Source organism: Nocardia goodfellowii (assembly GCF_017875645.1).
GTDB classification, from domain to species: domain Bacteria; phylum Actinomycetota; class Actinomycetes; order Mycobacteriales; family Mycobacteriaceae; genus Nocardia; species Nocardia goodfellowii.
Window position 1 is genome coordinate 742,931 of sequence record NZ_JAGGMR010000001.1, and the last position, 227,069, is coordinate 969,999.

A 227,069-nucleotide genomic window follows, 5' to 3' on the forward strand; every position below is an offset into this window, starting at 1 on the left:
CGGCTCTTCGGCCAAGACGAGCAGGTCTACGCCGCGTATCTCCTGGTCCGCGATGCCCTGCTGTTCACCAACCGGCGGCTGATCCTGGTGGACAAACAGGGCGTGACCGGACGCAAGGTGAGCTATCACAGCATCCCGTACCGGGCCATCACGCATTTCTCGGTGGAGACGGCGGGCACCTTCGATCTCGATGCCGAACTCGTCATCTGGATCGCGGGCACGGCGGAACCGCTGCAGAAGCGGTTCAACCGCCAGGTCGACATCTACGAGGTGCAGGGCATCCTGTCGCACTTCGCAGCGGCCTGACCCCCGGGTACGCCACGCCGCGGTGTCTTCGCCGATCTCGTGATGGATCAGCCCGGTATGGCCAGGGCCACCATTTCCGCCACGATCGCCGTCAGTGACAGCGCACCGGTGCCGAATGCGGCGGCGAGCGCATAACCGATCAAGAGGTCCTCGGTAGTGGGAACCGGCGGCTCGATGGTCCTGTCGAGAATCTTGACGGTTTGCGGTAGCGCCCAGGCAACGTCGATTTCGCCGTTCGCCTTGGCCGTCAGATCGCAGAAATGCTTTTCGATCTCAGACGGTTTCCCGTTGATGAACATGACAGTATCGATGGTCGACGGCCGGAAGCTCAGACTTCGATCATCGATCTCGACGGCGATTCGGAATGTCCGCTTCAGGAGACGGCCGCTGCCAGGCGTAACTTTTATCTCGCGATCATCGACGCGCGCGACGATGCGGTTCCCTTTGCGCGTACCGATGGGCACCGTCTTCCGAGTGCGGGGGCCGACTCGCTCGATGCTGACGACGGTCGATTCACCGGATTCCAGACGGGTTGTGACTCGACTGCCCGTTCGCTCGATAACAAGATTGCCGAATAACAGGGTGTCCACAACCGACTGCCGTGGCTCGAAAACCGTCATTGATGCATCCCTCTGCTCGAATTCTCTCGTGGACCGCAGGCGCTCCGAGTTCGCTCCACGAGTTGGACGCTCGGTGCGGCAAATCGGTTCCATTGCGCCCAGTGGCCGCCCCGGTCGCGTCCGTCCTCCGGTTACGCTGCCAGACATGGCATCTGTCTTCAGCGCGATCATCGAAGGTCAGCTCCCCGGCCGATTCGTTTGGGCGGACGACGAATTCGTCGCCTTTCTGACCATCGCCCCGGTCACTCCGGGGCACACCCTGATCGTTCCGCGCAAGGAAATCGATCAGTGGCAGGACGTCGACGGCGACACGTTCGCCCGCCTCAACGGTGTCGCTCAGCTCATCGGCAAGGCGGTACGCCAGGCCTGGGACGCTCCCCGCGCCGGCCTGCTGATCGCCGGTCTGGAGGTGCCGCACCTGCACGTGCACGTCTTCCCGGCGTTCTCGATGGGCGATTTCGACATCTCCGGCGCCGACCCGAACCCGTCGTCCGAGTCGCTCGACGAAGCGCAGGCCAAGATCAAGCAGGCCCTGCGCGACCTCGGCCACGGCGCGAACGTCCCGGAGTGAGCCACTAGCCGGGGGTCCGGGGGGCGAATGCCCCGCCGGGCGGGGCTTGGGGGCTGCGCCCCCAAAAACACGCGAAAGCCGAACTCTGCGGATGCTTTCCATCCGCAGAGTTCGGCGAGGGTGGAGCCCCCTGTCAGGATTGAACTGACGACCTTCGCTTTACAAGAGCGGTGCTCTACCACTGAGCTAAGGAGGCGGGTCCGGCGGAAGACATCATAGACCGGGCGCGCCGCCCGCACGACACCGAGTTATCGGTGCCGCGCACGGCGGCGGCTCAGCATCAAGTCCCCTGCGCAGTATTCAGATACCGCCGTCAGGACTGGGCGCCCTGTCGGGCCGCGTCATCGGCGGCCATCGCATCACGCAGGCTCTTCGGACGCATATCCGTCCAGTTCTTCTCGACGTACTCGACGCAGGCGGCACGGCTGTCCTCGCCGAACACGACTCGCCATCCGGCCGGGACCTCGGCAAATGCCGGCCACAGAGAATGCTGCTCTTCGTCGTTGACCAAGACGAAGAAGCGGCCGTCTTCGTCATCGAAGGGGTTGGTGCTCAATTTCACCTCACTGGATACTGGCGCTGTGTACGGGATCGGCTCTGGGCCCGTCCGGCGCCACGCTTGTGCCGGAGCGCAAGGGAGAAGCGCCGGATGACTCCCCGAGCGTGTGTCGACCCTAGCAAGGCAGACGTTACCTGTTGGGTGTTACCTCACGCGGCGAAGAAATCGAGCAGAATCTTGTTGACCGCCTCGGGTCGTTCCAGGTAACCGAAGTGCCCGGCATCTGGAATCTCCTGGTACCGCGCGCCGGGAATGGCGTCGGCAACCTCCCTGGACAGATAGGGCGGAATCATCCGGTCATCGGCGAACCCGACGGCCAGGCACGGGACGGTGATGGCGCGGTAGGCCTGGACCCGGTCGAAGTCGTGGTCCATGCGGCGCTGGGCGCGGATACCGGGTGTGACGGGGCCGCCGGTGAATTCGAACAGATCCAGCCAGTCCCGAGCGGAATTGGTGTTGGCCATGGTGGCCGGGGACAGGTTCATCACCGCGGTCAGCGCCGCCTCGTATTTCGCGGGCAGCTTCACCCCGCTGGCGTCGAGTTCGTGCTCGCCGAGCGAGAGCGTCTTCTGGAACTGGTCGAGCCGGCCGTGCCCGGCCATGAACACCGCTTTGCGCACCAGATCGGGTCTGGCCAGCGCCAGTTCCTGGGCCACCCGCGCACCCATCGAGGTGCCGACGACCAGCGCCGGACCCTCGTCGAGCAGTTCGATCAGGCCCGCGGTGTCGGCCACCATATCGCCGATGGTGATGCCGGAGGCGGACTCGAAGGACGGCGCGATACCGCGGTTGTCGAAGGTGCAGACCCGATAACCGGCGGCGACCAGGGCGGGCACCTGATGCAATTCCCAGACCCGGCCCGGGCTGCCGGTGCCCATGATCATCACGACCAGCGGACCACCGCCCTTGCCGTCCGTGCCCTTGGCCCGGTCACCCTTGACCTGGTAGTTGAGGGGAATTCCGTTTACCGTGGCCAGCGGCATTGTCGACCCTTTCGTGGAGTTAGATGCTGGCCACCACGGTAGCGTCCGGCCCGCCCCCACTGCATGGGACCCACGAGAGGCCACCGAGGCCATATACCATTGACTATTCGCAGGTACGAGCGTATGAGCCGGGAGGACAAGAAGATGGCCGCGAAGGGCAGCGCGAACGACATCGCGGACGACGAACTGGAGCCACTCGCCGACGAGACCGCACGTCAGGCCCAGCGCGTAGTCGCGGCGTACGCCGAGGACGCGGACGAGTGCCGGATGCTGCTGTCGATGCTCGGCATCGGCCCGGCCTTGCGCGCGGGCGAATAACGGACTGGGCGGGCGGGTAAGACCCGACCACCGTTCGACGACAACGGCGCCGTCGACCTATCCATTGTGTTCACCCGTATGGGCAAACCGCGACGCGCGAAGGATGCGTGAATGGACCAGATGACCGACCAGCCGTCCGACGATTCCGAGCACCCCGACCCCAGCTCCGGCCTGGAGCCGGTCGAGTCCAACGGCGCCGGCTCCGGCTTCGTTGTCGTCGCCAACCGGCTGCCCGTCGATTTGGAGCGACTACCCGACGGCACCTCCCGCTGGAAGCGCAGTCCCGGTGGCCTGGTCACCGCGCTGGAGCCGGTGCTCCGGATGAACAAGGGTTCCTGGGTGGGCTGGGCGGGGGTGCCGGACGCCGATGTCGATCCGATCATCGAGGACGGCCTGGAACTGCATCCGGTGCCGTTGAGTTCGGGGGAAGTCGCCGACTACTACGAGGGCTTCTCCAACGGCACGCTGTGGCCGCTCTACCACGATGTGATCGTCCGCCCCACCTATGACCGCAAATGGTGGGCCGCCTATGTCAACGTGAACCGGCGCTTCGCCGAGGCCGCCGCCAAGGTGGCCGCCGAGGGCGCCACCGTCTGGGTGCAGGACTACCAGTTGCAGTTGGTGCCGAAGATGCTGCGCATGCTCCGGCCCGATCTGACCATCGGCTTCTTCCTGCACATTCCGTTCCCACCGGTCGAACTGTTCATGCAGATGCCGTGGCGGACGGAGATCATCGAGGGCCTGCTCGGCGCGGATCTGATCGGCTTCCATCTGCCCGGCGGCGCACAGAACTTCCTGTACCTGGCGCGCCGGCTCGCGGGTCAGCCCACCTCGCGCGGCAATGTCGGGGTGCGTTCCAAACTGGGCGTGGTGCAGGTCGGTTTCCGCACCGTGCGGGTCGGCGCGTTCCCGATCTCGATTGCCTCGGCCGAGCTGGACGAGCTGTCCCGGCGCAAGTCGGTGCGCGACCGGGCCGCGAAAATCCGTGCGGAGCTCGGCAATCCGAAGCACATCATGCTGGGCGTGGACCGGCTCGATTACACCAAGGGCATCGATATCCGGCTCAACGCGCTGGAGGAACTGCTCATCGAGCGCCGCATCGATCCGGCGGACACGGTGATGGTGCAGCTGGCCACCCCGAGCCGGGAGCGCGTCGAGTCCTACATTCAGATGCGCGGCGATATCGAGCGCCAGGTGGGCCGGATCAACGGTGAGTTCGCCGAGGTCGGACATCCGGTCGTGCACTATCTGCACCGCCCGATCCCGCGTGACGAGCTGGTCGCGTTCTTCGTGGCGGCAGACGTCATGCTGGTGACGCCGCTGCGCGACGGCATGAACCTGGTCGCCAAGGAGTACGTGGCCTGTCACAGCGGGCTGAACGGCGCCCTGGTGCTGAGCGAATTCACCGGCGCGGCAGCGGAATTGCGGCAGTCCTATCTGTGCAATCCGCACGATCTGGACAGTGTGAAGGACGCCATCGTGTCCGCCATCGAGGACGAACGCGATACTCAGCGCCGCCGGATGCGGTCGCTGCGCCGGCAGGTGCTGGCGCACGACGTGGACCGGTGGGCGCGCTCGTTCCTCGAGGCGCTGGCGCAGGATCAGGTCGCGGGCAGCGCGCTGCTCACCGATGACGATGTCTACCCGGAGTCGCGCACACCGCGCCGCTAGTTCGTTCACAGGAACCTCCCAGCGAGCATCCAGGGACTTCGCAGAGCCGTGGCGCAGGATGTAGGCCATGACAGAAGCGCGGGTGCTGGTCGTCGACGACGAGCCGATGATCGTCGAGTTGCTCGCGGTGAGCTTGCGCTATCAGGGTTTCGAGGTGGAGACGGCGGCCGACGGAGCGCAGGCACTCGACCGGGCGCGGGTCTTCCGCCCGGACGCCCTGATCGTCGACGTCATGATGCCCGGCATGGACGGTTTCGGTCTGCTTCCGCGGCTGCGCGCCGACGGCATCGACGCGCCGGTGCTCTTCCTGACCGCCCGTGACGAGGTGCAGGACAAGGTGGCCGGGCTGACCCTGGGCGCCGACGACTACATCACCAAGCCGTTCAGCTTGGAGGAAGTGGTGGCCCGGCTACGCGTGGTGCTGCGCCGCGCGGGGCACGGCGCGCCCGAACCGGCGCGGACCCGCCTCCACTTCGAGGACATCGAACTGGATGACGACACCCATGAGGTGTGGAAGGCGGGCGAACCAGTCGCGTTGTCCCCCACCGAGTTCACGCTGCTGCGATATTTCATGGTGAACGCGGGCACGGTACTGAGCAAGCCGCGCATTCTGGATCACGTGTGGCGCTACGACTTCGGCGGCGAGGTCGGAGTGGTGGAGACCTATGTGTCGTATCTGCGCAAGAAGGTCGACACCGGCGAGCAACGCTTGATCCACACCCTGCGCGGCGTCGGCTATGTGATGCGGAAACCGCGCTGATGCCCCCCGAACTGGCATCGAAGCCGAAGTCCTACGGCGCCAAGGCGGTTCAGGCACATCCGAGCCGAATCCGGCGGGCCCGAGACGCGATCGGACGTCGCCTCGCCTCGATTCCCCTGCGCGTCACCCTGGTATTGGCCCTGGTCGCGCTCTCGGCCCTGGGGCTGCTCGCCTCCGGGGCGGCTGTCACCTCCGCGTTCGAACAATCGCTGCTCGACCAAACCGATCAGCAACTGCGCGAGGCCGGAATGTCGCGCATGACCGTCGCCCGGCCGCCCCTGCCCTTCGATCAGCGCATGCCGCCGAGCCCGTTCTACATCGTCACCGAGAATGAAAGCGGCCCAGGCACTCTCGTGCTCAAACCGTTCGATGTCGACGCCCGGCCCGACCTCACCGAGGTCCACAGCCCCCGGGCCGTGACGATCGGCTCGCTCGACGACTCACCCGTGCGATGGCGGGCCCTCAGCCTGCGCGCCGGCGACACCACGACCACGGTGGCGGTGCCGCTCACCAAGAACGCCGACACCGTCAACCGGCTCATCAAGCTGCAGTTGATGATCGGCGCGGTGGTCCTGGCCGTGCTCGCGGTCCTCGCCTACTTCGTCATCCAGCGCAGTCTGCGCCCGCTGAGCCGGGTGGAGAACATCGCCGCCGCGATCGCGCGCGGCGATCTGTTCCGCCGAGTCCCGGTGCGCGGCACCAACACCGAGGTCGATCGGCTCTCCCAATCGCTGAACGGCATGCTCGCGCAGATCCAATCGGCCTTCGCCGCCACCGAGGCGTCCGAGGCGTCGGCCCGCGAATCAGAGGCCACCATGCGCCGTTTCGTCGCCGACGCCAGCCACGAACTCCGCACGCCGATCACCACGATCCGCGGCTTCGCCGAGCTGTACCGCCAGACGGGGATGGCCGGGCACGGCGCCACAGACGACCCCGCGCGCTTCATAGATCGCATCGAGCACGAAGCCCAGCGCATGGGCCTGCTCGTCGAGGATCTGCTGATGCTGGCCCGCCTCGACGCCCAGCGCCCGCTGGAACTCGGCCCGGTCGACCTGCTCACCGTCGCCAGCGACGCCGTCCACAATGCCCGCGCGCGGGCCGCGGCGGCGGATCCGGAGGGCCCACGCCGTCCGATCGAACTCGAAATCCACTCGGGTGCGGGCACCTTGGAGATCACCGGCGACGAGATGCGGCTACGCCAGGTGCTGGCGAACCTGATCGAGAACGCGCTGACGCACACACCGCCGGAGGCTTCGGTCACCGTCCATCTCACCCCGCGGTCCGACGACGTGCTGCTCGCGGTCGCCGATACCGGCCCCGGGCTGCCCGCCGAGCAGGCGGCCCGCATCTTCGAGCGCTTCTACCGCACCGACACCTCACGCACCCGCACCAGCGGCGGTACCGGCCTGGGCCTGTCCATCGTCCAAGCCCTCGTCACCGCGCACCGGGGCACGGTGACGGTCGACAGCGTCGAGGGCGAAGGCACCACCTTCACCGTCCGGCTGCCCCGCGAGCCCGACTAGATCGGCGTGACCGCGTCCACCAGCCAGCGCTCGCCGGCCTTGTCCAGGGTGACGCGCACGCGGCTGCCGGTGGTGGTGCCCTGCGGGCTGTCCTTGCTGGTGGTGATCTGATTCAGGAACAGCAGCACCACGGCGTGCTCCGGGTCGGCCGAGACGACGCCGCCGGCCTGGGCGGTGGCGCGGACGGTGAGCTGCTTGTCCTTGGCGCCCGGGGCGATGGCCTGGCTGATCAGCTTCAGGTAGTCCTCGCGGAACTTGGGCGAGAGGGCCTCGGCGGCCTTCGGCAGCTCCTGGTCGACGGTGTTGAAGTCGTAGGTGAACATGGCCGACACCGAACGGCTCGCCACATCGACGACCTCGGTGCGGGATTGTTCGGCGCGCTGGTCGTCCCAGTAGCGGTAGCCGTTGATGCCCATGACGACCAGCGACGCGGCCACCAGCACTCCGGCGACGGCGGCGGCGATCAAGCCGCGCGTTCCGAGTTTTCTCATGCCACGAACTCCACATTCGACGCGGACATCCCGGAATCCGTGCGGTTCACGGTGATCCGGAACCGATAGAACCGGGTCTGCGGCTCGGTCGAGCCCGCGTTGGTCAGGGTCTGCTTGGCGGCCACCAGCACGGTCGCCGAGTTCTCGTCGTCGCGTACCAGCGCGGCCTCGATGATCTCTCCGTTGGAGACGACCTTGGCCTGCTGCACGATCTGCAGGAACGGGTCGACCCGGCCGTCGAACTCGGTCTTGAATTTGCCCGAGGCGGTGGCCAGGATCCGGTCGACGTCTTCCTTGGCGGAGTCGGCGCGGATGGTGGTCAGGTTCAGCACCGCCTGGCGGGCGGCCTGCACGTACTCGGTGCGGCGGTCCTCGCGCACCGAATTGTTGTGGGTCAGATAGACCGAGACACCGGCGCCGGCCATCAGGGCCAGGACCAGCACCGCGCAGGCGGCCAGGGCCACGATCCGCCCGGCTCCCGGCTTGCCGGTGGACTCCGGTGCTTCCAGGGAGTCGGCGGCGTCCGGGGCGGTGGCGGCTCGCACCACCGTGGGCGCGTCGGCGGCGGTCTGGTCCGATTTCTTGGTGAGCGCCACTTTCTCGGTGACCTGCTCGGTGGTAGCTGCGGGCTGGGCCGCGGCGGCCGTGACAACGACGGGACTTTTCACCGTGACCTCGCCGGCCGCGGTCTCTTCGACCGGAGGCCCCGCTGGACGGCCCGCCCGGCGGCGCGTGCGGTGGTTCTCGCCGTTGTTCTGGGTCATCGTTGCTGCTCCTCGAACATTGCCTGCCAGCTCGACGGAATCGCGCCCGATCCGCCGGGCCCGACATCGCCTTGACGGTAGGTTCGACCGTCGGTACCGATGTACACCCCGGTGTCCGGGTCGTAGCTTCGGGCTGCCGCGGGTGTCTCGCCACCATAGGACGCCGGTGCGACCGGAGTCACGTCCGGGTTTTGCGGCTCGGTTGCGGGCTGCGGCGGAGCGTCCGCACCGAAGGCCGGGTTGGTGCCCTCCGGCGAGTAGCCCGTCCGGCACAGTTCGGGGGTCGGCGCACGTCGCCCGGGGAACTCGGCGCACGGCGTGTTGCGGATGCCGCGGACGCTGATCGGTGAATCCTGCGGCACCTTGCAGTACAGGCCGGGCGGAGTATCGGTGAACGACATGTCGGCCGGCGAACGCCGCTGGTCCGCGGGCAGGAAGCCGGTGGTGCAGGCGGGCGGATCATTGACCACCGCTTGGAAATTCACCATCGCGCCGTATTTGGACGGTCCGCGGATGATGGTCTTGAGTGCCGCGATCAGCGGCGGGAATACCACCAGGATCTGTTCCAGCCCAGCGTGATACGTCACACCGACCTGGCCGAGGCTGACCAGGTTGTTCAGCAGCAGCGGCAGCGTCGGACGCAGCGACTCGAACTGCGCGCTCACCGTCTGCATGGCCGACGGCCCATCACGCAAGATACTGCGCAGCGCCGGATCATGTTGGCGCAGTTGATCGGTCACGGTCGCGAGATCCTGGGTCCAGGAGCGGATCGCGGCGTCGGATTCGATCTGGGTGTCCAGCAGCGGGCCGATCTGATCGAGCAGCTTCTTGGTCGGTTCCGCGCTGTTGTTCGCCTCCTGGATCAGCAGCGCCGCCGAATCGAGGAACCGCTGCAGATCCGGCCCCGCGCCGTTGAACGCGTGGAACGCCTCGTCGATGACCTGCCGCAGCCGGGTGTCGGCGACGGTGGACAGCAGCTTGTCGGTCTGGTCCAGCAGTGCCCCGACATCCTGCGGCAGCCGGGTCCGATCCTGTGCGATCACCGCGCCGTCTGACAGGTTGCCGCCCTTGGGATCGTCCGCCGGCACCAGGTCGACGTACTGCTCACCGATCGCGGACACGCTGCGCACCCACGCCACCACGTCGAGCGGGATCTTCTGGTCGCTGTCGATGGACAGTTTCGCCTCGACCCCGTCCGGGGTGAGCACGACCTGTTCCACCTTGCCGACGTTCGTGCCGCGGAAGGCGACGTTCGCGGTCTCGTAGAGCCCGCCGGTCGCGGCGAGCCGGACCGTCACGTCGTAGCGGCCGATGCCGAGCATGGCCGGCACCTGCACATACACCCCGCCCATGACCACCAGCCCGACCACGGTGAGTACGGCGAAGATGGTCAGCTGGATCCGGACGAACCGCGTCAGGGTCATCGTGCACCTCCCTGGGGGACGGTATCCGCCGGAGCCTGCGTAGGCGGCGGGGCGGGTGAGCTGAGCGGCGCCGGGTTTTCCAGCGGCACGGTCAGGCCGGGGATCGCGGGCAGCCCCGGAATCGAGGGCAGGCCGGGAATGGACGGAGCCGGTGCCGCGGGCGCGGGCGTGGCCAGCGGCGCGGTGGCCGGATTGCCGCCGTCGGTGGCCGTGCTGGGGGCGAAGCTACCGACCACGCCTTCCGGACCACCGAACCGGCCGCCGAGCGGCGTACCGGAGAGCCAGTTGGCGTCCAGTCGCTTGCCGGTCAGGTCCACGGTGATCCACAGGTTCAGGTAGTCGCCCTTGATCGCCTTGGTGATGTTCTTCATCGGGAAGGGGAAGGTCGGCAGGATCTTCAGCGCCTCGATGAGGTTGGTGCCGGTATCGGCGAGCGTGTTCAGAATCGGTGCGAGGTTGGCGAGGTTGGTCTTCAGGTCCTCGCCGCTGGCGTCGACGATCCGGTCGGCCACATCGCTCAGATCACCGAGCGCGGTGACCGCGTCGGTGATGCTGCGCGTGCGGTCGGCCAGCACGGTGAGCGCCGGATGGATCTCGTCGATCGCCTTGCCGATGACATCGCGCTGCTCGGCCAGCTGACCGCCCAGGTAGTCCAGGCCCTCCATCGCCCTGATGATGTCGGCGGTCTGCTGGTTCAGTCCGGTGGTCAGCGTGTTCAACTGCGGCAGCAGGTCGCGGATATCGTTCTCGCGTCCGTGCAGCGCCGTATTGAGCTCGCGGGTAATGGTTTCCAGTTGCGAGATGCCGCCGCCGTTGAGCACCACCGACAGCGAGGACAGCACCTGCTCGGTGGTGGGGTAGGCCCCGGCTCGCTCCAGCGGAATGACGTCCCCGGCCTTCAGCCGGCCCACCGGCGCCGCCTCAGTCGGCTCGGCCAGCTCGAGGTGATTGCTGCCGAGCAAACTGGTCTGCCCGATCTTGGCCACCGCGTTGGCGGGCAGGTGGACATCGGGATGCAACGCGACGGTGACCAGCGCGTGCCAGCCCTCCACCGTGATCTCGGTGACGGTCCCGACCACCACATCCGAGACGCGCACCGGCGAATTCCGGGTCAGGGTGGTGACATTCGGCATCTGGATGCGCACTTCGTAGGCGTTCTCGGCGACCTCGGCGCCGGGCAGCGGCATCGAATTCAGTCCGTCCCACTCGCAACCAGAGACCGTCAGCGTCACCGCGACGCCGAGCGCGAGCGCGATGCCGCGTCTGCGCGATTTGCCGATCATCGCGTTCCTCCTGGAATGGCAAGGCCGGCCACGTCACTGGGGACCGAGACCTCGGGCGCGGCCGCACCGGCCAGACTCGGCGGGCTGTAGACGAGCTGGTCCGGGAAGGCGTGCACGCCGGTGGCCGGGTTGGTCAGGATCGGCGCGTAGTTCATGGCGACCGAGCTGATCACCGGCGCGACCATCTGCGCGCAGAGTTCGGCGCTGCGCCGGGAATCGTTGTCCTCGAGCGCGTCGATCGAGCCGCACAACCAGCTCATCGGATCGGCGGGCTGGTTCAGCGCCAGCGCGCCGCCGAGCGTGCCCTGGGCGGGGCTGTAGATCTGATAGAAGTTCACCAGCGCGGTGGGCCCGGAATGCAGCACCCGCTCGATCTCGGGTCGCTTGTCCAGCAGGATCTGGGTGACATCGGCGAGCCGGGACACGCCCTCGGTGAGTTCGCTGCCACTGCCCTCGATGAACCGCTGCACATCGGCCAGTGCGACATCCAGATTGTCCAGTCCCGCACCGAGATCGGCGGACGTGTCGGCCAGGACGTCGGAGACCGAAGCCAACCGCCCGCCGAACTGCACGATCTGCTCGTTGCTGGCCGAAAGCACCTCGACGAACTTCTGCAGGTTGCGGATGGTGCCGAAAAGATCGGTGCGGCCGTCGGACAGCGTGGTCAGCGTCGCGGACAGCTCACGCAGGGTGTCGCGGAACTTCTGCCCGTTGCCGTCGATATTGTCGGCGGCGGTATTGACGAACCGCCCGAACGACCCCTGGGAGTCGTCGCCGACCGGGCCCAAAGCCGTGGTCAACTTGGCCAATTCGGCCTTGATGTCATCCCATTCGACCGGCACCGCGGTGCGCTCGATCGGGATCGCGGCATTGTCGGCGAGTTTCGGCCCGCCGGTGTAGGCGGGCGCCAGCTGAATGAACCGGGCCGACACCAGTGACGGCGAGATGATCACCGCTTTCGCGTCGGCGGGAACATCGATACCGCGATTCAGGGTGATCTCGACCTTGACCTGGTCCCGGCCGGGCTCGATCTTGTCGATCCGGCCCACCTCGACGCCGAGCACCCGCACCTCATCGCCCTCGTACAGGCCATTGGTGGACGGGAAGTAGGCGGTGAGGTTGGTTTTGCCGATCCGATCGACACCGTTGTACACCCCGACCACGACCAGCGCCGCGACCAGCGCACCGGCAGTCATCAGCACCCAGCGCGGCAGCTTCGCGATCTTGTTCTGCCGGGGGACGACAGCCGTCGGAGCCTGCGGAGACGGCGGGGCGGGTGAGCTCTGCGTCATCGCGGCGGATCCTCTTCTGACGGGCGGATGGTGGTGAACGGGTTCGGGTCGAGGAACATCTTGCGGAGATCCTCCGGCAGGTGCTGCGGCCAGGTGATCGAGTCCGAAAGGATCTGCAGGGCGGGCGAATTCAGATTCACGGCGTAGGCGTTGAACCACGGACCGCTGCCGACCTGCTCGCCGAGCGCGGCCGCGTAGGGCCCCAGATTGTCCATCGCGTCATACAGGTTCTGCTTGTTGCGCTCGAGCACCCCCAGCACCGAATTCAGCCGGTCCAGCGTGTTCTTCAACTGCGGCTCGTTGTCGTTGACCAATCCGGTCAGCTGCTGGGCGATCCCGTTGACGTTGACGATCAGCTGGCCGATGGCGGCGCGGCGCCGGTCCAGCTCGCCGAGCAGATTGTTGCCGTCGAGCAGCAGCGCGTTGATCTGATTGCCGCGGTCGGCCAGGACCTTGGTGACGCTCTGGGCCCGGGTGAGCAGTTGGGTCAACGCCTCGTCGCGAGTGTTGATGCTGCGCGACAATGCCGTAACTCCGTCCAACGCGGATCGCAGCGGCGCCGGGGTGTCGGCGAAGGTCTCGGAGAGGGCGTCCAGCGTCTTGTCGACCTGCTGCATATCCAGGCCCTGCACCGTCGCGCCCAGCTCGCTCAGCGCGTCGTTGAGCGAATACGGCGACGTGGTGCGCTCCAGCGGAATCGTGTCCTCTTTGCGCAACGCTCCGTGGCCGGTCGGCGTGACCTCCAGCGACTTGCGCCCGAGCACCGTGTTCGTCTTGATCGCGGCGGAAGTCTTGTCCCCCAGCACGATCGCCTCGTCGAGACTGAACTTGACCAGCACCTTCGCGCCGTCCAGTTCCACCTTGTCGACCTGGCCGGAGCGCACACCCGCGACCTGTACCGCGTCGCCCGGCACCAGCCCGCCCGCGTCCGCGAAGTAGGCGGTGAAGTTCGCGCCGCCCCGGATAAACGGCAGCTGGGTGAACTGCAACGCGGTCAGCGAGATACACAGCGCCACCACGATGCCGACCACACCGATGGTGATCGCCGGTGACTTCTGCGGGACGGCGGGAGGCGCGGCCGCCGAAGCGGATGAGTTCTGTGTGTCAGCCATCAGACGAGCACCTCCCCGTATCCTGCCCACCGGGCAGGGACATCTCGATCGGCCTGCCGTCCGGTCCGTCCACGAGCAACCAGGTTCCGCAGATGTAGAGCTGCAGGAACGAGCCGTACGCGCCGATCCGGATCAGCTTCTTGTAGGTTTCGGGCAGGCGCTCGAGCACCCACTGCAGGGTGTCCTGGCCGTTGTCCAGGTTGGTGGACAACCGTCCGAGCCCGTTGATGGTCCCGGCCAGGTCCGGCCGGGCCTGGGCGAGCAGGTCGGTCAGGTCACCGGTGGCGCCGGCGATCCGTGGGATCGCGTCGCCGATCGGATCCTTGTTCTCGGCCAAACCGGTGATCAGGCGCTGCAATTCGTCGAGTGTGGTGGCGAATTGATCACCGCGCTGATCGATGGTCGCGAGCACCGTGTTCAGGTTGTTGATCACGTTGCCGATCAGTTGGTCGCGCTCGGACAGCGTCTTGGCGAACGAGCCGCCGCTGTTCAGCAGCGAGACCAGCGTGCCGCCCTGGCCTTGGAAGATATGCAGCAGCGCGTTGGTCAGATCGTTGACCTGACCCGGATCCAGCCCGCGCAGCAGTGGTTTGAACCCGCCGAGCAGCATGTCCAGATCCAGGGCGGGCGCGGTCTTCTCCTTGCCGATGGTGCCGCCCTCGCGCAGGGTTTCCGCGTCGCCCGGCCCCTCCCGCAGTTCCAGGTAGCGATCGCCGACCAGGTTTTCGTATTTGATCGTCGCGCGGGTGCTGGTGAGCAATCGGTGGCGCCGGTCCACATCGAACTCGACGTGGGCGAGGTTGTCCTTGCCGACCTTCACCTCGGTGACCGAGCCGACCGGTACGCCGGCGATGCGGACCTTCGCGCCGGGCAGCATGCCCGAGGAACTGGTGAACACCGCGTGGTAGGCGTATTCGCGCGAGAAACGCATCTGGCTGAACACGACCACCAGCCCGGCGAAGATCAGCGTCATCACCAGCGTGAAGATCGTCAGTTTGACTGTCGTGGCGGTGTTTTTCACAGCTTGGGGACCCCCGGCAGACCAGAGAAGAGGATTTGCAGGACCTTGGGCGGGTTGTCGTGCAGCCGCAGCGGCGTCGCGTTCGGCACGAACGGCGCGCCCGCGCTGGTGTCGGTGACGACGTAGTCGGCATGGCTGTCCGGCGCCCGGTTCGTCACGCCCGAGCAATGCGGTCCGCCGGTGGCGTTCACCTTCGGCAGGTCGTCCGGGTAGGTGTAGGGCTTGGACCCCATCTGGAAGTTGGTGTTCATGCCGACGCCGTCGTACATGCCGCCGAAGATCTCCTCGGCCAGCGGCATCAGTTCGCCGATGCCGTTGATCAAGCATTCGGTGCCCGAGTTGTAGTCGTAGAGCAACTGCACGGTCGGGGTCATCAGGTCCAGCGCCGTGATCAGGCGGGTTTCGTTCTCGCGCAGCACCGAACCGGTGGTGTCGGCCAGGCCGATCACGTTGGTCAGCAGCTCGTCGACGTTGCCGGCTTCCTCGGCGAAGGTGCGGCTGGTCGTGGTGGCGTTGTTCATCACGGCCAGGAAGTCCTGGGCGGTGTCGCCGTAGATCCCGGTCACCTCGGCGGTCTTGCCCAGATCCTGTTGCAGGGTGGGCAGATACGGGTTGACCGGGTCGCGCAGGTAGGAGTTGCTGGTGCTCAGCAGCTCGCCCAGTTGCTGTCCACGACCCTGCAGCGCGGTACCCAGCGCCGCCATGGTCGCGTTCAGCTTGTCCGGCTCCACCTTGGCCAGCAGATCGGACAGGTGCTGGAACAGGGTGTTGAATTCGACCGTCACCTTCGACGCGGCGATGCTCGCGCCGGGCTTCAGCGCGGTCTTCGACGGCTGTTCCGGGACAATGAAATTGACGTACTTGGCGCCGAACACCGTGGTGGAGCGAATGTCCACGCCCGCGTTGTCGGGCACCAGCTTCAGCTGGTCGGGATCGATCTCCAGGCTCAGCCGGGCCGACTCGGCGGAGTGCTCGACCGAGGCGACCCGTCCGATCTCGACGCCGCGCACCTTCACCTTGGCGTCGGTGTCGAGCACCAGGCCGCTGCGCGGCGCGGTCACGGTGATGGTCTCGGTCGAGGTGAACCCGCCGACGAACATGACCATCGCCACCGCGACGAGGGCGGCCAGCGTGAGCACCATTGCGGCGCCGGCCAATTTGAGCTTCATCGTTCGTATACCGCTTATCCGGAGAGGTGGAAGTTGCCGGAGGTGCCGTAGATGGCCAGCGACACCAGCAGGGTCACCGTGACCACCGCGACCAGCGAGGCGCGCACCGCGTTGCCGACCGCGATGCCGACGCCCACCGGGCCGCCCGCGGCCGTAAAGCCGTAGTAGGTGTGAATCATCATGACCGCCAGGGCCATCAAGATGGCCTGCGCGAACGACCACAGGATGTCGCTCGGGATCAGGAAGGTCGAGAAGTAGTGGTCGTAGACGCCGGCGGACTGCCCGTAGATGACCACGGTGGCGAACCGCGCGGCCAGGAAGGACGCGATCACCGCGAGCGCGTACAGCGGAATGATCGCGATCATCCCGGCCAGCACCCGGGTGCCGACCAGGTACGGCACCGGCCGGATGGCCATGGTCTCGAGCGCGTCGATCTCCTCGGAGACCCGCATGGCGCCCAGCTGCGCGGTCGAACCCGCGCCGATGGTGGCCGCCAGGCCGATTCCGGAGATCACCGGCGCCGCGATGCGCACATTGATGAACGCGGAGAAGAAGCCGGTCAGCGCCTCGACGCCGATATTGCCGAGCGAGCTGTAGCCCTGCACCGCGATGGTGCCGCCGGCGAACAGCGTGAGGAATCCGACGATCACCACGGTGCCGCCGATCACCGCCAAAGCGCCTGTGCCCATGCTGATCTCGGCGATCAGGCGGATGGTCTCGGTGCGGTAGTGCAGCAGCGCGCGCGGCAGCGAGGCCACCGTCTCGCCATAGAACATCGCCTGCTTGCCGATCGAGTCCAGCGAGTCCGACATGCGCCGGACGCGACGCGTCGCCTTCGGGAACCGGGAACTGATTACGAAAGCCACCGGATCACCGCGCCGCGAACTTGATACCGACCGCGGTCGCGACGACGTTCACCACGAACAACGCCATGAACGCGAAGACGACGGTCTGGTTCACCGCGTCACCGACGCTCTTGGGTCCACCTTTGACGTTCAATCCGAGATAACAGGCGACCAGTCCGGCGATCAGCCCGAACAGCCCGGCCTTCACCTCGGAGATGATCAGCTCGGGCAGATGGGTCAGCAGGGTGATGCCGTTGACGAAGGAACCGGGGTTGACGTCCTGCAGATACACCGAGAACAGGAATCCGCCGACGATGCCGATGGTGCACACCAGGCTGTTCAGCAGCAGGGCCACGAACATCGAGGCCAGGACCCGCGGCACCACGAGTCGGTGGATCGGGTCGATGCCGAGCACCTTCATGGCGTCGATTTCTTCGCGAATGGTGCGGGCTCCCAGGTCCGCGCAGACCGCGGTAGCGCCCGCGCCGGCCACGATCAGCACGGTGACCATCGGGCCGATCTGCGTGACGGCGCCGAAGGCCGCGCCCGCTCCGCTGAGGTCGGCGGCGCCGATCTCACGAAGCAGGATGTTCAGCGTGAAGCTCACCAGTACGGTGAACGGAATCGCGACCAGCAGGGTCGGCACAATCGAGACGCGCGCGATGAACCAGGACTGATCGATGAACTCACGCGCTTGGAAGGGCCTGCGGATGCTCGCTCGGGCGACGTCGGCGACAAGTTCGAAGAACCCCCCGACTGCCCGCAACGGCACGGCAAGGACCTCGTTCATACGCGATCCTCCTTGCTCAACGTGCTCGTATTGCTGACGGCACGGCCCCACCCAGGAGCCGCGTCGCTCGGAATGATTAGAACATGTTCACCTAGCGGGCGTCAGGTTTTGGCCACTATTGAACTGCACTTATCCCCTGAATCAGCCTATGTATTTGCAACGTGTGTCAGTTTTGCTGGCTTAAGGCCTTGTGAGCCGTCACACACACCGACACCCATGTCTAACAAAGTCGAGTGCGGTGATCAACAATTGGTCAGTTGATCAGGTAGGGCGGCCGGTCAGCCCAACTCGCTCAGTGCCGGGCCCGCGGAAAAGGTCTGGTCGGCCGGGCGGTCGGCGAAGTAGCCGCCGAGAGTCGAAGCCAGATCGCCGGCACTCCATTCGGCACCGTCGGCGTCGAAGCGCTGCTCCACCACCGGCGCGGCCATGAGCGCGACCATCGGCCCGTAGACCACGAACAACTGACCGCTCACCTGCTCGGACGCGGGCGAAGCCAAGAAGGCGACCAGGCGGGCCACATGCTCGGGCGCGAGCGGGTCCACCGACCCTTCCGGAGCGTCGGAGAACACGGCCGCGGTCATCGCGGTCCGCGCGCGGGGGGCGATCGCGTTGGCGCGCACGCCATATTGGGCCAGGGCCCGCGCGGCCGTCAGCGTCAGCGCGGTGATACCGGCCTTGGCGGCGCCGTAGTTCGCCTGGCCCGCCGGACCCAGCAGACCCGCCTCCGAGGAGGTGTTGATCAACCGGCCGTAGATCGGCGCGCCCGCCGCCTTCGACTCGGCGCGCCAGTAGGCCGCGGCATTGCGGGTCAGCAGGAAGTGCCCGCGCAGGTGCACGGCGATCACCGCGTCGAATTCCTCGTCGGACATGTTGAACAACATCTTGTCCCGGGTGATGCCCGCGTTGTTCACCACGATGTCGACGCCGCCGAAGGAATCCGCCGCGGTCCGAATCAACGCGTCGGCGGTGCTCCGCTCGGCGATGCTGCCCGCGACGAACTCCGCCTTCGCGCCCAAAGCCCGGATTTCGCCGAGGGTTTCGGCTACCGCGTCGCTCTCGGCGAGATCATTGACCACCACCGAGGCGCCCGCGGCCGCCAAGGCGAGCGCCTCGGCCTTACCCAATCCGGCACCGGAACCGGTGACGATAGCTACCTTGCCGGCCAACTCGAGTTCAGTCACGGGCCGACTCTAGAACGTGTTCCTGTTAGCTGGCAAGCATCGGTCAGATGAGCTTGAGCGCCGCCTTCGGGCATTGCGCGACCGCGTCCTTGACATCCTCGAGCTGCTCGGCCGGGATGTCGTCCACCAGGACGTGCAGCTGATCCTCGTCATCGAGTTCGAACACGTCGGGGGCGAATCCGACGCAAATCCCGTTGGCCTCGCACTGGTCGAAATCGACTGCGACCTTCATGGTTACTCCTTCACTCGAGCCTCGCCGGAAGCCTACAAGCGATGGCGGCGGGCTGTGCCGGCATCGATCGGATTCCGAATCCAATACTGGAACATGTTTCAGTCGATATGCAATCATCGGTCTTACTCGATTCGAACGAAGGCGGAGGTAATGCCATGCGCATTGCGTACACGCAGCAGCAGGAGGAGCTTCGCGCCGAACTGCGCGACTACTTCGCGCGGCTGATCACACCGGAGCGCCGGGCGGCGCTGAGCTCCACCACCGGTGAGTACGGCGAAGGCAATGTCTACCGCGAAGTGGTCCAGCAGATGGGCAAGGACGGCTGGCTCACCATGGCCTGGCCGAAAGAATACGGCGGCCAGGACCGGACCACCATGGATCAGCTGATCTTCACCGACGAAGCCGCCATCGCCGGCGCTCCGGTGCCGTTCCTGACCATCAACTCGGTCGCGCCGACGATCATGCACTACGGCACCGAGGAGCAGAAGAAGTTCTTCCTGCCGAAGATCGCCGCGGGCGAATTGCATTTCGCCATCGGCTATTCCGAGCCGGGCTCGGGCACCGACCTGGCCAGCCTGCGCACCTCCGCCGTGCGCGACGGCGACGAGTACGTCATCAACGGCCAGAAGATGTGGACCAGCCTCATCGCCTACGCCGACTACGTATGGCTGGCCGTGCGCACCGACCCGGCCGCCAAGAAGCACAAGGGCATCAGCATGCTCATCGTGCCGACCACCGCCGAGGGCTTCTCCTGGACACCCGTGCACACCATGGCCGGCCCCGACACCAGCGCCACCTACTACCAGGACGTGCGCGTACCGGTGAGCGCGCTGGTCGGCCCGGAGAACGGCGGCTGGTCGCTGGTCACCAACCAGCTGAACCACGAGCGCGTCGCGCTGACCTCCGCCGGTCCGCTGCTGGTCGCGCTGAACCAGACCATCGAATGGGCCCGGGATACCAAGGCCGCCAACGGTAATCGCGTCATCGACCAGGAGTGGGTGCAGATCAACCTGGCCAAGGTGTACGCCAAGGCGGAATACCTGAAGCTGCTCAACTGGCAGGTCGCCAGCGGCGCCGACCACGGCGGCGAGGCCGCGCCCAAGATGTGGGACGCCTCCACCTGCAAGGTCTACGGCACCGAACTCGCGACCGAGGCCTACCGTCTGCTCATGGAAGTGCTCGGTCCCCAGGCCTATCTGCGCCAGGACTCCCCCGGCGCCGAACTGCGCGGCCGGCTGGAGCGCTTCCACCGGGCCGCTCTCATCCTGACCTTCGGCGGCGGCACCAACGAAGTCCAGCGCGACATCATCGCGATGACCGCGCTGCGCCAGCCCGCCTCGGCGCGCTGAGACACGGCGCTGCTCCGCATCGCGAATCGTGGCCCGGATGGGCCCCTCAGAACAGGTGAACACCAATGGATTTCACTCCTACCGAAGCGCAGAACGACCTGGCGGGCCTGACCGCCGAGGTGTGCGGCAAGTTGATCACCGCCGACCGCCTGCGCGAACTCGACGCCGAAGGCCGTTACGACGGGGCGCTGTGGAACTCGCTCGCCGAGACCGGCATTCTGGCGGCGGCGCTGCCGGAGGCCCTGGGCGGCGGCGGTTTCGGCATTCTGGAACAGACCGCGGTGCTGCGCGAACTCGGCAAAGCCGTGGCGGCGGTGCCGTATCTGTCCTCCATCGTGATCGGTGCGGGCGCGCTGGCCGCGTACGGTTCCGCGGCACAGCGGGAATGGGCCGGTAAGGCCGCGACCGGCGAGGTCGTGCTGACCGCCGCGCTGTCCGAGGTACACAACTGGGAGCCCGCCGAACCCGCCACCGTGGCCCGCGAAGCGGACGGCGGCTGGCGACTGGCCGGCCACAAGACCACCGTGCCCTACGCCGATCGCGCCGCGCGAATCCTGGTGCCCGCCAGCGTTTCCGGCACTCCCGCGGTGTTCCTGGTCGACCCGTCCGACGACTCGGTGGAACTGACCGCGCAGCGCGTCGTCGATCTCAGCGCCGAGTTCGAAGTCGAATTGCACGACACCCCAGCGGAATTGATCGGCACGGTCGAGTCCGGCGCGGAGATCCTGGACTGGATCCTCAGCCGCGCCTGGACCGGCCTGGCAGCACAGCAGCTCGGCACCCTGGAGAGGGCGCTGGAACTGGTTGCCGACTACGCCCGCGAACGCGAGCAGTTCGGCAAGCCCATCGGCGCCTTCCAGGCCGTCGCGCAGCGCCTCGCCGACGCCTACATCGACATCCAGGGCCTGCGCCTGGCGGTCACCCAGGCTGCCTGGCGGCTGTCCGAGGGACTGCCCAGCACCGAAGCGGTGCACACCGCCAAGTTCTGGGCCGCCGACGCCGGTCACCGCGTCGCGCACACCGTCGTCCACGTGCACGGCGGCGTCGGCATCGACCGTGACCACATCGTGCACAATTACTTCACGGCGGCCAAGCACAATGAATTCGCGCTGGGCGGCGGCACGGACCACCTCCGCGCGATCGGCGCGGCGCTGGCCGCATCGGCCTGATCGTTCGAAACCCGAGCGGCCCGGCGGTTTCCACCGCCGGGCCGCTGTCGTTGCTACATCCGGGAATGCACCGGCGGCAGCCAGCGGCGCTCGTATCCGAGCCGCCGGGCGAGCCGGGCGAGACTGCCGAAAACCGCGCGCTGCAATCCGGCCGGGATACCGCCGAGATAGCCGTCCTGGTAATCCCACAACAGCGCCAGCGCGAGCGGATCGCGCGGCACGCCGCCCTTGGTGGTCTTCCCGGCGGCATCCAGCGCCTGCCAGAGCCGGAACATCTCCCAGTGCCGCAGCGGTGGGCGGATCTCGTGGTCGATGATCGTGCCCGGTTCCTCGCTCCAGAACTCGTGCACCACGCCCGCGGCGGCTTCCGCCGAATCACCCTGTTCCGCGGCAACTTCGGTGCCGTCGATGCGAAAGCGCAGCCGCCCGCGCCGCACCGTCCAGCGTTCGGCGAGCACGGGATGCCAATGCGGCCCGGCCTGCCGTCCCGCCTCGGGGAGCACGTGCTCGAGCCGCAGGTAGCGACCGCGCTCATCCGCGCCTTCTTCGACGAAGGTGACGCGATGGCCATTGCGGAATGTCAGGCTCGGGCTGTTCATGCCTCCAATATGAAGGTAGCCTTCCTATTGTGTCAATAGACCCGTCCGCCACCTTGTTGAAGCTGCTCGTCCAGACCACCCGAGCCTTCGAGCAGGAGCTCAACAGCCGGTTACGCGCCGAATCGCATGGCGACCTGCGCCCCGCCCACTACGCGGTCTTCCGCTACCTCGACCCCGCGGGTTCGCGCGTCACCACCCTTGCCGAGGCCGCGGGCATGACACAGCAGTCGATGGGCGAGTTGATCACCCACCTGGAGCGTTGCGGATATGTCGAGCGTCGCGTCGATCCCGCCGATCGGCGCGGTCGCTTGGTCGTCCTCACCGAGTCCGGTCACGCCGTCCTCCGGGTGGCCGCCGGGCACATTCGGTCGATCGAGGAGCAGCTCCGTCGCGCCCTCGGCGCCGAGGGTCTCGTCGACCTCCGCGAACTCCTCGCCCGTTCCGGCGAAAGCCTCACCGCCATCGGTGATTCCGTCCGCACGCCCTAACGGAATCCGTCGACCGGCTGCGATGTCCGGGAGGTCGCATCGCCCCGGACGTCACAACTAGCCGGGCCGCGAGGTCAAATAACCCTGCAGCGTCGGACCGATGTCGGCGACGATCCGATCCGGAGTCATCGCCAGCACCGGGGGCAACCGGAGAACGTAGCGACAGAGGGCGAGACCGAGGAGCTGGCTGGCGACGAGCCCACTGCGCCGGGGCGCGTCCGCGGGGTCGCCGTAGCGCAGGACAGCGGGCAGAACCTGCTCGGCGAACACCGCGCGGGCGCGATCGGCGAGCGCGTCGTCGGTGATCGCGGTACGGAGCAGCGTGAGCATGACCTCGTTGCCCGGCGGCTCCTCCCAGATCGCGAGGAAGCGGCGAATGAGCAAGTCGCCCAGGGTTTCCGGGTCGGCGGCCGACAGGTCGGGCAGTTCCAGGGAGATGTCGACGGCGGCGGCGAAGAGGCCGTCCTTGTTGCCGTAGTACCGCATCACCATGGACGGGTCGATACCGGCGTCGGCCGCGATGGCACGCACGGTCGCCTTGCGGAAGCCTTCGGCGGCGAACCGCGCCCGCGCGGCCTCGAGAATCTTGGCGCGGGTGGCATCCGAGCGACGCGCGGGGGTCTGATCAGGCTCGTCAGTCATGTCAACGAGTGTATGCCAACAACTGTTGACTTCAGCGGTCGCGAGGGCCTACAGTTCAAGTCAACAAGCGTTGGCAAACAGATGTTGACTTTAGGAGTTCATCGTGAACACCACCCCGCTCCCCCGGACCACCACCATCGCCATCGTGGGCGCCGGTCCGGCCGGTCTCACCGCCGCGATCACCCTCGCCGACGCGGGGATCGATTTCGTCCTCCTGGATCGACTCGCGCAGGGCGCCAACACTTCTCGCGCCGCCGTGGTGCATGCCCGGACGCTGGAGGTGCTCGCGGAGCTCGGCCTCGACACGGAGTTGATCCCCCGCGGGATCCAGGTGCCGATCTTCCGCGTGCACGACGGAGCGCGGACGCTGGCCAAGATTCAGTTCGGCGGGCTACCCACCGCGTACCCCTACACCCTGATGGTGCCGCAGGACACCACCGAGGAAGTGCTGCTGGAGCGGCTGCACCGGGCGGGCGGACAAGTGCACCGGCCCTACCAGGTAACCCGGATCACCGACGAAAATGACGGCGTCACAATCGAATACACCGATGCTGTCGGTGTCGCGGGGACCATCCGGGCCGACTACGTGATCGGCGCGGACGGCATGCACAGCGTCGTCCGCGACCAGGCGGGCATCGGCTTCACCGGCGCCGCCTACCCGGAATCGTTCGTCCTGGCCGACGTCCGGATGACCTGGCCGATCGCCAGGGACGAAGTCGCGCTGCATCTTTCGCCGGAGGGCGTCACCGTCGTGGCTCCGCTCCCCGATGCCGATCAGCCCGACCGCTACCGGGTGGTGGCCACCCTGGACGACGCTCCGGAGCATCCCACGGTCGCCGACATCCAGACGATCCTCGACACCCGCGGCCCCGGCGGCGACGTGAAAGTCACCGAGGTGCTGTGGAGCTCGCGCTTCCGGGTGCATCACCGGGTAGCCGACCGGTACCGCGCGGGCCGCATCCTGCTCGCCGGTGACGCCGCCCATGTGCACAGCCCCGCCGGCGGCCAGGGCATGAACACCGGCATCCAGGACGCCGCTTTCCTCGGCCCGCTGCTGGCTCGCGTCGTCCGGGGCGAGCCCGAGACGCTCCTCGATACCTACGAAACCACCCGCCGCCCGGTCGCTCTGGAGGTAGTCGCCTTCACCGACCGGATGACGCGGATGGCCACCCTGCGCCCCCGCCCGGCCCGCCTGCTCCGCAACACCGTGCTGTCGCTGGCCACCCGCATCCCCGCGGTTCGCACCCGGCTGGCGTTTCGCATCGCCGAACTCCAGACCCGTTGACTTCGGCACACCCTCGGCCCGCAGGACCTGATCCCGCGGGCCGAAGCTATGTCCAACTCCTACTGCGCGGCGATTTCCGCGGGGTGCCGGTAGCCCTTACCGAAGTTGACGGCCCGCTGCGCGTTCGACAGCGCCGTCACCAGACAGGTGCCGAACGCGCCGCGACGATCGAACAGGGTCGCGCTGCCGACGGCGACGCCGTCCGCGCTGAGGTGATTGTCGGCCTCGAGACCGATTTCCAGGCCCTCGGCCGGGCGGGCCAGCGCGATGGTGAGATCGGCGTTGATGAACCCGACGCCTTCGGTCCCCCAATTGGTCAGCAGGCTGGTCGATTCCCCGATGACGGCCGCGCCCACGAAGGGGGACGGCACCTCGCCCAGGACCGCGGCCAGCGGTGTCTGCCACATCTTCTTGTGGCCCTCGTTCTGATGGTCACTGATGCGATTGGTCCAGCCGTCGGGCCGGTCGCTGCTGTTCCACCACGGAACGGTCGGGCCCTCGGCGGGTGGGACATCGGGCGGCTGCGGAGCCTCGGCCCGGGTCCACCGCTCGCCCGGCGGCTGCTCGGAGAGCTTCAGGAAGACCGCACTGGCCCGCGCCATGTCCTGGCCGTCCTGCCGTAAGATCGCGTCGGCGACCACGATTCGATTGCCTTGCCGGACCAGCTCGGTCACCACGGTGGCGGTCTGCTTCAGCGGCGGCCGGAACATGTCGACCGTGAGCCGGGACGGCAGGAAGCCCTCGGGGCAGTACTGGTTCTCCAGTTCCCGGGCCAGCAGGCCACACACCGCCGGGCCGTTGATCATGGTGGGCGACCAGGCGCTCTGCGCGAACGGCAGCGGTTCGAAACCAGCCGAGGTGGCCTCGAAGAAGGCCAGGGGCGGCATCTCTTCCATTCAGATCTCCAGTTCCGGGCAGCGAAAAGCCGAAAGGGCCGCCGCTCACGCGACAGCCCTTGGCCGGTGATACTTAGCCGAACTTACTTGCTGCCCGCATCGGCATGCTCGTCGGCCGGTCGCGACTCGGTCTGCTCCTTGGCCCAGCGGTAGTCCGGCTTACCGGCCGGCGACCGCTTGATCTCGTCGACGAACCACAGGCTGCGCGGCAGCTTGTAGGCCGAGATCTCCTTGTTCAGGATCGGGCGCAGGTCCTCGAGCGTCGGGCGCTGGTCGCCGCGACACTGCACGACCGCCGAAACGCGTTGTCCCCAGCGCTCGTCCGGCACGCCTACGACCAGAGCGTCGAAGATGTCCGGGTGCATCTTCAGCGCACCCTCCACCTCTTCGGGATAGATCTTCTCGCCCCCGCTGTTGATGCTGACCGAACCGCGGCCCAGCATGGTGACGGTGCCGTCCTCCTCCACCCGGGCGTAATCGCCGGGAATGGAATAGCGGATCCCGTTGAACTCCTTGAACGTCGCCTTGGTCTTGGCCTCGTCGCCGTAATAACCGAGCGGGATGTGTCCCTTGCGCGCGATGAAGCCGATTTCGCCCGAGCCCGGCCGCACCGGATTGCCCTCGTCGTCGAGCACCTCGGTGGAGGCGTCGATCTTCACGCGCGGGCCGCCGGTGTGGGTCTGCCCCTTGGTGACCACGGCCAGACCGCCGAAACCGGTCTCCGAGGAGCCGATCGAGTCGGTGATCATGGTGTTCGGCAGCTCTTCCATGAACTGGTCCTTGAGCGTGGGCGAGAACAGCGCCGCGCTCGAGGCCATCGCCCACAGCGTCGAATGCTGGTAGGGCGCACCGGTTTCCGGATTGCCCTGCTTCAGCGCGTCCAGCATGGGCCGGGCCATGGCGTCACCCGTGATGAAGATCAGGTTCACGTTGTGCTGATCGATGGCCTGCCAGACGCCGTGTCCGCTGAACTCCGGCAGCATGATCGCCTTGCCGCCGTCGAAAAGCGAGTGGAAGACCGCGCACTGCGAGCCGCCGTGGATCAGCGGCGGAATCGGGTAGCGCACCAGTTGGTTGTTGCCCGCGCCGGTCTTGGCCTGCTGCCACTCGTCCTCGATGCGATCACCGGTGACGAAGTTGATGCCGCCGCCGAGTACCCGCCACCAGTCCTCCTGACGCCACATCACGCCCTTGGGCATGCCGGTGGTGCCGCCGGTGTAGAGCATGAAGATGTCGTCCCCGGAGCGTTCGCCGAAGTCGCGCGCACCGGAGGACTCCGCCAGCACCGTGGCGAAATCCACGGAATCGGCTGCGGTCTCGATCGTTCCGGTCGTATCGTCGTCGAGGACGATGACGGTTCCCAGCTTGGGGGTGTTCGACCGGACCGCGGCCACCTTGTCGCTGTAGCGGCGCTCGTGAATCAGCGCGACCATGTCCGAATTGTCGAAGATGTATTGCAACTCGTTCTCGACGTATCGGAAGTTCACGTTGATCAACACCGCGCGCGCCTTGAAGACCGCGACCATGGCGATCACGGCCTCGATGGTGTTGCGCGAGTAGAGACCCACCTTGTCACCCTGCTGGACACCATGTTCCAGCAGGTAGTGGGCCAGTTTATTGGCTTGCTCCTCCAGCTGCGCGTAAGTCACCTCGCGGACGTCGTCGACCAGCGCGACGCGATCCGGCATGAGGTCGATGGCGTGTTCGACAAGGTCCGCTATGTTGTAGCTCACAGCCCTAAAATAGAACGTGTTACTGTTCCTGGCAAGCACGAAAGTCAGGAGATTTCCATGCCGGATTGCCTCGTCGAGAAGCGCGATCACGTTCTCATCGTCACGATGAATCGCCCCGAGGCTCGCAATGCCCTGTCCGCCGAGATGATGGCGATCATGCGCGACGCCTGGGACCAGGTCGACAACGACCCGGACATCCGGACGGCCATCCTCACCGGCGCGGGCGGCGCGTTCTGCGCGGGCATGGATCTCAAGGCGATGAGCGCCAACCATCCGGGCGACAACGAGTCCAGTTTCGACCCCGCCAATCTCCCCGCTCTGCTCAAGGGCCGTCGCCTGACCAAGCCGCTGATCGCGGCGGTAGAGGGCGCGGCCATCGCCGGCGGCACCGAGATCCTGCAAGGCACCGATATCCGGGTGGCGGCCCAGAGCGCGAAATTCGGCGTCTCCGAGGCGCGCTGGGGCCTGTTCCCGCTCGGCGGGTCGGCGGTACGCCTGGTGCGCCAGATTCCCTACACCGTCGCCGCCGAGATCCTGCTGACCGGCCGGCACATCACCGCCGCCGAGGCCAAGGAGTACGGGCTGGTCGGGCACGTGGTGCCGGACGGCACCGCGCTGGACAAGGCGCTGGAATTGGCCCAGCAGATCGCGAACAACGGTCCACTCGCGGTGCAGGCGATCCTGCGCACCCTCCGGGAAACCGAGGCGATGCACGAGCTGGACGCTTTCCAGATCGAAGCGAAGATCGGCATGTCGGTGTTCCGGTCCGCGGACGCCAAGGAAGGCCCGAAGGCCTTCGCCGAGAAGCGCAAGCCGAACTTCACCGGCAAGTAGAACGACTGCGCCCCAGCCCTTTCCGGGCTGAGGCACAGTGCCGCGCTCAGGCGGGAACCGGCTGATAGTCCATGAAGAACGGCTCCCACTGGTGCCCGTCGGGATCGATGAAGGTGCGGCCGTGCATGCCGACCTGGGCCTCCTGCGCCCGCTTGTCCGCGTTGACCTCCTCGGTCCCGCCCGCGGCGACGGCCGCGTCGGCCAGCGCGTCGACTTCCTGTGCGCTGGCCAGCGAGAGCGCGTAGGCGGCCGCGGTGGCGGCGACCGTATCGGCGATCGGCCGCTTGCTGAACGTCGTGAAGAAATTCTTGGTCAGCAGCATCAGCAGGATGTTGTCGTCGACCACGATGCAGGCGGCGTTCTCATCGGTGAAATCGGCATTCACCTTCCAGCCCAGCGCCTCGTAGAAGGCCTTGGACCGGTTCAGATCGTCGACCGGAAGGTTGATGAAAATCATCTTGCTGCTCATGGTTTCGTCCTCTCGAGCGCGTCAGCGGGTTCACAGATGAAGACGGCCGCCCGTACCGGAATTCATCGCTGTTTTCACGATCGTTCGCGAAGGCAAAGATCCTGCGCCGATCAATGATCTTGAAACCGCTGGTGGGGGCGCCGGAAGGCGGTCCGCTTCGGACAAATTGCCCTCTGGGACTTGTCGGTGGGCTGTGGCAGGGTGACACCCATGAACGACTCGGCCAGATCCGCAACCCTCACTCCCGACGTGCTCGCGTCGTTCGAGGGACACCGGCGGGAGTTATGCGCCTACGCCTACCGCATGCTCGGTTCGTCCTTCGAAGCCGAGGATGCCGTCCAGGAGACCTTCACCCGCGCCTGGAAGTCCTACGACTCGTTCGAGGGCCGCGCCAGTCTGCGCTCCTGGCTGTACCGGATCGCCACCAATGTCTGTCTGGACATGCTCGACGGTCCGCAGCGCCGGGCACGCCCGATGGATCTCAACGGCCCCGGCAGCCCCGATTCCCCGCTGCCGCCGCCGCAACCCGACTATGTCTGGATCGAGCCGATCCCGAACGCCCTGGCCTTCGGTGCCGATCCGGCCGAGCACGCCTCCACCAAGGACACCCTGCGCCTGGCCTTCGTCGCCGCCTGTCAGCACCTGCCGGCCACCCAGCGCGCCATCCTGATCATGCGCGAGGTGCTGCGTTTCTCGGCCAACGAGACAGCCGAGGCCCTCACCATGTCCCCCGCCTCGGTGAACAGCGCTTTGCAGCGCGCCCGCGCCACCATGTCGAAAGTGCAGCCCAGCGATTTCGACGACTTCGACGAGTCCGACGAGAACCAGCGCAAGCTCGTCGACAATTTCGTCTCCGCCTTCGAGGCCTACGATATGGACGCGCTCACCACCCTGCTGAAAGCCGATGTGGCGCTGTCCATGCCGCCGTTCGACCTGTGGGTCTCCGGCCCCGCCAATGTCGCCGAGTTCATGCTCGGCACCGGCAGCGCGTGCAAGGGCTCCAAGATGATCCGGCTGGAAGGCGCCAACGGCCACGCCGCCTTCGGCCACTACAAGCCGAGCGAGGAACCGGGCGTCTACGTTCCGTGGTCGATCACGGTGCTGGAACTCGACGGTGAGACCATCGCCGGGCTCAATTTCTTCCTCGACACCGACAAGCTGTTCCCGCTCTTCGACCTGCCGATGGAGCTGCGCGAAAGCGCCTGAGTCAGCACAGGTTACGGAATCCGCCCCCTGTCCCGGCTCGGGACAGAGGGCGGATTCCTACGGGACGACCCGACCACCGAGCCGCCCGCAGCTGGGTCAGGCGATGCCGAGGCGCTCGTTCGCGAGTACCCGGATCGCCTTCTTGTCCGGCTTGCCCAGGCCGGTCAGCGGCAGCTGTTCGACGACGATGTAGTGCTTGGGCACCTGTACCGAGCCCTTGCGCTGCTTCACGGTCCCCGAGATCTCGCCGGTCACCCGCTCGACCGCGGCGGGATCCCCGGCGACCGCCGGATCGAGCACCACCACGGCGGTCACCGCCTCGCCCCACTGTGGATCCGGGACGCCGACGACGGCGACGCCCAGCACGCTGTCATGTTCGGCGACAACGTCTTCCACCTCGCGTGGGAAGACATTGAATCCGCCGGTGACGACCATGTCCTTGCTGCGGCCGACGATGTGCAGGAAGCCGTCCTCGTCCTGGCGCGCCAGGTCGCCGGTGCGCAGCCAGCCGTTCCGGAACGTCTCGGCCGTCACCTCCGGCAGATTCAAATAGCCGGCGGCCAAAAGTGGTCCAGAGACACAGATTTCGCCGACCTCCCCCGGGCCGACATCGTTGTCCTCGGCGTCGATCAGCGCGACCCGCAACGCCGCGGAGGGCCGCCCGCAGGACGTCAGCCGCGCCTTGTCGTGCTCGTCCTTGGCCAGGTAGCTGATCGCCATCGGGGCCTCGGACTGCCCGAAGTACTGCGCGAAGATCGGCCCGAACTTCTCGATGGCCTGCGTCAAACGGGTGGGATCGATCGCGGACGCGCCGTAGTACACCGTTTCCAGCGATGACAGGTCGTACTTGTCCACGTCGGGGTGGTCGAGCAGGGCGTAGATCATCGACGGCACCAGCATGGTGGCGCTGATCTTGTAGGCCTCGATGGCCTTCAGCACCTCGCCCGCGTCGAAACGCGGCACCACGATGCACTCGCCGCCGAGCAGGACCACGGGCAGGAAGAACGCCGCGCCCGCGTGCGACAGCGGCGTGCAGATCAGGAATTTCGGGCGCTTCGGCCACTCCCATTCCGAGAGCTGGATCTGGGTCATGGTGGCCATCGCCTGGGCGGTGCCGACGACGCCTTTGGGCTTGCCGGTGGTGCCGCCGGTGTAGCTCACCGAGATGACGTCCTCGGGCCGCAGTTCCACGGCCTGCACCGGTCGCGGCTCGTACTTCGCCACCTCGGCGAGGAAATCCACACCGACATCGGACAATTCGTCCGGCACCGGACCGAGCACCAGCACCTTGTTCAGGCCCTCGACGCGGTCCACCAGGTCGCGGGCCCGCTGTACGAACATCGGCACCGGATCCAGGATGAGCGTCGAAATGCCCGCGTCCGCAAGCACATACGCGTGATCGTCGAGACCGCCGATGGGGTGCAGCGCGGTCCGCCGATGCCCGCGTACCTGCCCGGCCGCGATCGTGAACAGCACCTCGGGCCGATTCAGCGCGAGAACCCCTACCGGAGAACCGGTTTCGATACCGTTGGCCTCGAACGCGGACACGTACCGGCTGACGGCGTCCAGCACGTCGGCACCGGTGAGCACGGTATCCCCGAGCGTGACCACCGGAGAATTCTTGTGCCGCCGGAGTCCGGCGAGCAGGCTGAACCCGTTGTGCACAGGCATCCGCAGGCGGGTATCGGGGTCGATAGTGGTCATCGTCACCTCAATGAATCTAGAACGTGTTCTATCAATGAACAAGGGGTAGTCATCCGGCCAGCGCGGCCAATTGCCGCACCTGCTCGGCATCGGCGGCCGACACCAGCATCATGGTGACGCCGGCCGCCTCCCAGATCTTGATCTGTTCACGGACATGCTCGGCGTCGCCGATGATCGCGGTATCGAGAATGAGCTCGTCCGGCACCACCGCGGCGGCTTCGGCCTTCTTGCCCGACAAGAAGAGCTTGCCGATCTCGTCGACCTCGCGCTCATAACCCATGCGCCGGTAGACCTGGGCGTGGAAATTCTGCTCGGGCGCGCCCATACCGCCGATGTAGAGCGCCATGATCCAGCGCATCCGCTCCAGCTCGGCACGCGGGTCATCGGTGATCACCACCTGGCAGCTCGCGGCGATCTCGAAGGTCTCCCGAGTGCGGCGGGCACCGGCCCGCGCGAAACCCTCGTCGAGCCAGTCGTTGTACATGTTCGCCAGCCGCGGCGCGTAGTAGATGGCCAGCCAGCCGTCCGCGATCTCGGCGGTCAGCGCGACGTTCTTCGGACCTTCGGCGCCCAGCCAGATCGGCAAATCCGCACGTAGCGGGTGCACGATCGGCTTCAACGGTTTACCGAGACCGACCGAGCCCGGCCCGGTGTACGGCAGCGGGTAGTGCGGCCCGTCATTGGTCACCGGCGCCTCCCGCGCCAGCACCTTGCGGATGACGTCCACGTACTCCCGGGTGCGCGCCAGCGGCTTGGCGAACGGCTGGCCGTACCAGCCCTCGACCACCTGCGGTCCGGAGACGCCGAGGCCGAGCACGGCGCGGCCACCGCTGAGGTGGTCGAGGGTGAGCGCGTGCATGGCGGTCGCGGCCGGAGTGCGCGCGGACATCTGGACCACCGAGGTGCCGAGCCGCACCCGTTCGGTCTGCGACCCCCACCAGGTGAGCGGACCGAAGGCATCCGAACCCCATGATTCGGCGGCGAAGACGGCATCGAAGCCCGCGGCCTCGGCGGCCCGCACCAACTCTCCGGCGTTCGCCGGCGGCTGCGCCATCCAGTACCCGAGCTGCAATCCGAACTTCATCAGGTGTCTCCTTCTCCGTCGCCCACTGCCGGCGTGGCTGAGCTCACAACGGACCCTAGGCGGTCCCGATGCTTGCCACCAGAATAAGAACCTGTTCTACTCGATGGCGTGACTCAGGGGAATACCGCATCCGGCGTGATTACGGATGAGAAAGGGGCGGAATTGAACACAGCGACGCCCGATGTACTCAGTGCGCCCCTTCGGATGCACTTCGATTACACCCGCTCGGTCGGGCCGACCATCGGCAAGTTCCTGACCGGTCTGCGCGCGCATCAGGTGATCGGCGTGCGCGGGTCGGATGGGCGCGTGCTGGTGCCGCCACCCGAATACGATCCGGTGACCGCCGCGCCGTTGACCGAGTTCGTGACCGTCGCCGACGTCGGCACGGTCGAATCCTGGACCTGGGTGGCCGACGTACTGCCCGGCCAGCCGTTCGACCGCCCCTTCGCCTACGCGCTCATCCGCCTCGACGGCGCCGACACCGCGCTGCTGCACGCCGTGGATGTCGCTGCCCCGCAAGACATTTCGACCGGTATGCGGGTGCGTGCCCGCTGGGCCGCCGAAACCACCGGCAGCATCAAGGACATCGCCTGCTTCGAGCCCGGCGAGACCTCCACCGCGCCAACCGATTCCACCGACGACCGGGAACCGATCACCCAGATCGTCACCCCGGTCGACCTGCACTACAGCCACAACGCGTCCCCACAGGAGACCGTCTACCTGCGCGGCCTGGCCGAGGGCAAGCTCCTGGGCGCCCGCTCCGGCGACGGTGACAAGGTGTATTTCCCGCCGCGCGGCGCGAATCCGACCAACGGCCTGCCGACCAACGACTACGTCGAGTTGTCCGACCACGGCACCGTCACCACGTTCTGCATCGTGAATGTGCCGTTCCTGGGGCAGCGCATCAAACCGCCGTACGTGGCCGCCTACGTGCTGCTCGACGGCGCCGACATTCCGGTGCTGCACCTCGTACTCGGTTGCGAGGCAAGCGAAGTGCGCATGGGTATGCGCGTGAAAGCGGTGTGGAAGCCGCGCGAGGAGTGGGGTTTCGGCCTGTCCAACGTGGACCACTTCGAGCCGTCCGGCGAACCCGACGCCGACTACGACACCTACAAGCATCACCTCTGAGAGGCCGCGGACGTTGACTGACCATTCCACCGACATCGCGGTCGTGGGTTTCGCCCACGCACCGCACGTGCCGGAAACCTTCGGCACCACCAATGGTGTCGAGATGCTGGTGCCCTGCTTCCAGCAGCTCTACGACCAGCTCGGCATCACCAAGTCCGATATCGACTTCTGGTGCTCGGGATCCTCGGATTACCTTGCCGGGCGTGCCTTTTCGTTCATCTCCGCGGTCGACGCGATCGGCGCGGTACCGCCGATCAACGAATCGCATGTCGAGATGGACGCTGCCTGGGCACTCTACGAAGCGTTCGTGAAGCTGAAGTCCGGCCAGGCGCACACCGCGCTGGTGTACGGCTTCGGCAAATCCTCGGCGGGCACGCTGCGCCAGGTCCTGACCATGCAGCTCGACCCGTACACCGTCACGCCGCTGTGGCCGGATGCCCACGCCATCGCCGGATTGCAGGCTCGCGCCGGGCTCGCGGCGGGCAAATGGACCGAGCGGGATATGGCCGCGGTCGCGGCCGGCACCGACGGCGATGTCGAATCCTTGCTCGCCACACCGTATGTGGCCGACCCGCTGCGAGCGCACGATATCGCGCCCGTCACCGACGGTGCGGCCGCGATTGTGCTGGCAGTGGGCGATCGGGCCAAGGAACTGTGCGAGCGCCCGGCCTGGATCACCGGGATGGCGCACTACGTCGACACCCCGATGCTCGGCGCGCGCGACCTCACCGCCTCCCCCTCCACCACCGCGGCGGCGCAGTCGGTCACCGGTGGTGACACCGCCGGATTCGATATCGCCGAGTTGCACGCGCCGTTCAGCCATCAGCAGTTGATCCTCGCCGAAGCGATCGGCTTGCGGCCCGAAACCCGGGTCAACCCGTCCGGTGGCGCACTGGCAGCAAACCCGATGTTCGCCGCCGGATTGGAGCGAATCGGATTCGCCGCGCAGGCCATTATGGGCGGCTCAGCAAATCGCGCACTCGCCCATGCGACGAGCGGCCCGGCGCTGCAACAGAACTTGGTTACCGTCCTGGAGGGCACCCGATGACGTCTTTCCCTGGGCCCGGCCCCGCCGCGGTGCTGGGCACCGGCCAAACCCATCACGTGACGAAACGAACCGACGTGTCGATGTCGGGGATGTGTCGCGAAGCGATCGATCGTGCGCTCGACGACGCCGGCCTCACCATGGCCGATATCGACGCGGTCGTCGTCGGTAAGGCGCCGGACATGTTCGAGGGCGTCATGATGCCCGAGCTCATGATGGCCGACGCCCTGGGCGCGACCGGGAAGCCGCTGCTGCGCGTGCACACTGCCGGCTCGGTCGGCGGCTCCACCGGTGTCGTGGCCGCCAACCTGGTACAGGCGGGCATGCACAAGCGGGTACTCGCGGTGGCCTGGGAGAAGCAGTCCGAATCGAATGCCATGTGGGCACTGTCGATTCCCGTGCCGTTCACCATGCCGGTCGGCGCGGGCGCGGGCGGCTACTTCGCACCGCACGTGCGCTCCTATATCCGCAGGTCCAGCGCCCCCACCCACATCGGCGCGCTGGTCGCGGTCAAGGACCGCCGCAACGGCGCGAAGAATCCGCTCGCGCATCTGCGTCAGCACGACATCACCGTCGAGAAGGTGCTGGCCTCGCAGATGCTGTGGGACCCGATCCGCTTCGACGAGACCTGCCCGTCCTCGGACGGTGCCTGCGCGATCGTCATCGGTGACGCCGACGCCGCCGCCGCGATCGAGGCCGAGGGCAAGAAGGTCGCGTGGGTGCACGGCACCGCCATGCGCACCGAGCCGACCACCTTCGCCGGACGTGATCAGGTCAACCCGCAAGCGGGCCAGGACGCGGCCGCCGCGCTGTGGAAAGCCGCGGGCATCACCAACCCGATCGAAGAGATCGACGCCGCCGAGATCTACGTCCCGTTCTCCTGGTTCGAGCCGATGTGGCTGGAGAACCTCGGCTTCGCCGCGCCCGGCGAGGGCTGGAAGCTCACCGACAAGGGTGAGACCGAAATCGGCGGCAAGATCCCGGTGAACCCGTCGGGCGGCGTGCTCTCCTCGAATCCGATCGGCGCCTCCGGCCTGATCCGGTTCGCCGAGGCGGCCAAGCAGGTCATGGACCGGGCCGGGGACTACCAGGTCAAGGACGCGCGCAAGGCGTTGGGTCATGCGTACGGCGGTGGCTCGCAGTACTTCTCGATGTGGGTCGTGGGCTCCGAGAAGCCGAAAGGGTAGCGATGACCAGCACCGAACATCCGGCGCGGGCCGCCGGCAAGGCATCCCAGGCAGCCGTGCGGGCGCGTGACAAGGACGCCTGGGTCGCCCTGTTCGCCGCGGACGGGATCGTCGAAGATCCCATCGGGCCCTCGGGATTCGACCCCGAAGGCAAGGGACACCGGGGCCACGAGGCGATCGCCGCGTTCTGGGACAAGGCGATCGCGAAAACCGATTCGATCGAGTTCCTGTTCGGTGACTCGTTCGCCTGCGGTCACGAGGTGGCCTACACCGGCATGATCCGCACCCGCATCGCCGGGCAGCAGATCGATGCCGAAGGGGTCTTCACCTACAAGGTGGACGACGCCGGGAAAATCGCGGCGCTGCGCGCGTTCTGGGAAACCGACCGCGCCATGGCCACCATGAAGCCCGCCGAATAAGGACCGCTGACCTCTGGTCAGCATGGAAAAGGCCCCGAACCGCCAGGGACGTGCCGGTTCGGGGCCTTCTCGTTGCTCAGTGCGCGCTCATGCGTGGAGCGCGAATGTGCTCACCGCGCGAACGTGCTCAGTGCGCGACCGGACAGCCGCCGCCCTTGGTCCGGTAGTCCACCGGGAACTCCTTGATGCCGTTCAGCCAACCGGAGCGCAGGCGCTTCGGATCACCGAGTTTGGTGATGTCGGGCAGATGATCGGCGATGGCGTTGAAGATCAGCTCGATCTCCAGCCGGGCCAGATTGGCGCCGATGCAGAAGTGCGCGCCCGTGCCGCCGAAGGACAGGTGGTCGTTGTTCTCGCGCAGGATGTTGAACTGCTCCGGGTTCTCGAAGACGTCCTCGTCGAAATTGGCCGAGCGGTAGAGCATGACGACCCGCTGGCCCTTCTTGATCCGCACTCCCCCGAGTTCGGTGTCCTCGAGCGCGGTGCGCTGGAACGAGGTGACCGGGGTGGCCCAGCGGATGATCTCGTCGTAGGTGGTGGCGGGGCGTTCCTTCTTGAACAGTTCCCACTGCTCCGGATTGTCCAGGAACGCCATCATGCCGTGCGTGATGGCGTTGCGAGTGGTCTCGTTGCCCGCGACCGCCAGCATGATCACGAAGAAGCCGAATTCCTCCGGCTTGAGGTGGTCGCCGTCGATATCGGCTTCGATCAGCTTGGTGACCAGGTCGTCGGCCGGGCATTCCTTGCGGGCGGTGGCCATTTCGTAGGCGTAGCCGAGGATTTGAGTGGTCGAGGCGAGCGGGTCGACATCGGCGAACTCGGGGTCGTCGTATCCGGTCATCTCGTTGGACCACTGGAACAGCTTCATCCGGTCTTCCTGCGGCACACCGATCAGATCGGCGATGGCCTGCAGGGGAAGTTCACACGACACCTGGGTGACGAAATCGCCCGCGCCTTCCTCGGCGGCGCGCTGGACGATCTCGGCGGCGCGCGCGGACAGTTCGGCGCGCATTCCGTTGATCACGCGCGGGGTGAAGCCGCGCGAGATGATCTTGCGCAGTTTGGTGTGCTCGGGCGCGTCCATGTTCAGCAGCACCACCCGCTGCATCTCGATGTTCTCGCGCGGGATGTCGTCGTTGAAGCGCGGGAGCGCGGTGTTCTCCGAACTGGAGAAGACATCGCTGCGCCGGGACACCTCTTTGACTTCGGCGTGCTTGCTGACGACCCAGAAGCCCTCGTCCTGGAAACCGCCGACTTCCTTGGACTGCGGGTTCCACCAGATCGGCGCGGACTTGCGTAGTTCCGCGTACTCCTCGACCGGGACTCGTTGCGCGTAGATGTCCGGGTCCGTGACGTCGAAACCTTCGGGCAGATCGGGACGAGTATGAACCACCAGCTGTCTCCTTTGAGAACTGAAACACGTTCTACACTCATTGCAGCACAGGCGGTATTACTAGTAAAGAAGATCCAGGGGACCGTCTATCACGCGTTCCAGTTTTACGTCCTCCACGGAAGGTTTGGACATGGGCACACCCGTAATCGTCGAGGCAGCTCGCACCCCCATCGGCAAGCGCAACGGCTGGCTGGCCGGACTGCACGCCGCCGAACTTCTCGGCGCCGCCCAGCGCGGCATCCTGGACAAGGCGGAGTTGGATCCGAGCCTCGTCGAGCAGGTCATCGGCGGCTGCGTCATGCAGGTCGGCGAACAGGGCAACAACGTCACCCGCACCGCTTGGCTGCACGCCGGCCTGCCCTGGCAGACCGGTGCGGTCACCATCGACAACCAGTGCGGCTCGGCCCAGCAGGCCGTCGGCCTGGTCGCCGGGCTCATCTCCACCGGTGCGATCGAGGTCGGCCTGGCCTGTGGCCTCGAGTCCATGAGCCACGTACCGCTGGGCGCGAACGTCGGCACCCACGCGGGCCCGCGCCGGCCCGCGTCGTGGGATATCGACATGCCCAACCAGTTCGAGGCGGCCGAACGGATCGCCAAGCGCCGCGGCATCACCCGCGACGACGTCGAGGAGCTCGGCGAACGCTCGCAGCGCCTGGCCGCGCAGGCGTGGGCCGAGGGCCGCTTCGACCGCGAAGTGCTCACGGTGCGCGACGCGCCGCAGGTCGACAAGGAAGGCAACCCGACCGGCGAGACCATGGACGTCAGCCGCGATCAGGGCCTGCGCGACACCACCCGGGAGGGCCTGGCCAAGCTGAAGCCGGTGCTGGAGGGCGGCATTCACACCGCCGGCACCTCGTCTCAGATTTCCGACGGGGCCGCCGCCGTGCTGCTGATGGACGAAAAGGCCGCGCAGCGCGCGGGATTGCGCCCCCGGGCCCGCATCGTGGCCCAGGCGCTGGTGGGCGGGGAGCCGGAATACCACCTGGACGGCCCGGTGCAGGCCTGCCAGCGGCTGCTGGACAAGTCCGGGATGACCATGTCCGATATCGATCTGTTCGAGATCAACGAGGCCTTCGCCTCCGTGGTGCTGTCCTGGGCGTCGGTGCACAAGCCGGACATGGACCGGGTGAATGTGAACGGTGGCGCGATCGCGCTCGGTCATCCGGTCGGCTCCACCGGATCCCGGCTGATCACAACGGCTTTGCACGAGCTGGAGCGGACGGGCAAGAATACCGCCATGATCTTGATGTGCTGCGGCGGCGCCCTCGCCACGGGCACCATCATCGAGCGCATCTAGCTCTCAAGCCTTTTCGCCCCCGGAGGTTGAACGTTCATCCCAGAACGGCCAAAACGTGTCGTACGCCACACAATCGGCAGTACAGAGAACTAGATGAGACGTCAGCTATCTTATGGCTATCATGAGTCGATCGCGGAAGACCTCTGCGACGGGCCAGAACCTGTGCTTGTCACGTCTCCACCAGAGACCTTGGGGTGACCCGCAAACGCTGCGGTCCCAGTGACTTCGCTTGAGCCACACCTAGAAGCTTCAAGGAAATCCGGAATCAGGCGTAGGTTTTCAGTTACTGAGCCGCTAATATCAATGATACGTATCCGAGATAACGACTGTTAGTACAGCGAAGGGAATTGGGCGGCTCACAATGGCTGATTTCGCGGCGCGGCTGAACAAGCTGTTCGAAACCGTGCATCCCCCGGGGCGCAAGCCGCACACCAACGCGGAGGTTGCGGCTGCGCTGACAGCCTCCGGGCATCCGATCTCGAAACCGTATCTCTCGCAGTTGCGGTCGGGACAACGGACGAACCCGTCGGACGAAACGGTGGCTGCACTGGCCAAGTTCTTCAAGGTCAAGCCGGACTACTTCTTCAACGACATCTATGCCGCCAAGATCGATCACGATCTGGAGCTGCTGTCCCAGCTGCAGGGCTATGGACTGCGACGGCTGTCGAGTAGAGCGTTCGACCTGTCCGAAGAATCACAGAACCTCCTCACCTCGATGGCGGAGAAGCTTCGGGCCAGTGAAGGCTTGCCCGAAATCCCGCCGGACGGAACGGAATAGGACCAGTAAGGTCACCGCTCGACGGCCCTCGGGGCGTCGGCGGTGGTGTGCGCAAGGCGGGCTCCTTGGGGATGCCCGACGTGTTACCCCATGCTTTGAAGTGTCAGAGCTCTACGAACTCAGTTGGCCAGGGGGGTATACGTCGTAAGCAGCTGAGTCCGGCTCGGCCATAGGCCGTGCCGGATTTTCTGCTGCCCGAGTCGAATTCGATTCCGACGCGGTAATCAGACCAATTGGGTTGTTCCGGCAAACTCCGACGAATGTACTTGCAAATGAAATCGTCACCCGCGCGCGGAGTTCCGCGCGGGCGCCTCCATACCGCTGTAAGCGTCGAAGGAGCGCGCGATGGCCTGCACCCAGCCACGCGGACTGATGCCCTCCGGCGGCGCGATCCAGCGGGAGTCGCACACGATGTCCCCCAAAGGGTTTCGCGCCCACTCCGCCACCAGGTCGGCCCGCTCCACGATCGAGGCGGGCGGCTTACCCGCCGCTGTCAACTCGACGCCGCCGCCGGACTGCAGGTACAGCGCGTCCATGATCTGCGCGACCTGGTCGGACGCCTTGAGCTGGGTGGAGGTTCCGGTCTGATCGTGCGCCAGCACCTCCGGAAAACGGCCGATCATCAAACGGTGCAGTTCCCGGATCTGGCGCAGCAGCACCCGGGCGCGCAGCCACAGCTCCACCACGATCCAGATCGCGCCGAAAGCGATTAGCAGCGCGGCGATTTCCCACATCGGCCAGCCCCACGTCGGCTGACCCGCCGGAGCGCGCGGAGCTTCGATGATCGCGCGCCGAATGTTCAAGGCGGACAACACCGCGACGAGCGCCGTACCGGTCGTGTAGAGGGCGATACCGCGCCCCAGGGTGGTCCAGTCGAGATTGCGCACGCCCGTGGTGATGATGAACAGACAGGCGATCACCACATAGGCCCAGCCGAGGGTGTAGGACCAGGCGAGCACGGCGATCATCGTGACGACGCCGCCGGCGTAGATATAAGACGCGATGCGCCCCAGATTCCGCCGCGAGACCACCGGCCAGGCGGCCGCCGCGACCACCGCCGTGGCGGTCGTGAACAGGATCCACGCGGACACCACCACACCGTCGGACAACAGCCCGGCGTGCAGCCCCCGCGGTCGCAAATTGTCTATGGCCAAGGCGACTTCGGGCACGGCGACGGTGGCGCCGAGCGCGACCGACGCGACCGCGACCACGATCGCCACCCGCGCCGTGGTCGCCGGTTTGACCAGCACGCGGCCCACCCGCGCACCGGCGGCCATCCACACGAGCATGGCTGTCAACCACAAGGTCATCATCCGAGTGCCTCGTCGAATCGAAGGACCGAGACGCCTGCGCCCCGGGTGTTGAACACGCGCAGCCGCGTCAGGAGCATGGCCGCGAACGTCTCCGCCTCCCATTCGGCCTGGTCATCGGCGCCGTCGTCCAGGATCTGCTGATGCGCCCGCTGACTGAGCATGTAGGCGATCAGGTCGTCGCTGGCCTCCAGCGTGACCTCGGGAGCCGGAGCACCCTCGTGGTCGAAGACGATGTGGCCGAGTTCGTGCGCGAGGGTGTGCTCGCGGCTGGGCAGCGCCGAGGCCAGCACGATCACATCCCGGTCCGGATAGAGCCGCCGCTGCCCGCAGACACCGGGACCCAAATGCGCGCTGGCGATTTCGATCTCGCGGTCCCGCTCCTGCGCGATCGCCGCGACCACCTCGTCGAGGGTGCACGCGTCGAAATCGGCGGCGACGGCGCACACCGCGTCCACCGCGGCGGCGACCCGCCGGTAGGACCGCGCGCTGTTCTGCGTCTTGCTCTCACTCATGCCACTGCCCCTCACGACCTCGGTCCGAAGAACTCGGCACGTGCGGCGTCGACGCGCGCCTGAGCGGCCGACGCACTCTGGAAACTGACTGCGCCGGAGCCGGTTCCGGCCAGTGCGAGCGCGATCAGGCCACCGATGACGGTCAGCACGTTCGGCTCGGGCAGCCCGTCATCGGCGGAAGTCGGGCGCACATCGGGATTCGGCTTCGCCGGGGCGGCGGGCGGCGCCGGTGGTGGCGGCGGAGGCGGTGCGGGAGCTTCGGGCGGAGCCTGCTGCGGCGCGGGCGCGGCTACCACGGGCACCGGGAGCTGTGGAACCACCGGCGCGGGCACGGACGGTGCGGGCGGAATCGCCATCGGCACGCTCGGCGCGGGCGGGGCCGGCACCGGGATCGGCGGGATCGGAATCAACAGCAGGAGAAGCGGAGTCGCGGAACCGACAGCCGCCGAACCGACAGCGGCCGAACCGACAGCCGCGGAGCCGACAGCGGCGGAGCCGGTGCCGAGAACAGCCGAGCCCGTCCCGGCGAGCGCCGCCGAACCGGTACCGAGCAGCACGCCCAACCCAGCGGACCCTGAACCGAGCACCACGCCCAGCCCGGCCGAACCAGTCCCCAGCGCCGCGCCCAAACCAGCCGAACCCGTACCGAGGACGACGCCGAGACCCGCCGAACCCGTGCCGAGCAGCACGCCTAACCCGGCCGATCCGGTGCCGAGTGCCACACCTAAACCAGCCGAACCGGTGCCGAGTACCGCACCGAGGCCCGCCGATCCGGTGCCGAGCCCGAGTGCCAAGCCGGCCGAGCCGGTGCCGAGTACCGCTGCCGCACCGGCCGATCCGGTTGCGAGGGCGGCGGACCCGGTGCCGAGCACGGTGCCGACACCGGCGGAACCGGTGCCCAATACCGCGGACCCGGCGGCGGACCCGGTACCCAGGATTACTCCGAGGCCCGCGGACCCGGTGCCGAGCAGTGCGCCCAGGCCGGCGGCCGATCCCGAGCCGACCGCCTGCGTCGGCTGGATCGGAGGCTGCGCGACCTCGACGGGTTGGGGCTGGACGGGCGTTCGCTGTCCGGGAATGGTCATCGGCGTCCACTGTTCCGCGACCTCGGGAACCGCATCGGACTCCGGGCAACCCGCACTCAATGAACAACCGGGCTGCGCCAGCACGTCGGCCTGTGCGGGCGCCGCCGGTCTGGCATAGCCGTCAGGCTGCGCGAAAGCGGCCATGGGACCGAGTAGCGCGAAGCCGGAAACCAGCCCGGCTACCGCGAATACCCGGAACATGCGACCAATGGCCATGCGCCAGCCTTCCCCTTCATCACATACAGCGCAGTTCTCATGCCCGGTCGCAACACTCTCCGGGACTTATACGGACGAGATATAAGAGTAAACGGCGTCGCGATCTTGCGCAGAGAGACTGCGGAACTGTGACAGGGCCCTCGAGCTGAGGAGTAGCTGGCGAAGGTGCTCAGGCGCCGTAGACCGGCTCCGGCGGCACGGCTTTGGCGAGCAGATCCTGGACCACCGGGCCCAGTTCGGCGGGATTCCAGCGGGCGCCCTTGTCCACCGCCGCGCCGTGCCGCCAGCCGTCGGCCACCGCGACTTTGCCGGCTTCGACCTCGAACATCCGTCCGGTGATACCGGCGGACTCGGCGCTACCGAGCCAAACCACCAGCGGTGACACGTTTTCCGGCGCCATGGCGTCGAATCCGCCGTCCTCGGGCGCGGCCATCGTCTCGGCGAACACGGTCTCGGTCATGCGCGTGCGCGCGGCGGGCGCGATCGCGTTCACGGTGACGCCGTAGCGCGCGAATTCGGCGGCGGCCGTGAGCGTCAGGCCCGCGATGCCCGCCTTGGCTGCCCCGTAGTTGCTCTGGCCGACGCTGCCCTGCAGGCCCGCCCCGGAGCTGGTGTTGATGATGCGCGCGTCGACCGGGTTGCCCGCTTTGCTTTCCGCGCGCCAGTATTCGATCGCGTGCCGCATGGTGGCGAAGTGGCCCTTGAGGTGTACGCGAATCACCGCGTCCCACTCGTCCTCGGACAGGTTGGCCAGCATCCGGTCGCGCACAAAACCGGCATTGTTGACGAGCACGTCCAGGCGGCCGAAGGTGTCGACGGCGGTGCGGATCAGGTTGCGGGCGCCCGCCCAGTCGGCGACGTCGTCACCGTTGGCCACGGCTTCGCCGCCGAGCGCCTTGATCTCCGAAACCACTTGCTGGGCCGGGGTTTCGGCGGTGGGGTCGCCGTTCAGCGCCGAGCCCAGGTCGTTCACCACGACCTTCGCGCCGGCGGCCGCGAAAGCCAGCGCGTGTGCCCGGCCGATGCCGCGGCCCGCGCCGGTGACGATGACGACGCGCCCGGCGCAGAGCTGGGCGTCCTTGCTCACTTCAGCCATACCTGTTGTCCCTCTTTCGGATTGGTGAGTTCAGCGCAGCGCGGCGGTAGAGGCCGCGAGGAAGGCCGGGCGCTCGCCGCCCCCGTGCACCAGCAGGGTCGCGCCGCTGACGTAGGCGGCCAGCGGCGAGGCGAGGAAGGCTGCGCAGCGGCCGATGTCCTCGGGGTCGGCCATCCGGCCCAGCGGAATGGTCTCGGCGACCGCGGCGATGCCGTTCTGATCCCCGTAGTGCAGTTCGCTCTGCTCGGTTCGGACCATGCCGACGACCAGCGAATTGACCCGCACCTTCGGCGCCCACTCCACCGAGAGCGACTGGGTCAGGCTGTCGATGCCCGCCTTGGCCGCGCCGTAGGCCGCGGTGCCCGGCGAGGGCCGGTGCCCGCTGACGCTGGACACCATGACGATCGAGCCGCCGTCCGGCTGCTGCTGCATCACCGCGTTGGCCACCTGCGAAACCAGCAGCGGAGCAAGCAGATTCAGTTCCACGATCTTCGAATGAAAGTTCTTGCTGGCCTGCGCGGCGAGCGCGAACGGCGCGCCACCGGCATTGTTGACGACGTGGTCGAGGCGGCCGTGTTTGCGCACGATGGTCTCGATCAGTCCGTTGACCGAATCCCCGTCGCGCACATCGCAGGGCAGGAACTCGATCTCCCGTCCGTCGCAGGACACCGGCGCCTCGGCCGGTCGGCGCGCGCACGCGATGACGGTCGCGCCCGCCGCCAGGAAGGCCTTGCTCACTCCGGCGCCGACGCCTCGCACACCGCCGGTGACGAGAACAACGCGGCCGGACAGGTCGATTTCGAGAGCCACCGTGCTAACCTACCAAGCAACTGCTTGCTTCGGCAATGATCGTGGCGATTGCCTACCGGTCGCCCGAAAAGGTCAGCTCATTCACAGCACGATGGGACATTCGATGGGGATCAACCGTCACACCGAAACCGCAGGCGTCGAAGTCGTCACGGTCGACTATCCGCCGGTCAACGCCCTCCCCTCGGATGGCTGGTTCGCCCTCGCCGACGCGATCCGCGAAGCCGGGCGCAACCCGGAGACCCGGGTCGTCGTGCTGCGCGCCGAGGGCCGCGGGTTCAATGCGGGCGTCGACATCAAGGAAATGAACGAGGACATCGGGCACGCCAAGCTCATCGCCGCCAACCACGGCTGCTTCGAGGCCTTCGCGGCCGTCTACGACTGCCAGGTGCCGGTGGTCACCGCCGTCAACGGCTTCTGCCTCGGCGGCGGCATCGGCCTGGTCGGCAACTCCGATGTCATCGTCGCCTCCGACGACGCGACCTTCGGCCTGCCCGAGGTGGACCGCGGCGCCTTGGGCGCGGCCACTCATCTGGCGCGGCTCGTCCCCCAGCATCTGATGCGGACCATGTTCTACACCGCGGGCAAGCTCACCGCCCAGCAGCTGCACCATTTCGGCTCGGTGTACAAGGTGGTGCCGCGCGACGAACTCGACGCCGCGGCAATGGAAGTCGCGAAGAACATCGCGAGCAAGGACGGCCGCGTCATCCGCGCCGCCAAGCGCGCGCTCAACGGCATCGACGTGCAGGACGTGCACCGGTCCTACCGCTACGAGCAGGGTTTCACCATGGAACTCAACCTCGCCGGCGTGGCCGACGAGATCCGGGCGCGCTTCGACGACGATCTGGCCGCACAGAAGAAGGGGAAGTAAGTCATGCGCGACAAGCGAATGTCGCTCGACGATGTGGTCGGCGAGCTGCGCAGCGGGATGACGATCGGCATCGGCGGCTGGGGCTCCCGGCGCAAGCCGCTCGCCTTCGTCCGCGCCCTGTTGCGTTCGGATATCACCGATTTGACCGTCGTCACCTACGGCGGACCGGATCTGGGTCTGCTGTGTTCGGCGGGCAAGGTGCGAAAGGCCTACTACGGCTTCGTCTCCCTGGATTCCGCGCCGTTCTATGATCCGTGGTTCGCCAAGGCGCGCACCGGCGGCGAGATCACCGTGCGCGAGATGGACGAGGGCATGGTCAAGTGTGGTTTGCAGGCGGCTGCCGCACGGCTGCCGTTCCTGCCGATTCGCGCCGGATTGGGTTCCGCCGTCCTCGATTTCTGGGACGGCGAGCTGAAGACCGTCGAGTCGCCGTACCCGACCGACGGCAAGACCGAAACCCTCGTCGCCATGCCGGCGCTGCATCTCGATGCCGCGTTCGTGCACCTGGATCTCGCCGACAAGCACGGCAATGCCGCCTACACCGGCGTCGATCCCTACTTCGACGACCTGTACTGCCTGGCCGCCGAGCGCCGCTACCTGTCGGTGGACCGGCTGGTGGAGACCGAGGAATTGGTGAAAGCCGTTCCACACCAATCGATCATCCTCAATCGCATGATGGTCGACGGCGTGGTCGAGGCGCCGGGCGGCGCGCACTTCACCTTCTCGGGCAGCTACGGCCGCGACGAGAAGTTCCAGCGCCACTATGTCGAGGCCGCCAAGACGCCCGAATCGTGGGCCGAGTTCAAGGCGCGCTACCTGGACGTGTCCGAGGATGAATACCAGGCCGCCGTCCGCGCTTTCGCCGAGGAGCAGAAGTGAGCAGTACTGAAACCATTACCCGGGCCGAGGTCTGCGTGGTCGCGGCGGCCGAAATCTTCCGCGGCGCGGGCGAGATCATGGCCAGCCCGATGTCCACCGTCACCACCATCGGCGCGCGTCTGGCCCGGCTCACCTTCGAGCCGGACCTGCTGCTCTCCGACGGTGAGGCGCTGTTCTTCGCCGAAGTTCCGGCGATCGGGGGCAAAGCGCCGATCGAGGGGTGGATTCCGTTCGCCAAGGTGTTCGACGTCGTCGCCTCCGGCCGCCGGCACGTGGTGATGGGCGCGAATCAGATCGACAAGTACGGCAACCAGAATCTGTCGGCCTTCGGTGCGCTGCAACAGCCTTCCCGGCAGATGTTCGGTGTGCGCGGCGCGCCCGGCAACACCATCAACCACGCCACCAGCTACTTCGTGCCCAAGCACAACCGGCGGGTGTTCTGCGAGACCGTCGACATCGTCTCCGGGATCGGCTACGACAAGATCGATCCGGACAACCCGGCCTACCGCTTCCACCACCTGCACCGGGTGGTCTCCAACCTGGGCGTGTTCGACTTCAACGGCCCCGATCACACGCTGCGCGCGCTGTCGCTGCACCCCGGGGTGACACCGGCCGAGGTCGCCGAGAACACCTCCTTCGAAATCGCGGATCTCGGCGAAGCGGGCGAAACCCGTTGGCCCACCGAAGAAGAGCTGCGGATCATCCGTACCGTGCTGGATCCCAAGGGTTTCCGGGAAAAGGAGGTGCAGGCATGAGCGGACGGCTGCGCACTCCGCTGACCGAGCTGGTCGGCATCGAGCATCCGATCGTGCAGACCGGGATGGGCTGGGTCGCCGGACCGGGGCTGGTCTCGGCGACCGCGAACGCGGGCGGGCTGGGCATTCTGGCCTCGGCCACCATGACTTTCGCCGAACTGGAAGCGGCCATCGCCAAGACCAAGGCGCAGACGGACAAGCCGTTCGGGGTGAATATCCGCGCCGACGCGACCGATGCCCCGGAGCGCATCGAGTTGCTCATCCGGGAGCGGGTGCAGGTCGCGTCCTTCGCGCTCGCGCCCAAGAAGGAGCTCATCGCTCGCCTGAAAGACGCGGGCGTGGTGGTTGTTCCGTCGATCGGCGCGGCCAAGCACGCGGTGAAGGTGGCGTCCTGGGGCGCCGACGCGGTGATCGTGCAGGGCGGCGAGGGCGGCGGCCACACCGGCCCGGTCGCGACCACGCTGCTGCTGCCGTCGGTGCTCGACGCCGTGGACATCCCGGTGGTGGCCGGCGGCGGCTTCTTCGACGGCCGCGGCCTGGCCGCCGCGCTGTCCTACGGTGCGGCCGGCGTGGCGATGGGCACCCGATTCCTGCTCACCCAGGAGAGCAGCGTGCCCGAGGCGGTCAAACGCGAGTATCTGGCGCGCGGCCTGCAAGACACCATCGTCTCCACCAAGGTCGACGGCATGCCGCACCGCGTACTCGACACCGAACTCGTGCGAAAGCTGGAACATTCGGGCCGGGCTCGCGGTTTCGCGGCCGCCGCCTCGAACGCGCTGAAGTTCAAGGGCATGACCGGCATGAAATGGTCGACCATCGTCAAAGACGGCCTGGCCATGCGTAAACACAAGGACCTGACCTGGTCGCAGGTGATCATGGCCGCCAACACCCCGATGCTGCTGAAAGCCGGTCTGGTGGAAGGCGATACGCAGGCCGGAGTGCTGGCGGCCGGTCAGGTCACCGGCATCATCGAGGACCTGCCGACGGTCGAAGAACTGATCGACCGCATCATCACCGACGCGCTGGCCCGCATCAGCGCGGTCTCGGCGCTGCCGGTCGAATCCCCGGCGACCGTGACCCAGTCCTGACGTTGCCGAACGCGCGCCTCCGTCCGGTGGACGGGGGCGCGTTCCGGTCTCCGCCCGGCAGAACCGGACCTACCAGGGCAGCTGCGCGTACACGGTGTCGTCCTCCGCACCCCAGCGATAGCCCCAGAGCTGGCCGGTCGGGCCGTCCGCGGGCAGGGTGGCGAGCGCGACGCTGACCTCCGCGCCCTGCTCAGCGGTGCGGAAGCCGCTGTTCCCGTTGAACTCGGTGGCGCAGTAGCCGGGATTGGCGGCGTTGACCTTGATCGGGGTGTCCCAGAGTTCCTTGGCGTACATGGCGGTGACCATGTTCAGCGCGGCCTTCGAGGCCGGGTAGGGAATGGCCGCGGCCGGCCACAGCGGGCTCGTCTGGTCCATGAGGAAACCGATGGAACCGACTTCACTGGACACCTGGACGATGCGGGCCGCCGGGGCGTTGCGCAGCAACGGCAGCAGCGCGTTGGTCACCGCGACCACACCGAAGACGTTGGTTTCGAAGACTTCTCGCATCGCGTTCAGAGCGGTTTCCGAGGGCTGACCGAAATCGCCCGCGATGCCCGCGTTGTTCACCAGGACGTCCAGGTGACCGAATTCCGCCGCGATCCAGTCGGCGGCTCGGGCGATGGAGCCGGCATCGGTGGCATCGATTTCCAGCGGGCGCGCGTCGATCCCCGCCGCGGCCAGTTTCGCCACCGCTTCGGCGCCGCGTTCGGCGGATCGGGCCCCCACCAGAACCGTCATACCGCGCTCGCCCAGCTGTCGGGCGGTTTCGTAGCCGATGCCCCTGTTGGCACCGGTGATCAGGGCAATCTGCTTCGTTGTCGTCATGGGATCGAGCCTGGCAGCGCCGAAACGGCCCGGGGAGGACCACTTCAGCCTGGTACAGGCTGTACCACCCACCGGATGGCCATCGCGCCCGATACTGGATGGGTGACCGATCGAACCGAGTTGGCGAAATTCCTGCGCGCCCGCCGCGGCAAGCTGCGCCCGGCCGACGTGGGCCTGCCCGAGATCGGGCAGCGCCGGACGCCGGGACTGCGCCGCCAAGAGGTGGCTCAGCTCGCCGGGATCTCGGTGGACTACTACATCCGGATGGAACAGGCGCGCGGGGCGAAGCCGTCCCGGCAGGTGCTGGCGGCGGTCGGCCGGGCACTGCTGCTCAGCACCGACGAACGCGAGTACCTGTTCCGGATCGCCGGCGAGAACCCGCCGCCGACCTCGGGACCGAATCGCATTGTCTCCCAAGCAGTCCGCGTATTGCTCGACAATACGACCGTGCCCGCCTACGTGGTGGACGCCTGCTACGAGATCCTGGCCTGGAACCGGATGGCCGTGCCGTTCGTCGGCGATCTCGCGCAGGTTCCCGCGGCCGACCGGAATATGGTGCGCTGGATGTTCCGGCTGCCCGACGACGCCGAACCCTGGTCGGAACCCGCGTCGGTGGATTTCGCCCGCTCCACCGTCGCCGATCTGCGCGCGGTCTACGCGCGCTATCCCGGCAATCCGGCGCTGGCCGAGTTGGTCACCGAATTGCTCGGCACCTCTGGACATTTCGCGCGGATGTGGGCCGATCACGATGTCGAGGTGCGCCGCGGGCACTACAAACGGGTCCAGCACCCGGAGCTCGGTCCGCTCGAATTCGACTGCCAGGTCCTGCACATCTCGGACAGCGATCAGCGCATCATCGTGTACTGCCCGGAACCCGGCTCGCCCACCGCCGCGGTGTTCGCACGGCTCCGCGCGTCGGCCGAACCGCTGCACGGCTCGCTCATGTGCCCGAATATCGCCGCCGAAGCCCAGGTTTCGGCTCGACCAGAATCAGCTCAGGCACGCTTGACGCACCTGAGCTGACCTCAGCGGCGGATCAGACGCGCTCGATGATGGTGACATTGGCGGTGCCGCCGCCCTCGCAGATGGTGAGCAGCCCGTAGCGGCCGTTCACCCGCTCCAGTTCGTTGAGCAGAGTCGCGAAGAGTTTCGCGCCGGTCGCGCCCAGCGGGTGGCCCAGGGCGATCGCGCCGCCGTTCACGTTCACCTTGTCCGGGTTGATGCCGGTTTCCTTGATCCAGGCCAGCACCACGGGCGCGAAAGCCTCGTTGATCTCGGCGACATCGATGTCGTCGATGGACAGGCCGGTCTTCTCCAGCGCCCACTTGGTCGCCGGAATCGGGCCGGTGAGCATCATGATCGGGTCGGCGCCCCGGGCGCTCACGTGATGAATGCGGGCGCGCGGCGTCAAGCCGTACTCCTGTACCGCCCACTCCGAGGCGAGCAGCGTGGCGCTCGCGCCGTCGGAGATCTGACTGGCGACGGCGGCGGTGAGCGAACCACCCTCGGCCAGCACCTTCAGCCCCGCCATCTTCTCCAGGCTGGTTTCGCGCGGGCACTGGTCGATGCTGAAGTCGCCCACCGGGACGATCTCGTTGTCGAAGCGGCCGTTCTTGATCGCGTCACGCGCCCGGTCGTGGCTGCGCAGCGCCCACTGCTCCATTTCCAGCCGGCTGATGCCCCACTTGTCGGCGATCATCTGCGCGCCGTTGAACTGCGACACCTCGCCGGTGCCGTAGCGGTGGTCCCAGCCCGCCGCGCCGACGAACGGGGAATCGAACCCGTACTCCTTGCCCGCCAGCATGGCGGCGGAGATCGGGATGGCGCTCATGTTCTGCACGCCACCCGCGACGATCACCTCGGCCGTGCCGCTCATAATGGCCTGCGCGCCGAAATTGATGGCCTGCTGGGAAGATCCGCACTGCCGGTCCACCGTCACACCCGGGACTTCCTCGGGGAAGCCCGCGGTCAGCCAGGCGGTGCGGCCGATATTGCCGGCTTGCGGACCGATGTTGTCGACGCAGCCCACAATCACGTCGTCGACATTGCCCGGGTCGATCGGGCTGCGGTCGAGCAGCCCCTTCAACACGGCCGCGCCGAGGTCCGCCGGGTGCACGGCGGCCAGCGCGCCGTTCTTCTTGCCGACCGGGGTGCGCACCGCGTCGATCACATAGGCGTCCCGGACCGGGGCGTACGGGCGGCGGGTGGGTGCAGACATGGGGAGCTCCAAATCAACTGTGCTGCACGGTCAAACCGTCGAGCACGATGGTCAGATACTGCTTGGCGAGGTTTTCCACGGTGATGGGACCGCCCGGCTGATACCAGCGGACCGCGACCCACACCGTGTCCCGCAGGAACCGGTAGGCCAGTTCGACATCGAGTTCGGCCCGGAAGCTGCCGTCGGCGACGCCGTTGGTGAGCACTTTGTGCCAGAGTTCGCGGAATTCGTTGTTGTATTCGTCGATGTAGGCGAAGCGTTCGGCGCCGCGCAGACGCTTGGCTTCGGCCTGGTAGATGGCTACCGCGGCGTGGAAGCGATCGAATGATTCGTAGGAGGCGAGGACCAGGGCTTCGAGGGTGTCGCGCGAGCTCAGGCCGGAGGTGACGATTTCCCGGTAGCGCCCGAACAGGTCGTCGAGGAAGCCGCGCAGGATCTCGTCCACCATGGATTCCTTGGAATCGAAGTGGTGGTAGAGGCTGCCGGATAGTATTCCGGCCGCGTCGGCGATATCGCGGACGGTTGTGGCACGCAGCCCGCGCTGGGCGAACAGATCGGCCGCCAGCAAGAGCAGTTCGTTGCGCCGTGCCGATTTCGAGGCTTCTGCTGATTTCGAGGCGTCAGGTGCGGTCACATAGCCGATCGTACAACCAAGCATTTGCTTGGTCCAGGGCGGTATAAATCAACCCCCTTCTACCGGCGCGGATGCTCAGCGGAACGAGTAGCGTAAGGGCGAGGAGACGGACAGGTCGGCTAGCAGTCGATCACAGATGACGACCGGTGATATCCCCGCCCGCGCTAGCCGGGCGACCAGCGCCAATCGTCGTTCGGGACTGTCCCATTCGACAGTGAGTGGGCCGCGGCCAGGCCCGGCATCCACGGTCGCCAGCACGCGCGGCGGGCCGTCCGGCGTGGGTTCCTCGACGAGTTTGAGGATCATGCCGCGCTGCCACGCGCGGTAGGTGTCCATATCCGCGCCGATCACCAATTTGTCGGTGGCGGCGCATAATCCCTGCGCGATCTCGTCGTCGATGGCGACTCGATCGAAGCGGAACTGGCGGCAGCGGCGCACCACCTCGAGCAGATCGGCGCGCACCTCACACATCAGCTCGGCCTGCCGTTGCCGGCGCAGCTCGGGTTCGGTCTGCGCGATCGATGCGTGGTCCAGCCCGAGCCGCCTGGCGCGCTCGTGGTCGCGCTGCATATCCGCGCGTAGCGCACCGCGCGGATCGCGCGCGACCTCGCCTTCGTCGACCGCGTACTGCTCGAGTATCTGCGCGGCCCGGGAAGCTGTGATTCGCTCCGAACGATGGTCCATCAGCTCGGCGCCGAAAGTGAGCGCGGCGAGAACCATGCTGTCCAGTCTTCGCCTGGCCAGCACGACTTCGCGCACCAAATCGAGTTCCAGTTGTTCGCGGGCATGTGGGCGATCCAGGCCCATAGCCATCGCCCCTCACGGGAGTTTGCGGGATCCGACCTCCCCCAGCATGGCACACCGGAGGGGTCGACACGCAATGGTTTTTCACCGGAGCTCATGCCCGTAAGCAGCGCAAATAGCGGATGTACGGAGGCGTTCGCACTCTTGCGCGCGGAAGCGCCGCCGCCATCGGATGACAGACAGCAGGCGCACCGGGCGACCGCGGGCAGCGCACCCGCCGCCCGCGATCGAGCCCGGGAGCAAACGCTGTGAAATCAGGCGCGCTGACTGCTGATCGAAACGACCTCACCGGTCAGATAAGTCGTGTAATCGCTGGCGAGCATGGCGATGGTGGCCGCCACCTCCCACGGTTCGGCGGCCCGGCCGAAGGCTTCGCGTTCGGACAACCGGTCCAGCAGTTCCGGTGAACTCACCTTGTCGAGGAACGCGTGGCGAGCGATGCTCGGCGAAACCGCGTTGATCCGAACACCCAATTCGGCGGCTTCCACGGCACTACACCGGGTCAGCGCCATGACGCCGGCCTTCGCGGCCGCATAGTGGGCTTGACCGTATTGCGCCCGCCAGCCGAGCACACTCGCGTTGTTCACGATCACCCCGCCGTGTCCCGCGTCGCGGAAGTAGCCCAAAGCGGCCCGGGTGCAACGGAAGGTCCCGTTGAGGGTGATGTCCAGGACGCGGTCCCACTGTTCGTCGGTCATGTCGACGACCGGGGTCTCACCGCCGAGCCCGGCATTGTTCACCATGATGTCGACCCGGCCCAGCGCCTCGGCCGCCCCGCGCACCAGCGCGTTCACCTGTTCGGTGCTCTGCACGTCACACGCGATGGCCGCGACCCGGCGGTCCGGGAATTCACCCTTGAGCTCGACTTCGGTTTCGGCCAGCCGTCTTTCGTGCCAGTCCGAGACCACGACGTCCGCGCCCTCGGCGAGCAGCCGGCGGGCGGTGGCGGATCCGATGCCGGTCCCCGCGGCGGCGGTGATGACAGCGGTGCGTCCGGTGAGCAGACCGTGCCCCGGAACGGGTTGCGGCGCAACGGAAAGATCAGCCATTATCGCGCCTCTCGCGGCAGACCGAGCACCCGCTCGGAGATGATGTTGCGCTGCACTTCGTTCGAACCTCCGTAGATCGTGTCGGCACGGGTGAACAGGTACATCCGCTGCCATTCGTTGAGATCGTCGTTGTCGTCGGCGATCAGGCCCTTGGGTCCGAGTACCGCCATGGCGAGTTCGCCGAGTCCGCGATGCCAGTTGGCCCACAGCAGTTTCGACACCGAGGCCTGCCCGCTGTCGTCCACCGCGGCGGTCGCCATGGTGCGCAGTGCGTGGGCGCGCATGACGCGCAGGCCGACCCACGCCCGGTCGATCCGGTCCGCGATCAGCGGGTCCTCGGCCGCACCGGTACGCCGGGCCAGCGCCTCGATGTCGGCGAGCTCGCGCGCGAAACGGATCTGCTGGCCGAGGGTGGAGACGCCGCGCTCGAAGGCCAGCGTGCCCATGGCGATGCGCCAGCCCTCCCCCGGTGCGCCGACCACGAGATCGGCGGCGGTGCGGGCATTGTCGAAGAAGACCTCGTTGAACTCCGAGGTCCCGGTGAGCTGGATGATCGGGCGCACCTCGATGCCCGGCTGATTCATCGGAACCAGCAGGTAGGAAAGGCCCTTGTGGCGCACCGAGCCCTTTTCGGTGCGGGCGATGACGAAGCACCAGTCCGCGACGTGTGCCAGCGAGGTCCAGATCTTCTGGCCGTTGACGGACCATTCGTCGCCGTCGAGGTGTGCGGAGGTGCTGACCGCGGCCAGGTCCGAGCCCGCGCCCGGTTCGGAGTAGCCCTGGCACCACAGTTCGGTGACATTGCGGACCCCGGGCAGGAAGCGGTCCTTCTGCGCCTGGGTACCGAAGGCGAGCAGCGTGGGGCCGAGCAGTTCCTCACCGACATGCGAAACTCGCGCGGGCGCATCGGCTTTGGCGTATTCCTCGTGAAAGATCACCTGCTGGGCAACGGTCGCCTCGCGTCCGCCGTACTCCTTGGGCCAGCCCAGACACGTCCACCCGGCCGCGGCCAGGTGCCGGTCCCAGGCCAGGCGCTCGTCGTGCGCCTCGTGTTCGCGGCCGGGGCCGCCGAGTCCGCGCAACTCGCGGAATTCGCCGTTGAGGTTCTCTTCCAGCCACTCCCGCACTTCCGCGGAAAAGGCCGCATCGGATGCGGCGGTACTGGAATCTGAGGTCTGGATCGCAACCACGACGGTAGGATAACCTACCAAGCACTTGCTTTGTTAGCCTCCAACGTAGCGACTGGTCGCAGGTCGCTCGAGAAGGTCAGCGGAACGGCCCAGCGGACGGTGAGGACAACCGTGACAACCCCTGCACAGACGACCCCGATGGCACTGCACGACGCCGCGCGGACATATGGCGACGCACTCGCCCTCGCCGACGGCCCGGTCCGGCTCACCTGGAACCAGCTGCTCGACGCGGTCCAGGAGGTCGCGCGCGCGTTGATCGCACGCGGGGTGCGGCCCGGCGACCGCGTCGCCATGTGGGCGCCCAATACCCAGCACTGGGTGATCGCCGCGCTCGGCGCGCATTACGTGGGCGCGGCGCTGGTGCCGTTGAACACCCGGTATGTCGCCGAGGAAGCCGCCGACGTGCTGGCCCGGGTGCACGCGAAGGCGCTGTTCATCGCCGGCCCCTTCCTCGGCCGGGACCGGCTGACGGAATTGCGCGCCGCCGCACCGTCTTTGGCTATCGACACGGTCGTCGTGATTCCGGTCGAGCCCGATACCTCGGTGCCGGCCGACGCGTACACGCTGAACTTCGCGGACCTGGCCGGCATCGCGTCCGAGGTATCGGTGGCCGACGCGTACAAGCGGGCCGAGGCCGTCGGCCCCGACGATGTGTCCGACATCCTGTTCACCTCCGGCACCACCGGGCGCAGCAAGGGGACGCTGATCGCGCACCGGCAGGCGCTGGCGGTGGTCCGCGCCTGGGCCGAGTGCACCACGCTGCATTCCGGTGACCGGTACCTCGTGGTGAGCCCGTTCTTCCACAACTTCGGTTACAAGGCGGGCATTCTCGCGTGCCTGGTGAGCGGCGCGACGATCGTGCCGCAGGCGACCTTCGACGTACCCCAGACGATGCGGCTGGTCGACGAGGAGAAGATCACCGTATTGCCGGGGCCGCCGACCATCTACCAGACGATCCTGGACTTTCCCCAGCGTGCCGAGTTCGATCTGAGTTCGCTGCGCGTGGCGGTGACCGGCGCGGCGACGGTGCCGGTCGTGCTGGTCGAGCGGATGCGGTCGGAGCTCCGGTTCGACGTCGTCATCACGGGTTACGGACTGTCCGAGGCCGCCGGGTTCGGCACGATGTGCCGCGCCGACGACGACGCCGAGACCATCGCCAACACCTGTGGACGACCGATCGCCGATTTCGAACTGCGGCTCGGCGGGGTGGGTGAGCACAGCGACGCCGGTGAGGTGCTGTTGCGCGGGCCGAACGTGATGCTCGGTTATCTGGACGATCCCGAAAGCACCGCCGAGACCATCGATGCCGACGGCTGGCTGCATACCGGTGACATCGGCACGCTCGACGAACGCGGTTACCTGAAGATCACCGACCGGCTCAAGGACATGTACATCTCGGGCGGGTTCAACGTGTACCCGGCCGAGGTCGAACAGGCGCTGGCCCGGCTCGACGGTGTCGCCGAATCCGCGGTCATCGGCGTGCCCGATACCCGGATGGGCGAGGTCGGCAAGGCGTACGTGGTGCGCAAGCCGGGCGCCACGCTGACCGAGGAACAGGTGCGGGCGCACGCCTCGACCGTGCTCGCCAATTTCAAGGTGCCCCGGTTCGTCGAATTTCGCGATCAGCTGCCCTACAGCGCCGCCGGGAAAGTGCTCAAGCGGGAACTGCGCGCGAACTCGGCGCGCGGAGGCGGCAGCGGAGCGTAGCCATGCGAGGCGCAGCGAGCACCGCAATCAAACATCGTGAGGAGAACAAATGACCGAGGACGCGGTCCCCGACGAGGGCGAAGTCGTCACCTATGCGGTCCGGGGGCGAGTCGCGATCGTCACGCTGAATCGGCCGGACTACCGCAACGCCCAGAACTCGGTGATGACCTACGCCCTGGACGCCGCGTTCGAGCGCGCCGTCGAGGACCCCGAGGTCGGCGTGATCGTCTTGGCGGGCAACGGAAAACATTTCAGCGCTGGCCATGACATCGGCACGCCGGGCCGGGATCACCATGTGCGGTACCAGAACAAGGCCGCGCTGTGGTGGGACCATGTCGACAAGGCCGGCGGCGACCAGCGTTTCGCGCGTGAGACCGAGGTGTATCTCGGCATGTGCCGGCGCTGGCGCGAGATCCCGAAGCCGACCATCGCGATGGTGCAGGGCGCGTGCATCGCGGGCGGGCTCATGCTGGCCTGGGTGTGCGATCTGATCATCGCCGCCGACGACGCGTTCTTCTCCGATCCCGTGGTGCGCATGGGCATCCCCGGCGTCGAGTACTTCGCGCATCCGTGGGTGATGGGTCCGCGCGCGGCCAAGGAGTTCCTGTTCACCGGTGACCGGTTCGACGCGGCGCAAGCCAAAGAATGGGGCATGGTCAACCGCGTGGTGCCGCGTGCGGAACTCGAGGCCGAGACCCTGGCGCTGGCCGAAAAGATCGCCACCATGCCGCAATTCGGGCTCGCGCTGACCAAGAAGGCGGTCAACCAGGCCGAGGACCTGATGGGCATGCGCTCCGGCATGGACTCGGTGTTCGGCCTGCACCACTTCGCGCACGCGCACAACGCCGAGGTCGGCGCGGACTCGCTGGGCGGAATGAACGCCAAGTCGATGAAGGCGACCGCGACTCAGCAGAACGGGACAACGTAAGTGGATCTGGATTTCGATCAGGCGACACAGGATTTCCAGCGGGAAGTCCGTGAGTTCCTGGCCGCCAACACACCGAAGACGCCCCTGGCCTCGATGGACACCAAGGCCGGATTCGAAGCGCACCGCGATTGGGAACGCACTCTCGCCGACGCCCGGCTGTCCGTGGTCTCCTGGCCAGGCGAATACGGCGGCCGGGACGCCTCGCTGCTGGAATGGGTGTTGTTCGAACAGGAGTACTACGCCGCGGGCGCACCCGGACGGGTCAGCCAGAACGGCATCTTCCTGCTCGCGCCGACGCTGTTCGAGCACGGCACGCCCGAGCAGCTGGAGCGGATCATGCCGCGGATGGCGCGCGGCGACGACATCTGGGCGCAGGCCTGGTCCGAGCCCGAAGCGGGCAGCGACCTGGCCGGTATCCGCTCCACCGCCCGGCGCACCGACGGCGGCTGGCTGCTCAGCGGCCAGAAGACCTGGAGTTCACGAGCCGCGTTCGCGGACTGGGCCTTCGGACTCTTCCGCAGCGACCCGGAAGCCGAACGGCACCGCGGCCTCACCTATGTGATGTTCCCGCTGAACGCCGACGGGGTGTCGGTACGGCCGATACCGCAACTCGACGGTGAACCCGGGTTCGCCGAGATCTTCCTCGACGACGTGTTCGTACCCGACCGCGATGTGATCGGCGCGGTGAACGAGGGCTGGCGGGTGGCCATGAGCACCTCCAGCAACGAGCGCGGCCTGTCGCTGCGCAGCCCCGGCCGGTTCAGCGCGACCGCGCAGCGCCTGGTCGACCTGTGGCTGGAGGTCGGCGACCGCACCAATACCGCCCAGCGGGACGCGGTGGTGGACGCCTGGCTCGGCAGCGAGGCCTACCGGCTGCACACCTTCGGCACCGTCACCCGGCTCAACGAGGGCGGCAAGCTCGGCGCGGAATCCTCGATCACCAAGGTCTTCTGGTCCGAACTCGATATCGCCATGCACGAAACCGCCCTGGACGTCCTGGGTTCCGCGGGCGAACTGACCGGGCCGTGGACCGACGGCTACCTGTTCTCGCTGTCCGGCCCGATCTACGCCGGCACCAACGAGATTCAGCGCAATATCATCGCCGAGCGGCTGCTCGGACTACCGAGAGGGAGCAGCCGATGAGGTTCGCGCTCAGCCCGGAACAACTCGACTTCGGCACCAGCGTCCGCAAGTTGCTCGACGCCGGGCAGACGCCCGCCGTGGTGCGCGCGTGGGCCGCCGGTGACGCGCGCGCCGGACGGGGCTTGATTCGTCAGCTCGCGAATTCCGGTGTGCTCGGGCTCGCCATCGACGAGGACAACGGCGGCGTCGGCGCGGAGCCGATCGATCTGGTGGTCGCGTTCCTGGAGATCGGCCGGGCCGGTGTTCCCGGCCCGCTGGTCGAGACCGCCGCCGCGATTCCCGCCCTGTTGCAAGCGCTGCCGGACACCGAACTGGCGCAGCGCTGGCTGCCCGGATTCGCCGAGGGCACCGCGCTCGGCACGATCGCTTTCGCCGCCCCGGACCAGGAACCCGTTGTCCTGGACGCGGATACGGCGGAGGTCGTGCTGGTGGTGGACGGGGCCGAACTGTGTCAGGCCGAGCACCGGACGCTCGTGCGTTCGATCGACCCCGCCCGGCGATTGTTCACCGTCAGCCCGGGTGAGCCGGTCGCCGAGGGTGCCGCGGTGGTCGAGGCCGCGGCCATCGCTTTCGACACCGGCGCGCTCGCCGGTGCGGCCCAGTTGCTCGGCGCGGGCCGTGCTCTGCTGCACCAGGCCACCGAATACGCCAAGCAGCGCAAGCAGTTCGGTAAACCGATCGGCGAATTCCAGGCGGTGAAGCAGAAGCTCGCCGACGTGCTGATCGCCCTGGACCTGGCCGAACCGCTGCTCTACCGAGCCGCCCTCACCATGGGCGAACCCACCCGCGGCCGTGACGTCTCGGCCGCCGTAATCACCTGTGGGGACGCCGCTTACGGAGCTGCGAGGGCCGCCCTGCAAGTGCACGGAGCCATCGGATACACCGCCGAATACGACCTGTCCCTGTGGCTGACCAAGGTGACTGCGCTTCGTTCCGCCTGGGGCACGCCGGATATGCACCGATCCCGAATCGCCCGCGCGCTACGCGACGAAGCGATCCAGGACCGCGCCCTCCGAGGGGAAGCATGAATTCCGCCGTCATCTCGCGCTCCCGCACCGCCGCGCACACCCTGGCGGCCGCATCGAATCCCGCTACACCCGCACACGCTCCCGTCATCCCGGCGAACACCCGGACCCATCGTTACCAGGGAGGCAGGGTATGACCAGCGCGGAACACCAGGAGTTCACCGCCTCGGTGCGTGCGTTACTCACCAAGCACGCGGGCAGCGCGGCCGTGCGCGCCGCGATCGACACCGACGTCGGTTACGACGCCGCGTTGTGGCAGCGCCTCTGCGAACAGATCGGTGTCGCGGCCCTCGCTATTCCGGAGGAGTACGACGGCATCGGCGCCTCCCTGCTCGAATCCCTGTTGGTGGTCGGGGAATTGGGCCGCACCCTGGCCGACGTGCCGATGCTCGGCTCCGCCGTGCTGGGCGCGCAGGCCGTGCTGCTCTCCGGTGACACCGAAGCGTGCGCCCGGCTGCTGCCGGGCGTGGCCGAGGGCAGCCGGACGATCGCCCTGTGCTGGGCCGGCGCGGACGGCTGGGACGTGTTCGGCGTCCAGGCCGAAGGCGAAACACTCGGCGGCACAGCGCATTATGTACTCGGCGCGCACGCCGACACGCTGATCGTGATCACCGCGGACGGATTGTTCGAGGTCGCGCCCGACGCCGCGGGTGTCACCCGGCGGGCGGTCGCCACCATGGACCCCACTCGCAAACTCGCCGAGATCACCTTCGACGGTGTAACCGGTCACCGCCTCGGTGCTGCGGATCCCGCCGCGATCAGTACGCGCCTGCGCGAAATCGCCTGGGCCGCGGTGGCCGCCGAGCAGGTCGGCGCCATGCGGCAGTGCCTGGAGATCACCGTCGAATACACCAAGTCCCGAGTCCAGTTCGGCCGCGCCATCGGCGGCTTCCAAGCGCTCAAGCACCGGATGGCCGATATGTATGTGCTGCTGGAGTCGGCCCAGTCGGCCGCGCTCGCGGCAGCCGTCGCGGTCGCGGAGCACAGCCCGTCGGCGGCCGAGGACGTGTGGGCGGCCCGCCTGCACTGCTCGGAGGCCTTCACCCAGATCGTCGCCGAAACCGTGCAGCTGCACGGCGGCATCGCGATCACCTGGGAACACGACGCGCACCTGTTCTTCAAGCGCGCCCACGGGGACGCGCAGCTGTTCGGGAACCCGCGCAGACCGCTCGCCCGGACCGCGTGACTTCCCCGTCGTCCCGGCTGTCGCTTGCGCCGGGACGACGGGCCGGAAGCGTACGGTCGAGAGGTATGAGCGATCCGACAGGACCGGTGCAGATCGAGACCAGTCACAAGCGGGTCCGGGCCTATCTCGGCGGACATCTGGTCGCCGACAGCCTCCGGCCCGCGCTGGTCTGGGAGCACCCCTACTACCCGACCTATTACCTGCCCGCGGTAGACCTGCGCGCGAAACTCGAACCCAGCAACGGCGTCAGCCACTCCCCCGCACTGGGCACCGGCACCGGCTACGACGTGGTCGTCAACGGCATCACCGCGGAGAATGCCGCACTGCGCTACCACGATTCCCCCGTGCCGGGGTTGACCGAGCTGGTACGGCTGGCGTGGGAGTCGATGGACGAATGGTTCGAGGAGGACGAACCCGTCTATGTGCACCCGCGTGATCCGTATTCGCGGGTCGATATCCTGGCCGGCTCGCGCCATGTCCGGGTGGAGATCGACGGCGTCACCGTCGCCGATTCGCACTCGCCGCGAATTCTTTTCGAAACAGGCCTGCCGCCACGGTATTACCTGCCGTTGACCGATGTGCGCATGGATCTGCTCCAGGATTCCGATACGCACAGCAGTTGCCCGTACAAAGGCAATGCCGATTATTGGCATGTGCGCATCGGCGCCAACGAATACACCGATTACGTGTGGATCTATCGCACACCCGTACCGGAGAGTCAGAAGATCCAGGGTTTGGCGTGCTTCTACAACGAGAAGGTCGACATCTATCTCGACGGCGAGCTACAGGATCGCCCGCACAGCCCGTTCAGCTGAACCAGCGCCGTCGTCGTCGCGGGCGTGCGGGCCGCCGGTAGACGTCCGCGGTGATCCGAGCGCCGAGCGAATCGGTCACGTGGAAGTACTGGCCCCCGATGTCGGCCGCGGCTCGGGCGATCTCCTCGATGGAACCGTGGAAGTCACCGGCGCCGATCGGGGTCAGCTTCATCTCGACCGCACCTACTCGATCGAGGCCGCTCTCCGGCGCCCGGTCGAGCTCTTCCGCTATCGCACGCATCGATCCACTGTCGACCGAATGCCGTACACCGTCAAGTGTTTCGGGTGGCAAGCTCGAGGTCCCGTCGATCGCGCGACGGGACCTCGGCTTGTCGGATGGCGAGTCAGATCTCGGGCAGCGGTGCCGGCAATTCCAGCGTCTGGGCCTGGCCGGACTGTTCGGCCAGCCACGGAAACACCGGCGCCAGCTGTTCGGACAGCCCGCTGACGGCGACCGTGCGCGCCACGTCACCCTGGAGCTTCAGCGTGTTGTAAGCGTTGATGCCCGAGGCGATTCCCACCGGGACACCGAGAATGAGCGCGCCCGCCGTCGTGCCGATCGTGCCGAGCAGCGCGGCGCCGGCCAGACAGCCGCCGAGCGTGCCGGCCGCGATACCCGGGATGGACGACAGGCTGCCCGCTCCCGCGCCGCCGAACAGACCGATCAGGCACCCGACGGACAGGCCGGCAGCGCCACCGATGAGACCGCCGATGCTGACCGCCAAACCGAACTGGGTCGCGACGGCGCTGTAGGCATCGTTGATGTCCTTCTGCCGCTGCACGGCCGGATCGTCATCGATCTCCTGATTGCCGCTGAGCGGAACCGTGGCCGGAACCTGACAGATCGGCGGCGGCAGTTCATCCGCCGTCAGCGCGGCCTCCAGATTCTCCCTCGTCAGCTGCGACACCGGCACGGTGCCGGGCGGGCACGGCACCGCCGCGTTCGGCCAAATGGCCATCGGCGCACCCAGGGTCAGCGTATTGCCGAGCACGTAGCGGCCCTGCGCGTCGAGCACCTGGAAATTGTTGATCGGTTGCCATCGGCGTTCCCCGCCGGGACCGGGCATCAGGTGATCCGGGTCCGGCCCGGTGCCCGGTGCCTGCACGGTGACGCTGCCCATCGGCGTAGTGAGGAAGGCCGAGTTGTCCGAGAGGTCACCGGTGTAGTCCCAGCCCGGCAGCGGCGAAACCTGAACCCGGGACAAACCTTCGCGCACCGCTCGATCGTGGGGCGACTCCTCCGGCAGCACCTGCGGCAACGGCGGCGGCACCTCATGGCCGAACGGCAGATGATGCAGATCCTGGCCCTGCTCACCGAGCAGCACGGTGCCCGCGCGGTCGCGCACCTGGAAATGCTCGCTGCCGACGAAGGTGACCGAGCCGTCCGGACCGTAGATCGTGGACACCCGGTTGTAAGCGTCGCTGCGCATCCGGATTCCGGGCAGGAGCTCCCAGTCGTTCTCGCCGCATTCCGGGGGCCGGGGCGGAATCGGTTCGCCGGGGTTGCCCCAATCCGCCAGCGGCGGGCAGTCGATCGACGTCGGACCGGTAATCGGCGGCGCCGCGTAGGCGGGTGCGGTCGCGACGGTAATAGCCGCGGCGGTCATCGCCGCGATACCGATAGCTGGAGCAATTCTCAACGGAACCTCGCATTCATTACGCAGTGGGAGAAACCTCGAGCGGAACGAACTGAAGAAACACCGGAGAAGGATGTCGGCGACGGTACCGCACAATCCACTGTCAGACCGCGATCAAGGGCGGTTTGTCCTCGGCGCGTCGGTATTGTCCTGGTGCCAGGCCGTATTCACGTTTGAAGGCTTTGGCGAATGCGAATTCGGAGGTGTAGCCGACCTTTCGGGCCACGGTGGCGAGCGAGTCGCCGGTTTCGCGCAGTAGCTTCGCGGCGGTGAGCAGACGCCAGCGCGTGAGATAGGCCAGCGGCGGTTCGCCGACGGTCGCGCTGAACCGCCGGGCGAGGGTGGCGCGTGAGACTCCGGCGCGCGCACTGAGTTCCGGCACGGTCCAGGCCCGAGCCGGATCCGCGTGAACGGCGCGCAGCGCGGCGGCGACGGCGGGGTCGGCGAACGCCCCGGCCCATCCGGTGGCCGCCTCCTGTTCGTCGAACCACGCCCGCAAGATGTAGAGCAGCAACGTTTCCAGCAATGCGGGCACGGCGGCGTCGCTCCCGAGGCGCGACTCGGAGATTTCGGCGGCGAGCAGATCGACCACCGCCCGCAGCGCTGGATGCCGCCCGAGACGTGCTGGGAGATGGATGAATTCGGGCAGTTCGTCCAGCAGCGGATGGCTGCGCTGCCGGCCGAGTTCGTAAGCGCCGCACAGCAGCGCGGCCCGGACGCCCGGCCCGGCGATTTCGCGCGGCTCCCCCGGTCGCGCGTGTTCGGTGACCGGGGTGTCCAGCTGGTCGACCAGATCGTGGTCCGCGCCGCGCGGCATGAAGACCACATCCCCGACGCCGAGCGCCAGCGGATCACCACTCGGCGGAACCAGCCAGCAGGAACCCTGTAGCACCACATGGAAACCCGCGCCTGGGACCACCGGATACCGCCGCCCCCAGGGCGCGTGCCGGACAAACATGCCCGAGGTCGGATGTCCGGTACGGATGGCCGCGATGGTTTCGCTCAGAAGATCCACGATCCGACCCTACGTCACCTGAGCGTTGCTGACATAAACGAGAGCAATCAAGCCATTCATTCACTCACCAGAAGGTCATAGCGTTCTTCTCATGACGAACCCGAACTCCACCGAGACCATCGCCGTCTACGGCGCGACCGGCATCACCGGTGGCTACCTCCTGGCCGAACTGCGCCGCCGCGACCGCACGCCGATCCTGGTCGGTCGCGATGCCGCTCGTATGCGAGCCGCCGCCACCGCCGCGGGACTACCCGAAGCCGACATCAGGATCGCCGACCTCACCGACCACGACGCCCTCACCGCCGCCTTCGCGGACGCCGATGTGGTGATCAGCAGCCTGCCCGCCTACGTCGACCACGGTGCACCGGTGCTGGCCGCCGCCATCGCGGCGGGCGCGCACTACACCGACCTGTCCGGCGAACAACTGTTCCTGCGCAAGGTTTACGACGATTACAGCGCCGCCGCCGAAGCGGCCGGGGTCACCGTCGTCTCCGGAATCACCGACAGCAATCTCCCCGGTGACCTCCTCGGTTATCTGACCTCGCGGCGCGTGCCCGGACCGGCCGAGTTGCGACTCAGCCACCTGAGCAAGGGCAGCGGGCACGGCTCGAAAGGCAGCGCGAAAACCGTTCTCGCCAGCTTCGACTGGTTCCGCGGTGGTGGCTGGCACTACGCGGACGGCGAATTCCGCACGGGCGCAACGGCCAAGCGCTCGCAGATGACCTTCCCCGGCGACACCGAGCCCACCCGGGTCGCGAAATTTCCGCAGCCGCCGGTGCTCTCGATCCCGCGGCATTCCGAGGTAGCCCACGTCGAAGGCGTGCTGGCCGCGCACATTCTCGACACCCTGAGCGGCTTCTCGGCCGAACTCCTCGACACCCTGCCCGAGGCGCCGAGTGCGGACCTACGCTACGACCTGGTCGTGGATGCCTACGGCACCGACGGATCCCGGGTGCGCGGTGTGGTCAGCGGACAGCATTCCTACCGCGATTCGGCGCTGATGGCGGTCGAGGCGGCCGTGCGGCTCGCCGACGGGACAGCGAAGCCGGGAGCGCTCGCCGCGGCGGAAGCCTTCGATCCCGCCGACTTCCTCGACGCCCTCGCACCGCACGGCATCACCTGGCGGATCGAGTCCTGAGCGACCCCGCGCATTCCTGGGCACCGGGGTCCGCCCGCTTCTATACTGCAAGGGCAACCCCGGGTCGCTCGGGTTTCCTTCCGGCGGCCGGATTCACCGATACGACAGTGGCCGCCCGCCCTCGTCCGGTCGAGCGGCCGACGCCTCCCGCAAGGAGGACACCATGGCTGATCTGCGGCACACCGATCCCGCCCGTACAAAAGTCTGTCTGACCTGCCGCGAATACCCCGGCCCGGCGCTGGCGGTCTTCCTCGCACCGGAACCGCTGGTACGCGGCGGCTGCATCCTGCACGTCGTGGAACAAGTCCCCGTCAGTGCCGCGGGAACGACGCGACTGACCGCCGAACTGACCCAGTTGATGCAGTCCCAGGTCGACCCCGCCAGCTCCGTCCGCGCCGAATTCCGCAGCTTCGTCCCAAACCCGGCCGACCCCGCACGGACCCGCTCGGTCCTGCACGATCACCTCATCACCGACCCCGAACCGCTCGGACTCGACACTGGCGACACGGCGGAGCTGACTCGGCTGGCAACCCTGCCCGAACACCCCATCGGCCCGCGCCGCGTCGACGACTTCCAGGACTACGCGGTCCGGGCCGCGATGCTCGCCGTGTACCGCCACTTCGAGGTGGACCAGCGCGTCCCGGTTCTCTACCACGGTTACGCCGAGCCCACCACCGGCTGGTTCGCCCTGCGCGCCAGCTCCGTCTGAAAGCTACCGCTATTCCTGGATTTCCAGGACGCCCTCGTCCAGCGCCCACTGGATGGTGCGTTCCAGGTCGCCGCAGGAATCCGGGCGACCCGGCTGGCTGCCCGCCGCACTGAGCCTCGCGAAGACCGGACAGCGCGCGGCGGGGTCACCGCTCCACTGCACCGAGGTCTGGTGCGCGCTGTACTTGCGCACCAAGACCTCGCTGGCGCAGGTCTGGCACTTCAGGGGCGTCATACCGTCTTCGAGATAGCGCCGTTTGTCCACCACGGTTTGGGCCTGCACCTCGGCCCGCCGTTCCGGCTGGTCGGCGAAGTCGGGTGCTTTGGCCCACCTGATCATTGCGGGAACCCCGGCATCAGACACCCGCCTCCGCTTGATCGGTGTGCGCCGCTTCCTCTTCCGCCCGGCGCCGCAGGTTTTCCGCGACTTCGGCTTCCCAGGCGATGTTCGCCTTGGTGGTGTCCACCTCGAATTCGAAGCGGTCGGTGGACTTCGGGTTGACGTCCGCGACGTCGACGTAGAACTGGTCGTACCAGCGGCGCAACTGGTAGACCGGGCCGTCTTCCTCACAGAGCAGCGGGTTTTCGACCTTGGACTTGTGCTTCCAGATCTCCACGTCGCCGAGGAAGCCGACGTTGATGCCCTCCATCATCTTCTCCGCCAGCTTGGTGCCGCCCTCTTCGTCGAGCCCTTCGGGGCGCTCGGCGGTCAAGCCCCACTGCAACATGAACGAGTCCTGCGAGACCGGGTAGTGGCAGTTGATCAGCATCGTCTTGACTTCGAAGCCGCCGTAGCTGTTGATCAGCGAATTCAGCATCCAGGACGGGCCGTAGTAGGACGCCTCCGACTTCAGCAGCACCTCACCGTATTTCTGCGTCCCGACGTCCTGCCGGTTCTTCGACTCCAGGAACTGAGTGGCGATGTGCCCCTCGAAAACGTTCTTGAAGAAAGTCGGGTAGGCGAAGTGGATGTAGAAGAAGTGCGCCATATCGACCACGTTGTCGATGATCTCGCGGCAGTTGGCGCCTTCGATCAGCATCGTGTTCCATACCCACGGTGTCCAGCGTTCGCCGAGTTGCTCGGACGGGTTGCCGTCCGCGTCGGTGTAGGCGCCGTCGATGTAGGGAATGGTGACGCCTTCTTGCGGCGGGTTGGCTTCGTGGTCATGCCAGACGAACAGCTGACCGTTACGTTCCAGCGTGGTCCACGAACGGGTGCGCGCCAACGGCGGGACCCGCTTGCCGTAGGGGATCGCCGTGCATTTTCCGTTGGCGCCCCAGCGCCAGTCGTGGAACGGGCAGGCGATGTCGTCGCCTTTGATCGAGCCCATGCTCAGGTCGCCACCCATGTGCCGGCAGTAGCCGTCCAGCACGTGCAGTTCGTCCTTGCTATCGGCCCAGATCACGAGCTTGGTGCCGAAGGCCTGAACCGAATGCGGCTTGCCGTCGCGGAACGATTCGGCCAAGCCAAGGCAATGCCAACCCCGCGCATAACGGGTAGGCACGGAACCCACATCGAGTTCCCGAACCTTGCCACCGCTCCCCTTGGGGGTAACTGCCATCGCGATTCCTCCTCCTTCTGTACTAGAACACGTTACAAAACGAGGGCCGTTCACGCCAGCGATTGCGTCCACTTGCTGGGCGTCCTCGTGTCCGCGCCGCTACGGGCACCTGTTCTCGACATAAATAAGAACCTGTTCTAGTCTCAGAGGCAAATGACTACCGGTAACCAACCCGACCAGGCAGGAGCAGGTCCAAAGATGACGCAAGAAGTGACCGACAAGGTCGAAGCACTGTTGCCCTTCCTGCGCGAGCAGGCACAGGCGGCCGAGGACCTGCGCCGCATCCCCGAAGAAACCATGAAGGCGCTGCAGGGCACCGGGTTCTTCAAACTCGTCCAGCCCAAGCAGTGGGGCGGATACGCGGCCGATCCGGTGATCTTCTACGACACGGTCCGCAAGCTGGCGAGCGCGTGCGGGTCCACCGGCTGGGTGGCGGGCATCCTCGGCATCCACAACTGGCACCTGGCGCTGTTCAGTCAGCAAACCCAGGAAGAGGTGTGGGGCAACGACACCGAGGTGCGGATCTCCTCCTCCTACGCGCCCATGGGTGCGGGCACCGTGGTCGAGGACGGTTCGGGCTACCGGGTAAGCGGCAGCTGGGCTTGGTCTTCCGGCTCCGACCACGCCGACTGGACCTTCGTCGGCGGACCGGTGATCAAGGACGGCCGCCCGGTAGACTTCGGCAGCTTCCTCATCCCCCGTACCGACTACCGCATCGACGACGTGTGGAATGTGGTGGGGCTCAAGGGCACCGGCTCCAACACCCTGGTGGTCGAAGATGTGTTCGTGCCGCGGCACCGCTTCCTCAGCTACCGGACCATGAACGAGCTGAAATCGCCCGGCCTGGAGCAGAACACCGATCCGCTGTACAAGATGCCCTGGGGCACAATCCATCCCAGCACCATCACCACCCCGATCGTCGGCATGGCCTACGGCGCCTACGCCGCGCATGTCGAACACCAGGGCAAGCGTGTGCGCGCCGCCTACGCCGGCGAGAAGGCCAAAGACGATCCGTTCGCCAAGGTGCGGATCGCGGAGGCCTCCAGCGACATCGACGCCGCCTGGCGTCAGGTGTCGGGCAATGTCGCCGACGAGTACGCCTACCTCCTGCGCGGCGAGGAGATCCCGGTCGAACTGCGCCTGGCCGCCCGCCGTGATCAGGTACGCGCCACCGGCCGGGCCATCGCCGCGATCGACAAGCTGTTCGAGAGTTCCGGCGCCACCGCACTGGCGAACGGCACTCCGCTGCAACGCTTCTGGCGTGACGCACACGCCGGCCGGGTGCACGCCGCCAACGATCCCGAGCGCGCCTACACGATGTTCGGCTCCGGCGAATTCGGCCTGCCCATCACCGACACCATGTACTAGGAGGGGATTTCGTGACTTCGACGGTGGAACTGACCTACGAATCGACTTCGAACTACGCGCAGGTGCGGCCGGATCTGCGGCTGCACTACCACGAGGCCGGCGTCGGCAACGGTCCGACGATCGTGCTGCTGCACGGCGGCGGGCCGGGCGCGTCGTCCTGGTCCAACTTCGCTCGCAATATTCCGGTGCTGGCGCGGAATTATCACGTCATCGCGGTGGACCAGCCCGGCTTCGGCAAGTCCGACAAGCCGGTCGACCATCCGCAGTACTTCTCGCACAGCGCTTCCGCGCTGAAGGACCTGCTGGATCACCTGCAGATCACCGATCGGGTGCACCTGCTGGGCAATTCGCTCGGCGGCGGCGCCGCGGTGCGCTTCGCGCTGGACTACCCGGATCGCGCGGGCAAGCTGGTGCTGATGGGCCCGGGTGGATTGAGCGTCAACGTGTTCGCGGCGGACCCGACCGAGGGCGTCAAGAATCTGGCGAAGTTCAACTACGAACCGACGCGGGCGAATCTGGAAGCGTTCCTGCGGATCATGGTCTTCGACCAGTCGTTGATCACCGAGGAACTGATCGACGAGCGGTTCGCCTCGGCGAGCACCCCGGAATCGCTGGCGGCGACGCGGGCGATGGGTAAGTCGTTCTCCGGGCCGGACTTCGAGCTCGGCATGCTGTGGCGCGAAGCGTACAAGCTGCGCCAGCCGGTGCTGCTGATCTGGGGCCGGGAGGATCGGGTGAATCCGCTGGACGGCGCGATCGTGGCGACCAAGATGATCCCGCGGGTGCAGTTGCACGTGTTCGGTGGTTGCGGCCACTGGGCCCAACTGGAAAAGTTCGACGAATTCAACCGGCTCGCCACCGATTTCCTCGCCGGATCTCGCAAGGAGAAGTAGTCATGAGTATTCGCGCACTCGGGTACATGCGCATCGAGGCCACCGATATGGCGGCCTGGCGCGAGTACGGGCTCAAGGTGCTCGGCATGATGGAGGCGCCGGGTCCCGATCCGAACGCCCTCTATCTGCGCATGGACGAATTCCCGGCGCGCCTGGTGATCGTGCCGGGCGAAAAGGACCGGCTGCTGGTGTCCGGCTGGGAAGTCACCAATGCCGGTGCGCTACAGCAGCTTCGGGAGCGGCTGTCGGCGGCCGGGGTGGCGTTCAAGGAAGCCACCAAAGAAGAGCTCGCGGACCGTCGCGTCGAAGGCATGATCCGGTTCGAGGACCCCTCCGCCAACGTGCTCGAGGCGTTCTACGGTGCGCAGTATGTCGCCAAGCGGTTCGTCAGTCCCTACGGCCACAAGTTCGTCACCGACGAGCAGGGTCTCGGGCACGTGGTGCTGACCTGCACCGACGACGCGGCGGCGCAGGATTTCTACCAGGGCGTGCTCGGGTTCCGGTTGCGCGATTCGATGCGGCTGCCACCGCAGTTCGTGGGCCGGCCGGCCGACGGTGATCCGGCCTGGCTGCGCTTCTACGGCTGCAATCCGCGGCACCACTCGCTGGCGTTCCTGCCGATGCCGAATCCGACCGGGATCGTGCACCTGATGGTCGAAGTGGAGAACTCCGACGATGTCGGTCTCTGCCTGGATCGCGCCATCCGCAAGAAGGTGAAGATGTCGGCCACGCTCGGGCGGCACATCAACGACAAGATGCTGTCGTTCTACATGAAGACGCCGGGCGGGTTCGATATCGAATTCGGTTGCGAAGGACTGGAAGTCGAAGACGATCTGTCATGGATCGCCCGCGAGTCCACGGCGGTGAGCCTGTGGGGTCACGACTTCTCGATTCAGGCCCGCCAGCAATGAGTGCGGTCGCCCCCGACGAGGTGCCGGGCATCGATCCACGCGCGTTTCGCACCGTGCTGGGCCAGTTCTGCACCGGCATCACCGTTATCACCACCTTCGACGAGAGCAAAGCGCCGGTCGGCTTCGCCTGCCAATCCTTCGCCGCGCTGTCACTGGACCCGCCGCTGATCCTGTTCTGCCCCACCAAGACCTCGCGGTCCTGGGCGGCGATCGAACAGGCGGGCCGGTTCTGCGTCAACGTTCTCGCCGAGGAACAGCAGGCCGTCTGCGCCCGCTTCGGCTCCCGCGAACCCGACAAGTTCGCCGGAACCTCTTGGCACACATCCGAACTGGATGTCCCGGTGCTCGACGACTCGCTGGCCACGATCCAGTGCACGGTGGACAGCGTCGTCGACGGGGGCGATCACTACATCGTGATCGGCCGAGTACAGGCCCTGTCGGAGTCCACCGACTCCGGCAGGCCCCTGCTGTTCTACCGGGGCCAGTACACGGCCATCGAACCGGAGAAGACCACGCCCGCCCCCTGGCGCGCGGATCTGGAGCACTTCCTCACCACCACCACGCTCGATACCTGGCTCTGAGCCGGTCAGCGGAACGGCCGGGAGCCTCGAGCTCCCGGCCGTTCGCCGTTGAGGTCAATTCACCTTCGCGACAACGTATTCGACGATATCGCCGACTGTCCGCCAGCCGGCGGTGTCCTTCTCGGGAATCCGGACGGCACACTGGTCCTCGACCCGCACGAAGATTTCCACCAGTTGCAGCGAATCCAGGCCGAGGTCGGTGCGCAGATCGCTGTACGGCCCGATCTCGGCCAGTGGACGTCCGCTCTGCTCGGCGACAATCACTCTGATCTTCTCCACGGTATCCATACCCATATCCACCACCCGAACCTACCGGCACCAAAAAGTGCTCATTCGGTGAGCACTTAACCGGTCATGCTGGACCCATGGAACAGCTCAACGGCACCCCCGTCCTCACCTGCACCACCGCCGCCGAATGGGAATCCTGGCTCGCCGCCAACCACGCCACCGCCCCCGAGGTCTGGATCCTGATCGCGAAGAAGAACTCCCGCGAACAATCCCCCACCATCACCGAAACCCTCGACGGTGCCCTCTGCTACGGCTGGATCGACAGCGTCCGCCGCACCCACTCCCCCGACTACTACCTCCAGCGCTACTCCCCCCGCACCCGCCGCAGCCCCTGGTCCGCCCTCAACATCGCCAAGGCCGAAGCCCTGATCGCCGCCGGGCGCATGCGACCCGCCGGCTTCGCCGCGATAGAAAAGGCCAAAGTCGACGGCCGCTGGGTAAACTGAGCACGTGTCCCACCTCGGTCGCATCACCTCGGAGCCCGACATCTGTCACGGCAAGCCTGTCGTCCGTGGCCTGCGCTACCCCGTTGAGATGCTCCTGGAGCTCCTCGCGGCGGGCATGAGTAGCATGGAAATTCTCGAGGACTACCCAGACCTCGAACACGAAGACATTCTCGCTGCCCTCGAATACGCTGCCCTCGTGACAGCCCGGAAGACGACGATCCCCTTCGACGCGGCGTGAAGTTCCTCGTCGACGCGCAACTTCCGCGCAAGCTGGCTACCTTCCTCGCCGAAGCTGGTCACGACGTGGTCCACACCTCAGAACTCGATCTCGGGAACCGGACACCCGACGGCGCGATCGCCGAACTGGCGGATCGGGACGGACGAATCGTGGTCACCAAAGACAACGATTTCTTCACAAGGTCGACCCAGTGAAGCACCGACCGGAAATCCGCTAGCTGGGCCGTTCGACAGCGGTGCAATCGAGCAGAAGGGTCACGCGCGGTTTGGTGACCGGACGCGACCCTTCGAGCTCATAAGATCAGGCCGAAGCCTTCTCGCGCTGGAGTTCCAGGGCGATGTCGATGAGCTGGTCTTCCTGGCCGCCGACGAGTTTGCGCTGGCCGGCGCGGACGAGCATTTCGGCGGCGGAGACGCCGTAGCGTTCGGCTTGGCGTTCGGCGTGGCGCAGGAATGAGGAGTAGACGCCCGCGTAGCCCATCATCAGAGCCTGGCGGTCGAGCAGGCATTCCGCGGGCATGGCGGGGCGGACGACGTCTTCGGCGGCGTCGGTGACGGCGAAGAAGTCGACGCCGGTCTTGATGCCGAGCTTGTCGCAGACGCCGATGAAGGCTTCGACCGGGAGATTGCCGGCGCCCGCGCCGAAACGGCGTGCGCTGCCGTCGATCTGGGTCGCGCCGGCGCGGACGGCATAGACCGAGTTGGCGACGGCGAGGCCGAGGTTCTCGTGGCCGTGGAAACCGACCTGGGCGTCGTCCCCGAGTTCGGCGACCAGCGCCGCGACGCGGTCGGTGACCTGCTCGAGCACGAGCGCTCCGGCGGAGTCGACCACGTAAACGCACTGGCAGCCCGCGTCGGCCATGATGCGGGCCTGCTTGGCGAGTTTCTCCGGAGTGGTGCTGTGCGCCATCATCAAGAAGCCCACGGTTTCCAGACCCAGGTCGCGGGCCAGGCCGAAGTGCTGGATGGAGACGTCGGCCTCGGTGCAGTGGGTGGCGATGCGGCAGATGGAGCCGCCGTTGTCCTGGGAGATCTTGATGTCTTCCTTGACGCCGACACCGGGCAGCATGAGAAAAGCGATCTTGGCCTGCTTGGCGGACTCCGCCGCGGCCTTGATCAATTCCTGCTCCGGGGTTTTGGAGAACCCGTAATTGAACGAGGAACCACCGAGCCCGTCACCGTGGGTGACTTCGATGACCGGCACACCGGACGCGTCGAGCGCGGTGACGATGTCCCGCACCTCCCGCACGGTGAACTGGTGGCGCTTGTGATGCGATCCGTCCCGCAGCGAGGTGTCGGTGACGCGCACATCGAGCTCGCCCGAGTAGGGCTTCAGCAAGTTGGTCATCGGAACTCCTTACACCCGAGCCGAAAGGATTTGGTTGGCCAGTACTTCGCCGACGCGGGTGGCGGCGGCGGTCATGATGTCGAGGTTGCCCGCGTAGGGCGGCAGGAAGTCGCCCGCGCCTTCGACCTCGACGAAGATCGAAACCTTCGCCATGCCACCGGAAACCAGCGACGGGTCGTCGAACTGCGGTTCGTTCAGCAGCCGGTAGCCGGGCACGTACTCCTGGATCGACTTCTCCATGGTGTGAATGGATTCGGCGATGGCGTCGCGGTCGGCGTCCTCGGGGATGGCGCAGAAGATGGTGTCGCGCATGATCATCGGCGGTTCGGCCGGGTTCAGGATGATGATGGCCTTGCCACGCTTGGCCCCGCCGATGGTCTCCACCCCCTTGGAGGTGGTCTTGGTGAATTCGTCGATATTGGCGCGGGTACCCGGACCGGCCGACACCGAGGACACCGACGCCACGATCTCCGCGTATTCCACTGGGACGACCCGGGATACGGCCGCGACCATGGGGATCGTCGCCTGCCCACCGCAGGTGATCATGTTGACGTTCGGAGCGTCGGCCAGCGATTCCAGGTTGACCGGCGGGATCACGGCCGGACCGACCGCGGCCGGGGTGAGGTCGACGGCGCGGATGCCCGCGGCCTCGTATTTCGGCGCGTACGCCCGGTGCACGTACGCGGAGGTGGCCTCGAACAGCAGGTCCGGCTTCTCCGGCAGCGCCAGCAGCCAGTCCGCCCCTTCGGCGGAGGTTTCCAGACCGAGCCCCCGAGCCCGCTTCAGCCCCTCGGAATCCGGATCGATACCGATCATCCAGCGCGGTTCGATGTGCTCGGACCGCAGCAGCTTGTACAGCAGATCGGTGCTGATATTGCCGGAGCCGACGATGGCCGCGGTGACTTTATTGGCAGTCACGACTTTCTCCTACTCGGTGAGATCGGTGTCAGCTGAAACGCAGACGGACGGAACCGAGTCCCGCGAACTCGGCGTGGAAGCTGTCACCCGGGTGGGCGTCGATGGCGCGGGTGCAGGAGCCGGGCAGCACGATGTCGCCGGCCTTCAGCCGCACCCCGAACGAGGCGACCTTGCGGGCCAGCCAAGCCACCGCGATGACGGGGTCACCGAGCACGGCGTCGCTGCGACCTTCGGCCACCACCGCGCCGTTCTTGGTCAGTACCGCGTCGATCGCCTTGATGTCGATTCCGCCGGGCGCCACACGTTCCGGGCCGAGCACCCACCCCGCGGAGGACGCATTGTCCGAAATCGTGTCGCAGAGACCGATTTTCCAGTCCTTGATCCGCGAGTCGATCAGTTCGATCGCGGGCGCGTAGGCGACGGTGGCCGCCAGCACGTCCGCCTCCGTGCAGTCTTCGCCGGGCAGGTCCGCGCCGAGCACGAATCCGACCTCGACCTCCACCCGCGGGAACAGGTAGCGGTTCGCTTCGACCGGCTTGTCCTCGAACACCTCCATGTCGTCGAGCAGGTGACCGTAGTCGGGCTCGTCCACGCCCATCATCTGCTGCATGGCCAGCGAGGACAGGCCGACCTTGTGCCCCACGACTTTCGCGCCGCCCGCCAGCTTGCGCCGGATGTTGATCAGCTGGATCTCGTAGGAGTCGACCACGTCGATCTCGGAGTACCGCGTCACCAGCGGGTCGATGGCCACCCGATCGCGTTCGGCGACTTCGAGTTCGTCGGCCAATTGGATTCGTACCGCATCGGACAGCACGCTAGTTTCCTTCCGCTCGGGGATGGCGGCCGGCGAGGCCGGCGGGGTGGGTGAGCTCAGTGGTGGACGCGGCCGCGTGCGCGCCCGCGCGCCGGCCGGAGAAGATGCAGTCGGCCAGGGACAGGCCGCTGACGTAGGAGTCCGAGCAGATGCCCACGGCGGTGCGTCCCGCCGCGTACAGGCCCGGAATATCGTGTCCGGCTCCGGATTTGACCGCGCCGGTGCCCTCGTCGACGACGACGCCGCCGAGGGTGAGCATCGGGCACGGGTTCATGAGGCTGGGCTTGATGCCCACATCCAACAACCAGAACGGACCGCTGCGGATGGATTTGGTGAATTCGGCGGGCTTGCCCACCGGATCCGGGCGGCCCTCGGCGATGGCGGCGTTGTGCTCGTTCACCGTCGCGCGCAGCCCCGCCGGATCGATCCCCGCTTTCAACGCGGCGGCTTCGATGCTGTTCTCCCGCACCGCGCCTCGCCGCATCACCTCGAATTGGGCGCGCTGGAACCAGGTGCCCTGGCTGCCGATCTGCGCGATGGCGGTGCGCATCAGGATGTCGTCGACGAGCAACCAGCCCAAGCCGTCGTGCTCGGCGATCAGTTTGCCGCCGACGGCCGCGCCGTAGCGGGTTTCGTCGATCACCCGCCGCCCCTTGGCATCGACCAGTACCGAACCGGTGAAAGCGCTGGGCGGCAGGATGAATCGCCACGCGGAGATATTGCCCATCCGGTCGGTGGCGGCGCCCACCTGGCGCGCCATCCGGATTCCGCTGCCGTCGTCCCCGCTGGTGCCCAGGCACAGACCGTTGCGGAACTGCGGGCCGTGCTCGGCCACCATGGCGCGATCGGCGATGAAACCACCGGCGCTGACCACGATGCCGCGGCGGGCACGCACCCGAATCACCGTGCTGTATCGGCGCTGCAGCCGGGCCAGCCGCCGTTCCAGCATCTTGCGCAGCGGCGGGTAGTAGATGCCGGGGTTGGCCGCCATCTTCGCCAGCCTGGTGTATCGCTCCCGGATCGAGCCGGGTGCGTCGCGCAGCGTCCGGCATTCCGCGCCGACGACCGCACCGTTGTCATCGGTGATCAATCGGGTGACCTGCGTGAGGGTTTCCACGCGTACCCCGCGCCGCGCGGCCGAGGCCGCGAGCGGGCCGGTGAGCATGCGGCCGGAGATGCCCTTGCCCTTGACCCGGTGCCCGCGCTGCTTGGGCTCGGCGACGTCGCGCCCGAAACCTGACACCTCGCTGCCGGAGTAGTAGAGGTAGTAGCTGTCGTTCGGATAGGAGGTCTTGTATGGGCACAGCGACGCCTCGAACGGCACGCCATGGCCCTTCAGCCACTCGATCATGGCCGGGCTCTCGTCCACGAAGCGCCGCAGCGTATCCGGTTTCACGGCGTCGCCGACCTCGCGCTCCAGGTATGCGAGCATTTGTTCGGGGGTGTCGCTGACGCCGCCGGCCTGCTGCACCGAGGTCCCACCACCGGCGTAGATGATCCCGCCGGAGATCGACGAGGCGCCGCCGCCGGCGAAGCGCTCCAGCACGAGCACCTGCGCGCCCGCGGCCGTGGCTTCCAGCGCGGCGGCCGCACCGGCGGCTCCGTATCCGACGACGACGACGTCGGCGGTGAGGTCCCATTCCATGTACTGAGCTCCGGATCTGAAACTGAAACGAGTTTCTCGGCAGGTGGTACGCCAAGTAGGTCTTCTGCCACTCAACATAGACCAAAGGCGCGTTCATTCTATAACGTGTTCTACATGACTGATCGGGAATACGACGTCGTGGTGGTCGGCAGCGGGGCTGCCGGCATGACCGCCGCGCTCACCGCCGCGCACCACGGGCTCAAAGTGGTGATCATCGAGAAGGCCGCGCACTACGGCGGGTCCACGGCCCGTTCCGGCGGCGGCGTATGGATTCCCGGCAACAAGGCGCTGCAAGCCTCGGGCCGCCCCGACGACCGGGAAGCGGCACGCACCTACCTGCACAGCATCATCGGCGATGTGGTGCCCAAGGAGCGCATCGACACCTATATCGACCGTGGCGCCGAGGCGTTCGACTTCGTGCTCGACCACACGCCGCTGAAGATGAAGTGGGTGCCCGGCTACTCCGACTACTACCCGGAGGCGCCCGGCGGACTGGCCGAAGGCCGTTCGTCCGAACCGAGGCCGTTCAACGCCAAGGTACTCGGCAAGGAACTGGCCAACCTGGAACCGCCGTACGCCAAAGCGCCGCTGAATGTCGTTGTGATGCAAGCGGACTTCGTGCGCCTCAATCTGATCAGGCGGCACCCCAAGGGCATTGCGCGCGCCATGCGGGTCGGCGCGCGCACCTACCTGGCCAAGTGGACCGGCAAGCACATCCTCGGCATGGGCCAGGCCATCATCGCCGCCATGCGCAAGGGGCTCATGGACGCGAATGTGCCGGTGCTGCTGAACACTCCGATGACCAAGCTGATCGTGCGGGACGGGGCCGTGACCGGCGTCGAGGCCACCCAGGACGGCGAGACCGTCACCTTCACCGCGCGCTACGGCGTGGTCCTCGGCAGCGGCGGCTTCGAGCACAACGCCGAAATGCGCACCAAATACCAGCGCCAGCCCATCACCACCGAGTGGACCACCGGCGCGGCCGCCAACACCGGCGACGGGATCGTCGCGGGCATGGAAGCCGGCGGTTCGGTCGCCTTCATGGAGGACGCGTGGTGGGGGCCGACCATCTTCAAGGGCGGAAAGCCCTGGTTCGCCCTGGCCGAGCGCAACCTGCCCGGCACCATCATGATCAACGCCGACGGCAAGCGATTCGGGAATGAGTCCGCTCCTTACGTCGAGGCCGTGCACACCATGTACGGCGGCGAATACGGGCAGGGCGCGGGGCCGGGCGAGAACATCCCCGCCTGGCTGGTGTTCGACCAGCGCTACCGCAACCGCTACATATTCGCCGGGTTGCAGCCGGGCCAGCGGATTCCGTCCCGCTGGATGGAAAACGACTACATCGTCAAGGCGGACACCCTCGCGGAACTGGCGACCAAGATCGGCGTGCCGGCCGAGAATCTCGGCGCGACCGTCGAGCGGTTCAACGGCTTCGCGGCGACCGGCAAGGACGAGGACTTCGGTCGCGGCAACAGCCACTACGACCGGTACTACGGCGACCCGACCGTGAAGCCGAACCCGTGCCTGGCCGCGCTGGTGCAGGGCCCGTTCTACGCGGCCAAGATCGTGCCCGGCGACCTCGGCACCAAGGGCGGACTCGTCACCGATACCGCGGGGCGGGTGCTGCGTGAGGACAACACCGTCATCGAGGGCCTGTACGCCTCCGGTAACTGCTCCTCGCCGGTGATGGGCCACACCTACGCCGGTCCCGGCGCGACCATCGGCCCCGCGATCACCTTCGGCTACCTTGCCGTCAAGGACATCGTCGAACGCAAACAGGCGTAGTCGCAGGATTGTCCCCAAGCATCCCCAAGGAGTTTTGATGCCCATCGATCTGAACGCCGCACTCGGCGCGGAGATCACCGGCCGCGAATTCGCCTGGTCACCCAGCGACGTGCAGCACTACAACCTCGCCCTCGGCGCCGGCGCGCGCTGGACCGAGCCCGCCGAACTGCGCTACCTGCGCGACCAGGACCCGCAGGTGCTGCCCTCGTTCGCGACGGTCGCGCCGACCTTCCACGAAACCGATCCGCCCAAGGTCCAATTCACCGGTATCGACATCGATCTGGCCAAGGTGGTGCACGGCAGCCAGGAGATCACGGTGCACCGCCCGATCCCGGCCGCGGGCAAGGCCACCACCGTCGGACGCGTCACCGATATCTGGGACAAGGGCTCGGCGGCGGTGATCTGGCGCGAGGACACCGTCACCGGTTCGGACGGCGAACCCCTGTGGACGGCCCGATCCTCCATCTTCGCCAAGGGCGAGGGCGGTTTCGGCGGCGAACGCGGACCCAGCACCAAGTCCGAAACACCGGACCGCGCACCCGATTTCGACGTCCGCACACCGACCCTGCCGCAGCAGGCGCTGCTGTACCGCATGTGCGGCGACCGCAACCCGCTGCACTCCGATCCCGAATTCGCCCGTGCCGCGGGTTTTCCCAACCCGATCCTGCACGGGCTGTGCACCTACGGCCTGGTGCTCAAGACCGCCACCGACACCGTCCTCGACTCCGACGCCACCCGCGTGCAGAGCTTCCGCGCCCGCTTCGCCGGAGTGCTGTACCCGGGCGAGACCATCCGCACCCGAATCTGGCTGGGGGCGGGCGAATTGGTGATCGCGGCCTCGGCCGTGGAACGTGATGACGCACCGGTGCTGGGGGATGTCGTCCTGCGGTTCCGTTAGTTCCCGCCTCGATCGGGCCGCGACCGGTGGTTTCCACCGCTCGCGGCCCGTTCCGCTATCCGGGCGCCCGCGCGGGGAACAGGAAATCCTCGCCGAAGATATGCATCCACAGGCGTTCACAGAAGTAGCCGTGGACGGTCGAGCCGAAAGCCGCCTGGCGCAGCCGCACCAGCGCCCGCTCGGGGACCTTCTCGATCAGATGATTCCGCACCGCCAGAATCGCGCCGTAACTGTGCCGTCCGACCAGGTGCCGCTCGGCGGATTCGGCGATATCCGGCAGCTCGCACATATCCAGAAAATGCGCGCACATGTTGACGCCCTCGGCCAGACGATGCAACTCCCGATACCCCCGACCGATACCCTCCGCCCCGCTGTCGACCCACTCCAGCGGCTGAAACGTACTGAGCGAGAACAATTCCGGACGCACGCGCAGACCAGGGACGAGGGACTGTTCGGGCGTCAGCAGCGCCGCAGGCGGGTACCCTATCTGCTCCTTCCAGCACCACGACAGCGGCTGCACATCGGACCAGCCCTCCGGCTCCGCCAGCAACTTCAAGAAATCCGGACTGTGCTCGAACGGATCCCCCTGACTGAGCACGGTGAACTCCCCCGCCCCCGGACCGTATTCGAGCATGTGAGTCAGATAGGTATCCGACTCGCGCCCCGCATTCCGCAGCGAGACAAACGTTTCCGCCCGCGCACGCACCGCCGCCGACACCGGCCCCGCCCCCTTGTCATAAATGTGCACCCGATACATCTCGGGCACATCCAGCACCCAGTCCAACGACTCGGTATAGCGTGCGATCACCAGATCGTGCACGCCCACGCTCGATTCCATCCCACTTCTCCCCTCCTGCGGACAGCAGATCGAGGCTACGACAATGCGCGGCAGCGGGTGATCGGTGAGCGGGACGAGCGGGCGGACGGGCGCGACTGGCACTGCAGCGGTGCGTGGTGGAACAGCACACAGCCGAGGAGGACGAGAGCGATGTCTGAGCGAAGTGACTGGGCGGAAATCCGGGATCGCCGGATGGGGGAACCGGGGGCCGAGGAGGCGTATGAGGCGGCGCGCTTGGCTTATGAACTGGGCCGGACGATCCGGCAGATGCGCGAGCAGCGGGGATGGAGTCAGTCCGGGCTGGCCGACGCGGCGGGGATGACTCAGTCCGCGGTGGCGCGATTCGAGGGCGGGGGGACGATTCCGAGCCTGCGGGTTCTCGAACGGCTCGCTTCCGCTTTGGATGCTGAGCTGGTGGTGGAGGTCAGGCCGCGGGTGGCGTAGTTACGGTGGGGTTGTGCTGAGCGGTCGCGTGGTGGGGGTGCTTGTCGGGTTGGCGGGGGTTTTGGGGGTGGGGTTCGTTGTCGCGCCGCGGGTGGTGGCCGGGTGGGGTGCGGGTGGGTTCAGCGGGGAGGCGGAAGTTCGGGAGGCGTTTCGAGGGGCGTTTGTCGAGTACTGGGGTTCTGGCGATCGGGGGTTCAGCCCGGCCATGGACGCTGTTGTCGACTACTGGTTCCGCTATCACGTGGTCAAGGCAGTGCTTGCGACGATCTTGTTGTTTGTGCTGGTCGTGATTGCAGTTCTGTTGTGGCGGAGGTACTTTCGGGATGGTGGTTTCGGTTCCGCGGCGGGCGGGATCGCGATCACGGGGGCGGCGTTGTTCTCGCTGCTGTTGGTGCTGGCCAATGTTCAGGGAGCGATCGCGCCGTTCGCCTCGCTGTTTCCGATGCTGACCGATGGTGGGGGCGAGGTGGCGGGCGTGCTCGAACAGATTGGGCGGCTGTTGCATTCGGGCGGGTCGCATCCGCCTGCGCTCGACACGATGGTCAGCGGTTTCGCGCGGTATCACGCGGCGATGGCGGTGGAATCGGTGGCGGTGGCGGTCGTGTCGCTCGGGTTGGGTGTGCTTTGGTGGGCGCGGTTCGCGATGACGAGCGAGGGCCGTGCCCGGCTCGTGTTCGGGTCGTTCGGAGCGCTGACCGTGCTGCTGACGCTCGGCATGATCGTTGTGGCAGTGGCGAATACGGGTAACGCGGCAGAACCGGAAGCAGGGTTGCTGACTCTCGTCGAGGGCGGCTGGTGACCGGTTACGCCGCAGGGCGGGCGTCGTCCTCGGTTTCGCGGCGGCGCATCGCCACGCCCTGAATTACCATGGTGTACAGCAGGATTACCAGGATCGGGGCGGCGATGGGGGCCCAGGCCAGGTGCAGCGGTACGAGGGCGGCGGCTACCGCGCAGGCGGTGAACAGGGCCGCACCCGCGACCGACGGGACAGTCGTCGGGACCACCCCGGCCGGGGCGGTGACGGTGGCCGTGTTGAGCAGGTAGGTCGTGGCGACCAATCCCGCTGCGGCGGCGGACAATACGCCCGGATCGGCGAAGGCCAGCACCCCGGCCGCCAGCAGTACGGCGACCACGGCGGCGGTACGGAACCACCAGCCGGCGGCGACCAGGACGAAGGCGGGGACGGCGGCCCAGGGGTTCAGCAACGCGACCGCGAGGATGAGCAGCAGTCCGGCGAGGACAGCCAGGAATCTGGTCATCGGCGCACCCGGGTGGCGCGGCGGCGGTGTTCGGGGATGAGGCGCATGACCTGGTCCAGCCGGGCACCTTCGGGCCAGGCGACGATGTCCACGCCGACGGTGCCCATATCGCGATACATCGAGGAACGTTCCAATTGCCACATGCGGGAGAGGGTTTCGTCCAGGCCGTCGCGGAACGGGTTGCCGCGCAGCACATCTATGACCACGACGACGTGGCCGCGTTTGCGCAGATCGATCAACGCCAGCGCGAACTGGGTGTCGAGCAGCGTGGAGAACGCGACGACGATGGCGCCCAGCGGAACCGCGGCATGCGGCGCCAGGGTGCCGGTGGTGGGTATGTGCTCGTCGCCGACGCCGAGGACGGCGTCGACGATGCGGTAGAACTGGCGGCGGCCGATATCGGGGCGCAGCCAGCGCGGCGACTGCCCGAGGCAGACGACGGCCGTGCGATCACCGGCTTGCAGGGTGGATTGCACCACCTGGGCAGCACCGCGCACCGAAAGCTCCAGCGAATCGGTGGCCGGCCCCGGCGCCTGCTCCGAAGTGTCCACCAAGACCACGACATCCGCGGACCGGTTGGTCAGTCGCTCGGTCACGTACAACCGCCCCCGGCGCGCGCTGACCGGCCAGTTCACCGTCCGCAGCTGATCACCTGGCGCGTAGGCGCGAATGTCGGCGTACTCCACGCCGGGACCGTGCTTGCGGGTGAGGTGGGTGCCGAGTCGTTCCGGAAACTCGGTGCGCGGCAATCCCATCAGTTGCGGATCGGCGATCGGATAGACGTAGAGCTGCCCCGCCGGCAGCACCGCGGTGGCGACGGCGAGCCCCGCCGGGCTGAGCGCGGAAACCCGCACCGCGGCCGGGTAGCGCCCCCACCGGTCGGCGGTGAGCGCCAGTCGCAGCCCGGCGGGCGCCGCCCCGGAATCACTGGCCTCCTCGATCGCGATGCCCAGTCCCGGCGCCGCGATGGGCTTCATCCGCAGCAGCGCGTGCCCGCTGTCGACGAACGCCGCGACGGTGAGCACCACTTCCTCGGTCTCGAAGCAGCGCAGCGTGCCGCCACCGTCGATTTGAATCCTGGTGCGCGAGAGCTGCCATGGCGCGGTCGCGAGCACGCCGAGCAGTGGGGACGCGAACACGACCAGCTGCCACCGGCCGAGCAGCACCGCGCCGGACAGGGCCGCCGCCGCGCAGATCGCCAGCATGTACACCAGCGGCGCTGGGCGCCACCGTAATTCGGCGTCGATCGTGGCGGTAGCGTCGCGGTGTCTCATGGGGCGGGGTGGGCGGGCGCGGCGGCGCGCGGGACCGGAAGACGCCGCAGCAGTTCGGAGATGACGTCCTCGCCGCGGATGCGCCGCACCCACATCTCCGGCCGCAGCGTGATCCGGTGCGCCATCGCCGGAATCGCCAGGGCCTTCACGTCTTCCGGGATGACGTAGTCGCGGCCGAGCAGCAACGCACGCGCCCGGGACATCTGCACCAGATCCAATTCCGCCCGCGGGCTCGCGCCGACCTCCACCTGCGGATGCCCGCGCGTCGCCGCGGCCAGCGCGACCACGTAACTCACCACATCCGGATGCACGGTCACGAATTCGACCGACTGCCGCATCTCCATCAGCCCCTGGGCGTCCACCACCTGGCCCACCTGCGGCTGCACCGCGCCGCGTTCCAGCCGCCGCCGGATCATCTGGGTTTCGTCGGCCTCGGACAGATACCCCAGCCGCAGTTGCATCGCGAACCGGTCCAGCTGCGCCTCGGGCAGCGGGTAGGTGCCCTCGTACTCGATCGGATTGTCGGTGGCCAGCACGATGAAAGGCTCAGGCAGCGGGTATGTTTCGCCGTCGATGCTGACCTGTCCCTCGGCCATCGCCTCCAGCAGCGCGGCCTGCGTCTTGGGCGGGGTCCGGTTGATCTCGTCGGCCAGCAGCACATTGGTGAACACCGGCCCGCGCCGGAAGTTGAAGCGGCCCGAATTCATGTCGTAGATGGTGGAGCCGAGCAGGTCGGCGGGTAGCAGGTCGGGCGTGAACTGCACCCGGGTAAATTGCAAACCCAATGCCGCGCTGAAGGATCGGGCGATGAGCGTCTTACCGAGCCCGGGTAGATCCTCGATCAGGACATGGCCGCCGGACAGCACGGCGATCATGATCAGCTGCATCTCGTCGCGCTTGCCGACGATGACCCGGGACAGTTCCCGCAGTATCGCCTCGCTGCGCTGGACCGTCAGGTCCATCGGCATCGTCATAACCTCAACCTCAACCCAATCTCACATTCGCTGCAGCCGGCGCAGGATCTCGTCCAGCGCCGCCCGTCCAGGTGCCGGCGTCGTCTGATCGCGCAGCGCCGAATTCGCCGGATCCACCCAGCGCCAGAGTTCGGCGCCGAACTGGTGCTTCCCGGCGGCTTCGATGGCCTTGCGGTTCTTGGCGACCCGCATTCCGGCCGATAGTTCGAATTCCTTGGCCAGCAGCGGCCGCAGGTGCCGGTCCCAGTCGGCGCGGGTACCGTCGGCGCGGTCGGCCAGCATCTGGGCGCGGGCCTGCCAGCGCTGCAGCATCTCCGCGGGGCCGTTGTCGATGTCGCCGGGACCGTGGTCGGCGTCCGGCGTGCGGTCCCGCAGCTGCCAGATCAGGTAGATCAGCAACAGCAGCACCGGAATTCCGGCGAGCGCCGGCAGTGCGCCGCGCGCTTTCCCGAGCGCGAATGCCTCGAACCCGAGCACGGCGAGGATCGCGGTCACCACCCAGGCGGTTCTGTTCATGCCATCACCTCCCCCTGCAGGTCGGCCAGCACGATCCGGAGCAGTTGTTCGGCCCGCAAGCGCTGCCACTCCAGCATGTCGTGCGGGCTGAACCGCGCTTCCTCGAAGAGCGCGACGAGTTCGCGGGCCGACGCGTCGTGCAGCGCGCCGTGCTCGAACGCGCGGGCCAGCACCTCCATCGGCGTGTCCGAGGCCAGGGGCGCGGCGGCGCGGTCGAAAGCGAGTCCGCGTTCCATCGCCAGATAGCAGGCGATGATCGCGGTGCGGGCGTCCTGGCCCGGGGCATTCATCGCGGCCAAGCCCATTTCGGCGGCGCGGGCCAGCGTGTCCGCCGGGGTGGCGGGCACGGTGGTCACCGGGAGCGGAGCGTCCGGGAGTTTGCGCCGCGAGGTCACGGCGACCACTACCAAACCCGCCAACGCCACCGCGATCAGGACGCCTGCGGCCAGGATGGCCAGCAGCAGCGCTGTTCCGGTCAGGGCCGCCGGAGCCGAATCGGGATCGGGCAGGTTCGTGGGGGCGTGCTCGGTCGGCGCGGTGGTCTGCGCGGGCGGCACCGATTCCGCCGGTTCCGTCGCGGGTCCGACGCCGAGATAGAACACCGCCGTGGATACCGCGACCAACAGCCCGGACGCCGCCAGCACCGCCAGCACGAGCAGTCCGATCCGGCCGAGCCGCCAATTCCCGCGCTCGGTAGCGCGATCCGGCTCCGGCATGGACAGCGGCAGCCGGTGCTGGCTGGCGATCACCCCCGCCAGCAGGATCACCACCGACACGGTGAGCAGTACCGGCATCAGCGCCACGGCCACCGCGTTCGGGACCGACCGCCCGGCGTCGGGCGTGCCCGCGCCGGGGATGTAGCCACGCAGCGCGAGGGCGGCCAGCACGAGCAGCGTGATCACAACGATCACGCGTACTATCGGCGTGCGCGCACGGACCACCCCGTAACCACCAGTTCTTCGAACAGCCTGAAACAGGCACATAGTTACATGCCGGATGGTCCGCTCGGAGGCGAATCGGCGAGTTCGAATTACTAACCGCCGGATCGATATTGGGGTTTGCTACTTTCAGACTACGGATATTGCCCGACTGGGACAGCCGAAATTTGTGAAAGCTCACCAAGGCGGCTGAGCGTGCGCGCCAGGTCCGGGACCACGACGACCTGCGCGCCCAGCTCCGCGAGCGGCACCCGGGCGAACATCGTCAGCGCCAGATCCGCGTCGTACAGCACGTCTACGAGATTGACGAAGCGCATCACCCAGTCGGCGGGCACTTCGCGCAGCGGCGGCACCGAGCACAGTGTCCAGTGCTGGAAACGGCGAGCTAGTTCGACGTAGTCGGCCGCCGAGGTCGCGATGCCACAGAGCGCTGCGAATTCGAACGCGACCGTCCCACCATCGACGGCGCGGGCCCGCACAGTGCGCGGGCCGATACTGACTTCGACCGCACGGTCCCGCACCGGTTGCGCGCCGCCGCCCTCGACCACGCTCGGCTCACCGACCACATAGTGCCCCGACCCGAAACCCTGCTTCCGGTCGTGCGTCGCCCGGGTGCGGTAGTCGATCGGGCCGTCGACGGACAGCACGTCCAGGTGCTCGACGATGCGCGCGATCGTCGGCTCGAATCGATCGTGAAACAGCGGATTAGGCAGCAAGTCCCCGGGCGGGTAGTTGGAGGTGACCACCAGCACGATGTGCCGCGCGAACAGCGCGTCGAGCAAGCGGGCGATGAGCATGGCGTCGCCGATGTCGTGCACGTGGAATTCGTCGAAGCACACCAGCCGCGCCCCGCCGAGCAGCCGATCGATGCCTTTGTCGATCGAGCGGAAGTCATGTGCCGCCGCGTGCAAACGCGCGAAGAAATCGTGGAAGTGGAAGCGCCGCTTACGGTCCGAGCGCACTGACGCGTAGAAGCGATCCATCACCATGGTCTTGCCCCGGCCGGGACGGCCGTGCAGATAGACGCCCCGGCCGCGTTCGGCCGGTCGGCCGTGCCGATCCACCAGCTCCGACAACCGCGCCAGCGCCCGGGACTGGTCGGCGTCCCACTCGATGTTCATCACTCAGCTGTAGCGGATCACCGCAGCCGGCGGACAGGGATGGTGACCGTGTCCACAACGGCTCAGTGCCAGCCGCGTTCGCTGTAGGTCGCGCCGGTGCGACGAGCCCGAATCCCGGCCATGGGATAGGCGATGATCTCCGATTCCGGCAGCCGGTCGAGCGGAAACCATTGCAGCCCATAGGATTTATCCGGCTCGCGATTGACCGGCTGCCCGGTCCAGCGGCGCGTCTCGAAGAACAGGCCGAGCCGTGCCTCCCGCCCGGGACCGACCACGTGAGCGGTGTGGATGTGACGCAGATCCACCGGGTCGATGACGACGCCGATCTCCTCCAGCGCTTCCCGCGCGGCCGCCGCGGTGGCCGGCTCGCCCAGTTCCAGTTTTCCCGCGGGCAGATGCCACAGCCCATCGAACTCGTCCTCGCCGCGACGCTTGCTCAGCAGTAACCGTCCGTCGCGGATCAGCAGCACGTGCACATCCACGAGGTGCCGGGTGGTCATCGCACTCCTCTCACATCGGAACGCGCGGGGACTCCGGCGGAAACGCGGAGCTGGGCGGCCGCCGGGCTAGAGTCACCCGCATAGCAGATCGTCGGAGCCATTCGCGGTATGAGCTCAGCGCCCGAAGGAGGTAGCGCAGCGTAACCACGCAGGGCGTAGCGAGCACCGCCAAGCAGACACCGAGATGGAGAAGCTCATGTCCCGCGGTTCGTTCTCACCCACCTTAACCCCCGCCCTGCCCGAACCCACCGGCCTCGGCCGCCGCTTCTGCGCCGAATGGGAGCCGCACACCCGCACGTTCATGTGCTGGCCCGCTCGCGACGATATCTGGGACGGCTACCTCGACGAGGTGCGCTGGAACATAGCGGAACTCGCGCGCGCCATCGCCTACTACGAAGCCGTGGTCATGCTGGCCCGCCCCGAACAGGCGGACGCGGCGCAGCGCGCGTGCGGCAGCGGAGTGCACGTGCTCCCGCTCGCGGTCGACGATCTCTGGGCCCGTGACACCATCCCGGTATTCGTGCGCGAAACCGGTGGCGTAGCCGGTGTCGACCTGAACTTCAACGGCTGGGGCGCCAAGCAGCCGCACGGCGATGACGCACTGGTCGGCCGGGAACTGTTGTCCCGTTGCCGGATTCCGCGCGTGCGCGCGTCTTTCGTAGCCGAGGGCGGGGCCTTGGAGACCGACGGCGAGGGCACGCTGCTGGTCACCGAGAGCTCGCTGGTCAACGAGAATCGCAATCCGGGCAAGACGCGCGAGGTTCTGCACGCCGAGCTGCGCGCCACCCTGGGCGTCGAGCAGGTCATCTGGTTCGACGGGGTGCGCGGCGCGGACGTCACCGACGCGCACGTCGACTGCCTGGCACGTTTCGCCGCACCCGGAGTCGTGTTGCTGGACACCGCTTTTCCCGGCGCACCGGCCGACTCCTGGTCGCGTGCCGCCGATCAGGCGCGGCAGGTGCTCGCCACCGCCGCCGACGCGCACGGCCGTCGCTTCGAGGTCATCGATCTGCCCGCACCCGACCCGTCCGTGATCACCGGCGCGGGAGACGATTTCGTCGCGAGCTACGCGAACTTCTACATCGCCAACGGCGCGGTCTTCATCCCGCGGTTCGGTGACCGTCAGGCCGATGACCGCGCGCGTGGCATCCTGCGTGAGCACTTTCCGGACCGCGATATCGTGCCCGTCTCCATCGATGAGATCGCCGCCGGTGGTGGCGGTATCCATTGCGCCACCCACGACCAGCCCGCCTGATCGGCGAGCCGGCTCTCGTCATCCCGGCGAACACCGGGATCCAGGGGACACAGACGCCACGCCTTGTGCTGGTGCCCGGCATTCTCCGGGATGACGAGAGCGCTCCCCGCGCAAACTAGTCGGCGGTCAGCACCAGGCCCGAGGTCGGTACGCCGGTGCCCGCGGTGACCACGATGTTCGTGAGGTCGCCGACCTGGTTCACGGAGCTGCCGCGAATCTGGCGGACCGCCTCGGCGATGCCGTTCATACCGTGGATATAGGCCTCCCCCAGCTGTCCGCCGTGGGTGTTCAGCGGCAGCTTGCCGCCGAGCTCGATGGCGCCGTCCGCGATGAAGTCCTTGGCTTCACCCCGCGCACAGAACCCGAGTTCCTCCAGTTGCATGAGGACGAACGGGGTGAAGTGGTCATAGAGGATGGCGGCCTGCATATCGCCTGGGCGCAAACCACTTTGGGCCCAGAGCTGGTCGCCGACCAACCCCATTTCCGGCAGGCCGGTCATGGCGTCGCGGTAGTAGGAGGTCATGACGTACTGGTCCGCGCCGGAACCCTGGGCGGCTCCCGCGATGAGAGCGGGTTTGTGCGCGAGGTCCCTGGCCCGGTCGGCGCTGGTCACGACGATGGCGACGCCGCCGTCGGTCTCCTGGCAGCAGTCCAGCAGATGCAGGGGTTCGGCGATCCAGCGGGAGGACTGATGGTCTTCCAGGGTGATCGGCTTGCCGTAGAAATGAGCGGCCGGATTGACCGCGGCGTGCTTGCGGTCGGCGACGGCGACGCGACCGAAATCCGTACTGGTGGCACCGGATACGTGCATATAGCGGCGCGCCACCATGGCTACCTGGGCGGCCGGGGTGCCGAGACCATGGGTGTAGGAGAAGGCGTTGTCCACCCCCGAGGAGGTCGGATTGCCGGTCGCCAGGTGAGTCGCGAACTGACCGAAGCGGTTTCCCGAGCGCTCGTTGAACGCGCGATAGGCCACCACGACCTCCGCCACGCCGGTGGCCACCGCCATCGCGGCCTGCTGGACGGTGGCCGCCGCCGCGCCGCCGCCGAAGGGGATGTTGGAGAAGAACTTCAGGCTGGGAATGCCCGTCGCCCGCGCCACGGCCGCCTGGGTGTTGGTGTCCATGGTGAAGGTGGTGAGACCGTCCACGTCGGCGGGGGTCAGGCCCGCGTCGGCCAGGGCGGCGGTGACGGCTTCGGCGGCCAGGCGCAGTTCGCTGCGCCCGGAGTCCTTGGAGAAGTCGGTGGCGCCGATACCGACAATGGCGGCCTTGCGGCTCAGACCCGTCACTGGCCCGCCTCCTGCAGGTGGATAACGGCTTTCGCCGTGATGTGGTCGCCGAGGCTGTCCTTACCGATCACCTCGATGGTGATGTCATCGTCCTCGATCGCGGTCACGACGCCGGTCAGGGTGAGGGTGTCGTTGGCGTACAACGGCACACCCAGCCGCAGCGCGATCGACTTGACGACAGCGCGCGGACCAGCCCAATCGGTGACGAACCGCTGCACCAGGCCGGTATCGGTGAGGATATTGACGAAGATGTCCTTGGAGCCGCGCTCGACCGCCTTGTCCCGGTCGTGGTGCACGTCCTGGAAATCACGGGTCGCCAGCGCCGAGCTGATCACGAAGGTGGGATCGGCGTGAATCACCAACTCGGGCAGGACAGTTCCTACCTCTACGCCAGTAGTCGCGGTCATCGGACGGCCTTCCAATAGGGCACGGTGTTCTCGTCGTCGAGCTTGTCGAAACCGGCTTCGACGGCCTGGCCGATCGTGACCGCACCCGGCTCGATGCCGCGCAGCTCACCGAGCATGCGCACACCCTCCTCGAGTTCGACCAGGGCCACCACATAGGGCAGCTGCCGGCCGGGGACCTTGGGCGCGTGCTGCACGACGAAACTGAAGACGGTGCCGCGCCCGGAGGCCACCACATAGTCCGTCTGCTCCGCCTTGTCCTGCCACAGCGCGGGCACCGGCGGGTGCTGGAGGGTGCCGTCCGGCCGCCGCTGGATCCGCAGTTCGCCGAGTTTGGTTCCGGCCCAGAAGAATTCGGTATCCTTGGACACGGTCGGCCGCACGCGTGCGGCGAGATCGTCGCCCGCGGCGTCCGGCTTCGGCGCGGATTTACCGGTGCCGGGCGCGAACTTCAGGATCCGGAACAGCATTTCGGTGACCAGCTCGTCCCCGACGTACCACGTGGTGCGGTAGGTGACGAACCAGCCTTCGCCGAGGCCGGTGCGCTTGGGCCCGACGATCTCGTCCAGCTTGCTGGTGACATGCACCTGCTCCCCCGGCCGCAGGTAGCGGTGATAGACCTGCTCACAGTTGGTGCCGACCACCGAGGTGAACCCGGCGTCGTCGAGCATCTGGTTGGTCGCGACCATCGGATCGTCGTCCGGCCGGACCCCGTTGAGCCCCAGCATGGTCCACACCTGCGCCATGGCGGGCGGCGCCACGATGCCCGGAAAGCCGGCCGCACGGGCCGCTTCCTCGTCGACGTAGATCGGGTTGGTGTCGCCGATGGCCTCGACCCAGTTGTTGATCATCGGCTGGTTCACCGGGTCGCGGGCGAGGCGCGGCGCGCACTCGCCCGCCGCGATGATCTTCTCACCGGCGGCCTGGATCGACTCCGGTGCAATACTTTCCGGCACGCCGGTCTCCTCGGATAGTTAGCGGGGTACCTTCGGCAACTTCAGTCCGGCGGTGGCGACCAGTTCACGCATGATCTCGTTGACGCCGCCGCCGAAGGTGATCACCAGGTTCTGCTTGGTGCGCCGGTCCAGCCAGGTGAACAGTTCGGCGGTCTCCGGATCGGCTGCGTCGCCGTAGCTGCCGACGATCTCCTCGGCCAGCCGTCCGGCCTCCTGCACCGCCTCGGTGGAATAGACCTTGGTGGCCGACGCGTCCGCGATCACGCCCATCGGATCCGCCTCGGCGCTCTCCGCCTTCGCCGCGACCTGCCAGTTGAGCAGTTCATTGAGCCGGGTCATGGCGTGGATGCGGCCGAGCGCGCGCTGCACGTCGGGCTTGCCGAGCAGGCCGCGCGGCTGGGCCCAGTCCCGGACCCGGTCGTAGAGTTGCTCGATCTTGCCGGACGGGCCCAGCCCCACCCGTTCGTGATTGAGCTGGGTGGTGATGAGTTTCCAACCCCGGTTCTCTTCTCCGACAAGCATGTTCGCGGGCACGCGGACGTTGTCGAAGTAGGTGGCGTTGGTGTGGTGCGCGCCGTCGCAGGTGATGATCGGCGTCCAGGAGTAGCCCGGATCCTTGGTGTCCACGATCAAGATCGTGATGCCCCGATGCCGGGATTCCACCGATCCGGTGCGGCAGGCCAGCCAGATGTAGTCGGCCTCGTGCGCGCCGGTGGTGAAGGTCTTCTGCCCGTTGACGATCCAGTCACCGTTCGCGTCGCGCACCGCGGCGGTGCGCAACGCGGCCAGATCCGTACCGGCGTCCGGTTCGGAGTAGCCGATCGCGAAATGGATGTCACCGGACAGGATTCCGGGCAGGAACCGCTGCTTCTGCTCGGGGGTACCGAACGTCTGCAGGGTCGGGCCCACGGTCAGCAGCGTCACCAACGGCAGCGGCACATCCGCGCGCACCGCCTCGTTGTAGAAGATCTGCTGTTCGACCGCGCCGAAACCCTGACCGCCGTACTCCTTCGGCCAGCCCACCCCGAGCCAGCCGTCCCGGCCCATACGCTTGACCACCTCGCGGTAGGCGTCGCCGTGCCGGTTGACCCGCATCTCCGCCTCCTCCTCGGGAGTCACGAGACCGGTGAAGTAGGAACGTAATTCGTCGCGCAGACGGCGCTGCTCGGTGGTCAGGTCGATGAACATCTGGCCCCCAATCGGTCGAGTCGGAACGACGCGCCGCCGAGCCAGCGGGCGATGTCCTTGGCCTGTGAGTAGTAGCGGTGCATCGGGTGGGTCACGTCGACGCCGATGCCGCCGTGCAGGTGATGGCATTTCTGCATGGCCGCGGGCAGTTCCGAGGTCACGGTGTAGGCCAGTACCTCCAGATCATCGTCGATCCGCTCCTGGTGCTGCGGACTCGGATCCGGCTGCGCCAGCGCCCAATTCGCCGACACCGCGGCCACGTGCAGGGTGCGCGAGACGACATACAGGTCGGCGATCTGCTGGGCGACCGCTTGGAATTCGGCCAGCGGCCGGTTGAACTGGTGCCGGGTGCGCAGATGCTCGGCGGTGAGCACCAGCGCGCCCTTGAGCAGGCCGTCCGCGACGGAGCCGATCGAGGCCACCGCGATGCGGTGCAGGTCGGCCAGGCCGCCGGGCAGCAACTGCTCGACCGGGATCGCCACCTCCTCGAGCCGTACCGAGCACTCCGGCATGCCGCCGGACACCGGCGAGGGGATCCGGCTCAGTCCTGGTGCATCCGAGTCGACCAGCGCCAGACCGGAATTCGTGGGAATCAGCAGCCAGCGTGCTTCCGCGGCGTAGGGCACCGCGACCTTGTGCCCGGTGATGCGCGCGGTATCGCCCTCGACCACCGCGGTCGTCTCCGGCTCGACCACGAACGGCGCGCCGGGTTCGCTCAACGCCGCGGTCAGGACCGCGCCCTCGGCCACCGCCGGGAACACCCGGTCGGCGACCTTGTCGGGTAGTGCGGCGATCAACGGCAGCAACGCGAACCCGAAGGTGGGCAGGGCGGGCACCGCGACCGCGTCGGTGGCGAGTTCGGTCAGCAGGACCGAGATTTCCGGTAGCCCCATGTCGTCGCCGCCGAAACGTTCCGGCAGCGCCACCGCCGGCAGTCCACTGCCGACCAGGCTCGGCCACAACGTGTAGTCACGCGCCGATTCCCGCTCCAGCAAACTCACGACGACTTCGGCTACCGCGTCGGGGCCTTCGTCCCTGGTGAAATCCATGGTGATCTCCAGTTGCCTAGCTGTCCGCGTCACGCGGCAGGCCGAGAATCCGCTCGCCGGCGACCGTCAGCAGAATCTGCTCGGTCCCTCCGGCAATCGACAGACAGCGGGTGAGCAGGAATTCCTTGACTACATCGGTGTCCTGGGCGCCGGCGCCGCCGGCCGCCTCCACCGCGAATTCGGCCACCGCCTGCCGATGCCGCACGCCGACCAGCTTGCGCACGCTGCTCTGTGCTCCGGCATCGCCGCCCGCCAGTGTCTTGACCAGAGCGCGCTGCTCCAGCAACAACCCGGCGATTGCCTCGGCGACGAACCCGCCCAGCCGATCGTTGTGCAACTCCGCGCCCGGCCCGGTGGCGGGCAGCTTGGCGACCAGTTCCTCGAGAACCGGACCGATGCCGTTGCCGCCCATGGCGATCCGCTCCGCGGACAGCGTCGACCGCGCGATCTTCCAGCCGTTGTTCAGCGCACCGACCAGGCAGTCCTCCGGCACGAACACCTCGTCGAGGAACACCTCGCTGAACCGCGCCTCACCGGTGATCTGCTTCATCGGCCGCACGTCGACGCCGTTGCTGTGCATATCGACGAGGAAGTAGCTGATGCCTCGATGCTTGGGCGCGTCGGGGTCGGTGCGGGCCAGGCAGATGCCCCAATTCGCCTTGTCGCCAAGGGAAGTCCACACCTTCTGCCCGTTGAGCACCCAGCCGCCCTCGACCCGTTTCGCGGTGGTCCGCAGCGCGGCCAGATCCGAGCCGGCGCCCGGCTCCGAGAAGAGCTGGCACCACACGACTTCCTCCCGCAGCGTCGGCCAGGCGAAGCGCTCGACCTGCTCCGGGGTGCCGTGCTGCAGCAGCGTCGGGATGGCCCAGCCCGCGACGGCCAGGTCGGGCGGCTGTAGGCCGTGCTTGCGCAGTTCCTCCGAAATCACCAAGCCCGTCATAGGATTGGCGCTGCGGCCGTAGGGCGCGGGCCAGTGCGGCATGGCCAGCCCGGCCTCGACGATCGCGGGGCCCTGCTGTTCCACCGGCAGCGCGGCGATCGCGGCCACCTCGGCGGCGTAATCCGCCACGGGAGCGTCGTCCACTGCCGCGAAAACCTGATCCGCCCCGGTGGTCCGGCGTTGTCCGGCCCGGGTCAGTTCGGTCACCCGGGCCCGCCAGCGCGCGGAACCACCGAGCAGCGCGCGCAGCGCGGTAGCCCGGCGCAGATAGAAATGCGCGTCGTGCTCCCAGGTGAATCCGATACCGCCGAGCACCTGAATACAATCCTTCGCGGTATCCACGGCGGCGTCCAGCGAGATCGCGGCGGCGATGGCGGCGGCGATCGGCAGTTCCGCGCCACCGTCGTCGGTCGCCGCGGCGGCATCGGCGGCGACCGCGCGAATCAACTCGGTCCGGCACAGCATCCATGCGCAAATATGTTTGAGCGCTTGAAAGGATCCGATTTTGCGGCCGAATTGCTCACGCACCTTGGCGTATTCGACCGCGGTCTCCAGGCACCAGCCCGCCAGCCCGGCGAGTTCGGCGGTGGCCAGCACCACGACGAGATTCTCGACGTCGTGCGGGGAGTCGAAGACCCGGTCCGCGGGCACCGGGACATCGACGCAGTGCACTCGGGCCAGTGGCGTGCTCGAGTCGAGTGGCGCCAGCGCTTCCACCCGCAGCCCCTCGGCGTCCGGGGGCAGCAGGCACCACCGCGGTCCCTCCGGCGTTCGCACGCCCAGGAGCACCGAAGTGCCTGGGGCAGCGCCGAGTACCGAATTCCAGGCACCGTTCAGCAACACGGACTCGGATGCGGCTAGTACACTCGGCGGGTCGAGCGCGACCCCGCACGGCATGTTCTCGTCGAGCGCGCCGGCGGTGACCAGATTCGCCAAAGCCGTTGTCAGGACGGGTCCGCCGACCAGGTCGTGCGCCGCCTGTTCCACCAGTACGGCGAGGTCGGTCACCGTGCCACCGGCGCCACCCGCGTCCTCGGCGACCGCGACCCGGAAGATCCCGAGGTCGGCCAGCGCGGGCCAGTAGGCGTGCCAGAAGTTCGTGCCCTGGTCTCGCATTGTTGCAATTGGACGCACCGTTCCGGCCCATCCACGCATCGACTCCTGAACGGCTTTATGCTCGTCAGTGGTGGCGATGGTCACACTCCGTACCGCCTTTCCGGCGTGACTCCCACACCTAGAACATGTTCTAATATCCTAGCCCGGCGGAAGTCAAGAGACGTACCCTCCTACCGGACGCAACCGCGCATGCCAGCCAGCCGACGAAACGACGTTTCAGGAAAGGACTTTCACCTATGGCCAGTCCATCCCGATCGCAGGCCGCCGACACGAACTCAGCGCGGCCCGCGACGGTGACCACTCTCAGCGAGGACGAACTGAGTTCGGCAGCGCAGCGCGAACGGCGCAAGCGGATCTTGGACGCGACGCTGGCACTGGCCTCCAAGGGCGGATACGACGCGGTGCAGATGCGCGCCGTCGCCGAACGCGCGGACGTCGCGGTGGGCACGCTGTACCGGTACTTCCCCTCCAAGGTGCACCTGCTGGTCTCGGCGCTCTCGCGCGAGTTCGAGCAGATCGAAGGCAAACGCCGCCAGCTTGCCGGCGAGACGCCCCGCGAGCGCATGCACCTGCTGCTCACCTCGATCACCCGGATGATGCAGCGCGACCCGCTGCTCACCGAGGCCATGACCCGCGCCTTCATGTTCGCCGACGCGTCGGCGGCCGCGGAGGTCGATCGGGTCGGCAAAGTGATGGATCGGGTGTTCGCGCGCGCCATGAACGACGGCGAACCGACCGAGCGTCAGCTGGCCATCGCCCGCGTCATCAGTGACGTGTGGCTGTCGAATCTGGTGGCCTGGCTCACCCGCCGCGCTTCTGCGACCGATGTCACAGACCGGCTGGAACTGACCGTCGATCTGCTGCTCGGCGACCAGGCTGCGAAATAGCCAGCACCTCTGGACGCCGGTTCGTTCGTGTTCGGTAGCCCCGTGGGCCCACAACTGTGCGGCCACGGGGCTACCGTGGTTTTATGCCGACTGAACCACATAACGGCAACCAGCCCGCGAACGATAATGTCCAGCAGAGCGACTCATTTCCGGCAAAAACACCGAACCGCCGTAATTCTTGTACCGGCGGGGTCGCACTCGATCTTGGTAACGTGGCCCGAGCCGCGCCGGTCGCCGGTTACCGGCGAGTTACCTGCTTGTTAACTGGGAATATCGGCCTCCGCACACGCAATCCTGCGCACGCACACCGGCGCGTTGCCGTGCGGCAAATTCAACACAGTATTGTTCTGCCCGCCCCCGTATTAACTCCTCCGATCACTAGGTTGGATGCGTGAGCGCACAGGATCTGCCACAAGAACTTCGCCGTGCTTTGTCCACGGTCGCGCGCGAGCCACGGCTCTTGGTCGCATCGGACTACGACGGGACCATCGCGCCCATCGTCTCCGACCCGGCAAAAGCGTATCCCCACCGGGAATCGGTGAGCGCGCTACGCGCCCTCGCCGGCCTGACCGGGACTACCGCCGCCGTCATCTCGGGTCGCGCGCTGCGCGACCTCGCCGCACTGTCCCGATTGCCCGTCGAGGTGCAACTGATCGGTAGTCACGGTTCGGAATTCGATGTCGGCTTCGTGCACGCGATCGATAGCGACGCCCGGCAACTACTGCAAGAGGTACAGACGTCGCTGACCCAGATCGCCGAAGACAATCCCGGCGCCTCGGTCGAGGTGAAACCGGCCAGCGTGGCCCTGCATGTCCGCAACGCCAGCCCCGAAATCGGCCGCCGCGCACTGAATTCCGTGCGCCAAGGCCCGGCCTGCTGGGTCGGCGTGCAGACCACCGAGGGTAAACAGGTCATCGAACTAGCCGTGATCCCGACCGACAAGGGCACCGCGCTGGACACCATCCGGCATCAGGAGGGCGCGACCGCGGCGGTCTTCTTCGGTGACGACGTCACCGATGAGAAGGCCTTCCGCGTGCTGTCCGGGCCCGACCTGGGCATCAAGGTCGGCGACGGCGAGAGCCTGGCCCGGTTCCGCGTCGACAGCACCGAAATGGTTTCCAAGGCACTGGCTTTCCTGCTCGAGGAACGCCGCACCTGGTTGGCCGGTGCCAGCGCCCCCCGAATCGAACGGCTGACCATGCTGGCCAGCCCTCGCTCGGTCGCACTGCTCACCCCCGACGCCACGGTGACCTGGTTCTGTCATCCGGAACCGGATTCGGCCGCGGTGTTCGCACATCTGCTCGGCGGGCCGCAGGCCGGCCACTTCAGCATCGCGCCGCAGCGCGCCGGACTCCCGCTGTCGCAGCGCTACGTCGACGGCACCATGACCGTCGAGACCCGTTGGGCGAGTTTGGGAGTCATCGACTACCTGCCGCACGACGTGAACCCCGACCGGACCGATCTGACCCGGGTGATCACCGGTGACGCGAAGGCGGTCGTCACTTTCGCGCCGCGTCCGGAATTCGGCCAGGTGCCGGTGAGCATCCAGTGCGAGCCCACCGGGCTGCGCGTGCTCGGCACCAACGATCCGATGGTGCTGCGCTCCCCCGGCGTGCAGTGGCAGATCGACACCGACGGCACCCACGATGTCGCCACCGCGGTCGTGGACCCCTCGAACGGACCGATCGTGCTGGAACTGCGCTGCGGTACACAGGATCTCGCGCCCGCGATGACCGCCGAGCCGAAGCGCCGGCAGCAGGCCGAGCAGTACTGGACCCAGTGGGCCGGCCGGCTCGAATTGCCTTCGCTCAAACCGGATCTGATGAAGCGCTCGGCGCTGACGCTGCGCGGCCTGGTGCACGCGCCCTCCGGGTCCATCCTCGCCGCGGCCACCACATCGCTGCCGGAAGACCTCGGCGGCGTCCGCAACTGGGACTACCGCTACTGCTGGCTCCGCGACGCCGCGCTGACCGCGTCCGCGCTCGTCTCGCTCGGGTCCCTCGAGGAGGCCGAGAACTTCCTCGGCTGGGTGCACCGGGTCCTGGAAACGCTGCCGGGTCCCGAGCGGTTGCACCCGCTGTACACCATCTACGGCGAGACCCTGCCCCCGGAAGCGGTCATCGACCAGCTGCCCGGCTATGCGGGTTCGCGCCCGGTCCGCGTCGGCAACGCGGCGAATATGCAGGTGCAGCTCGACGTGTTCGGCCCGATCGTCGACCTCATCGCGACGCTGGCGCACGCGCGCGAACGGCAGGGCAGCACCAACCCGGCCGAGACGCTGCCGGACGCGGACTGGGAACTCGTGCACGCCATGTGCTCGGCGGTGCAGCGGCGCTGGACCGAGCCCGATCACGGCATCTGGGAGATCCGCGGCAACCCGCGGCACCACGTGTACTCGAAGGTGATGGGCTGGCTCACCGTCGACCGGGCCATCACCCTGGCGCAGAAGTTCGACCGGACCGTGGACCCGGCCTGGGTCGAGCTGCGCGACACCATCGCCGACGAGGTGAAGACCAAGGGCTGGAACGACGAGGTGCAGTCGTACACGGCCGCCTACGACGGCACCGACCTGGACGCCGCGACGCTGCACATCGGCTTGAGCGGGCTCATCGACCCCTCCGATCCGCGGTTCGCGGCGACCGTCGTGGCCACCGAGGCGGAGCTGCGCAGCGGCTCGACCGTCTACCGGTACCACCACGACGACGGGCTGCCCGGTGGCGAGGGTGGCTTCCACCTGTGCGCGGCCTGGCTGGTCGAGGCCTATCTACTGATCGGCAAACGTTCCGACGCCGAGGCATTGTTCGCTCAGCTGGTAGACGTGGCGGGCCCGACCGGCCTGCTCAGCGAGGAATACGACCCGGTTGCGGAGCGGTCGCTGGGCAACCATCCGCAGGCCTACAGCCACCTCGGCCTGCTGCGCTGTGCCCAGCTGCTCGGCCAGCCCGCCGACGTCCTCGTCTGACAGTTTCACCGTTCGACCGACGCCACGTCCCGCCGCTGTCCGGCGGTGGGACGTGGCGTTCGGCATTGCTGGGACAGTGCTGGGGCGGCGGCGCGGCGGTTCTCGATTTGCGGTGCCCTGGTAAAGTTAAATGGTAACGGTTTCCATTATGATCTAAGCCACTGACAGATCCCGTAATTCCAGGAGCACCCCCACGTGAACACCCGTTTTGCCATCAAGCTCACCGGCGTCGCCGTGGGGATCGCGACCGCACTCACGCTGACGGCCTGCGGCAGCGCCGAGGACTCGTCCGGCAAACCGAGCGTGGTTGCCTCCACCAACGTGTGGGGTTCGATCGCCGCCACCATCGCGGGCCCGGACGCCGACGTGCGCTCGATCATCACCGACCCCGCCGCCGACCCGCACTCGCACGAGACCTCGGCCGTGGAATCCGCCCAGATCAGCGACGCCGATCTGGTGGTCTACAACGGCGGCGGCTACGACGAGTTCATGGACAAGGCCGTCGAGGGCAAGGACAAGAAGACCGTCGACGCCTTCTCCGCGCGCATCGACCAGAGCGACGAGAACGAGCACGTCTGGTACGACGTGGAAACGGTGAGCGCGGTCGCCGATCAGATCGCCAGCGCACTCGGTGACATCGACGCCGACCACAAGCCGGGCTACACCGACCGCGCCGCCGCGTTCAAGGCGAAGCTGAGCGCGATCTCGGCCGTCACCGCCCAGATCGCCGCCCAGCACCCGAATACACCCGTGCTGCAGACCGAGCCGCTCGCGCACTACCTGCTGCTCGACGCCGGCGCCGCCGACCTGACCCCGCACGACTTCCAGGAAGCGATCGAGCAGGAGACCGACCCGTCACCCGCCGCTGTCGCCGAGACTCGCGATCTGCTCACCGGTAAGCGAGTGCGCGCCCTGGTCTACAACGTGCAGACCGAGGACAAGGTCACCAAGGATTTGCGTGGCCTCGCCGCCGCCGACGGCACGCCGGTGGTCGAGGTGACCGAGACCCTGCCCGAAGGCACCGATTACATTCAGTGGCAGACCCGGAACGCCGAGGCGCTCGCCTCCGTCTTCAAGTAGCCGTCATGACCAAGGGAGTCGCGCTGCACGCACCCACACCGCCTCCTACGTCGGCTGCCGGGTCGCACGCCGAGCGGATAGCACCGCATTCGCTCGACAGCGCGGCTGCCGTACGCCTCGAAGGCGCCACGCTCTCCTTCGGCGAACGCACCCTGTGGGAAGGGCTGGATCTCGATGTCCGGCCCGGCGAGTTCATCGCGGTCCTCGGGCCCAACGGTTCGGGCAAGACCTCGCTGATGAGAATCCTGCTCGGTCAGCTCGCGCTCAGTTCCGGTTCCGCCTTCATCGCCGGTGCGCCGGCACGCGTGGGCAATCCGGCCATCGGCTATATCCCGCAGCAGAAGACGATCGACGCCGGCGTGCAGTTGCGCGGGATCGACCTGGTCGGGCTTGGCGTCGACGGGCATCGCTGGGGTCTCGGGCTGCGTGCGCGCGCCGAGCGTAAACGCAAGGTGGCCGCGGCGATCGCCGATGTCGGTGCGGAACAGTTCGCCGGTGCTCCGCTGGAAACCATGTCCGGTGGCGAGCAGCAGCGACTGCGGGTGGCGCAGGCGCTGGTCGGCGACCCGAAGGTGCTGCTCTGTGACGAGCCGCTGCTGTCCCTGGATCTGGCCAACCAGCGACTGGTGTCGGAATTGATCGACAAGCGTCGCCGGACCCACGACACGGCGGTGCTTTTCGTGACCCACGAGATCAATCCCATTCTGCCCCTGGTGGATCGGGTGCTGTATCTGGTCGACGGGAAATTCCGGATCGGGAAGCCGGACGAGGTGATGACCTCCGAGGTGCTCTCCGAGCTGTACCAGACCCAGGTCGACGTGTTGCACGTCCGCGACCGGCTGGTCGTCGTCGGTACGGGCGACACCCTGGACGCGCTGGGCGCGGCGGGCGCCCAGCACTGCAAGGGCGACGAGGTATCCGCCTGATGGACAAACTGTCCGGCGTGCTGGCGAAGATATTCGACTTCTCCACCACCGCACACCTTTTGACCTATCCGTTCGTGTGGCAGGCGCTACTGGCCGCGGCACTGCTCGGACTGCTCTCCGGCGCGATCGGACCGCTGATCGTCAGCCGGCAGATGTCCTTCGCCGTGCACGGCACCAGCGAACTGTCCCTGACCGGTGCGGCCGCGGCGCTGCTGGCGGGTATCGGCGTCGGCGTCGGCGCCATCCTCGGCTCGGTGATCGCCGCCGTGCTCTTCGGCCTGCTGGGAACCAAAGCGCGCGAACGCGATTCGGTGATCGCGGTCATCATGTCCTTCGGCCTCGGCCTCTCGGTGCTGTTCCTCTGGCTCGGCCCCGAACGCGCCGGATCCAAATTCTCGCTGCTCACCGGCCAGGTGGTCAGCGTCGGCTACAGCGGGCTCGCGCTGTTGATCACCTGCACCGTCGCGGTACTGGCCGTGCTGGCGGCCGTTTACCGGCCGCTGCTGTTCGCCAGCACCGATCCCGAAGTGGCTGTCGCACGCGGTGTTCCGGTACGCGCCCTGTCCGTGGTGTTCGCGGTGATGCTGGGTATCACGGCCGCCTTCGGCGTCCAGATCGTCGGTGCGCTCCTGGTCCTCTCGCTGCTCATCACCCCCGCCGCTGCCGCCGCCCAGCTCACCGCGAATCCGGCGCGTGCCACGGTCCTCGCGATCGTCTTCGCCGAGATCGCCGCCGTCGGCGGCATGCTGCTCTCCCTCGCCCCGGGCGTTCCGGTGTCGACCTTCGTCACCACGATCTCCTTCCTGATCTACCTCCTCTGCCGAGTCGTCGGCTCCCGGCAGCGCAAACTCGCCCGCGTCCGCTGACCCCGAATCCAGATCGCCACGTGGATTACTGTGGCGCCGTGGGGGTATCGGAGTAAACGAAGTCGAAGTTGGTCTGGAAAGTGTCACCCGCCGCGGCGATCGCCCGGCACAACGAGGAGTCAACACTTGATGAGCAAACTACGTAACACCGCCGCGACCGCGATCGCCATTGCCGCCGCCGGTCTGGCCCTGGCCGCACCGCAGGCTTCGGCCGAGATCGGCACGTCGGTCATCATCGCGGGCGGCGGTCTCAGCAATGGGTTCGGCACCGGCTGCACCTACAACGTGATCGCGAACAGCAACAACACCGCGCGCGTGGACGTTTCCGACAACGGCGTCTGGATCGGTGCGTCGGAGGGCAGCCCCAGCCCGAAGACGCACACCATCAAGTGGACGCCCGCGACCACCGGGACGCACACCTTGCTGGTCACCCAGGGCGCGGACAGCAAGACCATCGTCCTCAACGTCGGCACCGGGATCAACGGCGGAAGTTCGTGCCTGGTCATCTAGCGATTCGCTAGAGCTCGGCGAGACGCTCCAGCGCTCGTTCGCGGGGCAGGGCCGCGCCGTCGCGGTAAGCGCGCCGGTAGGCGTCCGCGCCGAGCCGCTCGATCAGTTCGGAAGTCAGCGCCACGAGCCGCGGTTCACCGTCGTCGAAGGCCCCGCGAATGGACTCGCTGAGGCCGAGGGCGGTGGCCGCGACTTTCGGATCGCCTTCCAGGACAAGCAATTCGGCGAGTAGCTCCGCCGCGTGCGCGACGCCGGCGGAAACGCCCCAGCCGCGCTGCCCGGCCAAGGCCCGCGGCCACTGACCGCGGGCTCCGAGGGCGTCACCGGCGGCGAGCAGGTTGGCCATGCGGGCCCCCGCGATCAGGTCGGCGGCCATGTCACCGGGTAGTCGCAGACGGTCGGCCAGGAGCTCCAACTGGTCGACCGCCTGTTCGGCGGCATCGAGTTCGCCGGTACGCCGGTGCAGTTCGGCCACGCTGAACAGGATCTCGGCGGCGAGGCGGCGGTATCCGTGCTCCTTGGCCCGGCGCTGGATGGCTTCGATATCGCGGCGCGCGCCGGTCAGGTCACCGCTGCGCATGCGTGCGGCGATCAGCTGGGTACGGTTCTGGAAAATGTCCGCCTCACCGCCCAATTCGGCGCTGACCGCGACACCGCGCTCGAAAAACGCGATGGCCTCGGCATATTCGCCGCGCAGCGAGTGGATGCGACCGACAGCGAGCAGCGCCATGCCTAGTCCCCATCTGTCGCCGACGGCTTGGAAGTCACGCAGGGCGGCCACACGGGCCTGGGCTCCGGTGGCCAGATCGCCCCGCTCGGTATGGACGTGGTCGCGCATCCACTGCGCGCAGGCGCGTACCCACGGATCGGGTGCGGCGAGGCCACGCGCGAGCAGTCGCTCACTCACCTCGATATCGCCTGCGGGGTAAGCCAATTGAACCGCGAACATCAGCAGCGTCGGATGCAGGTCCAGCGCACCCACGGCTTCGCACTCCGCGATCAGTTCGACGATGGGGTCGGCGTCGGTCAGCGGCACACCCACCATCAACCGGATCAACCGGAGCGCCGCCCGCGTGCGCTCCGGTAACTGGTCCCCGAAACGCAGTACCTGCTCGAGGAAAGTTTCGAACTGGGTGCTCAGGCCGCGGATGCCCCAGTACCAGAACAGCGCGGTGACGAATCGTGCCGACAACTCCGCATCCGCACGCGTCAACGTGAAACGCAGTGCGGCCACGATGTTCTCGTGCTCGGCGTCCAGAACCGACAGCGCCCGCAGCTGATCCCGGGTACGCAGCAGCGGCTCATGCGCTTCGGCGACCGCGAGATAGTGCTCGGCGAAGCGGACACCTAGATCGTCTCCGGCACTGCGGAATCGGTCAGCGGCGAAGGCGCGGATGGTTTCCAGCATCCGGTACCGATCATCCCCGGAGACCTCGACAACGGACTTCTCGACCAGCGCGCCGACCACATAGACCACCTCGCCGGCGGGCAGCGCGTCATCGGAGCACACCGCCTCCAACGCCGCCGAGGTCGCGCCACCGGGGAATTGCGAAAGCCGGCGCGCCAGTACGCGTTCCGGCTCATCGAGCAAGTCCCAGCTCCACTCGACCAATGCGAGCAAGGTGCGCTGGCGGGGCAGTGCGGTCCGGCTACCGGTGGTGAGCAACCGGAATCGGTCATCCAGGCGCTGGACGATCTGGTCGGCACTCATCGAGCGAAGTTTGGCCGCCGCCAGTTCCAACGCCAGTGGGATGCCGTCGAGGCGGCGGCAGATCTCCAGCACGGGCATCGAGGTGCGGGCATCGAGGACGAAATCCGGTCGGGCCGCGACCGCCCGGTCGACGAACAACCGCACCGCGGGCGCTTCGGCGATCTCCGCCACATCCGGTACACCGCCGGGGATCCGCAGCGGTCCGAGCGGGAACAGCGCCTCGCCGGCGATGGCCAGCGGCTCGCGGCTGGTGGCGAGGATCCGCAGGTCCGGCAACCGCTCGAGCAGCTGGTCGGCGAGGTCCGCCACGTCCTCGATCAGGTGTTCACAATTGTCCAGTACAAGGATCGCCTCGCCCACATCGAGCAGGCCGATGATCCGGTCGACGCCCTGAGCGGTGTCGTCGGACGGCCGCCGGTCCCGCGCCCCGATCGCCCCGAGCACCGCCTCGCCGACCGCGCGCGCCGAGGCCAGCGGCACGAACCACACCCGTCCATGCCGCGCCGCCGGATGCCGCGCCGCCACCTCGGCCGACAACCGGGTCTTACCCGCGCCACCGGAACCGACCACGGTCACCAGCCGGGCGTCAGCGAGCAGACCGGTCACCCGGGTCAGCTCCGCTTCGCGCCCGACAAAACTCGTGCGCTGGAACGGGATTCGACTCGCCATCGTCTCCGCCGGTGCCGCGGTACCAGTCGCGGCCGATCGATCGAGCTCGCCACGTAACAACGCGAGATGAATCTCCCGCAGTTCCGCCGATGGATCGATCCCGAGTTCGTCCGCCAGCCGCGTGCGCACCTGCTCATAGACCGCCAGCGCGTCGGACTGCCGCCCCGCCGCCGCCAGGGCTCGCATCCGCAACCCCGCCAGCCGCTCGCTCGAAGGCCGTTCCGCCGCAGCCCTTTCGAGGTCGGCCAGCACCTCGCCGAATCGTCCGGCCCGCAACTCCGCGTCGAACCGGTCCGCCGCGGCACTCCCCCGCAGGTCCGCCAGCCGATCGGCCACCGGCTCCGCGAACGGCGCGTCCCGGATATCCGCCAGCGCCGGTCCCCGCCACAACTCCAGCGCGCTCCGCAACACCGACGCCGCCGCCTCGATCCGACCCGCCGCCAACTCCCGCCGGCCCTGCGCCGCCAACTCCTCGAACCGGACCGCGTCCACGTCCGCCGCGTCCACCGACAACCGATACCCGCCCGCCACCAACTCGACCGTGCCCACGCCGCGCAGCGCCTTCCGCAACCGCGACACCAACGCCTGCAACGCCCCTGCCGCCGCCCTCGGCGACTCCTCACCCCACAGCCCGTCTATCAAGGCGTCCACCGACACCGGCCGCCCCGCCGCCAACGCCAGCCGAGCGAGCAGCATCCGCACCCGAACCCCACCGACCTCGACGGCCACCCCGTCGTCGCCATGCACCGAGACGACCCCGAGCAACCCGATCCGCACCCGCTCAGCTTCCCAGAACCCCCACCCTCGAGCCACGGCGAGCAGTCAGAGCGACCCGCAACTGAGCGTCCGGGTGATAGCCGTCGTCGAGGGCGGCCGCGCCCGGCCCGGCGCTCCGTAAGGAGAACCGGGCCTCGAGGTTTCGGGCGTGTGGCAACGGCCGTCGGTAAGCAACACCCACCTGGGCCGGTGCAAGAACTCCGTCGTTAAGCGGTGCGCAACCTCCGCCGTCACCCAATGAGCAGCGCGATCAGAACCAGCACCGAGCCGCCGAAAACGATGGTGTGGCGGGCGTAGGTGAGGTGTCGCATGACCCAGCGAGGGAAGGCGCGCTCGGCTGCGTCGAGGAAGGCCGCGACATCGATCCGGGCCAGTTCGGGGTCACCCTTCTTGGCGAAGGCGGCGGTGACGCTCTGGACGGCGGTCAGGTTGCTGTAGATGATCAGCACGTTTGCCAGCAGGACGATGCTTTGGAAGACCCAGGAGAGGGTCTGCCCCCAGCCGCTGCCGGCGAGGTTGAGCGCGGCGGCGGCGAGCATCATCAGGGCGAAAGTAACCGGTGCCCAGGTCTCGTGACCGCCGGCGTCGAAGCGAAGTCCGTTCTCCTCCAGCACTTCCGGGCGCACCCCCTGACGGGCCAGTTCCTGATCGGCGGCGGCTTTGGCCGCGGGGCCGAAGCGGTGCCGCACCACGGGAATGCTGACGAAGGCGAGGGCGATCAGGATTTGGGCGATGGCGGCGGCGGTGAACATTTCGGTGGACTCCTCATCGGGTGGTTCTCGGCGGGGCCGTGGTGGCCCGCCCTGTGCTGAACCAAACGATGCCGAGCGCCGCTGACAGCGCTCCGACAGCGCGCTGACAGCCCCGGACCAACTCTGATGGCAGCCGCCTTCAGTCAGCGTTGGCGGGTTTCGTATGCTCGACCGCAAACGCCGCCGACCGAATGGTGACCAGGATGATCGACTTCACCCTCCCCGCCGACCTCGCCGCCGAACGCGACCGCGTGCGGCAGTTCGTCATCGACAAGGTCATCCCGTTCGAGAAGGATCCGCGCCTGACCTCGCATGGACCGACCGACGAATTGCGCCAGGAACTGGTGGAACTCGCGCGTGCGGAGAAGCTGCTGACCGTGCAGGCGCCGGTGGAATTCGGCGGGCGCGGACTGACCCACGTGGAACAGGCGGTGATCTACGAGGCGGCGGGCTGGTCCACCCTCGGCCCGGTGGCGATGAACTGCGCCGCCCCCGACGAGGGCAACATGTACCTGCTCGGCAAGATCGCCAACCCGGAGCAGATCGAACGCCACCTGATACCGGCCATCAACGGTCTACAGCGCACGGTATTCGCGATGACCGAGCCCGACGGCGCGGGTTCGGACCCGAACCAGCTGGCCACCGAGGCCGTGTTCGACGGCGAGAACTTCATCATCAACGGCCGCAAATGGCTGATCACCGGCGCGAACGGCGCGAAGAGCTGGATCATCATGGCCCGCGTCGCGCCGAATCCGCATGTGCCGGAAGGCCCCACGCTGTTCCTCACCGACGGCGACCAGCCCGGCATCATCATCGAACGCACCATGAACACCATGGACCGCAACTACGTCGGCGGCCACGGCGTCGTGCGTTTCGAGAACCTGACGCTGCCCAGGGCAGCGCTGCTCGGCGAGACCGGCCAGGCGCTGCGCTATGCCCAGCTGCGGCTGGCCCCGGCTCGCCTCACGCACTGCATGCGCTGGCTGGGCGCGGCCGAGCGCGCGCAGAGCATCGCCGTCGACTACGCCAAGACCCGCACCGCTTTCGGTAAGCCGATCGGCGAACACGAAGGCGTGTCGTTCATGCTGGCGGACAACGAGATCGCGCTGCACCAGTGCCGCCTGACCATCTGGCACGCCTGCTGGCTGATGGACCAGGGCGAAAAGGCCCGGCACGAGAGCTCGATCGCGAAAGCCTTCGTCTCCGAGGAACTGTTCAAGGTGACCGACCGCTGTGTGCAGGTGCTGGGCGGCATCGGCATCAGCGACGAGACCGTGGTCGAGATGATCTTCCGCGATATGCGCGCGTTCCGCCTCTACGACGGGCCGACCGAAGTCCACAAATACGCCATCGGCCGTCAGATCCTGCGCTGAGCGATCCCGCTGAGCCGGTGTCGCGGCAGGTCCGGCCCGGCTACCATGCTGTGTCATGAGTTCGGAACTGCTCGTCGATGTCTCCGCGGGCATCGCCGTGCTCACGCTCAACCGGCCCGCCCAGCAGAATGCCTTCACCCCGGCGATGGCCGCCGAACTGAGTGCCGCGCTACACCGCTGCGACGCCGAGGACGCGATTCGCGCGGTGGTCATCACCGGGACCCCGCCCGCGTTCTGCGCGGGCGCGGATCTGTCCCACCGGACCGGCGAGGTCAGCGCCACCATCGACCCGCCGCCATGGCAGGTGCGTAAGCCGGTGATCGCCGCGGTGAACGGGCACGCCGTCGGCATCGGGCTGGCGCTGGCCCTGCAGTGCGACCTGCGGTATATGGCCCGGGACGCGGTGTACGGGTTGAATCAGGTGCGCCGCGGCGTACTCGCCGACGGCTACGCCCATTGGACGCTGCCCCGGCTGGTCGGCATGGCCAACGCCGCCGACATCATGCTGACCGGGCGCACTTTCGACGGCGAGGAAGCCAAGGCGATGGGCCTGGCCAACAGCTGCCTGAACGGGGCCGAGGTGCTGCCGACCGCGCTCGCGGTGGCGCACGACCTCGTCAACGGGTCGGCGCCGCTTCCGGTGGCGCTCACCAAACGGCTGATGTGGGAGGGGCTCGGCATGAGCCCGACCATGGTGGGTCAGCTGGAGACCGACCTGAACCAGCATGTCGGCAAGAGCATCGACGGCGGCGAGGCGATGGCGGCGTTCCGGGACCGTCGTCAGCCCAACTGGACAGGCAGCGTCAGCACGGAATGGCCGGCCTGGGACACCAAGCCGGGCGCCGAACGCCCCGTCCTGGACTAGCCCCCACCCGTCGGCTGGCCGTCCGCAGAGGTTTCAGGCCCGGCCGCTCAGGGCGACCAGGATGAACAGGATCGCCATGATGACCATGAGGACGGTGCCGACGATGCCGAGCATGTACCCGACCATCACCTGAGCCCGGCCACCATAGGCGCCGCCGGACGCCTCGATCTGATCGAGCGCGCGCTTGCCCAGCGCCCAGGCCACCGGCCCCAGCGCACCACAGCAGAATATGCTCAGCGCGCCGAAGAACAGCACCATATTGGCATGGGGATGCTCAACCGGCTGACCAATAGGCACCTCGGGTATGACCACACCCGAATTCTACGGTGGCAGTGTGTTTTTGGCGGGGCCTATGGCACCGCGTGTTCGCGGCCCCGCTTATCCGGGGAGTTGCCGGCTCAGATCCGGCGCTGGCGAGCTACTTCCGAGAGCACGACGCCCGCCGCCACCGAGGCGTTCAAGGACTCGACCGGACCGGCCATCGGGATGCTCAGAATCGAGTCGCACGTTTCGCGGACCAGGCGGGACAGGCCCTTGCCCTCGGAGCCGACCACGATGACGGTGTCCATGCTGCCGTCGAAGGTGTCCAGGGTGGTGTCGCCGCCGGCGTCGAGGCCGACGATCTGGTAGCCCTTCGAGGCCCAATCCTTCAGTGTGCGGGTCAGATTGGTGGCCCGGGCGACGGGCAGCCGGGCGGCCGCGCCCGCACTGGTGCGCCAGGCGACGGCGGTGACGCTGGCGCTGCGCCGGGACGGAATCAGCACACCGTGGCCACCGAAGGCCGCCACCGAACGAACGACGGCGCCGAGGTTGCGGGGGTCGGAGATATTGTCCAGCGCCACCAGCAACGCGGGCTCGCCGGTGCCGCGCACCCGGTCCACCAGGTCGTCCGGGTGGGCGTAGCGGTACGGCGGCACCTGCAGCGCGACACCCTGGTGCATGCCGTTGGCGCTGAGCCGGTCCAGGTCGGTGCGCGGCACCTCCAGGATCGAGATCCCGGCGTCGGCGGCCGTCTTCACGCTCTCGGTGAGCCGGTCGTCGTTCTCGGTGCCGACGGCCACGTACAGCGCGGTCGCGGGGACACCGGCGCGCAGGCATTCCACGACCGGGTTGCGGCCGAGCACGAGCTCGGGCCCGTCGTCACCCTTGCGGGTACTCGGGCGACCGGCCGCGCCGCGAGGCGAGGACTTGGCCGCCGCCTTCGCCTTGGCGGCGGCGCGTTTGGCCGCGGGGTGCTTGGTGCGCGCCTCGGCGGGCGGGGTGGCGCCGCGCCCCTCGAGCCCGCGCCGGCGCTTACCGCCGGAGCCGACCACCGCACCTTTCTTGGTGCCGCCCTTGCGAATTGCCCCTTTACGTTGCGAATTGCCTGCCATCAATCGGCCTTTCCAGGGGGACGGTGCGCCGGCGGAGCTTGCGCAGCCGGCGGGGTGGGTGGATTCAGGGTGCCCAGAGACCATTCCGGACCGGTGGGTGTGTCGGTCACTTCGATGCCGGCGGAGATCAACCGGTCCCGGGCCGCGTCCGCGCTCGGCCAGTCCTTGTTCGCGCGGGCCTGCTGACGGCGCTCCAGCTCGGCGCGCACCAGTACGTCGAGGGCTTCCATGGCTGCCGAGGAATCCTCGGCGGTGTGCCACAGCGGGTCGAGCGGGCACACGCCGAGAATGTTCAGCATGGCCCGGACCTCGCCGCACAGTTCCCGAGCGGCGTCGAGATCGCCCGAATCCAGCGCCTTGTTGCCCTCGGTCATCACCCGGTGCACCTCGGCACGGGCGCGCGGCACGGCGAGATCGTCGTCCATGGCCGCGGCGAACTCCGGGGTCCACTTGCCGACCGGCACCTCCCCGGCACGCTCGATCACCCGGTGCACGAAGGCTTCGATGCGCTGATACTCCAGGGCGGCGTCGTTGAGCGCCTTGTCCGAGTACTCCAGCATCGAGCGGTAGTTGACACCACCGAGGTAGTACCGGAGTTCAACGGCGCGAACACGTTTGAGCACATTGGGCACCGACAGCACATTGCCCAGCGACTTGGACATCTTCTCCCCGCCCATGGTCACCCAGCCGTTGTGCAGCCAGTACCGGGCGAAGCCGTCCCCGGCGGCCTTGGACTGGGCGATCTCGTTCTCGTGGTGCGGGAACACCAGATCCATTCCGCCGCAATGGATATCGAATTCCGGCCCGAGATAGGCCTCGGCCATCGCGGAGCACTCCAGATGCCAGCCGGGACGCCCCGGACCCCACGGCGAGGGCCAGTGCGGCTCACCGGGCTTGGCGGCCTTCCAGAGCGTGAAGTCGCGCGGATCGCGTTTGCCCATGCCCGCGCTCTCGCCCTGGTGCACGTCCTCCAGCTTGTGGCCGGACAGCTGGCCGTATTCCGGATAACTGACCACGTCGAAGTAGACGTTGCCCTCGGAGGCGTAGGCGTGCCCGCGGTCGATCAGGCGCCGCATCAACTCGACCATCTGGGTGATGTGCCCGGTGGCCCGGGGCTCGATGGACGGCGCCTGCACGCCCAGCGCCCGGTAGGCGTCCTGGAACGCGCGCTCGTAGGTGGCGGCCCACTCCCACCAGGGGCGACCGGCCTCGGCGGCCTTGGTCAGGATCTTGTCTTCGATATCGGTGACATTGCGGACGAACAGCACGTCGTAGTCGTGTGCCTGCAGCCAGCGCCGCAGGACGTCGAAGGCGACTCCGCTGCGCACATGCCCGATGTGCGGCTCACCTTGCACGGTGGCGCCACACAGGTACACCGACGCACATCCGGGGACCAGGGGCGCGAATTCGCGCATGGTCCGCGTGGCGGTGTCAAAAAGGCGCAGAGTCACGGCATTCGATCCTAGTCGGTGTTCAATTTCCGGTACCTGCGGCACCGGGTGTGGGCGGCAGGTCGTAAAAACCCCGCCGAACGGGCGAGCGGGCCGAAAGAATTAGCTAACAGCGAGCTGACAGCAAAGCGGTGGCAATTGCCGCGACGCCTTCGCCGCGGCCGGTGAGGCCGAGTCCGTCGGTGGTGGTGCCGGAGACCGAAACCGGCGCGCCGAGCAGTTCACCGAGCACTTCTTGGGCTTCGGCGCGGCGCGGACCGATCTTCGGGCGGTTCCCGATGACCTGTACAGCCGCATTGACAACTTCGAATCCGGCTTCGTCCAACAGCCGGATTACTTCCTTCAGCATGGCGGCGCCGGAGACATTCGCCCACTCCGGCCGCCCGGTGCCGAACACCGCGCCCACATCGCCGAGGCCGGCGGCCGACAGCAGCGCGTCACACAGGGCGTGCGCGGCGACATCCCCGTCGGAATGGCCGGCGCAGCCGTCGTCACCGTCGAACAACAGCCCGGCCATCCAGCACGGCCGGCCCGGTTCGATCGGATGTACGTCGCTGCCGATACCCACTCGCATGTTCACGACGATCGCACACCCGCCGACCGCAGCTTTTCGGCCAGCATCAAATCGAGCGGCGTAGTGATCTTGAAAGCCAGCGGGTCGCCGGGGATGGTGCGGACTTTGGCGCCCAGCATTTCGACCAGCCCCGCGTCGTCGGTGGTATGCACATCCAGTGCGTACGCGGCGCGCAACAATTCGGCCGAAAAACCCTGCGGCGTCTGAATCGCGCGCAACTCGGATCGGTCGGGGGTGCCGGTCACCACACCGGTCGCGTCGACGGACTTGATGGTGTCGACCACCGGCAAGGCCGGGACGACAGCCGGATGCCCAGCCTGGAGTTCGGCGGTGACCCTGGCGATCATCTCGGGCGGGGTCAGGGCACGGGCGGCGTCGTGCACCAGGAAATAGGCGGCGTCGGGAGCCGCCGCGATACCGGCGCGCACCGAATCGGTGCGCTCGGCGCCACCGACCACGACCTGCACCGTGCTGGGTGAGAGAAATCCCCCACATCCGCCGCCGGACGCGGAGGGATCTCTGGATCTTCCGACCGGATCGAAGGCCGGCAGCAGGGCGACTGCGGCCTCGACCAGTTCGGCGGGGACCATGACGATGATCCGGTCGACCACCCCGGAGGCGATCAAACCGTCGACGGCGAGCCGGACCATAGGCGTGCCGCCGACCTCGACGAACGCCTTGGGTTTTGCTTCACCCAGACGTACGCCGCGACCGGCGGCAGGTACCAAGGCAACGACAGCATCGCCGTTGTCAGAGTTGTTGTTCATCCCGAGGAGGCTAGGAAGCCGCTGCGAGAACCTCATCGAGCAGCGTCTCGGCCTTGCCGTCATCGGTGCCCTCGGCGAGCGCGAGCTCACCGACCAGGATCTGACGCGCCTTGGCCAGCATGCGCTTCTCGCCGGCGGACAGGCCGCGATCCTGCTCACGGCGCCATAGATCGCGAACGACCTCGGCCACCTTGTTCACATCGCCGGAGGCCAGCTTTTCCAGGTTGGCCTTGTAGCGCCGCGACCAGTTGGTCGGCTCTTCGGTATGCGGCGCCCGCAGCACCTGGAAGACTCGATCGAGACCCTCCTGGCCGACGACGTCGCGCACTCCGACATATTCAGCGTTTTCCGCAGGAACGCGAACAGTCAGGTCGCCTTGTGCGACCTTGAGGACCAGATACTCTTTCTGCACACCCTTGATGGTGCGAGTCTCGATTGCTTCGATCAGCGCCGCTCCGTGGTGGGGGTAAACGACGGTGTCTCCGACCTTAAAAATCATGTGTCCCGTGCCCCTTTCGATGTTCACAGTTTAACATGCGACTCGGTAACGGCGCGATCAACTGTGCAGGTCAGGGCCACAACGAGCATATCGCGGGGGTTGACAGAACGGGCGTGGTGTGCATTACGTTGTGCCAGAACGGGATACCCGCACGCACTTTCCCCGCCCAGCCCCCTGAACCCTTCCGGCAGCCGCTCGGCAACCGGAACAGACGGTGGCGAACCGTTATGCAATGGATGCCCGGCGCCCGGGCGTGGCAAACGGAAAGTGACGGGCATCGCCCGCCAACACAAACCCGACATTCGCCGACGCGAAGCGGGCTACTACGCTTCTGGCCTACTACTCTCTGTAGCGGAGTGAGCCGAGCTCGGACATGGAGGACAACCGTGACTGCCTTGAATGCTGTGAACCGTCGCGTGGCCGCGGTTGCCGCACTCGCCGCGAGCGCGGCGCTGACGCTGACCGGCTGTAGTGCGGGGCAGATCTCGCAGACCGCCGACCAGGTCGCCGCCGTCAACGGCAACAGCGCCGACGTCGAGAAGATCGCGCTGCGCAATGTGCACATCGTCTTCCCCGGCAACGGCTACAGCAACGTCAAGGGCGAGAAGGCGCTGGTCGCGCTGTCCATCATCAATATGAGCGAGTCCGTCACCGACGAGCTCACCAGCGTCGACACCGACCTGGGCCCGGTCAAGATCACCCCGCCGGCCGGTGAATCCACCTTCGTGCTGAAGCCGCAGCAGAACGTGGTCACCGCCACGGCGCCGGCCGGCGCCACCGCCACCGACTCGCACGCCGGGGATTCGCACGGCGAGTCGTCCACGCCGACCACGCCGCCCAAGCAGCAGAGCGACGTTCCCGCGGCGAGCCCGGCCCTGATCGAGATCACCGGCCTGACCAAGGACATCACCCCCGGCCTCACCTACAAGCTCCGGTTCAACTTCAAGAACAACGGCACCGTGGTCGTCGACGTACCGGTCGACGCGGCCACCGCCGAGCGCAAGGTGACCGACAAGTCCGGCCCCGCCGAAGCGGGTCACGGCGGCGGCGGGCACTGAGCCGCCACACCGAACGCCGAAGGCTGCCGCACCCCGGGTGCGGCAGCCTTCGTTTTGTCGGTAGCGCTCCGTAGGGTGCGCTTGTGGCCAAGACCAAGCCGATCTACCGGTGTTCCGCCTGCTCCCACGAGGTAGCGAAGTGGGTGGGAAAATGCCCCGACTGCGGCGCCTGGGGTTCGGTCGACGAGGTGGTGGTCTCCGCCGCCGCGGCGAGCCCGTCCCGGCGCGCCATGCTGCCCAGCACCGCGGCCGCGCCGCTGTCGCAGATCAATTCCACCGTCACCCAGGCGCGTTCGAGCGGGGTCAGCGAACTGGACCGGGTACTCGGCGGCGGGGTGGTCGCGGGTTCGGTGGTGCTGCTCTCCGGTGAACCCGGGGTCGGCAAGTCGACGCTGCTGCTCGAGGTGGCTTACCGGTGGGCCAGTCAGCGCGCGGAGACGGCGCTGTACGTGACCGCCGAGGAATCCGCGGGGCAGGTGCGCTTGCGGGCGGACCGGACGGGCGCGGTGCACGAGCGCGTGTATCTGGCGGCGGAATCGGACCTTTCGATCCTGCTCGGGCATGTCGAGCAGGTGCGGCCCACCCTGCTCGTCGTCGACTCGGTGCAGACCATGCTCGCGCCCGAGGTGGACGGCGTGATCGGCGGCGTCACCCAGGTGCGCGCGGTGACCTCCGCACTGACCTCCCTGGCCAAGACGACCGGCATCGCGGTGCTGTTGGTCGGGCACGTCACCAAGGACGGCAATGTGGCGGGTCCGCGCACCCTCGAGCATCTCGTCGACGTGGTGCTGCAATTCGAGGGCGACCGCAACTCGACGCTGCGCATGCTGCGCGGCATCAAGAATCGTTTCGGCAGCGCCGACGAGGTCGGTTGTTTCGAACTGCACGAGGACGGCATCGCCTGCGTGGACGACCCGTCGGGCTTGTTCCTGCACCACCGGACCGAATCGGTGTCCGGCACCGCGGTCACCGTGGCCATGGACGGCAAGCGCCCGCTGGTGGCCGAGGTACAGGGACTCACCGTGGAGACCGAGCAGCCACAGCCGCGCCGCGCGGTGAGCGGGCTCGACTACAACCGGGTCGCCATGGTGCTGGCCGTATTGCAGAGCCGCGCCAAGGTTTTCGTCGGCAAACACGATGTGTACGCGGCTACCGTCGGCGGCATGCGGCTGGTGGAGCCGACAGCCGATCTGGCGATCGCGCTGGCGTTGGCGAGCGCGGTGTCGGAGGAGGCCCTGCCCGCGGGCTGGGTGATACTCGGCGAGGTCGGGCTGGCGGGCGAGGTCCGCAAGGTCACCGGTATCGGCCGCCGGCTGGCCGAAGCCGAACGGCTCGGCTTCACCGACGCGGTGGTCCCGCCGGGCACCGAGCGGATGAAGGGCTCGAAGATGAAGATCCACGAGGTCGCCGATGTGAGCGCGGCCCTCCGGGTCACCGGCCTTCCGCGCGGGAAACGCAAACAGAAGTCGGCGAAGGCGGAGGAACGGCCCCGTCTCGCCGCCGTACCCGACGGCGCGGAGGCCTTCGACGAGCAGCCGACGTTCTAGTGCCTCAGGCGATATTGAACGGCTCGGCCGCGCTGCGCACCGAACCGAGCTGAGCCACCACCGAATACGCGCCCGGCTGGACCGGCAGCCGCGCGCCCGCGCAATTGGGCTGCGAGGTGGATCCGGACCAGGTGACCTGGAATGCCGCCTGTTCGCCCCGATTCAGCGTGCGCACATCCGGCTGACCGTCCGGATAACAGTCGGTGCTCGACCACAGCCGCTTCTGGCCGTCCAGGGAGTACACCGAGATCTGCTGCAACCCCGAACCCACGTCCCGCGAGCACGCGTTCGCGGAGATATTGGTGATCACGATGCCGAACACCGGCTGCTCGCCGGACTTGTAGGTGGGCTGCTCCACCGTCACCTTCACCGCCAGCGACTGATCGGAACACTGGCCCTGGGCGGCCGGCGCCGCACTGGCCGCGGCGGGCGGCGAACTCGGCGCGGCGCTGGAAGCCGCCGCGGCGGCGGCATCGGGAGTGTGGGCGGGCTTGCTCTCGCCCGCCGGCTTCGCCGTCGTGGTGACACTGGCTGCGGCGGCTGTCGGATCGCCGGTGGAATTGCCGCCGCGCGCGATCATCACCGCGAGCCAGATCACCAGCGCGACCGCGAGTACGAGTATTCCGATAGCGAAAACGCGACGACGCCAGTAGATCTCCGGAGGCAGCGGTCCAGTCGGTTCCAGCACTCCTCAAAGGTAAGGGCACCGCTGGGCAACCGGTCTCTCCGACCTCGGCGTGTCGAGTCGAGTCCGGTTGCCGCGTCAGCGGGAAAGTGGTGGGTCAGGCCGATTCGCCGATATTGCCGACCACTCGATGCAGGTTCACCTTGCCTTCGGCGAGTTTGTAGGTGACGCAGGCGATCGCGAGTTCGCCGGTCGCGACCCGGTTGGAAATGATCATGGAGCGCTGCGACAGCAGGCGCGCGGTTTCCTCCACGTGCCGGGCTTCCAGTTCGTCGACCGTGGCCAGGCCCTCCCGGCGGCCGATCAGGATCGACGGCGTGACCTTCTCGACCACGCTGCGAATGAATCCGCCGGGCACCGCGCCACCGTCGAGGGCGTCGATGGTCGCCTTCACCGCACCGCAGCTGTCGTGGCCGAGCACCACGATCAGCGGCACGTTCAGCACCTGCACGCCGTACTCGATCGAGCCGAGCACCGAGCTGTCCACCACGTGGCCGGCCGTGCGCACCACGAACATGTCGCCCAGGCCCTGGTCGAAGATCAGCTCGGCGGCGACACGGGAATCACCGCAGCCGAACAGGATCGCGGAGGGATGCTGGCCGTCGACAAGTTTCGCCCGGTCGGCAGCCCCTTGGCTAGGATGCAACAGCGTTCCACTTACGAAACGCTCGTTGCCTTCGCGCAGGGACTTCCAGGCACTGATCGGGTTGGAATCAGGCATACCGTTCATTGTGCACAAGGGAATGGGTTACCAGCGAGTCCGGCGCGTTACGGCACGGCAAATATCGACTCGCCGCGGTGTGGCAGGGATGGTGAAGTGATAGACGTCGAGGTTCTGCTGGACTGGTATTCCGATACCGCGCGCGACCTTCCGTGGCGACGGCCGGGGGTCACGGCCTGGCAGATCTTGATGAGCGAGATCATGCTGCAGCAGACGCCGGTGGTGCGGGTGCAGCCGATCTGGCTGGAATGGGTGGCCCGGTGGCCGGTGCCGTCGGCGATGGCGGCCTCGTCGCAGGCGGAGGTGCTGCGGGCCTGGGGGAAACTGGGCTATCCGCGGCGGGCGCTGCGGCTGCACGAGTGCGCGCGGGTGCTCGCCACCGAGCACGGCGACGAGGTGCCCGCCGAGGTGGATGTCCTGCTCGGGCTGCCGGGTATCGGCGCGTACACCGCCCGTGCGGTGGCCTGTTTCGCCTATGGGCAGCGAGTTCCGGTAGTGGACACCAATGTTCGTCGAGTGGTGGCGCGGGCGGTACACGGCCGGGCGGAGGCGGGTAACCCGTCCGCGCGCGATCTGCCGGAGACCGAAGCGCTGCTGCCGGTGGAGATCGACCGCGCCGCGAAGTTCTCCGCCGCGCTGATGGAGCTCGGGGCGACGGTGTGCACGGCGCGCGGTCCGGAGTGCTCGGGGTGTCCGTTGCCGCGCTGCGCCTGGGTCGAGGCCGGGCGGCCGGCGTCCGACATCGTCCGCCGGGTGCAGAAGTACGAGGGCACCGACCGGCAGGCCCGCGGCCGGCTGCTGGACGTGCTGCGGGACGCGAGCGGGCCGGTGGAGCGGGTGCGCTTGGATCTGGCGTGGACCCGGGATCCGGGTCAGCGTGCTCGCGCGCTGGATTCGCTGCTGGTCGACGGGCTGATCGAGCAGACCGCGGACGGACTGTTCGCGCTGGCGGGCGAGGGCAGCCCGGCCGGTTAGAGGACGCGGCGGAGGAAGTTCTCGACTTCGGCGCGGTAGGCCTCGGGCTGGTCGTCGTGCACCAGATGCCCGGCCTCGGGAATCAGCGCGTGGGCGGCATTGGCGTTGACGGCGGCCATCTCCCGCATCTGGCCCGGCGGCGTGATGCTGAATTCGCCCTCCAGCAGCAGGATCGGTGCGCGCACCGCCCGCCACTCCGCCCAGAAGTCGCGGCTGCCCCATTCCTCGGAGATATCGCGGAAGGTGCTGACCGCGCCGTGTAATCGGTAGCCGTCGGGGCCGTGCTCGAAGGAGTTCAGGAAGTAGCGGCCCGCCACCGGGCCGAAGAACTCCAGCACCGCGTCCGCGTCCGGGAACGGCTGCGGCCAGGCCTCGATCATGGCGGCCCAGTGCGCGGCGGTACGGCCCCGGAAGTCAGGGGCGATGTCCTCGACCACCAAGGCGCGCACGCGCTCCGGGTGCCGCGCCGCGAACACCCAGCCGTGCAGGCCGCCCATCGAATGCCCGATCACCACCATCGGTTCGGCGATGCTCGCGGTGGCCGCGGTCAGGTCGGTGACGAACGCCTCGGTGGTCAGCTCCTCCGGTGCGGGCCGCCCGTGGCCGGCCGCGTCGAAGGTGTAGACATGCCCGTACCCGCGCAGCCAGTCCAGGTGATCACCCCAGGTGCGAGCGCTACCCATCAACCCATGCAGCAGCAGGATCGGCACCCCGGCCCCGCCCTCATCGAACAACACCAGCCAGATTCTGCCCCATCGGAGCGCGGCGGCGCGCTCTCCCCGACCCCGCCTAGACTCGGCCCATGGCTGTTGTGAAGATCAATGCGATCGAGGTTCCGGAGGGCGCGGGCCCGGAATTGGAGAAGCGGTTCGCCCACCGTGCGCACGCGGTGGAGGGTTCGCCCGGGTTCCTCGGCTTCCAGCTGCTGCGTCCCGTCGCCGGGGACAACCGGTACTTCGTTGTCACCCAGTGGGATTCGGAAGAATCCTTCGCGGCGTGGCGGGACGGCCCGGCCCGCGCCGCGCACGCGGGCAGCGGCGACAAGAAGCCGGTGTCGACCGGAGCGTCGCTGCTCGAGTTCGAAGTCGTCATGGACGTCTCCCCCAAATCCTGATCCGCTCGCACGGGTCGCCCGGCACGCCACGGCTCGCCGGGCGTTCTGCTGTGCCCGATACGCCCTGTTGACGGCAGCGGCCGGAGCCTGTCACAGTTCGAAGGACAGACGCGAGGGTGATGCGGTAATCCGGTGTGAAGCCGGAGCGGTCGCGCCACTGTGATCCATGCACCGGGTTGTCCAGGTGCCGGGAAAGCCAGACACCGGCACCCATCGCACGGACTACTCGACGGGACGCGTATCCCAAGGAGGAACTCATGGCCATCGCGCATATCCCCACCCGGACTTCCGATTCGCCGGCGACCGTGCTCGTCACGGTGGGTGTCGTTCTGCTCGCACTGCTCACGCTGTACCTGGTCGGCTTCGATCAGGGCGCCATCTCGCGCAGCGGGATGTTCCTGCATGAGTTGATGCACGACGGACGGCATCTGCTGGGGCTTCCGTGCCACTGAATTCGTCCACTCCGCAGGCTGCCGGCCCCCTCGCCGGCACTCTGAAAACCCTGCTTCTGCGTGGCCTTCTGGCCGGGTTGATCGCCGGCTTGCTGGCGGCCACGGTCGGCTACTTCGTCGGCGAGCCGAAAATCGAAGCGGCCATTGCCATCGAGGAAGCCGCCGGGGGTCATGCGCACGGCGTCGAGGAAGAGCCGCTGGTGAGCCGCACCGGCCAGCGGGCCGGTCAGTTCCTGGCACTCGGACTGGCCGGACTGGCGCTCGGCGCGATCTTCGCCGCGGTCGCGCATGTCGGACGCCGCCACACCACGATGCCCGGCCCGGCCTTCGCGCTCGCTCTGGCGCTGGGCGGCTGGGCCGCGATCGTCGCGGTGCCGTTCTTCAAATATCCCGCCAATCCGCCCGCGGTGGGTGACCCGGAGACCATCGGCGACCGCACCTGGCTGTGGGTGGCCGCGGTGGTCCTCGGGCTGGTCGCGGTGGGCGCGGGCGTCTTCGTCCACCGGCTGCTGCACGCGCAGCCGGGCAGCTTCCGGTTGATCGGCGCGGTGGCCGCGTTCGTCGCGATCGTCACGGCCGGATACCTCGCGCTGCCGGGCATCGACGAGGTGAAGGCCGATTTCCCGGCCGGTCTGCTCTGGGAGTTCCGGGTGTCCTCGCTCGCGGTCTCGGCGACGCTGTGGGCCTGCCTCGGCCTGGCTTTCGCGGCCCTGACCGAGTTCGCCACGCGCACTAGCTCTCCCGTACGAGACGGGGCCGCTACCGCGGGTTGATTTCCGTCCGGGATTTCGAGGGCAGTGTCGGTTTCATGACCGGCACTGCCTTTACCGTGTGGCCCGAACGCCTTTCGCTCGCACCGATCCGGGAACCGGCGCGGGCCCCGCGCTCGGTGTCGCTGGCGTTCAGCGCGCTCGTCGTCGCCCTGCTCGCGGGAGTCGCCGAGGCGATCGCCCAGGCCGCATTGCTGCTGGAGAGCTCCGGCGCCGAGCTGGGCGACATCGCGACCGCGCTGCTCATGCGCGGGGCGATCTATCTGGTGGTGCTGGCCGTGGCCATCCGGATGACGCACGGCGACCGCTGGGCCCGCGTCGCGCTGACCTTCGGCATCGGCGTCCTGGGCCTGGCATCGCTGCTCGTCGAACCGATCCGGGCGGTGCTGTCCGCCGACGACCTCGGCACCCTGTTCGACGACGTCACCGCGAGCGGCGTCGGTATCGCGATCTTCCGTGCCGGCCATGTGGCCGCGGTGCTGGTCGCGATCCCAGCGATGTACCACCGCACCGCGCGGCCCTACTTCCGCGCCTGACGCCACCGCACGGCTCCCCGCGCACCGGCACCCGGTGCGCGAAGAGCCAAGCGGCAGAGTCGATTACGCGAGGGCCGCGTCGAGCGAGATGTGGTCCACGCCCGCCAGCGCCTTGCTCACCGGGCAACCGGCCTTGGCGGCGGCCGCGGCGGCGGCGAACCCGTCGGCGTCCAGGCCGGACACCCGCCCGCGCACCGTCAGCTTGATGCCGTTGATCCGGAAGCCACCCGCCGGGTCCGGGCCGAGGGTGACATCGGCGGTCACGTCCAGGCTTTCCGGAGTGCCGCCCGCGTTGGCGATCTGCGCCGAGAGCGCCATCGCGAAGCACGACGAATGCGCGGCCGCGATGAGCTCCTCCGGGCTGGTGGCGCCGTCGGCGGCGTCGGCCGAACGCTTCGGGAACGACACGTCGAACTTGCCGACGCCGGAGCTGGTCAGGTCGACCAGTCCGGAGCCGTCCTGCAACCCACCGGTCCAAGCCGTGTGCGCGGTACGTGTTGGCATTACGGTCCTTTCACAATTATTCGATCCGTCGCAAAGAACCTACTCGCCGTACTCAGACCGCGAGGCCGGTACGGCGATCGAGCTGTTCGAGTACCAGCGGCCACGCGGCGCGGTGCCGATCACGTGCTGCCTCGGTAGGAAATCCGGAGTGCCGCAAGCGAAGTCGGATACCGCGCGGTTGATGCACGAACTCGATGCTGACTACGGTTTCGGCGCCCTCGGTGCCGTCCGCCCCGGTGACCCAGGTGAACTCCACCAGCCGGTCCGGTTGCAGCCGTAAGAAACGGCCGTAGTGCGGGCTGCGTTTGCCCTCGACCTCGGTCTCGAAGAAGAACGGTTCGTTCACCGCGGGCTTCATGAGCACCGAGCCGGGCGCGGCGAACCAGATGTCGAAGCCTTGCGTCAGGGCCGCGTAGAGCAGACCCGGCGGCGCTGCCATCACCCGTTCGACAGTGAGCTGGTGCGGTCGGTCGGACAGATCCGGTATCCGAACTGGCTGATCCATTCGACCGACCATACTCATCCCTCGGGATTGGTGACCCGGGCCAGCACGATGCCGCCGAGAATCAGGGCCAGCGAGAGCATCCGGCCCGCGCTGAACGGGTCCCGATGTACCAGCACACCGAGCCCGATGGCGCCGACCGCGCCGATTCCGGTGAAGACGGCGTAGGCGGTGCCGACCGGCAGGGTCTGCATGGCCCGCGAGAGCAGGTAGACCGCGAGGGCGCCGAGCGCGAAGCACACCAGCGTGGGCAGCGGTCTGGTGAAATTCTCCGTCGGCTTGATGCTCTGCGACCAGACGATCTCCACCAGCCCGGCGAGGCCGAGGACGACCCAGCTCATGTCAGTACTCCTTGCCCAATCGACGGGCCGCCGCCAGCGCGGCCCGGTAGGAATCGTCGTGCTGCGCGCGCAGGTGGGCGAGTGCCGGATCCTGACGCGAGTTGGCCAGTTCGGCGTTGAGGAAGACGGAGTCCTCGACGGCGAAATGGCCGGCGAAGAAGTCGCGCAGGTAGCGCTCCTGATAGTCGAACCGCTCCTTGGGCGCACCGGGCGAGTACGCCCCGCCGCGGGCGGTGACGACCACGAAACGAGTGCCGGCCAACGACATTCGCGGGAAGGTGATCTGGTCCAGCCAGGCCTTGAGGCTCGCCGGGATCGAATAATTGTACATCGGGGTGCCGATCAGGACCACGTCGGCGGCGCGCACCTCGGCGAGCAGCGGCACGACGACCGCCCATGCGGCGCGCTGGGCGGGGGTCTCGGCCAGATCCGGCAGCCGGTCGAGATCCGTTGTCTCCTGGGCGAGTACGTGATCGCAGAGTTCGGTCCATGCCTCGTCGATGAACGGGACCGGGTCGGCGGCGAGGTCGCGGTAGCGATAGTCGCCGTCCGGATGCTGGGCGCGCCAAGCCGCGGCGAAGGCGGAGCCGAGTTCGCGGCTGAGCGAGGTGCGGCGGGCGCTGGCGTCGAGGTGCAGCAGGGCGGTCATGAGTTCCTCCATAAGTGGACGTTGTGTCCGTTTCGCGTCTACGCTAGAACAGAACCGGACATTGTGTCCACTTATTCCGGAGGTTACGGTGATCGCTATGAGCCCAGCGGATCGCAACCTGCTCGCCACCCCTGGCGACGCCGCGCCGCCCGAACGCGCGGACGCCGCCCGGAACCGGAGCCGGATCCTCGCCGCGGCCGCGGAGCTGTTCGCGCGCCGCGATCCCCGCACCGTCACCATGGACGACATCGCCAAGGCCGCGGGCGTCGGACGGGGGACGCTGTACCGGCGGTTCCCGAATGTCGGCGCGATCGCCCTGTCGCTGCTGGACGAGCACGAACGGGCCATCCAGGAACAGTTGCTGCGCGGCGACCCACCACTCGGCCCGGGTGCGCCGCCCGCGGATCGGCTCGCCGCGTTCTACGCCGCCATGGTCGAGTTACTCGACGGCCATGCGCATCTGGTGCTCGGCGCGGAAACCGGCAGTGCGCGGTTCGGCACCGGCGCCTACCAGTTCTGGCGCGTCCATATCGGCACGCTGCTCCGCGAAGCCGCTGTACCGGAAGCGGATTCGCTGATCGAACCGTTGCTCGCCCCCGTCGCCGCCGAGGTCTATCTCCAGCAGCGCGAACGCGGACTCGGCAACGAGCAGATCGCGGCCGGGCTCCGGCGGCTTGCCCACGCCGTCTTGGGCACACGCGGAAACCGCTGACAGCTCAGCTGCCAACGATTTTCGATCGCACCGCTTCAGACGAGGTCACGCCTGCGCACGAGCCACATGGTTCCCACCGTGCAGGCCACCAGGTAGATCGCCAGCACCACAAGCGATTCCGCGCGGGACAGGATATCCAGCACCCCCGGGGTCGGCGGGCCGTCCACGGTGCGCATCGCCCCGGCCAGCGAACCGGCCGCGGTGCCGGGCAGCCGGTCCGTCACCGCCTCGAGCGGGCCGAAGATCCCCGAGACGCCACGGAGCAGGTTCTCCACCACCAGCACCCACACCAGACCCAAACCGACCGCCAGGGCCGGGCCACGGGCGATGGTGCCGATGAGCGCACCCGCCAACGTCCACATCCCGAGAATCATTGTGCCGGTGAGAATCCCGTTCAACGACTGCGCCGCCGCGGGCAGCGCGAGCGACTGCGCTTGCGACACCGCGATGAGCGAGGAAACCGCCAGATCGGCCAGGAATGCCGCGCACACCACCGACACCACCACCACCGCCAGGTTCAGCACCACCCCGCCGATCGCGCTGATCCGGGTCGGCCCCTGGGTGAGCACGGTTTTCCAGGTGCCCCACCCGTAGCCGCTGCCCATGACCAGCGCGCCGAGAATGAGCATCAGCGCGCCGCCGAACATCGCCATGCCCTGGGTGAACACCTCGGGTACCGCTGCGGGCAGCATCTGTTGCAGCAGAACCTCTTTCGGCAGGTTGTCGGACATGGCACTCGGTTCGCCGCCGGTGTAGTCCAGATAGTTGAACAGGTAGCTGAAGGTCAGGTTCAGCAGAATCCAGGTGCCGAGAATGATCCAGAACGCCGGCCACTTCCGCAGGCGCAGCATTTCCGCCCTGGCGCTCGCCAGCAAGTCGCTCATCTCACCGTCTCCAATTCGGTCAATTCGAAAAAGACTTCTTCCAAGGACTTCTCGTCGACGCGCAGTTCCAGCAGATCAGCACCGGCCGCCACCACCGCGCGGGCCGCCGCGGGCGCCGCCGCCGCGCCCGCCTCGATGCGGATGCCCGCGGCCGTCAGCAGCACGTTGCCGCCCAGCGCGTCGCGCACGGCGGGGAACGCCACCTCGAGCGGCTCGGCCCGCAGCAATAACGTGGCGGCGCCGCGCAATTCGGCCACCGTCGACTCGGTGCGCAGTGTGCCGCCGGAGATCACACCGACCCGGTCACAGATCTCCTGCACCTCACTGAGCATGTGGCTGGACAGCAGCACGGTGTGCCCGTCACCGGCCAGTGCGGTGATGAGTTCGCGCATTTCGGCCATGCCCGCCGGGTCCAGGCCATTGGTCGGTTCGTCCAGGATCAGCAGATCGGGACGGCCGAGCAGGGCCGCGCCGACCCCGAGTCGCTGTTTCATGCCAAGGGAATACGTGCGGAATTTGTCCTCGGCGCGGCCGGCCAGACCGACCCGCTCCAGCGCGTCCTCGACCTCGTCGCGACCGAGTCGGCGGTATTCGGCCAGCACGCGCAAGTTGTCCCGGCCGGAAAGGTACGGGTAGAAGCCCGGCCCCTCGATGAGCACGCCGATCCGCCGCATCGCCTCCGGAGCGCCCGGGGCCTGGCCGAGCACGGACGCGGAGCCCGCGGTCGGCCGGATCAGGCCCGCGAGCATGCGCAGCGTGGTCGTCTTGCCCGCCCCGTTCGGGCCGAGAAAGCCGTAGATCTCGCCGGTTTCGACGCGCATGGCGACGCCGTCGACGGCGGTGTGGGCGCCGTAGCGTTTGGTCAGTCCTGCGGTGACCACGATGGAATCTGTCATGCCTCGAGAATCCGCCGGGCGGGTGCGCTGCCACATCCGTCGCGCGGCGACCTTCGACATACGTACTGCGGCGCACGCTGAACGGGCTCGATCCGCCTAGTCTGAGAGCGTGAAGGCGCCGGACATTTCGAAACGTGGCTGGGTGGTCAAGCCCAGCATCGCGCAGCGATTCCGTGAGGGGCGGTGGTCGGGCGACGGGTGGACTCCGGGCCTCGCCCTGATCGTCGCTGTCGTGCAGGTCATGGGCGGTCGCGGCGCCAATATCGGGCAGGCGGGGACACAGCCGCTGGACTGGCTCGGTTACCTCCTGCTGCTCGCCGGGCCGATCGCGCTGCTGTTCCGCCGCCGGGCGCCGATGGTGGTACTGCTGGTCGTCCTCGCCGTCTGCACGCTGTATCTGGCGCTCGGCTACGGCTACGGGCCGATCTTCCTGTCGCTGATCGTCGCGTTCCTCACCGCCGCGACGGTCGGCTCACGGTGGTGGACATACCCCATCGTGCCGCTGGGCTACCTCGCGTTCGTCTGGCCGGTGCCCAGCTGGTTCGGGCACCAGACCAACGGGTGGCAGGTGTTCGGACTGTTGGCGTGGCTGACCGTGCTGGTCGGCATCGCCGAGGGCATCCGGCAGCGGCGGACCGTGCTGGACGCGCGCAGACAACGAGCCGAGGCCGCGCGCAGAGACGAGGAAGCGCAGCGGGAGCGCCGGGCTAGCGAGGAACGCCTCGCCATCGCCCGCGAACTGCATGATGTGCTGGCGCACAGTCTTTCGCTGATCAACGTGCAGTCCTCGGTGGCGCTGGAATTGTTCGATCGCAGACCCGAACAGGCCGCGTCCGCGCTGGCGGCGATCAAGACCGCGAGCAAAGACGCACTCGCCGAGGTCCATACGCTGCTGCAAACCATCCGCACCGGTGGCGTCGCCGAACCCGTTGCCGAAGAAGACGATTCGACGGTCGACGAGTTCAGCCAGCGCCGCCTGGCGAGGGAGGCGGCCCAGGAGCGCCCCGTCGAACAACCGCGCCCCGCCCCGCGCGCGCCCGCCGCCAGCATCGAAGACCTGGACGCGCTCCTACAACGCAGTCGCACCGCCGGTTTGCCGGTCAGCACCCGCATCATCGGCGAACCACAGAAACTGCCGAGCGTCATCGACGCGGCCGCCGCGCGCATCATCCAGGAATCGCTCACCAACGTGGCACGGCACGCCCCCGGCGCGGACGCCACCGTCACCGTTCGCTACGCCCCGGAATCGGTCGACATCACCATCGACAACACCCGGCCGCTCGGTAACCAGCCCCGCTCCGGCACCTCCGGCGGTAACGGCATCGTCGGCATGCGGGAACGTGCCCACGCCCTGGGCGGGGCCCTCACCGCGGGCCCGCGCCCCAGCGGCGGATTCCGGGTGGCCGCCCGGCTGCCCATGCACACCCGGGACCGCGCCGAATCCGCGACATCGGGCGGCTCGTCGGCGCAGGATAGGTGAGAATCGGGAGGGCATCGTGAGCGTACGGGTTTTGGTCGCCGACGATCAGGCGCTGGTCCGCGGGGGCTTCGTCGCCCTGCTCGACGCGCAGGACGGCATCGAGGTGATCGGCGAGGCCGGCAACGGCGAACAAGCGGTCCGCATGACCCGCGCCCTCGCCCCCGACGTCGTTCTCATGGACATCCGCATGCCCATCCTGGACGGCCTCGCCGCTACCCGGATGATTGCCGAGGATGCGAAACTCGCCGGCGTGAAAGTCGTCGTCCTGACAACTTTCGAACTCGACGAATACGTTTTCGAGGCCATGCGCGCCGGCGCGACCGGCTTTCTCGTCAAGCACACCGAACCGGCCGACCTGGTCCGCGCCGTGCGCGTGGTCGCGGCGGGCGACGCCCTGCTCTCCCCCGGCGTGACCCGTCGCCTCATCGCCGAATTCTCCGCCCACGCCAAAACTCCCCCACCCGCCGAATTCGCCGAACTGACCGACCGCGAGCGCGAAGTGATGACGCTGGTAGCCGAGGGCCTCACCAACGCCGAAATCGGCGAGCGCCTCTTCATGAGCCCCGCCACCGCCCGCACCCACGTCAGCCGCATCCTGATGAAGCTCGGCGCCCGCGACCGCACCCAACTCGTGGTCATGGCCTACGAATCGGGCATGGTCCGGCCCGGCTGGCAATAGGCACGAAAAAAGCCCGCCCCCACTGGAATCCAGTGGGGGCGGACTCTTTCGGCTGTTTCCTACTCGCCCGAGGCGGCGGCCTCGCCCTCGCCGGCGCCGGTCAGCACTGCCAACTCGGCCTTGTCGTCGATGGCGGTCTTGGTCAGCTTCGCCTTGGGGGTGAAGGTGAACTTGGCCTTGTCGCCGGAGCCCTCGCCGTCCCAGCCTTCGACATCGACGAAGACGGTCTGGCCGGGGCCGATCTCGCCGAAGAGGATCTTCTCCGACAGCTGATCCTCGATCTCGCGCTGGATGGTGCGGCGCAGCGGCCGAGCACCCAGCACCGGGTCGAACCCACGCTTGGCCAGCAAGGACTTGCCCTGCGCGGACAGCTCCAGCGCCATGTCCTTGTTCTTCAGCTGCTTCTCGACGCGGCCGATCATCAGGTCCACCATCTGGACGATCTGCTCACTGGTGAGCTGGTGGAAGACGATGACATCGTCGATGCGGTTGAGGAACTCGGGCCGGAAGTGCTTCTTCAGCTCGTCGTTGACCTTGAGCTTCATCCGCTCGTAGTTCGAGCCCTCGGCATTGGACTGGGCGAAGCCCAGACCGACCGCCTTCGAGATATCCGAGGTACCCAGGTTCGAGGTGAAGATCAGCACGGTGTTCTTGAAGTCGACCGTGCGTCCCTGGCCGTCGGTGAGACGACCGTCCTCGAGGACCTGCAACAGGGTGTTGTAGATCTCCTGGTGTGCCTTTTCGATCTCGTCGAAGAGCACCACGGAGAACGGCTTACGGCGCACCTTTTCGGTGAGCTGGCCGCCCTCTTCGTAGCCCACGTAGCCCGGAGGGGCACCGAAGAGCCGCGAAGCGGTGAAGCGGTCGTGGAACTCGCCCATGTCGATCTGGATGAGCGCGTCGTCGTCGCCGAACAGGAAGTTCGCCAGCGCCTTGGACAGCTCGGTCTTACCGACACCGGACGGACCGGCGAAGATGAACGAGCCCGAGGGACGCTTCGGATCCTTCAGACCGGCACGAGTGCGGCGGATCGCCTTGGAGACGGCCTTGACGGCATCCTCCTGGCCGATGATCCGCTTGTGCAGCTCGTCCTCCATGCGGAGCAGACGGGTGGTCTCCTCCTCGGTGAGCTTGAAGACGGGGATACCGGTCCAGTTGGCCAGCACCTCCGCGATCTGCTCGTCGTCGACCTCGGCCACGACGTCCAGATCACCGGAACGCCACTGCTTCTCGCGCTCGGCCCGCTTGGCGACGAGCTGCTTCTCCTTGTCGCGCAGCCGCGCGGCCTTCTCGAAGTCCTGCGCGTCGATCGCGCTTTCCTTCTCGCGACGCGCATCGGCGATCTTGTCGTCGAACTCGCGCAGGTCCGGCGGAGCGGTCATCCGACGGATGCGCATGCGCGCACCGGCCTCGTCGATCAGGTCGATCGCCTTGTCCGGCAGGAACCGGTCGTTGATGTAGCGATCGGCCAGGGTCGCCGCGGCCACCAGCGCGCCATCGGTGATGGAAACCCGGTGGTGCGCCTCGTAGCGGTCGCGCAGGCCCTTGAGGATGTTGATGGTGTGCTCGACGGTCGGCTCGCCCACCTGCACCGGCTGGAAACGGCGTTCCAGGGCGGCGTCCTTCTCGATGTACTTGCGGTACTCGTCGAGGGTGGTGGCGCCGATGGTCTGCAGCTCGCCACGGGCCAGCTTCGGCTTCAGGATCGAGGCCGCGTCGATGGCTCCCTCCGCGGCTCCTGCTCCCACGAGTGTGTGCAGCTCGTCGATGAACAGGATGATGTCGCCGCGGGTGTTGATCTCCTTGAGCACCTTCTTCAGGCGCTCTTCGAAATCACCGCGGTAGCGGCTGCCCGCGACCAGGGAGCCCAGGTCGAGGGTGTAGAGCTGCTTGTCCTTCAGGGTCTCCGGGACCTCGCCGTTGACGATGGCCTGGGCCAGGCCCTCGACGACCGCCGTCTTACCGACACCGGGCTCACCGATCAGGACGGGGTTGTTCTTGGTACGGCGGCTCAGCACCTGCATGACGCGCTCGATTTCCTTCGAGCGGCCGATGACCGGGTCGAGCTTGCCTTCCAGCGCCGCCTGCGTCAGGTTGCGGCCGAACTGATCCAGCACCAGCGAGGTGGACGGCGTACCGGCCTCACCGCGCGGGCCGGATTCGACCGGCTCCTTGCCCTGGTAACCGGACAGCAGCTGAATAACTTGCTGGCGCACCCGATTCAGATCGGCGCCCAGCTTCACCAGCACCTGCGCCGCGACACCCTCACCCTCACGGATGAGGCCGAGCAGGATGTGCTCGGTGCCGATGTAGTTGTGACCGAGTTGCAACGCTTCGCGAAGCGACAACTCGAGCACCTTCTTGGCACGCGGGGTGAACGGAATATGCCCGGACGGGGCCTGCTGGCCCTGGCCGATGATTTCTTCAACCTGGCTACGCACACCTTCGAGCGAAATGCCGAGCGATTCCAGCGACTTCGCCGCGACGCCCTCGCCCTCGTGAATCAACCCAAGCAGGATGTGCTCGGTGCCGATGTAGTTGTGGTTGAGCATCCGGGCCTCTTCTTGGGCCAGGACAACGACACGCCTCGCGCGGTCGGTGAACCTCTCGAACATCGCTCCCTCACTCTCCTGCTCAAGCCTTCACTGGCGTCCGACGCTTCAGTGCATTCAACCTGTGGTCGTCAGCCTGCCATGAAGCCCGGGGGTTGCGGCCCCTGCCTCCCACTCTAGTTGGCAGGGGTGCAGGCCGCCTCCAGTCCACCCTATTGGTGACCAGCGACAGCACGGTCATTCACTCATAACGTGAGCGTTGCGAGTTTCGTTTCCGTCCAGGTTTTGCCTACAGCGAACATCGACCTGGGGATCCCGCAGCGCGGAGCCGACCGGACACTCTCCTGGATACACCGAGCTCCGCACATCGTCCACCTCAGTGCTGACCGGGAACCGGACGCCCCGGCTGGGACTGCCCGCCGCCGTACTGCCCGATGTTCTGCTGTGCGCCGAACGGACGGGTCGGCGGATTCGAGGGAGCCGCGAACTGACCGGGCACCGCGCCCGGAGCCGGGGCCGCCGCCGTGGCGCTCTCGCCGCGCTGAACCCCGGCGACGAACAGCGCGCCGCACAGCACCAGGAACGCCAGCGTGTGCAGCACGGCGCGGATGATGTTCCAGCGCACCCAGCCGGCTTCGAAATCGGCGCGCACCTGCGCCAGGTTCTGGATCTGGGCCACATCGCCCGCGGCGGCCAGTTGATCGTTCAGCGGCACGTTGAAACCCACCGTGACCGCGAAGGCGATCACGTTGAGCACCACAGCGACCGCGATCCAGACCAGGGTGGCCCGGTGGTCCTTTCCGAGGTGCAGAACCGCCGCCAGGATGCTGAAACCGACCGTGCCCATGAATCCGAGCATGAACCACGGATTGATGATCACCACGTTGATTTTCTGCATGACGTCGACGATCGTGCGGTCGTCGGACCGATTCAGCGCGGGCATCACCGAGATCGCGTAGGCGTAGAACACCCCGCCGATCAAGCCCGAAGCCAGCGCGGCCGCCACGAGCGCGGCGATACGGAGCGCGAACATAGAAATCTCCTGCCTGATAGCCCGGACCTGGCCTTTTTCATTCGGTCCGGCGATGACACAAGTCAACCGCTTTCCGGCTGGAGCAACCATGGTTCAGGCGCTCGGCTACTTACGTCAGCGTCCACGCCGCAGCGTGACTCAGAGATCTCTATCAGAGATGAGGCCGCTCTGCATCGCCAAGGCCGCCAAGCGAACTCGCTTCTGGTTCTGCGGCAGGTTTTCCACTCCGAACTTGGCGAACAACACGCGCAGATGAGTCTTGATCGCATCGACGCTGAGGAACAATTCCTCGGCGATCTGCTGATTGGAGGCGGGCGTGGCGAAGCCGGCGTTGTTTTTGTACGGGCGGCACAGCGCGACCAATACCGAACGCTGAGTGTCGGTGAGCGAACGCAGGGTCGGCATGGTGGCGGTGGCGGTGCGGGTGGGGTCGTCGGCTACCGCGCCGTAATGGCGGAATTCGACCATGGAGCTGCCGACGCGAATCTTGTCCCCCGCCATCAGCCTTCGCCGGCCCGCCAGCCGATCACCGTTGACGAAAGTGCCGTTGCGGGAGAGCCCGTCGTCGACGATGGTCCAGTGCGCGCCGAGGTATTCCACGGCGGCGTGCAGGCGGGACACCTCGGCGTCCCAGGGCATGGACAGATCGGCGTGAACGGAGCGGCCGATGGTGATCCGCTGCTGCTCGGGCGCGAGCATGAACTCCTGCCAGGTACCCGACTCATCCATGAATCGGAGCAGTGAACCGACGAAAGCACCCGTCACCGGCCCACCCGTCGCCCGACCACCGCCCCCCGAGGAGTCGCTGCGCGATGCGGTGATTTCACCCCGGCTCTCCCAACGATCAGTGACCACGACACAGTACCCATGGTGCCGCCTCGCAGTACCACTAGCAAGATCGCGGACACAACACTGCCGCCCCGGCGTCGCACGATTTTGCCCGGGCGGCAGTTGAAGAAAAAAGAACTCAGCCCTTCGAGGCCTTGTTGTACGCATCGGTGATGTCGGCCGAGATGCGACCGCGCGCGGACACCTTGTGTCCATTCCGGCGCGCCCACTCGCGAATTGCGGCGCTTTGTTCGCGATCGATGGAAACCCGGCCCTTCGGGGTCGCGGCGGTGCCCGCGGCGGCCTTCACCCGGCGACGTCCACTCACCCGGCGAGCGCTGGAAACCCACTGATCCAGCCCATCGCGCAGCTTCGCGGCATTTGCCGACGACAGGTCGATCTCGTACGACACACCGTCGATCGCGAACTCGATGGTCTCGTCCGCGATGGACTCACCATCGACATCGTCGATCAGGCTAACGGTGACCTTCTTTGCCATGAGATGAACGTCCTCTCGAAATCGTGCGACCCGCATACTAGGCCGATTACCCGAGGCAAGAATACCTCGAATTCGGAAAATTCCAAGACGGGATCTGAACTTTTGAAGTGAACCATTTCGAACGACCTGCAAGCAGTCGCTACGTACGTGCTCAGCGGGTGACCGGACGCACAATTGGGAACAGTATCGTTTCGCGGATTCCCAATCCCGTCAGTGCCATCAACAAGCGATCGATTCCCATACCGGTTCCCGTCGTCGGTGGCATACCGTACTCCATCGCGGCAAGGAAGTCTTCGTCGAGGACCATGGCTTCGTCGTCGCCCTGCGCGGCGAGCCTGGCTTGGTCCACGAAGCGCTCACGCTGGATGACCGGATCGACCAACTCGGAATAGCCGGTTGCCAACTCGAAGCCGCGCACATAGAGATCCCATTTTTCGGTAACTCCAGGTTTGCTGCGATGCTGTCGAGTGAGCGGTGATGTCTCCACGGGGAAGTCACGCACGAAAGTCGGCGCATACAGTTTGTCGCCGTACACGTGCTCCCAAAGTTCCTCGACAAGTTTGCCGTGACCGTAGCCTTTACCCTCCGGAATTTCCAAACCGACCCGATCGGCGAGCTTCAGCAATTCCGCCACAGTTGTTTCCGGAGTGACCGGAACACCGATCGAATCGGACAACGAGGGGTACATCTCGACGGTTGCCCACTCGCCGCTGAGATCGTATTCGGTGCCGTCGGCGAGCGTCAGAACCTGGGTGCCGAACGCCTCCTGCGCGACCTCCTGCACCAATTCCCGGGTCATCACCGCGGAGGTGTCGTAGGTGCCGTACGCCTCATAGGTTTCCAGCATGGCGAACTCCGGCGAATGCGTGGAGTCGGCGCCCTCGTTACGGAAGTTCCGGTTGATCTCGAAGACCTTCTCCAGGCCGCCGACCACACACCGCTTGAGGAACAGCTCCGGGGCGATGCGCAGGAAGAGATCCATATCCAGGGCATTGGAGTGGGTGACGAAGGGACGCGCCGCCGCGCCGCCGTGCAGCGTCTGCAACATCGGGGTCTCGACCTCGAGGAAGCCGCGGCGCTCCAGCGCGTTGCGTAGCGCGCGCACCACAGCGACCCTGGTCCGCGCCATTTCCCGGGCCTCCGGCCGCACGATCAGATCGACATAGCGCTGCCGGACCCGCGATTCCTCGTTCATCTCCTTGTGCGCGACCGGCAGCGGCCGCAGCGACTTCGCGGACATGGACCAGGAATCGGCCATGACGCTCAATTCGCCGGTCCGCGAGGAGATGACCTCGCCGTGCACGAACACGAAGTCACCGAGATCGACATCGGACTTCCACGCCGCGAGCGCATCCGCGCCGACGCCGTTGAGACTGATCATCGCCTGCAGCTTGGTGCCGTCACCTTCCTGCAGCGTCGCGAAACACAGCTTTCCGGTATTGCGCACGAAAATGACGCGGCCGACGACACCGACCTGCTCGCCGGTCTCGGCGCCGGGCTCCAGTTCCGGATACGCGCCCCGGATTTCGGCCAGGGTGTGCGTGCGCGCCACCACCACCGGATAAGCCTCGGTACCCGCGGCGAGTAGCCGCTCACGCTTGTCCCGGCGAATCCGCATCTGCTCCGGAACATCTACTTCCGGAGCGGGACGACTGGATTGCCCCGCAGGACTCTTACCTGCGGAGCGACCGGACGAAGGCGGGTTCTCGGTGCTCACGTCGGATAACACTAGCGGGCACCGGAAATCGTTTTACGGGGTGCCCGGGCAGTTGTGACCCGGGCGGGTTTGCCTGCCCCCGAATTAGCGCTCTCTTAACGAAAGCCGTTGTCCCGTCGGCGGATTACAACGAGGACAGCGCCTGGACCTCACGGGCGAAGTGCGGGGCCCGGATCGCGATGCTGAGCAACCCGGCGGCTTTCAGCGCCTGATAGCCGCCGATCAGATCGGTCGCCCGGTGCAGACCGAGTTCTTGCAGCGAGGCCGCGGCGAGACTGGAGGTATAGCCCTCCGAGCAGACGATGATCCATTCCACGTCATGGTCGGCGGCCAGCGCCAGCCGCGCGGAACTGGTGGGGTCGAGGCGCCATTCCAAGACATTCCGCTCGATCACCAGCGCACCGGGCAGGGTGCCCTCGCGGTCGCGCTGTGCCTGCGGCCGGATGTCGACCAGAATCGCACCGCGGCCCAGGGCCTCGGGCAATTCGAATGCGTAGCGCCGGCGCAGTCGGGTACGGGCCTTGTCGAGCATCTGATCAATGGTCAAATGCGTCATCAGTTATCACCTTCGGGCTGGTCGGTGAGGACGGTGTGGGTGCGCCGCAAGGTGCCGCGATCGGTCACCTCGTAATACGACATGGCCGTAAGCGGCGGGGAATAGGCGTGCACGCTGAGCGTGGGATCACCCAGTCCGGCGGGTTCGTGGGCGCGTTCGACGTCGTGCACCCAGCCGATCGGGAAAGCGGCCTGATCGCCGGCCGACAGGGTGCGCTGCCGTAATTGCGTGCCATCCCAGCGGAATTCGGTGAGCGCGCCGCTCAAAACGGTGAGCGCGCCGAGCGAGCCGGCGTGATCGTGCAATTCGGTGGACTTACCGGGGGTCCAGCTGATCAGCCAGATATCGACCTCGTCATCGGTGACCAGGCGGGTGGCCCAGCGCTCCTCGACCGGCCAGATGCCATCGGCGGGTAGCAGATGGTCGAATTTCCCTGCGAGGACGCCGTCGGCGCTCTCGTCGGTGAGACGCAGCAGATCAGCCGGGCGCAGCCGAGTGGGCAACGCGGGCGCCGGAGCCGTCCTGCCGGAAACAGGGAGGGAAAGAGCAGAAGAACGCATGAGCGAATCTCCAGGAGTTTGATCGGCCGAGGGACTTGAAGTCAGCCTCGATCGGTCGAGGCTGGATCAGCCTCGACAACACTCCTGGGTGCGCACGCGGGAAGACATGCCAGCGACTATAGCAACAGCAGGCCGGCGCGCAACACCCTCGATTCGAGTGATCCGCGCCATTACGGCTTGCGGCGCTGCTGGTTGCGCTCGTAGACCAGGCGCAGGCCGGTGGAGGTCAGGTGCGGTTCGTGATGTTCGATCGTCTCCGACTCCGGGACGATGAGCGGCGCGCTGATACCGGTCGCCACCACCGCGACATCGTCACCGGAGAAGGCGTCGAATTCGTCGCGGATCCGGTCGATCAAGCCGTCCACCAGACCGGCGAAGCCGTAGATCGCCCCGGACTGGATGGCCTCGACGGTGTTCTTGCCGACCACCGACCGCGGCCGGGCCAACTCCACCCGGCGCAGCGCGGCCCGCTCGATCAACGCCTCGCTGGAGATCTCGACGCCGGGCGCGATCACCCCGCCCAGGAATTCACCTTTGGCCGAGACCAGGTCCACCGTGGTCGCCGTGCCGAAATCCACGACAATCGCGGACGTGCCGAATTGATGATGGGCCGCAAGGGTATTCACGATGCGGTCGGCGCCGATTTCTTTCGGATTGTCGACCAGCAGCGGAATTCCGGTCCGCACACCGGGTTCCACCACGACGTGCGGCACCTCGCGCCAGTACCGATCCAGCATCAGCCGGATCTCGCGCAGCACCGGCGGCACCGTAGAGAGGGCGGCGACGCCCATCACCTGATCCAGCTGATCGCCGATCAACCCGCGCACCTGCATGGCGAATTCGTCGGCGGTGAGCAGCGGATTGGTATGCAGGCGCCAGTGCCGCGCCAGCTTCGCGTGGTTACCCGAGCCCGCGAACAACCCCAATTCGACGTGGGTGTTGCGGACATCGATGGTCAGCAGCATTGCTCACCCGATCCCGAGTTCTGTAGTAGTCAGTTGAAGCTCAACGCGCGCGGGGAGATCAGATCCGAGCCCTCCGGGGCGTGCGCGGGATCGGAACCCAGCTCGACCTGGCGGTTACGGTCGTCGACGAAGACTACCTTCGGGTCGTACTCGCGGACTTCCCGCTCGTTCATCTGGGCGTAGGCGATCAGGATCACCAGGTCGCCCGGGTGCACGAGATGTGCTGCGGCGCCGTTGATTCCGATGACTCCGGAACCGCGCTCACCGGCGATCACATAGGTCTCGAGGCGGGCGCCGTTGGTGATGTCGACGATGGCGACCTGCTCACCCTCGAGCAGATCGGCGGCGTCGAGCAAGTCTTGGTCGACCGTGACCGAGCCGACGTAGTGCAGGTCGGCGTGGGTGACGACGGCCCGGTGGATCTTGGACTTCATCATGGTGCGCAGCATCGGGGGTGGCCTTTCAGGAGACAGCGGCTTTGAGCGCGGCGCTGGTCGGGGTGAGCACGATCGGAACGTTGTCGATCAGGCGGGTATTGCCGACCCTGGCCGCGACCAGCAGGCGGGCATTGCCGGTGACGGGCGCGGGCCCCAGGGTGGTGGACCGCAGCTCCAAGTAGTCGACCTCGACACCGGAGGCGGCGTCGAGCACCTCGCGGGCCGCGGCGAGCACGCCGTCGGCGCCGAGTCCACCGGAGAGCTTGCCCGCGAGCAGCGCCGCGGACAGCGCGAGCGCGGATTCCCGCTGCGCCGGGCCGAGATAGCGGTTGCGCGAGGACATCGCCAGCCCGTCGGCCTCCCGCACGGTCGGCACCGGCACGACCTCCACGTCGAAATTCAGGTCCCGGACCAGCTGCCGGATCAGGGTGAGCTGCTGGTAGTCCTTCTCGCCGAAGTACGCCTCGGTGGGGCGGACGATCTGGAGCAGCTTCGCGACCACGGTCAGCATGCCCGCGAAATGCGTGGGGCGGCTCGCGCCCTCGAGCTCGGCGCCGAGCGGGCCCGGCTGCACGGTGGTGCGGGGACCGTCGGGATACATGTCGAGCGCGCTGGGCGCGAACACCACGTCCACGCCTTCGCCGCGCAGCAGTTCGACGTCGGCCTCCAGCGTGCGCGGGTACTTGTCCAGATCCTCACCGGCGCCAAACTGCAGCGGGTTGACGAAGATCGACACGATGACGACGCGATTGCGCCGCTTGGCCTCCCGCACGATGGCCAGATGACCCTCGTGCAACGCGCCCATGGTGGGCACGAAGCCGACCGTGCGGCCGACACCGCGCATGGCCTTGCTGATCGCGGACACCACCGCCGGATCGTGGTGGACGGTCAGCTCGCCGGGGCGGTAAGCGTCACGCAGTTTCGGATCCACGCTGTGTACCTTCTTCGTCTGTTCGGAGCCCTACCTGGTCACGCTGTGCTACCGCCTCCGGGCTCGACCGCACGGCCGAGGAGGGTCCTGCCAGCAACTCGATCAGGGCCGGATTGGTCTGCGCCCGTTCGGCCGTGCGCAGCGACATGGCCCGGTATCCCGTGGCCAGCCGGCTGTCGACGGCCTCGAGCGCTCGCAGGTGCGCGGCGACCGCTTCGGCGTCACCCCGGGCGACGGGACCGGTCAGGGCGGACTGGCCACGACGCAGGGCGTTGTCCAACGCGGCCGAGGCGAGCGGGGCGAGCAGGCGTTCGGCCAGGCCGTTCGGCTGATCGTCGACGATGGGCTGGCCGAGCAGGCCGGGACCGGCCAGCGCTTGGCGCAGGGCCGCCACCGCGTCCACGATCACGGTGACCAGGTGGTTACTGCCGTGCGCGAGCGCGGCGTGGTACAGCGCGCGGTTCTCCTCGGCGACCCGGACCGGTTCACCGCCCATTTCGATCACCAGCGACTGGGCGATGGCGTACCCGATGTCGTCGGCGGCGGTGATGCCGAAGCAGGCATTGCCCAGCCGGGCGACGTCCTCGTCGTGACCGGTGAAGGTCATGGCGGGATGAATGGCCAGTGGCAGCGCGCCTTGCGCGGCTAGCGGGGCGAGCACGCCGACGCCGTTCGCACCGGAGGTGTGCGCGACGATCGTGCCGGAGCGGACCAGCCCGGCGGTGGCCATACCCCGGACCAAGCCGGCCAGCTCGGCGTCGGGGACGGCGAGCAACAGCAGCTCACTGCGCGCGACCACGTCTTCGACCGGGAGGATCTCGGAATCGGGCAGGCGGGTACGGGCCCGATGCACGGAGGCGTCGGAGATCGCGGAGACGCCGAACACCACGTGCCCGGCGCGTTCCAAGGCGACGCCCAGGGCCGAACCGACGCGTCCCGCCGAGACGATTCCCACCGTCAGGCGTGCGGGCGCCGGGTCCAGGCCACCGTCAGAAGTCATGCTTCTAGAGGTCAACACTGTCCTCTCGAGGTTTTCCGTTCCAGTCCCGGCGAGCGGGTACCAGACGTTACGTCACGAGGATATCGGCCCGGGGATCACCGACGCCACGGCAGGGCCACGTGATCTACGGCACCAGGCCGCGACCAGCGGATCGACAGCGCGCCGGGTCAGCCGCGGCCGTTTTCCTCGGACTGCAGGTTCGCCATGATCTCGGCGACCGAGAGTTTGCGCGAACCCGGGCCGGACTCGGCGTCGGCGTCGACGCGGCGGCGCCGGCGCGAGGTAGGGGTGCCGATACGCGGAGCGGGCGCGGCCGTGGTGGTGGGACGGGCACGCGGCGGAACCGGGCGCGGCTGTTCGGGCTGCTGATCGAGCGGCGGCAGGCGCAGCGGCGCGGACTTGGGCTCCTCGGCGGCTGGTTTCGCCTCGGTGAAGGCGTCGGCCCAGGTCGAGCCGGGATCGGAGTAGCGCCGCTCGTCGGTGATCTCGGCGTCCTGAATGTTGTCGTCTTCGCGGGAAACGACTTGGGTTTCGGCGGTCACCGGCTCGTCGAACGGGCTCGCGAATTGCGGCGCCTCCGGATGATCCGGGGAGAACACGGGGGTCACACTGCTGCGCATCTGCTCGCCGATGCCGCCGGGTAGGCCCATCACCCAGGGGTCGGCATTCGCCGAGCTATTGTTCGCCGGATTAGCCGAACTGACCGGTAATTCCTGCATTCTGGTCGTGTCCGCGCGTAGCGCGGGCCGCTCCACGGGTAGTTCACCGTCGAAGAGCCGCTGCAGGCTGTGCCGTAGCACGCTGAGTTCGGCTCGGAGAGCGGCCATTTCGGCGGCGTCGGCCCCGACCTCCTGGCGCACCCGGGCTTCGACGCTCAGCTCGTATTCCCGCCGCGCTGTCACCTCCCGCTCCAGCTGCAACTCGTAGACCTTTTGCAGGTCGCGCGCCTTGGCCTTGTCTACCGTGGCTTCCCTGCGATAGCGGGTCGCGGCTAATGCGCCGATCACGGCAGCCCAGAGCGCCGCGACCAAGCCGATTCTGACAAATTGCAAGCTGTTGCTGAAGACCAGGAAAACGCTGGCAACCAGACCGAGCAGAATCAGCGAACCGATGAACAATTTTCCCGCTTGGTCCCGTCGCGACCGGGAAGTGCTGGTACGGGAGGGTGAAACCATGCCCGCCAGGGTAGCTCGGATGACGCGGCAGGCACAGTGACTCTCGGAACTATTCCGGCACTCCTGCTTGCTAGGTAGTTGCGGCGTCGTCCGGCGGGTCGTCCGGGGCTCGACAGCAATACTCGAGCCACAGCGCCGCCGCCGCCAGCGCGAGGCCCGCGAGCAAACCGACGATGGCGCCGGGCGAATCGGCGGCGGCCGCGCGCAAGGTCCCGCGCTGCGGGAAAACCCAGCACAGGAAACCGAGCCAGACGCCCGCGGCGATCGAGCCGACATGCACCGAGGCCTTCGCCAATGCCACAGCACGCGCTGCCGTGATCGGATGCAGCCGATTCCGGCCGTCCCCGATCTCGTCGTTGTTGACCTTCGCTCGGATCATGAACGCCAGCACCGCCTCGATCACCGCCACCGGGAACAGCGACGCTCCGGCGAAGACCGAGATGGCCGGAAAATTGGCGTACGCCATACGCGTGGCGGCCCAGGCGGCGACGGCCGCGATCAGCAGATTCGCGACGAGATCCAAGATCCGGGTCGGCTTCAGTGGCACGGCTCAACCCCCGCTGGTCGTGGTAGCCAGAATGTGCTCGGTCCGGTGGACGCCCGCGCGCTCGGCCGGATCCAGCCGGCGCAGCAACTCGCCGATCGGATACGGCACGCCGTCGACCTCGAGTTCCGCGGCCGGGTCCACCTCCAGCCACGGCACCAGCACGAACGCGCGGTTGTGCGCCTGCGGATGCGGCAGTGTCAGCTCCGGGTCGGTGCTGCGGCACGGCTGGTCGCCGTCGGCGCACCAGACCACGTCGACGTCGAGGGTTCGCGCGCCCCAGCGCACCACCCGTACTCGGTCGGCGGCCTGCTCCAACCGTTGCCCGGCGCGCAGCCAATCGGCACAGCTGAACTCCGGATCATCCACCAGCACAATGGCATTGAGATAATCGTCCTGGTCGACCCCGCCCCACGGGGCGGTCGAGTACACCGCGGAGACCGCGCGCACACGCGCGCCCAGGCCGTCGACCACGCTGCGCAGATGCGCGAGCCGGTCCCCCAGATTCGAGCCGATCGACAGCACGGCGCGCGTCACCCGCGACTCCTCGCGGTGACGACGCGAACGTCGGCGAAGGTGTGCGGGATCGGCGCGGACGGCTTGTGCAGCACCACCTCACAGGCCTGCACGCGCGGATCGCTCATCACCTCGTCGGCGAGTTCGGCGGCCACCGTCTCGATCAGGTTGCGGGGCGTGCCCTGCACGATCCGCACCGCCAGCTCGGCCAGCTCGCCGTAGTGCACGGTGTCGGCGATGTCGTCGGACTGCGCGGCGGCCGCGAAATCGGTCCACAGGGTCAGATCGACGATGAACTCCTGTCCGTCCCGCCGCTCGAAGTCGAAAACTCCGTGGTGGGCGAAGACGCGCAGGCCACGCAACTCGATGCGGTCGGTGCTCAATGCCGTATTTCCTGCCTGTGCTCGATGTGCGGTGTTCGCCACGCCGTCGATGGTCACGCTCCGCTACCTCCTCCGGGCGCTGAGCTGCTGCCGCGCGTCGGCGGCGGATGTCGGCTCGGATCGATGTTTCGCGCGGGCCCGGGTGCAGGCGTCGGTGACCGCGATCGCGTCCAGGGAGGCACGCACGTCGTGGACGCGCACTCCCCATGCGCCGTGTTCGGCGGCCAGCGCGGAAAGAGTGGCGGTCGCGATCTCGCGGCCGTCCGGCGGGCGGGGACCGGCGGCGTCGGCCAGCAGAGAGCCGAGGAAACGTTTGCGGGAGGCACCGATCAGGATGGGCAGACCCATGTCCGTCAGCTCGCACCCGGCCATCAACGCTCCCAGCAACTCCCAGTTGTGGTCGGCGTTCTTGGCGAAACCGATGCCGGGATCCAAGATCAGCTTGTCGGCGCCGACCCCACCGGCTACCGCCAGCTCCACCTGCTGGCGCAGTTCCCACGCCACCTCGGCCACCACGTCGTCGTAATGTTCGGCGGGGCCGGTGTGCTGATAGTTCGCGTCCGCACGCCAGTGCATGAGGATCCACGGAAGCCCGGATGCGGCAACCACTTTCACCATGTCGGGGTCGGCGCGGCCACCAGAAACGTCGTTCACCATCGACACACCGGCCGCGACCGCGGCCTCGGCGACCCGCGCCCGCATGGTGTCCACGCTGGTCGGCACGCCCGCCGCCGCGAGACCGCGGATCACCGGCACCACCCGGGCGGCTTCGGTGTCCGGATCGACGCGGATCGCACCCGGCCGGGTGGACTCGCCGCCTACGTCGATGATGTCCGCACCCAGTTCGTACAGCGAGACGCCATGTGCCACAGCGACATCCGGATCCAGATAGCGGCCGCCGTCGGAAAACGAATCGGCGGTGACGTTCACCACGCCCATCACCACGCAGGAGCGGCCCGCGCGCGGAACCATCACCCCGGATCCCCGCGCACCGCTCTCGGCCATGAGAAGTGCGCTCACTTCCGGAGAATGAGGTCCAGCGCCTCGGCGCGCGAAGCGGCATTGGATTGCAGCATGCCGCGCACCGCCGAGGTGGTGGTGCTCGCGCCGGGCTTGCGGATACCGCGCATGGCCATGCACAGGTGCTCGGCCTCCACCACCACGATGGTGCCGCGCGGGTCCAGCTTGCGCATGATGGCATCGGCGATCTGGCTGGTCAGCCGCTCCTGCACCTGCGGGCGCTTGGAGTAGAGATCGACCAGGCGGGCCAGCTTGGACAGACCCGTCACCCGGCCGTGCGGGCCGGGAATGTAGCCGACGTGCGCGACGCCGTGGAAGGACACCAGATGGTGTTCGCAGGTCGAGTACATGGGGATGTCGCGGACCAGGACCAGTTCCTGATGACCTTCGTCGAAGGTGGTGTTGAGGACCGCGTCCGGCTCCTGGTAGAGCCCGGCGAACATTTCCCGGTAGGCACGGGCGACGCGAGCCGGGGTATCGGCCAGGCCGGGGCGGTCGGGATTCTCCCCCACCGCCAGCAGCAACTCGCGGACCGCGGATTCGGCTCGAGCTTGATCGAAGGTTCGTCCGGTTTCGAGCGCCACCAGCTCGTTTGCCACCTGGGCGGCTGCGGTCGATCCGTGGACTGGTGTCTGATCGACAGCACCGTTCGCGACGCCTAGCGGGTGACTGTCACCATTCTGGTTTGCCGACAATCGGGACACCTCCAAATCTCAGGTGCCGGCAATCTCTCGGCACCCCACCGTACGAGCGTAAATGGCGCCCGTCCCCGCTGATCACAACGGGTCCGGGCGGCGCATCGATTCGCTCAGTGCCGGCCGTTCGGGCCATCCCAATCACGGTTCTCGCCCTCACCGGAGGACGGCTCGTCATATCCGCCACGGTCATAGCCGCGATCCGGCTGCTGACCCGGCTGCGGCTGACCCGGCTGCGGCTGGCCCGGCTGCGGGTTGCGCCACTGCTGGTAGGGCTGACCGGACGGCTGTTGCTGCTGTGATTCCTCGCGCGGCGGCCAGCCCGGCGCCGACCAACCGGCCGGAGCGCCGTAATCCGGACGCGAACCCTGCGTGCCGCCCGCGGGACGCGGGAAACCCTGGGTCGGCTGCGGACGGTAACCGGGGTCGGCGGCGGGCGGATAGTTGTACTGCGGTTGGCCGGTGTACCCCTCGGGCGGGTAGCCGTTGGCCGGAGCGGGCTCGCGCTTGGCCGTCGCCGGCGCGGGCAGCGCCTCGGCGGGCGGCCACGGCTCGCCGCGCTCCTGGGCCAGCTCGCGCGGCGTCTTCACCGGCGGCTTGTCCGAGGGCAGGCGATCACCGAAATCGTTGAAAGCCGTGATGCGCGGGCGCTTTTCGACCGAGGCGAGCAGTTCCTCGAGCTCGCGCCGGTGCAAGGTCTCCTTTTCCAGCAGCGCGGTGGCCAGCACGTCGAGCACATCGCGGTACTCGTTGAGAATGGCCCAGGCCTCGGTGTGCGCGGCCTCGATCAGGTTGCGCACCTCCTCGTCGATGGCGCCGGCGACCTCGTGCGAGTAGTCCGAGTGCTGGCCCATCGAACGGCCGAGGAACGGATCCCCGCCCTCCTGGCCGTAGCGGACCGCGCCGAGGCGGGCGCTCATGCCGTACTCGGTGACCATCGCGCGGGCGATCTTGGTGGCCTGGTCGATATCGGAGGACGCGCCGGTGGTCGGCTCGTGGAACACCAGCTCCTCGGCCGCGCGACCGCCCATGGCCATGACCAGGCGGGCGATCATCTCCGAGCGGGTCATCAGGCCCTTGTCGTCCTCGGGCACCGTCATGGCGTGACCACCGGTGCGGCCGCGGGCCAGAATGGTGACCTTGTAGACGGGCTCGATATCGGGCATCGCCCAGGCCGCCAGGGTGTGGCCGCCCTCGTGGTAGGCGGTGATCTTCTTCTCGTGCTCGCTGATGATGCGGCTCTTGCGGCGCGGGCCGCCGATCACGCGATCCACCGATTCCTCGAGGTTGGCGCCGGTGATGACCGTGCCGTTCTCGCGGGCGGTGAGCAGGGCGGCCTCGTTGATGACGTTGGCCAGGTCGGCGCCGGACATGCCGACGGTGCGCTTGGCCAGACCCTCGAGATCGGCATCGGGCGAGATCGGCTTACCGGAGGAGTGCACCCGCAGAATCGCGCGGCGACCGGCCAGGTCCGGATTGCTGACCGGGATCTGCCGGTCGAAGCGGCCCGGGCGCAGCAGCGCCGGATCGAGGATGTCGGGGCGGTTGGTCGCGGCGATCAGGATGACGCCGGTGCGGTCGCCGAAGCCGTCCATCTCGACGAGCAACTGGTTCAGCGTCTGCTCGCGTTCGTCGTGACCGCCGCCGAGGCCGGCGCCGCGCTGGCGGCCGACCGCGTCGATCTCGTCGACGAAGATGATGCAGGGGCTGTTCTGTTTGGCCTGATCGAACAGGTCGCGCACCCGGGAGGCACCGACACCGACGAACATCTCGACGAAGTCGGAACCGGAGATGGTGAAGAACGGGACGCCCGCCTCACCGGCGACGGCGCGCGCCAGCAGCGTCTTACCGGTGCCGGGGGGACCGTAGAGCAGCACGCCCTTCGGGATTTTCGCGCCCAGGGCCTGGTAGCGCACCGGGTTCTGCAGAAAGTCCTTGATTTCGTAGAGCTCTTCGACAGCCTCGTCGGCCCCGGCCACATCCGCGAAGGTGGTCTTGGGCATGTCCTTGGACAGCTGCTTGGCCTTCGACTTGCCGAAGCCCATCATCCCGCCGCGGCCGCCGCCCTGCATGCGTCCCATGACGAAGACGAACAGGCCCAGCAGGATGATCATCGGCAGTACGAACAACAGGATCTGGGTCAGCCAGCTCTCCTGTTTGACCACGGTGTTGTACGGGGCGCCGGTCTTCTGCACCGCGTCGAAGATCTGATTGGAGGTCTCGCTACCGCTCGGATACTTCGTGATGATCTTGTTCGAGCCTTTGGTGGCGTCGTTGCCGTTGTTCAGCTCGATCCGCAGCTGCTGCTCGCGGTCATCGATCTGCACGTTCTTGACGTTGGCTTTGTCGTTCAGCTGCTGCAGCGCCACGGAGGTGTCGACGTTCTTCCACCCGCGCGTGTCGTTGCCGAAATAGCTGAACGCATAGACCACGAGCAAGATACCCGCGATTATGGCCAGGGTGCGAAACACTGTCTTGCGGTTCATAGAGCGTCGGCCGGGCGGCCAGTCCTTTCCGGTGTCTCCGGTTCTGCCTAGCGAGAACGTCGGGCTCGTCAGTGTTTCGACATGCCCAGCGGCGTAATCCGTCCCCGTCCAGGCCCCGCTCGGACGGGGATCGGATGCGGACATGCCACGTTACCGCGTACGGTTCTACTCGATACATCGCGCAGTTCGGCAGTTGGTGCAGTTCGAGAGGTAAACGGCCGGAGGACCACATCGGTTCCCGATCTCACCGGTCCGGGTTAACTCAAGTGCCCACAATCATGGCATGTTCGGCCTATCGTGGGCGACGACACAACAAGAGCACGACATGAGAGGTCCGGCCCGGAGAAGGCGTAGGTGTAACCGTGGAGGGCCCCGATCATGCCGAACCGAACGCAGGGGGTATGGACATAGTCGAGCTACGGACACCCACAGCGATTGTGCGCCACGGCCGCGGACGTTTGATCGTCCTGCGACCAGGTAGCGATGGCGAGCGCGTGCTGGATGTTCCGGTCACCGATCTACTCAAGGTCCGGCTGAACCGGCGCGCCGACGACGCGGTCGTCATCGAGATCTATCTGCGATACCCCACCCCGGTCCTGACCGGCGTGCCCGCGGACCGCACCCCACTGCCCGTGCTGATCGCCGAGCACGACGTACCGCAGGCGAGCCAGATCGTGGATCAGATCAACGCCCAGATCCTCGCCACCCAGCGCATCGACGTCGCCGCCCCCGATCTGCATCCACCGGACCCGACCTGGGACAAGAACGGCCCCATCCGCGCCGACGTGGAACGTGCCGTGCACCGCATGGCTTCCAAGCGGGAGACGAAATCCGCTGTCGCGGCGCTGCATCGCTTCGTGACGCCGGAGGAGTACGTGCTCGAGACCGCGGCGGCGGTGGCGCATCCGCCCGCCGGCAACGGCGCCGGTCTGCTGGCCGCCACCACCGAACGACTGCTGTTCATCTCCGTCGGCGGCACCCGCTACGCGCACGAGCTGCCGATCGCGGCCGTGCTGTGGGCGCACAGCACCGACGGCGCCAAGGCCAATCCCGGCGAGATCGGCACCACCCGGCACGAACCCGGGCTCGAGGTGAACGACGGCAAGATGACGCTGCGTTTCACCGGCGCCGATCGCGCCGACACCGAGCGGGTCGGCCTGGCACTGAACTTCGCGGTCCGCCGCTCCGCCACCGACGGCGCGATGGGCCCGGCGGATCCCAGTGTGTCCCAGCTGTATTCGGAGTGGGAGCTGCTGGTCGAACGGCATTCGCTGGGCATGGTGGACGACACCCAGTTCCAGCGCTACGGCCGCGGCATCCTGCGTTCGCTGCCCGACGGGCTCTGACCGAACCGACGAGAAGCGCCGCGCGGAACCCCGCGCGGCGCTTCTTTTCTGTGCGTCAGGCCGGGTCGTTGAGCTGGATGCGGCGCCACGGGCTGGTCGGCCGAGTCCACAGGCGCAGCAGTTCCAATCGGCGATCGACGCCGCCGTTCTTCAGTTCGGCCAGATCCTCACAGGCCTGCCAGTAGGTCCAGCCGGTCAGGTAGGCGTCGCCGAACTGGCGCCAGTTGCGGTACTTGCGCTGCGCGATGGGCAGCGCGCGCATCAGATAGGCCCAGGCCACATCGGCTTCCAGATAGCCTGCGGTGAAGGCCATCCGGGCCACCGCCACGACGCGCGCCAGATCCCAGGCGTGGATGTCGGCGGGCAGCGGCTTGGACAGATGGTCGGTGAAGCCGATCTTGATGGCCTGGGACCAGATGTCGTAGTCGCGGACCAGCGCCTCGGGGTTGTCCATGCCGCGGAACGAACCCACCTGCCGCAGGAACGCGCGGTGCCGGTCGGCGCGCTCGCCGAAGCGATCCCGCTCGCTGGCGTTGATCGAGGCCATCACCAGCGGATGCACCAGCGCGTAGAGCGGGCCGTGCATACCGTCGAGCAGTTGCTCCATCGACGCCTGCGCCTCGGTGCCGTCGGTGATCCCCCAGGCGCCGGTCAGGGTGTCGATGGCCAGTTCACGGCGGTCGCCGAGCGGATGCTCGCGCTCCGGACCGAGCAGCAGCGCGTCGTGGAAGGCATCCCAGCGCGCCGAATAGAAACCGCCGAGCGCGAGGGCGCGCAGCTCGTCATCGGAGACCGCGGCGCCGGACCAGTGGTCCTCTTCCCGCTTGTCGAGCTCCTCGTAGGGGAAGGTTGTCAAGGTTGGTATCCCGCGGGCAGGCATAGGTCGATTGTTCCCGAAGTTTCCCCTCGGGGCTCGTCTTATCGAGAATGCGTTGCGTGTGTTCGCCGGGCAATCCCTACCTGGAGTCTGTACCAGCGCGAGTATTTACCCCATCTTGAATTCTGCCCCTGCCGGATTCGGGTGCAGGGGGCTAATCTGCACGCATGCGTGAAAACATCACCCTCCTCCGTGGCCTGGAACCTGCCGCTACCGAGCAGGAAATCTATGCCGCCGCACTGCAGTACGTGCGCACGGTCGGTGGCGTTTCCGGTTTGAGCACCACCACCAAGGTGGCCGTCGACAAGGCCGTCGCCGCGATCGCCGCCGCCACCACCCAGTTGCTGGCCGACCTACCCGATACCCGGGTGGCGCCGACCACCGAGCCGCCGCTACGCCGGGTCGGTGCGGGCGAAGCGCCGTCCTGAGTCAGGGCAGCGCGCCGGGGCCGTACGCGGCCAGGCAGGCCAGCGCCGTTTCCAGTGCGAGACTGCGCTCTTCGATCGGATAACCCAGTAGTTCCTCGATCCGCTGGATGCGGTAGCGAACCGTATTCTTGTGGACGCCGAGCAGTTTCGCCGCCGCCTCCGGGCTGCGGTGACATTGCAGGTAGACGTGCAGTGTCGCGCGCAGGCGCGCGGCGTTGCCGTCCCGGCCCGCCAGCGGGCGCAATTCCCGGCCGATCAGGCCGCGCATAGCCGCGTCGTCCGCACCGGCGAGGTAGGCGATCTCCACATCCCGGTAGGCGTGCACCCGCGGTCCCCCCGAAGTCGCGCGCTCGGCGACATTGCGCGCCGCGACCGCTTCCCGATGGCTCGCACGGAAACCCGCGACCTGTGCGCCGGGCACGCCGAAAGCGACCCGCACCGGGGCTTCGACCAGGTCGGTCAGAGATGAGAGTCCACCGGGCGCAGCCAGTTTCACGATTCGGTCGGCGTCATCCACACCAGCCCATGCCCACATGCTGCTCGCGCCGGCCGGCACGGTGAGCAGCCGTGCCGTGCCGAGCGCGCCGGCCAGCCGGGCGGCGACCCGGTCCAGCAACCCGATCGCCTCGCCGTCGCCGGGGATGTCGCCGCCGGGTTCGTCGGTCCAGAGCACGAACGCCAGGTGCTGGCCGGCCAGCCGGTACCCGAGCCGGATCGAGGCCTGTTCCGTATCCACCGCCGCGCCAACGGAATCGATGTCGGCGAGCAACGCGTGCACGGTTTCCGTGCGCCGGTTCAGCGCGGCGCGGAAGACGCGCTCGCGTTCTTCCATGTAGGTGTCGGTGAGCAGTTCGACCGAGGTGCTCACCCACTTCGAGGACCGCTCGAACAGGCGCAACAGCAGGGCGCGTTCGATGTCGTGAGGCGCCTGCCGCTGGTCGATGGCCTCGGTCATGTAGTCGAGCACGGCTTCCTGGCCCACGTGATAGACCCGCAGCAGCAACCGCAGTTCGAATCCGCGCCGGGCGATGGTGCGCGCGAAGGCGTGCGCCTCCTCCGGGATGGCGAATTCGAAGGTGTCGCTGGCCAAGCCGGGCAGCATGGCGCGAGCGTGCGCCCGGGTGCTGGCGGTGAGGTCGCGGCGCATATCGCGGTCGGCGAGTTCGGGGATGCGCGCGATGATGACGGAGTTGAGCCGGTCGACCAACTGCTCCAGGGATTCCGCGCGCATCGTCTCGTAGACGTAATCGGCCAGCCAGGCTCGGATTTCTTCACTGTCCGGACCGGGCACCGAGTGCGATCCTGCCACGTCTGCCGCCTCCATTTGTGCTTCGAATACAAATCAGACCGGTTCCGTTGACAGATCGGGCCAAGACCGTCTCGCCGAATTGTGTCACGATCATAGACGAGTGAGTTGAAGCACAGTGTGCAGCAGCAGTGGGAGAACAGCGTGACCAATACCGAATCAGCAGCCGGCATCGAGCAGGCGCCCGCCGGTCGAGCGACCTCGAAGGCCGAAGCGCCCGCCGTCATCGAGGTGCGCAATCCCGGCACCGGCGAACTGGTCGGCACGGTGCCCGCCCAGTCCGCCGACGAGGTCGCCGCCAAGATCCGGGAACTGCGGCTGTACCAGCCGGAATGGGAGGCGCTGGGCGCGGACGGCCGCAAAGAATGGTTGCTGAAGCTGCAGGACTGGTTGATCGACAACACCGAGCACCTGGCCGACGTGCTGCAGTCGGAAACCTCCAAGCCGCGCGCCGACGCCCTCATCGATCCGTCGTTCGGCTGCGATCTGATCGGTTACTACGCGCGCCGGGCCGGCGGGTTCCTCACCGACGACCATCCGTCGCCGCACAGTCCGCTGGCCCGGGTCAAAAAACTCACCGTCACCTACAAGCCGTACCCGGTGGTCGGCGTCATCACCCCGTGGAACTTCCCGCTGGCCATGCCGATCATGGACGTGATCCCGGCGCTGGCCGCGGGCGCCGCGGTCATCCTGAAGCCGTCCGAGGTGACGCCGCTGTCGGCGCTCGAATTGGCCCGGGGCTGGGCCGAAATCGGTGCGCCGCCGGTCTTGGCGGTGGCCACCGGCGCGGGCGAGACCGGCGCCGCGGTGGTCGGCAACGCCGACTACATCCAGTTCACCGGCTCGACGGCGACCGGCAAGAAGATCGCCGCCGCCTGCGTCGAGCGGCTGGTCCCCTACAGCCTGGAGCTGGGCGGCAAGGATCCCGCGATCGTGCTGGCCGACGCCGATATCGATCGGGCCGCGCACGGCATCGCCTTCGGCGGCATGTTCAACGCGGGCCAGGTCTGCATCTCGGTGGAGCGCGTCTACGTGGAAGCGCCGATCTACGACGAGTTCGTCGCCAAGCTCACCGCGAACGTGCGGGCGTTGCGCCAGGGCATCGACGGGCGCGAAATCGCCCATGACGTAGGCGCGCTGGCCAACGAGAACCAGGTCGCCATCGTGCAGCGGCATGTCGAGGAGGCCGTCGCGGCCGGAGCGAAGGTGCTGACCGGCGGCAAGCGCACCGGGCAGGGCACCTTCTTCGAGCCGACCGTGCTGGTCGACGTGGATCACTCGATGAGTTGCATCTCCGAGGAGACGTTCGGCCCGACGCTGCCGGTGGTCAAGGTAGCCGACGAAGCGGAAGCCGTTCGGCTGGCCAATGATTCGATCTACGGCCTGTCGGCCTCGGTGTGGACCGGCGACAAGGAGCGCGGCGAACGCGTCGCCCGCCAGCTGACCGCCGGCGCGGTCAACATCAACGACGTCTTCGCCAACCTGTTCAGTTACGCGCTGCCGATGGGCGGCTGGGGACAGTCCGGTGTCGGCGCGCGGTGGGGCGGCGCGAACGGGGTCCGCAAGTACTGCCGGGCCCAGGCCATCACCAAGCCGATCCTGCCGACTCAGCAGAAGGAACTGTTCTGGTATCCCGCCAAGCCGGCGAATCTCCTGTTCGCCCTGGGCGCGATGCGGGCCGCGGGCGCGCGCGGCCTGCGCCGGATCGACATTCCCGCCCTGCTGAAACTCAAGGGAGACAAGTAATGCCCGACGCTACGAAAATCCGCGGCAAGGTCGTCGTCATCACCGGCGGCGCACGCGGCATCGGACTGGCCACCGCCACCGCGCTGCAGGCCCTGGGCGCGAAGATCGCGATCGGCGATGTCGACGAGACCACCGTCAAGGAGTCGGGCGCGGCCCGCGATTTCGACCTGTACGGCAAGCTCGATGTCACCGACGCCGCTTCGTTCGAGAGTTTTCTCGACGAGGTGGAGCGCACTGTCGGTCCGATCGACGTGCTGATCAACAACGCGGGCATCATGCCGACCGGCAAGCTCGCCGACGAGCCGGATCAGATCACCCGCCGGATTCTCGACATCAATGTCTACGGCGTGATCCTCGGTTCCAAGCTGGCGCTGAACCGGATGCTGCCGCGCCGCAGCGGGCACATCATCAATATCGCGTCGCTGGCCGGCGAGACCCACATTCCCGGCCTGGCCACCTACAACGCGAGCAAGCACGCCGTGCTCGGGTTCACCGACACTTTGCGCGAGGAGTACCGGGATACCGGCGTGCACTTCTCCTCGGTCCTGCCGACGCTGACCAATACCGAACTCGGCGCGGGCGTCACCGCGCCGAAGCTGTTGCGCCCGGCCGAGCCGGAGGAGATCGCGGATGCCATCGCCGAACTGATCGCCGCGCCGAAGTCGAAGGTCCGGGTGACGGCGGTGGCGGGGATCATCTCGCAGGTGGTCGGGCTGCTGCCGCAGGCGGTGGGTGACGGCATCGCGCGGGCGCTCGGGGCGAGTCACGCGTTCCTCGACGATGTCGATGCCGAGAAGCGCAAGGCGTACGAGGACCGGGCGCGGAACATCTGAGCGCTCGTATTTCGGTATCGGCGGTGGCTCATTCGAGCCACCGCCGCACTATTTGTGACTAATCTCACAATGTACCAAGGATACTGATTACCGATCGGTCATCGATCGTTCTCCAGCCGGTCACCGAGGCTTAGCAGGCGGTCTGCCGCAGTCCCGGCACCGATTCATTGCCGCTGGTCAAGCGACCAGCGACGATTTCGCCGGTGCGCCCGGAGGCGAATGCCAGCCATTCGCGGACGCGATGGTGCATACGACCAGGTTAGGGAATATGCTGTCCCTAACAAACCTGTCGTTTGTTTTGGTACCCGTATCCGAACTTTCTGGCTTGATAGAGCTAGAAATTCAGGACTGATTCTGATAGCAAGGGGCTATGGACCCGCATTTGCGCGACCTGCGGTATTTCGTCGCCGTCGCTGAGGAACTGCACTTCACCAACGCGGCACAACGCCTGCACATCGCTCAACCCACCCTTTCGCGTCAGATCCGTCAGCTGGAACGCCAGCTCGACGTGGTCCTGTTCGACCGCAATCAGCGCAGTGTCGCGCTGACTGTCGCCGGTAAGGAACTGCTCGAAGGCGCCCGTAAAATCCTCGAGCTCTGGGAAGTCACCAACGTCTCCCTGCAGGAAGCGGGCGAGGTGCTGCGCGTCGGCATCCAATCCGCGCTCGGACGCGGACTGCTCAACGATCTGGAGAGCGCCAGCGGCCATCGGCTGGCCCTGCACGCGGCGTCCTGGACCGACCCGTCCAGCGGACTGTCCGGCCGGCAGGCCGACTTGGCGCTGGTGTGGTTGCCGCTCCCGGATCAGAATCGCTACCGCTGGCAGGTGCTGCGCACCGAACAGCGCTGGGTCCTGCTGCCGGAGAGTCACCCGCTGGCCGAACAGGAGAGCATCGCGTTCGCCGATCTGCTGGACGAACCGTTCGTCGCGCTGCCGTCGGAAGCCGGTGCGGTGCGCGACTTCTGGCTGGGCAACGACGCTCGCAACGGACGCCACGCCAAGATCGGCGCCGAAGCCGCCACCACCGAGGACAAGCTGGAGGCCGTCGGCCTCGGGCTCGGTGTCTGTCTGCTCGCGGAGAACAATGTGCCGATGTACCGCTGGCCCGGCCTGACGGCGCGACCGGTCACCGGGCTCGCCCCGTGCGAGCTCGCGGTGGCCTGGCGCGCCGACGACACCCGCCCGACCATCCTGGAATTCGCCGGACGGGCTGTCGCGGGCGGCTTTTCGGCTACCGCCGGGGAGTAAGCCCGTCAGTGCACCGTGCGCGCCCAGGGGCGTAGTTCTTCCAGTTGCGCCGACAGGCGCAGCAGGGTTGCTTCGCTACCGGGCGGGCCCGCGAGCTGGGCGGCGACCGGGGTATTCGAGCGGTTGTGCATGCCCATCGGGATCGATGCGGCCGGCCAGCCGACCAGGTTCCAGATCGGGACGAACGGCGAAAAATGAGTGCTGGTCAGCACATTCGTGAGCCAGCCGCGCATACTCCAGGGCCGCGCCTTCGGTGGCGGGGCGGCCAGCGTCGGCGTGATCACGACGTCGTAGCGTTCGAAGAATTCCAGTAAGCGCGCCTCGATGCGATCGATTTGCGCGGGGCGGACCAGTCGCAGGCGCTGCACCAGCCTGCCGAGTGCGAGATGCTGGCGGGTCCGCGGCTGTAGTCGTTCCGGGTGCGTGAGTCGCGCGGCGGACGGAAGCGGGGCGGTCAGCCAGCGCAGCAGCACCGCCGCCAGGGCGCTGCCGTAGGGCAGGGTCGTGAGCTCGACCCGGTGTCCGGCAGCCGCGGCCACCGCCGCCGCGGTCCGCGCCGCGGTGGCCCATTGCCGGTCGACGCGCAAGAAGCGCAGCGGTGGATCCACGGCAAGGGCGATACGTAGTCGTCCGGGCGGGTCCACCTCGGCTAGGTTCGGGCGGGCCGCCATTACCGAGAGCATGAGCGCCGCGTCTCCGACAGTCGTTGCGAAGACGCCGTTTTCGGACATTCCGGACGAGTCGTCCAGATTCGGCACGATGTGCCGACCGGGCTTGAAACCGTAGACGCCGCAGCAGGCGGCGGGAATTCGCACCGAGCCGAGGCCGTCGATGCCGTGTGCCACCGGGACCAGTCCGGCGGCCACCGCGGCGGCCGCACCGCCCGAGGCTCCGCCCGCGGTGCGCCTGGCATTCCACGGATTTCGGGTGATGTGGCCGGCGCCGTCGGTGGTCGCCCACAGGCCCAGCTCCGAAACAGAGGTGAGTCCAACGATGACCGCGCCGGCCGCGCGTAGTCTCCGGACCACCTGATCGTCGAACCGCGCCGAGGTCTGGTCGACCGCGGCCGAGCCCGCGAGGACGGTCTCGCCCGCCACCGCGAGGGTATGTTCCACCGCGACGGGCACACCCGCCATCGGCAGTTCTTCCAGATCAGAGCGCTGCTCCAGCTCGGCGGCCTCGGTCTTGGCCTGCTCGGTGCGGATGACGCTGAAGGCGTTGGTCTTCCGGTTCTGCTCGGAGATTCGCCACAGGGCGGTGTCGACCACCTCGGTGGGCGCCACGGCGCCCTCGTGGATGCCGGCGGCGATGGCCGCGGCGGGTCCGTTGTTGTCAGGGGAGGGGTTTTCGGCGATGACTTCTTCGGAAGCCACGTTGTCGGCAACCGAGTTGTCCACAATCGCCGTACGCTCGTTGTGCATGTGTTGCATCGCCCCCGTCGCTCGTAGTCGAAATCGGGTGATTGCTTTAGAGCCGCAAGTTATCATTCCGAATACTGCTCGAGGGACGATGACGTCGGGTGTGGCGGGAGATTTTTCTCCGGCCGCCCACAGACCGAGAGAGCGGACATGTGAACATCCGCCGATCCACTAGGTCAGAAATATGAGCATCGAGCCCGAGAGAAATTCCGATCCCGACGACTCCGCTCAGTTCAGTGCGGTCCGAGTGGAGTTCGGCGCGGTCGAGGCCTTCTCCGCCGCATGGGAATCCGCCGCTCGCGCCGTCGCGGCCGGGCAGGGTACACCCGAGGTTCCGCAGATCGCCGAATATTTGCCGGACGCGCAGACGCTGCGTCGCGAAGCCCTCGTCGAGCTCATTCGGGTCGACTTGCGACACCGCTGGCTGCACCGGTCGAGCGCACCGGATACCGTCCGCCGGCCTAAGCGACTCACCGAATACTGCGCGGAATTCCCGGAACTCGATCCGCGCGGTCTGCCCGCCGGTTTGGTGTACGAGGAATTCGTGGTGCGGCGGCACAGCGGCGAGCGGGTGGATCCGCGCGATTGTCTGCGCGAATATCCTTACCAGGCTGTGGAGTTGCGCGAACTGCTCAATTCCGATGAGGTGGATCAGAGCACGCGGCGGGCCGCGCCGGAGGACATACCGGGCCCGGACACACCTGCCGCCGCACTGGACGGCACCGTTGCCGCGGCATTCGAGCAAACGCGTACCTCGGCCTATGACGGCACCCGGGCGCCGGCTCCGGACAGCACCATCGGGGACGACCCGGAACCCATCGACCCGCTCGACCGCATCGAAATCGGCCAGCAGATCGATGATTTCGATTTGCTGACGGGGCTGGGCAGCGGTGCCTTCGCGCGCGTGTTCCTGGCGCGGCAGCGCTCGATGCAACGGTTGGTCGCGGTGAAGATCTCCGCTGATCACGGCACCGAGCCGCAGACACTGGCGCAGCTCGATCACGACTACATCGTGCGCGTATTCGACCAGCGGCTGCTGGACTCCGGTGGGCACCGGGACGGCAAGACCCGCCGGCTTCGCTTGCTGTACATGCAGTTTCTGCCCGGCGGCACGCTGCTGGGCGTACTGCGCTGGGTGCGGGCGACGCCGCCCGCCGAACGCAGCGGCCGGCTGCTGCTGGACGCGGTGGACGCGGCCATGGAGGAGAAGGGCGAGATCCGCCCGACGGATTCGAGTGTGCGAGCCGAGATCGCCGCACTCTCCTGGCCGGAGACGGTCGCCTGGCTGGGGCGGCGGCTGGCCGAGGCGCTGCACTACGCCTCCGAGCACGGCGTGCTGCACCGCGACGTGAAACCGGCGAACGTCCTGCTCACCGCCGAGGCGGTGCCGAAACTGGCTGATTTCAATATCAGTTTCAGCCGCAATGTGGAGGGAACGAGTCCGGTCGCGTACTTCGGCGGTTCGCTGGCGTACATGTCGCCGGAGCAGCTCGAGGCCTGTCATCCCGAAAAGGGGCGCTCCGCAGCGGATCTGGACACCCGCGCCGATATCTACGCACTGGGCGTCGTGCTCTGGGAACTGCTGACAGGTGCGAAACCGTTCGACGACAACACCGCCGACGCCGACGGCTACGGTGACGACACGATGCTCGAGGCGATGCTGGAGCGCCGCTGCGCGGGTGTGGAATCAGCTGCGCTGCAGCGGGTTCCGCCCGACTGCCCGGCCGCGCTGTGCCGGGTGCTGCTGACCTGTCTGGCACCCGAGCGGGACAAGCGCTGGGCCGGCGGCGAGGTACTGGCCAAGCAGTTCGACCTGTGCCTGGACGCGCGCGCCCGGGAATTGGTCGATCCGAAAGCGGGGAGCTGGCGGCTGCGCTTGCGGCCGTGGATCATGCCGGTGCTGGTGGCCTCGATCGGGTTGCCGAATGTGCTCGCGTCGCTCTACAACATCCAGCACAACCAGACGCTGATCGTGGAACGAATGACCGAGGAGGCGCAGCGCACCTTCCTGATCGTCACCGGCGCGGTGAATTCGATCTTCTTTCCGCTCGGTTTTCTGCTGGTGGTCTACCTCTCGCGGTTCGTGCTGACGGTGCCGCGGGGATTACGGCACGGGAAGCACTACGATCCGGACACCCTGCGCCGGGCCAGAGCCGACGCGCTGCTGCTCGGGGAACGTGCTGTGGCGATACCGTTTTGCCTATGGGTGATCTCCGGGGTCACCTTCCCGGTCGCGCTGCAACTGGCGACCGGTGAGATCACCGGTCGCTCGGTCGTCCACTTCCTCGCGTCCATCGTGGTGTGCGGCGCCATCGCGGCGTCGTATCCGTTCTTCCTCGCCACCTTCTATATCGTGCGATGCGTGTACCCGGTGTTCCTGCGGCACGGTGAGATCAGCGCGGACGACGCGGTGTGGCTGCGCGGGCTGGACCGGCGCTGCAACGGATATCTGGCCATCGCCGCGTCGGTGCCGCTGCTCGCGGTGGCCGGGGTGACATTCCTGCCGCCCGCCGACATCCCGATGGTGATCGTCGCCGTCCGGGTGCTGTGCGCGGGCGGGATCATCGCGTTCATCGGTTCGTATCTGCTGTTCCGGGCCCTGGAGACCGATCTGCAAGCACTGGAACGAGTGGTCGCGCCGACTCTCACCGAGGACGCGGTCCCGGTGAAAACCGTTGTCCTGCCTCCACTCGGACCGATCCCGACCGTACCGGCGGAGGCCGCGACCACGGTGGCCAAACCGCAGCGAGACAGGTGAATCCGTGAACCCGCCGTTCGGCCGCCCGATCAGCCTGTCGCATGTGCACGACCCGGCGACCACTCCCCTGTTTCCCGGCGATCCGGATTTCCGCGTCGATATCGCGGCCACCACCGCAAACGACGGCTACTACCTGCGCTATATCCAGCAGGGCGAGCACACCGGAACCCACTGGGGCGCACCGATTCACTTCCACGCCGACGGATTGGCGGCGGATCAGCTCGACCTCGCCGATCTCCTGCTGCCCGCGGTGAAAATCGATGTGCGCGAACAATGCCGAGCGAATCGGGACTACGCGATCAGCGTCGCCGACTTGAAACAGTGGGAATCGCGGCACGGACGGATACCGGGCGGGACGGCGATCATCGCCTGGACCGGATGGGACGCCTTCTGGGGCACACCGGAATTCATCGGTGAGGGTGAATCCGCTTACCACCAGCCCGGTTTCGCGGTGGAGACGGCGGAATGGCTGCTGCGCACCGGACGACTGGGCCGCCGGGGCGCGCTCGGCATCGACACCTTCGGTCCGGATGTCGGCACGGACGACACCTACACCGTGTCGAAACTGCTCTACCAAGATCACCGAATCAGCTTGGAATGCCTGGCCAACCTCGCCGACCTACCCGCCACGGGAGCATGGATCCTGGTCGGCGGCGCGCTCTATCGCGGCGGATCCGGTTCTCCCGCCACCATATTCGCGTTTCTACCCTGACGGTCCGGCCGCCGTCAGCCTCGAACGGCTATTCGCCGCCGTAGACGCGCGGGTGCAGGGTGCCGATGTAGGGCAGGTCGCGGTAGCGCTCGGCGTAATCGAGGCCGTAGCCGACGACGAATTCGTTGGGGATGTCGAAGCCGACATTGGCGACCTCGACCGGGGTCTTGAGGGCGTCGGGCTTGCGCAGCAGGGTGACGACCTCGAGCGAGGCGGGATTGCGGGTCTTCAGGTTGCGCATCAACCAGGACAGGGTGAGACCGGAGTCGATGATGTCCTCGACGATCAGGACGTTGCGGCCGGCGATGTCCTTGTCCAGGTCCTTCATGATGCGGACCACGCCCGAGGAGGAGGTGGAGGAGCCGTAGGAGGACACCGCCATGAATTCCAGCTGCGTCGGGATGGACAGTGCCTTGGCCAGGTCGGTCATGAAGAAGATCGCGCCCTTGAGCACGCCGACCAGCAGCAGGTCACCCTCGGCGGCGTCGGGCGGATAGCGTTTGGCGATGATTTCCGCCAGCTCCTGGGTCTTCTCGGCGATCTGCTCTTCGGTGATCAGCACCGATGCGATGTCATCCCCGTACACGTAAGTGGTGTCCCTTCCGTGAATGTTCTCAGCCCAGCCACTGCGCAGACATCCGTTACCGCCTGTGCATGGTCAGCCTGCCATGTTCGCGCCCGGCAACCAACCTCGTGTCCGCGGTCCCACCGCCGACGGCCACCCCGCCCTGCCCGCGCCAGGCGGTGACCAGCGCGTCTACCGCGCGTAAATGCTTGCCGGTCAGTGCCTTCGCACCGCCCGCGAGGAGCCAGGCGCGGATCGCGCGGCGGCGCAGGGCGGCGGGAGCAGTGGCGAGAATCTCGATGGACAGGGTGTCCCCATCAGCGCCCGGCGCCTCGGCGCCGGACCTCCGCGCCGATGCCAGCAATTCTTCGGCAAGCGCATCGAGCACCGCGCCGTCCTCGCGCAGCTGCTCGGCCGTGCGCGCCAGCGCCGGCGCCACACCGCCGCCGAGCACGTCTTCCAGCAGCGGCAGCACCTCGCCGCGCAGCCGCACCCTGGTGAAGTCCGGCGAGAAGTTGTGCGGGTCCTCGTACGGCGTCAGTCCGATGTCGGCGCAGCACTGCCGGGTCATCGCGCGCCGCACACCGAGCAGCGGGCGGCCCCACGGTTCGGCATAGGGAGCCATCCCCTGGATCGAACGCCCGCCCGAGCCGCGCGCCAACCCGAGCAAAACGGTTTCGGCCTGGTCGTCGAGGGTGTGGCCCAGTAGCACCGGTTGCCCAGCGCGGGCCGAGCCCAGCGCCGCATAGCGCGCGTGCCGGGCGGCGGCTTCCATCCCGCCCGCGGTCCCGACGTCGACCTCGAGCACGCGGGCGGACCGGCAGCCGAGACGCAACGCCGCCGCGGCGGCCGCGGCGGCGACCTTTTCCGAACCCGCCTGCAACCGGTGGTCGACGATCAACGCGTCGACCGATGCCGCCTCGAGCACAGCGGCAGCGGTCAACGCGAGCGAATCGGCGCCACCGGACAACGCCACCGCGACCGCACCCTCCGGCGCGTATTCGGCCGACCAGGCGCGGACCGCCTGCCGGATCTCCAGGACCGCGGCGGTCTCCGGCAATCTCCGGGTGCCCGTCAGGCGAGAACCCGGGCGACCCACAGGTCCGGATCCTCGATTTCGGCTGTGCGGGGCAGGGTTTCGGCTTCGCTCCAGATGATGTTGAACTGTTCCATGCCGACCCGGCCGACGACGTGATCGACGAAGGCCTTGCCGCGCACATACTGCGCGACCTTGGCGTCCACACCGAGCAGTGCGCGCAGCAGCCGCTGGATCGGATTGGCGGGGCGGGTGCGGCGCTTGTCGAAGGCCGCCCGGATCTGACCGACGGTCGGAACGACTTCGGGGCCAACGGCATCCATCACGTGATCGGCGTGGCCCTCCAGCAGCGTGCCCAGCATGAGCAGCCGGTCCAGCGCCTCCCGCTGCGCGGGCCCCTGCGTGGCGCGCAGCAGCCCGACCACGCCGCGCGTCGCCGGATCGTCGGTGCCGGTGCGGCGACGCTCGCGCAGTTCCTCCACCAGGCGCGACAGCATCTCCGTCATCGGTTCGTCGCCGACCTGGCCGAGCACCTCGACGTTGTTGCGCATGTAGTCGGCCAGCCACGGCGCCGAGGAGAACTGCACCCGGTGCGTCACCTCGTGCAGGCACACCCAAAGCCGGAAGTCGCTGGGCGAAACCCCGAGCGCGCGTTCCACTCCCATGATGTTGGGCGCGACGAGCAGCAACGTGCCGTCGGGCCCGGTGAACGGATCGTATTGTCCGAGAATCGCTGTCGACAAGAACGCCAGCATGGCCCCGGCCTGCACGCCCGCCGGCTTGCCGGTGAGCAGACCGCGGTCCTTGCCGTCGCCGTCGGGACCGGTCAGAGCGGCCATCGAATCGGCGGCGGCGGAAATCCAGCCCGGCCGGTCGACGATGCGCGCCGCGGGCACCGGGCGATCGTCGAGCAGGCGGCTCACTTCCCGCACCGGGCCTTCGGCGCGCACGGACGCCGCGGCGAGTTCGCTGACCACCTGTTCGGCCGAGGAACGCGACGCGCGCGGACCCGCGGGCACCAGCAGCCCGCCGGTCCGGGCTGCCAGCTTCCAATCGATGGCGCCGGACAGCGACGAACGCCGTCTCTTGTCCAACGAGGAATCCGGACCGGCGGACCCGATCGTCTGGTCAGCGCTTTCGGCTGAACTTGTCTCGAACATGGTCAACCACCCGTCACGAGCATCCACAGTTACGCAACGTGCCGGCGATAGCGTCCAAGGCGGGCCTGCTCACCTCGGGGGGCCGATCATTCGACATCAGTGCGAAGGTCAGCACTCGGCCGTCTCGGTCGAGCACATACCCGACCAACGTGCTGGACACCGACAGAGTTCCGGTCTTGGCCCGCACCCAACCCGCGGCGTGGTGATTCTGCGCGACATAGCGCGGCGCCAGCGAGCCGGTGGCGCCGGCGATCGGCAGGTCATCCAGCATGGGCGCCAAAGTCGCGGCGAGCTGGCTGTTTTCGGGCACGGCCTTGGTGCCGGTCGGCTGCACCAGCTGGTTTCCGGTGGGGCGTGCGGCGGTGGAGAGGACCTTGTCGAGCACGCGCGGGGACACCCGGTCATCGGTGGAAAGCCCACTCGCGTCGTGCATGACCATTCCGTTCAGCTCGAAGCCCGCCTTGGTCAGGGTGGCGGCCACCGCGGCCACCGCGCCCGCGAACGAGGGTTCGCGGCCGGTGGCTTTGGCGATTTCCCGGGCGACGGTTTCGGCGAGCACATTGTCGGAATGCACCATCAGCTGATGCAGCCGCTCCTTGAGCGGTGCGGACTTCACCGTCGCGACCTCGGGCGCACCCGGGGCGGCAGTGCCGATCCGGACCTTCGCCGGATCCAGCCCGAGCGCGACGGCCAGCGCCTGACCGGCGGCCAGCGCGGGAGTCGGGGTGCGCGGGGAGTATTCGACCAGCGGATCCAACCGGCCGCCGTCGATCATCACCGATTCGATCGGCGCGATGGAGCCGCCCGGGATATCGCTGCCCTCCCAGCCCTGGGCCATGGTCGGGCCCGCGTAGGCGGAGGTGTCGACGACGATGGTGTCGGCCTTGCGACCGGACTTGCGGATCTGCTCGACCAGGTCGGACAGGCGCGGAGCGTCCGGGTAATAGCCCTTGCCGTCGGGCTGCGCGGTCAGCGTCGGATCACCGCCGCCGACCAGCACGAGTTCGTTCGGCGCCGCACCGGTGACCACCTTGGTGAGCACCCGGGAATCGGCGGGCAGGGCCAGTAGCGCGGCCGCGGACAGCAGGATCTTCGCCGTGGAAGACGGAATCATCGACCGGTCCGCGTCCTGGCTCCACAGTGTGGTGCCGCTGTCCGCGTCGGTCACCACCCCGGAGAACGCGCCCAGATCCGGATTCGAGACGACCTGCGCGAGTGCCGCCGACAGCCCGGCCGGTGTCGGCGCGGGCGCGTTCGGCGGCGCGGGAACCACCTGGGGGGCCGGTTTCACCGGCGCCGGCGGTTCGGCGATGGTCAGCCCGCCGTGCCGGAACTCCGGCGTCCACGGCCGCAGCACCACCAATCCCGAGACGCCCGCCGCGAGTAGCACGGTCAGCACGAGCACGATCGGGATCCACGTTTTGCGCCGTCGAGCGGGCACGACGCCACCATTGCTGTTGTTGCCACCTACCACGTGCCGCCGTCTCCCTGGCTTCGCCGAGCGCACTCCCGTGCACCTGTCCTGCTCATCTGGTCACTCCGCAGGCTCCGCTCCTGCATTCACTCTGGTCACTCCCGCAGGCTCCGCTCCTGCATTCACTCTGGTCGCTCCGCAGGCTCCGCTCCTGCGGCCCCACCGCCCACACTATCCTCGTACCGCTAGCGTTCCCCCGTACAACCTGGCGAGTCGGCAGTCGTGCCTGCTCTAGACATATCAGCGCAGAAGGAGATGGCGTGGAGTTCGACGTCACCATCGAGATCCCCAAGGGTTCCCGCAACAAGTACGAGGTCGACCACGAGACCGGGCGCGTCCGTCTCGACCGCTACCTCTACACCTCGATGGTCTACCCGGCCGACTACGGCTTCATCGAGAACACCCTCGGTGAGGACGGCGATCCGCTGGACGCGCTGATCCTGATGCCCGCCTCGGTGTACCCGGGCGTGATCGTCGAGGCCCGCCCCGTCGCCATGTACAAGATGGAAGACGAGGCCGGCGGCGACGCCAAGGTGCTGTGCGTGCCCGCGGGGGACCACCGCTGGGACCACATCCAGGATCTGGCCGATGTGCCCGCGAACGACCTGGCCGACATCAAGCACTTCTTCGAGCGCTACAAGGACTTGGAGCCGGGCAAGTACGTCAAGGGCTCGGAGTGGGTCGGTCGCGCCGAGGCGGAGGCCGAGGTCGAGGCTTCGTTCAAGCGTCTGCAGGAGAACGGCGGCCACTGAGCCCCCGGCGAAGAGCGGGAGGTCCGTACGGACCTCCCGCTTTTCTGTGCGGTAGTGCTGGCACTACCGCGGTCACTCCCCCAGTCGCGAACCCGGATTCGGGCGCGTACGCCATGGGCGGGACAGCTTGGAATTCCTAGGCTCGACGTGGACCGGGACGATGTTCCGCCCGGCCCGAACGGGAGAGGAAGCCATGACCGTCGATCGGCGGAGGAAACGCAAGCAGAGGGTGATCGCGGTGCTGGCCGCGGTCACCGGTGTATTGGCCGGGGCCGGAACGGTTGTCGCCGCACCGGCGGATCCGCTCGCGCGCTTCGCACAGCAAGAGCTGACCTGGAAGTCGTGCGACGATCCCCGCTTGGACCCGGCCGGCGCACAGTGCGCCGATGTCACCGTGCCGCTGAATTACGCTGAGCCGCAGGGCCGCACCATCACCGTGGCCATCTCCCGCATCCCCGCCGCCGATCCGGCCCAGCGCCGCGGCATCATGATGTCCAACTCCGGCGGACCAGGCGGCCCGGGCCTCGACTTCATGGTCGACGTGGGCGCGGCGCTCACACCGCAGGGCCGGGCCGCCTATGACCTGATCGGCATGGACCCGCGCGGTGTCGGCCGGTCGACGCCGATCGACTGCGGCTGGCCGCGCGGCTTCGGCCTGCACTCGGCCGGAACCGACGCGACCTCGTTCGCGGAATCGGTCGCCATGCAGTCCGAGCTGGCCGGGCGTTGCGCCGCCGCCTACGGAGATACGTTGCGGCACTTCAGCACTCGCAACACGGCCCGGGACATGGACGTCATCCGCGGTCTGCTCGGCGCGGACCGGATCAGCTACTACGGCACCTCCTACGGCACCTACCTGGGCTCGGTCTTCCTGCAGATGTTCCCCGAGCGCAGCGATCGTTTCGTGCTGGACAGCTCGGTGGATCCGGACCGCTACGGCGCGGGCATGCTGCGGGACATGGGTCCGGCCAACGAGGCGGCACTGGATCTCTGGGCCGATTGGGCGGCCGCCCACGACAGCGAATTCCGTTTTGGCGCAACGCGTGCGCAGGTGCGGGCCACCCTCGTCGCCCTGATCGAGCGCGCGGGCCGGGAGCCGATCCCGGTGGGCAAGTACCTCGTCGACGACCACTGGTTGCCGCTGGTGCCCTACGTCGGACTCGACGACCCCCGCAAATACCCGCTGATCAGCGCCCAACTCCGGCAGATCGCCGACGCCGCCGACGGCAATCCGGTGCAGCCGGGTCCGGAACTGGACTCGATGCTCGCCTTCGCGACCGCCGCGCTGCCCGAGGACGGCTCGGCGCAGATGGCGATCATGTGCGGTGATGTGGGCGTACCCCGGGATCCGTCCTGGTACTGGGGCAATATCGAGGCGGCGCGGGCGAGCCAGCCGGTATTCGGGGCGTTCTCCAACAACATCACGCCGTGCGCCTTCTGGACTCCGCCGGCCGAGACGCCCACGGTGGTCGACAATTCGTCGCCGGCACTGATCGTGCAATCCACCGGCGATACCCGCACCACCTACGGGGCCGCGCAGGCGATGCGGCGGGCGCTCGACGGTTCGCGGATGGTGACTTTGCAGGACGTCCCGATCCACGCCATCTTCGGCAACTACCCGAACACCTGCGTCTACGGGGCGATCAACACCTATTTCGATACGGGCACGCTGCCGGAGCAGGACTACTCCTGCCGGGCGGACTGATACCGCTGAACGCCGGAACCCCTTGCGGGTTCCGGCGTTTCAGGCGTTCAGGTAGGCCAGGACAGCGAGCACGCGCCGGTGCCCGACCTCGTCGGCCGCCAAGCCCAGCTTCGCGAAGATGCTCCGAATATGTTTGTGCACAGCGCCTTCGGTGACCACGAGCCGCTCGGCGATGGTGGCGTTGTTGTGTCCCTCCGCCATCAGGGCGAGCACTTCGCGTTCCCGCGCGGTCAGCGTGGCCAGCGGATCGTCGGCTTTGCGCCGCACGAGCAGCTGCGAAATCACCTCCGGGTCCATCGCCGTGCCCCCGGCCGCGACGCGGCGCAGCGTGTCCAGGAAACGATCGACCTTCCCGACCCGTTCCTTGAGCAGATAGCCGACGGCTCCGGCTCCGTCGCCGAGGAGTTCGGCGGCGTAACTGTCCTCCACGTAGGACGACAGCACCAGCACCGGCAGGCCCGGATGGATGGCGCGGGCGCGCACGGCGGCCCGTAGTCCGTCATCGGTGAACGTGGGCGGCAAGCGGACATCGACCACCACGGCGTCCGGACGGTCGGCCCGCACCGCGGTGAGGAAATCGTCGGCATTGTCGACGGCCGCGACCACTTCGATGCCCGCGGTGCTCAACAACAGCACCAGGCCCTCCCGTAGCAGGGCGTCGTCCTCGGCGATCATGACCCGCACGGCAACTCCACCCGCAATACAGTAGGCCCACCCGCGGGACTGGTGAGCGTCATCCGTCCGTCCAGGGCTTCGGCCCGGCGGCGAATGCCCGCCAACCCACCGTCCTCGGTTTCCCGCGCGCCCCCTACGCCGTCATCGGCGACCGCGATGACCAGCAGTTCGGGCGCTCCGCCGAGCGTGATCGAAATACCTTCGGCAGAACTGTGTTTGGTCGCGTTGGTGAGCGCCTCGGCGATCACGAAATAGGCCGCCGCCTCCACCGCCGCGGGCCGGCGGCCGACTCCGCTCAGATCCAGCACGCACGGGATCGGGCTGCGCGCGGCGAGCGCCGAGATGGCGCTGACCAGTCCGCGATCGGAGAGCACCGGCGGATAGACGCTGCGCACGACATCACGCAGTTCGGCCAGCGCGGCCGTGGCGGTGTCCTGCGCCTTGCGGACCATGGCGTCGGCCGCGTCCGGATCCCGCACGCGAAGCTGGTCGGCCAGGCCGAGTTGCATGATCACCGCCGCGATCCGGGCCTGCGCACCGTCATGCAAATCCCGCTCGATGCGGCGCAATTCGGCGCCGTGCGCGTCGAGCGCGGCGGCGCGGGTGGCGGTCAGCTCGGCCACCCGATCGGCCAGCGCCGCCCCCTCGGGAGGCCCGAGCAGCGCTCGCGCGACCAGAGCCTGCGCGCGAGCGAACACCGGCGTCTGCAGGACGACCAGGCCGAGCGGCACGGCCATCAGCGCGGTCAGCAGTGCGGTCGGCCAGGAGACGACATCGATGCCGATATTGGAGGCGGGGTCGTCTTCCGGGAGGAATTTCCAATATCCGAGCAGCAGAACCAGATTGAGCACGCTGAACGGCAGGATCAAGGCGATGCAGCCCAGCACGAGACCGGTCAGCGCGTGCAGCGACAGCCAACCGAGATCACGCCGGTTGGCCGGGTCGGTGCACACCGTGGTGAGTTGCTGTTTCAGGCTGCCGGTCAACGGCTGGTAGACCGCCGCGATGGGGGTACCCAGTCGCTTCGCGGCCCGACGGCGTTCGAACGCGACCAACGGCCGCAGCAAACGGACGGTCTCGGGTATCGCCGGCAGCCCGACCCCGATCACGCTCAACCCGGCCACGAACGCCAGCACGACAACAGCGAACATCGCGACCAGGCCGGTCACGCCCCCGACCACCAGGTAACCGACCGCGGCAGGTAGCTGCCGCAGCCGGTCCCGGAGGTACCGACGAACATCCATGCCTATGGTGTGCTGCCGGAGCCGCGCGCCGGCGGTTGCGCCACTTCGCCGCCCGCGAGCAGCAGACCGGCTCGATCCGTCACCGACAATTCGGTTTCCAGCATCGAGGGCGGCTCCTTCCGTATGGCGTCACTGGCGGCCTGGATGCCACCGGCGGTGCGCAGCGGCACTTCCTTCCAGAACAGCACCAGGATCAACCCGATCAGCGCGAGGCCGGTCGCCGACAGGAACACCGACGACATGGAGTCGGCGAAGCCCACCTGGAACGGCCGGGCCAGCTCCGGGCTCAACTCCTGAATGATCGAGCTGTCTTTCAGCACGTCCGCGGCGGCCGAGGTATCTTGTGCGACAAGCCCTTTCGCCAGCTCGACATCGGCCGGGTTGCTGCTGCGCAGCCCTGCCGCCACAGCCTGCTGGAAGGCCGGATCCTCGGCCGCGCCCCGCAGTTGATCGGTGATGTTCGGCGTCAGCTGCGCGAACAGGATCGACAGGAACACCGCGACACCCAGCGTGCCGCCGATCTGCCGGAAGAAGGTCGCCGACGCGGTCGACACACCCATGTCCCTGGGCGGCAACGCGTTCTGCAACGCCAGGGTCAGCGGCTGCATCAGGTTGCCCAGGCCGAAGCCGGTGCAGGCCATGAAGATCATCGCCAGCCACAGCGGACTGTCGGCGGTGAGGAAGTGCAGCAGGAACAGCCCCAGCGTCAGCATGGACGCACCGAGGATCGGGAAGACGCGGTAGCGCCCGGTCCGGGAGATCAGCTGGCCCGACAGCACCGAACCGATCATCAGGCCGAGCACCATCGGCAGCATCTGCATACCGGCCATCGTCGGGCTCGCGCCCTTGACCACCTGTAGATATTGCGGCAGTAGCGAGATACCGCCGAACATGGCCGAACCGACCACGAACGAGATGACCGCGCCGAGCGCGAAAGTGCGGTTGGCGAAAATCCGCAGCGGGATCAGCGCCGTGTCCTTCAGACCCTTCTCCACCACGATGAAGCCGAGGACACCGGCCGCGCCGATGACGTAGCAGGCGATGGAAGCCGTACTGCCCCAACCCCATTCCCGGCCCTGCTCGGCCACGATGAGCAGCGGCACCAGGCCCACGGCCAGTACCAGCACACCCCACCAGTCGACCCGGTCGGTGGAGTGCGGCTTCCTCGGCAGCTTCAGCACCTTCGACACCACCGCCAGCGCGAGCAGGCCCAGGGGCACGTTCACCAGGAACACCCAGCGCCATCCGGCCACCCCGAGCAGCGTGTCCTGCCCGGCGAACAGTCCGCCGAGCACCGGGCCGATCACACTGGAAGTACCGAACACCGCGAGGAAGTAGCCCTGATAGCGGGCCCGTTCCCGCGGGCTGACGATGTCACCGAGGATGGCCAGCGCCAGCGACATCAGACCACCCGCGCCCAGGCCCTGGAAGGCCCGGAACGCGGCGAGCTGGTACATCGATTGCGCCAGCGTGCACAGCAGCGACCCGAGCACGAACAACACGATCGCGGCCATGAAGAACGGCTTTCGGCCGAACATGTCGGAGAGCTTGCCGTACAGCGGCGTGGTGAGGGTCGCGGTGATCAGGTAGGCGGTGGTGGCCCACGCCTGCATGGAGTATCCGTGCAGGTCGTCGGCGATGGTGCGGATGGCCGTGGAGACGATGGTCTGGTCGAGGGAGGCCAGCAGCATGCCGAGCATCAGACCGCTCATGATCGTGAGGATCTGTCGGTGGCTGAAGCTGGTCTGCGGCTCCGCGGTCGCGGTGGTCACGACACTTGCTCCGTTTCGCTCTCGTTCGCGTGCGCGGCGATCGCGGTGGCGACCATGCTGGGCCGGATCCGATCGAAGTCGTCGACGAACTGCCGCAGCAGTTCCGCGAATCGCGTCCGGTCCGCCGGCGCCCAGTCCGCCAGCACCCGGGTGAGGTTGGCGCGGCGGCGCAGCCGAATCTCCTCGGCGACCTCGCGGCCCCGGTCGGTGACCACGAGAACCGAAGCGCGGCCGTCCGCCGGATCGGCTGTGCGGCGCAGCAGCTGGCGTTCCACCAGTTGCGCGACCTGACGACTGATCGTCGAAGCGTCGGAGTACAGCGCGTCGGCCAGTGCGCCCGAGCGCATCGGGCCGTCGCACAGCAACCGGAACAGGATCGCGAAGGCCGCCGGATCTACCCCGGCGCTGTTGCGCACCTGCACAGCGGTGCGCTCACGCAGCCGTTGCAGCCGCGTGAGCTGCACCGCGATCGTGTCGACTGCCAGTTCGTCCAGGTCCACCGACTCACCTTTACTTGCATCAATCAATTAGTTGCTCGATACAAGTAGTACGCAGCGCGAAAGGAAAGAGCAAGTAATTTCCCGGTGTTCTACCGTCCCTTGAACTGCGGCTCCCGCTTCTCGAAGACGGCTTGAATCGCCTCGGTGAGGTCCTCGGACGGCAGGAAGGCCGCGTTCCACGCCGAGACATAACGCAGACCCTCGGCGACCGCCGACTTGTCCCGTTGATCCAGCACGTCCTTCACGCCTTGCACCACCAGCGGCGGGTTCGCGGCGATCTCGCGGGCGGTAGCGTGCGCGGCGTCCAGCACGGCGGCCTGATCGGCGAACACCTCGTTGACCAGGCCGATCTTCTCGGCACGGGCGGCATCGATGTCCTTGCCGGTGTAGGCCAGCTCGCGCAGATGTCCCTCGCCGATGATGCCCGGCAACCGGTGCAGCGAACCGATATCGGCCACGATCGCGACCTTCGCCTCGCGCAGGCTGAATTTGGCCTCGGCACTGGCGTAGCGGATATCGACGGCGGCGATCAGGTCCAGTCCGCCGCCGATGCACCAGCCGGAGACCGCCGCGATGACGGGCTTACCGCAGTCGGCGACGGCGGTCACCGAGTCCTGCATCCGGCGGATCTCCTTGAGAAAATCGGTGCGCGGCGCGGCGAGCGCCTGCTCGGCGAGCAACGGGCCGAACGTGCCGGCCATGGCGGGCAGATCCAGGCCGTAGGAGAAATGCTTACCCGAGCCGGTGAGCACGATGGCGCGCACCTCGGGGTCGGCGTCCAGTTCAGCGAAGACGAGCGGGAGTTCGCGCCAGAAATCCGGGCCCATCGCGTTGCCCTTGCCGGGACCGGTCAGCGTCACCTGTGCGACGTGGTCCTTGGTCTCGACGGTGAAAGCCTGCCAATCAGTCATTTGTACAGCGTACTGCGCGGCCCCCGCACCGGCCTCGCGGTGTAAAAGCTGCGCAAAATCGCTGCCATACGGCTGGCTCCGGCACCCCGCACGGCGGATCATTGTCAGATCAGCAAACCTGTACCACAGGTCGGAGGTCATCATGCTGATGCATCAAGGAATCGGACTCGACCGCTTCAACACCCTGAGTCGTGGTCGCGCCGTGCACGCCCTGTTCGAATGCTGCGCCAATGTCACCTGGGCCGCCCGGCTCGCCGACGCCCGGCCCTTCCCGGATCGGGACGCGCTGCTGGCCATGGCGGATGCCGAGGTGCTGGCCCTGTCCTCCCCGGATCTGGAGCGAGCGCTCGACGCGGTGGTGCACGAGCCGCTGGCGAGCCGGACGGCAGCCGAACTGGCCCGCGTCACCCGGGACCGGATCGACACCATGCTCGGCCCGAGCGATGGGTTCCCGGAGTACCGCCCGTAGTTCGACTCGACGTGGATGGAATCACTTCTCGCCGCAAAGTCACAGGTCATCAGGGTCGCCTACGGTCGGCGATCGGGCACACCCACGCACCGCCCGGCGATCTGGGCGTAGTTTCGTCGTGTGACCGAAGCACTACCGCCCGAGACCGGCATCGCGATCCCGGATGACCTGAGCGGGATCACCGCCGAGCTGTACCGCGCCTCCATGCGGCACTACCCGGCCGGTGTCACCGTGGTCACCCTCGACTCCGCGACCGGTCCGGTCGGCTTCACCGCCACCTCGTTCGCGTCGCTGTCGCTGGAACCGCCGCTGATCTCGTTCAATATCGCGCACACTTCCTCCAGCATCCAGGCCATGCTGAGTGCCGAATCGGTGGTCATCCACTTTCTCGGCGAGCACCAGCAGCACCTGGCGCAGCGGTTCTCCCGCAGCGCCGAGCAGCGCTTCGCCGACCACTCGTTGTGGACCACGCTGGAGACCGGCGAGCCGGTGCTGCACGGGACGCCGATCTGGTTCCGCGCCACCGTTCAGCAACTCATTCCGATCGGTGACCACACCCTCGTGGTCGGCCTGGTCACCCGCGTGCACGATCAGACCGACGAAAAGCCTTCGGCCGCACCACTTCTCTATTACCGCGGCCGCTATCACCGTCCGACGGAACTCGACCACTGAGTCCCGCCGATCATCCCGTTTGAAACGAAGACCGCTGGAGAATCGACAGGCAGAACAGTTTGTCCGCAGGGGGGCCGATCTCTTCCAGGGAGTCTTCATGAAACGGACCATCCAAAGTCTTGCCGGCGCGGTCGCTGTCGCCGGGTTAGCTCCGGCTGTGCTCGCGGCGACGGCACACGCCGAGGACACCGTCTACTTCAGCGTCGGCAGCCGGAACTGCGCGATCGCGCCTGATGGCACCGTGGGCTGCGACTTCGGAGCCGACCGGGCCCGGTTGCAGTACAGCTTCCTGCCGGTCCCGATTCCGGTGCCCGACATCGCCATCGATCAGCCGTGGCTGCCCGCGCATCCGACCTTCACTCCCGGGTCGCGCACCCTGCCCGGCGGCAACCCGAGCATCTACGACGTCAAGACCGGCGACGGCGCGTGGGGCCCGTACATCGAGTTCGCCGGGGCGCGTTGCGAAGTCGGCTTCCACGGCAGTTTCGGTTGCAAGTCCAAGGGCCGGTCCTGGAACGAGTACGGCGGCACCGTTTCCGCGTAAGTCCTTGCCCAGCAAGGAAAGCCCCGTAACTCCACGAGGAGCTACGGGGCTTTCCTGTGGCGTTGCTTCTGGGCCGGGCGTCGTTGACCGCCCCAGGAGAAACGAATTCAGACCGCTGTGGCGGTCCGGCGGCGTGTGCGCTCGACGAGCGAGACGAGTTCGGCGTTGAAACGGTCGGCGGCCTCGATATTGCCGAGGTGCCCGGTCGGCCAGACGTGGTAATCGACCAGGCTGCCCGCCGCGCGCAGCGCCCGCACGATCGGGCGGCTCATCCGTTCCGGTAGCAGCTTGTCGTGCTCGCCCGCGATCACGGTGGTGGGCACGCTCAGATTCTCGGCGGCGTCACCGAGGTCGATCTCGGCGAGCGCGGCGGCATGCAGGCCGCGGGCCAGCGGGCGACACGAGCGCACGACGCCGAAGCAGAAATCGACCTCGTCGGCGGTGGCGGTCGCGGCCATCACCCGGTTCTTGAAGATCAGGCTGACCGGCCAGAGTCCGGGCAGCGGCACCGGCGCGGACAACACGGTCTCGGCGAGCAGCAGCGGCATCCGCACACCCGCGCCGAACACGGTGACCGGGCGTTTCGCTACCGCCAGCGGCTTGTTCAACAGGGGTAGCAGATCGGTCTCGTACCGGATGCCGCCCGCGGCGGTGTTCACCAGCAGTACCGCGGCGGCGCGCTCACGGACCTGCTCCGGATAGCGAGCGGCCCACGCCTGCAAGGTGATTCCGCCCATGCTGTGCCCGGCGAGCACCGCGCGGCGACCGCGTGGCAGGGTCGCGTCGAGGACGGTGCCGAGGTCGTCGGCGAGGGTGTCGGCGCTCGGGCTGCGCCGGCCCAGGTCGCTCGCGCCGTGGCCGCGCTGGTCGTAGCAGACCACGCGATAGCGGTCGGCGAGCGCGTTGATCTGCGGGTTCCAGTACTCGATACTGCAACTCCAGCCGTGGATCAGCACGATCACGTCGCCGTCCGCGGGGCCGTAGGCGTGCACTCGAAGCCGGGCGCCGTCGACGGTGGTCACCGGAATGACCTGGGGTGGCGTGGCGGGCTTGTTCAACGACGCGGTGGCAAAGGTGCGAGACCGCAAACTCGCACGGTAGGCGGCCGTTAACGGCTCGGCGCCGCGGATTCCCGCCAGCGTCTTCATCGACGTGACCAGCATTCGAGCACTCCTTTGTGTCTGCCGCCACAGTACAGTGCAAGCTGCGTGCTAGCTAGTGCAAGCACTTGATGACGGAAATCCTGAGTCCAACTGTTGGATACCCGAAAATCGGTCCGGCGAACAAACGCGTCCGCACCCGAAAATGCCGGGGGCCCAGCCGTTCCGGCGCTGTCGGTACCCGGTGGCATGATCACGACATGGCAATCGAGCAGATCGGCCTGGCCGCACCGATTCCCGTGCTGCGGATGTTCGACGTGGCCAAGGCCTACGAGTTCTATCGCGACTATCTGGGCTTCACCGTCGATTGGGAGCACCGTTTCCAGGCCGATTTCCCGCTGTACACCCAGGTGTCGCGGTCGGCGGCGACGTTGCATCTCAGCGAGCACCACGGCGACGGCACCCCGGGCTCGGTGGTATGGATCGCCGTCGACGACATCCACGCTTTCCATGCCGAACTCGCGCCCAAGAACTACCGCTTCGCGAAACCCGGTTGTCCGCAAGACGGTCCGGGCGGGCCCGGGTTCGACCTGACCGACCCCTTCGGCAACACCTTGCGATTCGCCCAACCGGACTAGCCGGTCAACCGGCGGCGCGGCTACCGTGGGTGCTTGTGGACAGCACGCACCTCGCCCCCGGCCCGGCCGCGCACCCGGCGAAGCATTCGGGATGGCGCGCCGTGGCCGCGCCGCTGCTCACGGCCGCCGCCGGTATCGGAGCCGTTGCGCTGGTGCACTTCCGGGATCCGCACGTCGAAGGGTCCTACGGCCTGTGCCCCGTCTACACGCTCACCGGGATCTACTGCCCCGGCTGCGGCGGCATGCGCGCGGTGCATAACCTGACCGACGGGCGGATCATCGATTCGCTGCACAGCAATCTGATCGCCATCCCACTGCTGGTCATCTTCACGTGGTTCGTCGGCCGGTGGACCGTGCGCGCCTGGCGCGGCAAGCGCCTGACCCTGCCGCGGGTCAACCGGCCCGCGCTGGTGGTCCTGGCCATCTTGGTCGTGATCTTCTCGGTTCTCCGCAACACCCCCTGGGGCACCTGGCTCGCCCCTGTCTGATTGACCGCCGGCAGATAGGGCACGCGATAACCATGAGCGATTCCCTGAAGCAACGCGTCCGCGCGAAGATCGTCCGCCAGCTCGGCGAGGACGGGCCACCGGATGCCGAGCACGACGATCCGCGCCAGATTTCGCTGACCACCGACCTGGACGACCTCGACAGCGTCGCCGAAGACGATCCGCTGGTCGAAAAGCTCGCCGCCCGCTACCTGGTCTCCTAGCGCCGGGGCGGTGGAGTCTACGAGCGCTCGGGCGGCGGCGGGGTCTACGAACGCTCGGGCAGCGGCGGGGTCCGCTAAACGCCTGGTGCAGCGGCAACGTCTGCTAACGCCGGGGCGGCGGCAACGTCTGCTGAACGCCTAGCACGGCGGCGAGATCTGCTAACGCCTGGTGCGGCGGCAATGTCTGCTAACGCCTGGGTGCGGCCACGTCTGCTAACGCCTGGGCGCGGCCACGTCCGCTAACGCCGGGGCGGCGGCAACGCGGGCAACTGCTCCCGGCGCAACCAGCTGTCCCACAGCGGGCGCAGCGGGAGCGAGCTGTAATGCCCGGCCAGATCGGTGAACTCCTCGGTATCGGCCGAACCGTGCCGGTAACGCAGGGTCCAGTCCCGCACTAGATCGAAGAAGGCCAGGTCGCCGAGTTCCAGCCGCAGCGCGTGCAGGGTCAGCGCACCGCGTTTGTACACCCGATCGTCGAACATGCGCAGCGGGCCCGGATCGCCGATCGCGATATCTTGCGGCTGCCGCGCCAGGTTGTGCCGGGCCGCGCGGGCCTGCTGGTCGGCGGTCGGGCCGCCGGACTCCTCCGACCAGATCCATTCGGCGTAGCAGGCGAAACCCTCGTGCAGCCAGATATCCCGCCATTGCCGGATGGTGACGCTGTTCCCGAACCACTGATGCGCCAACTCGTGCGCCACCAGGCGTTCAGCGCCGCGCCGCCCGTCGCAGTGATTCGCGCCGAACACCGAAATCCCCTGCGCCTCAATGGGAATCTCCAGCTCGTCGCCGGTGACGACCACGGTGTAGGACTCGAACGGATAGGGGCCGAACCGTTCGGTGAACAGGTCCATCATCTGCGGTTGCCGCGCGAAATCGTGCTCGAAGTGCAGGCGCAGCCGGGCTGGCAGCACCGCGTGCATCGGCACCGGGCTCTGCACCGGACCGACCCGATACTTCTGATACAGGCCGATCTGAATGGTCGCCAGGTAGGTCGCCATCGGTTCGGTCTGCTCATACACCCAGGTGGTCTGGCTGGCCTTGGTCTGCTTGCGCAGCAGCCTGCCGTTGGCCAGGGCGTAGAACGGGCTGTCGGTGGTGATCGAAATGCGGTAGCTGGCTTTCGAACTCGGGTGGTCGTCACAGGGAAACCAGGAGGCGGCGCCGTTGGGTTGGCTGGCCACCAGCGCACCCTCGGTCAGTTCCTCCCAGCCGACCTCGCCCCACGGGCCGCGCACCGGCTTCGGCACGCCCGCGTACTGCACGACCAGCACCAGCGCGCCGCCCGCCGGAATCCGCTGCGCCGGGGTGATCACCAATTTTCCGTTCTGGTGCACGTACTTCACGGCCTTCGCCCCGTTCACGAAAACCTTCGTGACACCGAGTGATTGGGAGAGATCCAGCGCGAACCGATCGCGGGCCGTACCCGCGACGGCGGTGATCTCGGCCCGCCCGGCGAGCCGATTGCTCGCGACCTTGTAGACCAGGTCCAATTCATAGCGGGTCACCCGGTAGCCCCGATTGCCGTTCTGCGGCAGGTACTCGTCGATCGGCGGCTCGTAGAACTTGGCCGCCATCAGCGGTCCCCGGACCACGGCGCGATGGGGTTACCCCACCACCGGGTCGACGGCGGCACCGAATCACCGCGCATGACCAGCGAGGCCGGGCCGATGGTGGCGCCCGCGCCGATCGAGGAGGCGGGCAGCGCGACGCAATGCGGGCCCAGGGTGGCGCCGGCGCCGAGGGTGACGGTGTCCATCGCCATGATGCGGTCGTGGAACAGGTGGGTCTGCACTACACAGCCGCGTTCCACGGTCGCGCCGTCGCCGAGAGTCACCAGGTCCGCCTCCGGTAGCCAATAGGACTCGCACCATACCCCGCGGCCGATCTTCGCGCCGAGACCCCGCAACCACACATTGAGTACGGGCGTACCGGTCGCGGCACGCGCGAACCAGGGCGCGGCCACGGTCTCGACGAAGGTATCCGCGACCTCGTTACGCCACACGAACGAGCTCCACAGCGGATGCTCCCCGGCCCGGATCCGCCCCACCAGAAGCCATTTCGCGACCAGCGCGCCCGCGCAGGCCACCGCGCCGGCGGCCAGCAGCACCACCCCGCTGAGCAGCGCCGCGATCAGATGACCGAAGGTCTGTGCCAGCCAGGCCAGCGCGAAGATCACCCCGAGCCCGATCGCGAAAGTCACGAATACCGGTATAAGCCTGCATGTTTCGACGATGCCACGAGCCAGGCGCAGCCGCGCGGGCGGATCGAAGGTGCGCTCGGTGTCGGCCGCTCCCGACGCACGGCGCAACCGCACCGGCGGACTGCCCAGCCAGGAGGAACCCGCCTTGGCTTTGGACGGCGCGGCCGAAAGCACCGCCACCAGACCGTTTTTCGGTACCCGGCGACCAGGCGCGGTCATGCCCGAATTTCCGAGAAACGCGCGTTTGCCGACCTTCGCCGTACCGATCCGCAACCAGCCACCGCCGAGTTCATAGCTGCCGATCATGGTGTCGTCGGCCAGGAAGGCGCCGTCGGCGACGACGGTGAACTTGGGCAGCAGCAGCACGGTCGACGCCTCTACTCGCTTGCCGATCTTCGCGCCGAGCAGCCGCAGCCAGATCGGCGTGAGCAGGCTGGCGTAGAGCGGGAACAGGAAGGTACGCGCGGAATCCAGCAACCGCTCGGTGGACCAGACCTGCCAGCCGACCCGGCTGCGCACCGGGTGGTAGCCCTCCCGCAGACCGATGCTGAACAGCCGCACCGCGAGAATCGTGATCACGGCGTACACGCCGAGACTGAGCAGCACGGCGACCGGCAGGATCGCGAACGCGCGGGCGAGTCCGGCGGTGAGGGTGGCAGTGCCGCGAATCCACCAGGCGATGAAGAGGCCACCCGCGGCGAGCCCGGTGATCGGGACGGCCGCCAGCACCATCGAGGTGATGCCGAAAATGAGCACCCAGTGCGCCGCCCGGGGCGGCGTGCTGTCGGGCCAGCGGTGTCGCGCCTTACCGACTTTCACCGCCGGCGAGCCGCCCCACTCCTGCTCGGCCTTCACCTTTCCGGACACCGCGGAACCCGGCGCGACCTCCGCGTTCTTGCCGATTTTGCTGCCTGGCAACAGGATCGAGCGGGCACCGACGACCGCGCCCGCCCCGATGGTGATCGGGCCGATATGCACCAGGTCGCCGTCGAGCCAGTATCCGGACAGATCGACCTCGGGTTCGACACTGCATCCGTCGCCCAGTTCGAGCATGCCGGTCACCGGCGGCAGCGTATGCAGGTCCACGCCCTGGCCGACCTTCGCGCCGAGTGACCGGGCGAACGGCACCATCCACGGTGCGCCCGACAGGTTCTCCGCACCGCTGGCCTCGGAGAGCCGTACCGCCGTCCACAAGCGCAGATGCACCCAGCCGCCGCGCGAATAGCTGCCGGGTTCGACACCGCGCAGCAGCACCCGGGACCCGGCGACGCACAGGGCCATCCGCCCCGGGGGCGAGATGAACAGCAGAAACGCCACCAGCGCCCACCACCAGGACAGGTGCGGCAGCCACGGCAGCGCGCCGGACCGGGCGGCGATATTGCCGACGATCGCCAGCCAGGTGAGCCACTGCAATCCGGTGAGCGTCGTCAACGGGATGGTGGCGAGAACTTGGAACAGCTGGGCGCTCAGCGGAGTCGGGAGCACCACACGCTCGTCGACCGCCTCGACCGGAGCGCTGGCGTCGAGGAAGTCGGCCAGCGCGCCGAGCCGCGGATGGTCGTAGAGGTCGGCCACCGCGACATGCGGGTAGCGTTCGCGCAGCGCCGCGACCAGTTGCGCGGCCGCCAGCGACCCGCCGCCGAGGTCGAAGAAGTCGGTATCGGCGCCGGTGGCCTCCGCGCCCAGAATCGAATCCCAGAGTCCGGCAACCCATTGCGCGGTAGGCGTGAGACCGGGATCGGCGTCGGTGTTCTTGTGCTTCGGCAACGGCCACGGCAGCGCGTCGCGATCGACCTTGCCGGAGGTACGGGTGGGGAGTTCGGCCACCACAGCCAAGCGCGGCACCAGTGGTGCCGGAAGTTGTTCGGCCAGCAGGGCTCTGGCGGCGGCGGTGTCGAACTCGTCATCCGGTCCGGTCAAGTATCCGACCAGAATCTTGTTGCCCGCCTTGGTGGTTCGGATCGCGGCGGCCGCACCCGTGACACCCGGCAGATGCTGCAGGGCAGTGTCGATCTCCCCCAGCTCGATCCGGCGGCCACCCAACTTGATCTGATCGTCGGCCCGGCCGAGGAACACCAGGCCTTCGCGGTCGTTGCGTACCAAATCCCCACTGCGGTAAGCCCGTTCCCAGCCGACCGAGGCGAGCGGAGCGTACTTCTCGGCGTCCTTCGCCGGATCCAGATAGCGCGCCAGACCGACACCGCCGATGACGAGTTCGCCGGATTCGCCCTCCCCCACCGGGTTTCCGTTCGCGTCGACGACCGCGAGATCCCAGCCGTCCAGCGGGAGGCCGATCCGGACCGGCCAGCCGCCGTCGAGCAGCGCCGCGCAGGCCACGACGGTGGCCTCCGTGGGCCCGTAGGTGTTCCACACCTCCCGATCCGTCTCGCCGTTGCCCGCGAGTTTTTCGGCCAGCTCCGGCGGCACCGCCTCGCCACCGAAGATGAGTAGTCGGACCGAGTCCAGCGCCTCCGCGGGCCAGGTCGCGGCGAGCGTCGGCACCGTGGAGACGATGCTGATCTCCCTGCGGACCAGCCACGGGCCCAGATCGGCCCCGGTGCGCACCAGCGCCCGCGGCGCGGGCACCAGGCACGCGCCGTGCCGCCAGGCCAGCCACATCTCCTCGCAGGAGGCGTCGAAGGCGACCGAAAGCCCCGCGAGCACCCGATCACCGGGCCCGATCGGCGCGTCCCGCAAGAAGAGCCGGGCTTCGGCGTCGACGAACGCGGCGGCGTTGCGGTGCGTGACCGCCACACCTTTCGGTGTCCCCGTGGACCCGGAGGTGAAGATGATCCAGGCATCGTCGGCGGGGACCGGCGGCGCGGTGGAATCGGCTATCGCCGTGAGGGTTTCGAACCCCGTGCGTTCGATCCCGCGATCGGTGACGATCGCGCTGACGCGTGCTTCGCCGAAGACCAGCCGCGCCCGCTCCTCCGGATCGTCGGCATCGACCGGCACATAGGCCGCGCCCGCGTGCAGCACCGCCAGAATCGTGACATAGAGCGCGCTGGTGCCCGACGGCATCCGCACCCCGACCCGGTCCCCCGCCCGCACACCGGCCGCGGCCAGCCGCCCGACCACGGTATCGACCTCGTCCAGCAGCTCGACATATCCGAGCACCGTCGTACCGTCGTCGAGGGCGGGCGCGTCGGGATAGTCGTCGGCCGTCGCGGCCAGGATGTCGACCAAGGTCCGCTCGGGCGGGGCGAGCGGACCGCGCAGCAACGGATTCGACAGCGCGTCCTCGCCCGCTACGGCGTCGACCTCCGGCTGGAGCATACGTCCTGCCCACCTCTCATAGACCTACCTGGCGCAGACGGCGGAAATCTTGCACTACCAGGGTTACCAGTGGGCAAACACCACGGTGACCAGCTGTCCACGGTACCTCCGGTACCGGGCGATCTCCGCGTGCGAACCGCACGCTCGGTCAGGCCGCCGAGGCGGCGGTGCCGATGCCCAGAGCAGCGAGAATGCCCGCGGAGGCCTGTTCCAGGCGCTCCCGCACGGCGGGCTTGCGCAGCAGCGCGACCGCCCGCGAGGCGAGTACCGCGACCAGCACCATTTCGACTGCGGCGATAGAGGATTCGATCGCGCCGAGCGCGAGGGTGTTGACGAAGGTGACCTCGGAGAGGAACTGCGGCAGCACCGCCAGGTAGAACAACCCGACCTTCGGGTTGAACAGGCACGAGATCACCCCCGCGGTGAACGCCGAGCGAATCGACGCCGGCGCCGGCTGCCGCGCCTGCACCGCCGCCAGCTCGTCGCCCGCCGCGGCGGCTTCTTGCCGCCGCTTCCGCAGCTCGACCAGCGCGCGAACGCCCAAGTACAGCAAGTAGATTCCGCCGACCAGCTTCAATACCCGATAGGCCGTCGCGGACTGCTCCAGCAGCGCGGCGACACCCGCCGCCACCACCAGCGCCCAGACCATTCCGCCGAGTGCCGAACCGATCGCCGCCGCGATACCGGGTCGGGCATCCGCGATCGAATAGCGCAGCACCAGGAACGTGTCCGGTCCGGGCGTGAGCGACAGCAGGATGCAGAGTCCGACGAAGCTGAGCAGCAGCGAAAGTGTCACCCCTCCATGGGACCCCATCGGATCGAATATTGCAACATTATTCTTTTGGATGCATTTTCATTCACCCGAACCGCACAGTTGACAGCGCGCCGGTGCGTCTGCCAATCTCGGGACAGGTCATGAGTACCAGCGCTAAGCCCCGGCTAGCTGGTCGGCAACCCTCCTCCGCGGTGGGGTGCTCCGGGTGACGACCCGGCCGTTCGTCCAATCGGGCGCGGCAAGCGCGGACTCGACCGATCTCTCGATTGCGAGTCCCTGGAACGATGGGATCTACGTAATGACTGCTGTGGCCACCAAGACCTGTGCACCGCTGGCGCGAGTGTCCGGCGACGACCTCCAGGTACCGCTCGTCCAAGGCGGAACCACCACCTACGCCAACTTCGACTACGCCGCCAGCGCGCCCGCATTGGCCCAGGTCACCGACCGTGTGCAGCAGCTGCTGCCGTTCTACGCCAGCGTGCACCGCGGCGCCGGCTACGCCTCCCGGATCTCCACCGAGAGCTACGAGGCGGCCCGCGGTTCGGTCACCCGGTTCCTCGACGCCGCCGACGACCAGGTCGTCGTCTTCACCCGCAACACCACCGACTCGCTGAACCTGCTCGCCGCCTGCGTCCCCGGCGACACCGTCGTCCTGGACATCGAGCACCACGCCAACTTCCTCCCCTGGACCAAGCACGGCCGCCGCGTCGTCCGCGCCGCCGACACCATCGAGGAGACCATCCGGCTACTCGTCGCGGAACTGTGCAGCAAGCCCGCCGCGCTGCTCGCTGTCACCGGCGCCTCCAACGTCACCGGCGAAGTGCTGCCGCTCGAACGTCTCGCCGAGATCGCCCACCAGTGCGGCGCGCGCATCCTCGTCGACGCCGCCCAGCTCGCACCGCACCGCCGAATCAGCCTGCGCGACACCGGTATCGACTACCTCGCCTGCTCCGGCCACAAGCTCTACGCCCCCTTCGGCGCGGGCGTCCTCGTCGGCCGCCGCGACTGGCTCGACCGCGCCGAGCCGTACCTGGCCGGCGGCGGCGCCGTCCGCGAGGTCAGCACCACCGACGCCCAGTGGGCCGCCGCACCGCAGCGCCACGAAGCCGGCTCCCCGAACGTCCTCGGCGCCGCCGCCCTCGCCGCCGCCTGTGACGCTCTCTGCCAGATCGACCCCGAAACCCTCATCGCCCACGAACGCGAACTCGCCGACCGCCTCCGCGCGGGCCTGTCCGCCATCCCCGGCGTCACCCAACTGCGCCTGTGGTCCGACAGCCCCGATGTCGTCGGCATCGTCGCCTTCACCCTCGACGGCTTCGCCCCCGGCGAAGTCGCCGCCTACCTCTCCGCCGAACACGGCATCGGCGTCCGAGACGGCCGCTTCTGCGCCCACCCCCTCCTCGCCCGCCTCGGCCTCGACGGCGCCCTGCGCGCCAGCATCGGCCTCGGCTCCAACTCCGCCGACGTCGACCGCCTCATCCAAGCCATCGCCACCCTCGTCGAAAACGGCCCCGACTGGACCTACACCAAAACCGACGGCCTCTGGAATCCCACCCCCGAAACCCGCGACTTCACCGACGCCACCACCGGCGCCGCCCCCTGCATCAACTGACCCCCGCCCCCAATCAAAAGTCGAGCTCAGGCGGCGGTATCAATCCCCGCCTGACCGCCTCCACCCGAAACCTCTCCACCTCACTACGCCCCTGCGCAACCACCTCCGGCTCTCTGCTCTGCGAGTACTCCCGCACCTTCCGCCGCCAAAACGCAAGATGCTGCAACAACTCCGCATCCGTCTGCCCCTCCGGCGGCCCCATATTGATAGCCATGCCCCGCATCATCCGACGCCCCATCCCCCGGCTCCCGCATTCCAGTCGGCATGGTGAGTCGCATATATAGATGCGCGACCTGGAGAGTGAGCGCTGCGCAGGTCAAGAAGGGGAGCCCGCTGCACGATCAAAGCCCATGTGTGCCCACACCATGTGCGTACTCACGGCATTTGCCTGATGCGACCTGACAGCGTTACTGGACCACGACCGTCACCCCCGTTGGAGAAGCCCACCACGGTCGGCAGGGTCATGCCACCATCTTCAACCGGCCAATGAACTTGACGTAGGAGAGCGATAACTTCCCCGACATCTCCGGAGGTCGTCCACGGCCCACGCCCAGCAGTAGTGGCGTGGTAGCCAGATACAACGTCTTGCAGGAAGTGACACAGCCGCGTCATCCCGAACCCGAACGTGTGATGTTCATGGAACCAGCTGTCATCAAGCCGGACTGTCGTTGTCGACTGTCTGCGAGTGTCGCTAGGAAGCAGATTCCACAAGTCGCGGGCCTGGATGACCCACGCCCAGTGACAGAACCACGGTTGTAGCCGCAGCTCCGCCGGTGCTGACATTACGTTCCGATTGAGTCCGCTGTAGGCGCGGGTGTCCGTACAGCATGCGACGCACTGTGCAACCGAATCGCATGGCCGAATGCCGCAATTGCACTCATCAGGCCTCCTCAATATCGGTGGCCGCACGAGGAATACGTACAGAGCCGGAATCTTCACGTCCAGGTACCGGCGCAGTTGCGCCAGGTCAAGAGGTGCAGTCCACCGTCGACCACTGGGTATGGAGTCGACGGCCTTGCACTCGAAGATTGCCAATTTGCTCGAGGAGTACCTGACGAGGTGGTCCACCGAACCGCGAGACGGTGCCGGCGACCAAATGAGCGCAAACGGGTCGTGACGAACGACTTCTGTTGCAAGCAACGAGTCGATCGTTCGCTCCGGTATCAGCCTCTCGCTACACATCCGCCCTCCTCAGGCTCGAGACCATACCCGCCTGAGCTACGTAATCGTCAGGGGCGCCGGTGTTCTGTCGGCAGTCTGGGCCCGAGCCCGTCGTCGGGCATCACTCGACAGCGCGAACCCCGCAGGCCCGTCCGCGCGAACGATACGAGACCAGTGGCGCGAAAGGGATTATGACCATAACGACTCGCACGGAAGCGGAGGCATATCGTCGCGGACTTCATCGTCTACGAGCACGGGTACGCCCAGCCATTCCCCTACGACTTGAGCGTAGAGCCCGGCCTGCTGCCTCCCGGTGCAGTAGTCGAAAACGAGCGACCCGAACTCGAGGTGCACGTGGCACTGATCATCCGACACGCCAAGCCCTTTCGATTGGCTTCGAGCCGGGTGAACGACAGGCGTCGAGCTCACCCGGCCCGTATCGACGACGCTACGAAGATGGCCACGAGAATCTGCACCAGATTTCTCGGAATTTCTCGCCGGTAAGGTTTCTGTTGACCAGTTTCTAGTGGTGCCCGAGGATCGACCACATGGAAGAAATTGTGCGAAACGTACCGATAGAAGACCGGACGCTGCACTTGACGTTCCTCGGCAAGAACACCCAGAACGGCGGGAGCCCAACACTCTTCGCCACGAACCGAGGTACGTACGTCGTCCAGGGATGGCGGGTCAAGGACCACGACGATCAGGTTGAGATACCGCACCGTCTCCTTGCCCACACCGAACCGGGAACGTGCGTCGGCGCACTGCTGGGCGACACCGGGCGAGGCACGTTCGTTCTGGCGGGCACTCCGGTTACCGATGCCGGTGCGCTGGCCGAGATGAACGTCCCGGACCATGAGGCCGGCATCGAAGTTCCTGTAGGAAAGGAGGTTTGGGTAGATGCAACTACTGCAAGGTGAGGAAATCGACGACCTCCTCCGCTCCTGCGAGAGCAGCGCCCACCACCTCGAAGTGCTCGACACGTACGAGACGCCGGAGGAAGCCGAGCCGTTCGGCAAGTTCCTGGCCGGTGAGCCCGACGATTATGCCTGGGGTGCGGACTGGTGGAACTTGATCCGCGAGGTCACCAGCACCGGCCGGGCCGTACGTCGTGCCCGTGTCGTCACCGAGCCACACACCGCCTATACCAGGTGGGGCCTCGTTGTCGCCAATCAGAACATCGCTGTCGGAGAAGAGATTCGGTACCTCCCTCGGCACCTGATCGACCCGGCCGCACTGTCCACGGATGACTTCTGGCTCGTCGATGATCGGTTGCTCGCGTTTACCGTGTTCGAGCCGTCCGGCCGTTATGTCGGCTGGGGAATCAGCCACGATCCGGTGATAGTCGACCATGCCCGAGCCGTGTGGAACCGAGTGTGGGACAAAGCAATTCCGCACGCTGACTACATTCAGGCGTGACCACTACCGCGAAAGAGGCCCGCGAGGCGTTCGGTGAACGCCTGCGTAACCTCCGTAAGGATGCTGGGCTCACCGGCAGGCAACTCTCCGAGCTTGCCGATTGGCCCCCTTCCAAGGTCTCGAAAATCGAGTACGGCAAACAGACACCGACCGATGACGACGTGCGTGTCTGGTGCATCCACACCCACACTGCGGAGCAGATACCAGACCTCATCGCCAACCTGCGCAACGTCGAAACCGCCTACCTCGAATGGCGTCGGATGCGCCTGCCGCACAGGCAGAAACAGTCGATCGCAACCGAAGCGAAAACCAAGCTGATGCGGTGGTATGAACCTGTCCTCGTGCCCGGACTGTTGCAGACCCCGCCGTACGCCGAAGCGGTCCTCCGCACGGTGCTCGATTTCTGCGACGAGCCAGAGGCGGATATCGACGCGAGCCTTTCTGCACGCCTGGAGCGTCAGCAAGTTCTGTACCGGGGCAACCACCGGTTCTATTTCATCCTGGCTGAGCAAGTTCTCCACACCCGCGTCGGCCCCGCGGATCTGATGATCGAACAGATGGACCGACTCCTCACAGCCATGTCCCTGCCACGTGTAGTGGTCGGCATCGTTCCGTCGGTCCACGATTACACAACACCCACAAACAACTTCATCATGTTCGACAACCGCATGGTCCAAGTCGAGACCGTCACGGCCGAACTCACCATCACTCAGCCCAGCGAGATCACCTTGTACGAGAGAGCATTTCACCGCCTCAAGGACCAAGCCGTCCACGGGGCCGACGCCCGCGCCATGATCACCGCCGCGATGAACAGCTCGGCGACCCCGTAACTGCCCTGGGTGATGGCCGCGCTACGCAGCCTCAGGAAGGCGCAGCGGGCCGAATGCCTCGCGCTGGACGTGCCGTTGTCGGGTGTCCGGTTTGATCGCGGCGTACGCGGACGGAATGCCGGTCCGGCCGGAGTTAGACTCCGACAAGTTTCAGCGGCTCGCGAAGGCGGCGGGGCATCCAACTCGAGGGCTGTGGAACACGTCGGTGTCATTGATGCGGGCGCTCGGCATCCCGGTGCACATCGTGGCAGGGGCCTGGCACAGCCATGACCCGGATATGTCCTGTCGGCCTACTCCGACACCCTCCGCCCACAACTTGGGGGCCGTTCTGTTCGGCTGCGAAAAAGACCCGCCACCGCGTGTTGGCAAGTTCTTGGCAAGGTGTGCTTGCCAAGAACCGCCTCGCGGAGGGCGGGTAACCCTCTGACCTGGAGCCGCCTGGGGGAATCGAACCCCCGACCTTTTCATTACGAGTCGAGTACATCGCGTCTGATCTTGGTCCGCCAATGTCCACACCCCTATGTGAAGTGGAGCAATGCTTCCGTGGGGGTATGGCTGCGTCCAGGGTCGTCTGCGCGAGTTGTGACAACGGCGTGACATCTCCGTCAGGGAATCCTTCTAGGATGTCCAGGATCTTGCGACCGATTTTGGGAGTGGTGAAAGATCGGAAAATTGCTCTTCAACTGGTGAAACCCGGACGATCCTCAGTCGTTCTGGGTGGTTCCCGGCCCACGGCCTGGAGACGGCCTGGCGCAGAGGCAAACAGATCGGCGTTACCCCGGACTGCGGGTAACCGCTCGCTGTGTTGTCCGAGGAAGGGAATGTGGTATCGGTGTGCATAGTCGCTGCGTACCGCAGGTGTCTCCAGGCGGCCAGAAGCAGGCAAGATTGCTGAACAGTTGCTAACCGACCCAATTGCAGCGTCGATGATGTCGCTCGGCTTCCCGACTGTCATCGGCATAGTCGTCAGGAGTGCCGTCTCCGGTCTCAGCTACCTACTCCTCTGGCGAAACCCGCCCTCAGCCCAGCCCAGCAGCGTACGGCCCCGTTCTGGCGCCCCAAGGCACTACCTGCCAAAGACCTTGAGAAGGCCCGGCAACTGCCGACGTCAGCGGCTTGTCGATCCGTGCAGCGAGGCACGAGGCCTCGATACTGACAAACCAGCCGGTAGGCCGCCCCATGAAGCTACGATCGTGTTTTGTGACTAACTCAATACAGGGTCAGACCAGTGGAACCAAAGGCCACCCCGTTTTCCTGTTTTTACACCCTCTACATGTGTTCGTAGAGGCAATGGAGGCAGCGCGTGAGCTTGACCGTTTCATCGGAGCGAACGCTTCGCAACTGAGTGACGTCGAATCCCTTTTTGTTGCCGAGGCCACACGTCGTTTTCCAAGCGATCCGAAAAACCAGCACCGCGATGCCGCGTCGCTGGTACACAAGAACATCCACGAAATTATGGACAAGCGAGACGCGCTTAAGAAGGCGGGGGCATCCGAAGATGAGATTTCAGAAGCGCGTGACCTTCTGCGGAGTCAACTCCAGGCCCAGCTGGATGAATTGACAGGAAGGCCTGACTATTTTGCGAAATATGGTTCTGTGTGGTCCACGATAACTCGCAGAAATAGTGGCGTGCGCATCCTCCGATCATCGCTACTTATCAATATTGTCAGCGATTTTGAAGTTTTAATTTCCGGACTGGTTCGCGCAGTTATAGAAACGCGGCCCGAGATTCTTCGATCATCCGAGAGAAGATTCACTTATCAGGACATTGAGAGCTTTGTAACCATCACCGAATTCCGTCGGCATTGCGGTGAAAGAGTCGCGGAAGATCTGTTGCGCGGGAGCTTCAACGATTGGATGGATTGGCTCGCAAAACGACACAAGATCGAAGTGGTCGGAGTTACTGACTGCCCCGTAAGCCTAGTCGAGGTGTTTCAACGGCGGCACCTACTCGTACATGCAGGAGGTGTCGTCAACGCTATCTACCTGTCGAATACGAAGGGGATTCCCGATCCGCCCGAAATTGGGCACCGGCTTCGAGTTTCATCGAAGTATTTGCGAGAGTCTGTTGCAATGCTCTTGGTTGCTGCGATCAAGCTCTGCGTTACTGCGGCTAGAAAATTTGCCAAATCTCCCGACGCCGATCTTCTGATTGATCGCGACTTGTCCAGTTTGTCGTTCGGGCTCCTTCTTCGCGAACACTATTCAATTGTCGAGACCATAAATGAATGGCACCTCGAAGCTGTAGGCAACGATGCAACTCGAATAATCTGCACGGTAAACCGCTGGATTGCGAGGAAAAAGCTGCATGGTCTGGAGGCAATCAGGAGGGAGGTGGAGGAATGGGATACATCCACATTGGCTCTTAGATACGCCGCAACCAAGAGTGCTCTGCTCGACAGAAACGAGGACGCGTATCAGCTCGTCAAAAAGGCTCTTGAGAGTGGAGAATTGCCTCCGGATGGCTGGCGTAATTGGCCAGTGTTCGAGAATGTGCGCGAATACGCACTTTCGAAAGGTGCCGATTCAACTATGATGATGAACTGGCCTTTTGAAGCGCCACATAGCCATGCAGGGCCGAGCGTGTCACCAGATGCCGAGCATCCAACGCCACCCCCGAACTCTGAGTAGATCCTTGCACGAATCCGTTCGACAGTTGGGTTTGTTCTCTGTGTGCATGCCAAGCCTTCTGCTCCGGAGGCAGCCTCGATCGGTTCGTGCCAATACTCGTCAATCTCCCGGCGTACCGTCACCTGCCGATTGTGTCCGGCAATGTTAGGGGTTGTTCGGGGTACTTGTGACAACGTGGTGACACTCGGCGGATGCCCAGCGGCCCATCTATGAGTAGTGATCGCAGTCGGTGTGCAGCGGTGGGCTGTAGATCGTGGTGTTGCAGACTCGGCACGTGTGCGTTCGATGGTGGCCACCGATCCGGATGCAGGGCACCGCACCGACGAGCACTCGACCTGGACCGAGTCGGTGACCGTTCGGGCAGTATCGGGGAGCCGGTTCCGTCCAGCTCCCGTTGCGCAGATAGGGCCGGATAGATTCGCACATACGTTCGATTATCCACCGGCTTCCCATCGAATGCGATCCAGCCTGGGCCAAACCACGGGTCGCGGACGTTTGTATCCGGAAAGTGGCCGAAGTCGGCGGACTAGCTTCAGCGGTCAAGTTCATCTGTAGGCCCTCGGTGCCGGGCAGCGGCAAGGTGTCAGTTAGGACGCGTGTAGGTCGGTGGAGTCGGTGAGCGTCTCGCTGTGTTCGGCCAACGCCCACTTTGGTATCCACCGGATGACCCATTTCGGAGTGATCGGGGCGTGGCGGCGTTGGAAGTCAGCGGGAAGGCCCTCCGCGATGAATCGGCGGCGTTCGCGCCGGGTGTACTTCCACGAGTCCCACCACACATGGGTGGTTTCCATGAACGGCGACGCCAGAATGACGATTGCCAGCAGCCCGAGCCAATGCCACCAACCCGTGATCCCCCATCGCTGGAGGACCCAGAATCCCGAGAAAGTTATCAGGGCGGCGACGCCGTAGACCACCACCCACAGCGCGAATCGGCGCCATTCGGTGGGTACCCGATGAATGGCCGCAACGAGTCTAGACAATCGGTCGGCCTCGGCGTGAAGTTCGCGGCGCTGTGCCTCCATCCCGTCGAGGTCCTCCATTCCGCCGAGGAGGTCCAAGACCTTCTGGAGGCGCCAACCGTAATACTTCCCAGGCCCCGCCATTGCGAGGGCAATCACCACGACCGCACCGACTGAGGCCCCGGCCAGTGGTCCCGCCACCGTCTCCAGCCAACTTCGCTGTTCATCCATCGGGTGAGTATCTCTGGTGCACGTACGGGGCACGGTTTGGCCCTGGTCTGGGGTGGTCTGCGTATGACAGGGGCTGGCTACCCGCCTGCCCCACAAGGGCCTGCCCGTCACGCGTCGAGGCTCGCAGGTCAAGAGTCAGCGAAGCTGATCCCGTAGGGACGCCGAACGGCGCTCTTGAGGTGTGAGGGGCGCGGGATCACAATGCAGGCCAACCCAGAACAGGGCCACGCGGCCACCGGTCGCGATACCACCGACATCACTGCGGATTCGTTCAGCAATGGGCCGGGGGTTGGTGCCCTGCCGTCCCACATGGGGAAGGCGTCGCCACGCGGGCGGCAGGGGTTCCGGCGAATCAGTGCGCCGGGTGCGGGCTGGGATCGACGTCGTTGGCGATCCGCTGCCCGACGTCGTTGTCGGTGCCCGGAAGGGTGAAGGGGGCCGAAGCCCCCTCGGGTGGGTTAGGTGCCGTCGATGCCGCACCCGAGGCAGATCAGGACGTAGCCGTCGAGGTACCAGGCGCTGGGGACGTCCCAGCAGGGGCAGTTGTGGGGTTCGTAGGGCCATTCGTGGTCGGGGAACACCGCGCGGCCGACCTGGACGCGGCGACCCGAGACGCAGTCTCCGACGGTGACGGTGGCCCATTCGCCGCCGAGGCTGGAGAGGTCGGGGAGTACGTGCAGTGGGTAGCTCATGATCGGGTGCCTTCCTGCTGGGGTGGTCTGATTGAGGGCGTCTCGAGCACGGCTGTGGTGGGTGTCAAGGGTTGCGATAGCAATCACGTAGTGACGCCGTAGGCGCTCTTGATGCCCGCCGCAGTCGTGCTAGCCCTGGATCGATCAGACCGCCACAGCAGGAAGGTGGGCGACCAGTGCACGAACTCCCCGACCGGTGGTGGTGGATGGGCCACGCCGACGCAACCGGCTCGGGTTGTCCTGTGTCGGAACGTGCGGTGTTCCCCGACCACGAATGGTTCTACGAGTCGCCCCCGCGCTGGACGTGCCCAGCGCCTGGTACTTCGACGGCGGACCAGATCAACACCAGCCCCGCGGCATCTGACCCGCGCGAGGGGGCTTCGGACCAGCTCCGCAACGTGTCGATCGTCGTCCGAGTCCATCGCCTGAGCGGGACCACAGCCAGTCGACCGGGCAGAGTGCCGGCGGATTCGTCCTCGGCTGCGGGAGGTCAATGGGGTACGACTCCGGTCGCGCCCACACTGATCGGTTGATCGAAGAAGTGAGCCAGAGAGGAATCGTCACCTTCGGTATGCGCGTGTTCGTCGCCGACGCGCCGACGCGCCGGGCGGTGAGGTACGAGCAAGCCCGCTGCGCGTCGAAGCGCGGCGGCGGCGCGCACGCGCCGCCGCAGGCGCCCTTGATCCTGTATGGCTGAATTCGGCAACAACCCGAAGCTCAAAGCTACGGGGCGTGCTCACGCTCAGAATCGCAGGACAGCGACGGTCTTGTCGTCATGGCGTTTCGCGCGTGGCAAGATCCGCCCATCCGGGTCCGTCTCGGCTTCCCAGGTATGGATACGGTCGAGAAGTTCTCTCAGCTGGGGCGTCGACATCTGCGCTACCTCGGACCAGCTTAAGCCGACCGTCGGCACAAGATCGAAAGCGCCATCGGTGGCTACAACAATCCATGCAAGCGCACCGCGTGGATACCGGACTTGCAAGGCGTGTTTGGCCGCGCGAGGGTTAGCTTCAGCGATCCAGTAGCCGTCAGGTCGGTTGCGTCGCTCCCGTTCGGTCTTTTGCAGCTCTACCAGAAGTTTCGAGTGCTGAGCACTGTAGCCCCGCCCCGCAGTAAGGAACCGCCGGTATGCGTCAGCTTCAGGCAAGCCGAGTTGCGAGAGACGGTCGTCTGTGTACGTCGCAATGTCCCCACTGCGTTGTCCGAAGATCACCGAGGAGTCACCTAGAACCAACGATTCGACGCTGTCCAACTGAACCCGGACAAGGGCCACGGTGCTCGACGGCGAAGGGCCGGGCACGATTTCGAGTGCTTCGGCTGTCCTCGCAATGGCTCTCTCAAGTATGTCGGCAAGGGGCGAAGTTTCGCCGATCGACTGTGTCAGTTCCGAAGCCAGACGGTCGACATAATCCCCCGCCGCCGGCATCGACGGATCGTGCGCGGTGGCACCATCGAGAACGATCACGGCATTGTCAGTCACAACCAGACGGTCGGCGGCAGATGTGGCTGCCAATTGCGCAGATTCAATGGTGAGACTCATGACGGGACCGAGTATGGCCCAGCCAGCAGCTCGCTACCGGTGACGGTGAGGTCCTGGTTGAACTCACACGCGATTAGGCAGCCGGTCAGTTCTGCGGCTGGGTCGTAAAGCTTGTTCAGGTTGGTACTGAGCCAATGCGCGACGCCTTCGGAGCCGACAGCAGTGATGCCCGCGATGTGGACGATGACACGGTTGTCCGCAACTCTGACCAAGGCCGCTGGCGTGCGCCGCATCCGCCTGCATGACGCACGTCACACCTGCGGAACTCTGATGCACCTTCAAGGGGTACCGATCGCGGTGATCGCGGAATGGCTGGGCCACGCGGATAGCGCCTTCACCATGCGGACCTACGTGCATTCCCAGAACGATGCGTTGGCCTCGGCAGCGGGCACTTTAGAGGCGCTTGTGGCAAAGCGTGACAAGACGGGGAATGCGCCGATGAGGAGGAAGCGTAGGAAGGGTCGAAAAGCGGCTGGTTAGAACCGCTTTTCCTGTGGAGCCGCCTGGGGGAATCGAACCCCCGACCTTTTCATTACGAGTGAAGCGCTCTACCGACTGAGCTAAGGCGGCGTGCCTTTCGGCGTGGCGAGTCTATCGTCTCGGTGTCCGGATCGCGAAAACGGCTGGTCAGGATGAGTGGGCGGCGATGAGGGTGGCGACCATGGCGGCCAGGGCGAAGCGGGGTTTGACGTTGGTGTCGAGGGCCTCGCGGCAGGCGAAGACGGCTTCGATGGAGCGGAGCAGGCCCTCCGGGCGGACGCGGTCGGCCAAGTCGTGGATCTGGTCGGACAGGTCGGGGTGGGTGAGGGTGACGCCGGAGCCGTTGCGGGCGGCGCCGAAACGGACGGCGAGGGCGTCACGGTAGACGCCGGCGATGTCGATCAGCGCGCGGTCCAGGGCGTCGCGGCCGGTGCGGGTGGCGCGGGATTTCTGCCGACGTTCGAGATCCTTGAGGACACCGGCCGAACCGCGGGTGGCGCCCGCCGCGCCTTTGCCGGTGCCGCCGGCGCCCATGGCGGTGGCGAGTTCGTCACGTTCGCGTTCGTCGCGGGCCGCGCTCATCAGCTTGGCTTCGTCGTCGGCGGATTTCACGAGGTCGTCGGCGGCGGCGTAGGCGGCGCCGGGGCGGGAGACCGCGGCAACCAGACCCAGCGCGCGCTGTCGGCGGGCGCGAGCCTCTTCGTCGGTGGCCAGGCGGCGGGCGCGGCCGACGTGGCCGCCACTGATGGAAGCCGCCCAGGTGGCCGTCTTCTCGTCGAGTTGGTCGCGGTCGCGCAACACCTGCGCGATGGCGGCGACCGACGGGGTGACCAAGTGGACGTGGCGGCAGCGCGAGCGCAGGGTGATCGAGATATCTTCCGGGTCCACCGACGGCGCGCACAGCAGGAACACCGTGCGGTCCGGTGGCTCCTCGACAACTTTCAGCAGGACGTTGCCCGCGGCCTCGGTCAAACGGTCGGCATCCTCGATGACGACGACCTGCCAGCGACCGGTACTCGGGCGGCGGGACGCGACCTGCACGATCTCGCGCATCTCCTTGGTGCTGATGCTCAGCCCCTCGGGGATCACGCGGCGCACATCGCCGTGCGTGCCGGCCATGGTGGTGGTGCATGCGTGACAGCGGCCACAGCCGGGCGTGCCTTCGTCGGTGCATTGCAGAGCGGCCGCGAAGCACAGGGCCGCAACGGATCTGCCCGAACCGGGCGGACCGGTGAACAACCAGGAATGCGTCATCGCGCCCTCGATGACACCGGCCCGGGCCGCGATGGCGGCAGCCGTCAGCTCGGACTCGACCGCATCCTGGCCGACCAACCGATCGAAGACACCTGGCACGGGCTACACCATAGCGGGCCGCACCGACAGCTCAGGACACTCGGCTATAGGTGCTGTTCTGCCCGTCCAGCTCTTCGCGAATGATGTCCGCGTGCCCGGCGTGCTGCGAGATTTCGCGGAGGATGTGCAGGAACGTCGTCCGCACCGACTGCCAGACCTGGCCCTCCACCCACGGGTTGGTCGGCGTCGGAATGGAGGTGTCCAAGCTGTCCACCGACCGGATCAGCTCGGCGGTCGCTGCGGCCGCCTCGTCCCAAGCGGCGATCAGGCCCGCGACGGTCTCCTCGGGCGCCATGACGTATTCACCGCCGAATGTGGTGACGTCGAGCGCCGCGTGCTCGTCGCGCTCGATGATCACTTTGGTCCAGTGCCGCTCACAGTTGTTCAGGTGATGCAGCAGACCACCGAGGGTCAGCTCGCTGGACGTGGTGCGTTTGCGCGCCTGTTCCTCGTCGAGACCACGCAAGGTGATCTTGAACAACTCGCGCTGTTCGGCGAGCATCGCGATCAGATCCTCGCGCTCCTGATCGATGGCCATGGGGAAGATCCTTTCGCCGTTGCCCAGCAGTATCGACTGAGGCTACGACGATTCCAGCACCCCAATACTCGGATCAGTGAACCCGGGCCGGGGCTCAGGCCTTCTTGGCCGCGGTCTTCTTCGCGGCGGTCTTCTTGGCGGTCGTCTTCTTCGCGGTCGTCTTGGTGGCCGCCGTCTTGGTGGCGGTCTTCTTCGCTGCGGCCTTCTTCGCCGGCGCCTTCTTGGCCGTCTTCTTCACCGGGCCGCGCGCCCGCCGATCCGCCAGCAGCTCCGAAGCCCGCTCGTCGGTGATGGATTCGACCTCGTCACCCTTGCGCAGGCTCGCGTTGGTCTCGCCGTCGGTGACGTACGGACCGAAGCGGCCGTCCTTGATCACCATCGGCTTACCCGTGGCGGAGTCGTTGCCGAGCTCGCGCAGCGCCGCCGCGCTGGCGGCCTGCCGGCCACGCCGCTTGGGTTCGGCGTAGATCTTCAGCGCCTCCTCCAGCGTCACGGTGAAGATCTGATCCTCGGTGGCCAGCGAGCGCGAGTCCGTGCCCTTCTTCAGGTACGGGCCGTAACGACCGTTCTGCGCGGTGATCTCCTCACCGGACGCCGGATCCTTACCCACCACGCGCGGCAGCGACAGCAGCTTCAACGCGTCGTCCAGGGTGATGGTGGCCAAATCCATCGACTTCAGCAGCGAACCGGTGCGCGGTTTGGGCGCGGCCGCCTTCTTCGCCGTCTTCTTGGCCGGGGCGTCGGTGGCTTCCGGCTCGGGCAGGATCTCGGTCACATAAGGACCGAAACGTCCTTCCTTGGCGACGATTTCGTGCCCGGTCACCGGGTCGGCACCGAGTTTGCGGCCCTCCTGCGGCGTCGAGAACAGCTTCTCGGCGACCTCGGGGGTCAGCTCGTCCGGCGGCAGATCGTCGGGCAGGTTCGCCCGCTGCGAGATCGAATCACCTTCGGGGTCATCGGGATTGGTGACCATGCGCTCCAGGTACGGCCCGAATCGGCCGACCCGAACCACCACGTCGCGGCCCTCTTCATCGGTGAACAGCTTGATCGAGTTGACCTCGCGGGCATCGATGTCATCGAGCTGCTCGCCGACCATCTTCTTCAGGCCGCCCGAGCGCGCGACCGAACCCTCGACGCCGTGATCGCCACCGAAATAGAAGGAGGACAACCAATTTCCGCGCTGCTCGCGGCCACCGGCGATGGCGTCCAGATCGTCTTCCATGGCGGCGGTGAAGTCGAAGTCGACCAATCGGCCGAAGTACGCCTCCAGTAGCCCGACCACCGCGAACGCCACCCACGACGGCACCAGCGCGCTACCACGCTTGTACACATAGCCGCGGTCCAGAATCGTCTTGATGATCGACGCGTATGTCGACGGACGACCGATGCCGAGTTCTTCCAGCGTCTTGATCAGCGAAGCTTCGGTGAAACGCGCGGGCGGATTCGTGCTGTGCCCATCGGGATTCAGTTCCACCGCGGTGACGCCCTGGCCCTCGTCCAGGGCAGGCAGACGGGATTCGGCGTCGTCGGACTGGCCGCCCGCCTCCTCGTCCACGCTCTCCACGTAGGCCTTGAGGAAGCCGGCGAAGGTGATGGTGCGACCGGAGGCGGAGAACACGCACTCTTCGCCGGTGCCCGCGACGCCGGTGATGCGCAGCGTCAGCGTGGTGCCCTTGGCGTCGGCCATCTGCGAGGCGACAGTGCGCTGCCAGATCAGCTCGTAGAGCTTGAATTCGTCTGTGTCGAGCCGAGAGTGCAGCTGGCCCGGGGTTTGGAAGGTGTCGCCGGAGGGACGGATCGCCTCGTGCGCCTCCTGCGCGTTCTTCACCTTGCGGGTGTACTGACGCGGCGTCGGCGAGACATAATCCGGACCGTAGAGCTGCGTAGCCTGCGAACGCGCGGCATCGATCGCCGACTGCGACAGCGTGGTCGAGTCGGTACGCATATAGGTGATGTAGCCGTTTTCGTAGAGTCGCTGCGCGACCCGCATCGTGCGCTCGGAGCTGAACCGCAGCTTGCGGCCCGCCTCCTGCTGCAACGTCGAGGTCATGAACGGCGGATACGGCTTGCGCGAGTACGGCTTCGACTCCGCGGAGGAAACGACCAGGTCGGCGCCGTCGAGCGCCTCCGCGAGCCGGCGGGCGTAGGGCTCGTCCAGTACGACGACACCGCTGCCCTTGAGCTGACCGTCGGGGCCGAAATCACGGCCGCTGGCCACCCGCGAGCCGTCGACCTGCACCAACCGCGCCCCGAAGGTCCGCGGATTGGACGAATCGCTGCCGGCGGCGGCGCCCGCGTCGAGTTTCGCTGCGATATCCCAGTATTCGGCCGAGCGGAACGCCATGCGCTCACGCTCACGCTGCACGATCACCCGGGTCGCGACGGACTGCACACGGCCCGCCGACAGCTTCGGCATGACCTTCTTCCACAGCACCGGACTGACCTCATACCCATAAAGGCGGTCCAGGATGCGGCGAGTCTCCTGCGCGTCGACCAGATCGTTGTCGAGTTCGCGGGTATCGGCGGCGGCGGCCTGAATGGCCGGCTCGGTGATCTCGTGGAACACCATGCGGCGCACCGGCACCTTGGGCTTGAGCGTCTCCAGCAGGTGCCAGGCGATGGCCTCGCCCTCGCGGTCGGGGTCGGTGGCGAGGTAGAGCTCGTCGGCGTCTTTGAGTAGGTTCTTTAGCTCGCTGACCTTGGCTTTCTTCTCCGGGCTCACCACATAGATCGGCTCGAAGTCGTGATCGACATCGACGCCTAGGCGGGCCCAGGACTCACCCTTGTACTTGGCGGGTACGTCCGCGGCACCGCGCGGTAGGTCCCGAATATGACCGACAGAGGCTTCGACCGTGTAGTTGCGACCCAGGTACGGCGCGATCTTGCGGGCCTTGGTCGGGGACTCGACGATCACGAGACGACGCAGGGGACGGCCCTGGTCGGCTGTACCGAGGTCTCGTGCTGCCACCGGCGAATACACCTTTCCTTCTCGACCCGCGCGACGCTGGTGCGTCATCTATCTACCGCGGTTTGGGGCAAGCGTCGGCAACATCTGCCGCCGCTACCAGACACGTTTATACCTTGACGTCGGCTGCGGGCGATTGCTTGCGACCCCGAACCACCGAGCGTACGTGGTAACCGGAACCCAGTATGCAGTGCGGGAGCCGCTAGGTGCCGTATGCCACTCGGAGATGTGTCCTGCCCCAGATATAGCTCGTCCCCCACCTCCGCTACCGGGGGTGAGGGACGCGCTGTGGATTATGCGTCGCTCAGCTGAGCGCGCGAACTCCGGTGGCCTGCGGGCCCTTGGTGCCCTGGCCGACCTCGAACTCGACCTTCTGGTTCTCCTCGAGGGTGCGGAAGCCCTGACCCTGGATCTCGGAGTAGTGGACGAAGACGTCAGCGGAGCCGTCCTCGGGCGCGATGAAGCCGAACCCCTTCTCCGCGTTGAACCACTTCACAGTTCCCTGTGCCATTCTATTCCTTCTCTTTCTTACCGGAACGGCGGACAACTGGGTTCGTCCACCGGGTCCGTTCCGACCGTTGTACTGTTGGTTCCCCCTGCAAGGAAAGCACCAAGCACACCGTTCGCAACATCGATCCTGCTGACGGTTTGGACTTTGGATCCGTCCCTCGAACACAGAAGCTTGCGACCAGGAACCAGTGAACCATGTCTTCGAGCAATTCGACAGTCGAGTTACCGACAATTTGCAAAAAAGTTGATCTTGCGAATGCGCAGGTGAGGGACGCAATGGGTGAATCCAGACTCAAGGTTCGTTTGCTCCTGGATAACCTAGTGAGCATCTGGCAAACCCCCTGTGACCCGGGTCGCTATTTGGTATCGAAATGGCAGGTAGGCCTTGCCAACCGCACACGTTTCACACTTTCTCGGCGTGTCGGGCGTCCCGCGTTGTGAATCCTCCCGACTTCTCGACCCTCTCGCACAGTTCCGAACAGCTCAGCTACGGTCGATCGTTGCTGAATCGTGTCCTCCCCCGTGACCCCCGACTCACCCATGTCGTAGAGCTACCGTCCCGCCACGCGCTCACCACGGAATGGCCGTCCTGGGCGGCGCCCGAGGTAGTCGACGCCATGCGCGCCGCCGGTATCGAAAAGCCCTGGAGTCACCAGACCAGCACCGCCGAAGCGGCCGCGAGCGGGCAGCACGTGGTGGTCAGCACCGGCACCGCCTCCGGGAAATCCCTGGGATATCAGCTGCCCGTCCTCACCGCGCTGCGTGCAGACCCCCGGGCCACCGCCCTTTATCTGGCGCCGACCAAAGCGTTGGGCGCCGATCAACTACGTGCGATCGGGGAATTGACCCACGAGGGTCAGCTGCGGGACGTCCACCCGGCCACCTACGACGGCGACACTCCCGCCGAGATCCGGCAGTGGGCGCGGGCCAACGCACGCTGGATCTTCACCAATCCCGACATGCTGCACCTGGGCATTCTCCGGTCGCATCAGCGCTGGGCCCGGGTGCTGCGCCGGCTGCGCTATGTGGTGATCGACGAATGCCACGCCTATCGCGGGGTCTTCGGGTCACATGTGGCACTGGTGCTGCGCAGATTACGGCGCATCGCCCAGTACTACGGCGCGGATCCGGTGTTCATACTGTGCTCGGCGACCACCGCCGAACCCGCGGCCGCCGCGTCGCGGTTGATCGGCGCGCCCTGCGTCTCGGTGACCGAGGACGGTTCGCCGCAGGGTGCTCGCACGGTCGCACTGCTCGAACCGCCCCTCACCGCGCTGACCGGTGAGAACGGTGCACCGATACGGCGTTCGGCGACATCGGAGGCGGCCGGGATCATGGCGGATCTGGTGGCCGAAGGAGCACGGACGCTGACCTTCGTGCGCTCCCGGCGCGCCGCCGAATTGATCGCGATGGACACCAGGCTGCGGCTGCGCGAGGTGGATCCCGACCTCGCCGAACGGGTCGCCGCCTATCGGGCCGGATACCTGGGCGAGGATCGGCGAGCCCTGGAGACGGCGCTGTCCGACGGCACGCTGCTCGGCGCGGCCACCACCAACGCGCTCGAACTCGGCGTGGATATCGCGGGGCTGGACGCGGTGGTGATGGCCGGATTCCCGGGCACGGTGGCCTCGTTCTGGCAGCAGGCCGGACGGGCCGGGCGGCGCACCCAAGGGTCGCTGGTACTGCTCGTGGCCAGGGACGATCCGCTCGACACCTACCTGGTGCGGCACCCCGAGGCACTGCTGGAAAAGCCGGTCGAGGCGACGATCACCGATCCGCACAATCCCTACGTGCTGGGCCCGCAGTTGCTCTGCGCGGCACTGGAACTGCCCCTCACCGACGCCGAAGTCGACGCACTGGACGCGCGCGAGTTGATGGCCGATCTCGCAGCTCAGGGGCTGGTTCGATGGCGGGGAAACGGCGGCGGACGCTGGTATGTGACCGATGTTCAGGCCGGGCCGCACGACGCGGTGGACGTGCGCGGCGGGATCGGCGCTCCGGTAGCGATCGTGGACGGCGAAACCGGGCGGATGCTCGGCACCGCCGACGCTGGACGGGCCCCCGCCACCCTGCATCAAGGGGCGGTGCACCTGCATCAGGGCGAGACCTACCTGGTCGACGAACTGGATCTGGAGGGCGGGGTCGCGTTCGTGAGCGCTGTCGACCCCGGGTACACCACCAGTGCGCGTCAGCGCACCTCGATCGCGATCGACGGCATTACCGAACAGCACAGCCATGGCGCGGTGACCAGCGCATTGGCGCAGGTCACGGTAACCAGCCAGGTGATCGGCTACCTCCGCACCCTGCGAACCGGCGAGGTGCTCGACCTCGTCGAACTGGATCTACCGGCACAGACACTGCCCACCCGCGCGGTCCTCTACACCGTCACGCCGGAGCTGCTGGAGCGCGCCGGCATCGAGCCGCCCGAGGTCCCGGGAGCCTTGCACGCGGCCGAACATGCCGCGATCGGCCTGCTCCCGCTCGTGGCGACCTGCGATCGATGGGACATCGGCGGCGTCTCCATCGCCGAGCATCCCGACACCGGCTTGCCGACGATCTTCGTCTACGACGGCCAGCCCGGTGGGGCCGGATTCGCCGAGCGTGGGTTCGCGCAGTTGCGGCAGTGGTTGGCGGCGACGCTGGCGGCCATCGAGTCCTGCGGATGCGCGGCCGGGTGCCCGTCGTGCGTGCAGTCGCCCAAGTGCGGCAACGGCAATCACCCGTTGGACAAGGAGGCGGCGGCTTGGCTGCTCGCGGCGGTTCTGGGCGAGTTGAGCCAGGCGGCCGCGCCTGGTGAAGGCCCGGATTCCGATTTGTGACGAGGCCGCGCTTCGGGCGTGACCGCGTCGCCGCCTGGCTGGGAGATCACCAGCGAGCGCGCTGGCCTGTCCCGGTAGGCGTTGCGCGGTCGGATGCAGCCGGGTTTCGTCCGGATTAAATAGGATGGGATTCATGTTAACTGCGCTATTGCCACACTCCTTTCCGGCGCGACGTGCGGTTTCATTCGAATGGCCCAGACAGCGCGGGCATAAATAGAACTGAAGTCGCATTTGTTGGTCATCTGAATTACGGAATTGCACGCACTCAGGAGGCTGAGCGCAAAGTGTGAACCGCCAGTCACAACTCATCCTCGACTGGTCCTGCTCGCGCGATAGCACTAACTACCCGGGCACCAAACAGACCCATTGGTACATTTCTCTCGGCCGTCACAGTTACATCCCATTGCGACACCGAACACGTCCGTACTCGCGCGCGCATAAGCCGCGCGATGTCTCCAGCCGCGGCACACCCTGCCTCCACTCCCTCCCCGAGCGCACCTGCCCCCGCCAATGCCGCCAGATCAGCAGCTGCCTGCACCCGATGCCGCGCCACCACAGCTGCCCCAACCTGACTGATCAACAACGTGACCGCGATCAAACCCGCGAGCGCGAGGCAGGCCAGCACAGTCGCGCCGCCGCGCTCGTCCCCCGCTTCGATCACCAACCGCCTTCGTGGTGGCCCGTTCAGCCCTCCGCTATCGGCATCGATGCCCGCGAGGTCAGCTCGATCAAGCTGTTCACCGATGAAAGCGAAGCACGTCGCCACCGTGTTCGGCACCCATGGCCGACGTAGCCCGTCGAACCTCACGATCATCGTATCCGTGTGTTCGAGAGGTGTTGGCCCGCAGACCGTTTCGGCATCCTTGCTCACTGAGACACTCCAGGCTCTTGCATGGCAACGGCATCCGCCCGCAACAACAGCGGCAACAACGGCGACCGGGCGGAAACAACCACCACCACCCGGTCCCCTTCCACGCGCATCGCGACGTCGGCGCCCGGCGGTGCTACCCGCCGAGCCACCGCTACCGCATTCGCCTCGTCCCCGCGCGCGGCCAATCGAGCTGCTTCACGCGCGGCGTCGACACAACGCACCTGTGTCGACGCCGCGAGCAAAGCCCCGAAACACAGCACCACCGCAACCAGGACCGCACTCAACGCGATCGCCGCCTCGACTGTCACCGCACCCCGGTCCCCCGCCGACCTCGCTGCCCGCCCAACCTTCACACGCTGGTGTTCAACGCCTTGTCGATGATCTTCGTCAACGCGTTCACGATCGAATCTCCGGTCACCACGGCATACAACACGGCCCCGAAGGCCGCCGCCGCGATAGTCCCGATCGCATATTCGACCGTGCTCATCCCCTCCTCTGCTCCCACCACCCGCAACACCCGCACCCGCATCCCCAACTCCAACCGCCGCCCCACCGCCCAAGCACGAAGGCCGATCCGCCCCCACACCACACGCTGCGCGGCCGCCCACAGATGAAGCGCGGTTCGACCCAACATGGTCGGTTGCACCGCCGCACACGAACGACGGCCAACCCGACCACACACCGTTCGCCGCACCACCTCCCACAGACGAAGCCCGGTTCGACCCACCATGGTTCGCTGCACCGCCGCACACGGAATAAACCCGATTCGCTCCAACACCATCCGCCGCACCGCCGCACACTGGCGAAGCCCGGCCTGACCCAAGACTGTCCGTGCTCGGGCGACGAGGCGGCCCAGCACCGTCGGTCGCGCCACTGCCCACGCACGAAGGCCAACCCGACCCGACACCGTCGGTTGGACCGCCGCACGCGGACGAAGGCGAACCCGACCACACATCGTCGGTCGCACCGCCTTCCGCAGGCGAAACCCTGCCGGCCCCGGCCCCGTCCGTCGCGCCCTCTCCCATGCTCCCGAGACCAGGCGGCCCAGTTCCCGTCGCAACACCGCCGATGCGCGCAGACTGAGCCCGACCAACGCCACGTGCTGTGCCATCACCCATGCCCACAAGGCGACTCGGCCAGAGCCAAGTCGCGCGGTCACCGGCCACGCCGACGACTCGGTTTCGCCAGATCCGCGCCGAACAGCCGTCCGCGTACATCGGCCGATCCGGTCGAGCAGCGGTCGTTGTTCCTGCGTTCGTGCGCGGAATCCATTCGGGCTCAACCGCACTCGGGAGCACAACATCGACGGAGCGCCCATGCTGCCGAGGCGACGCTGTGCACCCGCCCGTGTCCGCGGGATGGTGGAGTCCGACTCGGACGGGAGGGCGGTGTCGGACTCCACCCGCTGCGGGGATTCGTACGGTGGCGGATCGACCTTCCCGATCAGCGGTCGTCGTCCCTGCATTCGGAGTCCCAAACCGTTCGGGCTCGACTCGGCTCGGGCGCACAACATCCACACCGGGTGGCCGATCCTGGCGATTCCACGTTGTGCACCCGCCCGCGTCCGTGGGATGGCCGACGCCCCCCGCTGCGAGGGTTCGCACGTGTGGAGGTCGACCTTCCCAAGCATTGTTGGCTGCTTTGCCATTTGTCCCCGCGCACCGTTTCCGCCTACTGCGGCCCGCTGTGGAAACGTCGGCGCTCGCAGGTCGGCTTCGTTCATCGGTGACTGTTGCACCATCGTTCCTTCCTGGAGACGGGCCTGATCCGGCCTTGCCCGCTGCGAGGAATCCCGAGCCCGCCGGTCGACTTCGTTCAGTTCCGACCGTCGCTCGGCCGTTTGTTCCCGGAGATAGGGGCGTTCCGGCCTGGCCCGATGAGACGATGCCCGTGTCCGCAGGTTGACACAGTTGAGTGCCGGCCGTCGCGCCACCATTCGCTCCCACAGATCGGTCCGGTCCGGGCGTTCCTGTGGGAACGCTCGTGCTGGATGCTCGACCACGTTGCGTGCTTGCCGCACAGTTGTTTCGGCCTGCGGGGCGGTATGGTCTCGCACCTGCTGCAGCGGTGGCTTGACTGCGATTTCGGTTTGGGCGGCCGCTGGGCCGGTCACTCTCTCGATCCGCATTGGGTTCCCCTCTCTTCTGCGTCCGCGCGGCGGATCCGCGTGGGCATGGATTTGTTGTGGTCACAGGAGTCCGTCGCCGAGGACTCGGTGGGCCAGGCCGATTACCACGGGCACTATGCCCAGGCACAGGAATGCCGGGAGGAAGCACAGGCCGAGGGGGCCGCTGATCAGTACGCCTGCTCGTTCGGCGCGGGCGGCTGCGGCATCCTCAAGGGTGGCTCGGTGGTGTTCGGCGAGTTCCGACACTGCCGCGGACAGGGAAGCGCCGGATCTGGCGGAGCGGCGGGCCATGCGGGCCAGGGCCTCGACTTGCTCCGCGCCGGGACGTCCTGCGGCTTCTCGCGCCGCTCGGTCCCAGGCTGTGGTCGCGTCGGCTCCCAATGACAGGAGGTCCGCCGCTCGTCCCAAGGCGTCCGCGAGCACCTCGGGTGCGCTTCCCGCCACCGCCCGTGCTGCGCCTGCCATGGGCAACCCCGAACGCAGACAGGCGGCCAGCAGGTCGAATACGGAGGCGACCGCGAGCGGATCCGTCGTGCTCCTCCGAATCCGCTTGGCGGCCAACGGCTCTGGTACGTCGTCCAGTACCGCGCGCAGTCGCCGGTCCACGGCGACACGGCCCGGTAACAGCACCAGTGCGCAAGCTGCCAGTAGAACCGACACAGCGCCGAAGCTACTCATCAGAACTCTCCTTTCGGTCCTGTCGATTGCGCCTGGCCAGACCTGTGGGCACAACTGCGCGGTCCACAACCCGATGACGTTGAATCCGGCCGAAAATCCTGAACCGCAATCGATTCGAGGCGCTCGACACCCGTCCACACCCGTTCACGCCTCCGCCCAGGTGGTACGTGCCTGTTTGTGCACAACCGTCCCCAGCTGTTGCCGCGTGCCGAAACTTGCGCGCCGGTCACTCCACCCGCCCCAGTTCTCGGGCACATGAGCACAGCCGCTGCTGAGCTGTGGGCGCCCGATGCAGACACCTCGCGCGAACCCGCTAGCCCCGGCTCGGATGTGCAGCAGCACAACCATCCCGAACCATGAGCGCCGACGCACGCACCTCGCGCGCACTCGCCAGGCCGAGGTCCAGTCCAAAGGTGCACACGCATTCCACAAACTGCTGTCGAAGAGCCTTCCGTCTCATGAGGGCACGTCAGAGCGGCGTTGCGCTCGAATGGGCAGGCCCGCGCGGCCGATGCGTCCTTGCCTCGCGGACCTACCAGGCCGAGGTTCCGTTCGAATGCATACCTACCGCCGAGCTGATGGCGACTGCATCTCTGTCTCGTTCGGACCCGGCGAGCGAAGGGCACGTTCGGAGGTGTGGTGCGGACAGCTGAATCAGTTGGGACAGAATGGGTCCTGGGACTTCGGCGGTGGTCACGCCGAGGAGTAGGCCGCCGGATTGACGTGCGGTGGATGTCGGACGGCCGAAATCTCGCAGGGTGCGAATTGTGCACAGTCATCCCCAGGTGTTCGGTCATGTGAGGACCCTTCGGGTGATGGCGTCGGTCCAGAGGACGCCGGTGCAGGCGAGCGCGGTGCCCAAGGGGAGCAGCAGGGTGCCGGTGGGGGTGGTGAAAAGGGTGGTGAGGGGGGCGGCGCCCATTAGTTGGCCCAGGGCTATGCCGAGGAGGGGGAGGTAGGCGAGGACGGTGGCGGTGGCGCGGGCGCCCGCGAGGGCAGCGGTGGTGCGGCTGCGGAAACGGATGCGGGACTGGAGGTCTGTGCGTGCTGCGGTGAGGAGTTCGGCGAGGGCGAGGCCGTGGTGTTCGGCTACTTGCCATGCGGTGGCGACGCGGGCCAGTTCGGGAGCGATGACGGAGTCGGGGTGGTGCAGGGCGGTGGCCCCGGAGCCGCCGAGGCGGCTGCGGGCGGCGCTGATGGTGAAAGCCTGGGCAGCGAGGCCACGTGATTCGCGGGCCGCGACTTCGGCGGCGGAGCTCGGGTGGGCACCCACGCGGAGTTCGGCGATCACGGCTTCGAGAGCGTCCAAGAGGTAGGCGCTTTCGGCGGCACGCTGCCGGTCCCGCCGCATGCGGCGAGTGCGCAGGGCGAAGGTGCCGGTCACGAGTACGGCCGCGGTCAACGGACCGACGCCTACCAGCAGCACGGCCGCGAGGCCGAGCACGATAGGCACAGCGATCATATTGCGCGGCAGTGACTTTCGTTCCGCAGCGGTATCGGCGAACAGCGCGCCGAACCGGCGGCGGGCAGTCGGGACCGGTACCGCGATCAATGCCGTGACGAGGCACGCACACGCGACGATCACCGGTTCGGCCGTTCTGACGGCAGGTCAGTCGCACCGGTGACCGACGGCGACGCAGACAACCGGGAAAGCACTGGGTGGATCGGTGCCGTGATCATTGCGAGAGCCGCTCGGACAGCAGCTTCGACAGTTCTGTGGCGGCCGGGGTAGGGCCGCTGTCGGCTGCCCAGGCGGGGGCTATTCGGACACGGCCATCGGGTTCGCGCTGAACCAAACCGATTTCGCGCAATCCGCGGGTGCCGTCGGCGCGGCGGTGCACGTGCAGTACGACCTGGATGGCGGCGCTGAGTTGGCTGTGCAGGGCGGCGCGGTCCATGCCGCCGAGTGCGGCGAGGGCTTCCAGGCGCGCGGGCACTTCCTGGGGCGAGTTGGCGTGCACTGTGCCCGCTCCCCCGTCGTGGCCGGTGTTCAATGCTGTCAGCAGGTCTACGACCTCGGCTCCGCGCACCTCGCCGACGACGATCCGATCGGGTCGCATACGCAGTGCTTGGCGAACCAGGTCGCGGACAGTCACCGCGCCGACACCTTCGACGTTGGCGGTGCGGGCGACCAGCCGGACCACGTGCGGGTGCGGTGGGGCCAGTTCCGCGGCGTCCTCGACGCAGATGATGCGTTCGTTCGGGTCGACCTTGGCCAGCAGGCCGGACAGCAGGGTAGTTTTGCCCGCACCCGTGCCGCCGACTACGAGGAAGGCCAGCCGGGCGCGAACGATCGACTCCAACAACATCTTCGCTTCGGACGGCACCGCTCCCGCGGCGGCGAGGGCATCGAGCCCCTGAGTGGCCGGGCGCAGCACGCGCAGGGATAGGCAGGTGCCGCCGTGCGCGATCGGCGCGAGTACGGCGTGTAGGCGTACACCGAAGGAATCGCCCAGCGCTGCTTCGCTTCCCGACAGACGCCCGTCTACCCACGGCTGGGCGTCGTCCAGGCGGCGGCCCGCCGACAGTGCCAAGCGCTGGGCCAGCCGGCGTACCGCGGCTTCGTCCGGGAAGCTGATCGAGGTCTTCTCCAGACCGCGGCCGCGATCGACCCATACCGCATCGGGGGCGGTGACCAGTACGTCGGCGACGAGCGGGTCGTGCAGCAGGGGTTCGAGCACGCCGGCACCCGTCAGCTCCGTCTGTAGCAGCCGCAGCGCCCTGAGCAGGTCGGTATCGCCGAGCACCGCGCCGGCTTCGGCCCGGATGGCGGCGGCGACCTGGGCGGGGCCCGGATCTCCGGTGTGCCCGGCCAACCGCTCCCGTACGCGGTCCAACAGCTCCGTGGTCACGAGGGTGCTCATCGGACAGCCTGTGCCACAGGGGAACTCAGCACCGACAGCACCGCGTCGGCCGCGTCTCGAAGCGGTCCGCGGCGCGGCAGACCGAGGCCGGCACGCTCCAGGCGGGCGGTGAGGCCGGGCTGGGCGCGGACTGCGGCGAGCAGGGGCAGGTCGAGGAGTTCGGCGACTTCGGCGCCACGGAGGCCGCCCGGGGCGGGGCCGCGAACGACCAAGCCCTGGTTCGGATTTCGAGTGCCGATGTAGGCGGCGAGTGTTTCGGCGGCGGCGAGGGCGCGCAGGCGAGCGGGCACGATGAGGACGACCAGGTCGGCGGAGTCGAGGATCACGTCGGCATGCGGACCGCGCTCGGCGGAGAGGTCGCAGACGACGAGATCGCCTGCGCCCCTTCCGGCTTCGATTACGGCATGGACAGCGGCCGGTGTGATTTCGACGGGCAATCGCCCGGCACCGCCACGCCCGCAGGACAGCACGGCCAAACCGGGCGCGGCCGCGGGCAGCGCGGCGTGCAGCGCGGCGGCGGAGATCCGGCCGTCCTCGATGACGAGATCGGGCCAGCGCGGGCCGGGCGCGTTCTCGAGGCCGAGCAGCAGGTCGAGACCACCGCCGAGGGGCGCGGCATCGAGCAGGACGGTGTCGGAACGGAACCGTTGCGCAGCCGAACGAAGGGCGGTGGCGGCGGCCAGGATGGAGGCTCCGGCGCCGCCGGTGGCACCCGCGATGGCGATAACTACGCCGTCGCCGTGACGGTATTCGGCATGCTCAGCAAACTTCTCGATAAGCCGCACGGCAGTACCAGGCAGGGCGATGACGAGCTCGGCGCCGACGGCCGCGGCGGCCTGCCAATCGGCGAGCCCCGGCTCGCCGTCGGTCACCAGGACGACGCCGATGCGGCGGAGATATCCGGCTTCGGCGCCGGCCTGCGCGACGGTGGTGTCGACGATGATGAGCGGCGCCGCGGCCCAGCTGTGCCGGCCGATCGGGAGGTCGCGTTCGTCCAGGGCGCGTTCCGTGGCGGCCGCGATCCGGCGAACTTCGTCCCGGAGCCGGGTGTCGCGGACGAGCACCAGGGCCGGTGGGGCCGCGATCACCTGCGCTGCTTCGAGTTCCATGCGGTGAGCGTGCTGCACCGGGGAATCGAGCGGAAGACCCGTTATGCCGAATGTGGATAACTCGGAGGCTGGGGATAACTTTTCTTCGCGCCCTGTGCGAACAAGGGCCGTCCTGAAAATAGAGGACGGCCCCAGCCGGGGGGGGAGGAGGCTGGGGCCGTCGGGTTCAGCCCCGGGGGGTCGGGCTGAACGCGCCTGGACTATGTCCAGGTGCCAGCAATACTACACCCAAGCCCTGGCAAGAACGCAAGTCCGTCATAGGAGAAATTTGTCCCCGCCGACGGCCCGGCGTCTTCCGGGCAAACCTTGTGCCGACGGGGTGCGCGGAGACGATCGATCCTTCCCCCGGCCGCGCTCGTTCGCGCACTCACGGGCCGTCGCTCCCCGGCTCCGGCCGCCCCGGCCCTATCCTGAACGAGTGACAGACGACGGTGATCAGCGCGTGGCCGCATTCTTCGACCTCGACAAGACGGTGATCGCCAAGTCGAGCACCTTCGTCTTCAGTAAGCCCTTCTTCGCCCAGGGCCTGCTCAACCGCCGGTCGGTGCTGGAGAGCAGCTACGCCCACTTCATGTTCCTGCTCTCCGGCGCGGATCACGACCAGATGGAGCGAATGCGCGAGCACCTCACCAAGATGTGCGCGGGCTGGGATGTCGAGCAGGTGAAATCCATTGTGGCGGAGACACTTCACGAGCTGGTCGATCCGCTCATCTACGCCGAGGCCGCGGATCTCATTGCGGACCACAAGATTCGGGGTCACGACGTGGTGATCGTGTCGGCCTCCGGCGAGGAGATCGTCGCACCGATCGCGGAGGTGCTCGGCGCCTCGCACACCGCGGCCACGCGCATGGTGGTCGAGGACGGCAAGTACACCGGCGGGGTCGATTTCTACTGCTACGGCGAGGGCAAGGTTCAGGCCATCGAAAAGCTCGCGGCCAGTGAGGGTTACGACCTGTCCCGCTGCTACGCGTACTCCGATTCGATCACCGATCTGCCGATGCTGCAGGCGGTCGGCCATCCGACGGCGGTGAACCCCGATCGCAACCTGCGCCGCGAGGCCGTGGCCCGGAACTGGCCGGTGCTCACCTTCTCCAATCCGGTGTCACTGTGGGCCCGATTCCAGGCGCCGTCGTCGACCACCCTTGCCGCGACGGCGGCCGTCGGCGTGAGTGCGGTGGTGGCCGGCGCGATCTCCTACCGGCTGCTGCGCAAGCGCCGCTGAGCTTTAACTGACCTGGCATCGGGAGTGCCGCGGTGCTGTTGGGCGGGGCAGCCGAGTGCTAGCGGGAGCGTTTGCCGGTCTGCCTTGGGGGTCGCGGCGACCAGGCATTTAACCACGAAACGCCGATGGACACGCCGGTAATCTGATGTGTTCGCAACCCTTGAGTGACGCCGGTCACAGTGGTAGAAAGGTAGCTACGGAAGGACGGAAGGCCTGGGCGGAATCGGAAGAGAAGATTCAGTCTCCCCTCCCACCCTTCCCAGCACGGACACCAGGCACCCACGCGGAGCGCGCCGCGACAAGGGCAGAAGCGTTGTGGGCCTGCGAGATTCGGCTTGTTGCGGCGAGAGCCTCGCACAGGTTGCGGGGATGAACCGTAGGAGTCCGATCACTCGCCGAGGCCGCGAACACAACCCACCCAGCACGCTTGGTAACCGGGTAGTCCGTGCTTCGCGGGCGGTGAAGTCGCAGCAGCGGCTACGCCGCCCGCTTTGATGTTTCGGGCCGGTCAGGCCACCGCCGAATCGGCGATCGAAGTCGCTTCCCGCGCCCCGTCTTCGAGCGCCGCGCAGCACAGGACGACCCAGCCGCCCACCGCCTCCGCCTCGCCGGTGCCGAACGCGGCGGCCGCATCGAGATAGGCCTGCCGCCGGCGCAACCAGAACACTTCGGGCACGCCCAGGCTGTGTGGATCCAGCCCGCTGGACACGGTGACCAGCCGCGACGCCGCCCGCGCCACCACTCCGTCGGCGGTGCCGAAGGGCCGCAAGGCGAGCAATTCACCGTGCACCACGGCCGCGATCACCGGCGCGGGCGCACGCGTCGCCTGCACGGTCTGTCCCAGCAGGTCCAAGCGTTCGGCGACGCCGGGTGCGGTGCGCGGTCGGCCGAGCAGTGTCTCGTCGGTGACCAGGTCGGCGGCCGCCAGCAGATGCAACCGGGCCAGCGCCTGCAGCGGCGCGCGCTGCCAGGTCCCCGCCAGGTTGCGCAGAGCGTCACCGTCGAGAGCTTGGCCGACCCGCAGCGATCCCGCCAGGATCGGGTCTTCGACCACGCCGTCCGGGGAGGGCAACTCGGTGCTGCCGCCGTCGATGGCCGCGGACGAACGCGCGGCCCGCACGGCTGCTTCGGCGGCCGTGGTCGGCCAGCCTCGGCGGTTCGCCTTGTGCCGATGCACGGCCGCGAGCGCGTCGCGGGCACGGTCGGCGGCGGCACGGACACCGGGCAGGTCGACGAGTGGCTGTAGCGGGTCGGTCACGAGATATGAGGCTAGCGGGCACCCCGCGAACGCCGAACGCCCCGCCGGTCAGCGGGGCGTTCGGCGTTCGAGCGGGCGGACCGAGGCGTCGCGGTATCAGCGGACCGCAACGTCGCGGCCTCAGCGGACCGCACCATCGCGGCCCCAGCGGACCGCAGCCTCGCCGCTCCAGCGGACCGCAGCCTCGCGGCTCCAGCGCACCGTCACGTCACAGCTCCAACGGACCGTCACGTCACAGCACAACGGACCGCCACGCCAAGCCGAGCGCACCGCACGCCAGAGCCCTAGCGCACCGCATGTCACAGCCCCAACGCACCGCACGCCACAGCCCCAACGCACTGCGGCATCCCCGGACTCAGGTGGCGAGCAGCTCCCGGCCCGGGATGGCGTCCAGCAGCCGGCGGGTGTATTCGGTTTGCGGGTTGTCGAATACCTCGGTGGTGGAGGCGGATTCGACGACGCCGCCCTTCTGCATGACCAGCACGTCGTCGGCGATTTGGCGGACCACGGCCAGGTCATGGGTGACGAACAGGTAGGACAAACCCAGTTCGGCTTGCAGATCGTTGAGCAGGTTCAGGATCTGCGCTTGCACCAGTACGTCCAGGGCCGAGACCGCTTCGTCGCAGACCACCACCTCCGGGTTGAGGGCCAGCGCCCGCGCGATGGCGACGCGCTGGCGCTGTCCGCCGGACAGCTCGTTCGGATAGCGGCGCATCACCGTGGCCGGCAGCGACACCTTGTCCAGCAGGTCACGCACGGTGGCCTCGCGTTCTTTGGCGTTGCCGATCTTGTGCGTGCGCAGCGGTTCCTCGATGGTCCGGTAGATCGAGTACATCGGATCCAGGGAGCCGTACGGGTCCTGGAAGATCGGTTGCACTCGACGCCGGAAGGCGAAGGCCTCCTTGGCGTTCAACTTCGCCACCTCGCGACCGTCGAAGGTGACGCTGCCCGAGGTGGGTTCGAGCAGGCCGAGCACCATCTGGGTGACGGTCGACTTGCCGGAACCGGATTCGCCCACGATCGCGGTGGTCGTGCCGCGCTTCAGGCGGAACGACACCTTGTCGACGGCGGTGAAGTCCGTCGACTTCCACGGTGTGCTGCCGCGGATCTTGAACACCTTGGTGAGGTTCTCCGCGATCACCACGTCGTCGCTGACCGTGGCGACGGCCGGATCGTCGGCCAGCACCTGCTCGGCCACCTGTTCGGCGACCTCGACCGCCTGCTCCCGGATCTCGGCGCGCTTGCGCACCGCCGAAAGCCGTTGCGAGGCAAGCGACGGCGCGGAGTTGACCAGCTTCTTGGTGTACAGATGCTGCGGGTTGCGCAGAATCTGCAGCGCCGGACCGGACTCCACCACTCGGCCGCGATACATCACCACCAGATGCTCGGCGCGTTCGGCGGCCAGCCCGAGGTCGTGCGTGATCAGCAGCACCGCGGTGCCGAGTTCGCTGGTCAGTCCGTCGAGATGGTCCAGGATCTGTCGTTGCACGGTGACGTCGAGCGCGGAGGTCGGCTCGTCGGCGATCAGCAGTTTGGGCCGGCACGACAATCCGATGGCGATGAGCGCGCGCTGGCGCATGCCGCCGGAGAACTCGTGCGGGTACTGGTTCATCCGGCGCTCGGCGTCGGACATACCGGCTTCCTCGAGCAGCTCGGCCGCCCGTTTCGCGGCCTCCTTGCCTTTGGCTATCCCGTTGGCCTCCAAGGTCTCCCGGATCTGGAAACCGATCTTCCAGACCGGATTCAGGTTCGACATGGGGTCCTGCGGCACCAGGCCGATACCTCTACCGCGCACCGCCACAATGTCTTTCGACGAGCTCGCGGTGAGGTCCTTGCCGTCGAACATGATCTTCCCGGAGGTGACCTTTCCGCTGCCGGGCAGCAGATCGATGATCGCGTGCGCGGTCGTCGATTTGCCGGACCCGGACTCGCCGACGATCGCCACCGTCTGCCCCGGATACACCGCCAGGCTCACCCCGCGCACCGCGGGGATCTGCTTGCCCTCGGAGGTGAAACAGACGTTGAGGTCTTTGATGTCGAGCAGTGGCTCCATCGCCGCGGTCACCTCTTCCTGGCTTTCGGATCGAGTGCGTCGCGCACCGCGTCACCGAGCATGATGAAACTCAGCACGGTCAGCGCGAGCGCGGTCGCGGGATAGAACAGAATCGGCGAGGTGCGGATGTCGATGCGCGCCTGGGCGATATCGGAACCCCAGGACACGATCGTGCGCGGCAAACCGACACCGAGGAACGACAGCGTCGCCTCGGTGACGATGAAGACGCCGAGCCAGATCGTGGTCACCACGATCAAAGGCCCGGCCGCGTTGGGCACCACGTGCCGCAGCAGCGTCCGGAATCGGGAAACACCGAGTGCTTTCGCCGCCGTCACGTATTCACTGTTCCTGGCTTCGATCACCGCGCTGCGGGCGATACGCGCCGCCTGGGGCCAGGTGAACATCGCCAGGATGGCAATGACGGTGAAGATCGTCCGCTGGTCGAGCAACTGCATCAGCACGATGGCGGCCAGCATCAGCGGGATGGCGTAGAAGACTTCGCCCACCCGGGACACCACGGAATCGAGCAGTCCGCCGTAGAACCCGGCCAACGCCCCGAGGGTGCCGCCGATCAGCAGGAACAGCATCGCCGAACCGACCCCAGCCGCCACGGAAGCCCGTGCGCCGTAGACGGTTCGGGCGTAGATGTCACAGCCCTGTTTGTCGAAGCCGAACGGATGCCCGGAACTGCGCGGCGACATGCTGAAAGCTCCGTCGCAGTACTGCGGATCCTGGCTGGTGAACAGCGTCGGGAAGAACACCACCACCATGACGAACAGGATCATCAGCATGGCCACGACAAAGATGGGATTGCGCCGCAGCTGTCGCCACGCGTCGGCCCAGATACTGGTCGGAGCCCCGTTCTCGACGACCTTGTCGGTGGCCAGCACCTCCACCTCGTCGGGCGGCGCGACGTAATACTCCTGCCCGGGCCGGGCGTCGGCGCTGGGCTTCTCGAGGTCAGGCATAGCGGATCCTCGGGTCGAGTGCGGCATAGACGAGGTCGATCAGGAGATTCGAGATCAGGAAGATCACGATGAGCACCGTGACGAAGGAGACCACCGTGGGCGGCTCACCACGCACCACCGCCTGATACAGCGTGCCGCCGACGCCGGGGATATTGAAGATGCCCTCGGTGACGATCGCGCCGCCCATCAGCGCGCCGAGATCGGCGCCCAGGAAGGTGATCACCGGGATCATCGAGTTGCGCAAAATGTGCACGGTGATGACGCGTGGACGGCTCAATCCCTTGGCGGTCGCGGTCCGCACGTAGTCGGCGGTCATGTTCTCCGCCACCGAGTTCCGGGTCAGCCGCAGCACATAGGCGAACGACAGGGACCCGAGCACGAAGGCCGGGACGAGCAGCTCACCGTAACTGGCCTTGCCGGTCACCGTCACCGGCGCGATTCCCCACTTCACACCCAGCACGAACTGCGCCAGGAAGCCGACGACGAACACTGGCACCGCGATGATCACCAGGCTGATGACCAGCATGGTGGAGTCGAACAGTTTGCCCTTACGCAGGCCCGAGATCAGGCCGAAGATGATGCCGAAGATGCCCTCGATGGCGACGGCCATCAGGGCCAGTTTGATCGTGATCGGGAACGCGCGGGCGAGTTCGTCCCGCACCGGCCGGCCGGAGAAGGCCGTGCCGAAATCGAAGGTGACGATGCCCTTCAGGTAGTACAGGTATTGCATCAGGAAGGGTTTGTCGAGGTTGTAGCGAGCCCGCAGCGCGGCCTCCACACCCGGTGTCAGTGGTTTCTCACCGGCCAGCGCCTTGATCGGGTCACCCGGGATCAAGAACACCATCGCATAGATCAGCAACGTCGCCCCGAGGAAGACGGGGATCATCTGGAGCAGACGCCGCAGGATATACCAAGCCATAGCTGTATTTCCTCCGGAAAGGGCTGAGAGCCGCACCCCCGAGCAGGCGGTGCGGCTCCAGCGCGGCGATTACTTGAGCTCGAGGTTCTCGAAGTCGAACAGGCCGCTCCAGGCGAGCTCGCCCTTGACACGGTCCGAAACGCCCGCGGCGGCAATGTAATCCCACAGCGGAATGTCGGCCATGTCCTTGATCATCAGGGCCTGTGCCTCACCGACCAGCTTGTAGGACTCCTCCTCGCTCGACGCGGCGAGCGCGGCCTTCAGCAACCGGTCGAACTCCGGGTTGTTGTAGTCGACGTTGTTGGTGTCGGAGAAGCTGAAGTACTGCGAGGTGAGGAACTGCAGCATGGTCGGGTAGTCGCCCTGCCAGCCGTAGCGGAACGCCTTCCCGATGGTCTTGGCGTTGACCTCGTCACGGATCTGCTTGAAGGTCGGGTACGGGGTGGCGACGGCGTCGATGCCGAGGGTGTTCTTGATGCTGTTGATCACGGCCTCGGCCCATTCCTGGTGGCCGCCGTCGGAGTTGTAGGAGAACTGGTACTGGCCCGACCACGGGGAGATAGCGTCGGCCTGCGCCCACACCTTCTTGGCCTCATCCGGGTTGTACTTCAGGTTCTCGACGCCGGGCAGGTTGCCGTTGAAGCCGGGCAGGGTGCTCGCGGTGAAGTCGAGCGCGGGCTTGCGGGTGCCGTGGAAGATCTTGTCGCAGATCTGTTCCCGGTTGATCGCCATCGAGATCGCCTTGCGGCGCAGCACGCCTTCTTCGCCGCCGAAGTGCGGAACGCTGCTCTGGATGCCGATGTGCTGGTTCTGCGCGGTCGGCTTGCTGATCGCGCGGTCGCCGAGGTCGTTCTTGTAGGTCGACAGCGCGCTGGCCGGGATGGTGTCGAGCGCGTCCAGGTTTCCGCCCTGCAGATCGGCGTAGGCCGTATCGAAGGACTGGTAGTGCACGAACCGCAGGCCGTCGTTCTTGGCCGGGCGGCCGCCCTGGTAATCCGGGTTCTTGTCCAGATCGATCTTGACGTTGTGTTCCCACGTCTTGAACTTGTAGGGGCCGTTGCCGACCGGCGCCTCACCGAAGGCCTTCATGTCCTTGAACGCGACATCGGGCAGCGGATAGTACGGCGCGTAACCGAGACTCAGTTCGAAGTCGATGGAGGGCTGGGTGAGCTCGACGGTGAAGGTCCGGTCGTCGACGACCTTGAGCCCCTTCATGGTCTGGGCCTTCGGCGGCTCGGCCGATACCTCGTCGAAGCCGGCGATCGAGGCGTAGACGTAGCTCTGTAACTGGGCATTGGTGCCGAGCGCGCCGTAGTTCCAGGCATCGACGAAGTTCTTCGCCTTCACGACGGTGCCGTCGGTGAACTTCCAGTCCGGCTTGATCGTGATCTTGTAGTTCTGGCGATCGGTCGTCTCGATCTTCTCGGCCATCTCGTTGTGCGCCTTGCCGTTGGCGTCGTAGTACTTCAGCCCGGCGTAGAGACGGTCGACAACTCGACCACCCATGTTCTCGTTGGTATTCGAAGGCACCAAGGGGTTCTGCGGCTCACCGCCGTTGACCGTAACGATGCCGGCGTCGGCACTGTCGTCCGACGATGAACAGGCGGTCAACCCGAGGCTTGTGGCCACCAGTGCTGCCGCGGTCAGCGCGATTGCTCTGTTGAATCTCAACGCAACTCCCGTTTTCGGTGCGAGGGGAACGGCGGCACACGCACGGTCCAGCACCGACGCACCCCAGCCGATCCACCCAGGATGCATCGGAGGTTAACCATCCTGGACAGTCCTGTCCCGGGATCGACAAAGGTTCGTTCCACAATTTACAAATCCGGCGGGTTGCCCGTTACACAGAAAAGATCACGTGAATACGGCCGATCCGCCGGAACAATGCCTCCACCCGAGGCCATCCGAGGTTCGACGGTTCGGCTCATCTCACAGCCGAATTTCCCTGGCCGTGATCGTTTGAAACCTGGTGGACACACTCGGCACGGCAGCGGGCCGCGTTGGCTACTGTCGACCTCGGCCGCATCGAATCGTGCGCTCAGGTTACGTGGAAAGAAGAGAAGAGATGACCGAAACCACTGCCGATCATCAGGATTCGTACCCGCCGTCGCCGGAGTTCGCCGCCGCGGCCAATGCGGATGCCTCGCTCTACGCGCAGGCCGAAGCCGATCGCGACAAGTTCTGGGCCGCGCAGGCCGACCGGCTGCACTGGCACCAGCGCTGGTCGCAAGTCCTGGACTGGACCGACGCCCCCGTGGCGAAGTGGTTCGTCGACGGCAAACTCAACGTCGCCTACAACTGTGTGGACCGGCACGTACTCGCCGGGCACGGCGGCCAAGTCGCCATCCACTGGGAAGGCGAACCCGGCGATTCCCGCGACCTCACCTACAACGAGTTGCTCGCCGAAGTCTCCCGAACCGCAAACTATCTCACCGAACTCGGGCTCGAAGCCGGAGACCGCGTCGCGATCTACATGCCGATGATCCCCGAAGCGATCATCGCCATGCTGGCCTGCGCCCGGCTCGGACTGACACACTCGGTGGTCTTCGCCGGGTTCTCCCCCACCGCGCTACGCCAACGCGTCGACGACGCCGGCGCCAGGCTGATCATCACCACCGACGGCCAATGGCGGCGCGGGACCGCGGCCCCCCTGAAAGCCGCCGTGGACGAAGCACTCGGCACTGACCCGACAACCGTCGAACACGTACTCGTGGTGCGCCGCACCGAGATCGAAGTGCCCTGGACCCAAGGCCGCGACCTGTGGTGGCACGACACCGTCGGCCAAGCCTCCCCCGAACACCAAGCACAACCCTTCGACGCCGAACACCCGCTGTTCATCCTCTACACCTCCGGCACCACCGGAAAACCCAAAGGCATCCTGCACACCACCGGCGGCTACCTCACCCAAGCCGCCTACACCCACCACAACGTCTTCGACCACAAACCAGGACAAGACATCTACTGGTGCACCGCCGACATCGGCTGGGTCACCGGACACACCTACATCGTCTACGGACCACTGGCCAACCGCACCACCCAAATCGTCTACGAAGGCACCCCCAACCACCCCGACGAACACCGCCACTGGAACATCATCGAAAAATACGGCGTCACCATCTACTACACCGCCCCCACCCTGGTACGCACCTTCATGAAATGGGGCAAAGAAATCCCCGCCGCCCACAACCTGTCCTCCCTGCGCGTCCTCGGCTCGGTCGGCGAACCCATCAACCCCGAAGCCTGGCGCTGGTACCGAGAAAACATCGGCGCCAACCGCACCCCCATCGTCGACACCTGGTGGCAAACCGAAACCGGATCCATCATGATCTCCCCACTGCCCGGCATCACCGCCACCAAACCAGGCGCCGCCATGTCTCCGCTGCCCGGGATCACGGCGAAAGTGGTCGACGAGGAAGGCAAGCCGGTGCAGCTCGGCGAGACCGAGGCCAACGGCTACCTGGTGCTGGACCAGCCGTGGCCCTCCATGCTGCGCGGCATCTGGGGCGATATGGACCGCTACCGGTCGACCTATTGGGAGCGCTACGCCGCTCAGGGCTGGTACTTCGCCGGTGACGGCGCGAAGCTGGATGCCGACGGTGACCTGTGGGTGCTCGGGCGCGTGGACGACGTCATGAACGTCTCGGGCCACCGCATCTCCACCGCCGAAGTCGAATCAGCACTCGTCGGGCACTCCGGCGTCGCCGAAGCCGCCGTCGTCGGCGCGACCGACGCGACCACCGGACAGGGCATCGTGGCGTTCGTGATCCTCACGGCCGAGGCCAAGGACACCGGCACCGCGCTGATCGACGAACTGAAGGCGGAGGTCGCACGCGCGATCAGCCCGATCGCCCGGCCGCGGGAAATCCACGTGGTGCCGGAACTGCCGAAAACCCGCAGCGGCAAGATCATGCGGCGATTGCTGCGGGACGTGGCCGAGGGACGCGAACTGGGCGACACCTCCACGCTGGTCGACCCGAACGTCTTCGAGGCGATCCGGGCCAGCCGCGCCTGAGCTTCCGAACGCTGGAGGGCGAGCGCGATCCTGAGTGCGCCGAGCCATGCGGTTCGCGAATCCGACGCCCTGAGCGCACAAGTCGACCAGCGCTCAGCGGGCGGCGCACAACGGACGGCGCACGGACCAGCGCGCACAACGGACCGGCACACAAACGGACCAGCGCTCAGCGGGCTGGCGCTGAGTGGGCTGGCGCACAGCGGACCGGCGCTCAGCGGCGCGCACCAGCGACCCGGCGCACGAGCGGCATGACGGCACGGGCAGCAAGTACGCATCGGCGGCAAGACCGCGTGGAGGGCAGGGCCGCACTGGGGGCAGGTACGCACGCTCGGCGAGGGCGTACCTGGGAAGCGGCGGACCGGGCCGGTGGCCGTCAAGATCACCGGCCCGGTCCGTTAGGATTGCGTAAGGTGTGCCGGGAAGTCTGGTCGGCGTGCGGTCGAGTTGCCCGCTGGTGGATCACAGGGTGGTGAGTCCGCGGTTTTGCCCACCCCGCCGAAAGGTTTCTCGTGATCAAGCAAGTGCGTTCCGAGTTGACTCGATATCTACGGACCGAGACTGTCGGCGGCGCACTCCTTCTCGTCGCGGCTGCGGTCGCCTTGCTCTGGGTTAACTCCCCCTGGGGCGCGAGTTACACCTCCATCTCCGAGACAGTGCTGCCGATCGAGCCGCTGCACCTGGAACTCTCCGTAGCCGACTGGACCAAAGACGGTCTGCTGGCCATCTTCTTCTTCGTGGCGGGCCTCGAGGTCAAACGCGAGCTGGTGGTGGGCGAGCTCGCGGACAAACGCCGTGCCGCCCTGCCGATCATCGCCGCGGCCGGCGGTGTGGTCATGCCCGCGCTGATCGCGCTGAGCATCGGCTGGGGCATGCCGGGTATGGACAAGGGGTGGGCCATTCCGGTGGCCACCGATATCGCGTTCGCCCTGGCCGTACTCGCCATGACCGGGTCGCGGGTGCCGACGAGTGCGCGGGTGTTCCTGCTCAGCCTCGCGGTGGTCGACGATCTGCTGGCCATCATCCTGATCGCGGTGCTGTTCACGGCCACGGTGTCGGTGCTGTGGCTACTCGCCGCCGCGGCGGCCTGCGCGGGCTGGTGGCTGGCGCAGCACAAGCGGCTGCGCACCCCGTTCGTCTATGTTCCGTTGGCGCTGGTGTGCTGGTACGCGCTGCACGAGGCCGGTATCCATCCGACGCTGGCCGGTGTCGCGCTGGGCCTGCTGACCAGGGTGCGACCGGACACCGGGGAAGACGAAGCGCCCGCGACCCGCCTCGAACACCTGATACAGCCCATCTCCGCCGGGGTGTGCGTGCCGCTGTTCGCGCTGTTCGCCTCTGGTGTTCCGCTGGACGGCGCGGTGTTCGGGCAGATGTTCACCGACCGCCTCGCGCTGGCCATCATTCTCGGCCTGCTGTTCGGGAAGATCATCGGAATCTTCGGAATCAGCTGGGTGGCAATCCGGTTCGGGATCGCCAAACGACCACAAGATCTGGAATATCGCGACATGTTCGCCCTGTCGGTGCTCGGCGCGATCGGATTCACCGTTAGCCTGCTTGTGGCAGAGCTCGCGCTCGATGGCAGCTCCGTCGAATTGGCGAAGGCGGCGGTGTTGGTCACCTCAATGGCGGCATCGCTCGCCGGTTCGGCGCTACTGTTGCGACGTGGGCGTGTCCATCAGGCGCGGCGCGACGCAGAAAGCACACACCGCAGGCTGGGCCGGGCTGTGGGATCTCGAGACATGGAAGAAGGGTCGACGAAGTGAGTTTCGCACAGGGGAACGGGAATGACGGCGCGCGCTTGACCTCAATTCCCTTGACCGACGCCAATCCGCCCGGATCGGCGAGCTTCGGCACCCTGGTCCGCGACGCCACCGAGCAGATGTCGACGCTGGTGCGGGCCGAGGTCGCGCTGGCCAAGGCAGAGGTCACCGGGGAGGTCAAGAAGGGCCTGCAGGGCAGCGTCTACTTCATCCTCGCGCTGACCGTGCTGCTGTTCAGCAGTTTCTTTTTCTTCTTCTTCCTCGGCGAGCTGCTGGATGTGTGGCTGGCGCGCTGGGCCGCGTTCCTGATCGTGTTCCTGCTGATGGTCGCGACCACCGCGCTGCTCGGGCTGCTCGGCTGGTTGCGGGTCAAGAAGCTGCGGGCGCCGGAGAAGACCATCGACTCGCTGAAGCAGGCCAAGAGCGTGCTGCCCAGCGGATTCGGACACAGCACTCACGAAACCCCTTACTCGCTGGACAAGTAGGTGTTTTCGCCCACTAGGCTTCCTCGGCGTGTCGTCGAATAGCTTTCCGGATCCGTCCAGCGTCCGTTACGACGGACCGTGGACGCATCGGGACGTCCATGCCAACGGCATCCGCTTCCATGTCGTCGAAGCCGAGGAAACCCAGGACCGGGTAGACGCGCCGCTTGTGGTGCTGCTGCACGGTTTCGCCGATTTCTGGTGGTCCTGGCGGCATCAGCTGACCGGGCTGGCCGACCTCGGCTACCGCGTGGTCTCGGTGGACCTGCGCGGCTACGGCGACACCGACAAACCGCCGCGCGGCTACGACGGCTGGACGCTGGCGGGCGATATCGCCGGGCTCATCCGCGCTCTCGGCCACACCGACGCGACGCTGATCGGACATGCCGACGGCGGGCTCGTCTGCTGGACCACTGCGGTCCTGCATCCCCGTCTGGTGCGATCCATCGCGCTGGTCAGCTCCCCGCATCCGGCGGCGCTGAAGAGCGCGGTGCTGCGCGACGGCAGCCAGCGCAAGGCCTGGCTGCCGAACTTCCTGCGCTACCAGCTTCCCCGCTATCCGGAGCATCTGTTGACCACCGCCGACGGATTCGAGGTGGAACGGCTGCTGCGCCAGCGGGTCAGCGGGACCTGGTCGGGCACGGCGGAGTTCGTCGATACCGCGCGGCGGATGCGCTCGGCCATCCAGATTCCGGGCGCGGCGCACTGTGCGCTGGAATATCAGCGCTGGGCCTTCCGCAGCCAGTGGCGTCCGGACGGCCGCCGGTTCATGGCTTCGATGCGGGTGCCGGTGGGCGTGGAGGTGCTGGCGCTGCGGGGTGAGCTGGACGGCTATGTGCTGCCGCGCACCTTCCAGCGCGGTCACCAGTGGGCGCCCGGCGCACGGTTGGTCGGCATTGCCGATGCCGCGCATTTCGCGCACCAGGAGAACCCGGAGGCGGTCACCTCCGAGCTCGCCCAGTTCTTGGCCCGATAGCTCGCTCGGCCGGATAGTTCAGCTGAGGACGCAGGCACCCGTATTGATCGGGGTGTTCGCGGCCGTGGCGGCGGTAATGTCCGGCTGGATCTCGTTGAGCGTCAACACGTATCCGGTGTCGTCGTCGGTGACGGCGGCGCCGAAGACGATGCCCAGCACCTGACCTTCGGTATCCACCAGCGGTCCGCCGGAATTGCCCGCCCGCACCAGACCGCGCACGGTGTAGACCTCGCGCTCCACGGTGCCGTTGCGGTAGATCGTCGGGCCGGTCAGCTCCAGCGTCTCGCGGACGCGGGCCGCGCTGGCCGTGTACGGGCCGCCACCGGGATAGCCGAGCACGATGGCGCTCTCACCCGAGGTCGCCGGCTCGGGTGCGCGCTCGACCTGGGGCGCGGTGAGTCCGGGCACCTTCAGCACCGCGACATCGCGCGACGGATCGAACAGCACGACGGTCGCGTCCAGCGGTCCGCGCGCGGTGTCCACCGAGACGCTGGTGGTCCCCGCGACGACGTGCGCGTTGGTGATCACCCGCTCGTCGGCGATCACGAAGCCCGAACCCTCCAGCGCCCGCTGGCAACTCGGCGCGACGCCGCGGATGCGCAGCACACTCTGCTGCAACCTGGCCGCGACCGGGCTGGCCAGCACGCTCGGATCCGGCGCCGCGACCGGCGCCGTGGACGCACGGCCGAACGGCCCGATGACATCGGGCAGCCCGGAAGTATTGAGCAGCTTGGAAAATTCGTTCGGTACCTTGCGCAGCCAGTTCGGCGCGATCTGGTTGACATCGGCCAGCACCCGGGAGCCGTTGATCGCCGTCGCGATCGCGGGCTGGGAGGAGGTGGCCAGCGGCAGCGCCAGCAGCCACGCGGTGACCAGCACCGCGACCGCCTGCAGTACCGCGCCGGTCACGCTGTCCACACTGCGGGTGAACGGATGCCGCATCCCGCCGCGTGCGGCGCGGCCCAGCACCATGCCGGCCACCTCACCGACGATCACCAGCAGCACGATCAGCAGCACACCGGTGAGCACCCGGGTGCGGCCCTCGTCGACGTGCTGCAGGATGTGCGGGGCGATCAGGATGCCGGCGACCGCGCCGAGCACCACACCGAGGAACGCCAGCGCCGAGGCCACCGCGCCCTGCCGCCAGCCGGAGGACGCGGCGAGCAGCGCGAGCAGCACGACGGCGATGTCGAGCCACACCGAGGACGTCATAGCGTCATCCCCAACGCGGCCAGCGCTTGTTCGAGATCACGCACGTCATTCTGGTCCCAATCCAGTTCCCAGCCGGCGTTTTTGAAGATGCCGTGCAGGATGCCGCCGGTCAGACCCCAGACCAGCATCCCGTCGACCTGGAACGCGGGGCTCTGATAACCGGTGCGGCGCACCATGAATCGATTCGCGGGATCGAGCAGTTCCGACAGCGGAACCCGCACCACCCGCTCGGTCTCCCCCGTGTTCACCACCCGAACCTCGGCGGGGTTGCGCCAGTAGCCGAGCACCGGCGTCACATCGAAGCGCGAGGGCGGAACGAACAGCTTCGGCATCACGGCCAGCGGGACCACGTCCTCGCGCCGCACGCCGGTCTCCTCACAGGCCTCGCGCAGGGCGGTGTCGACCGGGCCCTGATCGCCCGGATCCACCGCGCCGCCCGGAAACGCGACCTGCCCGCGGTGCTGCCGCATGCTCGAAGCCCGTTGGGTGAGCAGCACATCCGCGTCGTCGGGGAGCGCGCGGGCACTGCCCTCGGCGGAACCGCTGAACAGCACCAGGACCGCTGCCTGCCGCGGTTCCTGCAGCACGGTCATGGCCCGGCGCATCGCCCGCGCCAGGGACAGGGTGTCGGCGGCGTCGGTATCCGCGGACTCGACCGCGGGGCGCAACCACGCGGGGGCGTTCTGCGGCTCGAGGTTCATCCGCCGGCTCCGGTGCTCATGCCTGCGCCTCGCTCGCGGTGCTCGCTTCTGCGCAACCCAACCTCCGCCGCCGTTTTTCGCATCCGCAGCGGTTGCTGCGAGATACCTTGCGGTGTAAACCATCTCATGCCCGGCCGGTTGCTCGCAGCGATCACGGGCGAACTCCGAGCTTCGCGGCCACGGTATCGGCGATGTCGTCGACGCTCGTGAAGCGGCGGACCACCACCTCGGCGATGGAGCCGTCCGCGCGGACCAGCACCGAGACCGGCAGCACCGCGGGAGCGCCCACCGCCGCCCGTACTCCGGCCTCGGGGTCGAGCACACCGGGCAGCGTGACGTGCAGGTCTGTCAGCAACGACAACGCGGTGGCCGCCTGGGGATCGCTGTGCACAGTCAGCACGGTAATCGCGTCGCCGGCGCGCTGCGCGTACTGCTGCAGATCCGGCAACTCCTGCCGGCAGGGACCGCACCAGTAGGCCCACAGGTTGAGCAGCGCGGGCTTACCCGCGAGCGCGGCGGCCAGGTCCACCGGCTCGCCGTCGGCCAGGCAGTCCAGGGTGCGCCCGGCGAGCGGGCCGGTAGCGGAGGCGCCGGGCGCGGGTCGCGGACAGGCCGCCAGCCCGGCCGCGGCGCGCAGCGCGTCGGAAACCTGAGCGCTCTGCTGGACCTGAGGTCCGGGTGCGGTCTCGCCGCCGCCGCGCGGCCACACCGCGACGGCCAGGGCCACCACCGTGATCAATCCCGCCAACGCCCAGCGCACCGCGACCGGAACCTGCTTCACAGGCCGACCATCCGGAGCAAATGCTCGCGCTCGGGCCCCTTCACCAACTTGGCCGCGGCCTCGGGTTCGGTCGGTCCGGCGCCGAAGGACGGACAGTCGGCGGCCAGCACGCACGCGCCGCAGGCCGGTTTGCGGGCGTGGCACACCCGGCGGCCGTGGAAGATGACCCGGTGCGAGAGCATCGTCCAGTCCTTGCGCTCGATCAGCGCGCCGACGATGTGCTCGACCTTCACCGGATCTTCCTCGGCGGTCCAGCCCCAGCGCCGAACCAATCGGCCGAAATGCGTGTCGACGGTGATGCCGGGAACGCCGAAGGCGTTGCCCAGGATGACGTTGGCGGTCTTGCGGCCGATGCCGGGCAACTTCACCAATTTGTCGAGCGTGTGAGGTAATTCACCCTCGTGATCTGCCAGCAGGGCCTGCCCCAAGCCGATCAGGGAGCTGGCCTTGTTGCGATAGAAACCCGTCGGCCGGATGTATTCCTCCAGCTCCGCGCGGTTCGCCTCGGCGTAGGCGCGGGCGTCGGGATACTTCGCGAACAGCGCCGGAGTCGTCATATTCACGCGCACGTCGGTGCACTGCGCGGAAAGTATTGTCGCGACCGCCAATTCGAGCGGCGTAGTGAAGTCCAGCTCACAATGCGCGTCCGGGAAGGCATCGGCCAGGGTGCGGTTCATCCGGCGCGCCCGGCGCACCAGACCCAATTGGGTTTCCGCTTGTCGCGAGCGGGTTTTCCGCTTCGGAGCGACCGGGGTCTCGGGTTGCGCGTCGGTCGCCTCGGCATCCGGCGACGATCCGTTCACGGCGGCTGTGGAGGGGGTGACACGCACGCGTCCACCATACGGAACCGCCGAGCCACGGTGTCCGGCCAGTTCTGCTCCCGTGTTCCATCTGAGACCTGGACCGTGTTTACTTCCCGGTATGCAAGGACTCGCTGTGGTGCTCTTCCCAGTGGCGTTGATGCTGTTCGCACTGGTGATGGAGCGGGTCGAGAATCGGCTCCGCAAACTTCTGGAACCCGACCCCGAGGTTCAGCAGTATCTGGACAAAGCAAGCAACGCCGAGGTCACAGAGCTGACCAAGCTCGGACTCCCTGCTGCGGTGGCCCGGGTGCGCAAGCGCCGGACCCGCAGTGAAGAATTGGACGTCGCCCGCGCCAGTTGATGGCCGGGCTTGTCCCATAAACGCTTGATCGTCCGCAATAACCGCAGGGCAGTGCCCAACGCAATGCACTCTTTACGTGGTGTCTGTCACTACCGTTCAGTAAAGCCGCGTAGACTGCGCTGTTGGCCGATCGCTATCGGTCCAGGACAGAGCCATTTCCCATAAGGAGCACATTCGTGGACGAGGCCCTCGCCAGAGCAGGCATCTTCCAAGGCGTTGAGCCCACCGCGGTGGCCGCACTCGCCAAGCAGCTGCAGCCCGTGGATTTTCCACGCGGCCACGTCATCTTCAATGAGGGTGAGCCCGGCGATCGGCTGTACATCATCACGTCCGGCAAGGTGAAGATCGGCCGCCGGTCGCCCGACGGGCGGGAAAACCTGCTGACCATCATGGGCCCGTCGGACATGTTCGGCGAGCTCTCCATCTTCGACCCGGGCCCGCGTACCTCGACCGCCACCACGGTCACCGAGGTCCGCGCCGTCACCATGGACCGGGACGCGCTCAAGGCCTGGATCGACCAGCGCCCGGAGATCGCCGAGCAGCTGCTCCGCGTGCTTGCCCGGCGTTTGCGCCGCACCAACAACAACCTGGCCGACCTCATCTTCACCGACGTCCCCGGCCGGGTCGCCAAGGCGCTGCTGCAGCTCGCTCAGCGCTTCGGCACGCAGGAAGCCGGTGCGCTGCGGGTCACCCACGACCTGACGCAGGAAGAGATCGCGCAGCTGGTCGGCGCCTCCCGCGAAACCGTGAACAAGGCTCTGGCCGACTTCGCGCACCGCGGCTGGTTGCGACTGGAGGGCAAGAGCGTGCTCATCTCCGACTCCGAGCGCCTGGCCCGCCGCGCGCGCTG

Annotated in this window: 222 protein-coding genes, 2 tRNA genes, 1 pseudogene and 2 riboswitches (2 of these 227 running past the window's edge); of the genes and pseudogenes, 91 read left to right on the top strand and 134 right to left on the bottom strand. The window is 67.3% G+C overall.

Annotated elements, in window-relative coordinates:
- Positions 1-306: the 3' portion of a PH domain-containing protein gene (locus tag BJ987_RS02900; protein ID WP_209884412.1), read on the top strand. 72 nt of this gene lie to the left of the window's left edge; only the last 306 of its 378 coding nucleotides appear in the window; the start codon falls outside the window, past its left edge; it ends in the stop codon at positions 304-306.
- A 47-nt stretch (positions 307-353) separates the two neighbouring features.
- Here the strand turns inward: BJ987_RS02900 and BJ987_RS02905 are convergent, their stop codons facing one another.
- Complete coding sequence (locus BJ987_RS02905; RefSeq protein WP_209884414.1) at positions 354-926, bottom strand: hypothetical protein; 573 nt, start codon at positions 924-926, stop codon at positions 354-356.
- A 145-nt stretch (positions 927-1,071) separates the two neighbouring features.
- Between BJ987_RS02905 and BJ987_RS02910 the strand changes: the two genes are divergently transcribed.
- Positions 1,072-1,497 carry an HIT family protein gene (locus BJ987_RS02910; RefSeq protein WP_209884416.1) on the top strand — a complete coding sequence of 142 codons (426 nt, stop codon included), beginning with the start codon at positions 1,072-1,074 and terminating at the stop codon, positions 1,495-1,497.
- Positions 1,498-1,618: 121 nt separating this feature from the next.
- Here the strand turns inward: BJ987_RS02910 and BJ987_RS02915 are convergent.
- The 3 genes from BJ987_RS02915 to BJ987_RS02925 form a co-directional block, all read right to left on the bottom strand.
- A tRNA-Thr gene (locus BJ987_RS02915) sits at positions 1,619-1,693 on the bottom strand.
- A 117-nt stretch (positions 1,694-1,810) separates the two neighbouring features.
- The gene (locus BJ987_RS02920; RefSeq protein ID WP_011207082.1) at positions 1,811-2,053 is read right to left on the bottom strand and encodes an MbtH family protein; all 243 of its coding nucleotides are present in this window, start codon (positions 2,051-2,053) and stop codon (positions 1,811-1,813) included.
- Between the two features lie 152 nt (positions 2,054-2,205).
- Positions 2,206-3,039 carry an alpha/beta fold hydrolase gene (locus BJ987_RS02925; RefSeq protein ID WP_209884417.1) on the bottom strand — a complete coding sequence of 278 codons (834 nt, stop codon included), beginning with the start codon at positions 3,037-3,039 and terminating at the stop codon, positions 2,206-2,208.
- A 123-nt stretch (positions 3,040-3,162) separates the two neighbouring features.
- Here BJ987_RS02925 and BJ987_RS02930 point away from each other — a divergent pair, with 123 nt between their 5' ends.
- The 4 genes from BJ987_RS02930 to BJ987_RS02945 all read left to right on the top strand — a co-directional run bounded on the left by BJ987_RS02930 (position 3,163) and on the right by BJ987_RS02945 (position 7,311).
- Positions 3,163-3,357, top strand: a complete 195-nt coding sequence (locus tag BJ987_RS02930; protein ID WP_209899732.1) for a hypothetical protein — start codon at positions 3,163-3,165, stop codon at positions 3,355-3,357.
- 111 nt (positions 3,358-3,468) lie between these two features.
- Positions 3,469-5,028: an alpha,alpha-trehalose-phosphate synthase (UDP-forming) gene (locus BJ987_RS02935; protein ID WP_209884419.1), complete on the top strand. Its 1,560-nt coding sequence runs from the start codon at positions 3,469-3,471 to the stop codon at positions 5,026-5,028.
- 67 nt (positions 5,029-5,095) lie between these two features.
- A complete protein-coding gene (locus tag BJ987_RS02940) occupies positions 5,096-5,788 on the top strand; it encodes a response regulator transcription factor (RefSeq protein WP_209884422.1) in 693 nt (230 codons plus the stop codon).
- Complete coding sequence (locus BJ987_RS02945) at positions 5,788-7,311, top strand: sensor histidine kinase (protein ID WP_209884424.1); 1,524 nt, start codon at positions 5,788-5,790, stop codon at positions 7,309-7,311. Before BJ987_RS02940 ends, BJ987_RS02945 begins: the two co-directional genes overlap by 1 nt.
- Here BJ987_RS02945 and BJ987_RS02950 read toward each other — a convergent pair.
- The 12 genes from BJ987_RS02950 to BJ987_RS03005 all read right to left on the bottom strand — a co-directional run bounded on the left by BJ987_RS02950 (position 7,308) and on the right by BJ987_RS03005 (position 18,915).
- Positions 7,308-7,802, bottom strand: a complete 495-nt coding sequence (locus BJ987_RS02950) for an Rv1363c family protein (protein ID WP_209884425.1) — start codon at positions 7,800-7,802, stop codon at positions 7,308-7,310. The genes BJ987_RS02945 and BJ987_RS02950 overlap by 4 nt on opposite strands.
- Positions 7,799-8,566 carry an Rv1363c family protein gene (locus tag BJ987_RS02955; protein ID WP_209884427.1) on the bottom strand — a complete coding sequence of 256 codons (768 nt, stop codon included), beginning with the start codon at positions 8,564-8,566 and terminating at the stop codon, positions 7,799-7,801. Before BJ987_RS02955 ends, BJ987_RS02950 begins: the two co-directional genes overlap by 4 nt.
- Positions 8,563-9,990 (bottom strand): MCE family protein, encoded by a 1,428-nt coding sequence (locus tag BJ987_RS02960; protein ID WP_209884428.1) that lies wholly within the window; start codon positions 9,988-9,990, stop codon positions 8,563-8,565. Before BJ987_RS02960 ends, BJ987_RS02955 begins: the two co-directional genes overlap by 4 nt.
- Entirely contained in the window at positions 9,987-11,273 is a 1,287-nt protein-coding gene (locus tag BJ987_RS02965; protein ID WP_209884430.1) for an MCE family protein, read from the bottom strand. The genes BJ987_RS02960 and BJ987_RS02965 overlap by 4 nt, the downstream gene beginning before the upstream one ends.
- Positions 11,270-12,469 (bottom strand): MCE family protein, encoded by a 1,200-nt coding sequence (locus BJ987_RS02970; RefSeq protein WP_245366444.1) that lies wholly within the window; start codon positions 12,467-12,469, stop codon positions 11,270-11,272. Before BJ987_RS02970 ends, BJ987_RS02965 begins: the two co-directional genes overlap by 4 nt.
- A 92-nt stretch (positions 12,470-12,561) precedes the next feature.
- Complete coding sequence (locus BJ987_RS02975; protein WP_209884434.1) at positions 12,562-13,677, bottom strand: MCE family protein; 1,116 nt, start codon at positions 13,675-13,677, stop codon at positions 12,562-12,564.
- Complete coding sequence (locus BJ987_RS02980; protein WP_209884436.1) at positions 13,670-14,698, bottom strand: MCE family protein; 1,029 nt, start codon at positions 14,696-14,698, stop codon at positions 13,670-13,672. The genes BJ987_RS02975 and BJ987_RS02980 overlap by 8 nt, the downstream gene beginning before the upstream one ends.
- Positions 14,695-15,867, bottom strand: coding sequence for an MCE family protein (locus tag BJ987_RS02985; protein WP_209884439.1), 1,173 nt, complete (start codon positions 15,865-15,867; stop codon positions 14,695-14,697). Before BJ987_RS02985 ends, BJ987_RS02980 begins: the two co-directional genes overlap by 4 nt.
- 14 nt (positions 15,868-15,881) lie before the next feature.
- Positions 15,882-16,679: an MlaE family ABC transporter permease gene (locus BJ987_RS02990; RefSeq protein ID WP_245366446.1), complete on the bottom strand. Its 798-nt coding sequence runs from the start codon at positions 16,677-16,679 to the stop codon at positions 15,882-15,884.
- Positions 16,680-16,737: 58 nt separating this feature from the next.
- Positions 16,738-17,502: an MlaE family ABC transporter permease gene (locus BJ987_RS02995; RefSeq protein ID WP_209884442.1), complete on the bottom strand. Its 765-nt coding sequence runs from the start codon at positions 17,500-17,502 to the stop codon at positions 16,738-16,740.
- A gap of 278 nt (positions 17,503-17,780) precedes the next feature.
- Complete coding sequence (locus BJ987_RS03000) at positions 17,781-18,683, bottom strand: 3-oxoacyl-ACP reductase (RefSeq protein WP_307869437.1); 903 nt, start codon at positions 18,681-18,683, stop codon at positions 17,781-17,783.
- A 43-nt stretch (positions 18,684-18,726) separates the two neighbouring features.
- Entirely contained in the window at positions 18,727-18,915 is a 189-nt protein-coding gene (locus BJ987_RS03005) for a ferredoxin (protein WP_209884444.1), read from the bottom strand.
- 155 nt (positions 18,916-19,070) lie between these two features.
- On the opposite strand from BJ987_RS03005, the gene BJ987_RS03010 reads away from it, so the two are divergent.
- The gene (locus tag BJ987_RS03010; protein WP_209884446.1) at positions 19,071-20,264 is read left to right on the top strand and encodes an acyl-CoA dehydrogenase family protein; all 1,194 of its coding nucleotides are present in this window, start codon (positions 19,071-19,073) and stop codon (positions 20,262-20,264) included.
- A 65-nt stretch (positions 20,265-20,329) separates the two neighbouring features.
- On the top strand, positions 20,330-21,433 hold the full coding sequence (locus tag BJ987_RS03015) for an acyl-CoA dehydrogenase family protein (RefSeq protein WP_209884448.1): 1,104 nt from the start codon (positions 20,330-20,332) through the stop codon (positions 21,431-21,433).
- A 53-nt stretch (positions 21,434-21,486) separates the two neighbouring features.
- Here the strand turns inward: BJ987_RS03015 and BJ987_RS03020 are convergent, their stop codons facing one another.
- Positions 21,487-22,032, bottom strand: a complete 546-nt coding sequence (locus BJ987_RS03020) for a cupin domain-containing protein (protein WP_209884450.1) — start codon at positions 22,030-22,032, stop codon at positions 21,487-21,489.
- A gap of 29 nt (positions 22,033-22,061) precedes the next feature.
- Between BJ987_RS03020 and BJ987_RS03025 the strand changes: the two genes are divergently transcribed.
- Complete coding sequence (locus BJ987_RS03025) at positions 22,062-22,520, top strand: MarR family winged helix-turn-helix transcriptional regulator (protein ID WP_209884452.1); 459 nt, start codon at positions 22,062-22,064, stop codon at positions 22,518-22,520.
- A 57-nt stretch (positions 22,521-22,577) separates the two neighbouring features.
- Here BJ987_RS03025 and BJ987_RS03030 read toward each other — a convergent pair whose 3' ends face one another.
- The gene (locus BJ987_RS03030; protein ID WP_209884453.1) at positions 22,578-23,162 is read right to left on the bottom strand and encodes a TetR/AcrR family transcriptional regulator; all 585 of its coding nucleotides are present in this window, start codon (positions 23,160-23,162) and stop codon (positions 22,578-22,580) included.
- A 103-nt stretch (positions 23,163-23,265) separates the two neighbouring features.
- Here BJ987_RS03030 and BJ987_RS03035 point away from each other — a divergent pair, with 103 nt between their 5' ends.
- Positions 23,266-24,447 carry an FAD-dependent oxidoreductase gene (locus BJ987_RS03035; protein WP_209884455.1) on the top strand — a complete coding sequence of 394 codons (1,182 nt, stop codon included), beginning with the start codon at positions 23,266-23,268 and terminating at the stop codon, positions 24,445-24,447.
- Between the two features lie 59 nt (positions 24,448-24,506).
- Here BJ987_RS03035 and BJ987_RS03040 read toward each other — a convergent pair whose 3' ends face one another.
- Positions 24,507-25,343, bottom strand: coding sequence for an acyl-CoA thioesterase domain-containing protein (locus BJ987_RS03040; RefSeq protein ID WP_245365792.1), 837 nt, complete (start codon positions 25,341-25,343; stop codon positions 24,507-24,509).
- An 83-nt stretch (positions 25,344-25,426) separates the two neighbouring features.
- The gene (locus BJ987_RS03045; protein ID WP_209897772.1) at positions 25,427-27,076 is read right to left on the bottom strand and encodes an acyl-CoA synthetase; all 1,650 of its coding nucleotides are present in this window, start codon (positions 27,074-27,076) and stop codon (positions 25,427-25,429) included.
- 57 nt (positions 27,077-27,133) lie between these two features.
- Here BJ987_RS03045 and BJ987_RS03050 point away from each other — a divergent pair, with 57 nt between their 5' ends.
- Positions 27,134-27,910 (top strand): crotonase/enoyl-CoA hydratase family protein, encoded by a 777-nt coding sequence (locus BJ987_RS03050; protein ID WP_209884457.1) that lies wholly within the window; start codon positions 27,134-27,136, stop codon positions 27,908-27,910.
- Between the two features lie 46 nt (positions 27,911-27,956).
- On the opposite strand, the gene BJ987_RS03055 is transcribed toward BJ987_RS03050, so the two are convergent.
- Complete coding sequence (locus BJ987_RS03055) at positions 27,957-28,379, bottom strand: VOC family protein (protein ID WP_209884459.1); 423 nt, start codon at positions 28,377-28,379, stop codon at positions 27,957-27,959.
- Positions 28,380-28,589: 210 nt separating this feature from the next.
- Between BJ987_RS03055 and BJ987_RS03060 the strand changes: the two genes are divergently transcribed.
- Positions 28,590-29,585 (top strand): sigma-70 family RNA polymerase sigma factor, encoded by a 996-nt coding sequence (locus BJ987_RS03060; protein ID WP_209884461.1) that lies wholly within the window; start codon positions 28,590-28,592, stop codon positions 29,583-29,585.
- Positions 29,586-29,681: 96 nt separating this feature from the next.
- Here BJ987_RS03060 and fadD8 read toward each other — a convergent pair whose 3' ends face one another.
- Together fadD8 and BJ987_RS03070 are read right to left on the bottom strand one after the other, a co-directional pair.
- Complete coding sequence (gene fadD8, locus BJ987_RS03065; protein WP_209897774.1) at positions 29,682-31,289, bottom strand: fatty-acid--CoA ligase FadD8; 1,608 nt, start codon at positions 31,287-31,289, stop codon at positions 29,682-29,684.
- A gap of 49 nt (positions 31,290-31,338) precedes the next feature.
- Positions 31,339-32,373 carry an LLM class F420-dependent oxidoreductase gene (locus BJ987_RS03070; RefSeq protein WP_209884463.1) on the bottom strand — a complete coding sequence of 345 codons (1,035 nt, stop codon included), beginning with the start codon at positions 32,371-32,373 and terminating at the stop codon, positions 31,339-31,341.
- A gap of 204 nt (positions 32,374-32,577) precedes the next feature.
- Here BJ987_RS03070 and BJ987_RS03075 point away from each other — a divergent pair, with 204 nt between their 5' ends.
- Genes BJ987_RS03075 through BJ987_RS03090 form a run of 4 tightly spaced genes read left to right on the top strand, consistent with a single transcriptional unit; the run spans position 32,578 to position 36,152 of the window.
- Positions 32,578-33,501: a Zn-ribbon domain-containing OB-fold protein gene (locus tag BJ987_RS03075; RefSeq protein ID WP_209897777.1), complete on the top strand. Its 924-nt coding sequence runs from the start codon at positions 32,578-32,580 to the stop codon at positions 33,499-33,501.
- Between the two features lie 13 nt (positions 33,502-33,514).
- Positions 33,515-34,549 (top strand): thiolase family protein, encoded by a 1,035-nt coding sequence (locus BJ987_RS03080; protein ID WP_209884465.1) that lies wholly within the window; start codon positions 33,515-33,517, stop codon positions 34,547-34,549.
- Entirely contained in the window at positions 34,546-35,733 is a 1,188-nt protein-coding gene (locus BJ987_RS03085; RefSeq protein WP_209884467.1) for a thiolase family protein, read from the top strand. The genes BJ987_RS03080 and BJ987_RS03085 overlap by 4 nt, the downstream gene beginning before the upstream one ends.
- Before the next feature lie 2 nt (positions 35,734-35,735).
- Positions 35,736-36,152 carry a nuclear transport factor 2 family protein gene (locus BJ987_RS03090; protein ID WP_209884469.1) on the top strand — a complete coding sequence of 139 codons (417 nt, stop codon included), beginning with the start codon at positions 35,736-35,738 and terminating at the stop codon, positions 36,150-36,152.
- Positions 36,153-36,279: 127 nt separating this feature from the next.
- Here BJ987_RS03090 and BJ987_RS03095 read toward each other — a convergent pair whose 3' ends face one another.
- A complete protein-coding gene (locus BJ987_RS03095) occupies positions 36,280-37,545 on the bottom strand; it encodes a cytochrome P450 (RefSeq protein ID WP_209884471.1) in 1,266 nt (421 codons plus the stop codon).
- A 130-nt stretch (positions 37,546-37,675) separates the two neighbouring features.
- Here BJ987_RS03095 and BJ987_RS03100 point away from each other — a divergent pair, with 130 nt between their 5' ends.
- A complete protein-coding gene (locus BJ987_RS03100) occupies positions 37,676-38,842 on the top strand; it encodes a steroid 3-ketoacyl-CoA thiolase (RefSeq protein ID WP_209884473.1) in 1,167 nt (388 codons plus the stop codon).
- Between the two features lie 361 nt (positions 38,843-39,203).
- Positions 39,204-39,620 carry a helix-turn-helix domain-containing protein gene (locus tag BJ987_RS03105; RefSeq protein WP_011207048.1) on the top strand — a complete coding sequence of 139 codons (417 nt, stop codon included), beginning with the start codon at positions 39,204-39,206 and terminating at the stop codon, positions 39,618-39,620.
- A 281-nt stretch (positions 39,621-39,901) separates the two neighbouring features.
- On the opposite strand, the gene BJ987_RS03110 is transcribed toward BJ987_RS03105, so the two are convergent.
- From BJ987_RS03110 to BJ987_RS03130, 5 genes are all read right to left on the bottom strand, one after another.
- Positions 39,902-40,930, bottom strand: coding sequence for a hypothetical protein (locus tag BJ987_RS03110; RefSeq protein WP_209884475.1), 1,029 nt, complete (start codon positions 40,928-40,930; stop codon positions 39,902-39,904).
- Positions 40,930-41,445 carry an ImmA/IrrE family metallo-endopeptidase gene (locus tag BJ987_RS03115; protein WP_209884477.1) on the bottom strand — a complete coding sequence of 172 codons (516 nt, stop codon included), beginning with the start codon at positions 41,443-41,445 and terminating at the stop codon, positions 40,930-40,932. The genes BJ987_RS03110 and BJ987_RS03115 overlap by 1 nt, the downstream gene beginning before the upstream one ends.
- An 11-nt stretch (positions 41,446-41,456) precedes the next feature.
- Complete coding sequence (locus BJ987_RS03120; RefSeq protein WP_209884479.1) at positions 41,457-42,746, bottom strand: hypothetical protein; 1,290 nt, start codon at positions 42,744-42,746, stop codon at positions 41,457-41,459.
- Positions 42,747-42,915: 169 nt separating this feature from the next.
- Positions 42,916-43,842 carry an SDR family oxidoreductase gene (locus BJ987_RS03125; protein WP_209884481.1) on the bottom strand — a complete coding sequence of 309 codons (927 nt, stop codon included), beginning with the start codon at positions 43,840-43,842 and terminating at the stop codon, positions 42,916-42,918.
- A gap of 30 nt (positions 43,843-43,872) precedes the next feature.
- A complete protein-coding gene (locus tag BJ987_RS03130) occupies positions 43,873-44,652 on the bottom strand; it encodes an SDR family oxidoreductase (protein WP_209884483.1) in 780 nt (259 codons plus the stop codon).
- 103 nt (positions 44,653-44,755) lie between these two features.
- Here BJ987_RS03130 and BJ987_RS03135 point away from each other — a divergent pair, with 103 nt between their 5' ends.
- Genes BJ987_RS03135 through BJ987_RS03150 form a run of 4 tightly spaced genes read left to right on the top strand, consistent with a single transcriptional unit; the run spans position 44,756 to position 48,242 of the window.
- Positions 44,756-45,520 (top strand): enoyl-CoA hydratase family protein, encoded by a 765-nt coding sequence (locus BJ987_RS03135; protein WP_209884485.1) that lies wholly within the window; start codon positions 44,756-44,758, stop codon positions 45,518-45,520.
- A gap of 3 nt (positions 45,521-45,523) precedes the next feature.
- Positions 45,524-46,399, top strand: a complete 876-nt coding sequence (locus BJ987_RS03140; RefSeq protein ID WP_209884487.1) for a CoA transferase subunit A — start codon at positions 45,524-45,526, stop codon at positions 46,397-46,399.
- A complete protein-coding gene (locus tag BJ987_RS03145) occupies positions 46,396-47,154 on the top strand; it encodes a CoA-transferase subunit beta (protein WP_209884489.1) in 759 nt (252 codons plus the stop codon). The genes BJ987_RS03140 and BJ987_RS03145 overlap by 4 nt, the downstream gene beginning before the upstream one ends.
- Complete coding sequence (locus tag BJ987_RS03150) at positions 47,151-48,242, top strand: NAD(P)H-dependent flavin oxidoreductase (RefSeq protein WP_209884491.1); 1,092 nt, start codon at positions 47,151-47,153, stop codon at positions 48,240-48,242. Before BJ987_RS03145 ends, BJ987_RS03150 begins: the two co-directional genes overlap by 4 nt.
- A 69-nt stretch (positions 48,243-48,311) precedes the next feature.
- Here the strand turns inward: BJ987_RS03150 and BJ987_RS03155 are convergent, their stop codons facing one another.
- Positions 48,312-49,067 (bottom strand): SDR family oxidoreductase, encoded by a 756-nt coding sequence (locus tag BJ987_RS03155; protein ID WP_209884493.1) that lies wholly within the window; start codon positions 49,065-49,067, stop codon positions 48,312-48,314.
- Between the two features lie 102 nt (positions 49,068-49,169).
- Between BJ987_RS03155 and BJ987_RS03160 the strand changes: the two genes are divergently transcribed.
- A complete protein-coding gene (locus BJ987_RS03160) occupies positions 49,170-50,090 on the top strand; it encodes a helix-turn-helix transcriptional regulator (RefSeq protein WP_209884495.1) in 921 nt (306 codons plus the stop codon).
- Between the two features lie 13 nt (positions 50,091-50,103).
- On the opposite strand, the gene BJ987_RS03165 is transcribed toward BJ987_RS03160, so the two are convergent.
- The 5 genes from BJ987_RS03165 to BJ987_RS03185 form a co-directional block, all read right to left on the bottom strand.
- Positions 50,104-51,285 (bottom strand): acetyl-CoA C-acetyltransferase, encoded by a 1,182-nt coding sequence (locus tag BJ987_RS03165; RefSeq protein ID WP_209884497.1) that lies wholly within the window; start codon positions 51,283-51,285, stop codon positions 50,104-50,106.
- A gap of 13 nt (positions 51,286-51,298) precedes the next feature.
- Entirely contained in the window at positions 51,299-51,919 is a 621-nt protein-coding gene (locus tag BJ987_RS03170) for a TetR/AcrR family transcriptional regulator (protein WP_209884499.1), read from the bottom strand.
- A gap of 75 nt (positions 51,920-51,994) precedes the next feature.
- Positions 51,995-52,726 (bottom strand): hypothetical protein, encoded by a 732-nt coding sequence (locus BJ987_RS03175; protein WP_209884501.1) that lies wholly within the window; start codon positions 52,724-52,726, stop codon positions 51,995-51,997.
- A gap of 251 nt (positions 52,727-52,977) precedes the next feature.
- Positions 52,978-53,772, bottom strand: coding sequence for an SDR family oxidoreductase (locus tag BJ987_RS03180; RefSeq protein ID WP_209884502.1), 795 nt, complete (start codon positions 53,770-53,772; stop codon positions 52,978-52,980).
- Positions 53,772-54,962 carry an acyl-CoA dehydrogenase family protein gene (locus BJ987_RS03185; RefSeq protein WP_209884504.1) on the bottom strand — a complete coding sequence of 397 codons (1,191 nt, stop codon included), beginning with the start codon at positions 54,960-54,962 and terminating at the stop codon, positions 53,772-53,774. The genes BJ987_RS03180 and BJ987_RS03185 overlap by 1 nt, the downstream gene beginning before the upstream one ends.
- A 111-nt stretch (positions 54,963-55,073) precedes the next feature.
- Between BJ987_RS03185 and BJ987_RS03190 the strand changes: the two genes are divergently transcribed.
- The 6 genes from BJ987_RS03190 to BJ987_RS03215 all read left to right on the top strand — a co-directional run bounded on the left by BJ987_RS03190 (position 55,074) and on the right by BJ987_RS03215 (position 61,766).
- Positions 55,074-56,669 carry a FadD3 family acyl-CoA ligase gene (locus tag BJ987_RS03190; RefSeq protein WP_307869439.1) on the top strand — a complete coding sequence of 532 codons (1,596 nt, stop codon included), beginning with the start codon at positions 55,074-55,076 and terminating at the stop codon, positions 56,667-56,669.
- Positions 56,670-56,718: 49 nt separating this feature from the next.
- Positions 56,719-57,597: an enoyl-CoA hydratase gene (locus BJ987_RS03195; RefSeq protein ID WP_209884506.1), complete on the top strand. Its 879-nt coding sequence runs from the start codon at positions 56,719-56,721 to the stop codon at positions 57,595-57,597.
- Positions 57,598-58,740 (top strand): acyl-CoA dehydrogenase family protein, encoded by a 1,143-nt coding sequence (locus BJ987_RS03200; RefSeq protein WP_209884508.1) that lies wholly within the window; start codon positions 57,598-57,600, stop codon positions 58,738-58,740.
- Positions 58,737-59,768: an acyl-CoA dehydrogenase family protein gene (locus BJ987_RS03205; RefSeq protein WP_209884510.1), complete on the top strand. Its 1,032-nt coding sequence runs from the start codon at positions 58,737-58,739 to the stop codon at positions 59,766-59,768. Before BJ987_RS03200 ends, BJ987_RS03205 begins: the two co-directional genes overlap by 4 nt.
- A 130-nt stretch (positions 59,769-59,898) precedes the next feature.
- Complete coding sequence (locus tag BJ987_RS03210) at positions 59,899-60,951, top strand: acyl-CoA dehydrogenase family protein (protein ID WP_209884512.1); 1,053 nt, start codon at positions 59,899-59,901, stop codon at positions 60,949-60,951.
- Positions 60,952-61,016: 65 nt separating this feature from the next.
- A complete protein-coding gene (locus BJ987_RS03215; RefSeq protein ID WP_209884514.1) occupies positions 61,017-61,766 on the top strand; it encodes a DUF427 domain-containing protein in 750 nt (249 codons plus the stop codon).
- Here BJ987_RS03215 and BJ987_RS03220 read toward each other — a convergent pair.
- The 3 genes from BJ987_RS03220 to BJ987_RS03230 form a co-directional block, all read right to left on the bottom strand.
- Positions 61,759-62,007: a hypothetical protein gene (locus tag BJ987_RS03220; RefSeq protein WP_209884516.1), complete on the bottom strand. Its 249-nt coding sequence runs from the start codon at positions 62,005-62,007 to the stop codon at positions 61,759-61,761. The two genes, BJ987_RS03215 and BJ987_RS03220, sit on opposite strands and share 8 nt — an antisense overlap.
- Before the next feature lie 103 nt (positions 62,008-62,110).
- Complete coding sequence (locus BJ987_RS03225) at positions 62,111-63,373, bottom strand: hypothetical protein (RefSeq protein WP_209884518.1); 1,263 nt, start codon at positions 63,371-63,373, stop codon at positions 62,111-62,113.
- A 133-nt stretch (positions 63,374-63,506) separates the two neighbouring features.
- Positions 63,507-64,418, bottom strand: coding sequence for an AraC family transcriptional regulator (locus tag BJ987_RS03230; protein ID WP_209884520.1), 912 nt, complete (start codon positions 64,416-64,418; stop codon positions 63,507-63,509).
- 91 nt (positions 64,419-64,509) lie between these two features.
- Here BJ987_RS03230 and BJ987_RS03235 point away from each other — a divergent pair, with 91 nt between their 5' ends.
- Together BJ987_RS03235 and BJ987_RS03240 are read left to right on the top strand one after the other, a co-directional pair.
- A complete protein-coding gene (locus BJ987_RS03235) occupies positions 64,510-65,556 on the top strand; it encodes a saccharopine dehydrogenase NADP-binding domain-containing protein (RefSeq protein ID WP_209884521.1) in 1,047 nt (348 codons plus the stop codon).
- A 163-nt stretch (positions 65,557-65,719) separates the two neighbouring features.
- A complete protein-coding gene (locus BJ987_RS03240) occupies positions 65,720-66,265 on the top strand; it encodes a hypothetical protein (RefSeq protein WP_209884523.1) in 546 nt (181 codons plus the stop codon).
- Positions 66,266-66,274: 9 nt separating this feature from the next.
- Here the strand turns inward: BJ987_RS03240 and BJ987_RS03245 are convergent, their stop codons facing one another.
- Entirely contained in the window at positions 66,275-66,604 is a 330-nt protein-coding gene (locus tag BJ987_RS03245) for a hypothetical protein (RefSeq protein WP_209884525.1), read from the bottom strand.
- Positions 66,605-66,620: 16 nt separating this feature from the next.
- A complete protein-coding gene (locus tag BJ987_RS03250) occupies positions 66,621-67,826 on the bottom strand; it encodes a 3-ketosteroid-9-alpha-monooxygenase, oxygenase component (protein WP_209884526.1) in 1,206 nt (401 codons plus the stop codon).
- Between the two features lie 198 nt (positions 67,827-68,024).
- Here BJ987_RS03250 and hsaA point away from each other — a divergent pair, with 198 nt between their 5' ends.
- Genes hsaA through hsaB form a run of 4 tightly spaced genes read left to right on the top strand, consistent with a single transcriptional unit; the run spans position 68,025 to position 71,579 of the window.
- The gene (hsaA, locus tag BJ987_RS03255) at positions 68,025-69,194 is read left to right on the top strand and encodes a 3-hydroxy-9,10-secoandrosta-1,3,5(10)-triene-9,17-dione monooxygenase oxygenase subunit (RefSeq protein WP_209884528.1); all 1,170 of its coding nucleotides are present in this window, start codon (positions 68,025-68,027) and stop codon (positions 69,192-69,194) included.
- An 11-nt stretch (positions 69,195-69,205) separates the two neighbouring features.
- Entirely contained in the window at positions 69,206-70,087 is an 882-nt protein-coding gene (gene hsaD, locus BJ987_RS03260; RefSeq protein WP_209884530.1) for a 4,5:9,10-diseco-3-hydroxy-5,9,17-trioxoandrosta-1(10),2-diene-4-oate hydrolase, read from the top strand.
- 2 nt (positions 70,088-70,089) lie between these two features.
- Positions 70,090-70,998, top strand: coding sequence for an iron-dependent extradiol dioxygenase HsaC (gene hsaC, locus BJ987_RS03265; RefSeq protein ID WP_209884532.1), 909 nt, complete (start codon positions 70,090-70,092; stop codon positions 70,996-70,998).
- Entirely contained in the window at positions 70,995-71,579 is a 585-nt protein-coding gene (hsaB, locus tag BJ987_RS03270) for a 3-hydroxy-9,10-secoandrosta-1,3,5(10)-triene-9,17-dione monooxygenase reductase subunit (protein WP_209884534.1), read from the top strand. The genes hsaC and hsaB overlap by 4 nt, the downstream gene beginning before the upstream one ends.
- Before the next feature lie 54 nt (positions 71,580-71,633).
- Here the strand turns inward: hsaB and BJ987_RS03275 are convergent, their stop codons facing one another.
- Positions 71,634-71,867, bottom strand: coding sequence for an acyl carrier protein (locus tag BJ987_RS03275; RefSeq protein WP_209884536.1), 234 nt, complete (start codon positions 71,865-71,867; stop codon positions 71,634-71,636).
- A gap of 77 nt (positions 71,868-71,944) precedes the next feature.
- On the opposite strand from BJ987_RS03275, the gene BJ987_RS03280 reads away from it, so the two are divergent.
- The 3 genes from BJ987_RS03280 to BJ987_RS03290 are packed head-to-tail and all read left to right on the top strand — an operon-like array spanning position 71,945 to position 72,745.
- Entirely contained in the window at positions 71,945-72,313 is a 369-nt protein-coding gene (locus BJ987_RS03280; RefSeq protein WP_209884538.1) for a YdeI/OmpD-associated family protein, read from the top strand.
- Between the two features lie 4 nt (positions 72,314-72,317).
- Positions 72,318-72,551 carry a DUF433 domain-containing protein gene (locus tag BJ987_RS03285; protein WP_209884540.1) on the top strand — a complete coding sequence of 78 codons (234 nt, stop codon included), beginning with the start codon at positions 72,318-72,320 and terminating at the stop codon, positions 72,549-72,551.
- The gene (locus BJ987_RS03290; protein ID WP_209884542.1) at positions 72,548-72,745 is read left to right on the top strand and encodes a DUF5615 family PIN-like protein; all 198 of its coding nucleotides are present in this window, start codon (positions 72,548-72,550) and stop codon (positions 72,743-72,745) included. The genes BJ987_RS03285 and BJ987_RS03290 overlap by 4 nt, the downstream gene beginning before the upstream one ends.
- A 106-nt stretch (positions 72,746-72,851) precedes the next feature.
- On the opposite strand, the gene dmpG is transcribed toward BJ987_RS03290, so the two are convergent.
- From dmpG to BJ987_RS03310, 4 genes are read right to left on the bottom strand one after another with little or no spacing between them, the layout of a single operon-like run.
- On the bottom strand, positions 72,852-73,898 hold the full coding sequence (gene dmpG, locus BJ987_RS03295; RefSeq protein WP_209884544.1) for a 4-hydroxy-2-oxovalerate aldolase: 1,047 nt from the start codon (positions 73,896-73,898) through the stop codon (positions 72,852-72,854).
- 9 nt (positions 73,899-73,907) lie between these two features.
- Positions 73,908-74,816 carry an acetaldehyde dehydrogenase (acetylating) gene (locus BJ987_RS03300; RefSeq protein ID WP_209884546.1) on the bottom strand — a complete coding sequence of 303 codons (909 nt, stop codon included), beginning with the start codon at positions 74,814-74,816 and terminating at the stop codon, positions 73,908-73,910.
- Positions 74,817-74,844: 28 nt separating this feature from the next.
- Positions 74,845-75,630: a 2-keto-4-pentenoate hydratase gene (locus BJ987_RS03305; protein WP_209884548.1), complete on the bottom strand. Its 786-nt coding sequence runs from the start codon at positions 75,628-75,630 to the stop codon at positions 74,845-74,847.
- A 1-nt stretch (position 75,631) separates the two neighbouring features.
- Positions 75,632-77,275 carry an FAD-binding protein gene (locus tag BJ987_RS03310; protein WP_209884550.1) on the bottom strand — a complete coding sequence of 548 codons (1,644 nt, stop codon included), beginning with the start codon at positions 77,273-77,275 and terminating at the stop codon, positions 75,632-75,634.
- A 105-nt stretch (positions 77,276-77,380) separates the two neighbouring features.
- On the opposite strand from BJ987_RS03310, the gene kstD reads away from it, so the two are divergent.
- Together kstD and chsH3 are read left to right on the top strand one after the other, a co-directional pair.
- The gene (gene kstD, locus BJ987_RS03315; protein WP_209884552.1) at positions 77,381-79,063 is read left to right on the top strand and encodes a 3-oxosteroid 1-dehydrogenase; all 1,683 of its coding nucleotides are present in this window, start codon (positions 77,381-77,383) and stop codon (positions 79,061-79,063) included.
- A 37-nt stretch (positions 79,064-79,100) separates the two neighbouring features.
- Positions 79,101-79,961 (top strand): enoyl-CoA hydratase ChsH3, encoded by an 861-nt coding sequence (gene chsH3 / locus BJ987_RS03320; protein ID WP_209884554.1) that lies wholly within the window; start codon positions 79,101-79,103, stop codon positions 79,959-79,961.
- 55 nt (positions 79,962-80,016) lie between these two features.
- Here the strand turns inward: chsH3 and BJ987_RS03325 are convergent, their stop codons facing one another.
- On the bottom strand, positions 80,017-80,799 hold the full coding sequence (locus BJ987_RS03325; RefSeq protein ID WP_209884556.1) for a hypothetical protein: 783 nt from the start codon (positions 80,797-80,799) through the stop codon (positions 80,017-80,019).
- Positions 80,800-80,949: 150 nt separating this feature from the next.
- On the opposite strand from BJ987_RS03325, the gene BJ987_RS03330 reads away from it, so the two are divergent.
- Positions 80,950-81,243 (top strand): helix-turn-helix domain-containing protein, encoded by a 294-nt coding sequence (locus tag BJ987_RS03330; RefSeq protein WP_209884558.1) that lies wholly within the window; start codon positions 80,950-80,952, stop codon positions 81,241-81,243.
- 13 nt (positions 81,244-81,256) lie between these two features.
- Positions 81,257-82,042 (top strand): hypothetical protein, encoded by a 786-nt coding sequence (locus BJ987_RS03335; RefSeq protein ID WP_209884560.1) that lies wholly within the window; start codon positions 81,257-81,259, stop codon positions 82,040-82,042.
- 4 nt (positions 82,043-82,046) lie between these two features.
- Here BJ987_RS03335 and BJ987_RS03340 read toward each other — a convergent pair whose 3' ends face one another.
- The 7 genes from BJ987_RS03340 to BJ987_RS03370 form a co-directional block, all read right to left on the bottom strand.
- The gene (locus BJ987_RS03340) at positions 82,047-82,502 is read right to left on the bottom strand and encodes a hypothetical protein (protein ID WP_209884562.1); all 456 of its coding nucleotides are present in this window, start codon (positions 82,500-82,502) and stop codon (positions 82,047-82,049) included.
- A complete protein-coding gene (locus BJ987_RS03345; protein WP_209884564.1) occupies positions 82,499-83,776 on the bottom strand; it encodes a DUF58 domain-containing protein in 1,278 nt (425 codons plus the stop codon). Before BJ987_RS03345 ends, BJ987_RS03340 begins: the two co-directional genes overlap by 4 nt.
- Positions 83,773-84,750, bottom strand: a complete 978-nt coding sequence (locus tag BJ987_RS03350; RefSeq protein ID WP_209884566.1) for an AAA family ATPase — start codon at positions 84,748-84,750, stop codon at positions 83,773-83,775. The genes BJ987_RS03345 and BJ987_RS03350 overlap by 4 nt, the downstream gene beginning before the upstream one ends.
- 21 nt (positions 84,751-84,771) lie before the next feature.
- Positions 84,772-85,266 carry a hypothetical protein gene (locus BJ987_RS03355; RefSeq protein WP_209884568.1) on the bottom strand — a complete coding sequence of 165 codons (495 nt, stop codon included), beginning with the start codon at positions 85,264-85,266 and terminating at the stop codon, positions 84,772-84,774.
- Positions 85,263-86,177, bottom strand: coding sequence for a DUF4129 domain-containing protein (locus tag BJ987_RS03360; protein ID WP_307869442.1), 915 nt, complete (start codon positions 86,175-86,177; stop codon positions 85,263-85,265). The genes BJ987_RS03355 and BJ987_RS03360 overlap by 4 nt, the downstream gene beginning before the upstream one ends.
- Before the next feature lie 161 nt (positions 86,178-86,338).
- Positions 86,339-87,325, bottom strand: a complete 987-nt coding sequence (zapE, locus tag BJ987_RS03365) for a cell division protein ZapE (protein WP_209884572.1) — start codon at positions 87,323-87,325, stop codon at positions 86,339-86,341.
- 62 nt (positions 87,326-87,387) lie between these two features.
- Positions 87,388-87,825, bottom strand: a complete 438-nt coding sequence (locus tag BJ987_RS03370) for an NUDIX domain-containing protein (RefSeq protein WP_209884574.1) — start codon at positions 87,823-87,825, stop codon at positions 87,388-87,390.
- Positions 87,826-88,009: 184 nt separating this feature from the next.
- Here BJ987_RS03370 and BJ987_RS03375 point away from each other — a divergent pair, with 184 nt between their 5' ends.
- The gene (locus BJ987_RS03375; RefSeq protein ID WP_209884576.1) at positions 88,010-89,080 is read left to right on the top strand and encodes an agmatine deiminase family protein; all 1,071 of its coding nucleotides are present in this window, start codon (positions 88,010-88,012) and stop codon (positions 89,078-89,080) included.
- Between the two features lie 115 nt (positions 89,081-89,195).
- On the opposite strand, the gene BJ987_RS03380 is transcribed toward BJ987_RS03375, so the two are convergent.
- The 6 genes from BJ987_RS03380 to BJ987_RS03405 are packed head-to-tail and all read right to left on the bottom strand — an operon-like array spanning position 89,196 to position 96,108.
- On the bottom strand, positions 89,196-90,371 hold the full coding sequence (locus BJ987_RS03380; protein WP_209884578.1) for a lipid-transfer protein: 1,176 nt from the start codon (positions 90,369-90,371) through the stop codon (positions 89,196-89,198).
- On the bottom strand, positions 90,368-90,778 hold the full coding sequence (locus BJ987_RS03385; RefSeq protein WP_209884580.1) for a MaoC family dehydratase: 411 nt from the start codon (positions 90,776-90,778) through the stop codon (positions 90,368-90,370). Before BJ987_RS03385 ends, BJ987_RS03380 begins: the two co-directional genes overlap by 4 nt.
- Entirely contained in the window at positions 90,775-91,731 is a 957-nt protein-coding gene (locus BJ987_RS03390) for a bifunctional MaoC family dehydratase N-terminal/OB-fold nucleic acid binding domain-containing protein (RefSeq protein ID WP_209884582.1), read from the bottom strand. The genes BJ987_RS03385 and BJ987_RS03390 overlap by 4 nt, the downstream gene beginning before the upstream one ends.
- An 18-nt stretch (positions 91,732-91,749) precedes the next feature.
- A complete protein-coding gene (locus BJ987_RS03395) occupies positions 91,750-92,919 on the bottom strand; it encodes an acyl-CoA dehydrogenase family protein (RefSeq protein ID WP_209884584.1) in 1,170 nt (389 codons plus the stop codon).
- Positions 92,904-93,968, bottom strand: a complete 1,065-nt coding sequence (locus tag BJ987_RS03400; RefSeq protein WP_209884586.1) for an acyl-CoA dehydrogenase family protein — start codon at positions 93,966-93,968, stop codon at positions 92,904-92,906. Before BJ987_RS03400 ends, BJ987_RS03395 begins: the two co-directional genes overlap by 16 nt.
- 16 nt (positions 93,969-93,984) lie before the next feature.
- Positions 93,985-96,108: an acyl-CoA dehydrogenase family protein gene (locus BJ987_RS03405; RefSeq protein ID WP_209884588.1), complete on the bottom strand. Its 2,124-nt coding sequence runs from the start codon at positions 96,106-96,108 to the stop codon at positions 93,985-93,987.
- A 152-nt stretch (positions 96,109-96,260) separates the two neighbouring features.
- Here BJ987_RS03405 and kstR point away from each other — a divergent pair, with 152 nt between their 5' ends.
- The 6 genes from kstR to BJ987_RS03435 all read left to right on the top strand — a co-directional run bounded on the left by kstR (position 96,261) and on the right by BJ987_RS03435 (position 103,255).
- The gene (kstR, locus tag BJ987_RS03410; RefSeq protein ID WP_209884590.1) at positions 96,261-96,911 is read left to right on the top strand and encodes a cholesterol catabolism transcriptional regulator KstR; all 651 of its coding nucleotides are present in this window, start codon (positions 96,261-96,263) and stop codon (positions 96,909-96,911) included.
- A gap of 391 nt (positions 96,912-97,302) precedes the next feature.
- Positions 97,303-99,873: a trehalose-phosphatase gene (gene otsB, locus BJ987_RS03415; RefSeq protein ID WP_209884592.1), complete on the top strand. Its 2,571-nt coding sequence runs from the start codon at positions 97,303-97,305 to the stop codon at positions 99,871-99,873.
- Positions 99,874-100,068: 195 nt separating this feature from the next.
- Positions 100,069-100,953 carry a metal ABC transporter solute-binding protein, Zn/Mn family gene (locus tag BJ987_RS03420; RefSeq protein WP_209884594.1) on the top strand — a complete coding sequence of 295 codons (885 nt, stop codon included), beginning with the start codon at positions 100,069-100,071 and terminating at the stop codon, positions 100,951-100,953.
- A 5-nt stretch (positions 100,954-100,958) separates the two neighbouring features.
- Positions 100,959-101,879, top strand: coding sequence for a metal ABC transporter ATP-binding protein (locus BJ987_RS03425; protein WP_209884596.1), 921 nt, complete (start codon positions 100,959-100,961; stop codon positions 101,877-101,879).
- Positions 101,879-102,745: a metal ABC transporter permease gene (locus tag BJ987_RS03430; RefSeq protein ID WP_209884598.1), complete on the top strand. Its 867-nt coding sequence runs from the start codon at positions 101,879-101,881 to the stop codon at positions 102,743-102,745. Before BJ987_RS03425 ends, BJ987_RS03430 begins: the two co-directional genes overlap by 1 nt.
- Positions 102,746-102,874: 129 nt before the next feature.
- Entirely contained in the window at positions 102,875-103,255 is a 381-nt protein-coding gene (locus BJ987_RS03435) for a hypothetical protein (protein ID WP_209884600.1), read from the top strand.
- A gap of 7 nt (positions 103,256-103,262) precedes the next feature.
- Here BJ987_RS03435 and BJ987_RS03440 read toward each other — a convergent pair whose 3' ends face one another.
- Together BJ987_RS03440 and BJ987_RS03445 are read right to left on the bottom strand one after the other, a co-directional pair.
- Positions 103,263-106,448 carry an AfsR/SARP family transcriptional regulator gene (locus BJ987_RS03440; RefSeq protein WP_209884602.1) on the bottom strand — a complete coding sequence of 1,062 codons (3,186 nt, stop codon included), beginning with the start codon at positions 106,446-106,448 and terminating at the stop codon, positions 103,263-103,265.
- A 194-nt stretch (positions 106,449-106,642) separates the two neighbouring features.
- Positions 106,643-107,164, bottom strand: a complete 522-nt coding sequence (locus tag BJ987_RS03445; protein ID WP_209884604.1) for a hypothetical protein — start codon at positions 107,162-107,164, stop codon at positions 106,643-106,645.
- A gap of 203 nt (positions 107,165-107,367) precedes the next feature.
- On the opposite strand from BJ987_RS03445, the gene BJ987_RS03450 reads away from it, so the two are divergent.
- Positions 107,368-108,537, top strand: coding sequence for an acyl-CoA dehydrogenase family protein (locus tag BJ987_RS03450; protein ID WP_209884606.1), 1,170 nt, complete (start codon positions 107,368-107,370; stop codon positions 108,535-108,537).
- 55 nt (positions 108,538-108,592) lie between these two features.
- The gene (locus BJ987_RS03455) at positions 108,593-109,402 is read left to right on the top strand and encodes an enoyl-CoA hydratase/isomerase family protein (RefSeq protein ID WP_209884608.1); all 810 of its coding nucleotides are present in this window, start codon (positions 108,593-108,595) and stop codon (positions 109,400-109,402) included.
- 33 nt (positions 109,403-109,435) lie between these two features.
- Here the strand turns inward: BJ987_RS03455 and BJ987_RS03460 are convergent, their stop codons facing one another.
- From BJ987_RS03460 to carD, 6 genes are all read right to left on the bottom strand, one after another.
- Entirely contained in the window at positions 109,436-109,714 is a 279-nt protein-coding gene (locus tag BJ987_RS03460; protein WP_209884610.1) for a DUF4190 domain-containing protein, read from the bottom strand.
- Between the two features lie 86 nt (positions 109,715-109,800).
- Positions 109,801-110,775 carry a 23S rRNA (guanosine(2251)-2'-O)-methyltransferase RlmB gene (gene rlmB / locus BJ987_RS03465; RefSeq protein ID WP_209884612.1) on the bottom strand — a complete coding sequence of 325 codons (975 nt, stop codon included), beginning with the start codon at positions 110,773-110,775 and terminating at the stop codon, positions 109,801-109,803.
- A complete protein-coding gene (gene cysS / locus BJ987_RS03470; protein WP_209884613.1) occupies positions 110,775-112,226 on the bottom strand; it encodes a cysteine--tRNA ligase in 1,452 nt (483 codons plus the stop codon). The genes rlmB and cysS overlap by 1 nt, the downstream gene beginning before the upstream one ends.
- Positions 112,227-112,332: 106 nt before the next feature.
- Positions 112,333-112,800: a 2-C-methyl-D-erythritol 2,4-cyclodiphosphate synthase gene (ispF, locus tag BJ987_RS03475; protein WP_209884615.1), complete on the bottom strand. Its 468-nt coding sequence runs from the start codon at positions 112,798-112,800 to the stop codon at positions 112,333-112,335.
- A 2-nt stretch (positions 112,801-112,802) separates the two neighbouring features.
- Entirely contained in the window at positions 112,803-113,567 is a 765-nt protein-coding gene (gene ispD / locus BJ987_RS03480) for a 2-C-methyl-D-erythritol 4-phosphate cytidylyltransferase (protein WP_209884617.1), read from the bottom strand.
- A 10-nt stretch (positions 113,568-113,577) separates the two neighbouring features.
- Positions 113,578-114,066 (bottom strand): RNA polymerase-binding transcription factor CarD, encoded by a 489-nt coding sequence (carD, locus tag BJ987_RS03485; RefSeq protein WP_040686206.1) that lies wholly within the window; start codon positions 114,064-114,066, stop codon positions 113,578-113,580.
- 386 nt (positions 114,067-114,452) lie between these two features.
- Between carD and BJ987_RS03490 the strand changes: the two genes are divergently transcribed.
- On the top strand, positions 114,453-115,124 hold the full coding sequence (locus BJ987_RS03490) for a copper chaperone PCu(A)C domain-containing protein (protein WP_307869445.1): 672 nt from the start codon (positions 114,453-114,455) through the stop codon (positions 115,122-115,124).
- A gap of 83 nt (positions 115,125-115,207) precedes the next feature.
- A complete protein-coding gene (gene radA / locus BJ987_RS03495; RefSeq protein ID WP_209884619.1) occupies positions 115,208-116,671 on the top strand; it encodes a DNA repair protein RadA in 1,464 nt (487 codons plus the stop codon).
- 4 nt (positions 116,672-116,675) lie between these two features.
- Here radA and BJ987_RS03500 read toward each other — a convergent pair whose 3' ends face one another.
- Together BJ987_RS03500 and BJ987_RS03505 are read right to left on the bottom strand one after the other, a co-directional pair.
- A complete protein-coding gene (locus BJ987_RS03500; protein WP_209884621.1) occupies positions 116,676-117,359 on the bottom strand; it encodes a hypothetical protein in 684 nt (227 codons plus the stop codon).
- A gap of 94 nt (positions 117,360-117,453) precedes the next feature.
- Positions 117,454-118,077, bottom strand: coding sequence for a carbonic anhydrase (locus BJ987_RS03505; RefSeq protein ID WP_209884623.1), 624 nt, complete (start codon positions 118,075-118,077; stop codon positions 117,454-117,456).
- 96 nt (positions 118,078-118,173) lie between these two features.
- Here BJ987_RS03505 and BJ987_RS03510 point away from each other — a divergent pair, with 96 nt between their 5' ends.
- A complete protein-coding gene (locus BJ987_RS03510; RefSeq protein ID WP_209884625.1) occupies positions 118,174-119,052 on the top strand; it encodes an HhH-GPD family protein in 879 nt (292 codons plus the stop codon).
- Here BJ987_RS03510 and BJ987_RS03515 read toward each other — a convergent pair.
- Complete coding sequence (locus tag BJ987_RS03515; protein WP_209884627.1) at positions 119,049-119,789, bottom strand: alpha/beta fold hydrolase; 741 nt, start codon at positions 119,787-119,789, stop codon at positions 119,049-119,051. The genes BJ987_RS03510 and BJ987_RS03515 overlap by 4 nt on opposite strands.
- Before the next feature lie 65 nt (positions 119,790-119,854).
- On the opposite strand from BJ987_RS03515, the gene BJ987_RS03520 reads away from it, so the two are divergent.
- The 4 genes from BJ987_RS03520 (at position 119,855) to BJ987_RS03535 (ending at position 121,924) form a co-directional block, all read left to right on the top strand.
- Positions 119,855-120,166 (top strand): antibiotic biosynthesis monooxygenase family protein, encoded by a 312-nt coding sequence (locus tag BJ987_RS03520; protein ID WP_209884629.1) that lies wholly within the window; start codon positions 119,855-119,857, stop codon positions 120,164-120,166.
- Positions 120,167-120,236: 70 nt separating this feature from the next.
- Positions 120,237-120,392, top strand: a riboswitch (cobalamin riboswitch).
- Positions 120,393-120,423: 31 nt separating this feature from the next.
- Entirely contained in the window at positions 120,424-120,618 is a 195-nt protein-coding gene (locus tag BJ987_RS03525) for a CbtB domain-containing protein (protein ID WP_209884631.1), read from the top strand.
- A complete protein-coding gene (locus BJ987_RS03530) occupies positions 120,609-121,391 on the top strand; it encodes a CbtA family protein (protein WP_209884633.1) in 783 nt (260 codons plus the stop codon). Before BJ987_RS03525 ends, BJ987_RS03530 begins: the two co-directional genes overlap by 10 nt.
- Before the next feature lie 35 nt (positions 121,392-121,426).
- Positions 121,427-121,924 carry a hypothetical protein gene (locus BJ987_RS03535; protein WP_209884635.1) on the top strand — a complete coding sequence of 166 codons (498 nt, stop codon included), beginning with the start codon at positions 121,427-121,429 and terminating at the stop codon, positions 121,922-121,924.
- A gap of 63 nt (positions 121,925-121,987) precedes the next feature.
- Here the strand turns inward: BJ987_RS03535 and BJ987_RS03540 are convergent, their stop codons facing one another.
- From BJ987_RS03540 to BJ987_RS03555, 4 genes are read right to left on the bottom strand one after another with little or no spacing between them, the layout of a single operon-like run.
- Positions 121,988-122,428, bottom strand: a complete 441-nt coding sequence (locus tag BJ987_RS03540) for an OsmC family peroxiredoxin (protein ID WP_209884637.1) — start codon at positions 122,426-122,428, stop codon at positions 121,988-121,990.
- Positions 122,429-122,480: 52 nt separating this feature from the next.
- Positions 122,481-122,933, bottom strand: coding sequence for an SRPBCC family protein (locus BJ987_RS03545; protein ID WP_245365796.1), 453 nt, complete (start codon positions 122,931-122,933; stop codon positions 122,481-122,483).
- Positions 122,934-122,947: 14 nt separating this feature from the next.
- On the bottom strand, positions 122,948-123,271 hold the full coding sequence (locus tag BJ987_RS03550; RefSeq protein WP_209884639.1) for a DMT family transporter: 324 nt from the start codon (positions 123,269-123,271) through the stop codon (positions 122,948-122,950).
- A 1-nt stretch (position 123,272) separates the two neighbouring features.
- Positions 123,273-123,920, bottom strand: coding sequence for an FMN-dependent NADH-azoreductase (locus BJ987_RS03555; RefSeq protein ID WP_209884641.1), 648 nt, complete (start codon positions 123,918-123,920; stop codon positions 123,273-123,275).
- A 97-nt stretch (positions 123,921-124,017) separates the two neighbouring features.
- On the opposite strand from BJ987_RS03555, the gene BJ987_RS03560 reads away from it, so the two are divergent.
- On the top strand, positions 124,018-124,632 hold the full coding sequence (locus BJ987_RS03560) for a TetR/AcrR family transcriptional regulator (protein ID WP_209884643.1): 615 nt from the start codon (positions 124,018-124,020) through the stop codon (positions 124,630-124,632).
- 35 nt (positions 124,633-124,667) lie between these two features.
- On the opposite strand, the gene BJ987_RS03565 is transcribed toward BJ987_RS03560, so the two are convergent.
- Positions 124,668-125,516 carry an ABC-2 transporter permease gene (locus BJ987_RS03565; RefSeq protein WP_209884645.1) on the bottom strand — a complete coding sequence of 283 codons (849 nt, stop codon included), beginning with the start codon at positions 125,514-125,516 and terminating at the stop codon, positions 124,668-124,670.
- Positions 125,513-126,412 carry an ABC transporter ATP-binding protein gene (locus tag BJ987_RS03570; RefSeq protein ID WP_209884647.1) on the bottom strand — a complete coding sequence of 300 codons (900 nt, stop codon included), beginning with the start codon at positions 126,410-126,412 and terminating at the stop codon, positions 125,513-125,515. The genes BJ987_RS03565 and BJ987_RS03570 overlap by 4 nt, the downstream gene beginning before the upstream one ends.
- Positions 126,413-126,521: 109 nt before the next feature.
- Between BJ987_RS03570 and BJ987_RS03575 the strand changes: the two genes are divergently transcribed.
- Entirely contained in the window at positions 126,522-127,892 is a 1,371-nt protein-coding gene (locus BJ987_RS03575) for a sensor histidine kinase (RefSeq protein WP_307869448.1), read from the top strand.
- Between the two features lie 16 nt (positions 127,893-127,908).
- Positions 127,909-128,571 carry a response regulator transcription factor gene (locus BJ987_RS03580; RefSeq protein ID WP_209884649.1) on the top strand — a complete coding sequence of 221 codons (663 nt, stop codon included), beginning with the start codon at positions 127,909-127,911 and terminating at the stop codon, positions 128,569-128,571.
- Between the two features lie 59 nt (positions 128,572-128,630).
- On the opposite strand, the gene BJ987_RS03585 is transcribed toward BJ987_RS03580, so the two are convergent.
- The 18 genes from BJ987_RS03585 to ftsH form a co-directional block, all read right to left on the bottom strand.
- Positions 128,631-131,186, bottom strand: a complete 2,556-nt coding sequence (locus BJ987_RS03585) for an ATP-dependent Clp protease ATP-binding subunit (RefSeq protein ID WP_209884651.1) — start codon at positions 131,184-131,186, stop codon at positions 128,631-128,633.
- Between the two features lie 313 nt (positions 131,187-131,499).
- Entirely contained in the window at positions 131,500-132,156 is a 657-nt protein-coding gene (locus tag BJ987_RS03590; protein WP_209884652.1) for an anthrone oxygenase family protein, read from the bottom strand.
- A gap of 138 nt (positions 132,157-132,294) precedes the next feature.
- On the bottom strand, positions 132,295-132,885 hold the full coding sequence (locus BJ987_RS03595; RefSeq protein ID WP_245365797.1) for an FHA domain-containing protein: 591 nt from the start codon (positions 132,883-132,885) through the stop codon (positions 132,295-132,297).
- 238 nt (positions 132,886-133,123) lie between these two features.
- Positions 133,124-133,483 carry a histone-like nucleoid-structuring protein Lsr2 gene (locus BJ987_RS03600; protein WP_209884654.1) on the bottom strand — a complete coding sequence of 120 codons (360 nt, stop codon included), beginning with the start codon at positions 133,481-133,483 and terminating at the stop codon, positions 133,124-133,126.
- 151 nt (positions 133,484-133,634) lie between these two features.
- The gene (gene lysS, locus BJ987_RS03605) at positions 133,635-135,101 is read right to left on the bottom strand and encodes a lysine--tRNA ligase (protein ID WP_209897789.1); all 1,467 of its coding nucleotides are present in this window, start codon (positions 135,099-135,101) and stop codon (positions 133,635-133,637) included.
- A 223-nt stretch (positions 135,102-135,324) separates the two neighbouring features.
- A complete protein-coding gene (locus BJ987_RS03610) occupies positions 135,325-135,756 on the bottom strand; it encodes a rhodanese-like domain-containing protein (protein WP_209884656.1) in 432 nt (143 codons plus the stop codon).
- The gene (locus tag BJ987_RS03615; RefSeq protein WP_209884657.1) at positions 135,756-136,316 is read right to left on the bottom strand and encodes a cysteine dioxygenase; all 561 of its coding nucleotides are present in this window, start codon (positions 136,314-136,316) and stop codon (positions 135,756-135,758) included. Before BJ987_RS03615 ends, BJ987_RS03610 begins: the two co-directional genes overlap by 1 nt.
- 170 nt (positions 136,317-136,486) lie before the next feature.
- Entirely contained in the window at positions 136,487-137,281 is a 795-nt protein-coding gene (locus BJ987_RS03620) for a type III pantothenate kinase (RefSeq protein ID WP_209884659.1), read from the bottom strand.
- 29 nt (positions 137,282-137,310) lie between these two features.
- Positions 137,311-137,730, bottom strand: a complete 420-nt coding sequence (gene panD / locus BJ987_RS03625; protein WP_209884661.1) for an aspartate 1-decarboxylase — start codon at positions 137,728-137,730, stop codon at positions 137,311-137,313.
- Positions 137,731-137,743: 13 nt separating this feature from the next.
- Positions 137,744-138,649, bottom strand: coding sequence for a pantoate--beta-alanine ligase (panC, locus tag BJ987_RS03630; RefSeq protein ID WP_209884663.1), 906 nt, complete (start codon positions 138,647-138,649; stop codon positions 137,744-137,746).
- Positions 138,630-139,649, bottom strand: a complete 1,020-nt coding sequence (locus BJ987_RS03635) for a Rossmann-like and DUF2520 domain-containing protein (protein ID WP_209884666.1) — start codon at positions 139,647-139,649, stop codon at positions 138,630-138,632. Before BJ987_RS03635 ends, panC begins: the two co-directional genes overlap by 20 nt.
- A 167-nt stretch (positions 139,650-139,816) precedes the next feature.
- A complete protein-coding gene (locus tag BJ987_RS03640; RefSeq protein ID WP_209884668.1) occupies positions 139,817-140,824 on the bottom strand; it encodes a DUF6779 domain-containing protein in 1,008 nt (335 codons plus the stop codon).
- 70 nt (positions 140,825-140,894) lie between these two features.
- Positions 140,895-141,365: a DUF3180 domain-containing protein gene (locus BJ987_RS03645; protein ID WP_209897791.1), complete on the bottom strand. Its 471-nt coding sequence runs from the start codon at positions 141,363-141,365 to the stop codon at positions 140,895-140,897.
- 9 nt (positions 141,366-141,374) lie between these two features.
- Complete coding sequence (gene folK / locus BJ987_RS03650; RefSeq protein ID WP_209884670.1) at positions 141,375-141,905, bottom strand: 2-amino-4-hydroxy-6-hydroxymethyldihydropteridine diphosphokinase; 531 nt, start codon at positions 141,903-141,905, stop codon at positions 141,375-141,377.
- Positions 141,902-142,318, bottom strand: coding sequence for a dihydroneopterin aldolase (gene folB, locus BJ987_RS03655; protein WP_372446926.1), 417 nt, complete (start codon positions 142,316-142,318; stop codon positions 141,902-141,904). Before folB ends, folK begins: the two co-directional genes overlap by 4 nt.
- Positions 142,319-142,330: 12 nt before the next feature.
- A complete protein-coding gene (gene folP, locus BJ987_RS03660; protein ID WP_443677973.1) occupies positions 142,331-143,272 on the bottom strand; it encodes a dihydropteroate synthase in 942 nt (313 codons plus the stop codon).
- Between the two features lie 11 nt (positions 143,273-143,283).
- Positions 143,284-143,886 carry a GTP cyclohydrolase I FolE gene (gene folE, locus BJ987_RS03665; RefSeq protein ID WP_209884672.1) on the bottom strand — a complete coding sequence of 201 codons (603 nt, stop codon included), beginning with the start codon at positions 143,884-143,886 and terminating at the stop codon, positions 143,284-143,286.
- 209 nt (positions 143,887-144,095) lie between these two features.
- Positions 144,096-146,468: an ATP-dependent zinc metalloprotease FtsH gene (ftsH, locus tag BJ987_RS03670; RefSeq protein WP_209884674.1), complete on the bottom strand. Its 2,373-nt coding sequence runs from the start codon at positions 146,466-146,468 to the stop codon at positions 144,096-144,098.
- 494 nt (positions 146,469-146,962) lie between these two features.
- Between ftsH and BJ987_RS03675 the strand changes: the two genes are divergently transcribed.
- Positions 146,963-147,814, top strand: coding sequence for a hypothetical protein (locus BJ987_RS03675; RefSeq protein WP_307869451.1), 852 nt, complete (start codon positions 146,963-146,965; stop codon positions 147,812-147,814).
- A gap of 55 nt (positions 147,815-147,869) precedes the next feature.
- Here the strand turns inward: BJ987_RS03675 and BJ987_RS03680 are convergent, their stop codons facing one another.
- Complete coding sequence (locus tag BJ987_RS03680) at positions 147,870-148,670, bottom strand: DUF1266 domain-containing protein (RefSeq protein ID WP_245365798.1); 801 nt, start codon at positions 148,668-148,670, stop codon at positions 147,870-147,872.
- Between the two features lie 188 nt (positions 148,671-148,858).
- On the opposite strand from BJ987_RS03680, the gene BJ987_RS03685 reads away from it, so the two are divergent.
- Entirely contained in the window at positions 148,859-149,119 is a 261-nt protein-coding gene (locus tag BJ987_RS03685) for a DUF2277 domain-containing protein (RefSeq protein WP_209884680.1), read from the top strand.
- Between the two features lies 1 nt (position 149,120).
- Here BJ987_RS03685 and BJ987_RS03690 read toward each other — a convergent pair whose 3' ends face one another.
- A complete protein-coding gene (locus BJ987_RS03690) occupies positions 149,121-150,428 on the bottom strand; it encodes a PucR family transcriptional regulator (RefSeq protein ID WP_307869452.1) in 1,308 nt (435 codons plus the stop codon).
- A 141-nt stretch (positions 150,429-150,569) separates the two neighbouring features.
- On the opposite strand from BJ987_RS03690, the gene BJ987_RS03695 reads away from it, so the two are divergent.
- From BJ987_RS03695 to BJ987_RS03705, 3 genes are all read left to right on the top strand, one after another.
- A complete protein-coding gene (locus BJ987_RS03695; RefSeq protein WP_209897797.1) occupies positions 150,570-152,171 on the top strand; it encodes an aldehyde dehydrogenase family protein in 1,602 nt (533 codons plus the stop codon).
- Positions 152,171-153,004 (top strand): SDR family oxidoreductase, encoded by an 834-nt coding sequence (locus BJ987_RS03700; RefSeq protein ID WP_209884684.1) that lies wholly within the window; start codon positions 152,171-152,173, stop codon positions 153,002-153,004. The genes BJ987_RS03695 and BJ987_RS03700 overlap by 1 nt, the downstream gene beginning before the upstream one ends.
- Before the next feature lie 370 nt (positions 153,005-153,374).
- On the top strand, positions 153,375-154,253 hold the full coding sequence (locus tag BJ987_RS03705; protein ID WP_209884686.1) for a LysR family transcriptional regulator: 879 nt from the start codon (positions 153,375-153,377) through the stop codon (positions 154,251-154,253).
- Positions 154,254-154,258: 5 nt separating this feature from the next.
- Here the strand turns inward: BJ987_RS03705 and BJ987_RS03710 are convergent, their stop codons facing one another.
- Entirely contained in the window at positions 154,259-155,674 is a 1,416-nt protein-coding gene (locus BJ987_RS03710) for an amidase (protein ID WP_209884688.1), read from the bottom strand.
- 181 nt (positions 155,675-155,855) lie between these two features.
- Here BJ987_RS03710 and BJ987_RS03715 point away from each other — a divergent pair, with 181 nt between their 5' ends.
- Together BJ987_RS03715 and BJ987_RS03720 are read left to right on the top strand one after the other, a co-directional pair.
- Positions 155,856-158,429 carry a serine/threonine-protein kinase gene (locus BJ987_RS03715; RefSeq protein ID WP_209884690.1) on the top strand — a complete coding sequence of 858 codons (2,574 nt, stop codon included), beginning with the start codon at positions 155,856-155,858 and terminating at the stop codon, positions 158,427-158,429.
- A gap of 4 nt (positions 158,430-158,433) precedes the next feature.
- A complete protein-coding gene (locus BJ987_RS03720) occupies positions 158,434-159,141 on the top strand; it encodes a cyclase family protein (protein WP_209884692.1) in 708 nt (235 codons plus the stop codon).
- A 28-nt stretch (positions 159,142-159,169) separates the two neighbouring features.
- Here BJ987_RS03720 and hpt read toward each other — a convergent pair whose 3' ends face one another.
- The 4 genes from hpt to dacB are packed head-to-tail and all read right to left on the bottom strand — an operon-like array spanning position 159,170 to position 163,343.
- Positions 159,170-159,727, bottom strand: coding sequence for a hypoxanthine phosphoribosyltransferase (gene hpt, locus BJ987_RS03725; protein WP_209884694.1), 558 nt, complete (start codon positions 159,725-159,727; stop codon positions 159,170-159,172).
- A gap of 55 nt (positions 159,728-159,782) precedes the next feature.
- Positions 159,783-160,805 (bottom strand): tRNA lysidine(34) synthetase TilS, encoded by a 1,023-nt coding sequence (gene tilS, locus BJ987_RS03730; RefSeq protein WP_372446832.1) that lies wholly within the window; start codon positions 160,803-160,805, stop codon positions 159,783-159,785.
- The gene (locus tag BJ987_RS03735) at positions 160,781-161,902 is read right to left on the bottom strand and encodes an Rv3626c family coenzyme F420 biosynthesis-associated protein (RefSeq protein ID WP_209884696.1); all 1,122 of its coding nucleotides are present in this window, start codon (positions 161,900-161,902) and stop codon (positions 160,781-160,783) included. Before BJ987_RS03735 ends, tilS begins: the two co-directional genes overlap by 25 nt.
- Before the next feature lie 13 nt (positions 161,903-161,915).
- Positions 161,916-163,343, bottom strand: a complete 1,428-nt coding sequence (gene dacB / locus BJ987_RS03740) for a D-alanyl-D-alanine carboxypeptidase/D-alanyl-D-alanine endopeptidase (protein WP_307869453.1) — start codon at positions 163,341-163,343, stop codon at positions 161,916-161,918.
- A 293-nt stretch (positions 163,344-163,636) separates the two neighbouring features.
- On the opposite strand from dacB, the gene BJ987_RS03745 reads away from it, so the two are divergent.
- Both BJ987_RS03745 and BJ987_RS03750 read left to right on the top strand, forming a co-directional pair.
- Positions 163,637-164,128, top strand: a complete 492-nt coding sequence (locus BJ987_RS03745; RefSeq protein ID WP_209884700.1) for an inorganic diphosphatase — start codon at positions 163,637-163,639, stop codon at positions 164,126-164,128.
- Between the two features lie 193 nt (positions 164,129-164,321).
- Positions 164,322-165,833, top strand: a complete 1,512-nt coding sequence (locus BJ987_RS03750) for an alpha/beta fold hydrolase (RefSeq protein ID WP_209884702.1) — start codon at positions 164,322-164,324, stop codon at positions 165,831-165,833.
- Positions 165,834-165,872: 39 nt separating this feature from the next.
- Here the strand turns inward: BJ987_RS03750 and BJ987_RS03755 are convergent, their stop codons facing one another.
- From BJ987_RS03755 to BJ987_RS03775, 5 genes are all read right to left on the bottom strand, one after another.
- Positions 165,873-166,517 carry a response regulator gene (locus BJ987_RS03755; RefSeq protein WP_209884704.1) on the bottom strand — a complete coding sequence of 215 codons (645 nt, stop codon included), beginning with the start codon at positions 166,515-166,517 and terminating at the stop codon, positions 165,873-165,875.
- On the bottom strand, positions 166,505-167,752 hold the full coding sequence (locus BJ987_RS03760; protein WP_209884706.1) for a sensor histidine kinase: 1,248 nt from the start codon (positions 167,750-167,752) through the stop codon (positions 166,505-166,507). Before BJ987_RS03760 ends, BJ987_RS03755 begins: the two co-directional genes overlap by 13 nt.
- A 2-nt stretch (positions 167,753-167,754) precedes the next feature.
- Positions 167,755-169,524 carry an MDR family MFS transporter gene (locus BJ987_RS03765; protein ID WP_209884708.1) on the bottom strand — a complete coding sequence of 590 codons (1,770 nt, stop codon included), beginning with the start codon at positions 169,522-169,524 and terminating at the stop codon, positions 167,755-167,757.
- Entirely contained in the window at positions 169,521-170,024 is a 504-nt protein-coding gene (locus tag BJ987_RS03770; RefSeq protein WP_307869455.1) for a MarR family winged helix-turn-helix transcriptional regulator, read from the bottom strand. Before BJ987_RS03770 ends, BJ987_RS03765 begins: the two co-directional genes overlap by 4 nt.
- An 89-nt stretch (positions 170,025-170,113) precedes the next feature.
- Positions 170,114-170,935 (bottom strand): crotonase/enoyl-CoA hydratase family protein, encoded by an 822-nt coding sequence (locus BJ987_RS03775; RefSeq protein WP_209884709.1) that lies wholly within the window; start codon positions 170,933-170,935, stop codon positions 170,114-170,116.
- A 142-nt stretch (positions 170,936-171,077) separates the two neighbouring features.
- Here BJ987_RS03775 and BJ987_RS03780 point away from each other — a divergent pair, with 142 nt between their 5' ends.
- From BJ987_RS03780 to BJ987_RS03790, 3 genes are all read left to right on the top strand, one after another.
- A complete protein-coding gene (locus BJ987_RS03780) occupies positions 171,078-171,404 on the top strand; it encodes a 2-oxo-4-hydroxy-4-carboxy-5-ureidoimidazoline decarboxylase (RefSeq protein ID WP_209884712.1) in 327 nt (108 codons plus the stop codon).
- Between the two features lie 120 nt (positions 171,405-171,524).
- A complete protein-coding gene (locus BJ987_RS03785) occupies positions 171,525-172,076 on the top strand; it encodes a flavin reductase family protein (protein ID WP_372446833.1) in 552 nt (183 codons plus the stop codon).
- 97 nt (positions 172,077-172,173) lie between these two features.
- Positions 172,174-172,620, top strand: a complete 447-nt coding sequence (locus BJ987_RS03790; protein WP_209884714.1) for a hypothetical protein — start codon at positions 172,174-172,176, stop codon at positions 172,618-172,620.
- 107 nt (positions 172,621-172,727) lie between these two features.
- On the opposite strand, the gene BJ987_RS03795 is transcribed toward BJ987_RS03790, so the two are convergent.
- Entirely contained in the window at positions 172,728-173,783 is a 1,056-nt protein-coding gene (locus tag BJ987_RS03795; protein WP_209884716.1) for an alpha/beta fold hydrolase, read from the bottom strand.
- 197 nt (positions 173,784-173,980) lie between these two features.
- Between BJ987_RS03795 and BJ987_RS03800 the strand changes: the two genes are divergently transcribed.
- From BJ987_RS03800 to BJ987_RS03810, 3 genes are read left to right on the top strand one after another with little or no spacing between them, the layout of a single operon-like run.
- Positions 173,981-174,358 carry a glyoxalase superfamily protein gene (locus BJ987_RS03800; RefSeq protein ID WP_209884718.1) on the top strand — a complete coding sequence of 126 codons (378 nt, stop codon included), beginning with the start codon at positions 173,981-173,983 and terminating at the stop codon, positions 174,356-174,358.
- 35 nt (positions 174,359-174,393) lie between these two features.
- Positions 174,394-174,846, top strand: coding sequence for a DUF2752 domain-containing protein (locus tag BJ987_RS03805; protein WP_209884720.1), 453 nt, complete (start codon positions 174,394-174,396; stop codon positions 174,844-174,846).
- Positions 174,847-174,878: 32 nt separating this feature from the next.
- Positions 174,879-175,067 (top strand): hypothetical protein, encoded by a 189-nt coding sequence (locus BJ987_RS03810; RefSeq protein ID WP_209884722.1) that lies wholly within the window; start codon positions 174,879-174,881, stop codon positions 175,065-175,067.
- Between the two features lie 239 nt (positions 175,068-175,306).
- Here the strand turns inward: BJ987_RS03810 and BJ987_RS03815 are convergent, their stop codons facing one another.
- The 3 genes from BJ987_RS03815 to BJ987_RS03825 form a co-directional block, all read right to left on the bottom strand.
- Complete coding sequence (locus BJ987_RS03815; RefSeq protein ID WP_209884724.1) at positions 175,307-176,641, bottom strand: M1 family metallopeptidase; 1,335 nt, start codon at positions 176,639-176,641, stop codon at positions 175,307-175,309.
- Positions 176,641-180,546 carry a Pls/PosA family non-ribosomal peptide synthetase gene (locus BJ987_RS03820; RefSeq protein ID WP_209884726.1) on the bottom strand — a complete coding sequence of 1,302 codons (3,906 nt, stop codon included), beginning with the start codon at positions 180,544-180,546 and terminating at the stop codon, positions 176,641-176,643. Before BJ987_RS03820 ends, BJ987_RS03815 begins: the two co-directional genes overlap by 1 nt.
- 148 nt (positions 180,547-180,694) lie before the next feature.
- Entirely contained in the window at positions 180,695-181,342 is a 648-nt protein-coding gene (locus tag BJ987_RS03825; RefSeq protein ID WP_209884728.1) for a LysE family translocator, read from the bottom strand.
- A 115-nt stretch (positions 181,343-181,457) separates the two neighbouring features.
- Positions 181,458-181,572, top strand: a riboswitch (SAM riboswitch).
- 47 nt (positions 181,573-181,619) lie between these two features.
- Between BJ987_RS03825 and BJ987_RS03830 the strand changes: the two genes are divergently transcribed.
- From BJ987_RS03830 to BJ987_RS03850, 5 genes are all read left to right on the top strand, one after another.
- Positions 181,620-182,933 (top strand): aminotransferase class V-fold PLP-dependent enzyme, encoded by a 1,314-nt coding sequence (locus tag BJ987_RS03830; RefSeq protein ID WP_209884730.1) that lies wholly within the window; start codon positions 181,620-181,622, stop codon positions 182,931-182,933.
- A gap of 1,709 nt (positions 182,934-184,642) precedes the next feature.
- A complete protein-coding gene (locus BJ987_RS03835) occupies positions 184,643-185,014 on the top strand; it encodes a hypothetical protein (RefSeq protein WP_209884732.1) in 372 nt (123 codons plus the stop codon).
- Positions 184,995-185,513 (top strand): DUF6879 family protein, encoded by a 519-nt coding sequence (locus BJ987_RS03840; protein WP_209884734.1) that lies wholly within the window; start codon positions 184,995-184,997, stop codon positions 185,511-185,513. Before BJ987_RS03835 ends, BJ987_RS03840 begins: the two co-directional genes overlap by 20 nt.
- On the top strand, positions 185,510-186,343 hold the full coding sequence (locus BJ987_RS03845) for a helix-turn-helix domain-containing protein (protein WP_209884736.1): 834 nt from the start codon (positions 185,510-185,512) through the stop codon (positions 186,341-186,343). The genes BJ987_RS03840 and BJ987_RS03845 overlap by 4 nt, the downstream gene beginning before the upstream one ends.
- Positions 186,344-187,618: 1,275 nt before the next feature.
- Positions 187,619-188,974 (top strand): hypothetical protein, encoded by a 1,356-nt coding sequence (locus BJ987_RS03850; protein WP_209884738.1) that lies wholly within the window; start codon positions 187,619-187,621, stop codon positions 188,972-188,974.
- A 587-nt stretch (positions 188,975-189,561) separates the two neighbouring features.
- On the opposite strand, the gene BJ987_RS03855 is transcribed toward BJ987_RS03850, so the two are convergent.
- A complete protein-coding gene (locus BJ987_RS03855; protein ID WP_209884740.1) occupies positions 189,562-190,164 on the bottom strand; it encodes a hypothetical protein in 603 nt (200 codons plus the stop codon).
- Between the two features lie 458 nt (positions 190,165-190,622).
- Complete coding sequence (locus BJ987_RS03860) at positions 190,623-190,856, bottom strand: hypothetical protein (protein WP_209884742.1); 234 nt, start codon at positions 190,854-190,856, stop codon at positions 190,623-190,625.
- A gap of 529 nt (positions 190,857-191,385) precedes the next feature.
- On the opposite strand from BJ987_RS03860, the gene BJ987_RS03865 reads away from it, so the two are divergent.
- Positions 191,386-191,553 carry a hypothetical protein gene (locus tag BJ987_RS03865; protein ID WP_209884744.1) on the top strand — a complete coding sequence of 56 codons (168 nt, stop codon included), beginning with the start codon at positions 191,386-191,388 and terminating at the stop codon, positions 191,551-191,553.
- Between the two features lie 45 nt (positions 191,554-191,598).
- Here BJ987_RS03865 and BJ987_RS03870 read toward each other — a convergent pair whose 3' ends face one another.
- On the bottom strand, positions 191,599-192,396 hold the full coding sequence (locus BJ987_RS03870; RefSeq protein WP_209884746.1) for a protein phosphatase 2C domain-containing protein: 798 nt from the start codon (positions 192,394-192,396) through the stop codon (positions 191,599-191,601).
- Positions 192,397-192,606: 210 nt separating this feature from the next.
- Here BJ987_RS03870 and BJ987_RS03875 point away from each other — a divergent pair.
- Positions 192,607-192,876: pseudogene (locus tag BJ987_RS03875) on the top strand (tyrosine-type recombinase/integrase); the annotation flags it as partial.
- 14 nt (positions 192,877-192,890) lie between these two features.
- Here the strand turns inward: BJ987_RS03875 and BJ987_RS03880 are convergent.
- The 5 genes from BJ987_RS03880 to BJ987_RS03900 all read right to left on the bottom strand — a co-directional run bounded on the left by BJ987_RS03880 (position 192,891) and on the right by BJ987_RS03900 (position 198,243).
- Positions 192,891-192,966: transfer RNA gene (locus BJ987_RS03880), tRNA-Thr, on the bottom strand.
- 57 nt (positions 192,967-193,023) lie between these two features.
- Positions 193,024-194,229: a DNA polymerase III subunit delta' gene (locus tag BJ987_RS03885; RefSeq protein ID WP_209884750.1), complete on the bottom strand. Its 1,206-nt coding sequence runs from the start codon at positions 194,227-194,229 to the stop codon at positions 193,024-193,026.
- A 31-nt stretch (positions 194,230-194,260) separates the two neighbouring features.
- Complete coding sequence (locus BJ987_RS03890) at positions 194,261-194,767, bottom strand: mycothiol transferase (RefSeq protein ID WP_209884752.1); 507 nt, start codon at positions 194,765-194,767, stop codon at positions 194,261-194,263.
- Between the two features lie 94 nt (positions 194,768-194,861).
- On the bottom strand, positions 194,862-197,735 hold the full coding sequence (topA, locus tag BJ987_RS03895) for a type I DNA topoisomerase (protein ID WP_209884754.1): 2,874 nt from the start codon (positions 197,733-197,735) through the stop codon (positions 194,862-194,864).
- A 301-nt stretch (positions 197,736-198,036) separates the two neighbouring features.
- On the bottom strand, positions 198,037-198,243 hold the full coding sequence (locus BJ987_RS03900; protein ID WP_194816936.1) for a cold-shock protein: 207 nt from the start codon (positions 198,241-198,243) through the stop codon (positions 198,037-198,039).
- Between the two features lie 499 nt (positions 198,244-198,742).
- On the opposite strand from BJ987_RS03900, the gene sftH reads away from it, so the two are divergent.
- Positions 198,743-201,061, top strand: coding sequence for a DEAD/DEAH box helicase (sftH, locus tag BJ987_RS03905; RefSeq protein WP_245365802.1), 2,319 nt, complete (start codon positions 198,743-198,745; stop codon positions 201,059-201,061).
- 298 nt (positions 201,062-201,359) lie between these two features.
- Here sftH and BJ987_RS03910 read toward each other — a convergent pair whose 3' ends face one another.
- From BJ987_RS03910 to ssd, 7 genes are all read right to left on the bottom strand, one after another.
- Complete coding sequence (locus BJ987_RS03910) at positions 201,360-201,932, bottom strand: Rv3654c family TadE-like protein (RefSeq protein ID WP_307869459.1); 573 nt, start codon at positions 201,930-201,932, stop codon at positions 201,360-201,362.
- The gene (locus BJ987_RS03915; RefSeq protein ID WP_209884758.1) at positions 201,929-202,240 is read right to left on the bottom strand and encodes a TadE family type IV pilus minor pilin; all 312 of its coding nucleotides are present in this window, start codon (positions 202,238-202,240) and stop codon (positions 201,929-201,931) included. The genes BJ987_RS03910 and BJ987_RS03915 overlap by 4 nt, the downstream gene beginning before the upstream one ends.
- Before the next feature lie 41 nt (positions 202,241-202,281).
- Entirely contained in the window at positions 202,282-202,461 is a 180-nt protein-coding gene (locus BJ987_RS03920; protein WP_209897808.1) for a DUF4244 domain-containing protein, read from the bottom strand.
- Positions 202,462-204,120: 1,659 nt separating this feature from the next.
- Positions 204,121-204,738 carry a type II secretion system F family protein gene (locus BJ987_RS03925; RefSeq protein ID WP_209884760.1) on the bottom strand — a complete coding sequence of 206 codons (618 nt, stop codon included), beginning with the start codon at positions 204,736-204,738 and terminating at the stop codon, positions 204,121-204,123.
- A 793-nt stretch (positions 204,739-205,531) separates the two neighbouring features.
- The gene (locus tag BJ987_RS03930) at positions 205,532-206,200 is read right to left on the bottom strand and encodes a type II secretion system F family protein (protein ID WP_245365803.1); all 669 of its coding nucleotides are present in this window, start codon (positions 206,198-206,200) and stop codon (positions 205,532-205,534) included.
- Between the two features lie 214 nt (positions 206,201-206,414).
- Entirely contained in the window at positions 206,415-207,602 is a 1,188-nt protein-coding gene (locus tag BJ987_RS03935; RefSeq protein WP_209884764.1) for a TadA family conjugal transfer-associated ATPase, read from the bottom strand.
- Positions 207,599-208,711 (bottom strand): septum site-determining protein Ssd, encoded by a 1,113-nt coding sequence (ssd, locus tag BJ987_RS03940; RefSeq protein ID WP_209884766.1) that lies wholly within the window; start codon positions 208,709-208,711, stop codon positions 207,599-207,601. Before ssd ends, BJ987_RS03935 begins: the two co-directional genes overlap by 4 nt.
- Before the next feature lie 418 nt (positions 208,712-209,129).
- Here ssd and BJ987_RS03945 point away from each other — a divergent pair, with 418 nt between their 5' ends.
- The gene (locus tag BJ987_RS03945) at positions 209,130-209,933 is read left to right on the top strand and encodes an HAD-IB family hydrolase (RefSeq protein ID WP_209884768.1); all 804 of its coding nucleotides are present in this window, start codon (positions 209,130-209,132) and stop codon (positions 209,931-209,933) included.
- Positions 209,934-210,441: 508 nt separating this feature from the next.
- Here the strand turns inward: BJ987_RS03945 and BJ987_RS03950 are convergent.
- The 5 genes from BJ987_RS03950 to BJ987_RS03970 all read right to left on the bottom strand — a co-directional run bounded on the left by BJ987_RS03950 (position 210,442) and on the right by BJ987_RS03970 (position 216,802).
- Positions 210,442-211,191: a Fic family protein gene (locus tag BJ987_RS03950; protein ID WP_209884769.1), complete on the bottom strand. Its 750-nt coding sequence runs from the start codon at positions 211,189-211,191 to the stop codon at positions 210,442-210,444.
- 355 nt (positions 211,192-211,546) lie between these two features.
- A complete protein-coding gene (locus BJ987_RS03955) occupies positions 211,547-213,244 on the bottom strand; it encodes a dipeptide ABC transporter ATP-binding protein (protein WP_209884771.1) in 1,698 nt (565 codons plus the stop codon).
- Positions 213,245-213,252: 8 nt separating this feature from the next.
- Entirely contained in the window at positions 213,253-214,212 is a 960-nt protein-coding gene (locus tag BJ987_RS03960) for an ABC transporter permease (protein WP_209884774.1), read from the bottom strand.
- Positions 214,205-215,131, bottom strand: coding sequence for an ABC transporter permease (locus BJ987_RS03965; protein WP_209884776.1), 927 nt, complete (start codon positions 215,129-215,131; stop codon positions 214,205-214,207). The genes BJ987_RS03960 and BJ987_RS03965 overlap by 8 nt, the downstream gene beginning before the upstream one ends.
- Positions 215,132-215,200: 69 nt before the next feature.
- Positions 215,201-216,802, bottom strand: a complete 1,602-nt coding sequence (locus tag BJ987_RS03970) for a peptide ABC transporter substrate-binding protein (protein ID WP_245365804.1) — start codon at positions 216,800-216,802, stop codon at positions 215,201-215,203.
- Positions 216,803-217,196: 394 nt separating this feature from the next.
- On the opposite strand from BJ987_RS03970, the gene acs reads away from it, so the two are divergent.
- From acs to BJ987_RS03990, 4 genes are all read left to right on the top strand, one after another.
- Positions 217,197-219,143, top strand: coding sequence for an acetate--CoA ligase (gene acs / locus BJ987_RS03975; RefSeq protein WP_209884780.1), 1,947 nt, complete (start codon positions 217,197-217,199; stop codon positions 219,141-219,143).
- 509 nt (positions 219,144-219,652) lie between these two features.
- Positions 219,653-220,906, top strand: a complete 1,254-nt coding sequence (nhaA, locus tag BJ987_RS03980; protein WP_209884783.1) for a Na+/H+ antiporter NhaA — start codon at positions 219,653-219,655, stop codon at positions 220,904-220,906.
- Positions 220,903-221,388 (top strand): phage holin family protein, encoded by a 486-nt coding sequence (locus BJ987_RS03985; RefSeq protein ID WP_209884785.1) that lies wholly within the window; start codon positions 220,903-220,905, stop codon positions 221,386-221,388. Before nhaA ends, BJ987_RS03985 begins: the two co-directional genes overlap by 4 nt.
- Positions 221,389-221,416: 28 nt before the next feature.
- Positions 221,417-222,361 (top strand): alpha/beta fold hydrolase, encoded by a 945-nt coding sequence (locus BJ987_RS03990; RefSeq protein WP_209884787.1) that lies wholly within the window; start codon positions 221,417-221,419, stop codon positions 222,359-222,361.
- 18 nt (positions 222,362-222,379) lie between these two features.
- On the opposite strand, the gene BJ987_RS03995 is transcribed toward BJ987_RS03990, so the two are convergent.
- The 4 genes from BJ987_RS03995 to nth all read right to left on the bottom strand — a co-directional run bounded on the left by BJ987_RS03995 (position 222,380) and on the right by nth (position 225,759).
- Entirely contained in the window at positions 222,380-223,573 is a 1,194-nt protein-coding gene (locus BJ987_RS03995; protein ID WP_209884789.1) for a MarP family serine protease, read from the bottom strand.
- Entirely contained in the window at positions 223,570-224,274 is a 705-nt protein-coding gene (locus BJ987_RS04000; protein WP_209884791.1) for an NUDIX hydrolase, read from the bottom strand. The genes BJ987_RS03995 and BJ987_RS04000 overlap by 4 nt, the downstream gene beginning before the upstream one ends.
- A 151-nt stretch (positions 224,275-224,425) precedes the next feature.
- Positions 224,426-225,055 (bottom strand): TlpA family protein disulfide reductase, encoded by a 630-nt coding sequence (locus BJ987_RS04005; protein WP_209884793.1) that lies wholly within the window; start codon positions 225,053-225,055, stop codon positions 224,426-224,428.
- Positions 225,052-225,759: an endonuclease III gene (gene nth, locus BJ987_RS04010; protein WP_245366501.1), complete on the bottom strand. Its 708-nt coding sequence runs from the start codon at positions 225,757-225,759 to the stop codon at positions 225,052-225,054. The genes BJ987_RS04005 and nth overlap by 4 nt, the downstream gene beginning before the upstream one ends.
- 217 nt (positions 225,760-225,976) lie before the next feature.
- On the opposite strand from nth, the gene BJ987_RS04015 reads away from it, so the two are divergent.
- Complete coding sequence (locus BJ987_RS04015; protein ID WP_194816916.1) at positions 225,977-226,219, top strand: hypothetical protein; 243 nt, start codon at positions 225,977-225,979, stop codon at positions 226,217-226,219.
- 176 nt (positions 226,220-226,395) lie between these two features.
- Positions 226,396-227,069 carry the 5' portion of a Crp/Fnr family transcriptional regulator gene (locus BJ987_RS04020; protein ID WP_019044571.1) on the top strand. 1 nt of this gene lie beyond the right edge of the window, so only the first 674 of its 675 coding nucleotides appear in the window; the start codon lies at positions 226,396-226,398; only part of the stop codon is in view: it crosses the right edge, with 2 bases visible at positions 227,068-227,069.

Coding starts and splice junctions, on each gene's coding strand:
- BJ987_RS02905 (WP_209884414.1), bottom strand. CDS start 926: ATGACGGTTTTCGAGCCACGGCAGTCGGTTGTGGACACCCTGTTATTC.
- BJ987_RS02910 (WP_209884416.1), top strand. CDS start 1,072: ATGGCATCTGTCTTCAGCGCGATCATCGAAGGTCAGCTCCCCGGCCGA.
- BJ987_RS02925 (WP_209884417.1), bottom strand. CDS start 3,039: ATGCCGCTGGCCACGGTAAACGGAATTCCCCTCAACTACCAGGTCAAG.
- BJ987_RS02930 (WP_209899732.1), top strand. CDS start 3,163: ATGAGCCGGGAGGACAAGAAGATGGCCGCGAAGGGCAGCGCGAACGAC.
- BJ987_RS02935 (WP_209884419.1), top strand. CDS start 3,469: ATGGACCAGATGACCGACCAGCCGTCCGACGATTCCGAGCACCCCGAC.
- BJ987_RS02940 (WP_209884422.1), top strand. CDS start 5,096: ATGACAGAAGCGCGGGTGCTGGTCGTCGACGACGAGCCGATGATCGTC.
- BJ987_RS02945 (WP_209884424.1), top strand. CDS start 5,788: ATGCCCCCCGAACTGGCATCGAAGCCGAAGTCCTACGGCGCCAAGGCG.
- BJ987_RS02950 (WP_209884425.1), bottom strand. CDS start 7,802: ATGAGAAAACTCGGAACGCGCGGCTTGATCGCCGCCGCCGTCGCCGGA.
- BJ987_RS02955 (WP_209884427.1), bottom strand. CDS start 8,566: ATGACCCAGAACAACGGCGAGAACCACCGCACGCGCCGCCGGGCGGGC.
- BJ987_RS02960 (WP_209884428.1), bottom strand. CDS start 9,990: ATGACCCTGACGCGGTTCGTCCGGATCCAGCTGACCATCTTCGCCGTA.
- BJ987_RS02965 (WP_209884430.1), bottom strand. CDS start 11,273: ATGATCGGCAAATCGCGCAGACGCGGCATCGCGCTCGCGCTCGGCGTC.
- BJ987_RS02970 (WP_245366444.1), bottom strand. CDS start 12,469: ATGACTGCCGGTGCGCTGGTCGCGGCGCTGGTCGTGGTCGGGGTGTAC.
- BJ987_RS02975 (WP_209884434.1), bottom strand. CDS start 13,677: ATGGCTGACACACAGAACTCATCCGCTTCGGCGGCCGCGCCTCCCGCC.
- BJ987_RS02985 (WP_209884439.1), bottom strand. CDS start 15,867: ATGAAGCTCAAATTGGCCGGCGCCGCAATGGTGCTCACGCTGGCCGCC.
- BJ987_RS02990 (WP_245366446.1), bottom strand. CDS start 16,679: ATGTCGGACTCGCTGGACTCGATCGGCAAGCAGGCGATGTTCTATGGC.
- BJ987_RS02995 (WP_209884442.1), bottom strand. CDS start 17,502: ATGAACGAGGTCCTTGCCGTGCCGTTGCGGGCAGTCGGGGGGTTCTTC.
- BJ987_RS03005 (WP_209884444.1), bottom strand. CDS start 18,915: ATGAAGGTCGCAGTCGATTTCGACCAGTGCGAGGCCAACGGGATTTGC.
- BJ987_RS03010 (WP_209884446.1), top strand. CDS start 19,071: ATGCGCATTGCGTACACGCAGCAGCAGGAGGAGCTTCGCGCCGAACTG.
- BJ987_RS03015 (WP_209884448.1), top strand. CDS start 20,330: ATGGATTTCACTCCTACCGAAGCGCAGAACGACCTGGCGGGCCTGACC.
- BJ987_RS03020 (WP_209884450.1), bottom strand. CDS start 22,032: ATGAACAGCCCGAGCCTGACATTCCGCAATGGCCATCGCGTCACCTTC.
- BJ987_RS03030 (WP_209884453.1), bottom strand. CDS start 23,162: ATGACTGACGAGCCTGATCAGACCCCCGCGCGTCGCTCGGATGCCACC.
- BJ987_RS03040 (WP_245365792.1), bottom strand. CDS start 25,343: ATGGAAGAGATGCCGCCCCTGGCCTTCTTCGAGGCCACCTCGGCTGGT.
- BJ987_RS03050 (WP_209884457.1), top strand. CDS start 27,134: ATGCCGGATTGCCTCGTCGAGAAGCGCGATCACGTTCTCATCGTCACG.
- BJ987_RS03055 (WP_209884459.1), bottom strand. CDS start 28,379: ATGAGCAGCAAGATGATTTTCATCAACCTTCCGGTCGACGATCTGAAC.
- BJ987_RS03060 (WP_209884461.1), top strand. CDS start 28,590: ATGAACGACTCGGCCAGATCCGCAACCCTCACTCCCGACGTGCTCGCG.
- fadD8 (WP_209897774.1), bottom strand. CDS start 31,289: ATGACCACTATCGACCCCGATACCCGCCTGCGGATGCCTGTGCACAAC.
- BJ987_RS03070 (WP_209884463.1), bottom strand. CDS start 32,373: ATGAAGTTCGGATTGCAGCTCGGGTACTGGATGGCGCAGCCGCCGGCG.
- BJ987_RS03075 (WP_209897777.1), top strand. CDS start 32,578: ATGCACTTCGATTACACCCGCTCGGTCGGGCCGACCATCGGCAAGTTC.
- BJ987_RS03085 (WP_209884467.1), top strand. CDS start 34,546: ATGACGTCTTTCCCTGGGCCCGGCCCCGCCGCGGTGCTGGGCACCGGC.
- BJ987_RS03090 (WP_209884469.1), top strand. CDS start 35,736: ATGACCAGCACCGAACATCCGGCGCGGGCCGCCGGCAAGGCATCCCAG.
- BJ987_RS03100 (WP_209884473.1), top strand. CDS start 37,676: ATGGGCACACCCGTAATCGTCGAGGCAGCTCGCACCCCCATCGGCAAG.
- BJ987_RS03105 (WP_011207048.1), top strand. CDS start 39,204: ATGGCTGATTTCGCGGCGCGGCTGAACAAGCTGTTCGAAACCGTGCAT.
- BJ987_RS03110 (WP_209884475.1), bottom strand. CDS start 40,930: ATGACCTTGTGGTTGACAGCCATGCTCGTGTGGATGGCCGCCGGTGCG.
- BJ987_RS03115 (WP_209884477.1), bottom strand. CDS start 41,445: ATGAGTGAGAGCAAGACGCAGAACAGCGCGCGGTCCTACCGGCGGGTC.
- BJ987_RS03120 (WP_209884479.1), bottom strand. CDS start 42,746: ATGGCCATTGGTCGCATGTTCCGGGTATTCGCGGTAGCCGGGCTGGTT.
- BJ987_RS03125 (WP_209884481.1), bottom strand. CDS start 43,842: ATGGCTGAAGTGAGCAAGGACGCCCAGCTCTGCGCCGGGCGCGTCGTC.
- BJ987_RS03135 (WP_209884485.1), top strand. CDS start 44,756: ATGGGGATCAACCGTCACACCGAAACCGCAGGCGTCGAAGTCGTCACG.
- BJ987_RS03140 (WP_209884487.1), top strand. CDS start 45,524: ATGCGCGACAAGCGAATGTCGCTCGACGATGTGGTCGGCGAGCTGCGC.
- BJ987_RS03150 (WP_209884491.1), top strand. CDS start 47,151: ATGAGCGGACGGCTGCGCACTCCGCTGACCGAGCTGGTCGGCATCGAG.
- BJ987_RS03155 (WP_209884493.1), bottom strand. CDS start 49,067: ATGACGACAACGAAGCAGATTGCCCTGATCACCGGTGCCAACAGGGGC.
- BJ987_RS03165 (WP_209884497.1), bottom strand. CDS start 51,285: ATGTCTGCACCCACCCGCCGCCCGTACGCCCCGGTCCGGGACGCCTAT.
- BJ987_RS03175 (WP_209884501.1), bottom strand. CDS start 52,726: ATGGGCCTGGATCGCCCACATGCCCGCGAACAACTGGAACTCGATTTG.
- BJ987_RS03180 (WP_209884502.1), bottom strand. CDS start 53,772: ATGGCTGATCTTTCCGTTGCGCCGCAACCCGTTCCGGGGCACGGTCTG.
- BJ987_RS03195 (WP_209884506.1), top strand. CDS start 56,719: ATGACCGAGGACGCGGTCCCCGACGAGGGCGAAGTCGTCACCTATGCG.
- BJ987_RS03205 (WP_209884510.1), top strand. CDS start 58,737: ATGAGGTTCGCGCTCAGCCCGGAACAACTCGACTTCGGCACCAGCGTC.
- BJ987_RS03210 (WP_209884512.1), top strand. CDS start 59,899: ATGACCAGCGCGGAACACCAGGAGTTCACCGCCTCGGTGCGTGCGTTA.
- BJ987_RS03215 (WP_209884514.1), top strand. CDS start 61,017: ATGAGCGATCCGACAGGACCGGTGCAGATCGAGACCAGTCACAAGCGG.
- BJ987_RS03220 (WP_209884516.1), bottom strand. CDS start 62,007: ATGCGTGCGATAGCGGAAGAGCTCGACCGGGCGCCGGAGAGCGGCCTC.
- BJ987_RS03225 (WP_209884518.1), bottom strand. CDS start 63,373: ATGACCGCCGCGGCTATTACCGTCGCGACCGCACCCGCCTACGCGGCG.
- BJ987_RS03235 (WP_209884521.1), top strand. CDS start 64,510: ATGACGAACCCGAACTCCACCGAGACCATCGCCGTCTACGGCGCGACC.
- BJ987_RS03240 (WP_209884523.1), top strand. CDS start 65,720: ATGGCTGATCTGCGGCACACCGATCCCGCCCGTACAAAAGTCTGTCTG.
- BJ987_RS03245 (WP_209884525.1), bottom strand. CDS start 66,604: ATGATCAGGTGGGCCAAAGCACCCGACTTCGCCGACCAGCCGGAACGG.
- BJ987_RS03250 (WP_209884526.1), bottom strand. CDS start 67,826: ATGGCAGTTACCCCCAAGGGGAGCGGTGGCAAGGTTCGGGAACTCGAT.
- hsaA (WP_209884528.1), top strand. CDS start 68,025: ATGACGCAAGAAGTGACCGACAAGGTCGAAGCACTGTTGCCCTTCCTG.
- hsaC (WP_209884532.1), top strand. CDS start 70,090: ATGAGTATTCGCGCACTCGGGTACATGCGCATCGAGGCCACCGATATG.
- hsaB (WP_209884534.1), top strand. CDS start 70,995: ATGAGTGCGGTCGCCCCCGACGAGGTGCCGGGCATCGATCCACGCGCG.
- BJ987_RS03275 (WP_209884536.1), bottom strand. CDS start 71,867: ATGGATACCGTGGAGAAGATCAGAGTGATTGTCGCCGAGCAGAGCGGA.
- BJ987_RS03280 (WP_209884538.1), top strand. CDS start 71,945: ATGGAACAGCTCAACGGCACCCCCGTCCTCACCTGCACCACCGCCGCC.
- dmpG (WP_209884544.1), bottom strand. CDS start 73,898: ATGACCAACTTGCTGAAGCCCTACTCGGGCGAGCTCGATGTGCGCGTC.
- BJ987_RS03310 (WP_209884550.1), bottom strand. CDS start 77,275: ATGGAATGGGACCTCACCGCCGACGTCGTCGTCGTCGGATACGGAGCC.
- chsH3 (WP_209884554.1), top strand. CDS start 79,101: ATGCCCATCGATCTGAACGCCGCACTCGGCGCGGAGATCACCGGCCGC.
- BJ987_RS03325 (WP_209884556.1), bottom strand. CDS start 80,799: ATGGAATCGAGCGTGGGCGTGCACGATCTGGTGATCGCACGCTATACC.
- BJ987_RS03330 (WP_209884558.1), top strand. CDS start 80,950: ATGTCTGAGCGAAGTGACTGGGCGGAAATCCGGGATCGCCGGATGGGG.
- BJ987_RS03340 (WP_209884562.1), bottom strand. CDS start 82,502: ATGACCAGATTCCTGGCTGTCCTCGCCGGACTGCTGCTCATCCTCGCG.
- BJ987_RS03345 (WP_209884564.1), bottom strand. CDS start 83,776: ATGAGACACCGCGACGCTACCGCCACGATCGACGCCGAATTACGGTGG.
- BJ987_RS03350 (WP_209884566.1), bottom strand. CDS start 84,750: ATGACGATGCCGATGGACCTGACGGTCCAGCGCAGCGAGGCGATACTG.
- BJ987_RS03355 (WP_209884568.1), bottom strand. CDS start 85,266: ATGAACAGAACCGCCTGGGTGGTGACCGCGATCCTCGCCGTGCTCGGG.
- zapE (WP_209884572.1), bottom strand. CDS start 87,325: ATGAACATCGAGTGGGACGCCGACCAGTCCCGGGCGCTGGCGCGGTTG.
- BJ987_RS03370 (WP_209884574.1), bottom strand. CDS start 87,825: ATGACCACCCGGCACCTCGTGGATGTGCACGTGCTGCTGATCCGCGAC.
- BJ987_RS03375 (WP_209884576.1), top strand. CDS start 88,010: ATGGAGAAGCTCATGTCCCGCGGTTCGTTCTCACCCACCTTAACCCCC.
- BJ987_RS03385 (WP_209884580.1), bottom strand. CDS start 90,778: ATGACCGCGACTACTGGCGTAGAGGTAGGAACTGTCCTGCCCGAGTTG.
- BJ987_RS03395 (WP_209884584.1), bottom strand. CDS start 92,919: ATGTTCATCGACCTGACCACCGAGCAGCGCCGTCTGCGCGACGAATTA.
- BJ987_RS03400 (WP_209884586.1), bottom strand. CDS start 93,968: ATGGATTTCACCAGGGACGAAGGCCCCGACGCGGTAGCCGAAGTCGTC.
- kstR (WP_209884590.1), top strand. CDS start 96,261: ATGGCCAGTCCATCCCGATCGCAGGCCGCCGACACGAACTCAGCGCGG.
- BJ987_RS03425 (WP_209884596.1), top strand. CDS start 100,959: ATGACCAAGGGAGTCGCGCTGCACGCACCCACACCGCCTCCTACGTCG.
- BJ987_RS03430 (WP_209884598.1), top strand. CDS start 101,879: ATGGACAAACTGTCCGGCGTGCTGGCGAAGATATTCGACTTCTCCACC.
- BJ987_RS03435 (WP_209884600.1), top strand. CDS start 102,875: ATGAGCAAACTACGTAACACCGCCGCGACCGCGATCGCCATTGCCGCC.
- BJ987_RS03445 (WP_209884604.1), bottom strand. CDS start 107,164: ATGTTCACCGCCGCCGCCATCGCCCAAATCCTGATCGCCCTCGCCTTC.
- BJ987_RS03450 (WP_209884606.1), top strand. CDS start 107,368: ATGATCGACTTCACCCTCCCCGCCGACCTCGCCGCCGAACGCGACCGC.
- BJ987_RS03455 (WP_209884608.1), top strand. CDS start 108,593: ATGAGTTCGGAACTGCTCGTCGATGTCTCCGCGGGCATCGCCGTGCTC.
- rlmB (WP_209884612.1), bottom strand. CDS start 110,775: ATGGCAGGCAATTCGCAACGTAAAGGGGCAATTCGCAAGGGCGGCACC.
- ispF (WP_209884615.1), bottom strand. CDS start 112,800: ATGCGAGTGGGTATCGGCAGCGACGTACATCCGATCGAACCGGGCCGG.
- ispD (WP_209884617.1), bottom strand. CDS start 113,567: ATGAACAACAACTCTGACAACGGCGATGCTGTCGTTGCCTTGGTACCT.
- carD (WP_040686206.1), bottom strand. CDS start 114,066: ATGATTTTTAAGGTCGGAGACACCGTCGTTTACCCCCACCACGGAGCG.
- BJ987_RS03505 (WP_209884623.1), bottom strand. CDS start 118,077: ATGCCTGATTCCAACCCGATCAGTGCCTGGAAGTCCCTGCGCGAAGGC.
- BJ987_RS03520 (WP_209884629.1), top strand. CDS start 119,855: ATGGCTGTTGTGAAGATCAATGCGATCGAGGTTCCGGAGGGCGCGGGC.
- BJ987_RS03525 (WP_209884631.1), top strand. CDS start 120,424: ATGGCCATCGCGCATATCCCCACCCGGACTTCCGATTCGCCGGCGACC.
- BJ987_RS03535 (WP_209884635.1), top strand. CDS start 121,427: ATGACCGGCACTGCCTTTACCGTGTGGCCCGAACGCCTTTCGCTCGCA.
- BJ987_RS03540 (WP_209884637.1), bottom strand. CDS start 122,428: ATGCCAACACGTACCGCGCACACGGCTTGGACCGGTGGGTTGCAGGAC.
- BJ987_RS03545 (WP_245365796.1), bottom strand. CDS start 122,933: ATGGATCAGCCAGTTCGGATACCGGATCTGTCCGACCGACCGCACCAG.
- BJ987_RS03550 (WP_209884639.1), bottom strand. CDS start 123,271: ATGAGCTGGGTCGTCCTCGGCCTCGCCGGGCTGGTGGAGATCGTCTGG.
- BJ987_RS03555 (WP_209884641.1), bottom strand. CDS start 123,920: ATGACCGCCCTGCTGCACCTCGACGCCAGCGCCCGCCGCACCTCGCTC.
- BJ987_RS03560 (WP_209884643.1), top strand. CDS start 124,018: ATGAGCCCAGCGGATCGCAACCTGCTCGCCACCCCTGGCGACGCCGCG.
- BJ987_RS03565 (WP_209884645.1), bottom strand. CDS start 125,516: ATGAGCGACTTGCTGGCGAGCGCCAGGGCGGAAATGCTGCGCCTGCGG.
- BJ987_RS03570 (WP_209884647.1), bottom strand. CDS start 126,412: ATGACAGATTCCATCGTGGTCACCGCAGGACTGACCAAACGCTACGGC.
- BJ987_RS03585 (WP_209884651.1), bottom strand. CDS start 131,186: ATGTTCGAGAGGTTCACCGACCGCGCGAGGCGTGTCGTTGTCCTGGCC.
- BJ987_RS03590 (WP_209884652.1), bottom strand. CDS start 132,156: ATGTTCGCGCTCCGTATCGCCGCGCTCGTGGCGGCCGCGCTGGCTTCG.
- BJ987_RS03595 (WP_245365797.1), bottom strand. CDS start 132,885: ATGGATGAGTCGGGTACCTGGCAGGAGTTCATGCTCGCGCCCGAGCAG.
- BJ987_RS03600 (WP_209884654.1), bottom strand. CDS start 133,483: ATGGCAAAGAAGGTCACCGTTAGCCTGATCGACGATGTCGATGGTGAG.
- lysS (WP_209897789.1), bottom strand. CDS start 135,101: ATGCGGATTCGCCGGGACAAGCGTGAGCGGCTACTCGCCGCGGGTACC.
- BJ987_RS03610 (WP_209884656.1), bottom strand. CDS start 135,756: ATGACGCATTTGACCATTGATCAGATGCTCGACAAGGCCCGTACCCGA.
- BJ987_RS03615 (WP_209884657.1), bottom strand. CDS start 136,316: ATGCGTTCTTCTGCTCTTTCCCTCCCTGTTTCCGGCAGGACGGCTCCG.
- BJ987_RS03620 (WP_209884659.1), bottom strand. CDS start 137,281: ATGCTGCTGACCATCGATGTCCGCAACACCCACGTCGAATTGGGGTTG.
- panD (WP_209884661.1), bottom strand. CDS start 137,730: ATGCTGCGCACCATGATGAAGTCCAAGATCCACCGGGCCGTCGTCACC.
- BJ987_RS03635 (WP_209884666.1), bottom strand. CDS start 139,649: ATGACTTCTGACGGTGGCCTGGACCCGGCGCCCGCACGCCTGACGGTG.
- BJ987_RS03640 (WP_209884668.1), bottom strand. CDS start 140,824: ATGGTTTCACCCTCCCGTACCAGCACTTCCCGGTCGCGACGGGACCAA.
- folP (WP_443677973.1), bottom strand. CDS start 143,272: ATGGCCGAGAGCGGTGCGCGGGGATCCGGGGTGATGGTTCCGCGCGCG.
- ftsH (WP_209884674.1), bottom strand. CDS start 146,468: ATGAACCGCAAGACAGTGTTTCGCACCCTGGCCATAATCGCGGGTATC.
- BJ987_RS03685 (WP_209884680.1), top strand. CDS start 148,859: ATGCGTGAAAACATCACCCTCCTCCGTGGCCTGGAACCTGCCGCTACC.
- BJ987_RS03700 (WP_209884684.1), top strand. CDS start 152,171: ATGCCCGACGCTACGAAAATCCGCGGCAAGGTCGTCGTCATCACCGGC.
- BJ987_RS03705 (WP_209884686.1), top strand. CDS start 153,375: ATGGACCCGCATTTGCGCGACCTGCGGTATTTCGTCGCCGTCGCTGAG.
- BJ987_RS03710 (WP_209884688.1), bottom strand. CDS start 155,674: ATGCACAACGAGCGTACGGCGATTGTGGACAACTCGGTTGCCGACAAC.
- BJ987_RS03715 (WP_209884690.1), top strand. CDS start 155,856: ATGAGCATCGAGCCCGAGAGAAATTCCGATCCCGACGACTCCGCTCAG.
- BJ987_RS03735 (WP_209884696.1), bottom strand. CDS start 161,902: ATGTTCGAGACAAGTTCAGCCGAAAGCGCTGACCAGACGATCGGGTCC.
- BJ987_RS03750 (WP_209884702.1), top strand. CDS start 164,322: ATGACCGTCGATCGGCGGAGGAAACGCAAGCAGAGGGTGATCGCGGTG.
- BJ987_RS03760 (WP_209884706.1), bottom strand. CDS start 167,752: ATGGATGTTCGTCGGTACCTCCGGGACCGGCTGCGGCAGCTACCTGCC.
- BJ987_RS03775 (WP_209884709.1), bottom strand. CDS start 170,935: ATGACTGATTGGCAGGCTTTCACCGTCGAGACCAAGGACCACGTCGCA.
- BJ987_RS03780 (WP_209884712.1), top strand. CDS start 171,078: ATGCTGATGCATCAAGGAATCGGACTCGACCGCTTCAACACCCTGAGT.
- BJ987_RS03790 (WP_209884714.1), top strand. CDS start 172,174: ATGAAACGGACCATCCAAAGTCTTGCCGGCGCGGTCGCTGTCGCCGGG.
- BJ987_RS03795 (WP_209884716.1), bottom strand. CDS start 173,783: ATGCTGGTCACGTCGATGAAGACGCTGGCGGGAATCCGCGGCGCCGAG.
- BJ987_RS03800 (WP_209884718.1), top strand. CDS start 173,981: ATGGCAATCGAGCAGATCGGCCTGGCCGCACCGATTCCCGTGCTGCGG.
- BJ987_RS03810 (WP_209884722.1), top strand. CDS start 174,879: ATGAGCGATTCCCTGAAGCAACGCGTCCGCGCGAAGATCGTCCGCCAG.
- BJ987_RS03815 (WP_209884724.1), bottom strand. CDS start 176,641: ATGGCGGCCAAGTTCTACGAGCCGCCGATCGACGAGTACCTGCCGCAG.
- BJ987_RS03820 (WP_209884726.1), bottom strand. CDS start 180,546: ATGCTCCAGCCGGAGGTCGACGCCGTAGCGGGCGAGGACGCGCTGTCG.
- BJ987_RS03830 (WP_209884730.1), top strand. CDS start 181,620: ATGACTGCTGTGGCCACCAAGACCTGTGCACCGCTGGCGCGAGTGTCC.
- BJ987_RS03835 (WP_209884732.1), top strand. CDS start 184,643: ATGGAAGAAATTGTGCGAAACGTACCGATAGAAGACCGGACGCTGCAC.
- BJ987_RS03840 (WP_209884734.1), top strand. CDS start 184,995: ATGCAACTACTGCAAGGTGAGGAAATCGACGACCTCCTCCGCTCCTGC.
- BJ987_RS03855 (WP_209884740.1), bottom strand. CDS start 190,164: ATGGATGAACAGCGAAGTTGGCTGGAGACGGTGGCGGGACCACTGGCC.
- BJ987_RS03860 (WP_209884742.1), bottom strand. CDS start 190,856: ATGAGCTACCCACTGCACGTACTCCCCGACCTCTCCAGCCTCGGCGGC.
- BJ987_RS03870 (WP_209884746.1), bottom strand. CDS start 192,396: ATGAGTCTCACCATTGAATCTGCGCAATTGGCAGCCACATCTGCCGCC.
- BJ987_RS03890 (WP_209884752.1), bottom strand. CDS start 194,767: ATGGCCATCGATCAGGAGCGCGAGGATCTGATCGCGATGCTCGCCGAA.
- BJ987_RS03900 (WP_194816936.1), bottom strand. CDS start 198,243: ATGGCACAGGGAACTGTGAAGTGGTTCAACGCGGAGAAGGGGTTCGGC.
- BJ987_RS03920 (WP_209897808.1), bottom strand. CDS start 202,461: ATGCGGGTGCGGGTGTTGCGGGTGGTGGGAGCAGAGGAGGGGATGAGC.
- BJ987_RS03925 (WP_209884760.1), bottom strand. CDS start 204,738: ATGAGTAGCTTCGGCGCTGTGTCGGTTCTACTGGCAGCTTGCGCACTG.
- BJ987_RS03930 (WP_245365803.1), bottom strand. CDS start 206,200: ATGATCGCTGTGCCTATCGTGCTCGGCCTCGCGGCCGTGCTGCTGGTA.
- BJ987_RS03935 (WP_209884764.1), bottom strand. CDS start 207,602: ATGAGCACCCTCGTGACCACGGAGCTGTTGGACCGCGTACGGGAGCGG.
- ssd (WP_209884766.1), bottom strand. CDS start 208,711: ATGGAACTCGAAGCAGCGCAGGTGATCGCGGCCCCACCGGCCCTGGTG.
- BJ987_RS03955 (WP_209884771.1), bottom strand. CDS start 213,244: ATGGAGCCACTGCTCGACATCAAAGACCTCAACGTCTGTTTCACCTCC.
- BJ987_RS03960 (WP_209884774.1), bottom strand. CDS start 214,212: ATGCCTGACCTCGAGAAGCCCAGCGCCGACGCCCGGCCCGGGCAGGAG.
- BJ987_RS03965 (WP_209884776.1), bottom strand. CDS start 215,131: ATGGCTTGGTATATCCTGCGGCGTCTGCTCCAGATGATCCCCGTCTTC.
- acs (WP_209884780.1), top strand. CDS start 217,197: ATGACCGAAACCACTGCCGATCATCAGGATTCGTACCCGCCGTCGCCG.
- BJ987_RS03995 (WP_209884789.1), bottom strand. CDS start 223,573: ATGACGTCCTCGGTGTGGCTCGACATCGCCGTCGTGCTGCTCGCGCTG.
- BJ987_RS04000 (WP_209884791.1), bottom strand. CDS start 224,274: ATGAACCTCGAGCCGCAGAACGCCCCCGCGTGGTTGCGCCCCGCGGTC.
- BJ987_RS04015 (WP_194816916.1), top strand. CDS start 225,977: ATGCAAGGACTCGCTGTGGTGCTCTTCCCAGTGGCGTTGATGCTGTTC.